Annotated in this window: 203 protein-coding genes and 4 pseudogenes (2 of these 207 only partly in view); 119 read left to right on the top strand and 88 right to left on the bottom strand. The window is 71.6% G+C overall.

What is annotated here, in order from left to right; genetic code table 11:
- The 8 genes in view from ACIGXO_RS01770 to ACIGXO_RS01735 are tightly spaced (at most 22 nt apart) and all read right to left on the bottom strand, a layout consistent with a single transcriptional unit that may run on beyond the window.
- On the bottom strand, positions 1–270 hold the 5' end (the start) of the coding sequence (locus tag ACIGXO_RS01770) for a GvpL/GvpF family gas vesicle protein (RefSeq protein WP_399778967.1). Its footprint begins 618 nt before the window's first position; the window shows 270 of its 888 coding nt (coding positions 1–270); it begins with the start codon at positions 268–270; its stop codon lies off the left edge, out of view.
- A complete protein-coding gene (locus ACIGXO_RS01765; protein ID WP_399778965.1) occupies positions 267–668 on the bottom strand; it encodes a gas vesicle protein in 402 nt (133 codons plus the stop codon). Before ACIGXO_RS01765 ends, ACIGXO_RS01770 begins: the two co-directional genes overlap by 4 nt.
- Before the next feature lie 11 nt (positions 669–679).
- Positions 680–1,624 carry an SRPBCC family protein gene (locus ACIGXO_RS01760; RefSeq protein WP_399778964.1) on the bottom strand — a complete coding sequence of 315 codons (945 nt, stop codon included), beginning with the start codon at positions 1,622–1,624 and terminating at the stop codon, positions 680–682.
- Positions 1,617–2,225: a DNA primase gene (locus ACIGXO_RS01755; RefSeq protein ID WP_399778962.1), complete on the bottom strand. Its 609-nt coding sequence runs from the start codon at positions 2,223–2,225 to the stop codon at positions 1,617–1,619. Before ACIGXO_RS01755 ends, ACIGXO_RS01760 begins: the two co-directional genes overlap by 8 nt.
- Positions 2,226–2,247: 22 nt before the next feature.
- Complete coding sequence (locus ACIGXO_RS01750) at positions 2,248–2,496, bottom strand: gas vesicle protein GvpG (RefSeq protein ID WP_399778960.1); 249 nt, start codon at positions 2,494–2,496, stop codon at positions 2,248–2,250.
- Positions 2,496–3,248, bottom strand: a complete 753-nt coding sequence (locus ACIGXO_RS01745) for a GvpL/GvpF family gas vesicle protein (RefSeq protein ID WP_399778958.1) — start codon at positions 3,246–3,248, stop codon at positions 2,496–2,498. The genes ACIGXO_RS01750 and ACIGXO_RS01745 overlap by 1 nt, the downstream gene beginning before the upstream one ends.
- On the bottom strand, positions 3,248–3,691 hold the full coding sequence (locus ACIGXO_RS01740; protein WP_399778956.1) for a gas vesicle structural protein GvpA: 444 nt from the start codon (positions 3,689–3,691) through the stop codon (positions 3,248–3,250). Before ACIGXO_RS01740 ends, ACIGXO_RS01745 begins: the two co-directional genes overlap by 1 nt.
- Positions 3,692–3,693: 2 nt before the next feature.
- A complete protein-coding gene (locus ACIGXO_RS01735; RefSeq protein ID WP_399778954.1) occupies positions 3,694–4,002 on the bottom strand; it encodes a gas vesicle protein in 309 nt (102 codons plus the stop codon).
- A gap of 292 nt (positions 4,003–4,294) precedes the next feature.
- On the opposite strand from ACIGXO_RS01735, the gene ACIGXO_RS01730 reads away from it, so the two are divergent.
- Entirely contained in the window at positions 4,295–5,224 is a 930-nt protein-coding gene (locus tag ACIGXO_RS01730; RefSeq protein ID WP_399778952.1) for an SDR family oxidoreductase, read from the top strand.
- The gene (locus ACIGXO_RS01725) at positions 5,224–6,381 is read left to right on the top strand and encodes an aromatic acid exporter family protein (RefSeq protein WP_399778950.1); all 1,158 of its coding nucleotides are present in this window, start codon (positions 5,224–5,226) and stop codon (positions 6,379–6,381) included. The genes ACIGXO_RS01730 and ACIGXO_RS01725 overlap by 1 nt, the downstream gene beginning before the upstream one ends.
- Positions 6,382–6,411: 30 nt before the next feature.
- Here the strand turns inward: ACIGXO_RS01725 and ACIGXO_RS01720 are convergent, their stop codons facing one another.
- The 4 genes from ACIGXO_RS01720 to ACIGXO_RS01705 form a co-directional block, all read right to left on the bottom strand.
- Positions 6,412–7,293, bottom strand: a complete 882-nt coding sequence (locus ACIGXO_RS01720) for a Ku protein (protein ID WP_399778948.1) — start codon at positions 7,291–7,293, stop codon at positions 6,412–6,414.
- A 273-nt stretch (positions 7,294–7,566) separates the two neighbouring features.
- Entirely contained in the window at positions 7,567–7,980 is a 414-nt protein-coding gene (locus ACIGXO_RS01715; protein ID WP_399778946.1) for a DUF2795 domain-containing protein, read from the bottom strand.
- A 197-nt stretch (positions 7,981–8,177) separates the two neighbouring features.
- Positions 8,178–9,218: an NAD-dependent epimerase/dehydratase family protein gene (locus tag ACIGXO_RS01710; RefSeq protein ID WP_399778944.1), complete on the bottom strand. Its 1,041-nt coding sequence runs from the start codon at positions 9,216–9,218 to the stop codon at positions 8,178–8,180.
- 81 nt (positions 9,219–9,299) lie between these two features.
- Entirely contained in the window at positions 9,300–10,844 is a 1,545-nt protein-coding gene (locus tag ACIGXO_RS01705) for an FAD-dependent oxidoreductase (protein WP_399778942.1), read from the bottom strand.
- A gap of 175 nt (positions 10,845–11,019) precedes the next feature.
- On the opposite strand from ACIGXO_RS01705, the gene ACIGXO_RS01700 reads away from it, so the two are divergent.
- The 8 genes and pseudogenes from ACIGXO_RS01700 to ACIGXO_RS01665 all read left to right on the top strand — a co-directional run bounded on the left by ACIGXO_RS01700 (position 11,020) and on the right by ACIGXO_RS01665 (position 21,322).
- Complete coding sequence (locus tag ACIGXO_RS01700; RefSeq protein WP_399778940.1) at positions 11,020–11,406, top strand: DUF2267 domain-containing protein; 387 nt, start codon at positions 11,020–11,022, stop codon at positions 11,404–11,406.
- A gap of 266 nt (positions 11,407–11,672) precedes the next feature.
- Positions 11,673–12,233: a hemerythrin domain-containing protein gene (locus tag ACIGXO_RS01695; RefSeq protein WP_399778938.1), complete on the top strand. Its 561-nt coding sequence runs from the start codon at positions 11,673–11,675 to the stop codon at positions 12,231–12,233.
- Between the two features lie 89 nt (positions 12,234–12,322).
- Entirely contained in the window at positions 12,323–12,739 is a 417-nt protein-coding gene (locus ACIGXO_RS01690) for a CBS domain-containing protein (protein WP_399778936.1), read from the top strand.
- 127 nt (positions 12,740–12,866) lie between these two features.
- Positions 12,867–15,989 carry an FAD-binding and (Fe-S)-binding domain-containing protein gene (locus ACIGXO_RS01685; RefSeq protein ID WP_399778935.1) on the top strand — a complete coding sequence of 1,041 codons (3,123 nt, stop codon included), beginning with the start codon at positions 12,867–12,869 and terminating at the stop codon, positions 15,987–15,989.
- A gap of 18 nt (positions 15,990–16,007) precedes the next feature.
- Positions 16,008–17,831 (top strand): thiamine pyrophosphate-requiring protein, encoded by a 1,824-nt coding sequence (locus ACIGXO_RS01680; RefSeq protein ID WP_399779928.1) that lies wholly within the window; start codon positions 16,008–16,010, stop codon positions 17,829–17,831.
- A gap of 79 nt (positions 17,832–17,910) precedes the next feature.
- A pseudogene (locus ACIGXO_RS01675) lies at positions 17,911–18,969 on the top strand (enolase C-terminal domain-like protein); the annotation flags it as partial.
- Between the two features lie 46 nt (positions 18,970–19,015).
- Positions 19,016–20,920, top strand: coding sequence for a glycoside hydrolase family 15 protein (locus tag ACIGXO_RS01670; protein ID WP_399778934.1), 1,905 nt, complete (start codon positions 19,016–19,018; stop codon positions 20,918–20,920).
- A 69-nt stretch (positions 20,921–20,989) separates the two neighbouring features.
- Positions 20,990–21,322 (top strand): plasmid stabilization protein, encoded by a 333-nt coding sequence (locus ACIGXO_RS01665; RefSeq protein WP_399778932.1) that lies wholly within the window; start codon positions 20,990–20,992, stop codon positions 21,320–21,322.
- A 4-nt stretch (positions 21,323–21,326) separates the two neighbouring features.
- On the opposite strand, the gene guaD is transcribed toward ACIGXO_RS01665, so the two are convergent.
- Together guaD and ACIGXO_RS01655 are read right to left on the bottom strand one after the other, a co-directional pair.
- A complete protein-coding gene (guaD, locus tag ACIGXO_RS01660) occupies positions 21,327–22,667 on the bottom strand; it encodes a guanine deaminase (RefSeq protein ID WP_399778930.1) in 1,341 nt (446 codons plus the stop codon).
- 39 nt (positions 22,668–22,706) lie between these two features.
- A complete protein-coding gene (locus ACIGXO_RS01655) occupies positions 22,707–23,201 on the bottom strand; it encodes a DUF5709 domain-containing protein (protein WP_399778929.1) in 495 nt (164 codons plus the stop codon).
- Positions 23,202–23,800: 599 nt separating this feature from the next.
- On the opposite strand from ACIGXO_RS01655, the gene ACIGXO_RS01650 reads away from it, so the two are divergent.
- Positions 23,801–25,207, top strand: a complete 1,407-nt coding sequence (locus ACIGXO_RS01650; protein ID WP_399779925.1) for an MFS transporter — start codon at positions 23,801–23,803, stop codon at positions 25,205–25,207.
- Positions 25,208–25,314: 107 nt separating this feature from the next.
- Here the strand turns inward: ACIGXO_RS01650 and ACIGXO_RS01645 are convergent, their stop codons facing one another.
- From ACIGXO_RS01645 to ACIGXO_RS01635, 3 genes are all read right to left on the bottom strand, one after another.
- The gene (locus tag ACIGXO_RS01645) at positions 25,315–25,965 is read right to left on the bottom strand and encodes an endonuclease (RefSeq protein WP_399778927.1); all 651 of its coding nucleotides are present in this window, start codon (positions 25,963–25,965) and stop codon (positions 25,315–25,317) included.
- Positions 25,966–25,989: 24 nt separating this feature from the next.
- Positions 25,990–26,112, bottom strand: coding sequence for an LPFR motif small protein (locus ACIGXO_RS01640; protein WP_308050908.1), 123 nt, complete (start codon positions 26,110–26,112; stop codon positions 25,990–25,992).
- Between the two features lie 66 nt (positions 26,113–26,178).
- Positions 26,179–27,099, bottom strand: a complete 921-nt coding sequence (locus tag ACIGXO_RS01635; protein ID WP_399778924.1) for a polysaccharide pyruvyl transferase family protein — start codon at positions 27,097–27,099, stop codon at positions 26,179–26,181.
- Between the two features lie 159 nt (positions 27,100–27,258).
- Here ACIGXO_RS01635 and ACIGXO_RS01630 point away from each other — a divergent pair, with 159 nt between their 5' ends.
- The 14 genes from ACIGXO_RS01630 to ACIGXO_RS01565 all read left to right on the top strand — a co-directional run bounded on the left by ACIGXO_RS01630 (position 27,259) and on the right by ACIGXO_RS01565 (position 41,886).
- Positions 27,259–28,305, top strand: coding sequence for an NAD-dependent epimerase/dehydratase family protein (locus ACIGXO_RS01630; protein WP_399778923.1), 1,047 nt, complete (start codon positions 27,259–27,261; stop codon positions 28,303–28,305).
- Positions 28,306–28,317: 12 nt separating this feature from the next.
- The gene (locus ACIGXO_RS01625; RefSeq protein ID WP_399778921.1) at positions 28,318–29,961 is read left to right on the top strand and encodes a carbamoyltransferase; all 1,644 of its coding nucleotides are present in this window, start codon (positions 28,318–28,320) and stop codon (positions 29,959–29,961) included.
- On the top strand, positions 29,958–31,010 hold the full coding sequence (locus tag ACIGXO_RS01620) for a glycosyltransferase family 2 protein (protein WP_399778919.1): 1,053 nt from the start codon (positions 29,958–29,960) through the stop codon (positions 31,008–31,010). Before ACIGXO_RS01625 ends, ACIGXO_RS01620 begins: the two co-directional genes overlap by 4 nt.
- Complete coding sequence (locus ACIGXO_RS01615) at positions 31,007–31,633, top strand: D-glycero-alpha-D-manno-heptose-1,7-bisphosphate 7-phosphatase (RefSeq protein WP_399778917.1); 627 nt, start codon at positions 31,007–31,009, stop codon at positions 31,631–31,633. The genes ACIGXO_RS01620 and ACIGXO_RS01615 overlap by 4 nt, the downstream gene beginning before the upstream one ends.
- Positions 31,630–32,637, top strand: coding sequence for a glycosyltransferase family 9 protein (locus tag ACIGXO_RS01610; protein ID WP_399778916.1), 1,008 nt, complete (start codon positions 31,630–31,632; stop codon positions 32,635–32,637). Before ACIGXO_RS01615 ends, ACIGXO_RS01610 begins: the two co-directional genes overlap by 4 nt.
- Complete coding sequence (locus tag ACIGXO_RS01605; protein ID WP_399778914.1) at positions 32,634–33,596, top strand: glycosyltransferase; 963 nt, start codon at positions 32,634–32,636, stop codon at positions 33,594–33,596. Before ACIGXO_RS01610 ends, ACIGXO_RS01605 begins: the two co-directional genes overlap by 4 nt.
- Entirely contained in the window at positions 33,593–34,822 is a 1,230-nt protein-coding gene (locus tag ACIGXO_RS01600) for a glycosyltransferase (RefSeq protein ID WP_399778912.1), read from the top strand. The genes ACIGXO_RS01605 and ACIGXO_RS01600 overlap by 4 nt, the downstream gene beginning before the upstream one ends.
- Positions 34,819–35,445 (top strand): SIS domain-containing protein, encoded by a 627-nt coding sequence (locus tag ACIGXO_RS01595; RefSeq protein ID WP_399778910.1) that lies wholly within the window; start codon positions 34,819–34,821, stop codon positions 35,443–35,445. The genes ACIGXO_RS01600 and ACIGXO_RS01595 overlap by 4 nt, the downstream gene beginning before the upstream one ends.
- A complete protein-coding gene (gene rfaE2, locus ACIGXO_RS01590) occupies positions 35,442–36,926 on the top strand; it encodes a D-glycero-beta-D-manno-heptose 1-phosphate adenylyltransferase (RefSeq protein WP_399778908.1) in 1,485 nt (494 codons plus the stop codon). The genes ACIGXO_RS01595 and rfaE2 overlap by 4 nt, the downstream gene beginning before the upstream one ends.
- On the top strand, positions 36,926–38,053 hold the full coding sequence (locus tag ACIGXO_RS01585) for a glycosyltransferase family 9 protein (RefSeq protein ID WP_399778906.1): 1,128 nt from the start codon (positions 36,926–36,928) through the stop codon (positions 38,051–38,053). Before rfaE2 ends, ACIGXO_RS01585 begins: the two co-directional genes overlap by 1 nt.
- Positions 38,050–39,006, top strand: coding sequence for a glycosyltransferase family 2 protein (locus ACIGXO_RS01580; protein ID WP_399778904.1), 957 nt, complete (start codon positions 38,050–38,052; stop codon positions 39,004–39,006). The genes ACIGXO_RS01585 and ACIGXO_RS01580 overlap by 4 nt, the downstream gene beginning before the upstream one ends.
- Positions 39,003–39,950 (top strand): glycosyltransferase family 2 protein, encoded by a 948-nt coding sequence (locus tag ACIGXO_RS01575; RefSeq protein WP_399778902.1) that lies wholly within the window; start codon positions 39,003–39,005, stop codon positions 39,948–39,950. The genes ACIGXO_RS01580 and ACIGXO_RS01575 overlap by 4 nt, the downstream gene beginning before the upstream one ends.
- A 157-nt stretch (positions 39,951–40,107) precedes the next feature.
- Positions 40,108–40,656, top strand: coding sequence for a type 1 glutamine amidotransferase domain-containing protein (locus ACIGXO_RS01570; protein WP_399778900.1), 549 nt, complete (start codon positions 40,108–40,110; stop codon positions 40,654–40,656).
- Positions 40,657–40,701: 45 nt separating this feature from the next.
- Positions 40,702–41,886, top strand: coding sequence for a zinc-dependent alcohol dehydrogenase (locus ACIGXO_RS01565; protein ID WP_399778898.1), 1,185 nt, complete (start codon positions 40,702–40,704; stop codon positions 41,884–41,886).
- An 85-nt stretch (positions 41,887–41,971) separates the two neighbouring features.
- Here ACIGXO_RS01565 and ACIGXO_RS01560 read toward each other — a convergent pair whose 3' ends face one another.
- The 3 genes from ACIGXO_RS01560 to ACIGXO_RS01550 form a co-directional block, all read right to left on the bottom strand.
- On the bottom strand, positions 41,972–42,934 hold the full coding sequence (locus ACIGXO_RS01560; protein ID WP_399778896.1) for a pyridoxal-phosphate dependent enzyme: 963 nt from the start codon (positions 42,932–42,934) through the stop codon (positions 41,972–41,974).
- Positions 42,935–43,097: 163 nt separating this feature from the next.
- Entirely contained in the window at positions 43,098–44,666 is a 1,569-nt protein-coding gene (locus ACIGXO_RS01555) for a glycoside hydrolase family 32 protein (protein ID WP_399778895.1), read from the bottom strand.
- 192 nt (positions 44,667–44,858) lie between these two features.
- Positions 44,859–45,872 carry a LacI family DNA-binding transcriptional regulator gene (locus ACIGXO_RS01550; protein WP_399778892.1) on the bottom strand — a complete coding sequence of 338 codons (1,014 nt, stop codon included), beginning with the start codon at positions 45,870–45,872 and terminating at the stop codon, positions 44,859–44,861.
- A gap of 348 nt (positions 45,873–46,220) precedes the next feature.
- Here ACIGXO_RS01550 and ACIGXO_RS01545 point away from each other — a divergent pair, with 348 nt between their 5' ends.
- From ACIGXO_RS01545 to ACIGXO_RS01505, 9 genes are all read left to right on the top strand, one after another.
- Entirely contained in the window at positions 46,221–47,618 is a 1,398-nt protein-coding gene (locus tag ACIGXO_RS01545) for a sugar porter family MFS transporter (RefSeq protein ID WP_399778890.1), read from the top strand.
- A 191-nt stretch (positions 47,619–47,809) separates the two neighbouring features.
- Positions 47,810–49,081 (top strand): aspartate aminotransferase family protein, encoded by a 1,272-nt coding sequence (locus ACIGXO_RS01540; protein WP_399778889.1) that lies wholly within the window; start codon positions 47,810–47,812, stop codon positions 49,079–49,081.
- Positions 49,082–49,210: 129 nt separating this feature from the next.
- Positions 49,211–50,722 carry an NAD-dependent succinate-semialdehyde dehydrogenase gene (locus ACIGXO_RS01535; protein ID WP_399778887.1) on the top strand — a complete coding sequence of 504 codons (1,512 nt, stop codon included), beginning with the start codon at positions 49,211–49,213 and terminating at the stop codon, positions 50,720–50,722.
- 164 nt (positions 50,723–50,886) lie between these two features.
- Positions 50,887–51,150 carry a chaplin gene (locus ACIGXO_RS01530; RefSeq protein ID WP_399778885.1) on the top strand — a complete coding sequence of 88 codons (264 nt, stop codon included), beginning with the start codon at positions 50,887–50,889 and terminating at the stop codon, positions 51,148–51,150.
- 118 nt (positions 51,151–51,268) lie between these two features.
- Complete coding sequence (locus tag ACIGXO_RS01525; RefSeq protein ID WP_399778883.1) at positions 51,269–51,733, top strand: PPC domain-containing DNA-binding protein; 465 nt, start codon at positions 51,269–51,271, stop codon at positions 51,731–51,733.
- A gap of 222 nt (positions 51,734–51,955) precedes the next feature.
- On the top strand, positions 51,956–52,492 hold the full coding sequence (locus ACIGXO_RS01520; RefSeq protein ID WP_399778882.1) for a Dps family protein: 537 nt from the start codon (positions 51,956–51,958) through the stop codon (positions 52,490–52,492).
- A gap of 237 nt (positions 52,493–52,729) precedes the next feature.
- A complete protein-coding gene (locus ACIGXO_RS01515; protein ID WP_399778881.1) occupies positions 52,730–53,272 on the top strand; it encodes a 2Fe-2S iron-sulfur cluster-binding protein in 543 nt (180 codons plus the stop codon).
- Complete coding sequence (locus ACIGXO_RS01510) at positions 53,269–54,270, top strand: FAD binding domain-containing protein (protein WP_399778879.1); 1,002 nt, start codon at positions 53,269–53,271, stop codon at positions 54,268–54,270. The genes ACIGXO_RS01515 and ACIGXO_RS01510 overlap by 4 nt, the downstream gene beginning before the upstream one ends.
- Positions 54,267–56,363 carry a xanthine dehydrogenase family protein molybdopterin-binding subunit gene (locus ACIGXO_RS01505; protein ID WP_399778877.1) on the top strand — a complete coding sequence of 699 codons (2,097 nt, stop codon included), beginning with the start codon at positions 54,267–54,269 and terminating at the stop codon, positions 56,361–56,363. The genes ACIGXO_RS01510 and ACIGXO_RS01505 overlap by 4 nt, the downstream gene beginning before the upstream one ends.
- Before the next feature lie 30 nt (positions 56,364–56,393).
- On the opposite strand, the gene ACIGXO_RS01500 is transcribed toward ACIGXO_RS01505, so the two are convergent.
- On the bottom strand, positions 56,394–57,692 hold the full coding sequence (locus ACIGXO_RS01500; protein ID WP_399778876.1) for an MFS transporter: 1,299 nt from the start codon (positions 57,690–57,692) through the stop codon (positions 56,394–56,396).
- Between the two features lie 325 nt (positions 57,693–58,017).
- Between ACIGXO_RS01500 and ACIGXO_RS01495 the strand changes: the two genes are divergently transcribed.
- Positions 58,018–58,287, top strand: coding sequence for a hypothetical protein (locus ACIGXO_RS01495; protein ID WP_051831192.1), 270 nt, complete (start codon positions 58,018–58,020; stop codon positions 58,285–58,287).
- Positions 58,288–58,412: 125 nt separating this feature from the next.
- Here the strand turns inward: ACIGXO_RS01495 and ACIGXO_RS01490 are convergent, their stop codons facing one another.
- The 5 genes from ACIGXO_RS01490 to ACIGXO_RS01470 all read right to left on the bottom strand — a co-directional run bounded on the left by ACIGXO_RS01490 (position 58,413) and on the right by ACIGXO_RS01470 (position 62,885).
- A complete protein-coding gene (locus ACIGXO_RS01490; RefSeq protein ID WP_399778874.1) occupies positions 58,413–60,473 on the bottom strand; it encodes a LuxR C-terminal-related transcriptional regulator in 2,061 nt (686 codons plus the stop codon).
- A gap of 185 nt (positions 60,474–60,658) precedes the next feature.
- Positions 60,659–61,144, bottom strand: a complete 486-nt coding sequence (locus ACIGXO_RS01485; RefSeq protein WP_399778872.1) for a DUF1269 domain-containing protein — start codon at positions 61,142–61,144, stop codon at positions 60,659–60,661.
- Between the two features lie 39 nt (positions 61,145–61,183).
- Positions 61,184–61,717 (bottom strand): RDD family protein, encoded by a 534-nt coding sequence (locus tag ACIGXO_RS01480; protein ID WP_399778870.1) that lies wholly within the window; start codon positions 61,715–61,717, stop codon positions 61,184–61,186.
- Positions 61,714–62,289, bottom strand: a complete 576-nt coding sequence (locus ACIGXO_RS01475) for a hypothetical protein (RefSeq protein ID WP_399778868.1) — start codon at positions 62,287–62,289, stop codon at positions 61,714–61,716. Before ACIGXO_RS01475 ends, ACIGXO_RS01480 begins: the two co-directional genes overlap by 4 nt.
- A gap of 80 nt (positions 62,290–62,369) precedes the next feature.
- Positions 62,370–62,885 carry a DoxX family protein gene (locus tag ACIGXO_RS01470; RefSeq protein ID WP_399778866.1) on the bottom strand — a complete coding sequence of 172 codons (516 nt, stop codon included), beginning with the start codon at positions 62,883–62,885 and terminating at the stop codon, positions 62,370–62,372.
- Positions 62,886–63,076: 191 nt separating this feature from the next.
- Between ACIGXO_RS01470 and ACIGXO_RS01465 the strand changes: the two genes are divergently transcribed.
- The 3 genes from ACIGXO_RS01465 to ACIGXO_RS01455 all read left to right on the top strand — a co-directional run bounded on the left by ACIGXO_RS01465 (position 63,077) and on the right by ACIGXO_RS01455 (position 66,977).
- Positions 63,077–63,736: a 4'-phosphopantetheinyl transferase gene (locus ACIGXO_RS01465; protein ID WP_399778864.1), complete on the top strand. Its 660-nt coding sequence runs from the start codon at positions 63,077–63,079 to the stop codon at positions 63,734–63,736.
- Between the two features lie 164 nt (positions 63,737–63,900).
- On the top strand, positions 63,901–64,497 hold the full coding sequence (locus ACIGXO_RS01460) for a TetR/AcrR family transcriptional regulator C-terminal ligand-binding domain-containing protein (RefSeq protein WP_399778862.1): 597 nt from the start codon (positions 63,901–63,903) through the stop codon (positions 64,495–64,497).
- Between the two features lie 98 nt (positions 64,498–64,595).
- Positions 64,596–66,977: a DHA2 family efflux MFS transporter permease subunit gene (locus tag ACIGXO_RS01455; protein WP_399778860.1), complete on the top strand. Its 2,382-nt coding sequence runs from the start codon at positions 64,596–64,598 to the stop codon at positions 66,975–66,977.
- A gap of 54 nt (positions 66,978–67,031) precedes the next feature.
- Here the strand turns inward: ACIGXO_RS01455 and ACIGXO_RS01450 are convergent, their stop codons facing one another.
- The 3 genes from ACIGXO_RS01450 to ACIGXO_RS01440 all read right to left on the bottom strand — a co-directional run bounded on the left by ACIGXO_RS01450 (position 67,032) and on the right by ACIGXO_RS01440 (position 69,988).
- Entirely contained in the window at positions 67,032–67,625 is a 594-nt protein-coding gene (locus ACIGXO_RS01450) for a GNAT family N-acetyltransferase (RefSeq protein ID WP_399778858.1), read from the bottom strand.
- Positions 67,626–67,649: 24 nt separating this feature from the next.
- The gene (locus tag ACIGXO_RS01445; protein WP_399778856.1) at positions 67,650–69,011 is read right to left on the bottom strand and encodes an APC family permease; all 1,362 of its coding nucleotides are present in this window, start codon (positions 69,009–69,011) and stop codon (positions 67,650–67,652) included.
- Positions 69,012–69,103: 92 nt separating this feature from the next.
- Positions 69,104–69,988, bottom strand: a complete 885-nt coding sequence (locus ACIGXO_RS01440) for a carbon-nitrogen hydrolase family protein (RefSeq protein ID WP_399778854.1) — start codon at positions 69,986–69,988, stop codon at positions 69,104–69,106.
- Positions 69,989–70,110: 122 nt separating this feature from the next.
- On the opposite strand from ACIGXO_RS01440, the gene ACIGXO_RS01435 reads away from it, so the two are divergent.
- Together ACIGXO_RS01435 and ACIGXO_RS01430 are read left to right on the top strand one after the other, a co-directional pair.
- Entirely contained in the window at positions 70,111–70,854 is a 744-nt protein-coding gene (locus tag ACIGXO_RS01435) for a FadR/GntR family transcriptional regulator (protein ID WP_399778852.1), read from the top strand.
- A 63-nt stretch (positions 70,855–70,917) separates the two neighbouring features.
- Complete coding sequence (locus ACIGXO_RS01430; protein WP_399778850.1) at positions 70,918–72,114, top strand: serine hydrolase domain-containing protein; 1,197 nt, start codon at positions 70,918–70,920, stop codon at positions 72,112–72,114.
- Positions 72,115–72,348: 234 nt separating this feature from the next.
- Here ACIGXO_RS01430 and ACIGXO_RS01425 read toward each other — a convergent pair whose 3' ends face one another.
- A complete protein-coding gene (locus ACIGXO_RS01425; RefSeq protein WP_399778848.1) occupies positions 72,349–74,874 on the bottom strand; it encodes a Pls/PosA family non-ribosomal peptide synthetase in 2,526 nt (841 codons plus the stop codon).
- Between the two features lie 380 nt (positions 74,875–75,254).
- On the opposite strand from ACIGXO_RS01425, the gene ACIGXO_RS01420 reads away from it, so the two are divergent.
- Together ACIGXO_RS01420 and ACIGXO_RS01415 are read left to right on the top strand one after the other, a co-directional pair.
- Positions 75,255–75,920, top strand: a complete 666-nt coding sequence (locus tag ACIGXO_RS01420) for a response regulator (protein WP_399778846.1) — start codon at positions 75,255–75,257, stop codon at positions 75,918–75,920.
- Positions 75,917–77,017, top strand: coding sequence for a sensor histidine kinase (locus ACIGXO_RS01415; RefSeq protein ID WP_399778844.1), 1,101 nt, complete (start codon positions 75,917–75,919; stop codon positions 77,015–77,017). The genes ACIGXO_RS01420 and ACIGXO_RS01415 overlap by 4 nt, the downstream gene beginning before the upstream one ends.
- A 4-nt stretch (positions 77,018–77,021) precedes the next feature.
- On the opposite strand, the gene ACIGXO_RS01410 is transcribed toward ACIGXO_RS01415, so the two are convergent.
- Entirely contained in the window at positions 77,022–77,900 is an 879-nt protein-coding gene (locus ACIGXO_RS01410; protein ID WP_399778842.1) for a LysR family transcriptional regulator, read from the bottom strand.
- Positions 77,901–78,026: 126 nt separating this feature from the next.
- Here ACIGXO_RS01410 and ACIGXO_RS01405 point away from each other — a divergent pair, with 126 nt between their 5' ends.
- From ACIGXO_RS01405 to ACIGXO_RS01395, 3 genes are read left to right on the top strand one after another with little or no spacing between them, the layout of a single operon-like run.
- Positions 78,027–78,404 carry a YybH family protein gene (locus ACIGXO_RS01405; RefSeq protein ID WP_399778840.1) on the top strand — a complete coding sequence of 126 codons (378 nt, stop codon included), beginning with the start codon at positions 78,027–78,029 and terminating at the stop codon, positions 78,402–78,404.
- The gene (locus ACIGXO_RS01400) at positions 78,401–79,585 is read left to right on the top strand and encodes a flavin-dependent oxidoreductase (RefSeq protein ID WP_399778838.1); all 1,185 of its coding nucleotides are present in this window, start codon (positions 78,401–78,403) and stop codon (positions 79,583–79,585) included. Before ACIGXO_RS01405 ends, ACIGXO_RS01400 begins: the two co-directional genes overlap by 4 nt.
- Positions 79,586–79,629: 44 nt before the next feature.
- Entirely contained in the window at positions 79,630–80,412 is a 783-nt protein-coding gene (locus ACIGXO_RS01395) for a nucleotidyltransferase domain-containing protein (protein WP_399778836.1), read from the top strand.
- On the opposite strand, the gene ACIGXO_RS01390 is transcribed toward ACIGXO_RS01395, so the two are convergent.
- A complete protein-coding gene (locus tag ACIGXO_RS01390) occupies positions 80,390–80,860 on the bottom strand; it encodes an NUDIX domain-containing protein (protein ID WP_399778833.1) in 471 nt (156 codons plus the stop codon). The genes ACIGXO_RS01395 and ACIGXO_RS01390 overlap by 23 nt on opposite strands.
- 3 nt (positions 80,861–80,863) lie before the next feature.
- Positions 80,864–82,408 (bottom strand): ATP-dependent DNA ligase, encoded by a 1,545-nt coding sequence (locus ACIGXO_RS01385; protein WP_399778831.1) that lies wholly within the window; start codon positions 82,406–82,408, stop codon positions 80,864–80,866.
- A 253-nt stretch (positions 82,409–82,661) separates the two neighbouring features.
- On the opposite strand from ACIGXO_RS01385, the gene ACIGXO_RS01380 reads away from it, so the two are divergent.
- The 5 genes from ACIGXO_RS01380 (at position 82,662) to ACIGXO_RS01360 (ending at position 86,802) form a co-directional block, all read left to right on the top strand.
- Entirely contained in the window at positions 82,662–82,814 is a 153-nt protein-coding gene (locus ACIGXO_RS01380; RefSeq protein ID WP_181138642.1) for a hypothetical protein, read from the top strand.
- A 90-nt stretch (positions 82,815–82,904) separates the two neighbouring features.
- Entirely contained in the window at positions 82,905–84,182 is a 1,278-nt protein-coding gene (locus tag ACIGXO_RS01375; protein ID WP_399778829.1) for a hypothetical protein, read from the top strand.
- A 16-nt stretch (positions 84,183–84,198) separates the two neighbouring features.
- On the top strand, positions 84,199–84,717 hold the full coding sequence (locus ACIGXO_RS01370) for a hypothetical protein (RefSeq protein WP_399778827.1): 519 nt from the start codon (positions 84,199–84,201) through the stop codon (positions 84,715–84,717).
- Positions 84,714–86,051 (top strand): MFS transporter, encoded by a 1,338-nt coding sequence (locus tag ACIGXO_RS01365; RefSeq protein WP_399778825.1) that lies wholly within the window; start codon positions 84,714–84,716, stop codon positions 86,049–86,051. The genes ACIGXO_RS01370 and ACIGXO_RS01365 overlap by 4 nt, the downstream gene beginning before the upstream one ends.
- 148 nt (positions 86,052–86,199) lie before the next feature.
- A complete protein-coding gene (locus tag ACIGXO_RS01360) occupies positions 86,200–86,802 on the top strand; it encodes a carbonic anhydrase (RefSeq protein ID WP_399779922.1) in 603 nt (200 codons plus the stop codon).
- A gap of 85 nt (positions 86,803–86,887) precedes the next feature.
- On the opposite strand, the gene ACIGXO_RS01355 is transcribed toward ACIGXO_RS01360, so the two are convergent.
- Positions 86,888–87,196 carry a hypothetical protein gene (locus tag ACIGXO_RS01355; RefSeq protein WP_399778823.1) on the bottom strand — a complete coding sequence of 103 codons (309 nt, stop codon included), beginning with the start codon at positions 87,194–87,196 and terminating at the stop codon, positions 86,888–86,890.
- Positions 87,197–87,473: 277 nt separating this feature from the next.
- Positions 87,474–88,202: an ANTAR domain-containing protein gene (locus tag ACIGXO_RS01350; protein ID WP_399778821.1), complete on the bottom strand. Its 729-nt coding sequence runs from the start codon at positions 88,200–88,202 to the stop codon at positions 87,474–87,476.
- Between the two features lie 392 nt (positions 88,203–88,594).
- Here ACIGXO_RS01350 and ACIGXO_RS01345 point away from each other — a divergent pair, with 392 nt between their 5' ends.
- From ACIGXO_RS01345 to ACIGXO_RS01330, 4 genes are all read left to right on the top strand, one after another.
- Complete coding sequence (locus ACIGXO_RS01345) at positions 88,595–88,993, top strand: STAS domain-containing protein (protein WP_399778819.1); 399 nt, start codon at positions 88,595–88,597, stop codon at positions 88,991–88,993.
- Positions 88,994–89,133: 140 nt separating this feature from the next.
- Positions 89,134–89,697: a hypothetical protein gene (locus tag ACIGXO_RS01340; RefSeq protein ID WP_399778817.1), complete on the top strand. Its 564-nt coding sequence runs from the start codon at positions 89,134–89,136 to the stop codon at positions 89,695–89,697.
- A complete protein-coding gene (locus ACIGXO_RS01335) occupies positions 89,694–90,818 on the top strand; it encodes a catalase family peroxidase (RefSeq protein ID WP_399778816.1) in 1,125 nt (374 codons plus the stop codon). Before ACIGXO_RS01340 ends, ACIGXO_RS01335 begins: the two co-directional genes overlap by 4 nt.
- Positions 90,815–91,360: a cytochrome b gene (locus ACIGXO_RS01330; RefSeq protein WP_399778814.1), complete on the top strand. Its 546-nt coding sequence runs from the start codon at positions 90,815–90,817 to the stop codon at positions 91,358–91,360. Before ACIGXO_RS01335 ends, ACIGXO_RS01330 begins: the two co-directional genes overlap by 4 nt.
- Here the strand turns inward: ACIGXO_RS01330 and ACIGXO_RS01325 are convergent.
- Both ACIGXO_RS01325 and ACIGXO_RS01320 read right to left on the bottom strand, forming a co-directional pair.
- Positions 91,347–92,627, bottom strand: coding sequence for a cytochrome P450 (locus ACIGXO_RS01325; RefSeq protein WP_399778812.1), 1,281 nt, complete (start codon positions 92,625–92,627; stop codon positions 91,347–91,349). The two genes, ACIGXO_RS01330 and ACIGXO_RS01325, sit on opposite strands and share 14 nt — an antisense overlap.
- A 50-nt stretch (positions 92,628–92,677) precedes the next feature.
- Positions 92,678–93,997, bottom strand: coding sequence for a glutamine synthetase family protein (locus ACIGXO_RS01320; RefSeq protein ID WP_399779919.1), 1,320 nt, complete (start codon positions 93,995–93,997; stop codon positions 92,678–92,680).
- Between the two features lie 280 nt (positions 93,998–94,277).
- Between ACIGXO_RS01320 and ACIGXO_RS01315 the strand changes: the two genes are divergently transcribed.
- Genes ACIGXO_RS01315 through ACIGXO_RS01285 form a run of 7 tightly spaced genes read left to right on the top strand, consistent with a single transcriptional unit; the run spans position 94,278 to position 100,437 of the window.
- A complete protein-coding gene (locus tag ACIGXO_RS01315) occupies positions 94,278–94,466 on the top strand; it encodes a ferredoxin (protein WP_399778810.1) in 189 nt (62 codons plus the stop codon).
- A gap of 3 nt (positions 94,467–94,469) precedes the next feature.
- A complete protein-coding gene (locus tag ACIGXO_RS01310; RefSeq protein WP_399778808.1) occupies positions 94,470–95,687 on the top strand; it encodes an NAD(P)/FAD-dependent oxidoreductase in 1,218 nt (405 codons plus the stop codon).
- Positions 95,688–95,702: 15 nt separating this feature from the next.
- Positions 95,703–96,509: an acetoacetate decarboxylase family protein gene (locus ACIGXO_RS01305; RefSeq protein WP_399778806.1), complete on the top strand. Its 807-nt coding sequence runs from the start codon at positions 95,703–95,705 to the stop codon at positions 96,507–96,509.
- Between the two features lie 31 nt (positions 96,510–96,540).
- The gene (locus ACIGXO_RS01300; protein WP_399778804.1) at positions 96,541–98,004 is read left to right on the top strand and encodes an aldehyde dehydrogenase; all 1,464 of its coding nucleotides are present in this window, start codon (positions 96,541–96,543) and stop codon (positions 98,002–98,004) included.
- On the top strand, positions 97,997–98,923 hold the full coding sequence (locus ACIGXO_RS01295; RefSeq protein WP_399778802.1) for a 3,4-dihydroxyphenylacetate 2,3-dioxygenase: 927 nt from the start codon (positions 97,997–97,999) through the stop codon (positions 98,921–98,923). The genes ACIGXO_RS01300 and ACIGXO_RS01295 overlap by 8 nt, the downstream gene beginning before the upstream one ends.
- Positions 98,916–99,764, top strand: coding sequence for a fumarylacetoacetate hydrolase family protein (locus tag ACIGXO_RS01290; protein ID WP_399778800.1), 849 nt, complete (start codon positions 98,916–98,918; stop codon positions 99,762–99,764). The genes ACIGXO_RS01295 and ACIGXO_RS01290 overlap by 8 nt, the downstream gene beginning before the upstream one ends.
- Positions 99,765–99,819: 55 nt before the next feature.
- Positions 99,820–100,437 carry a TetR/AcrR family transcriptional regulator gene (locus ACIGXO_RS01285; protein ID WP_399778798.1) on the top strand — a complete coding sequence of 206 codons (618 nt, stop codon included), beginning with the start codon at positions 99,820–99,822 and terminating at the stop codon, positions 100,435–100,437.
- 7 nt (positions 100,438–100,444) lie between these two features.
- Here the strand turns inward: ACIGXO_RS01285 and ACIGXO_RS01280 are convergent, their stop codons facing one another.
- Positions 100,445–101,332: a serine hydrolase gene (locus tag ACIGXO_RS01280; protein ID WP_399778796.1), complete on the bottom strand. Its 888-nt coding sequence runs from the start codon at positions 101,330–101,332 to the stop codon at positions 100,445–100,447.
- 23 nt (positions 101,333–101,355) lie between these two features.
- Positions 101,356–102,222, bottom strand: a complete 867-nt coding sequence (locus ACIGXO_RS01275; protein ID WP_399778794.1) for a LysR family transcriptional regulator — start codon at positions 102,220–102,222, stop codon at positions 101,356–101,358.
- A gap of 105 nt (positions 102,223–102,327) precedes the next feature.
- On the opposite strand from ACIGXO_RS01275, the gene bla reads away from it, so the two are divergent.
- Complete coding sequence (gene bla, locus ACIGXO_RS01270) at positions 102,328–103,242, top strand: class A beta-lactamase (protein ID WP_399778792.1); 915 nt, start codon at positions 102,328–102,330, stop codon at positions 103,240–103,242.
- 74 nt (positions 103,243–103,316) lie between these two features.
- On the opposite strand, the gene ACIGXO_RS01265 is transcribed toward bla, so the two are convergent.
- The gene (locus ACIGXO_RS01265; protein WP_399778790.1) at positions 103,317–105,980 is read right to left on the bottom strand and encodes a PA14 domain-containing protein; all 2,664 of its coding nucleotides are present in this window, start codon (positions 105,978–105,980) and stop codon (positions 103,317–103,319) included.
- A 146-nt stretch (positions 105,981–106,126) separates the two neighbouring features.
- Here ACIGXO_RS01265 and ACIGXO_RS01260 point away from each other — a divergent pair, with 146 nt between their 5' ends.
- From ACIGXO_RS01260 to ACIGXO_RS01240, 5 genes are all read left to right on the top strand, one after another.
- On the top strand, positions 106,127–107,143 hold the full coding sequence (locus tag ACIGXO_RS01260; protein WP_399778788.1) for a LacI family DNA-binding transcriptional regulator: 1,017 nt from the start codon (positions 106,127–106,129) through the stop codon (positions 107,141–107,143).
- 191 nt (positions 107,144–107,334) lie between these two features.
- On the top strand, positions 107,335–108,435 hold the full coding sequence (locus tag ACIGXO_RS01255) for an ABC transporter substrate-binding protein (protein WP_399778786.1): 1,101 nt from the start codon (positions 107,335–107,337) through the stop codon (positions 108,433–108,435).
- A gap of 1 nt (position 108,436) precedes the next feature.
- A complete protein-coding gene (locus ACIGXO_RS01250) occupies positions 108,437–109,960 on the top strand; it encodes a sugar ABC transporter ATP-binding protein (protein WP_399778784.1) in 1,524 nt (507 codons plus the stop codon).
- On the top strand, positions 109,957–110,919 hold the full coding sequence (locus ACIGXO_RS01245) for an ABC transporter permease (protein WP_399778782.1): 963 nt from the start codon (positions 109,957–109,959) through the stop codon (positions 110,917–110,919). Before ACIGXO_RS01250 ends, ACIGXO_RS01245 begins: the two co-directional genes overlap by 4 nt.
- Positions 110,916–111,944 (top strand): ABC transporter permease, encoded by a 1,029-nt coding sequence (locus tag ACIGXO_RS01240; RefSeq protein ID WP_399778780.1) that lies wholly within the window; start codon positions 110,916–110,918, stop codon positions 111,942–111,944. Before ACIGXO_RS01245 ends, ACIGXO_RS01240 begins: the two co-directional genes overlap by 4 nt.
- Positions 111,945–111,961: 17 nt before the next feature.
- Here ACIGXO_RS01240 and ACIGXO_RS01235 read toward each other — a convergent pair whose 3' ends face one another.
- Positions 111,962–112,537 carry a TetR/AcrR family transcriptional regulator gene (locus ACIGXO_RS01235; RefSeq protein WP_399779917.1) on the bottom strand — a complete coding sequence of 192 codons (576 nt, stop codon included), beginning with the start codon at positions 112,535–112,537 and terminating at the stop codon, positions 111,962–111,964.
- Positions 112,538–112,773: 236 nt separating this feature from the next.
- Between ACIGXO_RS01235 and ACIGXO_RS01230 the strand changes: the two genes are divergently transcribed.
- Together ACIGXO_RS01230 and ACIGXO_RS01225 are read left to right on the top strand one after the other, a co-directional pair.
- Positions 112,774–114,060 (top strand): MFS transporter, encoded by a 1,287-nt coding sequence (locus tag ACIGXO_RS01230; RefSeq protein ID WP_399778778.1) that lies wholly within the window; start codon positions 112,774–112,776, stop codon positions 114,058–114,060.
- Positions 114,061–114,107: 47 nt separating this feature from the next.
- Entirely contained in the window at positions 114,108–116,612 is a 2,505-nt protein-coding gene (locus ACIGXO_RS01225) for a glycoside hydrolase family 3 C-terminal domain-containing protein (protein ID WP_399778776.1), read from the top strand.
- Positions 116,613–116,616: 4 nt separating this feature from the next.
- Here the strand turns inward: ACIGXO_RS01225 and ACIGXO_RS01220 are convergent, their stop codons facing one another.
- Positions 116,617–117,057 carry an ATP-binding protein gene (locus tag ACIGXO_RS01220; protein ID WP_399778774.1) on the bottom strand — a complete coding sequence of 147 codons (441 nt, stop codon included), beginning with the start codon at positions 117,055–117,057 and terminating at the stop codon, positions 116,617–116,619.
- Positions 117,058–117,341: 284 nt separating this feature from the next.
- Between ACIGXO_RS01220 and ACIGXO_RS01215 the strand changes: the two genes are divergently transcribed.
- From ACIGXO_RS01215 to ACIGXO_RS01185, 7 genes are all read left to right on the top strand, one after another.
- The gene (locus ACIGXO_RS01215) at positions 117,342–118,271 is read left to right on the top strand and encodes an MEDS domain-containing protein (RefSeq protein ID WP_399778772.1); all 930 of its coding nucleotides are present in this window, start codon (positions 117,342–117,344) and stop codon (positions 118,269–118,271) included.
- Positions 118,268–118,729, top strand: a complete 462-nt coding sequence (locus ACIGXO_RS01210) for an ATP-binding protein (protein WP_399778770.1) — start codon at positions 118,268–118,270, stop codon at positions 118,727–118,729. Before ACIGXO_RS01215 ends, ACIGXO_RS01210 begins: the two co-directional genes overlap by 4 nt.
- A gap of 119 nt (positions 118,730–118,848) precedes the next feature.
- Positions 118,849–120,825, top strand: a complete 1,977-nt coding sequence (locus tag ACIGXO_RS01205) for a CocE/NonD family hydrolase (RefSeq protein ID WP_399778768.1) — start codon at positions 118,849–118,851, stop codon at positions 120,823–120,825.
- A gap of 2 nt (positions 120,826–120,827) precedes the next feature.
- Positions 120,828–121,724, top strand: coding sequence for a glycine betaine ABC transporter substrate-binding protein (locus tag ACIGXO_RS01200; protein ID WP_399778766.1), 897 nt, complete (start codon positions 120,828–120,830; stop codon positions 121,722–121,724).
- A gap of 66 nt (positions 121,725–121,790) precedes the next feature.
- On the top strand, positions 121,791–122,747 hold the full coding sequence (locus tag ACIGXO_RS01195) for an ABC transporter ATP-binding protein (protein WP_399778765.1): 957 nt from the start codon (positions 121,791–121,793) through the stop codon (positions 122,745–122,747).
- Positions 122,744–123,463, top strand: a complete 720-nt coding sequence (locus ACIGXO_RS01190; protein ID WP_399778763.1) for an ABC transporter permease — start codon at positions 122,744–122,746, stop codon at positions 123,461–123,463. Before ACIGXO_RS01195 ends, ACIGXO_RS01190 begins: the two co-directional genes overlap by 4 nt.
- A complete protein-coding gene (locus tag ACIGXO_RS01185; protein ID WP_399778761.1) occupies positions 123,463–124,155 on the top strand; it encodes an ABC transporter permease in 693 nt (230 codons plus the stop codon). Before ACIGXO_RS01190 ends, ACIGXO_RS01185 begins: the two co-directional genes overlap by 1 nt.
- Here ACIGXO_RS01185 and ACIGXO_RS01180 read toward each other — a convergent pair.
- From ACIGXO_RS01180 to ACIGXO_RS01160, 5 genes are all read right to left on the bottom strand, one after another.
- A complete protein-coding gene (locus ACIGXO_RS01180) occupies positions 124,084–124,860 on the bottom strand; it encodes a hypothetical protein (protein WP_399778759.1) in 777 nt (258 codons plus the stop codon). The genes ACIGXO_RS01185 and ACIGXO_RS01180 overlap by 72 nt on opposite strands.
- Before the next feature lie 63 nt (positions 124,861–124,923).
- Positions 124,924–128,325 carry a hypothetical protein gene (locus tag ACIGXO_RS01175; protein WP_399778757.1) on the bottom strand — a complete coding sequence of 1,134 codons (3,402 nt, stop codon included), beginning with the start codon at positions 128,323–128,325 and terminating at the stop codon, positions 124,924–124,926.
- A 112-nt stretch (positions 128,326–128,437) separates the two neighbouring features.
- Positions 128,438–129,529: a CHAT domain-containing protein gene (locus tag ACIGXO_RS01170; protein ID WP_399778755.1), complete on the bottom strand. Its 1,092-nt coding sequence runs from the start codon at positions 129,527–129,529 to the stop codon at positions 128,438–128,440.
- A gap of 20 nt (positions 129,530–129,549) precedes the next feature.
- On the bottom strand, positions 129,550–129,918 hold the full coding sequence (locus ACIGXO_RS01165) for a hypothetical protein (RefSeq protein ID WP_399778753.1): 369 nt from the start codon (positions 129,916–129,918) through the stop codon (positions 129,550–129,552).
- A 171-nt stretch (positions 129,919–130,089) separates the two neighbouring features.
- The gene (locus ACIGXO_RS01160; RefSeq protein WP_399778751.1) at positions 130,090–130,404 is read right to left on the bottom strand and encodes a hypothetical protein; all 315 of its coding nucleotides are present in this window, start codon (positions 130,402–130,404) and stop codon (positions 130,090–130,092) included.
- 591 nt (positions 130,405–130,995) lie between these two features.
- On the opposite strand from ACIGXO_RS01160, the gene ACIGXO_RS01155 reads away from it, so the two are divergent.
- From ACIGXO_RS01155 to ACIGXO_RS01140, 4 genes are all read left to right on the top strand, one after another.
- Entirely contained in the window at positions 130,996–133,593 is a 2,598-nt protein-coding gene (locus ACIGXO_RS01155; protein WP_399778749.1) for a hypothetical protein, read from the top strand.
- 164 nt (positions 133,594–133,757) lie between these two features.
- Positions 133,758–137,057: an Hsp70 family protein gene (locus tag ACIGXO_RS01150; RefSeq protein ID WP_399778747.1), complete on the top strand. Its 3,300-nt coding sequence runs from the start codon at positions 133,758–133,760 to the stop codon at positions 137,055–137,057.
- Positions 137,058–137,063: 6 nt separating this feature from the next.
- A complete protein-coding gene (locus tag ACIGXO_RS01145) occupies positions 137,064–138,146 on the top strand; it encodes a hypothetical protein (RefSeq protein WP_399778745.1) in 1,083 nt (360 codons plus the stop codon).
- A 71-nt stretch (positions 138,147–138,217) separates the two neighbouring features.
- Positions 138,218–139,057 (top strand): phosphotransferase, encoded by an 840-nt coding sequence (locus ACIGXO_RS01140; RefSeq protein WP_399778744.1) that lies wholly within the window; start codon positions 138,218–138,220, stop codon positions 139,055–139,057.
- On the opposite strand, the gene ACIGXO_RS01135 is transcribed toward ACIGXO_RS01140, so the two are convergent.
- Together ACIGXO_RS01135 and ACIGXO_RS01130 are read right to left on the bottom strand one after the other, a co-directional pair.
- Positions 139,052–139,795, bottom strand: a complete 744-nt coding sequence (locus tag ACIGXO_RS01135) for a protein phosphatase 2C domain-containing protein (protein WP_399778743.1) — start codon at positions 139,793–139,795, stop codon at positions 139,052–139,054. The genes ACIGXO_RS01140 and ACIGXO_RS01135 overlap by 6 nt on opposite strands.
- A 55-nt stretch (positions 139,796–139,850) precedes the next feature.
- A complete protein-coding gene (locus tag ACIGXO_RS01130; RefSeq protein ID WP_399778742.1) occupies positions 139,851–140,687 on the bottom strand; it encodes a vWA domain-containing protein in 837 nt (278 codons plus the stop codon).
- Between the two features lie 191 nt (positions 140,688–140,878).
- Here ACIGXO_RS01130 and ACIGXO_RS01125 point away from each other — a divergent pair.
- Positions 140,879–142,822, top strand: a pseudogene (locus ACIGXO_RS01125) (MFS transporter); the annotation flags it as partial.
- A 65-nt stretch (positions 142,823–142,887) separates the two neighbouring features.
- Here the strand turns inward: ACIGXO_RS01125 and ACIGXO_RS01120 are convergent.
- Complete coding sequence (locus tag ACIGXO_RS01120; protein ID WP_399778740.1) at positions 142,888–143,784, bottom strand: family 16 glycosylhydrolase; 897 nt, start codon at positions 143,782–143,784, stop codon at positions 142,888–142,890.
- 303 nt (positions 143,785–144,087) lie between these two features.
- Here ACIGXO_RS01120 and ACIGXO_RS01115 point away from each other — a divergent pair, with 303 nt between their 5' ends.
- Together ACIGXO_RS01115 and ACIGXO_RS01110 are read left to right on the top strand one after the other, a co-directional pair.
- A complete protein-coding gene (locus ACIGXO_RS01115; RefSeq protein ID WP_399778738.1) occupies positions 144,088–144,447 on the top strand; it encodes a hypothetical protein in 360 nt (119 codons plus the stop codon).
- Between the two features lie 82 nt (positions 144,448–144,529).
- A complete protein-coding gene (locus ACIGXO_RS01110; RefSeq protein WP_399778737.1) occupies positions 144,530–145,528 on the top strand; it encodes an alpha/beta fold hydrolase in 999 nt (332 codons plus the stop codon).
- Here the strand turns inward: ACIGXO_RS01110 and ACIGXO_RS01105 are convergent.
- Together ACIGXO_RS01105 and ACIGXO_RS01100 are read right to left on the bottom strand one after the other, a co-directional pair.
- Positions 145,487–147,538 (bottom strand): HEAT repeat domain-containing protein, encoded by a 2,052-nt coding sequence (locus ACIGXO_RS01105; protein ID WP_399778735.1) that lies wholly within the window; start codon positions 147,536–147,538, stop codon positions 145,487–145,489. The genes ACIGXO_RS01110 and ACIGXO_RS01105 overlap by 42 nt on opposite strands.
- On the bottom strand, positions 147,535–148,206 hold the full coding sequence (locus tag ACIGXO_RS01100; protein WP_399778733.1) for a DUF7019 family protein: 672 nt from the start codon (positions 148,204–148,206) through the stop codon (positions 147,535–147,537). The genes ACIGXO_RS01105 and ACIGXO_RS01100 overlap by 4 nt, the downstream gene beginning before the upstream one ends.
- A gap of 218 nt (positions 148,207–148,424) precedes the next feature.
- Between ACIGXO_RS01100 and ACIGXO_RS01095 the strand changes: the two genes are divergently transcribed.
- Entirely contained in the window at positions 148,425–149,075 is a 651-nt protein-coding gene (locus ACIGXO_RS01095; RefSeq protein ID WP_399778731.1) for a LysE family translocator, read from the top strand.
- A 70-nt stretch (positions 149,076–149,145) separates the two neighbouring features.
- On the opposite strand, the gene ACIGXO_RS01090 is transcribed toward ACIGXO_RS01095, so the two are convergent.
- Positions 149,146–150,699, bottom strand: coding sequence for an acetolactate synthase large subunit (locus ACIGXO_RS01090; RefSeq protein ID WP_399778729.1), 1,554 nt, complete (start codon positions 150,697–150,699; stop codon positions 149,146–149,148).
- Between the two features lie 348 nt (positions 150,700–151,047).
- Between ACIGXO_RS01090 and ACIGXO_RS01085 the strand changes: the two genes are divergently transcribed.
- The 4 genes from ACIGXO_RS01085 to ACIGXO_RS01070 all read left to right on the top strand — a co-directional run bounded on the left by ACIGXO_RS01085 (position 151,048) and on the right by ACIGXO_RS01070 (position 155,663).
- Positions 151,048–152,364 (top strand): MFS transporter, encoded by a 1,317-nt coding sequence (locus ACIGXO_RS01085; RefSeq protein WP_399778727.1) that lies wholly within the window; start codon positions 151,048–151,050, stop codon positions 152,362–152,364.
- 14 nt (positions 152,365–152,378) lie between these two features.
- Positions 152,379–153,929, top strand: coding sequence for an acyl-CoA synthetase (locus ACIGXO_RS01080; protein ID WP_399778725.1), 1,551 nt, complete (start codon positions 152,379–152,381; stop codon positions 153,927–153,929).
- Complete coding sequence (locus ACIGXO_RS01075; protein ID WP_399778723.1) at positions 153,926–154,963, top strand: phosphotransferase family protein; 1,038 nt, start codon at positions 153,926–153,928, stop codon at positions 154,961–154,963. The genes ACIGXO_RS01080 and ACIGXO_RS01075 overlap by 4 nt, the downstream gene beginning before the upstream one ends.
- A gap of 94 nt (positions 154,964–155,057) precedes the next feature.
- Entirely contained in the window at positions 155,058–155,663 is a 606-nt protein-coding gene (locus ACIGXO_RS01070; RefSeq protein WP_399778721.1) for a TetR/AcrR family transcriptional regulator, read from the top strand.
- 48 nt (positions 155,664–155,711) lie between these two features.
- On the opposite strand, the gene ACIGXO_RS01065 is transcribed toward ACIGXO_RS01070, so the two are convergent.
- From ACIGXO_RS01065 to ACIGXO_RS01035, 7 genes are all read right to left on the bottom strand, one after another.
- Positions 155,712–156,629: a crotonase/enoyl-CoA hydratase family protein gene (locus ACIGXO_RS01065; RefSeq protein ID WP_399778718.1), complete on the bottom strand. Its 918-nt coding sequence runs from the start codon at positions 156,627–156,629 to the stop codon at positions 155,712–155,714.
- On the bottom strand, positions 156,626–157,417 hold the full coding sequence (locus tag ACIGXO_RS01060) for an enoyl-CoA hydratase/isomerase family protein (RefSeq protein ID WP_399778717.1): 792 nt from the start codon (positions 157,415–157,417) through the stop codon (positions 156,626–156,628). Before ACIGXO_RS01060 ends, ACIGXO_RS01065 begins: the two co-directional genes overlap by 4 nt.
- Complete coding sequence (locus ACIGXO_RS01055) at positions 157,414–158,454, bottom strand: LLM class F420-dependent oxidoreductase (protein WP_399778715.1); 1,041 nt, start codon at positions 158,452–158,454, stop codon at positions 157,414–157,416. Before ACIGXO_RS01055 ends, ACIGXO_RS01060 begins: the two co-directional genes overlap by 4 nt.
- Positions 158,451–160,064: a class I adenylate-forming enzyme family protein gene (locus ACIGXO_RS01050; RefSeq protein ID WP_399778713.1), complete on the bottom strand. Its 1,614-nt coding sequence runs from the start codon at positions 160,062–160,064 to the stop codon at positions 158,451–158,453. The genes ACIGXO_RS01055 and ACIGXO_RS01050 overlap by 4 nt, the downstream gene beginning before the upstream one ends.
- Positions 160,061–161,260, bottom strand: coding sequence for a CaiB/BaiF CoA transferase family protein (locus ACIGXO_RS01045; RefSeq protein WP_399778711.1), 1,200 nt, complete (start codon positions 161,258–161,260; stop codon positions 160,061–160,063). The genes ACIGXO_RS01050 and ACIGXO_RS01045 overlap by 4 nt, the downstream gene beginning before the upstream one ends.
- Positions 161,260–162,024, bottom strand: a complete 765-nt coding sequence (locus tag ACIGXO_RS01040) for a crotonase/enoyl-CoA hydratase family protein (protein WP_399778709.1) — start codon at positions 162,022–162,024, stop codon at positions 161,260–161,262. Before ACIGXO_RS01040 ends, ACIGXO_RS01045 begins: the two co-directional genes overlap by 1 nt.
- A gap of 65 nt (positions 162,025–162,089) precedes the next feature.
- Entirely contained in the window at positions 162,090–162,851 is a 762-nt protein-coding gene (locus ACIGXO_RS01035) for a 3-hydroxyacyl-CoA dehydrogenase (protein WP_399778707.1), read from the bottom strand.
- Between the two features lie 117 nt (positions 162,852–162,968).
- Here ACIGXO_RS01035 and ACIGXO_RS01030 point away from each other — a divergent pair, with 117 nt between their 5' ends.
- The 5 genes from ACIGXO_RS01030 to ACIGXO_RS01010 all read left to right on the top strand — a co-directional run bounded on the left by ACIGXO_RS01030 (position 162,969) and on the right by ACIGXO_RS01010 (position 169,146).
- Complete coding sequence (locus ACIGXO_RS01030) at positions 162,969–164,021, top strand: MBL fold metallo-hydrolase (RefSeq protein ID WP_399778705.1); 1,053 nt, start codon at positions 162,969–162,971, stop codon at positions 164,019–164,021.
- Positions 164,022–164,096: 75 nt separating this feature from the next.
- The gene (locus ACIGXO_RS01025; RefSeq protein ID WP_399778703.1) at positions 164,097–164,948 is read left to right on the top strand and encodes an acyl-CoA thioesterase; all 852 of its coding nucleotides are present in this window, start codon (positions 164,097–164,099) and stop codon (positions 164,946–164,948) included.
- A 46-nt stretch (positions 164,949–164,994) separates the two neighbouring features.
- Positions 164,995–166,593: a long-chain-fatty-acid--CoA ligase gene (locus ACIGXO_RS01020; protein WP_399778702.1), complete on the top strand. Its 1,599-nt coding sequence runs from the start codon at positions 164,995–164,997 to the stop codon at positions 166,591–166,593.
- Between the two features lie 198 nt (positions 166,594–166,791).
- Positions 166,792–167,949: an acyl-CoA dehydrogenase family protein gene (locus ACIGXO_RS01015; protein WP_399778700.1), complete on the top strand. Its 1,158-nt coding sequence runs from the start codon at positions 166,792–166,794 to the stop codon at positions 167,947–167,949.
- Positions 167,950–167,973: 24 nt separating this feature from the next.
- A complete protein-coding gene (locus ACIGXO_RS01010) occupies positions 167,974–169,146 on the top strand; it encodes a thiolase family protein (protein ID WP_399778698.1) in 1,173 nt (390 codons plus the stop codon).
- Between the two features lie 13 nt (positions 169,147–169,159).
- Here the strand turns inward: ACIGXO_RS01010 and ACIGXO_RS01005 are convergent, their stop codons facing one another.
- Positions 169,160–170,122, bottom strand: a complete 963-nt coding sequence (locus ACIGXO_RS01005; RefSeq protein WP_399778696.1) for a TauD/TfdA dioxygenase family protein — start codon at positions 170,120–170,122, stop codon at positions 169,160–169,162.
- A gap of 394 nt (positions 170,123–170,516) precedes the next feature.
- On the opposite strand from ACIGXO_RS01005, the gene ACIGXO_RS01000 reads away from it, so the two are divergent.
- From ACIGXO_RS01000 to ACIGXO_RS00970, 7 genes are all read left to right on the top strand, one after another.
- Positions 170,517–171,779 carry an ROK family protein gene (locus ACIGXO_RS01000; protein ID WP_399778694.1) on the top strand — a complete coding sequence of 421 codons (1,263 nt, stop codon included), beginning with the start codon at positions 170,517–170,519 and terminating at the stop codon, positions 171,777–171,779.
- Between the two features lie 44 nt (positions 171,780–171,823).
- Positions 171,824–171,895 carry a putative leader peptide gene (locus tag ACIGXO_RS00995; protein ID WP_399779914.1) on the top strand — a complete coding sequence of 24 codons (72 nt, stop codon included), beginning with the start codon at positions 171,824–171,826 and terminating at the stop codon, positions 171,893–171,895.
- Between the two features lie 127 nt (positions 171,896–172,022).
- Entirely contained in the window at positions 172,023–173,612 is a 1,590-nt protein-coding gene (locus ACIGXO_RS00990) for an ABC transporter substrate-binding protein (protein ID WP_399778693.1), read from the top strand.
- A 2-nt stretch (positions 173,613–173,614) separates the two neighbouring features.
- The gene (locus ACIGXO_RS00985) at positions 173,615–174,559 is read left to right on the top strand and encodes an ABC transporter permease (protein WP_399778691.1); all 945 of its coding nucleotides are present in this window, start codon (positions 173,615–173,617) and stop codon (positions 174,557–174,559) included.
- 5 nt (positions 174,560–174,564) lie between these two features.
- Entirely contained in the window at positions 174,565–175,449 is an 885-nt protein-coding gene (locus ACIGXO_RS00980) for an ABC transporter permease (RefSeq protein ID WP_399778689.1), read from the top strand.
- Positions 175,446–177,353, top strand: a complete 1,908-nt coding sequence (locus tag ACIGXO_RS00975; protein ID WP_399778687.1) for a dipeptide ABC transporter ATP-binding protein — start codon at positions 175,446–175,448, stop codon at positions 177,351–177,353. Before ACIGXO_RS00980 ends, ACIGXO_RS00975 begins: the two co-directional genes overlap by 4 nt.
- A gap of 12 nt (positions 177,354–177,365) precedes the next feature.
- Positions 177,366–179,684, top strand: coding sequence for an arylsulfatase (locus tag ACIGXO_RS00970; RefSeq protein ID WP_399778685.1), 2,319 nt, complete (start codon positions 177,366–177,368; stop codon positions 179,682–179,684).
- Positions 179,685–179,699: 15 nt separating this feature from the next.
- Here the strand turns inward: ACIGXO_RS00970 and ACIGXO_RS00965 are convergent, their stop codons facing one another.
- The 3 genes from ACIGXO_RS00965 to ACIGXO_RS00955 all read right to left on the bottom strand — a co-directional run bounded on the left by ACIGXO_RS00965 (position 179,700) and on the right by ACIGXO_RS00955 (position 182,639).
- Positions 179,700–180,875: a globin domain-containing protein gene (locus ACIGXO_RS00965; RefSeq protein WP_399778684.1), complete on the bottom strand. Its 1,176-nt coding sequence runs from the start codon at positions 180,873–180,875 to the stop codon at positions 179,700–179,702.
- Positions 180,876–180,947: 72 nt separating this feature from the next.
- On the bottom strand, positions 180,948–181,376 hold the full coding sequence (locus ACIGXO_RS00960; RefSeq protein ID WP_399778682.1) for an RrF2 family transcriptional regulator: 429 nt from the start codon (positions 181,374–181,376) through the stop codon (positions 180,948–180,950).
- Positions 181,377–181,445: 69 nt separating this feature from the next.
- On the bottom strand, positions 181,446–182,639 hold the full coding sequence (locus ACIGXO_RS00955) for a YncE family protein (protein WP_399778680.1): 1,194 nt from the start codon (positions 182,637–182,639) through the stop codon (positions 181,446–181,448).
- Between the two features lie 89 nt (positions 182,640–182,728).
- On the opposite strand from ACIGXO_RS00955, the gene ACIGXO_RS00950 reads away from it, so the two are divergent.
- Entirely contained in the window at positions 182,729–184,207 is a 1,479-nt protein-coding gene (locus tag ACIGXO_RS00950) for an MFS transporter (protein ID WP_399778678.1), read from the top strand.
- Positions 184,208–184,227: 20 nt separating this feature from the next.
- Here the strand turns inward: ACIGXO_RS00950 and ACIGXO_RS00945 are convergent, their stop codons facing one another.
- The 9 genes and pseudogenes from ACIGXO_RS00945 to ACIGXO_RS00905 form a co-directional block, all read right to left on the bottom strand.
- Positions 184,228–185,844: a carboxylesterase/lipase family protein gene (locus ACIGXO_RS00945; protein WP_399778677.1), complete on the bottom strand. Its 1,617-nt coding sequence runs from the start codon at positions 185,842–185,844 to the stop codon at positions 184,228–184,230.
- Between the two features lie 168 nt (positions 185,845–186,012).
- Positions 186,013–187,611, bottom strand: a complete 1,599-nt coding sequence (locus ACIGXO_RS00940; protein WP_399778675.1) for an FAD-dependent oxidoreductase — start codon at positions 187,609–187,611, stop codon at positions 186,013–186,015.
- 72 nt (positions 187,612–187,683) lie between these two features.
- Entirely contained in the window at positions 187,684–188,616 is a 933-nt protein-coding gene (locus tag ACIGXO_RS00935) for a diiron oxygenase (protein ID WP_399778673.1), read from the bottom strand.
- A 221-nt stretch (positions 188,617–188,837) separates the two neighbouring features.
- Positions 188,838–189,098, bottom strand: a pseudogene (locus tag ACIGXO_RS00930) (hypothetical protein); the annotation flags it as partial.
- Positions 189,095–191,170, bottom strand: a complete 2,076-nt coding sequence (locus ACIGXO_RS00925) for an ATP-binding protein (RefSeq protein WP_399778671.1) — start codon at positions 191,168–191,170, stop codon at positions 189,095–189,097. The pseudogene ACIGXO_RS00930 and the gene ACIGXO_RS00925, both read right to left, overlap by 4 nt.
- A 255-nt stretch (positions 191,171–191,425) precedes the next feature.
- Positions 191,426–192,373, bottom strand: a complete 948-nt coding sequence (locus tag ACIGXO_RS00920; protein ID WP_399778669.1) for a PP2C family protein-serine/threonine phosphatase — start codon at positions 192,371–192,373, stop codon at positions 191,426–191,428.
- Positions 192,374–192,559: 186 nt separating this feature from the next.
- Entirely contained in the window at positions 192,560–193,363 is an 804-nt protein-coding gene (locus ACIGXO_RS00915) for an SDR family NAD(P)-dependent oxidoreductase (RefSeq protein ID WP_399778668.1), read from the bottom strand.
- 269 nt (positions 193,364–193,632) lie between these two features.
- Entirely contained in the window at positions 193,633–194,565 is a 933-nt protein-coding gene (locus ACIGXO_RS00910) for a universal stress protein (protein WP_399778666.1), read from the bottom strand.
- 35 nt (positions 194,566–194,600) lie between these two features.
- The gene (locus tag ACIGXO_RS00905; protein ID WP_399778664.1) at positions 194,601–195,413 is read right to left on the bottom strand and encodes an HAD family hydrolase; all 813 of its coding nucleotides are present in this window, start codon (positions 195,411–195,413) and stop codon (positions 194,601–194,603) included.
- A gap of 318 nt (positions 195,414–195,731) precedes the next feature.
- Here ACIGXO_RS00905 and ACIGXO_RS00900 point away from each other — a divergent pair, with 318 nt between their 5' ends.
- Both ACIGXO_RS00900 and ACIGXO_RS00895 read left to right on the top strand, forming a co-directional pair.
- Positions 195,732–196,619 carry a universal stress protein gene (locus tag ACIGXO_RS00900; RefSeq protein ID WP_399778662.1) on the top strand — a complete coding sequence of 296 codons (888 nt, stop codon included), beginning with the start codon at positions 195,732–195,734 and terminating at the stop codon, positions 196,617–196,619.
- A gap of 329 nt (positions 196,620–196,948) precedes the next feature.
- Complete coding sequence (locus ACIGXO_RS00895; RefSeq protein WP_399779912.1) at positions 196,949–198,553, top strand: GAF domain-containing protein; 1,605 nt, start codon at positions 196,949–196,951, stop codon at positions 198,551–198,553.
- Between the two features lie 30 nt (positions 198,554–198,583).
- Here ACIGXO_RS00895 and ACIGXO_RS00890 read toward each other — a convergent pair whose 3' ends face one another.
- The 5 genes from ACIGXO_RS00890 to ACIGXO_RS00870 form a co-directional block, all read right to left on the bottom strand.
- Positions 198,584–198,844, bottom strand: coding sequence for an SHOCT domain-containing protein (locus ACIGXO_RS00890; protein ID WP_399778660.1), 261 nt, complete (start codon positions 198,842–198,844; stop codon positions 198,584–198,586).
- A gap of 289 nt (positions 198,845–199,133) precedes the next feature.
- Positions 199,134–199,568, bottom strand: a complete 435-nt coding sequence (locus ACIGXO_RS00885) for a VOC family protein (protein ID WP_399778657.1) — start codon at positions 199,566–199,568, stop codon at positions 199,134–199,136.
- A gap of 100 nt (positions 199,569–199,668) precedes the next feature.
- A complete protein-coding gene (locus ACIGXO_RS00880; protein ID WP_399778655.1) occupies positions 199,669–200,184 on the bottom strand; it encodes a lytic polysaccharide monooxygenase auxiliary activity family 9 protein in 516 nt (171 codons plus the stop codon).
- A gap of 212 nt (positions 200,185–200,396) precedes the next feature.
- Positions 200,397–201,860, bottom strand: coding sequence for a hypothetical protein (locus ACIGXO_RS00875; RefSeq protein ID WP_399778654.1), 1,464 nt, complete (start codon positions 201,858–201,860; stop codon positions 200,397–200,399).
- Between the two features lie 237 nt (positions 201,861–202,097).
- Complete coding sequence (locus ACIGXO_RS00870; RefSeq protein ID WP_399778652.1) at positions 202,098–203,270, bottom strand: mandelate racemase/muconate lactonizing enzyme family protein; 1,173 nt, start codon at positions 203,268–203,270, stop codon at positions 202,098–202,100.
- 212 nt (positions 203,271–203,482) lie between these two features.
- Here ACIGXO_RS00870 and ACIGXO_RS00865 point away from each other — a divergent pair, with 212 nt between their 5' ends.
- The 7 genes from ACIGXO_RS00865 (at position 203,483) to ACIGXO_RS00835 (ending at position 209,701) form a co-directional block, all read left to right on the top strand.
- Complete coding sequence (locus ACIGXO_RS00865; protein ID WP_399778650.1) at positions 203,483–204,358, top strand: LysR substrate-binding domain-containing protein; 876 nt, start codon at positions 203,483–203,485, stop codon at positions 204,356–204,358.
- Positions 204,359–204,636: 278 nt separating this feature from the next.
- Positions 204,637–205,557 carry a 5-dehydro-4-deoxyglucarate dehydratase gene (gene kdgD, locus ACIGXO_RS00860; protein ID WP_399778648.1) on the top strand — a complete coding sequence of 307 codons (921 nt, stop codon included), beginning with the start codon at positions 204,637–204,639 and terminating at the stop codon, positions 205,555–205,557.
- A 49-nt stretch (positions 205,558–205,606) separates the two neighbouring features.
- On the top strand, positions 205,607–206,953 hold the full coding sequence (gudD, locus tag ACIGXO_RS00855; protein ID WP_399778646.1) for a glucarate dehydratase: 1,347 nt from the start codon (positions 205,607–205,609) through the stop codon (positions 206,951–206,953).
- 136 nt (positions 206,954–207,089) lie between these two features.
- Complete coding sequence (locus tag ACIGXO_RS00850) at positions 207,090–208,430, top strand: gluconate:H+ symporter (RefSeq protein WP_399778645.1); 1,341 nt, start codon at positions 207,090–207,092, stop codon at positions 208,428–208,430.
- A gap of 166 nt (positions 208,431–208,596) precedes the next feature.
- Positions 208,597–209,154 (top strand): FABP family protein, encoded by a 558-nt coding sequence (locus ACIGXO_RS00845; RefSeq protein WP_399778644.1) that lies wholly within the window; start codon positions 208,597–208,599, stop codon positions 209,152–209,154.
- Positions 209,155–209,235: 81 nt separating this feature from the next.
- Positions 209,236–209,391 carry a hypothetical protein gene (locus tag ACIGXO_RS00840; RefSeq protein WP_399778642.1) on the top strand — a complete coding sequence of 52 codons (156 nt, stop codon included), beginning with the start codon at positions 209,236–209,238 and terminating at the stop codon, positions 209,389–209,391.
- 37 nt (positions 209,392–209,428) lie between these two features.
- Complete coding sequence (locus ACIGXO_RS00835) at positions 209,429–209,701, top strand: DUF4190 domain-containing protein (protein ID WP_399779908.1); 273 nt, start codon at positions 209,429–209,431, stop codon at positions 209,699–209,701.
- A gap of 81 nt (positions 209,702–209,782) precedes the next feature.
- On the opposite strand, the gene ACIGXO_RS00830 is transcribed toward ACIGXO_RS00835, so the two are convergent.
- Positions 209,783–210,940 (bottom strand): FAD-dependent monooxygenase, encoded by a 1,158-nt coding sequence (locus ACIGXO_RS00830; protein ID WP_399778641.1) that lies wholly within the window; start codon positions 210,938–210,940, stop codon positions 209,783–209,785.
- 110 nt (positions 210,941–211,050) lie between these two features.
- Between ACIGXO_RS00830 and ACIGXO_RS00825 the strand changes: the two genes are divergently transcribed.
- From ACIGXO_RS00825 to ACIGXO_RS00810, 4 genes and pseudogenes are all read left to right on the top strand, one after another.
- On the top strand, positions 211,051–211,608 hold the full coding sequence (locus tag ACIGXO_RS00825) for a TetR/AcrR family transcriptional regulator (protein ID WP_399778639.1): 558 nt from the start codon (positions 211,051–211,053) through the stop codon (positions 211,606–211,608).
- A gap of 278 nt (positions 211,609–211,886) precedes the next feature.
- Positions 211,887–213,932 (top strand): ATP-binding protein, encoded by a 2,046-nt coding sequence (locus ACIGXO_RS00820; RefSeq protein WP_399778637.1) that lies wholly within the window; start codon positions 211,887–211,889, stop codon positions 213,930–213,932.
- 226 nt (positions 213,933–214,158) lie between these two features.
- The gene (locus tag ACIGXO_RS00815) at positions 214,159–214,923 is read left to right on the top strand and encodes an alpha/beta hydrolase (RefSeq protein WP_399779905.1); all 765 of its coding nucleotides are present in this window, start codon (positions 214,159–214,161) and stop codon (positions 214,921–214,923) included.
- Positions 214,924–214,925: 2 nt separating this feature from the next.
- A pseudogene (locus ACIGXO_RS00810) lies at positions 214,926–215,105 on the top strand (hypothetical protein); the annotation flags it as partial.
- Positions 215,106–215,504: 399 nt separating this feature from the next.
- Here the strand turns inward: ACIGXO_RS00810 and ACIGXO_RS00805 are convergent.
- A complete protein-coding gene (locus ACIGXO_RS00805) occupies positions 215,505–216,026 on the bottom strand; it encodes a hypothetical protein (protein ID WP_399780005.1) in 522 nt (173 codons plus the stop codon).
- A gap of 164 nt (positions 216,027–216,190) precedes the next feature.
- Positions 216,191–216,322, bottom strand: a complete 132-nt coding sequence (locus ACIGXO_RS00800; RefSeq protein ID WP_399778635.1) for an SDR family oxidoreductase — start codon at positions 216,320–216,322, stop codon at positions 216,191–216,193.
- 648 nt (positions 216,323–216,970) lie between these two features.
- Here ACIGXO_RS00800 and ACIGXO_RS00795 point away from each other — a divergent pair.
- Complete coding sequence (locus tag ACIGXO_RS00795) at positions 216,971–217,825, top strand: endonuclease/exonuclease/phosphatase family protein (protein ID WP_399778633.1); 855 nt, start codon at positions 216,971–216,973, stop codon at positions 217,823–217,825.
- A gap of 16 nt (positions 217,826–217,841) precedes the next feature.
- Here ACIGXO_RS00795 and ACIGXO_RS00790 read toward each other — a convergent pair whose 3' ends face one another.
- The 6 genes from ACIGXO_RS00790 to ACIGXO_RS00765 form a co-directional block, all read right to left on the bottom strand.
- On the bottom strand, positions 217,842–218,081 hold the full coding sequence (locus tag ACIGXO_RS00790; RefSeq protein WP_399778631.1) for a DUF2277 domain-containing protein: 240 nt from the start codon (positions 218,079–218,081) through the stop codon (positions 217,842–217,844).
- 156 nt (positions 218,082–218,237) lie between these two features.
- Positions 218,238–218,423, bottom strand: coding sequence for a hypothetical protein (locus ACIGXO_RS00785; RefSeq protein WP_399778629.1), 186 nt, complete (start codon positions 218,421–218,423; stop codon positions 218,238–218,240).
- Between the two features lie 118 nt (positions 218,424–218,541).
- Positions 218,542–219,126, bottom strand: a complete 585-nt coding sequence (locus ACIGXO_RS00780; protein ID WP_399778627.1) for a sugar O-acetyltransferase — start codon at positions 219,124–219,126, stop codon at positions 218,542–218,544.
- Between the two features lie 975 nt (positions 219,127–220,101).
- Entirely contained in the window at positions 220,102–220,974 is an 873-nt protein-coding gene (locus ACIGXO_RS00775) for an undecaprenyl-diphosphate phosphatase (RefSeq protein ID WP_399778625.1), read from the bottom strand.
- Between the two features lie 525 nt (positions 220,975–221,499).
- Complete coding sequence (locus ACIGXO_RS00770) at positions 221,500–222,087, bottom strand: flavoprotein (RefSeq protein ID WP_399779902.1); 588 nt, start codon at positions 222,085–222,087, stop codon at positions 221,500–221,502.
- 80 nt (positions 222,088–222,167) lie between these two features.
- A complete protein-coding gene (locus ACIGXO_RS00765; RefSeq protein ID WP_399778623.1) occupies positions 222,168–223,445 on the bottom strand; it encodes a helix-turn-helix domain-containing protein in 1,278 nt (425 codons plus the stop codon).
- A gap of 173 nt (positions 223,446–223,618) precedes the next feature.
- On the opposite strand from ACIGXO_RS00765, the gene ACIGXO_RS00760 reads away from it, so the two are divergent.
- Positions 223,619–224,089 carry an ATP-binding protein gene (locus ACIGXO_RS00760; protein ID WP_399778621.1) on the top strand — a complete coding sequence of 157 codons (471 nt, stop codon included), beginning with the start codon at positions 223,619–223,621 and terminating at the stop codon, positions 224,087–224,089.
- Between the two features lie 405 nt (positions 224,090–224,494).
- Here ACIGXO_RS00760 and ACIGXO_RS00755 read toward each other — a convergent pair whose 3' ends face one another.
- Positions 224,495–225,205: a TVP38/TMEM64 family protein gene (locus ACIGXO_RS00755; RefSeq protein WP_399778620.1), complete on the bottom strand. Its 711-nt coding sequence runs from the start codon at positions 225,203–225,205 to the stop codon at positions 224,495–224,497.
- Between the two features lie 252 nt (positions 225,206–225,457).
- Between ACIGXO_RS00755 and ACIGXO_RS00750 the strand changes: the two genes are divergently transcribed.
- The 3 genes from ACIGXO_RS00750 to ACIGXO_RS00740 form a co-directional block, all read left to right on the top strand.
- Entirely contained in the window at positions 225,458–225,583 is a 126-nt protein-coding gene (locus tag ACIGXO_RS00750) for a hypothetical protein (RefSeq protein ID WP_399778618.1), read from the top strand.
- A gap of 209 nt (positions 225,584–225,792) precedes the next feature.
- On the top strand, positions 225,793–226,992 hold the full coding sequence (gene tuf / locus ACIGXO_RS00745; protein ID WP_399778616.1) for an elongation factor Tu: 1,200 nt from the start codon (positions 225,793–225,795) through the stop codon (positions 226,990–226,992).
- Between the two features lie 353 nt (positions 226,993–227,345).
- A protein-coding gene (locus ACIGXO_RS00740) for a patatin-like phospholipase family protein (RefSeq protein WP_399778614.1) crosses the window boundary here: on the top strand, positions 227,346–227,738 show its start. It continues 507 nt past the right edge of the window; the window shows 393 of its 900 coding nt (coding positions 1–393); its start codon is at positions 227,346–227,348; its stop codon lies beyond the right edge, outside the window.

Here is a 227,738-nt window from a genome sequence, read left to right as displayed (position 1 = left end):
CAGCACGCCGACCGCCGCCGCGGTCTCGTCCACGACCCGTCGGTGCGCCCGCGCGGTCGCCTCCAGCCACGTCAGGTCCTCCAGCCGGTCGCGCACCCCCGGCTGGTCGAACTCCGCGGCGGGCACGTCGGACACCAGCGCGGCCAGCGGGCCCTCCGCCACGGTGCGTACGGGCGCGTTGCCGATGCCGAGCAGGCCGGCGGGCGGCCGGGCGTCGCGGTGGAGGACGGCGTAGGCGTACGTCAGCCGGCCGTTGTGAGGCGTGCTCACGGTGACTCCTCCTTCCGTTCCTCCAGGGTCCGGTCCTCCGGAGCGCGGTCCTTGAGGGCGGCCTCCCCGCGGCTCTCCAGTGCGGCGAGGCGCTCCTTCAACTCGGCGTTCTCCCGGGCCAGATCACGCTGTTCGCGATTGCGGTCCCGGCGTTCCTGGGACACTTCCCTGCGGCGGGCGCTGGACGACAGTGACGGGTCGTCACGCCACCAGTCGATGCCCATCTCCTCGGCGCGCTCCACCGAGGCTACGATCAGCCGCAGTTTGATGGTCAGCAGTTCGATGTCGAGCAGATTGATCCGGACGTCGCCGACGATCACCACGCCTCTGTCCAGGACGCGTTCGAGGATGTCGGCGAGGTTGGCGCCGCCGCCGGCGCCGGTGGAGGGGTAGGACATGGGGTACGCGCTCACCTCACCCGTTCCGGCTCGGGCTCGTCCTCGTACTCGACGTCGGGCTCGTCCTCGTATTCACCCTCGTCCTCGTACGCCTCTTCCTCGTCGCCCTCGTCCTCTTCCGCTTCGTCCTCCGCGCCGGTGTCCTCGGGCTCGTCCTCGTACGTGCCGGCGACGCCCTCGTCCTCCTCGCGGGCCACCGCGTCCTCGTGGGACTCGACGACCTCGCCGTCGCGGATCTCGCCGCGCCAGCCGTCGGTCGCCTCGCCGCGCAGCATGACGAAGCGGCGGAAGTGCTTCAGGTCGAGCCGGGCCCGCCGCCCCTGGGCGCGCCAGAGATTGCCGGTCCGCTCGAAGAGGCCCTTCGGGTAGTACTCGATGACCAGCAGGACGCGGGTCAGGTCCGGCGTCAGCTCGTGGAAGGTCACCACACCCTTGACGGTCGCCTTCGCGCCCTGCGCCGACCAGGCGATGCGCCGGTCCGGCAGCTGCTCGGTGACGGTCGCCTCCCAACTGCGGCTGGACCAGAGGACCTTGGCGCGCCACGTGGAGGTGGTGTCGCCGGTGCGCTGCACGTCCTGCACGCCTTTGGCGAAGGAGCTGAACTCCTGAAACTGCGTCCACTGGTCATACGCGGTGCGCAGCGGCACCCCGACGTCCGTGTCCTCGACGACGATGACGAACCGCCCGGTCCCGGTGCCCGTCCGCTTGCCGCCGCTGCCACCGATGCTGTTGCGTACCAGCCGGCCGATGCCGCGGCCGACGCTGAGGCCGATCCCGGGGGCGTTGCCCTCGGCCATGTCCTGCAGCCGGGTGGTCGCGGCGCCCAGCTTCCGGCCGCCGGCGATCAGCAGCCGCTGGGCCTGGGCCGCGGCGAACGCGGCGGCCTCCTCCTTGAGCCGGTCGGTGGCCGGGCTGCGGGCGATGCTCTCCTTGAGGAGCTGCTTCGTGTCAGCCATCGGTACGCTCCCGGCTCCGGCCGGACTGCTTCCCCGGCTGCTTGCCGGACTGCTTGGCGGCGGTTTTGGGGCCGGTCCTGGCCGTACCCGTCCTGGCCGTCCCCGTGCGTTCCGTCCCGGTCTTCTTGGCGCGCCGGGCCCGTTGGGCCGCCGGCGTCGCCTTGGTGGTCGCCTTCTTGCGCGGGGCGCGCTCGGGAGCGGGCTCGTCCTCCGATTCCTCCGGCTCCTCCGGCTCGTCGCGCGGGGCGGGCTCCTCGTCCTCGGCCCGCGTCTCCTCCGTACCGCTGCCCAGCCGTTCCTGGACGCTCGCGGTGCGTGCGTGCAGGCTGTCCGCCAGTCCGTCGATGCGGCGGCTGACGAACGCGCTCGCCGCCGCGCGGCCCACCCCGCCCAGGTCGTCCCGCAGCTGGTCGCGCACCTCCGCGAGCTGCGGGTCGGCCTTCAGCCGCTCGTCGACCAGGCCCAGCAGCCGCTGCGGATCGAGCTGCAGCCGCCGTCCCAGGACCACGCCGCCGACGCTGAGGGCGAGCTTCGCCTTCTTCGTGCGGCCCAGTACATATCCGCCTGCGACGGCCAGTGCCAGTGCCGCCCGGTTGTTCATCTCAACCGTCTCCTCGTCCTTCTCACTGTCCTCGGTGCCGCTGTTCCCGCGCTTCCTCCAGCCGGTCCAGCAGCTCGTCCTCGCGCCGGTCGAACTCCGCCTCGTCGATCAGGCCGTCGTCCAACTCCTTTGCCAGCGCCCGCAGTTCGTGCTGGATGACGCCGGGGTCGTAGTACTGCCGCTCCGCCTCGGCGACGACCTGTCGCAGTACCCACGCGGTGCCGCGCACCGGCGCGGCGGGCAGCAGCAGCACTTCCTTGAGCAGGCCCATCAGTCCCGGCCCGCGTGCTCGGTGGCCGGCTGGGCCGGACGCACGAAGCTGTACGGCGGCAGCGGGCCGTTCACCAGCAGGTCCAGCTGCGGCTGTTCCTCGGCGAGCCGGTGCGCCGCCTCGGTGAAGGGCGCGGTGTCCGACCGCGGCAGCAGGAACGAGAGGTTCACCAGCCAGCCCGTCCCCTCCGGGCCGGGCGCCGACTGCTCCGCCAGCGGGGTCAGGGCCTCCTCGACCGTGTGCGCGTCGCGCACCTCGCGGGCCCGTACGGCATTGGCCACCAGCTCGCCCAGGCGCACCCGCTCGGGGTAGTCGCCCCCGCCGGCCGCCTGCAAAGCCTCCGTGAGGCGGCGGACCTCCGGCTCGTCGTCGACGACGAGCCGCAGCACGACCTCCTCGCGGTGCGCGGCCTTGACGTTGTACTCCACCCGGTCGGTCAGCTCGGCCAGCTGCGTCTTGTAGTGCTCGGTGTGTTCGCCGAGCGCCCCGCGCACCGCGTCGTCGTCCGTCGAGAGCGAGCCGAAGCGCAGCGGGAGCACCGCGCCCGCGTTGCCCGTCTCGGTGAGGACGTGCTGGTGGGCCAGCAGGTCGCGGCGCTTGGGGCGCAACCCGTCGGGGCAGTCGCTGACCACGGCGGCCAGCTCACCGGCCCGGATGATCCGCACCGGCCGCGGCGGGTCGCCGACGCCCAGCACCGGCTTCTCGGGGGCGGGGTGGTCGGCGTGCGCGATGCCGTAGACATAGGTGGTCATCAGCTCTCCTCCCTCTTGCGGGAGCTGGTGGTGCGCCGCGGCCGGCGCGGCTCTTCCTCATCGGACCCGCCGGAGGCGTCCTCCCGGCCCTGGCCGATGGCGTCGGCGAAGGTCTGGGCGGCGCCCGAGAGCGCGCCCTTGCTCTTGCCGCGCGCGCCGGACTCGGTGATCTCGCCGACCAGGTCGGGGAGTCCGGGCTCCTTCTTGCGGCCGGACTCCAGGTCCAGCCGGTTGCATGCCTCGGCGAACCGCAGGTAGGTGTCCACGCTCGCCACCACGACCCGTACGTCGATCTTGAGGATCTCGATGCCGACCAGGGAGACGCGCACGAAGGCGTCGATCACCAGTCCGCGGTCCAGCACCAGCTCCAGTACGTCGTACAGTCCGCTGGTGCCGCCTCCTCCCCGGCTGCCTCCTTCTTGTTGCGCGGGAATCACAGTCATCTCTACGGGTTTCCTTTCGCGCGCTCGTAGCGGCCGACGCGCCGGTACCCGGTGAGCACACCCTCCTGATCGAGGGTCAGCTCGTACAGCGCCATCAGGCTCATCGTGTCGGGCACCCTGGAGAGCTCCAGCACTTCCGCTTCCAGGAGCCAGCCGTCCCCGGTCCGCTCGAACCGGGTCACGGTCTCGGGTTGCAGTCCGGTGAGCTCGGCGAGCTGGGTGCGCGCCGCGCGCATCAGCTCGGGCAGCGTCAGGCCCTTCGCGGGGCTCCGGCGGTCGCCTTCATCCGGTGTCTTCGCTTTTTCCGTCATGAAGTCATCTCTGTCGGGCTTCTCCGTCCGGGCGTCTCCGCCGGGAAGTCCATGTCGCACCGAGTACCGCCGAGGGGCGAGGGGAAACCCAAGTGCCCCGGCCGGTTCGCAGCGTCCTTCCCTGACCGGTTCGCACCGTCCGTCCCGGTGCCGGGTCGCCGATCTTCACGGTCGACCCGATGATGGATTGAGGTCCGGCGGGCGGGGGACTCGGTGATCAGCCGGAGGGGACGGCTGTCCACGGAAACCGGTCAATGGTCAGTCAATGGTCAATGCGGAGCAGGAGGCATCAGTGGCCGCGCAACCCCACGACCAGCACGACGACGCGGGGAGCGGCGCCCGGAACGGGCGGCCGCAGAACCCCAGGGAGAAGCACCCGCAGCCCGACTTCCCGGCGCAGGAACAGGAGCACCCCGGCTGGACCGGGCCGATGGACCCGCCACCGGACCACGGCGAGGAGTCCTACCGTGGCAGCGGTCTGCTGACGGACCGCAAGGCGCTGCTGACCGGCGGCGATTCCGGTATCGGCCGCGCGGTGGCGCTGGCCTTCGCGCGCGAGGGCGCCGACGTGCTCTTCACCCATCTGCCCGAGGAGGCCGATGAGGCCCGCGAGACCTCCCGGCTCGTCGAGGAGGCGGGCCGGAAGGCCGTCGCGGTCTCCTGCGACATCCGTGAGGAGTCCGCGTGCCGCCGGCTCGTGGAGCGGGCGGTCGCGGAGTTCGGCCGGATCGACATCCTGGTGAACAACGCGGCATACCAGATGTCGCAGCCGGACGGCATCCGGGCCATCACCACCGAGCAGTTCGACCGGGTGCTGCGCACCAACCTCTACGGCATGTTCTGGCTGTGCAAGATGTCGCTGCCGCACATGCCCAAGGGCGCCTCGATCATCAACACCACGTCCGTACAGGGCTACAAGCCCAGTCCGCATCTGCTGGACTACGCGACGACCAAGGGCGCCATCGTCACCTTCACGCAGGGGCTCGCCCAGATGCTCGCCCCCGACGGCATCCGTGTGAACGCCGTCGCGCCGGGGCCCGTCTGGACGCCGCTGATCCCGGCGACGCTGCCGGACACCGTGGAGTTCGGGAAGCAGGCGCCGCTGGGCCGCCCGGCGCAGCCCGCCGAGATGGCGCCCGCCTATGTGTTCCTCGCCTCCGAGCACGCCGCGTTCATCACGGCCGAGATCGTGAATGCCACCGGCGGCACCCCGCTGCCCTGATGGGCTGGTGGCGCTGGGTCAAGTGGGAGGCCGCCGCCGTCCTGCGCGCCGCGCGCAGCGCGGTGGCCGGCCCGGGGCCCGAGCGGGACGCGGCGGTGCAGTCGCTGAAGGCGGCGGCCGCCGCCGCGCTCGCCTGGGCGGTGACGGGCTGGTGGTGGGGCGCGCCGATGGCGCTGATGGCGCCGTGGACGGCGGTCGTGCTGGTGGAGAGCACCGTCTACCGGTCGGTGCGCTCCGGGCTGCAGCAGCTGGCGGTGATCGCGGCCGGCACGGTCATCGCGGCGGGCGCGGCGATACTGACCGGCAACAAGATGGGCGCGATGGTGCTCGCCCTGCCGCTCACCGTCCTGCTGGGCAACTACGCGCGCTTCGGGCGGCAGGGCATGTACGCGTCCACGACGGCGCTGTTCGTGCTGGCCTACGGCTCGTACTCGCTGTACGACATCGGGCACCGGCTGCTGGAGTCGGTCATCGGCGCGGCCATCGGGATCACGGTGAACGCCCTGGTCTTCCCGCCGGTGCACGCCCGCAGCGTGCGGCACATGCTCTACACGCTGCCGAGAGACAGCGCCGACCTGCTGCACACCATCGCCCAAGGGCTGCGGGAGGCGGGCGACGAGGGGTACAGCCACCAGGACGCCGAGACCTGGCAGGACCGGGCCCGGCGGCTGGCCAACGCCGTCACCGACCTGCACACCGCGCGCGGCTGGGACCAGGAGAGCTACCGCTTCAATCCGGGTTACCGGATGCGCCGCCGCGGCCGCCCCGCGCCGCCGTCCGACTGGGACGAGACCTGGGACGGGATCAGTGAGCACCTCAAGACGCTCACCCGGACGCTGCGCGAGGCGGCCCCCGACCGGAACGACCTGGCCCCGCCGCCGTACGGCGCGCTCGGCCTGGCCGCCGACGTGCTGGACGCGGCGGGGAACGTCTGCGAACACGACCTGCACCTGCTCGACGAGGGAGCGGAGGAGGAGCGCGAGAGCCGGCGGGCCGCGGACCTGGACAGCGCGTGGGAGGCGCACGCCCGGCTCAAGGAATGGCTGTCGGAGCTGGACGGGGAATCCTCCGCCTCGCTCGGCGGCCTGGTCGCGGAGATGCAGCGGCTGCTGTACGCGCTCGGCCCGCAGATCCCACTGCGGTCCAGGGCGGCGTGAGGGGCCTGCCGGCCAGTTCCTGAGGGGGCGTCAGGACGCTTTCTTTTTCGCGGGTGCCTTCTTCTTCGGAGCCTGCTTCTTCTGGGCCTGCTTCTTCTGGCCGCCGGACTGCCGGCCGCCGGACTTCTGTTTGGCGCCCTTCGCCCGGTCCACGCTGGCCTGCAGGGCCTCGCGCAGGTCGACGACGTTGGTCGCCTTCGGCGCCGGCTCGGCCTTCTCCACCGTCTCGCCGGTGCGCTTGGCCTCCACGAGCCGCCGCACCTTCTCCTGGTACGTGTCGTGGTACTCCTCCGGGTCCCACTCGACGGACAGCGCGTCGATCAGCTGCACCGCCGTGTCCAGCTCCTTCTTGTCCGGCTTGGTGCGCCCCGGCAGCGTCGGCAGTTCCTTGTGCGGGTCGCGGACCTCGTCGGCCCAGTGCAGAGTGTGCAGGGCCAGGATGTCGTCCTCGGCCTTGACGGCGACGAGGTATTCGCGGTTGCGCATCACGAACGTGGCGATGCCCGCCTTGTTCGCCTTCGCCAGCGCCTCCCGCAGCAGGCCGTAGACCTTGGCGTACTCCTTGCCCTTGGGGGCGAGGTAGTACGTCTTGTCGAAGTAGATCGGCTCGACCGCGTCGAGGTCGACGAAGCCGGTGATCTCCAGGGACTTGGACCGGCCCGGTGCGATCTCGTCCAGCTCCTCCGGCTCGACGAGCACGTACTCGTCCCCGGCGTCATAGCCCTTGACGATGTCGTCGTACGCGACTTCCTTGCCGGTGCGTTCGTTGACGCGCTTGTTGCGCACCCGGTCGGAGGTGCCGCGCTGGAGCTGGTGGAAGTGGACCGTGTGGCTCTCCGTCGCGGACACCAGCTGTACGGGCAGGGAGACCAGCCCGAACGAGAGCGCACCGGCCCAGACTGCGTGTGCCACGTACCGCCACCTCCTCGCCTCCCATCGCACCCCGTACCGGCGGGGGCCGCATCCCGGTGTGCGCCGGACGGAGCACACCGGGGGAGGCGTTCGGAGCACGGCGGGGGAGCGCGGGGCTTTCGGAGGTTTGGGCTTCCGGGAGCGTGGCACTCGGCTTCCCGGCCGAGCGGCCGGTCATGGGAGAGAAGGAAAGCGCCGGGCCGGAGGGGAGAATCCGGCCCGGCGCATCCATGCCGGGGGAAGGGCGGCCGCGCCGGGCCGCCCCGCGCGTGGTCAGGTACGGCGCTCCTCGACACCGAGGCCGAGCGCCCGGGCGATGTCCTGCACATTCGCGAACTGCTGCCCGCCCGGGAGGTTCTCCGCCCGCGCCAGGACCCGGTCCGGCGCGTGGTTGTCCCGCAGGGAGCTCAGCACGGCGGCCCGGTCGGCGGGGTAGATGCTGGGGTCGAGGTGGCGGGCCAGGTCCGACCGGATCTCCACGTCGTCCCCGGACATTCCCGGGGGCGTGCCGCCTTCGAGGGTGCCTTCGGGTGAGCGGCGCACCGCCGGCTGGTCCTCGCCCGCCGGCTCGGGCTCGTGCTCCTCCTCCACCCGGATGCCACGATTGGCCCGCAGCTCGCCCTCCAGGCGCTTCTTCACCTCGTCGTCCTGCAGCGGGCTGTCCGGCCCGCTCCCCTTCTCGGCCATGTCTTCCTCCAGAGGTCGGTGCTGATGGGCTGTGTGCCGCCGGGCCGTCCGGGCGCGCGTACGGTGGACGCGGTGACCTGCCGCGGCGCCTCCGGAGTGCCCGTCGCCGCGGTACCGGAAACCCGAAATGATCAGCTTCGGCCCAACGGCGCAGCGGTCCCGGACGACGCCAGGACAGTGGCCCGGACGGCGGCGGCTCAGGCGGTCTTCGGTGTGCTCGACAGCGGCGGCGTGTGCGTGCCGCTCGCCTTCCGCAGGCCGCTCAGCAGCGCGCCCACCGCCTCGGCGGCGGTGCTCTCCGGCCGCCAGCCCAGCTCCTCGCGCGCCCGGCCGCAGTCCATCAGCGGCAGCCCCAGCACCGCGTCGAACAGATGCGGCGAGGCGCGTACGAGCCGCAGCCGCCAGCCGGTACCGAGCGCGGCGCGCGCCGCCGCAGCCGGCATCCGTACCGTACGGGCCTTCAGCAGCCGCGCCAGGAACGCCATGTCCACCGGCGGCTCGGCCGCGAGGTTGAAGGCGCCGCGCGCGTCGCCGAGGACGGCCAGCCGGTAGGCGCGCGCCGCGTCCTCGGTGTGCAGCACCTGGAAGCGCAGCCCCGGGACGTCCGGCAGGAACGGCAGCAGCCCGGGGCGGGCCAGCTTGCCGACCGGCGCGGGCGTCGCGGGCCCGCCGAAGATCCGGCGCTGCTCGGACGCCGCCTCCTCCTTGAAGAGGAACGCCGGGCGCATCCGCACCACCCGCATGTCGGGGTGCTCGCGCTCGTAGCCGTCCAGGACCCGTTCCAGGTACGCCTTCTCGCGGCAGTACGCGGCGTCCGGCCAGCCGTGCGTGGGCCAGGACTCGTCCACCTTGTGGTCCTTGGGGCCGGGGGAGTAGGCCCCGACCGAGGAGGCGTGGACGAGCGCCGGCACCCCGGCCCGCGCCGTCGCCTCGAAGACCCGCAGGGAGCCGAGGACGTTGGTGCGCCAGGTCTGCGTCGGATGGTGGGTGGGCTGGAAGGCCCAGGCGAGGTGCACGACGGCCGCCGCGCCCGCGAAGTCCGCCGCGAGGTCGCACTCCTCGTCCGCGATGTCGGCCGCGGTCCAGGTGGTCTTCGGCGGCGCTTCGCGCGGCGTGCGGCGCGCGATGCAGTGGACCACGTCGATCTGCGGATCCTCGCTCAGTACGCGGACCACGCTGGTGCCGACGTTGCCGGTGGCGCCGGTCACCACGACCCGCCGCTCGGGGGCACTGCTCATGAGCTGCTTCCTCTCCTGCCGCGGGCGCGCCGCGCCGGCGGGTGGACGGTGCCCGCTCCGGGTGCCCTCGCGCGCCCGCCGCTACACGTCGGTGTCGAGGTCCAGCTGCTCCAGCGGGTGCAGCGCGGGGCCGTTCAGCACCGTGCCCTCCGTGGAGAAGCGGGACCCGTGGCAGGGGCACTCCCACGCCGTCTCCGCCGCGTTGAAGGCGACCAGGCAGCCCAGGTGGGTGCAGCGCGCCGAGACGGCCTGTACCGTGCCGTCCTCGTCCCGGTACACCGCGCACCGCCGGGCGCCGACCCGTACCACCGCGCCGGTCCCCGGCGGGATGTCGGCGGCGGAGTCGACGTGCGTGGTGCGCAGCCGGTCGCCGATGAAGTGCTGGGCGACCTTCGCCTGGTGGCTGAGGAACGCGGGCGCCTCGCGGACCGGGCCCCACAGCCGCCGCGGGTCGTACAGATTGGTCCACGGCGGCGGATCACCGCTGATCAGCCCGGCGATCAGGCGCCCGGCCAGCGCGCCGCCGCTGAGCCCCCAGCCGCCGAAGCCGGTGGCGACGTAGGTGTGCCGGGCGCCGGGGTGGAACGGCCCGATCAGCGGCACCGTGTCGGTGGAGTCGTTGTCCTGCGCCGCCCACCGGTAGGCGACGTCCGTACCGGGGAAGTGCCGCTCGGTCCACTCGGCCAGCCGCTGGAACCGTGCGATCGCGTCGCCCGTGCCGGGCGGGAACTGCTCCCCGGTGACGACGAGCAGCCGCCGGTCCTCGCCGTACGGTGCCGTGCGCACCGAGCGCTTGCCCTCCTCCTCGGTGATGTACATGCCCTGCACGTCGCGGTCCGCCTCGATCGGGGCCGCCACGACCAGCTCCCGGCGGGGCGAGAGCCGGGTGAAGAGCAGCGCCCGGTCGAACACCGGGTAGTGCGTGGCCACGACCACCTCACGGGAGGTGACCGTCGCACCGGTCTCGGTCGTCACCCGGCACGGCGCGCCCTCGTGCAGCCCGGTGGCGCGGGTGCGCTCGTACACCTCGCCGCCCTGCTCCCGCAGGTCCTCGGCGAGCGCGAGGAGGTACTTGCGGGGGTGGAAGAGCAGCTGGTCCTCGACGCGCACCGCGCCGGCCACGTCGAACGGCAGCCCGGTCTCGGTGACGTAGGCGGCCGGCAGCCCCGCCTCCCGCGCCGCGTCGGCCTCCGCGCGCAGCTGGTCGGTGCCGGCCGGGTCGCGGACGTAGGTGTACGCGGGGAACCGTTCCAGCTCGCAGTCGATGCCCAGCTCCTGCGCGACCTCGGCGACGCGTTCCACGGCGCCCTGCTGGGAGACCGCGTACTGGAGGGCCGCGCCGCCGCCGCGGGTGCGGCGCAGCTTGTCGTAGACCAGCGTGTGCAGCGCGGTGAGCTTGGCGGTGGTGTAGCCCGTGACACCGGCGGCGATCCGGTCCGCTTCGAGGACGACGACGCGGCGCCCCGTCCGGGACAGCTCCCACGCCGTACTGATCCCCGCCATGCCGCCGCCGATCACCGTGACGTCGGCTTCGGTGTCCTCGGTCAGCGGGGCGTACGACGTGGTGTGCGCGCTGGCCATCCAGTACGACTCGTCGATGCCGGGAAGGTCTGAAGTGTGGGACATGCGGGGACGGGTGCCCCTGCCGGCCCTGGCCGAAGCCTGCCGGACCGGTGACGCACCCGTACGGAGGGGCGGCGGCCACCGGGAGGCGGTGCGGTCTCCGGGGCCCGTCCGGTGTTGCGGGTTCCGCCGGGACCGGGACCATGGGAGGGGGCGACCCGGGCGAGGAGGCGGCATCATGGGCGGCGATCTGCTCGCGGCGGTGCGGACCTCGGGACGCTACCGGACCGTCGCGGAGGCCGAGCGGGCGGTCCAGCACGTACTGGCGGCCTTCGCGGGCCAGCTCACCGGCGAGGAACGGCGCGCGTTCCTGAAGTCGGTGCCGCCCGGGATCATCGCCGGCGGGATAAAGGACGAGCGGCGCCGTACCGCGTGCGAGTTCGTGGACAGCGTGGCGGCCCGTATGGAGGGCGCCACGCACGCCACCGCGCGCTGGGACGCCAGCACCGTCCTCACGGCGATCGGCGGCCACCTGGGCGAGGAGCTGCTGCAGCGGGTGCTGGCGCAGCTGCCCCGTGGCTACGCGCTGCTGTTCGGACGCGCCGATCTCACCCCCACCGCCTGATCGTCCTTTTCCGGTTTCCGGGACGTTTGACCGTGCCTTCGCATGGCACTCGTGCGCCGGGCCATGGGCTCCATGGGGATGGGAAAAGCGCCGGGCCGGGACCGTCGTACCGGCCCGGCGCGCTCTCCTGTCCAGAAAGAGAGCCATTCGGCCCAATCCTGCCCGAACGGTCGAGTTGCGGCGTTACGGGACTGAGGTAACGGGAACTCGTCCGATGGCGCCCGGAGGGTCCGGCCGCGCCGTTTCCGCGAAAGGTGGCAGCACCCATGGGTCACGGCGGCGACGTCATCGAAGAACTGACCACCGACCACCGCGAGGTGACCGAGCTCTTCCAGCAGATCGAGAGCAGTATGCCGGGCTCGGACGAGCGCAAGAACCTCGCCGACCACCTGACGATCGAGCTGGTCCGGCACTCGGTGGCCGAGGAGCAGCACCTGTACCCGGCGGTGCGCAAGCACCTGCCCGAGGGCAACGCGCTCGCCGACAAGGAGATCGCCGATCACGGCCGCGTGGAGGAGCTGCTGAAGGAGCTGGAGAAGACCGAGGCCGAGCACCCGGACTTCAACCACCTCGTCGTCAAGCTGCGCACCGAAGTCACCGAGCACGTCAGGGACGAGGAGGGCCGGCTCTTCCCGCAGCTGAAGGACGCCTGCCCGCAGGAGGAGCTGGACGCGCTCGGCGAGAAGATCCGCAGCGCGAAGAAGTCGGCGCCCACCCGGCCGCACCCCAAGTCCCCGACCACGCCGCCCGCGAACAAGCTGCTGGCCCCCGGCGCGGGGCTGGTCGACCGGGCCCGCGACTTCGTCACCGGGCGCGGCAAGAAGTAAGCACGGCCCAGCAGCTACGTCACGCACGTCAGCCGGGTCGGCCACGTCATCCACGCCACCTACGTCAACAAGGAGAGACGAGCAGCTATATGCCTACCGCACGCGACATCATGTCCCCCGGCACGGAATGCATCGGCGCCGAGGACAGCGTCACCGAGGCCGCCCGGCGGATCACCTCGCTCGGCGTCGGGGCACTGCCGATCTGCGGCACGGACAACAAGCTCAAGGGCATGCTGACCGACCGTGACATCGTCGTGAAGGTGCTCGGGGCCGGCAAGGACCCGGAGAAGACCACGGCGGGCGAGCTCGCACAGGGCGAAGCGGTCACCATCGGCGCCGACGACGGCGCCGAGGAGATCTTCGCGACCATGGCGCACCACAAGGTCCGCAGGCTGCCCGTCATCGACGGCCACAGCCTCATCGGCATGGTCGCGCTGGCGGACGTCGCCCGCGCGCTGCCCGACCCGCAGTCCGGGGACCTTCTCGAAGCGCTCTCGACGGACTGAAGCGCCGACCCGCCGGTTCCCGGTACGCCCGTCCGCACGGCCGGGCGTACCGGTGTCACCGGTGGGATCGCGCGCGTACGGGCGCCGGCGCACCGCAGGAGGCGGCGGAGGGACGAGGAAGGTGACCATGGCACCGAACGAGCAAGCGGCGCTCACCGACCGCAAGCGCGCGGCGGAGAGCGGGGTCGCGGACCTGGACGTGGGCGCGCTGGAACGGGCGCTGCGCGAGCGGGTCGACGGCGAGGTGCGCTTCGACGCGGGCAGCCGCGGCGCGTACGCCACGGACGGCTCGAACTACCGGCAGGTGCCCATCGGCGTGGTCGCGCCCCGGAACGTACGGGCGGGCGCCGACGCGGTCGCCGTGTGCGCGGAGTTCGGCGCTCCGGTGCTCTCCCGCGGCGGCGGCACGAGCCTGGGCGGCCAGTGCACCAACACCGCGGTGGTCATCGACTGGACGAAGTACTGCCACCGCCTGGTCTCGGTCGACCCGGAGCGCCACACGTGCGTCGTCGAGCCCGGCATCGTGCTGGACGACCTCAACCAGCAACTGGCGGAGTACCGGCTCAAGTTCGGGCCCAAGCCGTCCACGCACAGCCACTGCGCGCTCGGCGGCATGATCGGCAACAACTCCTGCGGCGCCTCGGCGCAGGCGTACGGCAAGACCGCGGACAACGTACGCCGCATGGAGGTGCTCACCTACGACGGCACCCGCATGTGGGTCGGCGCCACCTCCGACACGGAGTACGAGGAGGCCGTGGCCGGCGGCGGGCGCAAGGGCGAGCTGTACCGAGGGCTGCGCCGCATCGCCGACCGTTACATGGGCGACATCCGGCGGGGTTATCCGCGCATCCCGCGCCGTGTCTCCGGCTACAACCTCGACGCGCTGCTCCCGGAGAACGAGTTCCATCTCGCCCGCGCGCTCATCGGCAGCGAAGGCACCCTGGTCACCGTGTTGCACGCGGAGCTGGACCTGGTGCCGGTACCGCCGTACGACGCCATAGTGGTCCTCGGGTACGACGACATCTGCGCCGCGGCCGACGACGTGCCGCGGCTGCTCGAACACTGCCGGCCCACCCAGCTCGAGGCGATCGACGGGCGGATGGCCCAGCTGATGCGCGAAGAGGGCGCGTTCCTGGACTCCCTCGAACGCTTCCCCGAAGGCGAGAGCTGGCTGCTGCTGCAGTTCAGCGGCGACAGCCGGGAGGACGTCGACGGGCAGGCGTGCGACCTGCTGCGTGCCATCGGCCGCAGCGAGGACGCCCCGGACGTGGCGTTCTCCGACGACCCCGAGCGCGAGCAGAAGATGCTCAAGGCGCGCGAGGCCGGGCTCGGCGTGACCGCGCGCCCGCCGGACGACCGGGAGACCTGGGAGGGCTGGGAGGACTCCGCCGTACCGCCCGCCAGGCTCGGCGACTACCTGCGCGACCTCAAGCGGCTCTTCCGGGAGTTCGACTACGACCACCCGTCCCTCTACGGGCACTTCGGGCAGGGCTGCGTGCACACCCGCATCCCCTTCGACCTGAAGACCGCCGAGGGCGTCGCCGCCTTCCGGGAGTTCGTGCACCGCGCGGCCGACCTCGTCGCCTCCTACGGCGGGTCGCTCTCCGGCGAGCACGGCGACGGGCAGGCCCGCGGCGAGCTGCTGACGAAGATGTTCGGCGAGCGGCTGGTCACCGCGTTCGGCGAGCTCAAGGCGCTGTTCGACCCGGACGACCGGATGAACCCCGGCAAGGTCGTCGCACCGTACCGCGTCGACGAGAACCTCCGGCTCGGCCCGCACTGGCGCCCCGAGAGCCACGACACCCACTTCGGCTATCCCGAGGACGACCACTCCTTCACCCGGGCCGTCATGCGCTGCGTCGGCATCGGCAACTGCCGTACCCACTCCGGCGGCGTGATGTGCCCCTCGTACCGGGCGACCAACGAGGAGGAGCACTCCACACGGGGGCGCGCCCGGCTGCTCTTCGAAATGCTCGGCGGGCACGACGACTCGCCCGTCACCGACGGCTGGCGCTCCACCGAGGTCAAGGACGCCCTGGACCTCTGTCTGGCCTGCAAGGGCTGCAAGTCCGACTGCCCGGTCGGCGTCGACATGGCCACCTACAAGGCCGAGTTCCTCGCCCACCACTACGAAGGCCGGCTGCGGCCCGCCGCGCACTACTCGATGGGCTGGCTGCCGTTGTGGGCCCGGCTCTCCCGGGCCGCCCCGCGGCTGGTCAACGCCGCGCTGACCGCGCCCGGCATCGGACGGCTCGGCAAGCTCGTGGCCGGCGTCGCCGGGGAGCGCGCCGCGCCGGTCTTCGCCGAGGAGTCGTTCGTCCAGTGGTGGCGGGGGCGCTCCACACCGGAGCCCGACCCCGCCGACCCGCGCACCGTCGTCCTGTGGCCGGACACCTTCAGTACGTACTTCCACCCCGCCATCGCCAAGTCGGCCGTGCGCGTACTGGAGGACGCGGGCTTCCGCGTCGCCGTGCCCACCCGGGCCGTGTGCTGCGGCCTGACCTGGATCTCCACCGGGCAGCTGCGCACCGCCAAGCACGTCCTGGAGCGCACCCTGGACGTGCTGCGGCCCTGGCTGGCGGCCGGTACGCCGGTCATCGGCCTGGAACCGTCCTGCGCCGCCGTCTTCCGCGCCGACGCGCCCGAACTGCTGCCGGAGAACGAGGACGTCCAGCGGCTCGCCGGACAGTTCCGCACCTTCGCCGAGCAGCTGCTCAACCACGCGCCGGACGACTGGCGGCCGCCCCGGCTGGCCCGTGACGCCACCGTGCAGACCCACTGCCACCAGCACGCCGTCCTCAAGGACGACGCCGACCGGGAGCTGATGCGCCGGGCCGGCATCGAGGCCGACGTGCTGGACGAGGGGTGCTGCGGGCTGGCCGGCAACTTCGGCTTCGAGCGCGGCCACCACGAGCTGTCGATGAAGGTCGGCGAGCTCGGCGTGCTGCCCGCCGTACGGGACGCCGCGCCCAGCGCCCTGGTCATCGCCGACGGGTTCAGCTGCCGTACCCAGATCGAACAGGGCGGTACGGGACGGCGCGCGCTGCACCTCGCCGAGGCCCTCGCGCTCGGCCTCGACGGGCCGCTGCCGGCCACCGGGCCCGAAGCGCTCGCCCAGCGGCCCGCCGCCCGCACCGGGGACGCCCGGCTGCTCACCGCGGGCGCGCTGGCCGCGCTCGGCGTCGCCGCGGCCGTCGTCGGCCGGTCGGCGGCCCGCCGTTCCGCACCGCACGTCACCCATGCGAAATGAGAGGTAATCCCAGTGTCGATCAAGGTGTCCGACTACGTTCTCCAGCGGCTGCGCGAGTGGGACGTCGACCACGTGTTCAGCTATGCGGGTGACGGCATCAACGGCCTGCTGGCCGCCTGGGGGCGGGCCGACAACAAGCCGGAGTTCATCCAGGCGCGGCACGAGGAGATGTCCGCGTTCGAAGCGGTCGGCTACGCCAAGTTCTCCGGCAAGGTCGGCGTCTGCGCCGCGACCTCCGGGCCCGGCGCCATCCACCTGCTCAACGGCCTCTACGACGCCAAGCTCGACCACGTCCCCGTCGTCGCCATCGTCGGCCAGACCAACCGCAGCGCCATGGGCGGCTCCTACCAGCAGGAGGTCGACCTGGCGAGCCTGTACAAGGACGTCGCCTCCGACTTCTGCGAGACGGTGACCGTCCCCGAGCAGCTGCCCAACGTCATCGACCGGGCCATGCGCACCGCGATCGCCCGGCGCAGCGTCACGGCCGTCATCATCCCGGCCGACGTGCAGGAGCTGGACTACTCGCCGCCGCAGCACGCGTTCAAGATGGTGCCCTCCAGCCTGGGCATGGCCAACTACGCGCCGCTGCCCGCGAAGCCCGCGATCGCCGAGGCCGCGAAGGTCATCAACGAGGGCGAGAAGGTCGCGATCCTGATCGGGCAGGGCGCCCGCGGGGCCCGCGCCGAGGTCGAGGAGCTGGCCGACGTCACCGGCGCCGGCGTCGCCAAGGCGCTGCTCGGCAAGGACGCGCTCCCGGACGACCTGCCCTACGTCACCGGCGCCATCGGGCTGCTCGGCACCCGGCCCTCGTACGAGCTGATGATGGACTGCGACACCCTCGTGGTGATCGGCTCCAGCTTCCCGTACACCCAGTTCATGCCCGAGCTGGACCAGGCGCGCGCCGTCCAGATCGACATCGACCCGCACATGGTCGGCATGCGCTACCCCTTCGAGGTCAACCTCGTCGGCGACGCCAAGGAGACGCTGCGGGCACTGCTGCCGCAGCTGAAGCGGAAGAAGCACGGCGACTGGCGCAAGAAGATCGAGAAGAACACCAAGCGCTGGTGGGAGGTCATGCAGCGGCGCGCCGCCGTGGACGCCGACCCGATCAACCCCGAGTACGTCGTGCACGCGCTGGACCCGCTGCTGCCCAACGACGTGATCCTGGCCGCCGACTCCGGCTCCGCCGCCAACTGGTACGCGCGCCACCTGCGGCTGCGCGGCGCCATGCGGGGCTCGCTGTCCGGCACCCTGGCCACCATGGGCCCCGGCGTGCCGTACGTCATCGGCGCCAAGTTCGCGCACCCCGACCGGCCCGCGCTGGCCATCGTCGGCGACGGCGCGATGCAGATGAACGGCATGGCCGAGCTGATCACCGCGCGCAAGTACTGGCAGGGGTGGTCCGACCCGCGGCTCATCATCGCCGTCCTGAACAACGAGGACCTCAACCAGGTCACCTGGGAGATGCGGGCGATGTCGGGCGCGCCGCAGTTCGAGCCCTCGCAGCACATCCCGGACGTGCCGTACGCGGACTTCGCGCGCTCCATCGGGCTCGGCGGCGTCCGCGTGGAGAAGCCCGGCGACGTGGAGTCGGCATGGCGCCAGGCGCTCTCCGCCGACCGCCCGTTCGTCATCGACTTCCGCGTCGACCCGGCCGTGCCGCCGATCCCGCCGCACGCCAGCTTCGACCAGATCGAGGCCGCGGCCACCGCGATCCTCAAGGGCGACAGCGACCGCGCCGACGTGATCAAGCAGGGCTTCAAGGCCAAGGTGCAGGAGATGCTGCCGGGCCACCGGCACCGCGAGGACCGGCCCGGCACCGAGGACGGCAAGCACGCCTGATGACGGACGAGCACGAGGAGCACGACGGACCCCCGGTGGAGGGGGGGGGGGGGGGGGGGCGGGGCCCCCCCCCCCCCCCCCCCCCCCCGCCCCGGAGGGGGACGGCACGCTCACCTGGGACTCCACGACGCTGGTGCTGGTCACCGTGCGGTCCGGCGGCACCACCGGCTTCGGGTACACCTATGGCGCGCCCGCCACCGCCCAGGTCGTCAGCGGTCTGCTGGCGGACGTGGTGACGGGGCGCTGTGCGCTTGATGTACCGGGCGCCAACGAGGCCATGAGCCGGGCCGTCCGCAACGCGGGGCGGCCCGGCCTCATCGCGGGGGCGATCTCCGCCGTCGACCTCGCGCTGTGGGACCTCAAGGCGCGGCTGCTGGACCTGCCGCTGGTACGGCTGCTCGGTGCGTGCCGGGCGGACGTGCCCGTGTACGGGAGCGGCGGCTTCACCACGTACGACGCGGGGCAGCAGGAGCGCCAGCTGCGGCACTGGGTCGAGGAGCAGGGCATCCCGCGCGTCAAGATCAAGATCGGTGAGTCCTGGGGCGGCGCCCCGTGGCGGGACGCCGAGCGCGTCACCGCGGCCCGCCGCGCCATCGGCGACACCACCGACCTCTACGTCGACGCCAACGGCGGCTACTCCCGCAAGCAGGCCGTCCGCGTCGCCGCCCACCTCGCGAGCCAGGGCGTCACCTGGTTCGAGGAACCGGTCTCCTCCGACGACCTCACCGGGCTCGCGCACCTCCGCGCCGCCGTCACCCCCGACGTCACCGCCGGCGAATACGGCTACACCCTGCCGTACTTCGGGCACATGCTGCGCGCCGACGCGGTGGACTGCCTCCAGGCCGACGCCACCCGCTGCGGCGGCCTCACCGTCTGGCTGCGCGCCGCCGCGCTCGCCGAGGCCAACGGGCTGGAACTCTCCGGGCACTGCGCCCCGCACGTCCACGCGCACGCGGCCGCCGCCGTGCCCAACCTGCGCCACCTGGAGTGGTTCCACGACCACGTGCGCATCGAGAACCTGCTCTTCGACGGCGCCCTCGACCCGTCCGGCGGCAGCATCCGGCCCGGCGCCGACGGCGCGCCCGGACACGGGCTGACGCTCCGCGCCGACCTCGCCGAGCAGTACCGCACCGGCTGACCACACCCCGGTACGGAGCGCCACGCGACACCCCCCACGGAGACCGATGACCGCCATCGAACTGCCCGAGAGCCACGCCTATCCGCCACAGGTGCTGCGCGACTACGCCGTACTGGCCGACGGCGAGCGCGCGGCACTGCTCGGCCCGCGTGGCGAGATCTGCTGGCTGTGCGCCCCGCGCTGGCACGACGAGGCGGTCTTCGCCACCCTCATCGGCGGCGGCGGGGTCTACGCGGTGACACCGCGGGAGCGCTACGTGCCCGGCGGCCACTACGAAGAGGGCACGATGATCTGGCGCAGCCGCTGGATCACCCAGAGCGGCATCGTCGAATGCCGGGAGGCGCTGGCGTTCCCGGGCGACCCCGACCGCGTCGTCCTGCTGCGCCGGGTGGAGGCGTGCGAGGGCCCGGCCCGGCTGCGGGTCGTACTGCACCCGCTGGCCGATTACGGCGCCGAGCCGCTGCGCGACCCGCACCGCGACGAACACGGCGTGTGGACCGCCCGGGCCGGGGGCCTGCACCTGCGCTGGACGGGCGGCGGGCAGGCCCGCCTCACCGACGAACCGGCGGACCCTGGCCCCGACGCGGACCCCGGCACCGGCAACGATCCCGGCACCGGCAAGGACCCCGGCACCGCGCGACACTTCGACCGCAGCCGCGCCACCCGGCTCGTCCTCGACCTGCGCCTCGACCCCGGCCGGCGGCACGACTTCGTCCTGGAGATCGGCCGCACCGCGCCGGACGGCCCGCCACCGGAGCCGGGCGCCGCCTGGTCCGCCACCGAACGGGCCTGGCGGGAAGCGGTCCCCGCGCTGGACCACACCGTCGCCGCCGGGGACGCCCGCCGCTCCTACGCCGTACTGCGCGGCATGACCGGCGCGCGCGGCGGAATGATCGCCGCGGCCACCACCAGCCTGCCCGAACGCGCCGAAGAGGGCCGCAACTACGACTACCGGTACGTCTGGATCCGCGACCAGTGCTACGCGGGCCAGGCCATGGCGGCGGTGGGGCACTACCCGCTGCTCGACGCCGCCGTCCGCTTCATCGGCGCCCGGCTGCACGAGGACGGGCCCGCCCTCACCCCCGCGTACACGATCGACGGCGGCCCCGTGCCCGACCAGCGGGAACTGGATCTGGCCGGCTACCCCGGCGGCTACGACCGGATCGGCAACCGGGTCAGCCGGCAGTTCCAGCTCGACGCCTTCGGCGAGGCGCTGCTGCTGTTCGCCGCCGCTGCCCGGGCCGGCCGGCTCGACGGCGACGGCTGGAAGGCCGCGGAGATCGCGGCCGACGCCGTGGCGCGCCGCTGGCGGGAGCCGGACGCCGGCATCTGGGAACTGGACGCGCGCGCCTGGACGCACAGCCGGCTCATCTGCTCCGGCGGACTGCGCGCGATGGCCGCCGCCGGGCCGCCCGGGCCGCAGACCCGCAAGTGGCGCGCGCTCGCCGACACCCTCCTCGACGTCACCACCGCCACCGCGCTGCACCCCGACGGCCACTGGCAGCGCGCCGCCGACGACCCGGCGCTGGACGCGGCCCTGCTCATACCGTCCCTGCGCGGCGCGCTGCCCGCCGACGACCCGCGCACCCGCGCCACATTGCGGGCCTACAAGGAGCGGCTGACCGACCACCGCTACGCGTACCGCTTCCGGCACGACGAGCGGCCGCTGGAGGAGGCCGAAGGCGCCTTCGTGCTCTGCGGCTTCGCGATGGCGCTGGCGGAACACCAGCAGGGCAGGGAGACCGAGGCGTACCGCTGGTTCGAACGCAACCGCGCCGCGTGCGGCACGTCCGGGCTGTACTCCGAGGAGTACGACATCACACAGCGTCAGTTGCGGGGCAACCTCCCGCAGTCCTTCGTGCACGCGATGATGCTGGAGTGCGCGGTCCGGCTGGCCGGCGCGGACGGCGTGCCCGAACGGCCCACCTCCTCTCGCGGTGACCCGACTTGAGGAGTGGAGTGGAACGTGCCACCGGTCCGCACTCCCGGCGGGCCGGGGCCGACCACGAGGAGACGTGACATGCCGCGAGGTTCCAGCAACAAGCGCGAGCGCCAGTACGAGCACATCAAGGAGGGCGCCCAGAAGCGGGGCACCTCCACCGGGCGGGCGAAGGAGATCGCCGCGCGGACGGTCAACAAGGAGCGGGCCCGCGCCGGCGAGTCGAAGACGGCGAGCAAGTCGTCCACGCGGGACACCAAGTCGGCGTCGCAGCGCGGCGGCCAGCGCTCCGGCAACCGCACCGGCCCGCAGGGCCCGACGAAGGACCAGCTCTACAACGAGGCCAAGAAGAAGAACATCGACGGCCGCTCCTCGATGACCAAGGACGAGCTGGCCAAGGCCCTCGGCCGCTGATCGGTTACCGGTTGTCCGCGCTGCGCCCGGCCGGTGCGGCCTCCCGGTCGTGGGCGCGCCGCCCCGCCACGTACGTGGCGCGCACCGCGCGGTCGTCGCCCATCGCCGCCAGGACGAACAGCAGCTCCTCGATGTCCTCGGCGCGTGCCGCGCGCCGGGCGAGCAGCGGCGTGGCCCGGGGATCGAGCACCACGAAGTCCGCCTCCTGCCCGGGCGCGAGCGAGCCGACGGTGTCCGCGATACCCAGCGCCGCGGCGCCGCCCCGCGTGGCCAGGTAGTACGCCTGCACGGCGTCGATGGGGGCACCGCACAGCGCGGCGGCCTTGTATGCCTCGTACACCGTCGACAGCATCGAGAAGGTGGGGCCCGCGCCGACGTCCGTGCCGAGTCCGACGGTCACCGGGTGCGGGCCGCCCGCGGTCTCGCGCGCCGGGAACAGCCCGCTGCCCAGGGCCAGGTTGGAGCCGGGGCAGTGGGCCAGCGCGGTGCCGGTGGCGGCGCAGCGGGCGCGCTCGGTGGGGGAGAGGTGGACTCCGTGGGCGAGGACCGCGCCCGGCCCGAGCAGCCCGTAGTGGTCGTAGACGTCGAGGTAGCCGGCGCGGCCGGGAAACAGCGAGCGGGCCCACTCGACCTCGTCGGGCGTCTCCGAGACATGGGTGTGCAGGAGCGTGCCGGGGTGCTCCCGCCACAGCGCGGCGGCCGCTTCCAGCTGCTCCGGCGTACTGCTGGGCGCGAAGCGGGGCGTGATCGCGTACTGGGCGCGGCCCTTGCCGTGCCACCGGGCGAGCAGTGCCTTGGACTCCGCGTAACCGCTGCGCGCCGTGTCGAGCAGCGCGTCGGGCGCGTTGCGGTCCATCAGGACCTTGCCGCAGGCGATCCGCAGATTCCGCCGGGCCGCCTCCTCGAACAGCGCGTCGGCGGACTCCGGGTGCACGGAGCCGAAGACCAGCGCGGTGGTGGTGCCGTTGCGCAGCAGCGCGTCACAGAAGACGGCGGCGGCCTCGCGGGCGTACCGGCCGTCCGCGAACCGCTCCTCCTCGGGGAACGCGCGCTGCTCCAGCCATCCCATCAAGTCGGCGCCGAAGGCCGCCATGACATCGGTCTGCACGCAGTGCACGTGGGTGTCGACGAACCCCGGAAGGATGACGTGGTCCGGGTAGTGGACCGGGGTGACGTCCGCGGGGAGCAGATGGCGCAGCGCGGCGTACTCGCCGGACGCCGTGATCCGGCCGTCGGCGCAGATCAGCAGCGCGTCCGGCGTGTACGCGAACGCCTCGTCGCGGCCGGCGCGGAACGGGTCCGCCGGGAAGCGGACGAGCGGACCGCGCACGGCGGTGACGGTCATGGCCCCCCTCTCCACCGCGTGTCCCCCCTTCCCACCGCGTCAGGGCAGCGGTGGGGACTCGTCGTCGTTGACGTTCTCGTCGTCCACGACGTGCACGGCCGCCTCCTCGGCACCCGCGGCGCCGCCGTCGATGCCCACGTCCTGGGCGACGACGTCGTTGGCGTTCCGGCCGTGCTCCGGGAAGCCCTGGTCGCCGCTGACGAGGCGGCCGGCACGGTCCGCCCCGGCCTGCTCGTCGACCGGCTCGCCGTCGCCGCCCGGCAGGTCACCGATGCCGTTGCCCTCCGGTGGTGCCACGTCCGGGACCTCCTCGGACAGCCGCTCGTCCAGGCTCTCGCCCCTGCGCTGCTCGTTCGCCGTGGTGCCGGTCTTGTTCACCCCGAGCGGCTTCTCCGGCGGTGAGTAGCCCTCGTCCAGCTGCTGGTCGGCATCCGGCTCGTCGAGGGCGTCCTCCATGTCGAGGTCGTCGGGCTTGGCCGACACGTCGTAGGCGGGCGGCTGGTACACGTCGTCACCCATCGCCTCGTCGGACATGGCCGCTCTCCTCTCCTGGACTGCCGTTCCGCAGCACGGGTGCCCGTTTCTGTCCCCCTGCACCCAACCCTGCGGAACCGTCACACATCGTGCAAATGCAACGTCGGACCGTCAGCGAGTACCCCTGTGTCACCGGCTCACCGCCCCCTGTGAGAATCCGCACCCACTCGGCGGAACCCTTGGGGCGCAAGGGATCCGCGGCAGGGTGACGGCCATCGCACCCCAAGAACGTTTCCCCGGCCGCACCGGTATGTGAAAGTCGAACCTTGCCGTGCCCGGGGCGTGCGCAGCCGCGCCCTCCTCCGGACCGGCACCGACCGATCTCGGCACTCCAGGCCCGCCGGCGCACACAGCCGTGCCCCCGCGCGCCCGCCGAGCCGCTTTCCGAGCCTGACGGGCTCTTCACGAAGTGTTCTGCCGTGCCTTCTGCCGTGCCTTCTCCCGTCCGCGTCCCCGCGCAGCCGAACGCATCCGAGAGTGCGACCGCCGATTCCGCGGTCACCGCCGACCCCGTGGCCGATCCGGCCGACCCGGTCGATCCGGCCGGTGATCCACGGGGCGACAAGGCCCCCTCCGCCGTACGCCGGTACACCGCGAACCTGAAGTACCTCTTCGGTCGCCGCCGTACGGGCGGCACCGGCGGCGACCACGCGCCGTGGCGCTCGCTGCGCTACCGCAGCATGCGCTGGTGGTCGGTGGCCAACCTGGTCTCCAACGCCGGTACCTGGATGCAGCTGACCGCCCAGAACCTGCTGGTGCTGCAGCTGACCGGGTCCGCCGCCGCCACCGGCCTCTCGCTCTCCGTACAGGCGGGCCCCGGCCTGCTCATGGGGCTGTTCGGCGGCGCGGCCGTCGACCGCTGGCCCCGCAAGCTCACCGCCGGGGTGAGCCAGGCCATGCTGGGCCTGGTCGCGTTCGCCACCGCCTTCCTGGTGGCCACCGACCAGCTCAGCTACGGCGTGCTCATGGCACTGTCCGCCGTCACCGGCATCATCGCCACGGTCGACGGGCCCGCCACCTCGCTGCTCGGCAACGACCTCGTGCGCCGGGAGGACGTGCCCTCGGCCATCGCGGTCGGCTCGCTGGTGCACAGCGTGGGCCGGCTCGGCGGTACGGCGCTGGCCGGTGTGGCCGTCGGCGTCCTCGGCACGGGCGCCGCGTACGCCGCGAACGGCTTCTCCTTCCTCTTCGTCGCCGCGGTGATCCCCTTCCTGCGGCCGGTCAGCCAGGCGCTGCGCGGGGCCGGGGCCGGTGCCGGGGCCGACGAGGCCGCGGCGGAGGCGCCGGTGAGCCTGGAGAAGGCCGCCGGGGCCGAGAAGGCGCCGAAGCCGGTTGCCGAGCCCGCCGACCCGAAGCCCGCCGCCGACCCCGAGCCCGCCATGACGGCCCGCGAGGGCATCGCCTTCTTCATGCGCCGTCCGCGGCTGGTCGCGCTGGCCGTGATCACCGGCCTGAGCGCGATCTTCGGCCGGAACTACCAGCTCACCCTGGCCGTCCTGGTCACCGGGCCGCTCAGCGCGGGCGCCGGCGCGTTCGGCACGGTCTCCTCGGTCCTGGCGGCCGGCGGCATCGTCGGCGCTATCCTCGCCGCGCGGCTGCGCAAGCCCTCGGTCAAGCTCGTCGGCGCGCTGGCCGCCGCCGGCGGACTGCTCCAGGCCGTCGCGGGGCTCTCGCCCTCGCTCATCCTGCTGCTGGTCCTCGTGCTGCCGATGTCGGTGGTGGAGTCGGTCTCCGACACCGCGGGCACGACCGTGCTGCAGACCGACCCGCCGGCGAACATGCGCGGCCGCGTGCTCGGCGTCTGGCGGAGCCTGAGCACGGGCTGGGGCCTGGTGGCCCCGCCGCTGCTCGGCCTCCTCATGGAGTGGGCCGGTGCGCGCGGTGCCCTGGTGGCCGGTGGCCTGATCATCGCGGCCGTGACCGGTCTGGGTGCCGTGCTGCACACCCGCAAGGGCACGATCCGTACCGCGCCGGCCGACGCGGCGGCTTACCGGACGGCTGCCTGAGGGGCGCGTACGTAGCTCCGCACACGCGAAGGGGCCGGGACTCGTGGTGAGTCCCGGCCCCTTCGCGTCGCTACGAGATCTCCCGGTGCGAGGTCTCCTGCGCCTCGTCAGGACGTCTCCTCCTCGACGTCCTCCACCACGGACTTCTCCAGCGCGGCCCGGACCAGCGCCGCGGCCAGCGTGGCGGTCTCGTCGGGGGACACCAGCCGCGCCAGCTCGTCGGGCTTCTTGGGCAGGCCGAGCCGTTCCGCACCCTGCAGGGCCTTGCTGTCGAGGTAGGGGGAGAGGTCCCGCCACACGGCCTGGGCCTCGCGCAGGAAGATGTCCGCGCCGGCCGGGCCGAGCCCCGGAACCTTCTGCAGCAGCTCCTTCAGCCGGGCCACGTCCCCGCCGGCCTCGTCCCGCAGCCGCCGCAGGTCACCGTGGTAATCGTCCAGCAGCAGCTGCGCACCGTCCCCGAGCTGCGTGGACGTGCGCTCGTCGTACCGGCGGTAGCTGCCCCGGCCCAGCGCGTCGACCCGCTGCTGCCAGGTCGCCTCCCGCATCGACCGGGCGTCCCGCATCCCCGCCTCGAAGAGCTCGCGCGCCGCGGCCACCGCCACCGAGGCCCGGATGCGCGCGCTGAGCAGGCAGGAGAGCACGAGCAGCTGATACAGCGGCTGCGGGGTGTCACGGAGCGTGATGCCCGCCTCCGCCGCGTACGTCTGCCCGTGCGTCTCCAGCAGGGCCCGCACGGTCTTCCGCCGGTCACCCGTCATGGGCTCGTACTCCTTCGTGAGGGGCTAGCGATGGGCGCCTCGCGAGGCGCCGCCGAAGAGCCGGGCGAGCGCGCGGAAGGGGAGTGTCACCACGGCGGCGATGGTGCTGCCGATGGCCCGCAGTACGTCGGCGATGGCGCTGAGCACGATTCCTCCTCATATAGGGGAGCTGTTCCTGTCTGTCCCCCGGGTTACCGTAATCGCGGAACGTAATCATGGCCGGTGGGACCCGCGGTCCCGCTCCATGAGCCGCGCCCGCCGCGCCGCCGCGGCCCGGCCCGCGGGGGACAGGCACCACTCCCACCACCGGTCCAGCGCCTTCGGCGTCACCTCGTCCGCCGGGACCACCGCGGGCCAGCGCAGCGCCCGGGCCTGGGCGCTCACCTTCGCGCCGCCCAGTACGGGATCGACGGCCAGTACCGGCGTGCCGGCGCGCAGCGCCAGCACCATGCCGTGCAGCCGGTTGGTGACCACGGCGTCGAGCCGGGCGGCGAGCCCCATGAACTGCTCCGGGGTCGCGCAGTGCCGCCAGTCGTCGATGGCGAGCCGGGTGTCGGCTTCGACCCGGGTGCAGTCCAGTCGAGTGAGCCACTCGATCAGCTGTCCGCCGACGGTGTCGTGCCGCCGCCGCTCCGCGTACTCGCCCTGCCCGTACGTCAGCACCACCCCCGCCAGAGGTGGCACTGCGTGCAGTGGGGCCGCCGCGGCCAGGTCGACGGAGGGTGCGGCGGCCGGCTCGTCCCGGGCGAAGACCCGGTCGAAGCCGGTCACCGCGGGATCGCCGGGGTCGATGACGCTCACGCCGACGGCGAGTCGTCTGCAATTCCTGAACCGGCGGTGCAGTCGCCGCAGTTGCTCTCCGTGTGCCGGACCACAGGTGAAGACGACGTGGTCGTAGGCGGCGGGGTCGGCGGCGTCCAGCGGCATGCGTTCCGGCGCGAAGCCGCGGCTCCAGGCGGTGTCGTGCGCGATGCCGCAGGTCGCGAGGGCCTCGGAAACCCGGCGCTGGGCCAGCGCGTCGCCGACCGTGACCTCGCCGTCGTCGAAGCTGAACCACCCGGTCAGCAGCGTCCGTCCGGGTCCTCCGGGCCGGGCGAGCAGGTCGTCGGTCAGGGCGGTCAGTGGCTCTCGCATGCCGTACTCCTTCACGTTTGCGCGCGCTCGGGACGCGCACTCAGGAGGCGTACCCGGGCTGTCGCCGGTAGAACGGACGCAGATGTGTAAAAGCATTGAAATAGGACACTCAAGGTCCGTGCCACCCAGTGCCATGCCGCACGGAAAGGAGGACGACGCGTGACTGCCCTGCCCTTGCGACCGACGTGGCGGCGTGCCGTCGTGACCGGAGGCGCCGGCTTCCTCGGCTCCCACCTCTGCGAACGCCTGCTGGAGAGCGACGTCGAAGTCGACTGCGTGGACAACCTGTCCTCGGGATCGATGGACAACATCGAGCACCTGCTCGGCCGCCCCGGCTTCCGCTTCCTGGACCGGGACGTCTGCCTGCCGCAGTGCGTGGACGAACTCCGCGGCCCCTACGACCTGGTGCTGCACTTCGCGTGCCCCGCCTCACCGGCCGACTACCTCCGGATGCCCCTGGAGACGCTCGACGTCGGGAGCCTCGGGACGCGGAACGCGCTGGCCATCGCGCACCGCGACAGCGCACGCCTCGTCCTCGCCTCCACCTCCGAGGTGTACGGCGACCCCCTCATGCACCCGCAGCGCGAGGACTACTGGGGGAACGTCAACCCGGTCGGCCCGCGCAGCGTGTACGACGAGTCCAAGCGGTTCTCCGAGGCACTGGTCACGGCACACGTCGGCGCCAAGGGCACCAACGCCGGCATCGTGCGGATGTTCAACACCTACGGTCCGCGGATGCGGGCCCACGACGGCCGCGCCGTCCCCACGTTCATCTGCCAGGCGCTGGCCGGCGAACCGCTGACCGTGGCCGGCAGCGGCGAGCAGACCCGCTCGCTGTGCTACGTCGACGACACGGTCGACGGCGTGCTGCTGGTGGCCGCGAGCCGCGCGGTGCGCCCGGTCAACATCGGCGGCGGCGACGAGACGCCCGTCGCCGAGATCGCGCGCCGCATCGTGGCGCTGACCGGCTCCCGGTCGGAGCTGCGCTACATCGAACGGCCCGAGGACGACCCCGAACGGCGGCGGCCCGACACCTCCCTGGCCCGCGAGATGTTCGGCTGGGAGCCGAAGGTCGCGTGGGAGGAAGGGATCAAGCGCACCATCGGCTACTTCGCGAGCCGCGACCCCCGCGAACGGCTCACCGCGCAGCCGGCGGCGTCCGCTCCCGCCCACGCCGCCCCGCCCGAAGAAGCCCCGCACCCGTGAACGGATCACTCCATGCGCGTCCTTGGTGTCAACGCTCTCTTTCATGACCCCGCAGCAGCCCTCGTCATCGACGGCACGACCGTCGCGGCCGCGGAGGAGGAACGGTTCAGCCGCCGTAAGCACGGCAAGCGGCCGGTCCCCTTCTCCGCCTGGGAACTGCCCGAGCTCTCCGCCCGCTGGTGCCTGGAACAGGCCGGCCTGACCCCCGCGGACCTCGACGCCGTCGCCTACTCCTACGACCCCGAACTCGCCCGCCCCGCCGAGATGATGGGCCTGGACGACCCCTGGGACCACCTCCGCCAGGAGTACGCGAGCCGGGCACCGGAGTTCCTCGCCGAAGCACTGCCGGGCCTGAAGCCCGAGCGCGTCCGCTTCGTGGCCCACCACGTCGCCCACGCGGCCTCCGCCGGGCTCGCCTCCCCGTACGACGACAGCGCCGTCCTGGTGCTCGACGGCCGCGGCGAGTGCGCCTCGCACCTCGCGGGCGCCTACTCCGACGGCGAGCTGAAGGTCCTCGCGGCCCAGGAACTCCCGCACTCCCTCGGCCTGTTCTACGAAGAGCTCACCGACCACCTCGGCTTCCTGCGCAGCAGCGACGAGTACAAGGTGATGGCGCTCGCCTCCTACGGCACGCCCCGCTTCCGCGACCAGCTGCGCGAGTACGTCTACGCCGACGGCACCGGCGGCTACGTCGCCGAACACGTGCCCTGGGAGCGGATGGTGCCGCGCCGGCTCGCAGGGCGCCGCATCACCACCGACCACGCCGACCTCGCCGCCAGCGCCCAGGCGTGCCTGGAGGACATGACGCTCGACCTCGGCCGCTGGCTGCACGAGAAGACGGGCCGGCGCACCCTCTCCCTGGCCGGCGGCGTCGCACTGAACTGCGTCGCCAACTCCCGGCTGTACCGGGACGGTCCGTACGAGGACATCTGGGTCCAGCCCGCCGCCGGTGACGCCGGCACGGCCCTCGGCGCCGCGCTGCACGTCGCCCAGGAACAGGAAGCGGCCCCCGTCTCCCCGATGCCGACCGCCGCGCTCGGCCGCGGCTGGTCCGACGAGGAGCTGCGCGCCGTCCTGGAGGAGGCCGCCGTACCGTACGAGGAGCCCGAGGACATCGCCGAGACGGTCGCCGAGGAGCTGGCGAACAACGGGATCGTCGCCTGGTACCAGGGCCGCAGCGAGTACGGCCCGCGCGCGCTCGGCCACCGCTCCCTGCTCGCCCACCCCGGACACCCGGACAACCTCGAACGGCTCAACGCCGTGAAGGGCCGCGAGGAGTTCCGGCCGGTCGCGCCGATGGTGCTGGAGGAGCGGGCCGCCGAGCTGTTCGAGGGCGGGCCGCTGCCCAGCCCGTACATGCTCTTCGTGCACCACGTCCGCGAGCCGTGGCGCGCGAAGATCCCCGCTGTGGTGCACGTCGACGGCACCGCCCGCGTGCAGACCGTCGAGGAACGCACCGAGCCACTGGTGGCCCGCATGCTGGCGGCCTTCGACCGGCGCACCGGCATCCCCGTCGTGGTCAACACCAGCCTCAACACCGCCGGACGCCCCATGGTCGACAGCCCGCGCGAGGCACTGGAGTGCTTCGGCAGCGCGCCCGTCGACCTGCTGGCCATCGGGCCGTTCGCGGTCCGCCGGGGGAGGGCGTTCGCATGACACCGCCCGACACCCCGGCAAGTACCGCGACCGACACCACCGACCCGGCACACCGCGCCGCCGGAGCGGAGGTCGCCTACGCCGTCGTCATACCGACCCTCGGCAGGCCCTGCCTCACCGACTGCCTGCGCTCCCTCGCCGAGGCCGGCGAGCCGTGGCCCGACCAGGTCGTACTGGTCGACGACCGGCCCGAGCCCGGAGAACCGCTGCCACTGGAGGCCGCGGGCCCGCTCCAGGACCGTATCCGCACGACGGCCACCGGCGGGCGCGGTCCCGCCGCCGCCCGCAACGCGGGCCTGGCCGCCGTCGGAGCCCCCTGGGTCGTCTTCCTCGACGACGACGTACGGGTGACACCCGACTGGAGCCGCCGGCTCACCGCCGACCTCGCCGCGGCCGACGTCCGCACCGGCGGCGTACAGGGCCGCCTCCACGTGCCGCTCGACGCGAGCCGCCGCCCCACCGACTGGGAACGCGGCACCGCGGGCCTGGAAGGCGCCGCCTGGGCGACCGCCGACATGGCCTACCGCAGCGCCGCCCTCCGCGACGTCGGCGGCTTCGACGAACGGTTCCCGCGCGCCTTCCGCGAGGACGCCGACCTGGCCCTGCGCGTCCTGGACGCGGGCTGGACACTGCGCCGCGGCGAACGCGTCACCCACCACCCCGTACGCCCCGCCGACCGCTGGGTCTCCGTACGCGTCCAGCGCGGCAACGCCGACGACGCCCTGATGCGGCGGCTGCACGGCGGCGACTGGTGGCACCGCGCCGAAGCGCCGCGCGGCCGGCTCGCCCGGCACGCCGCGATCACCGCTGCCGGGGTAGCCGCTCTGGCCCTCGCCCGCCGCCCGCGCGCCGCCGCCGTCGCCGCTGCGCTCTGGGCGCTGGGCACCGCCGAGTTCGCCTGGGCCCGCATCGCGCCCGGCCCGCGCACCCGGCACGAGGTCACCACCATGCTCTCCACCAGCGTGGTCATCCCGCCGCTCGCCGTCGCCCACCGCCTGCGCGGCGAGCTGGCACACCGGCGCGCGGCGGCCTGGCGAGGTGCCGCATGAACGATCCGCGCCACGACGACACGCTCCCCCCGGGGGATACGCCCGGCGGGCGCCATGAGCGGCCCGCCGCCGTCCTCTTCGACCGGGACGGCACGCTCATCGAAGACGTGCCCTACAACAGCGACCCGCGGCTGGTCCGCGTGCTGCCCGGCGTGCCCGAAGCGCTCCGGCTGCTACGCGCCGCCGGCATCCCCACCGCCGTCGTCAGCAACCAGTCGGGCGTGGGCCGCGGCCTGCTCACCGAGAACCAGGTACGCCTGGTCAACGCCCGGGTGGACGACGCCCTCGGCGGCTTCGGCACCTGGGTGTACTGCCCGCACCACCCCGAGGCCGGCTGCCACTGCCGCAAGCCCAGGCCCGGCCTGGTCATCGAGGCGGCCCGGCGGCTCGCCGTACCGGCCGAGAAGTGCGTGGTGATCGGGGACATCGGCGCCGACGTGCTGGCCGCGCACGCCGCCGGCGCCCGCGCCGTCCTCGTCCCCAACGCCGTCACCCGCACCGAAGAGGTCACCGCGGCACCGCACACCGCGCCCGACGTGCTCACCGCCGTACGGCAACTGCTCGGCCACGGCCCGGAAACCGCACCCGTCCCCGTCGCGGAGACCTGGGGGTGGGACCGGTGAAATCACTCGTGGTACGCCTCGACAGCTTCGGCGACGTCCTGCTCGCCGGCCCTGCCGTCCGCGCCGTCGCCGCACACTCCTCGCACGTCACCATGTTGTGCGGACCCCGCGGCGAGGACGCGGCGCGGATGCTGCCCGGAGTCGACGAGGTAATCGTCTGGGAGGCACCCTGGGAAGGCTTCAGCCCGCCCAGCGTCGACGACGCGGACGTGCACGGCCTCATCCGCCGGGTGCGCGACGGCGCGTACGACACCGCCCTCATCCTCACCTCCTTCCACCAGAGCCCGCTGCCCGCCGCCCTGTTGCTGCGCATGGCCCACGTCGGCCGGATCGGCGCCGACAGCCGCGACCACCCCGGCCGGCTGCTGGACGTCCGCCACCGGCGGCTGCCGGACCGGCACGAGACCGAGGCAGCCCTCGACACCGCCGCCGCGCTCGGCTTCGTCCCCGAGCCCCGCGACGACGGCCGGCTGCGCGTGCTGCCGCCACCGGACACCGTGGGCCTCACCGGCAACGGCCCGTACGTCGTGGTGCACCCCGGCGCCAGCGCACCGGCCCGCGCCTGGAGCCCGTACCGCTGCGCCGAGGCGGTCGCCGCGCTCGCCGACGCGGGCCACCGCGTCATCGTCACCGGCGGCCCCGACGAGATCGCGCTGACCCGGGAGGTCAGCGGCGAGGTGGCCCGCGACCTCGGCGGGCAGACCGACTCCCGGAGCCTCGCCGGAGTACTGCGCTCCGCCGACGCCGTCGTCAGCGGCAACACCGGGCCCGCCCACCTGGCAGCGGCCGTCGGCACGCCCGTCGTGTCGCTGTTCGCTCCCGTGGTACCCGCCGAGCGGTGGGCGCCGTACGGAGTGCCGACGATCCTCCTCGGCGACCAGCAGGCGCCGTGCGCCGGGACCCGTGCGCGGCACTGCCCCCAGCCGGGACACCCCTGCCTGGACGACGTCACCGCGACCGACGTGGTGCTCGCCGTGCAGAAACTGCTCAAGGAGAGCACATGAACATCCTCATCTGGCATGTGCACGGCTCCTGGATCACCGCATTCGTCCAGGGGGCCCACACCTACCTGGTCCCGGTGACACCGGACCGCGGCCCGGACGGCCTGGGCCGCGCCCGGACCTGGGACTGGCCGGCCACCGTCCAGGAACTCTCCCCGGAGCAGCTGCGCGAGGCCGACATCGACCTGATGGTCCTGCAACGTCCGCACGAGGTGGAGCTGGCGTACGAATGGACCGGGCGGCGCCCGGGACGCGACGTGCCCGCCGTCTACGTCGAGCACAACAGCCCGCACGAGACGCCCGTGGACACCCGCCACCCGCTCGCCGACCGCGACGACATCCCGCTCGTCCACGTCACCCACTTCAACCGGCTGATGTGGGACAACGGCCGCGCCCCGACCACCGTCGTGGAGCACGGCATCATCGACCCGGGCCCGCGCTGGACCGGCGAGGAGCAGCGGGCCGCCGTCGTCGTCAACGAACCGGTGCGGCGCGGCCGTACGACCGGTACCGACCTGCTGCCGCGGTTCGCCGCCGCGGCGCCACTGGACGTCTTCGGCATGCGCACCGACGGGCTGGCCCGCCACCTGGGCCTGCCACCGGACCGGTGCCGCACCCGTGACCTGCCGCAGGACGAGCTGCATACGGCGCTGGCCCAGTGCCGGGTGTACGTGCACCCGATCCGCTGGACCTCGCTCGGGCTCTCGCTCCTGGAAGCGATGTTCCTCGGGATGCCCGTCGTGGCACTGGACACCACCGAGGTACGCGAGGCCGTCCCCGAGGGGGCCGGCGTGGTCTCGAACCGGCTGGAAACGCTGACCGACGCGGTCCGCGCCTTCACCGCCGACCGCGACCTCGCCGAACGGACGGGCCGGGAAGCGAGGGCCGCCGTACAGGCCCGCTACGGGGTGGGGCGCTTCCTGGACGACTGGGACCAACTGATGAAAGAGGTCACGCGATGAAGCACGAAGCATCCGCCCCCCACATCGCCATGGTCTCCGAGCACGCCAGTCCGCTGGCCGCGCTCGGGGGGCCGGACGCGGGCGGTCAGAACGTGTACGTGGCGCAGCTCGCCCGGCACCTCGTCCGGCGCGGGCACGAGGTCACGGTCTACACCCGGCGTGACGATCCCGCACTGGCGCACACGGTCACCACCCGCGACGGCTTCAAGGTCGTGCACGTACCGGCAGGACCCCCCGCCCCCGTGCCGAAGGACGAACTGCCCGCGCACATGCCGGAGTTCGGCCGCTACCTGGCGCGTACCTGGGCAGCCGCGCCGCCCGGTCTCGTGCACGCGCACTTCTGGATGTCGGGCACGGCGGCCCTGGCCGGCGCCCGCGAACTGGGCATCCCCGTCGTGCAGACGTACCACGCGCTCGGCACCGTCAAGCGGCGCTACCAGGGCTCGGACGACACCAGCCCGCCCGAGCGCATCGAGACCGAGGCCCGGATCGGCAGAAGCTGCCGCCGCGTCCTCGCGACCTGCTCCGACGAGGTCGGCGAACTGCTCGCGATGGGCATCCCGCGCAGCCACGTACGCGTCGTGCCGTGCGGTGTGGACACCACGCACTTCGCGCCCGTGCCCGGAGCCCGGCGCCCGGGCGGCCCCAAGCGGCTGCTGGCCGTCGGCCGGCTCGTGCCCCGCAAGGGCTTCGACCGGGCCATCCGCGCCCTGGCCGGCATCCCTGACGCCGAACTGCTCATCGCCGGCGGGCCCGACGAGCCGCTGCTCTTCGACGACCCCGAGGCGAACCGGCTGCGCAAGGTGGCCGAGGAGCACGGCGTGAGCGAGCGGGTACGGCTGCTGGGCCGGGTCTCGCACGAGGAGATGCCCGCCCTGATGTCCAGCGCCGATCTGGTGCTCTCCTTGCCGCGCTACGAGCCCTTCGGCATCGTTCCCATCGAGGCGATGGCCTGCCGCACCCCGGTGGTCGCCACCGCCGTCGGCGGGCACCTCGACACGGTCGTCGACGGCGTCACCGGCGTCCTCGTACCGCCCGTAGAGGAGCACGGCCTGGACCGGATCATCCGGAACCTGCTGGCCGACCCCGACCTGCTCGCCCGCCTCGGCGCGGCGGGCCGCGAACGCGCCCTGGACCGCTACACCTGGGACCGCGTCGCCCAAGGCGTCGCCGCCGTCTACGACGGCCTGCTCTCCGTACCCGCACTCTCGGGGGTGGCCCGATGACCGCACTCGACGACGGCCGGCACTGCGACGAACTGCAGGACGCGCTGGCCCGCTTCCGTGCCTCCGCATCCCGACTCGAATCCTGGGGCAGCCGGCTCGCCGACCGCCTCGGCCACGGCGCCCGGCTGCTGGTCGCCGGCAACGGCGGCAGCGCCGCCCAGGCCCAGCACCTCACCGCCGAACTCGTCGGCCGGTACCGCGAGGACCGCCCGGCCTACTCGGCGCTCGCGCTGCACGCCGACACCTCCTCCACCACCGCCATCGCCAACGACTACGGCGTGCAGGAGGTGTTCGCGCGGCAGACCCGCGCCCACGGCCGCCCCGGCGACATCCTGCTGCTGATGTCCACCAGCGGCGCCAGCGCCAACCTGCTGACCGCCGCCACCGAGGCCCGCCGCATCGGCATGACCGTCTGGGCGCTGACCGGCCCGGCCCCCAACCCGCTGGAGGCGGCCGGGGACGAGGCGCTGTGCGTGGACGCGCCGGTGCCCGCCACCGTCCAGGAACTCCACCTGGTCGCCGTCCACATGATCTGCGAGGCGTTCGACCGGACCATCGCCGGGCAGGACGGCGCCGTACGGCAGGAACCGGCCCTGGACGCCGTACGGGTGGAGGAAGCATGAGCCGTAACGCCCCGCTGCTCGTCGTCGGCGACAGCCTGCTCGACCACGACCTGTCCGGACGTGCTGAACGCCTCGCGCCCGACGCGCCGGTACCCGTGCTGAAGGGGCTGCGCCGCACCGTCCGGCCGGGCGGCGCGGCGCTCGCCGCCTGCCTGGCGGCCGAGGACGGCCGCGAGGTCACCTTCGTCACCGCGCTCGGCGACGACGAGACCAGCCGCACCCTGCGCCGGCTGCTCGCCGACCGGGTCCGGCTGGTCGAACTCCCGCTGTCCGGCACGCTGTCCAGCAAGACCCGGCTGATGGCACGGGACCGCCCCCTGCTCCGGCTGGACGAGGGCGACGGCAGGGCCGGCGGCGCGACGGAGGAGGCCGAGCGGGCGATCGCCGCCGCCGGGGCCGTGCTCGTCGCGGACTACGGCCGCGGCACCGCCGACGCCGTACGCCCGGCGCTCGCCCGCGCCGCCCGGCACGTGCCCCTCGTCTGGGACCCGCATCCCCACGGGCAGCCGCCCGTCCCGGGCGTGAAGCTGGCCACCCCGGCGGCCACCGAGGCGCGCGCCTTCGCCACCGCGCTCGCCGAGGACACCCGTCCCGCCGCTCCTCGCGTCCGCCCCGGCCGCGAGGAGCCGGCTTCCGACGGCGCGCGCGTCCAGCTCGCCCAGGCGGCGGCCGACGCCCGTACGCTGCTGCGGTTCTGGAAGGCCGCCTCGGTGGCGGTGACGATGGGGGAGCGCGGCGCGCTGCTGACGCACGGCGAGGCGCCCATGCTGGTGCCCGCGCCGTGGAGCGCGCAGGGCGACGCCTGCGGCGCCGGGGACTGCTTCGCCGCCTGCGCCGCCGGGCTGCTGGCCGACGAGGCGCTGCCCGAGGACGCCGTGCAGGGCGCGGTCCACGCGGCCACCCAGTTCGTCGAGGACGGCGGCGCACACGGCTTCACCACCCACTTCACCTCCGAGGCCGCACCCCAGGACGGCGGCGAGAGCGCCGCTGAACTCGCGGCCCGGGTGCGCGCGGCGGGCGGCACCGTCGTCGCGGCCGGCGGCTGCTTCGACCTGCTGCACGCCGGGCACGTCGCGCTGCTGCAGGCCGCCCGGCGGGCCGGTGACTGCCTCATCGTGTGCCTGAACTCCGACGCGTCCGTACGCCGCCGCAAGGGCGACGAGCGGCCGATCGTGCCCGAGGCCGACCGGGTGCGGGTACTCCAGGCGCTGGGCTGCGTGGATGCCGTCACGGTCTTCGAGGAGGACACGCCCGAGCAGGTACTCCAGGAACTGCGCCCGCACATCTGGGTGAAGGGCGGCGACTACGCGCTGACCCGGATGCCGGAGACGGAGGTACTGGAGGGCTGGGGCGGCCAGGTCATGCTGCTGCCGTACCTGGACGGACGGTCCAGCACCAAGCTGGCCGAGCGCGCCGCCGGCGGGCTCGCCGAACCGCACGGCGACCCGCTGCCCGGTGCCGCCGCCGACAGGGTGGTGTGATGACCTCCGCCGACGCCTCGACCGGACCCGCCTCGCCCCGCCCCCGCCTCCTGGTGCTGCGCGCGCTGGGCCTGGGTGACCTGCTGGCCGGGGTGCCCGCGCTGCGCGGCGTACGCCGGCACTTCCCCGGCCACGCGATCGTGCTGGCCGCGCCGCCGGGTCTGAGCGACGCGGCGCTGGCCACCGGCGCCGTGGACGCCGTGCTCGCCGCGCAGGCGCCGGCCCGCGGCGTGCCCTCCCTGCGGCACTGGCCGGGCGCGCCCCCCGACGTCGCCATCGACCTGCACGGCAACGGCCCGGCCAGCGCCGACGTGCTCGCCGAGCTGCACCCCGGGCGGCTCATCGCGTACGCCGCGCGGGACTCGCCCGCCGCCGCGCTGGAGGTCTGGGAGCGCGGCGAGCACGAACGCACCCGCTGGTGCAGCGTGCTCGGCGCGTACGGCATCGCCGCCGACCCCGAGGACTACCGCATCCCGGCCCCCGAGGAGCCCTCCCCGGCGCCCGGTGCCGTGGTGATCCACCCCGGGGCGGACGCCGGCTCCCGCCGCTGGCCGGCCCGCCGCTACGGCGCCGTCGCCGCGCGGCTGCGCGCCGCGGGGCGCCGCGTGGTGGTGCTCGGCGGCCCGGGGGAGGAGGACCTGACCCTGACCGTCGCGGAGGCCGCGGGGCTCGGGCCCGGTGAAGTCCTCACCGGCGGCCTGCCGTTCGCCGAGCTGTCCGCGCTGGTCGCGCATGCCGCCGTGCTCGTCAGCGGCGACACCGGCACGGCCCACCTGGCGGTCGCCCACGGCACGCCCTCGGTCACGCTCTTCGGCCCGGTCCCGCCGCGCCTGTGGGGCCCGCCGCCGAGCGAGCGGCACACCGCCCTGTGGCACCCGGGCCCGCCCGGCGACCCGCACGGCACCGAGCCCGACCCGCTGCTGCTGCGGATCGGCGTGGACGAGGTACTGGAGGCGGTGTTCTGGCACGACCGCGAGATCGCCCCGATGCCCCGCGCCACCGAGACCGGCGGCGGGCCGTCCGGCCGCTCCCGGCTGCGGCGCAGGCTGCGGGCCCCCGGTGCGGTCCCGTACCACAGCGCACCCGGCGCGGCCCGGCCCCGGACCACGGGGGAGGCCCGCCCATGACGGCTGACCAGCACGCCGTTACCGGGCTCGCCGGGGACGGCGCGCGGCACACGTCCCGCACCACCGTCGCGATCATCACCCGCAACCGCCGGGACAGCGTCCTGCACACCCTGGACCGGCTGGCCGAACTCCCCGAGCGGCCCCCGGTGATCGTCGTGGACAACGGCTCCGACGACGGCACCGCCGACGCCGTACGCGCCCACCCGGCCGGCGCCGAAGTGCTGTGCCCCGGCCGCAACACGGGCGCGCTCGGCCGGACCCTCGCGGTGCGGCACGCCCGTACCCCCTATGTCGCGTTCAGCGACGACGACTCCTGGTGGGCCCCCGGCGCGCTGACGACCGCGGCGCGGCTGCTGGACGACCACCCGGACCTCGGGCTGGTCGCGGCGCGCACCCTCGTCGGACCGGACAACACCGAGGACCCGCTGAACGCCGTACTCGCGAACTCGCCGCTGCCGCCGTCCGACCGGTTCCCCGGCAGGCCCGTCCTCGGCTTCCTGGCCTGCGCCGTCGTCGTCCGCCGCAGTGCCTACCTGGAGGCCGGCGGCTACCACCCGCTGCTCTTCTTCGGCGCCGAGGAGACGCTGCTCGCGTACGACCTGACGGCGGCGGGCTGGGGCGTGACGTACACCCCCGAACTCACGGCGCACCACCACCCGGACGCCGCCACCGCGCGGCCCGGCCGGTCCCCGCTGCTGCAGCGCAACGAAGCGCTCACCGGCTGGCTGCGCCGCCCGTTGCGCGTCGCCCTGCGCCGCACCGCCACGCTGGCCGGCGCGGCCGCGCGCGGCGAACCGGGCGCCACGGCCGCCCTGCTGGGCCTCCTCGCGCGCATCCCGCCCGCGCTCGCCAAACGCCACCCGCTGCCCGCCGACGTGGAGCACGCCATCGGCCTCCTGGAGCGCCCGGCCCGCACCCCGTCCGCCGTACGACCAGGGACACACCAGCCATGACACAGCCCGAGGGCGCCCCCGCGGTGGTCCCGGCCCGGCAGGAAGCCGGGCCGGACGGCCGTACTACCGTCGTCGTCATCACCCACAACCGCCGTACCGAACTCCTGCGCACGCTCCGCTCGTTGCGCGCGCTGCCGGAGCGGCCGCCGGTCATCGTCACGGACAACGCCTCCACCGACGGCACGGCGGAGGCGGTGGCGCGGGAGTTCCCCGAGGTACGGCTGCTGCGCCCGGGCCGCAACCTCGGTGCCATCGGCCGCAACCTCGCCGTCCACTTCGCCGACACGCCCTACGTGGCGTTCTGCGACGACGACACCTGGTGGGACCCCGGGGCGCTGCGGCACGCGGCGGACGTCCTCGACGACCGGCCGAGGCTGGCCGCCGTCACCGCCCGCATCGTGGTGGAACCCGAGGGGACCGAGGACCCGGTGGTCGCCGAGCTGCGCGACTCCCCGCTGTCCGGGCCCGACTGGCTGCCGGGCCCCGCGCTCGGCTCGTTCCTCGCGGCCGCGACCGTAGTGCGTACCGAGGCGTTCCGTGAGGGCGGCGGCTTCCACCCGGGGCTGTGGCTGGGCGGCGAGGAGGAGCTGTTGGCCACGGACCTCATCGAACGCGGCTGGTGGCTCGCGTACGACGAGCGGCTGACGATCCATCACGCGGCGTCCTCCGCCCGGGACAGCACGGAGCGGCGGGTGCTGGGGCTGCGGAACACGCTGTGGTTCACCTGGCTGCGGCGGCCGCTGCTGCCCGCGGTGCGGCGCACGGCGCACCTGGCACGCACCGTCCCGCACGACCGTGCCTCGCTGCGTGCCTTCGGCCGCGCCCTGGCCGGGCTGCCCTGGGTACTGCGCCAGCGGGCCGCCGTCTCCGCCGGTACGGAGGCGCGGATCGCGGCGCTGGAGGAGGCGCGGCGGGGATCCGGGGCGCGGCGGTACGTGGGGTGAAACAGCCCGGCCCGCCGCGCGGCGCGGCGCGTTCGGCCCAGCAGGACACGCATGGTCCGCCAACAGCGTGGAACCCTGGACAAGGCAACCACAAGGCACTCATATCGCCCCTTGTCTCGAACCGTTATTCCGATCGTTCCGTTAGGACGTGAGCGCAATGCAGGTCGCATTCCTGGTGGCCCCCGAAGGCGTCGAGCAGGTCGAGCTGACGGAGCCGTGGCAGGCCGTGAAGGACGCCGGGCACACCCCGCGGCTGGTCTCCACCAAGTCAGGGCGGATCCAGGCGTTCAACCACCTCGACAAGGCGGACACCTTCGACGTGGACTCCGCCGTCGCCGACGCGAGTACCGAGGACTACGGCGGCCTCGTCCTGCCCGGCGGCGTCGCCAACCCCGACTTCCTGCGCATGGACGAGCAGGCCGTCGCCTTCGTCAAGGGCTTCTTCGACGCGGGCAAGCCCGTCGCCGCCATCTGCCACGCCCCCTGGACGCTGGTGGAGGCGGACGTGGTGCGCGGCCGCACCCTGACCTCCTGGCCCAGCCTGCAGACCGATATCCGCAACGCGGGCGGCACCTGGGTCGACGAGGAGGTCAAGGTCTGCACAGGCGGCCCGAACACACTGATCACCAGCCGCAAGCCGGACGACCTGAGCGCCTTCAACGGCGCGCTGGTCAAGGAATTCACCGCCCAGGACCACCAGTCCTGAGCGTCCCCCACTCCTGACACAGCTCTTTCCGAGCAGGAGGCAGCGATGCGCGCCCTCACCTGGCACGGGAAGCGGGACGTACGGATCGACACCGTCCCCGACCCGAAGATCCAGGATCCGACCGATGTGCTGGTGAAGATCACCTCCACCGGCATCTGCGGCTCGGACCTGCATCTGTACGAAGTACTCGGCCCCTTCCTGGAGCCCGGTGACATCCTCGGCCACGAACCGATGGGCGTGGTCGAGGAGATCGGCTCCGAGGTCACCCGGCTCAAGCCGGGGGACCGGGTCGTGGTGCCCTTCAACGTCTCCTGCGGCACCTGCTGGATGTGCTCCCAGGGCCTGCACTCGCAGTGCGAGACCACCCAGAACCGCGAGCGCGGCAAGGGCGGCTCGCTCTTCGGGTACACCAAGCTGTACGGCCAGGTGCCCGGCGGGCAGGCCGAGTACCTGCGCGTCCCCTTCGCCGACCAGCTGCCGATCAAGGTCCCGCACGGGCCGCCGGACGACCGCTTCGTCTACCTCTCCGACGTGCTGCCCACCGCGTGGCAGGCCGTGGAGTACGCGGACATCCCGGCCGGCGGCACCGTCACGGTCCTCGGCCTCGGCCCGATCGGCGACATGGCCTGCCGGATCGCGCTGCACCGCGGCGCCTCGCGGGTCATCGGCGTGGACCTGGTCCCGGACCGCCTCGCGCGGGCCCGGGACCGGGGCGTGCACACCCTGGACCTCAACGAGTTCGGCAAGCACACCGCCGACGAGATCCGCCGGCTCACCGACGGCCGGGGCACCGACGCCGTCATCGAGGCGGTCGGTATGGAGGCGCACGGCACGCCCGGCGCGAAACTCGCCCAGCAGGCCGTCGGGCTGCTGCCGAGCGCGGTGGCCGAGAAGATCACCGAACGCGCCGGAGTGGATCCGCTCGCCGCCCTGAACACCGCGATCGACGCGGTCCGCCGGGGCGGCACTCTCTCCATCTCCGGCGTCTACGGCGGCAACGTCGACCCGCTGCCGATGCTGACCATGTTCGACAAGCAGCTCCAGATCCGGATGGGGCAGGCGAACGTCCGCCGCTGGGTGGACGAGATCCTGCCGCTCCTCGACGACGCGGACGTCCTGGGCGTCGAGGACTTCGCCACCCACCGGCTCCCGCTGGAGGAGGGCCCGGAGGCGTACGCCACCTTCCAGGCCAAGCGGGACGGCATGGTGAAGACGCTGTTGCAGCCGTGATGCGGTGATGCCGTGACGCGGTGATGCAGTGACGAGGTGACGCCGTGAGGCGACGCGGCGCCGGGGGCGTCCGGCCGGTACGGCCTCAGGCCGGCAGGCCGAACTTCTCGGCCCAGCGCATCACGTCCCCGGTCGCGGCGTTCCCGCCGCACAGCACCAGCCCGAGCCGGGCCTCGTCCCCGACCCGCTCGACCACCTGACGGGCCGCCGGCAGCAGCGCGCCGGCGGCCGGCTCGGCCCAGACCTTCGCGTGCTCCGCGAGGTCCAGGACGCCCCGCACCGCCTCCCGGTCCGGCACCACCAGCACCTCGTGCACCAGGGCCGCGACATGGTCGTACGTGAGCTGCGAGGCGGCCGGGGCGCTCAGCGTGGACACGATCGAGGAGAGCTCGACGGGCACCGGGCCGCCCGCGGCGAGCGCCGCGGACATGGCCTCCGCCCCCTCGGTCTCCACGCCCCAGACGCGTACCCCTGGGCGGCGCGCGCGCAGCGCCGCGGCGACGCCCGAGATCAGCCCGCCGCCCCCGATGCTGACGAGCACGTCCGTCAGCTCGCCCGCGTCCTCCGCGAACTCCAGCCCTACGGTGCCCTGGGCGGCCACCACCACCGGGTCGTCGAAGGGGTGCACCAGCGTCAGGCCGTCCGCCTCCAACTCCGACACCAGCTTGAACGCGCCCTCCATGTCCTCGGTGAGCCGCACCGAAGCACCGGCCGACTCGGCGATCGCGACGGCACGCGCGGGCGCCGACCGCGGCATCACCACGGTCGCCTTCAGGCCCAGCGCCCCGGCCATCACGGCCAGCCCGATCCCGTGGTTGCCGCCGCTCACCGCCACCACGCCCGCGGCCCGGTCCGCCTCGCTCAGCGACAGCAGCTTGGCCGTCGCCCCGCGTGCCTTGAAGGAGCCGGTCCGCTGCAGCAGTTCCAGCTTGGCGGTGACGGGCGCGCCGAGCAGCGCGGTGAGGCCGGGACTGGACACCGTCGGAGTCCGCACGACGTACTCGGCGATCCGGTCGGCCACTGCCTCAATGTCCGCGATGCCGATCACGGCACCCTCCCTCTGCGTCGGCGTCCACTCCGCTGCCACCTGCCCTTATGCGGGCGGGCCGGGCTCCGACCCTACAACTCGCGGGCGGGCGGCCACCGACGTCCGGACACCCGGCGCGTACCAACGAGTACGCGCCGGGTGTCCGGCTCTCCGTGCCGGTGTCTTACCAGGCGGACCGCAGCGGCCACACCGTGAGCCGCTCGACGCGCATCCCGCCCTCCTCGGCGAAGGTGCCCAGGCCCGTGGCGTCCGGGCCGGGGAAGATCTGGTCGGTCAGACACACCGTGCCGTCGTTCGCGTACACCTCCACCGACGAGCGGTCCACGATCAGCCGCAGTCTCAGCACGCCGTCGGTGAGCGCGAGCGGGGCGCGGTGCACGGCGGGGAACTCCGCGGCGAAGCCGACGTCGCCGGACGCTGTGCGGTCCACGTACAGCTCGCCGCCGGAGTCGTAACCGATCCGCGTCCGATGCCCGCCGCCGGTGCGCACCTCCAGACCGCACCGCCGCGCCCCGTCCGGCCGGAGCACGGCCTCGATCTCGTACGTCTGGCCGGCGTCCCGCAGCAGCCGGGCGGCGCCCGCCCGGACCCGGCGGCCGGCGATCCGCAGCGCCGGGGTGCGGCGCAGCGTGGCCAGCTCGGCGACCGGCTGCTGGACGAGCGTGGCACCGCCGTCCGGCGCGGCGCGCAGGCCCAGTTCGCGGGGGAAGCCCATCGCGCTGCGCCACGGGCTGGTGGGGATCTTCTCGCCGTACAGCCAGTTGTTCATCCAGGCGACCATGATGCGGCGGCCGCCCGGCGCGTCGTTGTACGTCACGCCCGCGTAGGCGTCGGCACCGTGGTCCAGCCAGCGCGGCGCGTCGTGCGGGTCGGCGGTGAAGGTGGTGCCGTCGAACTCGCCGGTGAAGTACTGCCCGGCCGAACCGCCCGCCGGACCACCGGGGTTGAGGTTGACGATCAGTACCCACTTGCGGCGTGCCGGGTCGTCGCCCACGGGCAGCTGGAAGAGGTCCGGGCACTCCCACACGCCGCCGGTCGCCGCGCTCGGCCCGAAGTCGCTGCGGTGCGTCCAGGTCTTCAGGTCGGGCGAGGTGTAGATGCTGATGCGGTGCTCGGCGGAGAGCGCGAGGACCATCCCCCAGCGGGCTGTCGGCTCGTGCCAGAACACCTTGGGGTCACGGAAGTTGTCCGAGCCGATGTCCAGCACGGGATTGCCCGCGTACCGCGTCCAGGTCGCGCCGTCGTCGGTGCTGTACGCGAGCGACTGCCGCTGCCCGCCGGTCGCCTTGACCATGCTGGTGTAGATCGCGACGAGCGGGGGATTCGCCGCGGTGCCCAGGCCGCTGGTGTTGTCGCGGTCGAAGACGGCGCTGCCGGAGAACACCATCTCCTCGTCGTCGTGCGGGATGGCGACCGGCTGCTCCTCCCAGTGCAGGAGGTCGGTGCTGGTGGCATGGCCCCAGGACATGTTGCCCCAGGTGGCGCCGGAGGGGTTGTACTGGAAGAAGAGGTGGTACGTGCCGTTGTGGTGGAGGAGCCCGTTGGGGTCGTTCATCCAGTTCTTGGCGGGGGAGAAGTGCACCTGCGGGCGGTACGGCTCGTCGTACGCACGGAGCGCGGCCGCCGTCGCGGGTGCGGTGGACCAGGCGCTCAGCGCACCGGCACCGGCGAGGGCGAGCGCCCCGGCGAGAACGGTGCGGCGGGCGGGGTGGCGGTGCGGGGTGTCGGGCATGCGAGTGCCTCCGGTACGGCAGCGCGGCCAACTGGCCTGCGTGCGGGGCAGGAAAACGGCGGATGAGTCCCGCGCGTCCACGGCTCCCGACGAACCGGACGGCTGGGGTGGTGCGTTACTGCGCGGCCGCCGCCGACATGGCGGCCGCGGCAGACTGTAGAAGGCCGTGCTCGAAAATGTCCAGAGGTGCGGTCAGCGCACCGGCTCCGCGGGGCACCCGCAGGACGTCCGGTGCACCAGCGTCGGCTCCAGCAGCACCGTCCGCTTCGGGGCGTCCGGGTCCGCGAGCCGGTCGATCAGCATCCGTACGGACTTGGTGCCGATCTCCTCGACCGGCTGGGCGATGGCGGTGAGCTGCGGCTGCAGCAGATCCGCCCACTCGAAGTCGTCGAAGACGCTCAGGGCGACGTCCCGCGGCGCCTTCAGGCCCAGCCGGGACAGCGCCCGCAGCACGCCGAGCGTCATGTGGTTGTTGCCCACCACCAGCGCGGTCGGCGCGTCCTTGCTGCGCAGCAGCCGCTCGGTGACCTGCTGGGCCATGTACGCGTGGCTGTGCCCGGGCACCACCAGCTCCTTGGCCGGGTCCAGGCCCTGCCGCTTCATGCCGCGCTGCCAGCCGCGCACCCGCTCCGAGCTGGTACGGACGCCGCGCCGCCCGGCGACCATGCCGATCCGGGTGTGGCCGAGGTCGGCGAGGTGGTCGACCAGGCGGGCCGTGGACTCCACGTTCGCCGTGCCGATCTGGTCGAAGGCGGTGGAGGCGCAGCGGTCGATCAGGACGGTGGGCAGGCCGGTGTCGGTGAGGTACCGCAGCGCCGCGCCCCGGGCCCCGGCCGCCGTGGCCAGCAGCAGTCCGTCGACGCGGCGCTGGTGGAGGTTCTGCACGACCCGCAGTTCCTCGGCGGGGTCGTCGTGGGTGTCGGCTATCAGCAGCGTGTACCCGGCGGCGCGGGCCGTGGCGTCGATCGCCGAGACCATGTCCGCGAAGTGGAAATTGGTGACCGCCGAGACCGCGAGGCCGAGGGTCTTGGTGCTGGAGGTCACCAGCGAGCGGGCGATGCTGTTGGGGATGTAGCCGCTCTCGCGCATGGCGGCATGGACCTGGTCGCGGGTCTCCTCCTTCACGAACCGGGTCCCGTTGATCACGTGGGACACGGTCGAGACCGAGACCCCGGCCCGACGTGCCACGTCGGCCATGGTCGCCATGCGTGCCTCCTCCGGTCTGCCGTCCCCGTGATCGTACGTGAAGCGGGGCACGAGAAAAGCGCTTGCGCAAACGCTTGCGCGAAATCGTTCGAGCGGTCACGATGCCGTACCGGGCGGTCGCATCCCGACCGGACGTCCCGGCACCCAGCGTCGCGTGCCGAGGCATCCGTGACCGCCCCCTCCGGCTGCCGTGCGACGCGGCACCGGCTCCCGCCGCCCGTCCCCGCCGACGGACGCCAGGCGGCGGGAGCACCGCACGCCCCGGCCCGCAGGACGACGGGCCGGGGCACGGCGGAGCGCAACCGGTACCAGCTGACCCCGCGTCAGCCCACCTGAAGGAGAGCTGCCTTGGCCCGCACCGACACCGTCCTCTCGCCCGAACCGGGCGCACCGCCGCGCAAGCGCGGACGTGCCGCGGTCGGCGCCTCCGCCGTCGCCGCGCTCGGCGGCTTCCTCTTCGGCTACGACACCGGGATCATCTCCTCGGCGCTGCTCCACATCACGCCGGAATTCCACCTCAGCTCCGGCATGCAGCAGGTCACCGTGGCGTCCCTGCTGCTCGGCGCGATCGTCGGCGTGCTGGTCAGCGGCGCGGTCACCGACGCCGTGGGCCGCCGCCGCACGCTGCTCACCGCCGCCGGCATCTTCACCGTCGGCGCCCTGGGCTGTGCCGCGGCCCCGGACGACGCCGTACTGATCGCCGCCCGTTTCGTCCTCGGCCTCGCCATCGGCACCGCCTCGCTCGCCGTGCCCGCCTACATCGCCGAGATCGCGCCCAAGGAGAGCCGCGGCAAGCTGGTCTCGCTCAACCAGCTGATGATCACCGTCGGCATCTTCGTCTCCTACCTCGTCGGCTACGCGTTCGACGACGTCACGGACGGCTGGCGCTGGATGCTCGGCATCGGCGCCCTGCCGTCCCTGCTGATGCTCGCCGGCGTCTTCCGGCTCTCGGAGAGCCCGCGCTGGCTGCTCACCCACGGCCGCCCGGACGAGGCCCGCGCGGTGCTCTGCCGCACCCGTACCGCGGAGGAGGCCGAGCGGGAGGTACGCGAGATCGAGGCGCTGGCGGCCCAGGAGTCGAAGATCGGCTACCGCGATCTGCTGCGCCCCGCCATGCGCCCCGCGGTCGTCCTCGGCGTGGTGGTCGCCGCGACCAACCAGCTCGTCGGCGTCAACGCGGTGATCTACTACGCGCCCACCATGCTCCAGCAGGCCGGCTTCGCCAGCTCCGCCGCGATCCTCTCCTCGCTCGGCATCGGCCTGGTCAACATGGTCCTCACCGGCATCGCGCTGCTCCTCGTCGACAAGGTCGGCCGCCGCCCGCTGCTGCTCGGCGGCACCGGCGTCGTCGTCCTCGCCCTCGTCCTGCTCGGCGCGCTCTACCTCTTCGGCGACGGACAGCCCGCGAGCGGCGGCCTGCTGGTCGCCGGGCTCTGCCTGTACATCGGCGCCTTCGCGCCCAGCCTGGGCCTGGCGATCTGGCTCATCAACAGCGAGATCTTCCCCACCGCGGCGCGCGGCAAGGCGTCCTCCTTCGGCAACGTCACGCACTGGGGCTTGGACTTCGCCATCTCGCTCACCGTGCTCACCACCATCCAGGCCCTCACCCCGACCGGCCTGTTCTGGCTCTACGCGGTCTTCGGCCTGCTCGGCGTCGGCTACCTCTACCGCAAGCTCCCCGAGACCAAGGGCCGCAGCCTGGAGGACATCTCGGCCTCCCTGCGCGGCGACCGGTCACCGGTGTGATCATGCCGTGAACGCGGCGACTGCGGGCCCGGCGCCCGCAGTCGCCGCGCGTGGCGAACACGTGGGTCGTTGACCCTCCCCACTCCTCTCCCACAAGGTGAGTAGGAGCCTGTGATTGATCCCGCCAGGGGCCGGGCACAGACTCCACCATCCATCCGCACCGCTTCAACGCCGTGGGAGAGAGCTGTCGTATGAGCCACCTTTCCGAGCATCTGCGCCAGGCCACACCCGTCGTCGCCGAGCGCGGCGAGGGCGTCCACCTCTTCGGTACGGACGGCCGCCGCTATCTGGACTTCACCGCCGGCATCGGCGTCACCAGCACCGGCCACTGCCACCCGCGCGTGGTCGCCGCCGCCCAGGAACAGGTGGCCACCCTGATCCACGGCCAGTACACGACCGTCATGCACCAGCCGCTCCAGAAGCTGGTCGCACGGCTCGGCGACGTACTGCCCCAAGGGCTCGACAGCCTCTTCTTCGCCAACTCCGGGAGCGAGGCCGTGGAGGCCGCGATGCGGCTCGCCCGGCAGGCCACGGGGCGGCCCAACATCGTCGTCTGTCAGGGCGGCTTCCACGGCCGCACGGTCGCCGCTGCCTCCCTCACCACCTCCGGCACCAAGGTCCGCACGGGCTTCGGCCCACTGATGAGCGGCGTGCACGTCGCGCCCTTCCCGAACGCGTACTACTACGGCCGGCACTACGGCTGGGACGAGGAGGCCACCACCCGCTTCGCGCTGCGCGAGTTCGACCACCTCCTGCAGACCGTCACGGACCCCGACGACACCGCCGCGATCATGGTGGAGCCGGTGCTCGGCGAGGGCGGCTACGTCCCCGCCAACAGCGCCTACCTGCAGGGCCTGCGGGAGCGCGCCGACCGGCACGGCATCCTGCTGATCCTGGACGAGGTGCAGACCGGCGTCGGGCGCACCGGCCGCTTCTGGGGCCACGACCACTTCGGCGTCCGGCCCGACATCGTCATCACCGCCAAGGGCCTGGCCAGCGGCTTCCCGCTGTCCGGCATCGCCGCCTCCGACGAGATCATGTCCAAGGCCCGGCCCGGGTCGCAGGGCGGTACGTACGGCGGCAACGCGGTCGCCTGCGCCGCGGCCCTCGCCACCCTCGACGTGGTCGAGGAGGAGGGGCTGGTCGGCAACGCCGCCACGATGGGCGCCCGGCTCCGCTCCGGCCTGGAGGACGTCGCCGCCAAGCATCCCGCCATCGGCGACGTCCGCGGACTCGGCCTGATGCTGGCGAACGAATTCACCACCGAGGACGGGGAACCCGACCCGAAGACCGCGACGCGCGTCCAGCAGGCCGCCGTCGAGGAGGGGCTGCTGCTCCTCACCTGCGGCCCCTGGGGCAACGTCGTCCGGCTGATCCCGCCGCTGATCGTCACCGAGCAGCAGATCGACGAGGGGCTGCGGGCCTGGTCCGCCGCCGTCCAGGCGGGCTGCGCCGACCGCTGAGCCATGCGGTGGGCAGCGCCGACCGCTGCGGCCCGCCCGCCGCCGGACCGGCCGGTCCCTCCCGCGCGGGGGACCGGCCGCCCGTACACCCGCCCGCTCCGCGTACCGACCCGCCGGGAGGCACCGCTCATGACCACGACCACCAGCACCCAGCCGTCGGGCTCCCCGGACGCACCGCGCTCCGGCATCCGCGTCATCGACGCCGTCCCCAAGCAGCTCTTCATCGACGGCGGGTGGCAGGACGCGGCCGGCGGCCGCACGCTGCCCGTGGACGACCCCGCCACCGGCCGCGAGCTGTGCCAGGTCGCCGACGCCGCGGCCGAGGACGGCCGGCGCGCCCTGGACGCCGCGGTCGCCGCGCAGCCGGACTGGGCGGCCACGGCGCCGCGCGCCCGCAGCGAGATCCTGCGCCGCGCCTACGAGCTGATCATCGAGCGCAAGGAGGACCTCGCCCTCCTGATGACCCTGGAGATGGGCAAGCCACTGGCCGAGGCGCGCGGCGAGGTCGGCTACGCGGCGGAGTTCTTCCGCTGGTTCTCCGAGGAGGCCGTGCGCATCGACGGCGGCATGTCGCGGACGCCCGACGGCGCCAACCGCGTCCTGGTCATGCGCCAGCCCGTCGGCCCCTGCATGCTCATCACCCCCTGGAACTTCCCGCTCGCGATGGGCACCCGCAAGATCGGCCCGGCGGTCGCGGCCGGCTGCACGATGGTCCTCAAGCCCGCCCCGCAGACCCCGCTCTCCAGCCTGGCGCTGGCCGCCATCATGACCGAGGCGGGCCTGCCGCCCGGCGTCCTCAACGTCGTCACCACCACGGACGCGGCCGGCGTCGTGGAGCCCCTGCTGCGCAGCGGTGACGTACGCAAGCTGTCCTTCACCGGCTCCACCCAGGTCGGCCGCATCCTCCTGGCCCAGTGCGCCGACACCGTCGTACGGACCTCCATGGAGCTGGGCGGGAACGCGCCGTTCCTCGTCTTCGCCGACGCCGACCTGGACAAGGCCGTGGACGGCGCGATGGTCGCCAAGATGCGGAACATGGGCGAGGCGTGCACCGCCGCCAACCGTTTCTTCGTGCACCGCTCGGTCGCCGACGAGTTCGCCACCCGGCTCGCCGAGCGGATGGGCGCCCTCACCGTCGGCCCCGGTACGCAGGACGGCACCGACGTCGGCCCGCTGATCGACGCGGCGGGCCGGAACAAGGCCGCCGACCTGGTCCAGGACGCCGTACAACGCGGCGCCAAGGCCCTGATCGGCGGCGAGGCACCGGACGGCGCGGGCTACTTCTACCCGCCCACCGTCCTCACCGACGTGCACCCCGGCTCCGCGCTGATGTCCACCGAGATCTTCGGCCCGGTCGCCGCGATCCTCACCTTCGACGACGAGGACGAGGCGGTCGCCGCCGCCAACGACACGGAATGGGGCCTGGTCGGGTACCTCTTCACGGAGAACCTGGACCGCGCGCTGCGGGTCGGCGAACGCCTGGAGACCGGCATGGTCGGCGTCAACACCGGACTGGTGTCCAACCCGGCCGCGCCGTTCGGCGGCATCAAGCAGTCCGGGCTGGGCCGCGAGGGCGGCCGGGCCGGCATCGAGGAGTTCCTGGAGATCAAGTACCTGGCCATTCCGGCAGGCCGGGGCTGACCGGCCGGGCCGGCCGGCGGACACTGGTGCTTCGTACGGTTTGATGTGCTCCGTACGGTCTTAAGTACTACTGCAATCAGGCGGTCCCGGTTTCGGCCAGGTGGCGAATGGGTCGCGGCCGGTGATTCTCCCTGAGAACAAGCCACCTCCTCATGGGAGAAAACATGTCCATCCGTACCGCCCTCGTGGCGACCGCCCTGGCCGCCGCGACGGTCCTCGGCGGCGCCGCCACCGCCGTCGCCGACGCCGAAGCGGAAGGCTCGGCGCACGGCAGCCCGGGTCTCATCTCGGGCAACGTCATCCAGGTGCCCGTGCACGTTCCGGTCAACGTGTGCGGCAACAGCATCAACATCATCGGGCTGCTGAACCCCGCACACGGCACCTGCGTGAACGGCCACCACGGCCACCACCACTGGAAGAACCGCTGACCGGTCGCCGTACCGCACATCGCACCCGCCGCCGGACCCCCGGGTTCGGCGGCGGGCGCCGTGGGGCAGGCGCACGGCACACGTGCCGCGCACCATCGACGAGCGGAGGCGAAGCGCGATGAAGACCAGGCTGCTGTACGAGGAGGCCGGGCTGCGCACGTTCGCACTGGTCATGGACAAGGGCGACGAGGCGGCCGGCCGGATCACCGCCTTCGCGCGCGAGCAGGGCATCAGCGGCGCGGGACTGACCGCGATCGGCGCCTGCCGCCAGGCCACCCTCGGCTACTTCGACCCCAAGATCATGGACTACCGCAGCACCCACTTCGACGGCCAGCTGGAGGTGCTGTCCCTGCTCGGGGACATCGCCACGCACAACGGGGAGCCCGCGCTGCACGCGCACCTCGTCCTCGGCCGCAAGGACTCCTCCGTCATCGGCGGCCACCTCCAGAAGTGCGTCGTCTTCCCGACGATGGAGGTCATCGTGACGGAGACCCCGGCCCACCTGCGCAAGCGGATCGATCCCGAGACCGGCCTGGCCCTCATCGCGCCGGACGCGTCCGACGGCCCGCCCGCCGGGTCCTGACCGCACTGCCTGCGGTACAACGGGAGGAAGCCGAGGAAGCCCGTATACCGGCGGGAAACGGGCGTTTGCCGCGTGCCGGGCGGTGGTACCCCTGTGGCGCACGCCCGGCGGCTCGCCGGGCCCGGACGCCCGGCACCCCGGCCGGGCCGGCAGAAGCCCGTCGAAGGAGACAGTGCCGTGGCCTCGAAAGCCGACTCGCAGCTCAGCTATACGGTTCCGGGCATGAGTGCCTCCGAGGGTTCGGAGGTCATCCAGCTGCTGCGGATGCGGCTGCACGCGCTCAACGACCTCGCCCTCACGCTCAAGCACGTCCACTGGAACGTGGTCGGCCCGCACTTCATCGCCGTGCACGAAATGCTCGACCCGCAGGTCGACGCCGTACGCGACATGATCGACACCACCGCCGAGCGCATCTCGACGCTGGGCGGCGAGCCCGCCGGTACGCCCGGCGTCATGGTCGCCGAACGCACCTGGGAGGACTACGCGATCGGCCGGGCCGAGTCGATCGAGCACCTGGGCGCGCTGGACGTCGTGTACACGGGCATCATCGAGGACCACCGCGCGGCGGTGCGCGCCACGGACGAGCCCGACCCGATCACCCAGGACATGCTCATCGAGCAGCTGCGCAGCCTGGAGCTGTTCCAGTGGTTCATCCGGGCGCACCTGGAGAACTCCGGCGGCAAGCTGAGCACGGCGCGGCAGACCAGCGAGACGGACGCGGCGCGGGCGGCGGGGAAGCAGGCCCGCCAGCAGCCGTGAACCGTTTATGACCCACCGTGCCCGGCAGGCCGTCGACCTGCCGGGCACGGTGTTGTGCAGGTCCGTAACGCGGACAGCCGCCGCCTTCCGGGCCGCCCGGGGCGCCGCGGCGGCCCGCACCGGGGTGGCCCGAGGGGCGGCCATTGGCCCGGACGAAGCGGTCCGCATTGGCCCGGACGAGGTGCGGAGCGCCCTGGTCCGTTTTCACTGCTCGCCTTCAGGGGCACCCCTGACTCCATGAGAAGCACGGAGGGTACGGGCGACGCGGACACCACCACCGCGCTGACCCTGCACATCAACGGCGAACGCCGGGCGCAAGTCGTCGACAACCGCACCACGCTGCTCGACCTGCTCCGCGAGGAAGCACGGCTGACCGGCGCCAAGAAGGGCTGCGACCACGGCCAGTGCGGGGCCTGCACGGTCCTGCTGGACGGCCGGCGCGTCAACTCCTGCCTGGTGTTCGCGGTGGCCGCCGACGGTGCGGAGGTCACGACCGTCGAGGGCCTGGCAAAAGGGGACACGCTGCATCCGCTCCAGGAGGCGTTCATCGCGCACGACGGTTTCCAGTGCGGCTTCTGCACGCCCGGCCAGATCTGCTCCGGCGTCGGGGCGATCGCCGAGGCGCAGGCCGGCTGGCCCAGCGCGGTGACGCCCGACGGCGCGCCGGACGGCCCGGTGGAGCTGACCGGCGGCGAGGTACGGGAGCGGATGAGCGGCAACATCTGCCGCTGCGGCGCCTACGTGAACATCATCGACGCGGTGCGGGAGGCGGCCCGGTGAAACCCTTCCGCTACGAGACGGCCACCGACCCCGCGACCGCCGTCGACCTGCTCTCCCGCGCACCGCGCGCGGCCTTCCTCGGCGGCGGCACCAACCTCGTGGACCTGATGAAGCTCGGGGTCGAGGTCCCCGAGATGCTGGTCGACGTCAGCCGGCTGCCGTTCGACGACATCACCGAGACGGACGACGGGGGACTGCGGGTGGGCGCCACCGTGCGCAACAGCACGCTCGCCGTGCACCCGGCCGCCCGCGAACGCTACCCGGCGCTCTCCCAGGCCCTGCTCGCCGGCGCCTCGCCCCAGCTGCGCAACCTCGCCACGATCGGCGGCAACCTGCTGCAGCGCACCCGCTGCACGTACTTCCAGGACATCGGCAAGCCGTGCAACAAGCGGCGGCCCGGCTCCGGCTGCCCCGCACGCAGCGGCATCCACCGCGACCTCGCGGTCCTCGGCGCCTCCCAGCACTGCGTGGCCACCCACCCCTCGGACATGGCGGTGGCCCTGACGGCCCTCGACGCGCAGGTGCACTGCGTCTCCGCCGACGGCGAGCGGACCCTGCCGGTGGCCGAGCTGCACCGGCTGCCGGGCGACACCCCCGACCAGGACACCGTCCTGCGGCACGGGGAGCTGATCACCGCCGTGGAGCTGCCGCCGCCGGTGCCCGGCGCCCGCTCGGCGTACCGCAAGGCCCGCGAACGCGCCTCGTACGCCTTCGCGCTCGCCTCGGCCGCCGCCGACCTGAAGGTGAGCGACGGCAACGTCGAGCACGTACGGCTCGCGTTCGGCGCGCTGGCCGCCAAGCCGTGGCGCGCCCGTGCCGCCGAGGCGGCGCTGCGCGGCCGGCCCGCCACCGAGGAGTCCTTCGGCCGGGCCGTGGACGAGGAACTGGCGGCCGCCGAGCCGCTGCGCGACAACGGTTACAAGATCCCCCTGGCCCGCCGGCTGGCCGTCGCCCTGCTGACGGACCTCGCGGGCACGCACGCGGAGGGTATGCGATGACGACCTTGCCCCGGACCCTGGGCGCGGACACCGCACGGCTGGAGAGCCGCGAGAAGGTGACCGGCACCGCGCGGTACGCCGCCGACCACGCACGCCCCGACGGCCTGTACGCCTGGGCGGTACCCGCCACGATCGCCCGCGGCGAGATCACGGCCGTCGACACCGGCACCGCGCTCGCCGACCCCGCCGTCGTCACCGTGCTCACCCACGAGAACGCGCCCCGGCTCGCCGAGGGCGACGACCCCACCCTCGCCGTCCTGCAGTCCCGGCACGTCGCGCACCGCGGCCAGATCGTCGCGCTCGCGGTCGCCACCTCCCTGGAAGCGGCCCGCGCCGCCGCGACCGCGGTACGCCTGGACTACAGCTCCGAGCCGCACGACGTCCTCCTCACCACCGACCACCCGGGCATCTATGCGCCCGAGACCGCCAACGGCGGCCACCCCGCCGACCGCGTGCGCGGCGACTTCGAGGCGGCCTACGCCGACGCCCCCGTACAGCACGACGCCGTCTACGAAACCCCGCCGCTGCACAACCACCCCATGGAGCCGCACGCCGCCACGGCCTGGTGGGAGGGCGAGCGGAAGCTCTGCCTGCACGACTCCAGCCAGGGCTCCTCGACCGTCCAGCAGATGCTGGCCCAGCTCTTCGCGCTCGGCCCGGACCAGGTGCTCGTCACCAGCGAGCACGTCGGCGGCGGCTTCGGCTCCAAGGGCACGCCGCGCCCGCACGTGGTACTCGCCGCCATGGCCGCCCGCGTCACGGGCCGCCCGGTCACCCTCGCCTTCGCCCGCCAGCAGATGCCCGCCGTCACCGGCCACCGCGCCCCGACGATCCAGCACCTGCGCATCGGAGCCGACCGCGACGGCCGCATCCAGGCCCTCGCGCACGAGATCACCACCCAGTCCTCCACGGTCCAGGAGTTCGTCGAGCAGGCCGCGGCGCCCAGCCGCACGATGTACGTCTCGCCGGCCAGCCGCACCACCCACCGGGTCGCCCGGCTCGACGTGCCCACTCCCTCCTGGATGCGCGCGCCCGGCGAGTGCCCCGGCATGTACGCGCTCGAAGCGGCCATGGACGAACTCGCCCTCGCCTGCGGCCTGGACCCCATCGAACTGCGGGTACGCAACGAGCCCGACCGCGAGCCGGACTCAGGCCGCCCGTACAGCAGCCGCCACCTCGTGGAATGCCTGCGCGAGGGCGCCCGCCGCTTCGGGTGGCAGGACCGCGACCCGCGCCCCGCGGCGCGCCGCGACGGCCGGCTGCTGCTCGGCACCGGCGTGGCCGCCTCGACGTACCCGGTCATGGTCGCCCCCTGCCACGCCGAGGCGCACGCCCGCGCCGACGGGCTGATCGACGTCCGGGTGAACGCCACCGACATCGGCACCGGCGCCCGGACCGTCCTCGCCCAGATCGCCGCCGACGCGCTGCGGCTGCCCATGGACCGGGTCCGCATCCGCGTGGGCTGCAGCGAACTGCCCGAGGCCCCGGTGGCCGGCGGCTCCTCCGGCACCTCCTCGTGGGGCTCGGCGGTGCACAAGGCGTGCGACGGACTGCGGCGCGCGCTGGAGGAGCACAGCGAGGTACCGGCGACGGGCCTGACGGTCGCCGCCGACACCACCGAGGAGAGCAAGGGCGGCAAGGAGTACGCACGCCACGCGTACGGCGCCCAGTTCGCCGAGGTACAGGTGGACACCGCGACGGGCGAGACCCGGGTACGGCGGCTGCTCGGCGTCTTCGCCGCGGGCCGCATCCTGAACCCGCGCACCGCCCGCTCGCAGTTCCTCGGCGGCATGACGATGGGCCTCGGCATGGCGCTGACGGAACACAGCACCATGGACCGCGAGTTCGGCGACTACGCCGAACGCGACCTGGCCATGTACCACGTCCCGGTCTGCGCCGACGTGCCGGACATCGACGTGCACTGGATCGAGGAGGAGGACCCGCACCTGAACCCGATGGGCTCCAAGGGCATCGGCGAAATCGGCATCGTGGGCACGGCGGCGGCTGTGACCAACGCGGTTCACCACGCGACCGGCGTGCGTATCCGCTCGCTCCCGGTCACGCCGGACGCGCTGCTGCCGCACCTTCCCTGACGATGCGTCAGGCAAGTGTCGTCCAGTCCGCTACGCGGCCCGCTCGGCCTCCACCTGCTCCAGCGACTTGCCCGCCGTGTTCGGCATGAACAGGCCGATGACGCCGCAGAGGAGGAGCGCGGCGGTGAGGAAGGCGGCGACCGGCGCGATGCCGGTGCTCGCCAGCGCGGGCACGAAGAACGACCAGACGCCGAGGACGACGCGGGACGTACCGAAGGTGATGCCCTGCGCCGTGCCGCGCAGCATCGTCGGGAAGACCTCCTGGCTGATGGTCTTGTAGACGGCCTCGCCCGCCATGGCCTGCCCGACGCCGAAGAGCACCACGTTGAAGACGATGACGGGGAGGGTGAAGGGCAGGAAGAGGAAGACACCGTACGCACAGACCTGCATCACCGAGCCGACGACCCACATCACCTTGCGGTAGCGGTGCCCGCGGTCCGCGTAGCGCATGTACACCGCGACCGTACCGACGATCACCAGCGCGAAGCTGGCGCAGGACAGGGCGACGCTGGTGGCCTGGGTGCCCGCGCCCAGGCTCTGGACCATGTACGGGGTGAAGATGCCGTTCGTGCCGGCCGCGAGGTTCCAGAAGAGGTAGATGCCGCCGGTGAACAGCAGTGCCCGCAGATGCGCGCCGCGCAGCAGCTCGCGCACCTTGGGCCGGGCCGCCGCGCCGCCCTGCGCCGCGGTCCGCCAGACCGCCGACTCGACCATGCCGCGGCGCAGCGCGTACGTCACCAGTGACACCACGAACAGGTGCAGGAAGACGATGCGGATGCCGAGCAGGCCGAGGTCCGACAGGGCCCAGGCCACCAGCAGCACCACCACCGGGCCGAGACTCCAGGTCACCTGGGTCAGCCCGAGCAGCTTGCCGCGCGCCTTGGCCGGGGAGAACTCGCCGACCAGCGCGAGCGAGGTCGGCACGTCCGCGCCGACGGCCAGGCCGACGACGAAGGTACCGGTGAACAGCATCAGCGGGTTCACCGCGAAGGCGATGAGCAGGATGGCCGCCGCGTAGACGAGCAGGTCGTACTGGTAGATCCGCTTGCGGCCGAGTTTGTCGCCCAGCCGCCCGCCGATGAACGCGCCGATCGCCGCGCCGATGGCGTTGGGGCCGATGGCCGTCAGCGCGCCGAGGCCGCTCGAGGAGAGCCCGAAGCGGTCCTGGAAGAGGGCGAGCCCGGAGCTGAGCGCGACGATCGACCCGGCGTCCAGGTAGGACGCCATGCCGGCCAGCCCGGTCCACTTCCACTGCTGCCGCGAGACGGCGCCGTCCCCGGCCGCCCCGTCGGCGGCGGACTGCGTGCTGGTGCCCTGCACGGATGTCACCTGGACTCCTTCGCCCCTCGCATGTTTGAAACGACTCAAACCATGGAGGGGAGATCCTCTGGAGTCAATAGGTGAAGCGGGTTTTCGCTTTGAAACCTTTCAGTACCTGGTTCAGGTCGCCCGCCGGGCTCGACCCCCTCGTCGGAGGCGGCGCGAACTGCTCGCTCCGGAGGGCGCATTGTGCCGCTGACCTGCGAAAAAGAGCCCTCAAGAGGGGTGTTGGAGCTGGCCGGAATCGACTAAAATAGAAGCAGTGTTCGAGGGAGCTCACGGGGGGTCCGGGGCTCTCGACCACGACAGGAGGGACCCTGTGACGGCTGCCGCAATGTCTTCGACGCGCCCGCTGTTCGACCTGCCGTACGCCCCGCTCGCGAAGAAGCCGCTGCCGGCAGGCCGGCCGCGCGAGTGGTACATCGCTCACAACCGCCGGCTCAAGGCCATGCGTCTGGCCATCGCCCTGCTCGACTCCGGTGTCCACACACCGGACCGCGCGCCGAACCGACTCATCCGTGACACCGCCGCGCTTGTCGGCATCCACCGCCCGTCCGACACCACCTGCCACATGGTCCGCACGCTGATGCGCTACACCCGCTGAACACAACGGTGAACACAACGCCGAACACCACGCTGAACATCCGCTGACGCGACCGCGGATACGGAGGGGCGGGCCGGTCTTCCGGCCCGCCCCGTCGTCGTATTGAACCGGTTGGGCACCGGCTCTTACGTCAGGTGGGGGAGCAGCCCCAGTTCGCGGGCGCGGCGGACGGCGGCGGTCCGGCGGCTCACGGACAACTTGCGGTAGACGCTCTTCAGGTGCGTCTTGACGGTGTTGACCGACAGCTGGAGTTCGGCGGCGATCTCGTCCGTGGCCATCGTGCGCGCCAGCTGGGCCAGTACGTCGAGCTCACGCCTGCTGAGCGCCACGGCCGGCTGCCGGGCGGTGCCGTTGCCGTCGGCCGGGGACGCTCCATTGCCGGCGGGAGGCGCCCCGTTGCGGGACGGGCCGGTCCAGGCGCGGACCATCTGGAGCGCGGCGTGCGAGGGGTCACCGGGGGAGGCGGCGGGCAACGGGGGCCGCTGCGCGGTCGCGGCGAGTTCGGCGGCGGCCCGGGACCGCCCGCGGAGCGCCTCCAGGAGGGCGAGTTCGACGAGGCAGTCGCGGCGCAACGCCGCGTTTCCCGCGGTACCGGCCGCCCTGAGCCCCGTCGTCAGGGCGCTCTCCGCCGCCGTCAGCCGGCCGCGCCGCAGCTCGGCACCGCCGCGGACCAGCTGGATCAGGGCGCGCAGCTCGGGATGGTCCACCTGGGACTCGCGGGGGAGGAGCGCGAAGAGGCGCTGTGCCTCGGCCGCCACGGCCGGCGCCGCCACGGGGTCCCGCATGCGCTCCAGTTGCGTACGGATCACCGCGTGCGTGAGGCGGAGCCGGGTCCCAAGAGCGTGGTCGGCGGGCGTCGTCGTAGCGGCGAGCAGGTGCTCCGCCTGCGTCAGGGCCGTGGCGCAGGCCGGCACGTCTCCGTGCGACAGCGCACTCGCCGCGGTGACGAGCACGGTCTCCGGACTGCCGTCGATGGCCGTCCCGGCGCCGGCTGTGGCTGAGGCTGCGGCTGCCGTTGCGGTGTGGGGGAGCCGGGTGGCCGTCAGGCCCAGTACCTGGCCGATCGCCAGGTGGTGGACGATCAGCCGGTGTGCGTACGGGCGGTCGTCCGCGGCGAGCGCGTGGCGTACCGCCTCGGAGAGCGAGCCGTTGTCGCTCAGCCAGGCCGCCGCCCGGTGGTGCAGTGCGGCGGCCTGTCCCGGGTGTTCGTCGAGCAGCCGGCGGCCCAGTGCCTCACCGGTCATGCGGTGGTACCGGTACCAGCCCTGCCCGCACGCCTCGAGGGACGCCTGCTCGCCGGCCACCGCGGCGAAGTGCCGCCCCGGCCGGTCGCCCGCCACCGCGGTGGCCAGGGCCGCGTTCACCCGGTCCAGGATGCTCGTCGTCAGGAGCAGGCGGCGCACTTCGGGCGGCTGTCCGTCCAGCAACTCCTCGACGAGGTAGCCGACGACCGCGTCGTCCGTGCCGCTGAACCGCATCGCGTACCGCTCCGGATCGGGCTGCCGCGCCAGTTCCAGGGCGGCGAGCCGCAGCCCCGCCGCCCAGCCCTCGGTGCGTTCGCGCAGCGATGCGACGGCGCGGCGGGGGAGTGCGATGCCGTGCAGCGCGAGCAGCTCCGCCGTCTCCCGGTCGTCAAAGGACAGCGCGTCGGTACGGAGTTCGGTGAGGTCGCCGGCGAGGCGATGCCGGTGGAGGTGCAGCGGCGGGTCCCCGCGCGCCGCCACCACCAGCCGCAGCGTCCGGCCGGCGTGCGCGAGCAGGTACGACACCCCGGCGGCGCACGGCGCGTCGGCCCCGGTCGGCAAACCGTCCAGCACCAGCACCACCGGCCCGCCCCCGGCCACCAGCGCCTCGGCGAGCCGGGCGGCCACCGGGAGCCCGTTGCCCACGACACCGGGCCGCTCCCCGTCCGGTACTGCGTCCCCGTCCGGTACCCCAACGCCCGCCGCCCCCAACGCCCGTGTCACCCGCGCCCAGAAGAGGCCCGGCGGCTCGGGGGCGTTGTCACACGTCACCCGCGCCACCGGGCCCGGTGCGGTGCCCGTGTGCGCCCACTGCGTCAGCAAGGCCGACTTGCCGGCTCCCGGCGGGCTGATGACCACGGTCAGCGGGCCGAGTACGCCGGCGGAGAGCCGTGCCACCAATCGGGGCCGGGGGACGAGCCGTGCGCCCGGGGACTCGCCCATCGCCGGCCCCTCGCGTCGCAGGGCCGCTCACGGAGCGGACGGTTCGAGTCGCTCGCGGAGCGGATGTGTCCGACGAGTCTGCCGTCCCTCCGTGCGCGCGGCAGCCCGTACGCACGGATCTCACTCCGCGGCCGTACTGCCTTCCTCAACCGGCCGGGTGCCGCCCCGTCTCTTTGCTGCGTCGGTCAGGTCCCCTGGAGTGCGGAGATCAGTTCCTCCTCGCGGTCCTTGGTGAGCGAGGTACGGATGACGGTGGGGTTGAACGGGCGCAGCGCCTCCCGTACCCGGTCCGGCGTGGACCGCCGGACGAGGGCGAACACCGCGGCGCGCCCGGGTTCCAGCGTGCCGGCCACTTCCTTGATGAACGAGTCGTTCACGCCGACGTCGGTGAGCTTGCCGATGGCCGCGCCCGAGGCGGCGCCGACGGCCGCGCCGAAGACCGGCATCAGGAACAGCATGCCGAACAGCGTCCCCCACAGGGCGCCGCCGGCCGCCCCCGTGGCGGTGGGGTGGTACGTCTGCTTCACATGGATCTTGCCGTCCTGCGTCCGCCACGCCAGCGCGGCGTCCTCCAGGTCGAGCAGCTCCTGGCGGGAGAGTTCCTGGCCGAGCCGCATGACGGCCTCGGCCTTCTCCTTGTCCGGGAAACCGAGTACGACGAGATCGGTCATCGCAGCCTCCTACGGAGCAGCCTTCTACGGAGCAGCCCCCTACGGATCTGACTCCGGCGTCCCATTGAGCCGCCTCGCGCGCCCGGCCGCGTCACCCGGAACGGGTGAAGTGCGCCCGTCCCAGTCGTGGACGACGACGCTGGCCACGACGAGGTCCTGGAGTGATCGGCTGTGCCGGCTGACCGGTATCCAGAGCAGGCCCCACGGGAACGCCACGCACAGCGCCGCCCGCAACAGGGCGCGGCCGGGCCCGAGCGGCCGTCCCGACCGCGCGGCCACCCGCAGCCCCATCAGCCGGGCCCCGGCCGTACGGCCGCCCATCAGCCAGCTTCCCGCGAGGTAGCCGACCGCGAGGGCGGCCGCGCACGCGGTACTGATGCGGGGCGGCAGGTGCGGGAGCGCGAACGGCGGCCCGGTGACCATGAACCGCACGGCCGCGGCGGCCAGCAGCGCGGCGAGCCCGATGCCGAGTACGGCGAACGCGTCGATGAGCGCGGCGACCGTACGGGACACCAGTCCCGCCGCCCGCCCCTGCATCCGGACCGGGTCGTACCGCCGCCCGCCCGCGGTCACGGCGGCGCGGGGTCCTTCGGCGCGGGTGGGTCGGGGCCGGGCGGGCCGAGCCCCGGAAGCTGCGGTGGGATGCTGTCACCGCGCCGGCGCAGCAGCCGGTCGGCGGCCCGGTTCACCAAGCGGTCGGCGTGCATGGCCTGGACGCGGAACGTGCTGACGGTCTCCTCGGCCATCCCGCCGCCGGTCTCCCGCACGACCTGGCCGAGGTCGATCTCCCGGAGCACCTGCTCGGTGATCGCGACCAGGTCGATCCGGTCCACTATCGCGTCGATGTCGACCCGGTCGGCGATCCTGCGCACATCGACCCGGTCTGCCGCCGCGTCGAGATCCAGCCGGGCCGCCACCGCGTCGACATCGACCCGGTCCACCACCGCGTCCAGGTCCAGCTGTTCCAGTACGGGGACCACCACCGTACGGACCAGCACCCGGACCGCCGTACGGAGCGTCGTACGGGCCGTTGCGCGGGCCAGCTCCCGCACCGCATTGGTTGCGTGACCCACGCCCGCCGGTACGGCCCGGAGCGCGGCGGCCCGGCCCCAGGGGACGGCGCAGCCGCCGGGGTGTTCCTTCACAGCGGCATCGCAGCACGCCCGCCGGGGCCCGGCCTCCTCCGCCACGGGTGACCTGCCGCGGGCCGCACCCGGTCAGGCGGTCAGCCGACCGGCAGCCGCTTGCTGATCTTGTGCGTCTTGCAGGCCGTGCGGGCGCGCAGCGCCGCCTCGCGGCGGGCCTGGTGTGCCGCGTGCCGGCCCTGCCAGGCGAGGGACGGTTTGCCGTGGGTGTCCGCCGAGGCGATGAGCAGCCCGCCGAGCATGGAGAGGTTCTTGAGGAACTGGATGCGCTCCTGGGTGCGCGTCCCTTCGTCCTCGGCCTCCCAGAACCGGTGCCCGGCGAGGGTCGTGGGCACCAGCGTGGCCGCGATGGCCAGCGCGGACACCCGGGGGAAGCGGCCGATCGCCAGCAGGGAGCCGGCCACCAGCTGCACACCGCCGCTGATCCGGACGAGGTGCTCGGTCTGTTCCGGCAGGCCGGGAATGCGCTGGGCGATCGGCTGGGCGATCGGCTCGGCGGCCGGAACCAGGGGCTCGGGATTGCGCAGGGTCTGGAGGCCCTGGATGACGTAGGTCGAGGCCAGCATGGGCCGGGCGAGAAGTCGCAGTACAAGCATGGCGCACGAGTGCCCCTTCGGGCCCGGTCTCATCCCTCGCTCCGGTCCGCGCCCCTCGGATGGGGCAACTGCCTGCCCGCCCGGTTGCGCACCGCCCCGGCCGCCCTTCACTCTGCGCCCCGCACCGTCTTTACTTCAGTGGTGACCTACGAGTTCCGCGCCCTTCCCGCCACCACCTCCGGGACCCCCGCATGATCGACAAGCTGCTGCCCGCGCCCGTGATCACCGCCGAGGCGTTCCACGACGTCCCGGTGTCGGACATGTTCCCCGAGGAACTGGCCCTGGTGGCCGACGCGGTACCCAAGCGGCAGCAGGAGTTCGGGACGGTGCGCGGCTGCGCCCGCGACGCGCTCGCCCGGCTGGGCTTCGCCCCCGCGCCCCTGCTGCCGGGGCCCGATCGCGCACCGCGCTGGCCGGCCGGCGTCGTCGGGGCGCTCACCCACTGCACCGGCTACCGCGCCGCGGCGGTCGCCCGCGCCACGGAGGTGCTGACCGTGGGCCTGGACGCGGAGCCGCACGAGCCGGTGGCCGATGACGGCGTACTGGAGCTGGTCACCCTTCCCGAGGAGCGGGCCCAACTGGCCCGGCTGGCCGAGCTGATGCCCGAGGTCTGCTGGGACCGGCTGATCTTCAGCGCGAAGGAGAGCGTCTACAAGGCGTGGTATCCGCTCGCCCGCCGCTGGCTCGGTTTCGAAGAGGCGCACCTCACCCTCGACCCGACGGACGCCACCTTCACCGCCCGCTTCCTCGTCCCCGGGCCGGTGGTCCGGGGCCGGGAGCTCACCGGGTTCAGCGGCCGGTGGCTGATCGGCTCGGGGCTGGTGACGACGGCCGTGGTGCTGCCCGCCTGAGACCGCGCGGATGCGGGGCGGCGGGTGGGGGCGCAGCCTGGTAAGGGATCCCACCTGCTGTTACGGAGGCGACTATCGGAACGTTTGCGTTTCGATCGGAGCGGGGCGTACGCTCGAAGAGGCTAAGAGTACGAAACCGTTTCGATCCGTTGTTCGGGGTGGACATGCCCGTCACCACGCCGCCGTCCGCAGCACGCCGGACGCGGCTCTCGCCGGAGCGCGAGAGTGAGCTGTACACCGCGGTCCTGGACCTGGTGCGCGAGGTCGGCTACGAGAACCTCACCCTGGATGCCGTCGCCACCCGCTGCCGGTGCAGCAAGGCCACGCTGTACCGCCGCTGGCACGGGAAGCCCCGGCTGGTCTCCGCCGCGCTGCGGGCTCTGCGGCCGTTCTCGCTGGAGGACCTGGACACCGGTTCGCTCCGCGGTGACGTGCACGAGCTCGCCCGGCGGATCGGGGACGCCAAGAAGGACATCGACCTGATGCGCGGGATCACGCACGCCGTGCACAGGGATCCGGAGCTGGCCGAGGCCATGCACACGGCCCTGATCCAACCCGAACTGGAGGTGATGCAGGCGATGCTGGACCGGGCGGTCGCCCGCGGCGAGGTCGATGCCGACTGCCCGGCGATCCCCTTCTTCCCGCACGCACTGTCCGGCGCCGTCTTCGCGCGCCCGATGATCGAGCAGCGCCCCGCGGACGCCGCGTACCTCACGCGCTATCTGGACGCCGTGGTGCTTCCCGCCCTGCTGCGGACCTGACGCCGGCCCGGGCGCGACGCCGGGCGGCACGCACGAGAACCACCCCCGGGGACCCCGGAAGAGGAGCACCGGACCCCGGAAGATCCGAAGGACTCCGTATGACCTCCACCCGTGTCGATGCAGGCGCCGACGCCGGGCAGCCGGCCGAGGCGCCGTCCGGCGGCCGGGCGACGGGGCACACGCCCCACCGCTGGTGGGTGCTGGCCGTCATCGGCCTCGCCCAGCTGATGGTGGTGCTGGACGCCACCATCGTGAACATCGCCCTCCCGTCCGCCCAGCGCGACCTGGGCTTCAACAACGACGGCCGGCAGTGGGTCGTCACCGCCTACTCCCTCGCCTTCGGCTCCCTGCTGCTGCTCGGCGGACGCCTCGCCGACCTCTTCGGACGCAAGACGACGCTGATCATCGGTCTGGTCGGCTTCGCCGGGTCCTCGGCGCTGGCCGGCGCCGCGAACGGCTTCTCGATGCTGGTCATCGGCCGGGCGCTGCAAGGACTCTTCGGCGCGCTGCTGGCGCCGTCCGCGCTGTCCCTGCTGACGACGACGTTCACCGACGCCAAGGAACGCGCCAAGGCATTCGGCATCTTCGGTGCGATCGCCGGTTCCGGCGGCGCCATCGGGCTGCTGCTCGGCGGCGTACTGACCGAGCACCTGGACTGGCGCTGGACCCTGTACGTCAACCTCGCCATCGCCGTCGTGGCGGTCATCGGCGCGCTGATCTTCGTCCGCCGCCCCGCGCCCACCGCGCGGCCCCGGCTCGACCTCTTCGGCACGCTGCTCGTGGCGGCGGGGCTCTTCGGCATCGTCTTCGGCTTCTCCAGTGCCGAGACGCACGCCTGGAGCCACTGGATGTGCTGGGCGTTCCTCGCGGGCGGCGGCGTGCTGCTCCTCGCGTTCGTGCTCTGGGAGACGCGCGCCGGCCATCCGCTGCTGCCGCTGCGGGTACTGGGTGACCGCAACCGCGCCGCGTCCTTCATATCCGTGTTCATCTCCGGCGCCGGCATGTTCGGGGTCTTCCTCTTCCTGACCTACTACCTGCAGCAGACCCTCGCGTACACGCCGGTCAAGACCGGTCTCGCGTTCCTGCCCATGGTCGGCATGCTGATGGTGATGGCGCAGCTGTCGATGAACTTCCTCGTGCCGAAGATCGGGCCCAAGCCGATCGTGCCGCTGGGCATGCTGTTCGCCGGGGCCGGCATGATCTGGCTGACGCGGCTGGACCTGGACAGCACGTACGCCGCGCACGTCCTGCCGCCGCTGCTGGTGATGGGCTTCGGCCTCGGCATGGTCATGCCGCCCGCGATGAGCCTGGCCACGCTGGGCGTCGCACCCAGCGACCAGGGCGTCGCCTCGGCGACGGTCAACACGATGCAGCAGGTCGGCGGTTCGATCGGCACCGCACTGTTCAACACGATGGCCGCCAGCGCCGTCACCAACTACCTCGCGGACCGCAAGCCGACAAAGCTGAACCAGGCCGAGGCCGCGCTGCACAGCTACGACGTCGCGTACTGGTGGGCCGCCGCCTTCTTCGCCGCAGGACTGGTCATCACGCTGCTGCTGTACCGCAGGGGCAAGGCCGTCGCCGATCACGGCCCGGCCGTACCGGTGGAGCCGGAGCACCACGGCCATGGCCACGGCCGGCACGGCGCCGCGCACGACGAGTCGGTACCGGAGGACGGCACGGCGACGACCGGGCTTCCGGTGACCGCGGCGGCCGCGGTGCCGGCCGGCCCCTCCGTGCACGGCCGGGTGCTGGACGCGGCGGGCGCGCCCGTGCCGGAGGCCGCCGTCACGCTGATCGACTCCCAGGGCAGCCAGCTCGGCCGCGCCACGGCGGCAGCGGACGGCCAGTACGCGATGGCCACCCCGGCCGCCGGCAGCTATGTACTCGTCGGCGCGGCCGCCGGGCACCAGCCGCGGGTGGCGACCCTGGCTGTCGGCGCGGAGCCGGTCGCGTTCGACCTGATGCTCGCCGGGACCGGCGGCCTCGAAGGCACGGTGCGGGCCGGCTCGTCGCCGGTGCCGAATGCGCTGGTCGTGGCCACCGACGAGCGCGGTGACGTGATCGAGGCGGCCTCCTCCGGCGAGGACGGCGGCTACCGCCTGGCCTCGCTCGTGCCGGGCACCTACACCCTGACGGCGAGCGCGACGGGCTTCCAGCCGTACGCCGGCCTCGTCGAGGTCTCCGGTGGCGTGCCGACCCGCCAGGACGCGGTACTGCAGTCCGCCGCGACCCTCAGCGGCACGGTGCACAACGGCGCGGGCGCGCCGCTCGGCGAGGCCCGCGTCTCGTTGCTGGACCCCGCGGGCAATGTGGTGGCGGTCCGCACGACGGGTCCGGACGGCGCGTACGCGTTCACCGACCTGTCCGGCGGCGAGTACACGGTCGTGGCCAGCGGCTACCCGCCGGTCGCCACTCCGCTGACCGTCGGCGCCGCGGGCCACGACGGCTTCGACATCACGCTCACGTACGGGGACTGACACCCCGGACTCCAAGGAGGGCGGCATCCGTGCGTACGGATGCCGCCCTCCTCGTCATTGCGCCGGGCGCCACATCGGCCAGAGCGCCGGGCCGTCGGCGTGCGGGCGGAGTTCCGCGCTGACGGTGAAGCCGAAGTGCTCGTAGAACGGGATGTTGTCCGGCTTGGAGGACTCCAGGTGGACGGGGAGGCCCGCCGCGTCGGCGCGGGCGAGGCCCGAGCGGAGCAGGGCGGCGCCGTGGCCCCGGCCGCGGACCTCCGGGTCGGCGCCGATCACCGCGAGGTACCAGTGCGGTTCCTCGGGCGTGTGCGCGGCGACCTGTTCCACGACCTCACGCAGCAACAGGGCACGTTCGCCGAGGATGTCCATCAGCTCGTGCACCGTGCCGGCGTCCGGTACGGCCTTGTCGCGGGCCTCCGGCGGGACCCAGAACGCCGCGGCGGAGCCGGTGAGTTCGCACCTGCCGTGCGGTCCGTACTGCCGGCGGAAGAGCGTCGCGAAGTAACGCCCCAGCCGCTCACCGCGCGTGGCGGCGTCGGGCAGCAGCCAGGACATCAACGGGTCGTCGTCGAAGGCCCTGGCCAGTGACCGGCTGATCGACTCCGCGTCGCCGGGCGTGGCGGCTCTCGGGGTGCATATGTTCGGCATGCCGCACATTCTGCCCGGAAATGATCAGTTGGGTGTACCGGCTTTCGCGGGTTCCTCCGTGAAGTCCATCTCCGGCGGTGGGACGCGGAACAGGCGGGTGAGGTAGGCGAGATAGCAGATGCCGAGGGCGAGCCAAATGAGGCCGAGGGTGAGGGCCTTGCCGTCGAGGCGGCTGAGGAGCCAGAGGTCGACCGCGGCGCCGACGGCGGGGAAGGCCACGTAGGTGACCGCATTGAGCCGGTTCCCGGCTCGGCGTTCGCGCAGGTACGTCGCGATGACGCTGACGTTGACGAGCGTAAAGGCCGTGAAGGCACCGAAGTTGATGAAGGACGTGGACGTCGTCACGCTCAGCCGCAGGGCGATCAGGCCGATCAGGCCGGTGAGGGCGATGTTGAGGGCGGGGGTGCGGAGCCGGGGATGGAGGTAGCCGAAGAGGCGGCGGGGGAGGACGCCGTCACGGCCCATCGCGTACAGCAGCCGGGAGGCGCTGGCCTGGGCGGCGATGCCGGAGGCGAACTGGGCGACGACCAGCCCTGCGAGGAAGAACGAGGCGAACAGGTCGCCCGCGATGGTCTTCGCGATCTCGAAGGCCGCCGAGTCGGGCTCGTCGAACGCCGCGCCGGGGTGGACGAGCTGGGTCGTGTAGGCGAGGGCGACGAAGATGCCGCCGCCGATGAGGGCGGTGAGGAGGATGGCGCGCGGGATGGTGCGCTTCGGGTCGACGGCCTCCTCGGTGAGCGTGGTGACGGCGTCGAACCCGAGGAAGGAGTACGCGGCGACGGCAGCGCCCGCGGAGATGCCGGTCACGGTGGTCGCGTCGTTGACGAACGGCGTGGTGCTGAACAGCGCCCCGGTACCGCCCTGGTGGAAGACGTGCAGCAGGGAGAGGACGGCGAAGAAGCCGATCACCAGCACCTGGAAGGCCATGAGCAGGTCGTTGGCGCGCTCGGCGGTGCGGATGCCGCAGATGTTCAAGGTGGTGGTGAGGGCGATGAAGGCGAGGATCCACACCCAGGACGGGACGGCGGGGAACTCGGCCTTGAGGTAGGCGGCGCCGATCAGCCAGATGACCATGGGCAGGAAGAAATAGTCCAGCAGGGTCGCCCAGCCGACGAGGAACCCGGCCCGCGAGTCGATGGCACGCCGTACGTAGGTGTACGCGGAGCCGGCGACGGGGTGGCGGGCCGCCATCTTGCCGTAACTGTGCGCGGTGAAGATCATCGCGACCATGGCGAGCAGATACGCGGTGGGCACGGCGCCGTGCGTCTCACCGGCGACGACGCCGAAGGTGCCGAGCACGATCAGCGGGGCCATATAGGCGAGGCCGAAGGCGACGACGCCTCTCAGGGTCAGGGTCCGGCGGAGCGCGGGGGCTGGCTCGGTCACGGCGGGGCTCCAGAAGTGGTGGTGCGGAGGGGAGGGGGCTCTCAGGGGACTTAACGGCACGGGGGGCAGGGGCGGGTGTTAAGGGCATGGGATCAGGGGCGGGCCCGGTGCGGGCCGGGGTGCCAGGTGCGCGGGTCGATCCGGCCGTCGTACAGCGGCAGCTCGATGGCGGCGTCCCGCTCCCCGAAGTGGTCCCACATCCGGCTGAGGCCCGCCGTCCCGTGCGTGCGGACCCGCTCGACGTCGTCGAGGTCCAGCACGTCGGTGAGGACGGTGGGAGCGGAGTCCGCCGCTTCGGTACGGACCCGGCCCTCGGGGTCGACGATCAGGCTGCGGCCGGTGCCGTCGGGCCCTGCCGTGTTCACGCTGAGCACGTACACCTGGTTCACGATGGCGTTGGCGCGCGCGAGCACCAGCTCCTGCGCCCGGTCGGCGGTGGTCGTCATGACGGGGTTCACGATCACCTCGGCGCCCATCCAGGCCAGCTGCCGCGCGACCTCCGGGAACCAGGCGTCGTAACAGATCGCGAAGCCGACCCGGCCGGCGTCCCCGAGGTCCGCGACGACGAAGCGGTCCCCGGCCGCGTACGGCTCGTACGGCCGCCAGGGGAAGACCTTGCGGTACGAGGCGGCGAGCCGGCCTTCGGGGGAGAAGGCCAGGGCGGTGTTGAACAGCTCGCCGCCGGGCCCCCGTTCGCACACGGTGCCGGGCAGCAGCCAGATGCCGAGGTCACCGGCGAGCTCGGCGAGGGCCTTGGTCCGCGGGCCGTCCAGCGGCTCGGCGGCGTCCTGCAGCCGGGCCTCGCTCTCCTCCCGGTTGCCCGTCACGCCGCAGAGGTGCAGCTCCGGATAGGCGACCAGCCGCGTCCGCGGGAACTTGTCCAGCAGCGCATGGACGTCTTCGGCGAAGCCGGACAGGGGTGCTTCGGCGGGGCGGGCCGGTGCCTGGGCGAGTGCGACGGGCAGCGGGCGGGACATGGACGTCACCTGTCTTCGAGCGGAACGGGAGGGCGGTCAGCGGATGCCCGAGAAAAATAGAGCACATTGATCAGTTAAACAAGAGTGTTCAAGATGAGCAGTTTTTTGGCTACGGTGATCCCGTGGCCGACTCTCCTTCCCGTACCGCGCACGCCCTGACCGCGCCGCCGCTGACGGGCATCCGCCGGCTGTCGGCGCTGGACGCGGTGCGGGCCCGTATCGCACTCGCCGTCGACCTCGGGCTTCTGAAGCCCGGCGAGCGGCTGCCGGCCAGCGACCGGATCGCCGCGGCGCTGGACACCTCCGAGATCACCGTCCGCCGCGCCCTCGTGTCCCTGTGCAAGGACGGCGTGCTGGAGCGCCGGCGGGGGCGTACCGGCGGCACCCTCGTGGCGGAGCATCCGCCCCGTGGCGCGGTCGGCGCCGTGGAGTCCTACCGGGCCGCGGCGCCCGACGTGCACGCCCTGATCGACCACCGCCTCGTCCTCGAATGCGGCATCGCCCACCTCGCCGCCGCACGGGGCCTGGGCGAGGCGGCCGACCGCGAGCTGGGGAGCCTGGTCGAGGAGATGGACGGGGCGGAGAGCTGGGCGGAATTCCACCGCTCGGACGAACGGTTCCACCTCGCCGTCGCGGCCGCCACCGGCCTGCCGTCGGTCGTCGAGCCCTACGGGCTGGCGCTGAAGGAGCTGTACCACTACTACCTGCCGTACCCGCTGGACCACCTCCGCGAGTCCAACGGCGAACACCGCCTGCTCGTCGAGGCGCTGCGCCGGGGTGATTCAGCCGCCGCCGCGGAGGTCGCCGAGCGGCATGTGTGCACCCTGCATGACACGATGTTCATGCACTTGTTGAACGATTCCTGACGGGCTACGTTGCCGAAGGCAACCATTCACCCTGTCAGGGGCGTCTGCGAGAGACGAGGGAACGTGACAGCAGCCGTACAGGGCATCTGTGCCCCCGGGTTCGAGAACGTCCGCGAGGAGTTCGCCCGCAGCTTCGCCGAGCGCGGCGAGGTCGGCGCCGCGCTCGCGGTGACTGTCGACGGAGAGTTCGTCGTGGATCTGTGGGGCGGCCACGCCGACGCCGACCGCAGCCGCCCGTGGGAGCGGGACAGCCTGGTCAACGTCTACTCCACCAGCAAGGGCATGACCGCGCTCTGCGCCCATCTGCTCGTGGACCGCGGGGAGCTGGACCTCGACGCGCCCGTCTCCCGTTACTGGCCGGAGTTCGCCCAGGAGGGCAAGGGCGACATCCCGGTGCGCTGGCTGCTCTCCCACCGCGCGGGCCTGATCGCGCCGCGCGAGCCCCTGACCCCGGCGGACGTCTACGAATGGGAGAAGACCTGCGCGGTACTGGCCGCCACCGCACCGTGGTGGCAGCCGGGCACCGCCCAGGGCTACCACGCCGTCAGCTTCGGATTCCTGGTCGGCGAGGTCGTCCGCCGTATCACCGGCACCTCGCTCGGCACCTTCCTGCGCACCGAGATCACCGAACCGCTCGGCGCCGACCTGTACATCGGCACCCCCGAGTCCGAGCACGCCCGCTGTGCGCAGATGATCGGGCCCGAAGGGGGCGGCACACTGCGGGCGTTGTTCCCCGGGATGCCCGAGGGGCCGATCCGGTCGCTGGACGCACACCCGCTGGCGGGCCTGGCCGTGGCCATGGGCCACCTGCCCCTCGGGAACGTGAACAGCGCACCGTGCCGCAGCGCCGAGATCCCCGCGGCCAACGGCAACGCCACCGCGCGCGGCCTGGCCGCGGTCTACGGCGCCCTCGCCAACGGCGAGCTGGTCGGCGCCGGCACGTTGGCGGCGATGCGCGCGCGGCAGAGCCGTGACGACGAGTTCGACCTGGTGCTCAGCGCCGCGGCCCCGGAGCAGTTGCCGTTCGCCTGGGCGGCCGGGTACATGCTCAACGGCTTCGGCTACCTCGGCCCCAACCCCCGCACGTTCGGGCACGGCGGCGCGGGCGGCTCGCTGGCCTTCGCCGACCCGGAGAACCGGCTGTCCTACGCGTACACGATGAACAAGTTCGGCGGCAGCACGACCGGCGACGACACCCGCAGCCTCAAGCTGGTCGAAGCGGTGTACGCGGCCCCGGGGCTCGGCAGGTCCGGGGAGTGACACGCGGCCCGCGCTGCCGCCGGTGGCCGGAAGCCCGGCCATCGGCGGCAGCGCGGGGTGGGAAGCACGCCCTCCGGGTTACTCTGCCGGAAGGAGCGGAGCCTGGCGGCAGCACCCGCCTGGTCTGGCGCGTCCCGCTGCCCAACGGCACCCGGCCGCACGGCAGCGGGTGACGAGCCGGGGGTGGAGTGGTGCCGGGCGGCAACCGCCCGGTACCACACCCCGGTGGGGCTCTCACATCTCGTGGGCCGGGTTCCCGCCCCAGCGTGCGTGCGCGGGCACCTCCTCGCCCTTCATGAGGAACGAGTCGGGCGCCAGCGTCACACCGTCGCCCAGCGTCGTGCCGTAATGGACCAGGGTGCCGGTCCCCAGCGTGCAGCCGTTCCCGAGGGTGCTGTAGTCGGACTTGAAGGTGCCGTCCTCCTGGGAGTGGCACTGGATGACGGTGCCCACGTTGAGCGTGCAGTCGTCGCCGATCGTGACGAGCGTCCGCTCCGGCATCCGCGCACCGTCGTCGAAGAGCCGCCGGCCCACGCGGACGCCCAGCAGCCGCCAGAACAGGCCCTTGAACGGCGTGCCGTTGAGCAGCTTGAGTTCGATCGCCTGGTGCTTCCAGAAGCGTTCGTGCTGCCAGAAGTGCGGGTGGTAGATCGAGCAGAGGCGCGGCACCTGCCGCCGGAACCGGGTACTGGCGCGCTCCAGGAGCCCGGTGTACAGAACGCTGAACACCAGGGTCAGCAGGGTGGCCAGCGCGATCGCCACCGCGCCCCACGTGGCGTACAGCGCGACCATGGCCCAGCCGACCGCGAGGACGCCGAAGGTGTGGATCCAGCGGGCGAGCAGGAAGGAGCCGAGGGTGACGAGGTTGTGCCGGTTCTTTGCCCGCAGCCGGCGGCGGAAGGCGTCGCCGTCCCGGAGGTGGTCGAAGGACGTGTCGCGCTCGACGGTGCGCGGGATCTCGAAGCTGGGCGAGCCCAGCAGCCCGACGCCCTCCCGGACGGGTCCGTCGATCGGGACCATCACCTTCGTGGCGAGCAGGCAGTTGTTCCCCGTCCGCCCCCGCGCCGGATAGGTGACCTGGTTGCCGAGGAAGTTGTGCGGACCGATCGTCACCCGGGTCAGGCGGAAGGACGTGCTGGAGTACTCCGCGTTCAGCAGCGACAGGCCGTCGGCGACCATGGTGCCGGTGCCGATGGAGCTCAGGCACGGGCTCTCGTGCTTGACCTCCGTGCCGAAGTTCGACCCGGTCTGCTCGACCTCGGACAGGTCGTACGAGAGGCCGCGCAGGTAGTGGACGATGTACGAGCTGTCCCCGAAGAGGCGCAGGAAGAACCGGTTGTTGCTCAGCCGCGCGATCGCCCGGTGGACGGAGTAGTGGAACCCGTACAGCGGATAGACCCGGTCCGGCTTCACCAGGAGGTGGAGCAGGCGGGGGACCGTGCACACGAGGAACAGGCCGAGGACCAGCGAGCCGAAGAAGAGCACGAACGACGCGATCAGCGCGTCGCGGTAGAACGCCCAACTGGTCACGGACGGCGGCCGGTCGGACAGGAAAGCGGTGAGCTGCGGAGCCTCGGCGAGCAGCAGGTCCACGCCGCCGATCGTCAGCGGGACGTACACGAACAGCATGGTCAGCAGCTGCGTGACGCTGTAGGACACCTTGCGCCGCAGAGGGAGGGCGGTGACGCCGACCGTGCGGAAGTCCGTGTCGGTGGGCTGCGCGGGCGAGCCGTGCCACCGTTCGCCTGCCGGGACCGCCTGCCCTTCGTGCAGCGACGAGGCATGGCCGAGCTGGGCTCCGTCGCCGAGCGAGGTGTTGATGTCGAGCACCGTGGCCTCGCTGATGTACACGTCCCTGCCGAGCGTGACGGGGCCGGTCCGGATCCACCCGGCCTCGGCCCGGTAGCAGGTGGCGTACGCGTCCTTGCGGATGACCGTGCCGTCGCCGACCGTGAGCAGATCGGCGCAGACGGGCAGGTGCTTGGAGAGCACCGTGACGTCGCGCCCGATCTTCGCGCCCAGCGCCTTCAGGTAGAGCACGTAGAGCGGTGAACCGGCGAACAGCACCAGCGGGTTCATCTGGACCAGCGTCCTGACGAGCCAGAACCGGAGGTATCCCGGGCTCCAGATGCGGATCCGCTGCGCCTTCCACCGGCCGACGAGCAGCCACTTGGCCAGGATCGGCAGGACGCATATGGCGGCGAAGACCGCGCTGCCGAACGCGACCGCGCGCAGGTACTTGTCGGGCAGGTCTGCTCCGCCGGCGATCCAGTCGTAGCCGCGGGCGATGACGAGCGCGGTGAGGCAGGTGTAGCCGAGGAAGATCAGGAGCTGCAGCGCCCCGCACAGGACGTACTGCGGCGTGCCGGACCGCGCGGGCACCACGGCCTCGGACGGCGGCGCCGGTGCGGGCGCCGGTGACTCGGCGGGTCCGGGCGCGGGTGCGGGCCCGGCGAGCGCCGACGCCAGGCTGCGGATCGTCGGGTACCGGTAGATGTCCTTCATCGACACCGACGGCAGGTCCTCGCGCTTCCTGACCCGGGCGCAGAACTGCGCCATCAGCAGCGAGTCGGCGCTGAGGTCGTCGAAGAAGTGGCTGTCGAGCGGTACGTGTTCGACGCGTATGACGCCGGCCAGCACCTCGGCCAGTTGGCTTTCGGCGTGGTTCCCGGCGCCGGCCGCGGGTGCGGCGTACGCGCGTGGGACGGTTGCGGGTGCGTCCAGGTCGGCTGTCGAGACCTGGACATTCTTTCCCACCACTTGAACTCCTTGAGAGTGACGATCGAGCCGGCGGGCGAGAGGCTGAAGGGCGCCTGCCGCCCGCCGGCGCGGTGGGGGGGCTGGTCCGATGCCGGGGGAAGTGGACTCGGGCGAAGTGGTCCGAAGGGGGCGGCCGCTGGGTGGTGCGGCCGCCCATTGAACGGTCCACAGTCTTCGGAGCGGACGGCGCCGAACCGATCCCCCAGATTTCCGGAGCCGCCCCGCCGGACGGCCGGTGCCGCCCCGCCGACCGGCTGATCGCATCCCGCCGACCGGCCGGAGCACCCCCGCCGCATGGCGGGAACCGGTCCCGGGCACCCGGAATGAGGCGGTCGGCGTGGTACACATCGGGCGAATGGCGCTGGGTGAGCGGAGCACGCGTGATCCGGGTACTGGTGGTGGACGATGAGGCCCTGATCCGTACGGGCTTCCAGCACATCCTGGGTGCGGCGGACGACATCGAGGTCGTGGCGGCGGTCCCCGGCGGCCAGGCGGTGCGCACCGTACGGGAGTTGGGGCCGGACGTCGTGCTGCTCGACATCCGCATGCCCGACGTGGACGGGCTCACCGTCCTGGCCGAGCTGCGCCGGCTGCGGCGGCCACCCGTGGTGGCCATGCTCACCACGTTCGACACCGATGAATACGTGGCGACGGCGCTGCGCTCCGGAGCCGACGGCTTCCTGCTCAAGGACACCGACCCCGAACAACTCCCGCACCTCATCCGGACGCTGGCCGCAGGCGGCGTCGTGCTGTCCGCCACGGTCACCCGGACCGTCGTCAACGGCTATCTGGACAGCGGCCCCGACGCGCCCGCCGTGCGCAGCGTCGCCCGGCTGACCGAACGCGAGCGCGCCGTGCTCCTCCTCATCGCCGAAGGGCTGTCCAATGTCGACATCGGTACCCAGATGCATCTGAGCACCGGCACGGTCAAGGACCACGTGAGCGCCATCCTCACCAAGCTGGGGGTGAGCAGCCGCGTCCAGGCGGCGCTGCTCGCCGAGCGCGCGGGCCTGTTACGGCCGTTGCGCGGCGGGGAGGGCGGATGAAGAACAGACGGCCGCCGCGCTGGCTCATCGACGTCGCCCTCATCGTCGCCGTCCTGCTCGACGCCTGGGCCCACTACGAACCGGACGAACCGTGGGGCACGGCCTGCTCACTGCTCGGCGCCTTCTCGCTGGCGCTCCGCCGCCATTTGCCACTCACCACCTTCGTCCTCACCCTCCCGGCGCTCGTCATCGCCGACGCCAAGTACGCGTCGCTGGCCGCCCTGTACACCTTCGCCTCGATCACCCACCGCCGCGTGGTCCTGGCCGTCTGCGCCCTGATCGTCGTGGCCGGCCACGTCGTGCCCTGGCCGTACCCGGAGTACGACGACTACCAGGACACCTCGACCCTGATCCACGTCGGGTACAAGCTCGCGATGGCGGCCGCACCGGTCTTCCTCGGCCAGCTCGTCCAGGCCCGCCGGGACCTGTCCCTGCGGCTCGCGGAGATCTCCGAGGCCCGCGACCACGAGCGGCTGCTGCTCGCCCAGACCGTACTGGCCAAGGAACGCGCCCAGCTGGCCCGCGAGATGCACGACGTGGTCTCCCACCAGGTCAGCCTGATCGCGGTACGGGCCGGGGCGCTCCAGGTCGGCACCCGTGACCCCGCCGTGAAGGAGGCGGCCGCCACGATCCGGCGGCTCAGCGTGCAGACCCTGGACGAACTGCGGCACATGGTCAGCGTGTTACGTGCCTCCGGCAGCCGGCCGACCGAGCTGACCCCCCAGCCCTCCCTCGCCGACCTGCAGCGCCTGGTCGAGTGCAGCGGCATCGAGGCCGAGCTGAAGACCGACCTGCCCGACGGCCTCCCGCCGCCGGTCCAGCGCGCCGTCTACCGCACCGTGCAGGAGGCCCTGACCAACGTACGCAAGCACGCCCCGGGCGCCACCGCGACGGTCCGCGTCCACCACGAGAGCGGCGTCCTGCACGCCACCGTCACCAACACCGCGCCCACCCGCCCGGCCCTGCCGCTGCCCAGCGCCTCCCACGGCCTGGTGGGCCTCCGCCAGCGCGCCGAACTCCTCGGCGGCACGGTCACCGCGGGCCCCACGGCCGACGGCGGCTTCCGGCTGCATCTGACGCTGCCGGTCGGGCTCTAGGGCGTCAGCGCAGCATCGCGCGGGCGCGGTCGACCAGGGCCCGGGCGGCGGGGCCGCTGGGCCCGGCTGCCCGCCAGGCGAGGACCAGGCGGCCGCGCAGGGCGGGCGGGTCGATGCGGACCGTGCGCAGCTGCCCGGAGCGCGCCTCGGCGAAGGCGCCCGGCAGGATCGCGGCCCCCAGGCCCCGCGCGGCGAGCTGGGCGAGCACCTCCGGACTGCTGGCCTCGAAGGCGATCTGCGGGGTGAACCCCGCCGCCGCGCACGCCTCGTCGAGCCGGGTGCGCAGCCCCGTCCCGGGCGGCAGGCTGATCAGCGGCCGGCCGCGCAGGGTGTCGAGTGAGATGACCGAGTGCACGGCCAGTTCGTGGCCCGGAGCGACCGCGGCCACGATCGGCTGATCGTCCACCACCTGGATCTCGATGCCGGCCGGCGTCTCACTGCCCACGCTGACGATGGCCGCGTCCAGCCGCCCGGTGCGCAGGCCGTCGATGAGCTGGTCGGAGTTGGCCTCGGAGAGGGTGATCTCGACCGCCGGGTGGGCCTCGTGGAACTCCGCCAGCAGGTCGGGCAGGGCGACGTGGTGCGAGGTCACCGTCCCCACGGCGACGTGCCCGCGGAGCAGCCCGGTCAGCTCGTCGACGGCATAACGGACACCGTCGACCGCGGCGAGCGCCGCCCGCGCGTACGGAAGGACGGCCTCGCCCACCTCGGTCAGGCGCACCGAGCGGCCCGTGCGGTCCAGCAGCTCCTGGCCGAGCTCCCGCTCCAGCCGGCGGACCTGCGCGCTGACCCCGGGCTGGGCCACGTGCAGCCGCTCCGCCGCGCGGGTGAAGTTCCGCTCCTCGGCGACGGCGACGAAGTACTGCAACTGGTGAAGCTCCATGGGCGGCAAGTCTAGCCGTGCCAGAAGCAATGCTTCTCATTTATAGAAGAACCATCTCTTGGACTTCTCGTTCGGGCCATTCCAGAGTGGATGCAGAACGCCGAACGAACCAGAGAAGGGACCGCCATGACCGAGAACCGCGAGCGCGCCGCCACCCCCGAGGACCTGGCCCGGCTCTTCGTGGCGCGGGCCAACGCCCGCGACGCCGAGGGGCTGGCGGAGCTGTACGCACCCGACGCCGTGCTCGCCTACCCGCCGGGGTCCGTCACGGTCGGCCGCGACGCGATCCGCGCCGTGTGCGAGCGGCTGGTGGCACACGCGCCCCTGCCGTTCGTGGAAGAAGAGCCGCTGCCGACGGTCCGGTACGGCGACCTGGCCCTGACCTCCACCCGGCCCGCCGACGGCACGGGCGGCCGGGTGCAGGTCGCGCGCCGGCAGCCGGACGGGAGCTGGCTGCGCATCATGGACCGCCCCGAGAGCACCGACGCGGGGACCGGGCGATGACCGTACTGATCGCCGGCGCGGGCATCGGCGGGCTGACCGCCGCGCTGAGCCTGCACGCCGCGGGCATCGACGCGGTCGTCGTGGAGAGCGCCCGCCGGATCAGGCCGCTCGGCGTCGGGATCAACCTGCTGCCGCACGCCGTACGCGAACTGACCGAGCTCGGCCTCGCCGAAGAGCTCGCCGCCATCGGCGTGGCCACCACCGAGAACGTCTACTACGACCGGTCCGGCCGGCGGCTCTTCACCGAGCCGCGCGGCCGGGCGCAGGGCTACCACTGGCCGCAGTACTCCCTCCACCGCGGCGAACTGCAGCTCATGCTCCTCGCGGCGGTGCGCGCCCGGCTGGGCGCCGGCGCGGTCCGTACCGGAACCCGGCTGGTGGACTTCGAGGAGCGGCCGGGCGCCGTGCGGGCCCGGCTGCTCGACCGGGCGACCGGAGAGACCGAGGCGTACGACGCCGCGGCGCTCGTGGGCGCCGACGGCCTGCACTCGGTCGTCCGGGCCCGGCTGCATCCGGCGGGCGGCCCGCTGCAGTGGTCGGGCATCCGCATGTGGCGGGGCGTCACCGAGGCCGGACCCTTCCTCACCGGTGCCTCGGCGGTGCTCGTGACGGGCGGGGACGCGGAGCTGATCGCGTACCCGATCGGCCGCGGCCGCATCAACTGGGTCTGCCAGGTCAGGGTGGCCGAGCCGCAGCCGCTCGCCGAGGAGGCGGCCTGGAACCGCGCGGGCCGGCTCGCCGACGTCCTGCCGCACTACGCGGACTGGACGCTGGGCGTGCTCGACGTGCCCGCGCTGCTGGCGGGCGGCGAACCGCTCCTGCAGTACCCCATGGCCGACCGCGACCCGCTGCCCGCCTGGGGGAGCGGCCGGGTCACCCTGCTCGGCGACGCCGCCCACCCGATGTACCCCGTCGGCGCCAACGGCGCGTCCCAGGCGGTCGTCGACGCCCGCGTCCTCGCCCACGCACTTGCGCGGGCCCCCGAGGTACCGGACGGGCTGGCCCGCTACGAGGACGCGCGCCGCGCCGTGACCACGGCCGTCGTCCGGGCCAACCGGGAGATGCACCGGGCCGGCGGCCGGACCCCGCAGGAACTGGCCCGCATCACCGACACCTACCGGCAGGCCACGGGCAGCGACGTGCACGAGCTCAACTCCCGGGCGTCGCTGACGCTTCGGTGAAATGGCTTCGGTGCGGGGGAGGGGCGGGCGCTAGGGTCGGCCGCATGGGAGACGCCGTGATGACCGATCAGGAGTTCCTGGACCACGTCGCCGACCGGCTCGCGGGGCTGCCCGCCGTGCGCGCCGTCACCCTCGGCGGCTCACGTGCCCAGGGCACCCACACCGCGGACAGCGACTGGGACTTCGCCCTGTACTACCGCGGCGCCTTCGACCCGGCGGAGCTGCGCGCCGTCGGCTGGGACGGCGAGGTCTCCGGGCTCGGGGAGTGGGGCGGCGGCGTCTTCAACGGCGGTGCCTGGCTGGTCGTCGACGGCCGGCGCGTCGACGTCCACTACCGCGACCTCGACGTCGTCGAGCACGAACTCGCCGAGGCCGGGCAGGGCCGCTTCCACTGGGAGCCGCTGATGTTCCACCTCGCGGGCATCCCCAGCTACCTGGTGGTCGCGGAGCTGGCCGTCAACCAGGTCCTGCGCGGCCGACTGCCGCGCCCCGCCTACCCGGAACCGCTGCGCGCCGCGGCCCCGCCGGTATGGCGCGGGCGCGCCGAGCTCACGCTCCGGTACGCCAAGGGCGCGTACGTGCCGCGCGGCCGGGCCACCGAGGTCGCGGGCGCGCTCGCCACCGCCGCGATGCAGACCGCCCACGCGGTCCTCGCCGCGCGCGGCGAGTGGACCACCAACGAGAAGCGGCTCCTGGAACAGGCGGGGCTGCGCGGCATCGACACGGTCGTCGCGGGGCTGCGCCCGGAGGCCGAGCACCTGGCACGGGCCGTCGCCGAGGCGGAGGCGCTGTTCGAGGAGCGGCTCAGCCGGGCCCGGCGTACGTGAGGAGCCGGTCCACGAAGGCGCGTTGGGCGGCGATCAGGCGTTCCCCGGCCGACTCCGGGCCGCACCATGCCACCCGGTCGATCTCGGGGAAGGCACGCAGGACGCCGGAGCCCCTGGGCCACTCCATCTCGAACGTACCCGGCACGATCTCCGCCGGGTCGAGGTCGCCCTCGACGGCCCAGACGGTGACCGTCTTGCCGCCCGACTGACGGACATCGCCCAAGGGAACGTACGGCCCCTCCGGAGGCGGCAGGCCCAGCTCCTCCTCGAACTCCCGCCGGGCGGCCGCCAGCGGTTCCTCCGGCGGTACGTACTCGCCCTTGGGCACCGTCCACGCCCCGGCCTCGCGGCGGGCCCACAGCGGCCCGCCCATGTGCGCCAGCAGCAGCTCGACGCCGCCGCTCGTGCGGCGGTACAGCAGCAGCCCGGCGCTCCGTTTCCCCGTCATGCGTCACGAGTCCGCCGTGTCGTGGGCCGCCAGGATGTCCGTCACCGTGTCGGCCTCCTCCGGCGTCTTGTCCTCCCGGTACCGCACCACCCGGGCGAACCGCAGCGTGACGCCCGCAGGGTAGCGCGTGGAGGTCTGGAGACCGTCGTAGGCGATCTCCACGACGAGCTCCGGGCGTACGGTCACGACGTGACCGCGCTCCTCCACGGTGAGTTCCCGCAGCCGCTCGGTCTGCCAGGCGAGGGTGGCGTCGGTCAGTCCCTTGAAGGTCTTGCCGAGCATGACGAACGAGCCGTCGGGCCCGCGGGCGCCGAGGTGGAGGTTGGACAGTTTGCCGGCGCGGCGGCCGTGCCCCCACTCCGCCGCCAGCACGACGAGGTCGAGGGTGTGCACCGGCTTCACCTTGAGCCAGGAGGCGCCGCGCCGCCCCGCGCTGTACGGCGCGTCCAGCGCCTTGACCACGACGCCTTCGTGTCCGCGGCGCAGCGTCGCAGCCCAGAACTCCGCCACCGCGTCCTGCGCCGCGGGATCGGCCGGGTCCTGGACGACCACCCGGCGGACCCGCATCGGCTCGGGCACGATCCGGGCCAGCTCCGCGTGGCGGTCGGCGAAGGGCAGATCCATCAGGTCCCGGTCGTCCACCGCCAGGATGTCGAAGAAGACCGGTGAGAGCGGCAGCGCGGCGTGCGCGGCGGCCACGTCGGTCCGGGAGCCGAACCGCCCGGCGGTGCGCTGGAACGGCAGCGGGCGGCCGTCGGCGTCCAGCGCGATGACCTCGCCGTCGAGCACGAAGCGGGTGGCCGGCAGGGCGCGCGCGGCCTCGACGACCTCGGGGAGCCGGTCGGTGACCTCGTCGAGGGTGCGGGTGTGGATGTGCACGTCGTCGCCGTCGCGGTGCACCTGTACCCGGATGCCGTCGAGCTTCTCCTCCACGGCGCAGGCGCCCAGCTTGCCGACCGCCTCGGCCGGTGTCTTCGCGCTGTGCGCGAGCATCGGGCCGACGGGCCGGCCCACGGTGAGCCGGAATCCGGCCAGCGCGGGCGGGCCCTCGGCCAGCAGGGCCCTGGCCACGTCCTGCAGCCCGCCGAGCATCACGGCCCGGCGCACGTCCGCAGGGGGCGCGTCCGTCGCCGCCGCCAGCCCCTCGACGGCGAGTGCGTCCAGCGCGCCCTGGCGCACCTCGCCGGTCAGCAGGCCGGTGAGGAAGCGCTGTTCCGGCTCGGTGGCGGTGGCCAGCAGCTGCTGTACCAGGCGCCGGCGTTCGGCCTGTGCGCCCGTCCCGGTGATCCGGGACAGCGCGGTGAGTCCCGCGTCGACGCCGCGTACGGTCAGTACGGCCTGCTCGGCCGGGGGAGGCGGGTCGCGCAGGGCGTTCCAGCCGATGCCGATCCGCCCCTGGGGCAGCCGTCCGGCCAGATAGGGGATGACCACCGGTACGTCCTCGGGTGCGGCCTCGCGGAACAGCCCGGCCAGCAGCGCGACCTTCCGGGAGCGCGCGGAGGTCGCGGCGACTTCTTGGGACACGCGGGCGAGGTCGGCCAGCAGCATACGGCCATCGTGCCTCGCACGGCGCGGTCACGCCTCCGGGCGGGGCCCGGCCGGCACGCCCCGAAGGAGCGCGGCCGTCACGACTCGAACCGGCCAAAGTTGGCGCGCCCGGCATCCTTCTTGACCTTTGGCCATTGCCATTCGTTGACATCCACTTGGTCAACCTTTTACCTTCGTTCCGTGCAGTAAAGGCGCACGTCAGCGCCGCAACTGCGGCACGGCCGACTCGATACCCCACCTCTCGGAGGCCCGCATGGAACAGCTCATCAAGAAGATGGCCCAGGACGACGTCTGGCAGGGCTGGGTAGCCGCCAACTCGGCGCAGAAGGCGGACAAGGACGGCTGCATCAGCGCGTCGCCCAAGTCCGGCTGCATCAGCGCGACGAAGACCGGCTGCATCTCCTGACCCGTCGCCGCCCGGTGTTCCCGGGCCGGCCGGCGGCGGCCGTCTCCGCCGTCGGCCGGCCCCGGCCCACGAGCCCTGTTGAGGTTTCCCTTGAAGGTTTCCCCGGACCGTCAGCTGAAGGTTTCTCCGGACGGTCAGCCGACGGCCGAGGTCATCGCACGCGTCAAGGACATTCCGATCTACCGTGCCGCGGTGGCGCGCGGCCATTTCCCGGTACTGGAGAAGACCGAGATCGCGCGCGGCTTCCCGGACAACTGGATGACGCCCGCGCTCGCGACGGCGCTCGAATCGGGCGAGGCGGAATTCGTGCTCTCCACGGGCACCAACCACGCCCGGATGCAGATCATCCGCCCGCCGTACTTCCTTCTCCGCTCCTATTACCGGCTGTGGAGCGAGCACCCGGACATCCGGGAGACCTGGGAAGCGGGCTGCCGGCGCGTCTCCCTGACGACGGTGCTCGCGACGGAACACGTCGCCCGGGTGAATGCCAGGAAGCGCGGCGAGGAGCCGCCGCCCGTACCGCGCATGGAGGACCGCCGGCTCGATGCCCGCACCTGTTATCTGAACCTCCGCCTCGATCCCGCACTCTGGGAGCGCGCCGAGGTCGAGCGGATGCTCGCCGAAATCGAAGCGGCCCGGCAGACGCATCCGCGCGGCTGGTACCACCTGGACTGTTCCGGCTACCACTTGGCGCACCTGCTGCGGAAAATCCATATCTGGGGACTGTGGGACGCGTTCTCCCCGCCGGCGAGCATCATCCACGCCTATGAATACACGCCGGTCAATGTGCGCCGGTATCTCCAGCAGCACTTCGCGTGCCCGATCATCGACCTGTTCGGCAGCACGGAGCTGGGCTACCTCTTCTACAGCGACCGCCGCGGCCGCTACCACCCCTTCCTCGACGACATGAGCGTCGAACTCGCGCCGGTGGCCGAGGGCAGCGGGCTCTTCCACCTCATCGTCACCAGCCTGCGCAATCCGCACATGCCGCTGGTCCGCTACCGCTCCGGCGACTGCGCCCGCACGTCGGACGGCACGCCGGACCCGGCGAAAATCACGCAATTCTGCGGCCGGGAAAAGGAATTGCTGGATTCCCCCGCGGGCCCGGTGTCGCAAGGCGATCTGGACGCGCTCGTCGGCGCCGTCTCGCCCCGCGTCTTCGTGCACCAGCTCCGGGTCCTCAGCCCCGCCGAGGCCGTGCTCGCGTACACCACCTTCGACGGCAAGCCCCTCGAATCCGACCGGGTGGCCGCCTTGGGCCGCGGCGTACGCGAACTGACCGGCCGCCGCTGCGTACTCGACCACCGGGACCACATCCCCATCGGAAGGTCGGGGAAGTACGCCTGGCTCGCCCCGGACGGAAAATGAGAGGGACAGAGGGACCATGACCACGACGACATTCGTGACCGAGGACGACCTCACGGCACTGCTCGGGCCCACGCTGTACGCGGAACTGGTCGATCACTTCGCGGCCGGCACCGACGCGCCCCGCGCGTACACCGAACGCCAGGCGCTGGAATGCCTGCGGTACCTCTACCTGATCTCCAAGTACCCCGAGGAACTCAGCGGGCTCTTCCTCCCCGTCGAGCAGGAAATCGACGAATTCTGGCACTACCTCATCCTGCAGACGCGCGAATACCGGACGCTGTGCGAAGAACGCCTCCCGGGGAAGTTCTTCATCGAACACCGCAGCATCGCGTACGAGGAGTACCAGCAGGAGCCGGGGCGCGAGCAGGCGATCGAAGAGGCGCTGCGCTGGATTCCGCTGTACTGCCGGGAATTCGGCCCCTTCGACGAGGGCGCGCTGCCGCACTGGACCATCGTCCGGTTCCTGCACGAGCGGCTGGACATGCCCTTGCGGGAGATCTCCGCACTGGAACCGGCACGGGGCGGGACCGCATGACGGAACGGACCGGGACCGCCCCCGCGCACGGGCCACCGCTGCTCGCCGCGCCGCCCGTGGCCACCGCGCAGCGGCGCGTACTGACCGTGCTGGTGCTCTCCCAGATCCTCAGCGGCGCGGGCCTGGCCGCCGGCATCACCGTCGGCGCGCTGCTCGCGGAGGAGATGCTCGGCTCCACGGGGTCGGCCGGGCTGCCCAGCGCCCTGTTCACCGGCGGGTCCGCCGTCGGCGCCGTCGCCGTCGGCCGGCTGTGCCAGCGCTGGGGCCGGCGCCCCGGCCTCGCGCTGGGCTACGGCGTGGGCGCGCTCGGCAGCCTCGGTGTCGTCGTGGCAGCCGCCACCGCCGACGTCGTACTGCTCTTCGTCTCGCTCACGGTCTACGGCGCGGGCACGGCCACGAATCTGATGGCCCGTTACGCGGGGGCCGACCTGGCGGCGCCCGAGCGGCGCGGCCGGGCGGTGAGCACCGTACTGATGGCCACCACGCTCGGCGCGGTGGCCGGGCCGCTGCTGGTGACCGCCACGGGCGAGATCGCGCACGGCTGGGGCATCCCGCGGCTGGCGGGCCCGTTCGCCCTGGCCACCGTCGCCTTCGCGGCGGCCGCCGGCCTCCTCGGCACGCTGCTGCGTCCGGACCCGCTGCGGCTGGCACGCACGTTGGCCGAGGCGGCCGATGCGGCCGTCAAAACCGGTGCGGACCCGGCGCAGTCCGCTGACGCAGCCCCGGAGCGGAGTACGGCCGCGTGCCCCGACCGGCCCCGCCTCCTCGCCGGTACCACCGTCATGGTGCTCGGCCAGCTCGCGATGATCGCGATCATGACCATGACGCCGGTCCACATGCGGGCGCACGGTCACAGCACCGGGGCCGCCGGACTGGTCATCGCCCTGCACGTCGCGGCGATGTTCCTGCCCTCGCCGCTGACGGGGCTCCTCGTCGACCGGGCCGGGCGGGTGCCGGTCGCGGCCGCGTCCGGCGTGACGCTGTGCGCGGCGGGCGCCGTGGCGGCCCTGGCACCGGCCCACTCCGTACCGGCGCTCGCCGCCGCGCTCGTCCTGCTCGGCCTCGGCTGGAACCTCGGCCTGATCAGCGGCACGGCCCTGGTCACCGACGCCCTCCCGGCGGCCACCCGCGCCCGTACGCAGGGCCTGCTGGACGTGGCCCTCGCCCTCGCCGGAGCCACCGGCGGCCTGTCCTCCGGAGTGGTCGTCATGGCGGTCGGCTTCCCGCTGTTGGCCCTGGCCGGAGGCGCGCTGGCGCTGGCGGCCGTGCCCGTCCTGGCGCTGACCGTACGGCGGCCCCGGCCGCGCCCCGGCGCGCCCGAGGGGAGCCCCTGACATGACCGGCACACACAGCACGCGCGCGCGGGCGCCACCGGCCACTCCGTCCTACCGGACCACCCAGCAGCCCCGCACGGCAACGACCCTCGCGATCCGATTCCGCCATGCACACAGTGGCACCCTCACCAACAGGAGACACCTCCTCGTGGAGACCTTCATCCAGCAGGCCCGGGGCCTCAACGCCCGCATCGCCGACCGTCCTGAGGAACGGGAGAGCTTCGGCCGGTTCGCCGCCGGCCAGTCGCCGCTCGCCCTGTTCATCACCTGCTCCGACTCCAGGGTCGTACCGTCTCTCATCACCGGCGCACGGCCCGGCGAACTCTTCGAACTGCGGACGGCCGGCAACGCCGTCCCCGCCTACCAGGAAGGAATGCCGGCCTGTGCGGAGGCCGCGACCATCGAGTACGCGATGCGCGTCCTGAAGGTCGCCGACATCGTGGTCTGCGGCCACTCGCACTGCGGCGCCGTCGGTGCCCGGGCCCGCGCCGAGGACCTGAACGACGCGCCCGCCGTACGGGACTGGCTCGCCGAGCAGTTCTCCGCCGAGCTGCCCCTGGACGACACCCCGGCGGTGGCCGGCGCCGTCCAGCGCCATGTGCGCGAACAGCTCGACCGGCTGCGCGCCTACCCCTGCGTCCGTGAGCGCATGGACGCCGGTGAAGTAACGCTGCACGGCTGGTTCTACGAGGTGCACACCGGCCTCGTCATGGCGCACGACCAGGAGACCGACGTCTTCCTTCCGCTCTGAACGGCTCACCCGGGCCGCTGACGGCGCACCCGGGGCCCCGCCCGGCCTTCCGGCCGGGCGGGGCCCGCAGGGGACGGGAGGGGTGTCAGGCGTTGGTGTGGTCGGTGGGCTCCCGGCTGCCGCTCTTGGCCAGGCCCCGGCTGAGCAGGTAGCCGATGCTGAGCAGCGTGACATACAGCCATGCCCGGTCGGCCGGGAAGCGGTCCACGAGGCCGCCGGGGCCGCTGCCCACCACGGCGGAGGCGATGAGGACGGCCGCCACGGCGGCCACGTAGACGAAGAACTCGGTGGTCTTGAACGACGGTTTGGTCTCGGTGTGCGCGGGTCGCACGGCGGTACGGCTGGTCCTCGGCATACCGGATTCCGAGTACCCGGGGGACGAAGCGGCGGTCATGGTGCGCCTGCTTTCTGACGAGGGTCACCCGGCGGTCGCCGGGTGCGGCGCACGCGTACCCGGGCCGGGGACGCGAGAACGCCGCCCGGCGGCCACCTGCCGGCACACGGAAGCTGTCGGCCAGTAGCCCGCCCGCCTGGAGACGCCCCCTGTGAAGGAACAGACCGGCGTGGCCCGCCGCCGGGACCAGAGAGACGCATGCTCACCCGTCTGCCCCCGCCCCACCACCCGACTTTGGCCGGAACGGACCGCCCGTCCCGCCGGGGCGGGGCGCCTCTCACGCGGAATCGCTGGGCTCGTTGTTCGCGGTGAGACGCAGGTCGCCGCGGAGTACCGCGGCCGCGACTTCGGTGATGCAGCGGTTGGTCGCGAACGCCTCCGCGCGCAGCCGGGAGAGCGCCGCCGGGAGGGGGATGCCGAGCTGGACGGCGACCATGCCGGTGGCCTGGTGGACCTTCGCGCGAGGGAGAGGCACCAGCCCGGCCGTCCCCGGTGAGGCGCCCGCCGCGTCTTCGGTGGACGGTGGGGGCAGCCGCATGCGCAGGAGGAAGTCGGTCAGCGCGTCGCAGAGCGTCAGCGCGTGCTCGATGCTCTCCCCGCTCATCATTCCCGGCCGCTGGCGGTGGCCGGTCAGGGCGCCCACCTTCAGTGAGCCCAGCCGTAGCGGAAAGGCGAAGACCGCCCGGACGCCCAGCTGCGCGACGGCCGGCAGGAAGCCCGTCCAGCGCGCCGCCGGCGCCGAGGACACATCGGCCACCAGGCAGATCGCGCCCGCCCGCGCGGCTTCCAGGGTGGGCCCCTCGCCCAGGGTGAACTGCAAGTCCTCCAGCTGTGCGCTGACCTCCTCGCTGAACCAGATCAGCTCCGGTTCCCCGACGAGCAAGGAGGCGGCCAGCCCGTCCAGGCCCAGCGCGGCCGCCGCCTCCCCGGTCCACTGCGCGGCGAAATCCGCCTCGCGGCCCTGTGCCAGAACGGCGACCAAGTCCTTGACGGTGCTCTCCACCATGTCGCAGCGCCCCCTCTGAGCCGTGCCGCTCCTGAGCCGGCATCTCCCACCCGGTCCGGCCGGTCGATGCATCGGCCACGCGACGTCGTCAGCGTCCACCCCGCGTCGGTCCGGGCACAAGCGCCGGGAGGGTGTGGTCTTGACGGCCCGGGCCGCCCTGGGCTCCCCGGCGCCGAGGGGGCGCACGCCCGAGGTTCACCCGTCCGGGTGGAGCGCGATCGTATTGTCACCCGGCCGCGGCCGCGCGATTTCCGGCATGTATCAGCTCATGTGGGACACTCGTCTTGTATCACATGCCTGTAGTTCACAACGTGGGGCCGACGAGCGGCCACCACCAGGGAATGTCCGTGGAACGTCCGTGGATGTCCGTGCGTCAGGTGATCGGAGGAGCGATGTCCACGGGCACCGGCCGGCTGGCCGTCACCGTTCTCACGAAGTGCGACGCCTGCGCCGTGCTGCGTGTGCGCGGCGAGCTCGACCATGCGTCGGAGGAGGCGTTCCTCTCCTCCACCGGCGTCATCCTCGCCGACGGGTACCGCTACCTCGTCCTGGACGTGGCCGCGCTCACCTTCTGTGACTCCCGTGGCCTGAACTGCCTGCTCGCCCTCCACTGGCTGCTGCGCCGCCGGGAGGGCGCACTGCTGCTCGCGTGCGCCGGCCGCCGCCTCTCCGAGCTGCTCCGCCACACCGGCAGCGACAAGCTCTTCCCGCAGCACACCACCGTCAGCCAGGCCCTCGCCTCCCTCCCCGCCGAGCACCGCCCCACCTGGCCGCCGCTGCCCGCGGCGTAGCCCCTCCGGCCGCCACGGCCACTGTGACGTGGCTCACCCGCCCGGCGGAAAACACCCGCCGCCCGTGCCCCGTATCCCCCGTCGTCGCGCGCACCAGCACGACACGACAGGACACGGCACGACACGGACGGAGTACGTCGATGGGCGAGACGATGGGGCGGACGACGGCTGAGCAGGGGAGCCGGCGGACCGGCGGGCGCCGGGGAGCCGCGCGGGCCGGGCTCGGCCTGGCGGCGGGCGTCGGCGCCGCACTGCTGCTGGCGGCATGCGGGGGCGGCGGGGAAGCGGGGAGCGACGCCGCGGAGAAGGGCTCCTCGGCCAAGCCCTCGGCGACCGCCTCGCCCGAGGGCGGAAAGCAGGACGCCCGGCTGGCCACCCGGACCACCGAGCTGGGCAAGGTACTGACCGATGGCCGCGGCCACACGCTGTACACCTTCGACAAGGACACCGCGAAGACCTCGGCCTGCACCGGGAAGTGCGCCACGCTCTGGCCGCCGGTGACCGGGACCCCGCAGGGCGGTGCCGGCCTCCCCAAGGGCCTCGGCACGCTGGAGCGCCCGGACGGCGCCACCCAGGCCACGTACGACGGGCACGCGCTGTACCGCTTCGCCAAGGACACCGCGCCGGGCAAGACCGCCGGCGACGGGGTCAAGGGAGTGTGGCACGCCGTGGTGATCGAGCCGTCCGCTGACGATGCGTCATGAGTGAGGACACCTCACCACCGCAGGCGGCACCGCACCGCCCAGCACTCACCCGGCGGAGCGCGCTGCTCGGACTCGCCGCGGTCGGCGGCGTCGGCGCCGCGAGCGTCGGTGGTTTCGCCTACGCCGGCGGATGGCTGCCGCGGGGGGAGCGGCTGACCCCCGCCCGCTTCGCCGACCGCTTCGAGCAGGTCTACGGAAAGCACACCGGCTTCCGGCGCAACCACGCGAAGGGCGTGAGCGCCGCCGGGTACTTCACCGCCAACGGGGCGGGCGCGGAGGTGTCCAGGGCCACCGTGTTCGCGCCCGGCCGCACCCCTGTGACCGGCCGCTTCTCGCTCTCGGGCGGGTTGCCGGACGCCCCCGACGCCGCGCCCACCGTGCGGGGGCTGGGGCTGCTCTTCCACCTGCCGGACGGCGAGCAGTGGCGTACCGCGATGATCAACCTGCCGGTGTTCCCCGACAGCACGCCGCAGGGCTTCTATGCGCGGATGCTCGCGGCCAAACCGCTGCCGGAAACGGGCAAGCCGGACCCCGAGAAGATGGCCGCCTTTCTCGCCCGGCACCCCGAGACCGCCAAGGCGATGGCCATCGTCAAGCGGCACCCGCCCACCTCCGGCTTCGACGACAGCACCTACAACGCGCTGAACGCCTTCCGCTGCACCAACGACGCAGGCGACACCGTCCCCGTACGCTGGTCGCTGAAGCCGCTCCAGCCGGTCCGGCGGGGCGACGCGCCCCCGCCGCCCGGCCGCGACCACCTCTTCGACGCGCTGATCGCCAAGGTCGCGCAGGAGCCGTTGCGTTGGCGCCTGCTGCTGACGGTGGGCAGGTCCGGGGACCCCACCCACGACGCCACCAGACCGTGGCCCGATGACCGCCGCACGATCGACGCCGGGACGCTGACGATCGACTCCGTACACACAGAGGCGGTCGGCAACGCCCGGGACGTCAACTTCGATCCGCTGATCCTGCCGGACGGGATAGCGGCGTCGGACGACCCGCTGCTCAGCGCCCGTTCGGCGGTCTACTCCCGGTCGTTCACCCGCAGGGCGGGCGAGCCGAAGACACCGAGCCCGGTCGACGTCGCGAAGGCGCGGCGGACACAGGAGGAGCGGCGATGAGCGGAACGGAGAAGTTCGGCGTCCTCGCCCGCCTGCTGCACTGGAGCATGGCGGTCATGGTCGTCGCCATGCTCTTCATCGGCGCCGCCATGGTGGCCTCCCCGACCGCCTACGACGCGCTGCAGGACGTCCACCGGCCGCTGGGGATGCTGATCCTCGTCTTCACGGTGGTGCGGTTCGTGAACCGGCTCCGGCACCGGCCGCCGGCCCTCCCGCCGGCCATGGGCCGGTGGGAACGCGCGGCGGCGAAGGGCTCGGAGTACCTGCTCTACGCCCTGATGTTCGCGCTGCCGCTGATCGGCTGGGGCATGCTGTCGGCGGCCGGGTACCCCATCGTGCTGTACGGGCCGCTGCGCCTGCCGGGCCTCCTGCCGGCCGACCCGGCCCTGTACGCGCTGCTGCGGCAGGCGCACACGGTGCTGGCGTACCTGCTCTTCGCGGCCTTCCTGACGCACGCGTGCGCGGTGCTGTTCCACACCCTCGTCCTGCGCGACCGGCTCCTCGGCCGCATGACCTGGGGGCGGCGCGTCAGGCGAGGGTGACCTCGACGGGGAGCTTCTTGATGCCGTTGACGAAGTTGGAGCGGACACGGGGGACTTCGCCGGTGACGCGGATGTCGGCGATCCGCGGGATCAGCTCCTCGAACATGATGCGCATCTCGGTGCGGGCGAGGAGGTTGCCCAGGCACAGGTGCGGGCTGCCCTTGCCGAAGGTGACGTGGTCGTTGTTCTCGCGGGTCACGTCGAAGTCGTAGGGGTTGGTGAAGACCCGCTCGTCGCGGTTGCCGGAGGCGTACCACATGACGACCTTGTCGCCCTCCTTGATGCGCTTGCCGCCGAGCTCGACGTCGCGGGTGGCGGTGCGGCGGAAGTGGTACACGGGCGAGGCCCAGCGCAGGAACTCCTCGACCGCCGTGGGGATGAGCGAGGGGTTCTCGCGCAGCCTGTCGAGCTGGTCGGGGTTGTTGATCAGCGCGAGCATGGCGTGCGTGATGGAGTGCCGGGTGGTCTCGTTGCCGGCGACGACGAGCAGCAGGAAGTAGTTGTCGAAGTCCTGGGCGGAGAGCGGGACGCCGTCCCGCGGGGTCTGGTTGACCAGCCGGGAGATCAGGTCGGTGCCGTCGCCGCCGCGCCGCTGCCGGGCCAGCTCACGCCCGTACTCGAAGACCTCCAGGGAGGCGGGGGAGCGGAACGGCAGGTCGCGGTACCGCTCGCTCTCCTCGCTCTCCAGCAGTACGTCGGCGTAATCGGGGTCGGTGTGGCCGATGATGCGGTTGCCCCAGTCGATGAGCTGCTGGTTGTCCTCCGGCGGCACGTCCAGCAGCCGGGCGAGGACGTTGATGGGGAAGTCGGCGGAGACCTCCTTGACGAAGTCGAAACTCCCCTTGGCGAGCGCGGCGTCCAGCGTCTTCGCGGTCAGCCCGCGCAGGAAGTCCGCGTACTGGTTGATGGTGCTCGCGCCGAACTGGCGCTGTAGCAGGCTGCGCATCGCGCGGTGCCGGACGCCGTCCAGCTCCAGCATGGAGGCGCGCTTCTTGATCTGGTCCTCGTTGACCTCTTCGAGGTTGACGAACCTGGTGGAGGTGAAGGTCTCCGCGTCCCGGTCGACGCGGGCGATGTCGGAGTGCCGGGTGACCGACCAGAAGCCGGAGTTGGGCGCCTCCTCCGGCTGCCAGTGGACCGGGTCCTGGTGGCGCAGGGTGTGGAACATCCGCCACGGGGTGACGCCGTCGGTGAAGTTGTCCAGGTCGGCGAGGTTCACCTCGTCCAGGGGCAGCGGCTCGTGGACGTCGGGCAGGGTGCTGGTCATCGGTGGCTCCTTGCGGATGCGGGGGCGACGGGTACGGGCGGGCGCGTGGGTCAGAGGTGGTACGCGTACTCGGTGAACTCCCAGTCCGTGACGTGCTGCTGGAAGCGGGCGGCCTCGTTGCGCTTGTAAGCGAGGAAGGCCGAGGTGAAACCCTTGCCGAGGACCGAGGTGAGCGCGGTGTCGGCCTCGAAGGCGTCCAGCGCCGCGGGCAGTGTCATCGGCAGGGTCGCGGCCCGGGTGGTGTCGTAGCCGTAGCCCTCCAGGGGTGCGGGCGGCTCCTGGCCGGCCCGCACGCCGAGCAGTGCGGCCGCGAGGGCGCCGGCCAGCAGGAGGTACGGGTTGGCGCTGGCGTCGGCGAGGCGCAGTTCGAAGCGGGCGCCGGCGCCGCGCTCGGGCGGGATGCGGACCATGGCGCTGCGGTTGTCCAGGCCCCAGTCGATCAGCCAGGGGGCGAGGGTGTCGGGCCCGAACCGCTTGTAGGAGTTGACCGTGGGGTTGAGCAGTGCGGTCAGCGCGGGGGCGTGGGCGAGGACGCCGGCGATGGCGTGCCGGGCCGTGGCGGAGAGTCCGTGCGGCGCGGCGGGGTCGTCGAAGGTGTTGCGGCCCTCGCCGTCCCGGCAGGAGACGTGGACGTGGAAGCCCGAACCGCCCTCGTCGTTGAAGGGCTTGGCCATGAAGGTGGCCAATCGGCCTTCTGTACGGGCGAGTTCCTTGACGGCGGCCTTGAAGCGGAAGGCCCGGTCGGCGGCGTCGAGCGCGGGGGAGTGGGTCAGGTTGATCTCGAACTGGCCCGGGCTGAACTCGTGGTTGCCCATGCTGACGCCGATGCCGAGGTCGCGCAACTGCCGCAGGGTACGCAGCAGATGGCCGTCCGGGTCGCCGCGGCGGCCCGCGGTGTAGACGTTGCCGGGGGCCTCGGCGTACCGCTTCCAGCCCGAGGGCGAGCCGGGGTCCGGCTCGCACAGGAAGTACTCCAGCTCGGGCCCGACCACCGGGGCCAGCCCCTCCTCGGCGCACTGGGCGAGCACGTGGCGGAGCAGGTCGCGGGGGGATTCGGGGGCGGGTGAACCGGTGGCGGGGTCGAGCACGTCGCCGAGACACCAGGCGACGCCCGGCTCCCAGGGCAGCGGGACCAGCGTGTTCAGGTCCGGGCGGACGGCGATGTCGGGCAGGCCGGCGTCCAGGCCGCCCGCGACCTCGACGACGTCGCCCTGCGGGCTGGTGTGGTAGACGGCCCGGCAGAAGGCGAGTCCGTGGTCACAGGCCGAGGGCAGGTGGTCCAGCAGGACGTCGCGGGCGCGGTCGGTGCCGATGAGGTCGGGATAGGCGACGCGGATGACGTCGATGCCGTCGGCGGCCAGTCGGTCCATGTGCCGGCGGATCGCGGGGAAATCGATCGCGGGGGAATCGGGAGCGCTCACCAGTGTCTCCTCGGAGGGGCGGGAACGGTGGCGGGGAAGGGAGTGGGGCCGCGCTGGGGAGCAGCCGGGGCCTCATTTGAAGCCAAACGGTAGGGAGCGGCAGAGGGGACCGCAAGGGTCGGGCGGCAAAAATTTATCCATACGGATAGGTGTTGACCGCGGGCCGGGGCCTCTCTACCTTGTTTGAGGTCAAACGAGTTCGTCGTTCCGCATCCTCAGGAGGCCGGCCATGAAGGTCGTCGTCGACATGAACAAGTGCCAGGACCACGGGCAGTGCGTCTTCGCGGCGCCCGATGTCTTCCGGCTCGACGAGGGCGGACGCCTCGCGTACGTCAGCGACCCGGACGACGCGCTGCGCGAGGACGTCGAGGAAGCCGCCGACGTCTGCCCGCTGCAGGCCATCCGGATCGAGGACTGACCGGTGGCCGCCCGCATCGTGGTGGCCGGCGCTTCTATGGCCGGCCTGCGCGCCGCCGAGCAGCTGCGCGCCGCCGGCTGGACCGGCCCGGTCACCCTGATCGGCGACGAGCCGCACATGCCGTACAACCGCCCGCCGCTCTCCAAGGAAGTCCTCGCGGGCAAGGCCCCGTTCGACTCCCTCGCCTTCCGGCCCCGCGCGAGCGTCGCCGACGTGGAATGGCGTCTCGGTACCCGGGTGCGGTCCGCCCGGCTCGCCGAGCGGACCGTGGAGCTGGCCGACGGCGAGCGACTGGCCTTCGACGGCCTGGTGATCGCCACCGGTATGCGGCCCCGGCGGCTGCGCTGCCCGGGCCCCGCAGCCGGCCGCCACACCGTCCGTACCCTCGCCGACGCCCAGGGCCTGCGCGCCGCGCTGACCCGGCCCGGCGCCCGGATCGTCGTGGTCGGCGCCGGCTTCATCGGCTGCGAGGTCGCCGCCACCGCCGTCGGCCTCGGCGCCGCCGAGGTCACCGTCGTCGACCCCGAACCACTGCCCATGCTGCGCCCCCTCGGCGAGCTGCCCGCCCGGCTGCTGCTCACGCGGCATCAGGAGCGCGGAGTGCGCTTCGCGCTCGGTACCGGCGTCACCGCCTTCGAGGGCGAGGACCACGTCACCGGTGTCGTACTCGGCGACGGCAGGGTGCTCCCCGCCGACGTCGTCGTCGAGGCGGTCGGCTCGGTGGCCAACACCGAATGGCTGGCCGGCAACGGCCTGGACCTGACCGACGGCGTCCTCACCGACGCACTGCTGCGGGCGGGCGGCCTGCCGTACGCGGTCGCCGTCGGCGACGTCGCCCGCTTCCCCAACGCCCGCTATGACAACGTCCCGCGCCGCGTCGAACACTGGTCGATCCCCGGCGACACCGCCAAGCGCGCCGCCAGGACCCTCGCGGCCCACCTCGCCTGCGCCGAGCCCGACCCCGCCCCCTTCGCGCCGTTTCCCACCTTCTGGAGCGACCAGCACGACTTCCGGCTGCAGTCCTTCGGCGCCCCGTCCCTCGGCCTGGACGACATCCGCGTCCTGGCCGGCGACCCGGACGGCGATGTGGTGGTGGGCTACCACGCCGACGGCCGGCTGGTCGGCGTCCTGGCCCTCGGCGGCCCGGCCGCCGCCTCCGCCGCCGCCCGTTACCGCGCCGAACTGCTCCAGCAGCCGGCCCCCAGCACCCAGCACGCCTGAAGGAGTCCGACCACCATGGCCAGCGTCCGCGGTTACTTCCACCCCAAGACGGCGACCGGTTCCGCCTCGCTCATCCCCTCGCCCCCCTGGCACTACTCCGGCGACCTGCTCACCGTCGAGTACCGCACCGACCCCGCGCGCGTCCGCGAGCTGCTGCCCGAACCGCTCGGCCTCGCCGACGAGGACCCCGGCGCCGTCGCCCTCATCTGGGCCGACTGGCAGTCCTGCGCCGCCTCGGGGGAAGAGCTGCTCGACCCCGTACGCGCCCAGTACAGGGAAGCCTTCGCGGTCGTCCGCTGCTCGTACCAGGGCCGTACCTACTCCCGCTGCGTATACATCTGGGTCGACAAGGACTTCGCGATCGCCCGCGGGCTGCACCAGGGCTACCCGAAGAAGCTCGGCTCGATCCACCAGACCCGCCCGCACCCCTACGGTCCCGCGCCGCGCATCGAAGCGGGCGCCCGCTTCGGCGCCACGCTCGCGGCCGCCGACCGGCGCCTCGCGCAGGCCGTCGTGACACTCCGCGAGGAGTCGGAGAGCAATGGCTTCGTCAACGGCCACCCGATGGCCCACCACCGCTGGCTGCCGTCCATCGAGCCCGGCAAGGGCCTCGCCCTGGACGAGCTGATCGAGTCCGGCGCCGCGTCCTTCGAGGCGGGCCCCGCCTGGCGCGGCGACGCCGAACTGGAGCTGTTCGAGGGGCCCACCGAGGAGCTGGCCCGGCTGGAGATCCGCGAGCCGATCGCCGCGTACTACCGCCAGGTCGGCGTCGTCTGGAACGGCGGCACCCTCCTGGAGTCCGGCACCTCCGCCGCCGAGTAACGCACTACAACCACCTTTCGGGAGACCGGACATGACCGCCCACCTCACCACCGTCGCCGGCGTCGCCGTCGACACCCGGCACTGGATCGGCGGCGCCCGCGTCGCCTCCGCCGCCACCTTCACCGATGTCTCGCCCGTCGACGGCGCGGCACTGGGCGAGATCGCCCGCGGCACCGCGACGGAGGCCGAAGCGGCCGTCGCCGCGGCGAAGGCGGCGTTCCCCGGCTGGGCCGCCACCCCGCGCGCCGAACGCGCCCGCCTCCTGCACGCCATCGCCGACGGCGTCGAGAAGCGCATCGAAGAGCTGGCGATCGTCGAGACCACCGACAACGGCGCGCTGCTGCGCTCGCACCGCCGCGGTGTGATGCCCCGCGTCGCGCACAACTTGCGCTTCTTCGCCGACTGGCTGCTGAAGCTGGACCACGAGGACTTCGAGACCCGAGGCCACACCAACCACGTCTCCTGGGATCCGGCGGGCCCCTGCGTGCTGATCACGCCGTGGAACGCACCGCTGATGCTCGCCAGCTGGAAGATCGCCCCGGCCCTCGCCGCCGGCAACACGGTGGTCCTCAAGCCCGCCGAGTGGACCCCGCTCACCGCCTCGCTCCTCGCCGACATCGCGCACGAGGCCGGATTGCCCGCGGGCGTGTTCAACGTCGTACAGGGCTACGGCGCCGAGGCGGGCAGCGCCCTGGTCGCCCACCCCGACGTACGCCGCATCAGCTTCACCGGCTCGGTACCGACCGCGAAAACCATTGCCGCGGCGGCCGCGGCCCACCTCGTCCCCACCAGCTTCGAACTGGGCGGCAAGTCCCCGCTGCTGGTCTTCGCCGACGCCGACCTGGACCTCGCCGTCGACCTGGCGGTGGAGCAGTACGACAACGCCGGGCAGGTCTGCCTGGCCGCGACCCGCCTCCTCGTCGAGTCCTCGGTGGCCGAGGAGTTCACCCGCCGGTTCGTCGAGAAGACAGCGCAGCTGCGGCAGGGCGATCCGCGCAACGAGACCACCGACATCGGCCCCAACATCCACCCCCGCCAGCTGGAGAAGATCGACGGCTTCGTACGGCGGGCGATCGCCGCCGGGGCGCGCGCGGTCATCGGCGGACACCGCAAGGACGGCCAGTACTACGCGCCGACCCTCCTCACCGACGTCGCCCAGGACTCCGAGATCGTCCAGGAGGAGGTCTTCGGCCCGGTCCTCACCCTGCAGACCTTCGAGACCGAGGAGGAAGCCGTCCGGCTCGCCAACGACACCCGCTTCGGCCTCGCCGCGACCGTCGCCACCGGCGACCAGGAACGCGCCGAGCGCGTCACCGAACAGCTCGTCGCCGGCACCGTCTGGGTCAACTGCTTCTTCGTCCGCGACCTCCAGGCGCCCTTCGGCGGCTCCCGCGAGTCCGGCGTCGGCCGCGAGGGCGGCACCTGGAGCTTCGACTTCTACTGCGACCTCAAGAACACCGTCACGTCGCCGAAGGGCCGGCACGACCATGGGTGAGATCGTCGGCGCCGGGCTGCTCGCGCACGTCCCCACCATCGTGCTGCCGGAGGAGACGCGGCGGGAGCTCAACGAGGGCAAGGAGATCACCCTCGTCACCGGCCTGCGGCAGCTCCGTAAGGACGTCTTCGAGACCGCCGACTACGACACCGTCGTCGTCCTGGACTCGCACTGGGCCACGACGGTGGAGTTCGTAGTCACCGCGCAGGATCGCCGCGCCGGTCTGTTCACCTCCGAAGAACTGCCGCGCGGCATGTGCCGGATGCCGTACGACTTCCCGGGCGACCCCGAACTGGCCGCGAACATCGCCCGGTTCGCCGACAAGCACGGCACCTGGATCACCCCGATCGACGACGACTACCTGCCCATCTACTACGCCACGATCAACCTCTGGAAGCACCTCGGCGAGGGCCTGCCCGACAAGAAGTGGATCTCCATCGGCGTCTGCCAGACCGGCGACATGGAGGACCACCTGCGGCTGGGCCGCGCCCTGGCCGACGGCATCGCCGCCACCGAGGGCCGCAAGGTCCTGGTGATCGCCTCCGGTGCCCTCTCGCACACCTTCTGGCCGCTGCGGCAGCTCCGCGACCACGAGGCCAGCGACCCCGTCCACATCTTCAGCCCCGAGGCGCGCGCCGCCGACGAGCAGCGCATCGCCTGGTTCAAGGACGGCCGCCACGGCGAGGTGCTGCGCACCATGCCGGACTTCTGGAAGTACAAGCCCGAGGCGAAGTTCTTCCACTACCTGATGCTGGCCGGCGCGCTGGGCGAGGCGGCCTGCACCGCCCGCGGGCGCCAGTACGGGGAGTACGAGAACTCCGTCGGCACCGGCCAGGTCCATCTGTGGTTCGACCGTCCCGCGGACGGCTGGACCGCGCCCCGCCCCGCCCACATCCTTACGGAGACCACCCATGCCTGAGTACCGCCGCATCCTCCTCGACGGCGCCGTCGCCGAGACCGTCCGCGAGGGCGAGGAGCTGGTGGCAGGCGACGGCCGCCGCGTCAAGGCCGACGACGCCCGGCACCTGCCGCCCGTCGTCCCCTCCAAGATCGTCGCGGTCCACCTCAACCACCGCAGCCGGGTCGAGGAGTTCCAGATCAAGCTGCCCCCGACGCCCACGTACTTCCACAAGCCCACCTCCTCCCTCAACTCCCACCAGGGCGCGATCGTCCGCCCCGAGGGCTGCAAGTGGCTCAACTACGAGGGCGAGGTCGCCATCGTCATCGGCAGGACCGCGCGCAACATCGCACCGGCCGACGCGGCGGAGTACATCGCGGGCTACACCGTCGCCAACGACTACGGCCTGCACGACTTCCGCGACACCGACGCCGGCTCCATGCTCCGCGTCAAGGGCTCCGACACCCTCTGCCCGCTCGGCCCCGGGCTGGTCACCGACTGGGACTTCCGCGGCAAGTACCTCCGCACCTATGTCAACGGCGAGCTCGTCCAGGACGGCTCGACCGACGAGATGCAGTGGGACATGCACTACCTCGTCGCCGACATCGCCCGCACCATCACCCTGTACCCCGGCGACGTCCTGCTCTCCGGTACGCCCGCCAACTCCCGGCCCGTACAGCCCGGCGACGTCGTCGAGGTCGAGGCCGAGGGCCTGGGCCGGCTCACCAACCACATCGTGACCGGCCCGGCCGCCATCCGCGGCGACGTCGGCGCCCAGCCCACCGAGTCCGAGGAGGTCCGCTCCACCGCGCTCGGCGGCGACTGGGAATTCCGCGGCATCCGCCCGCCGAAGCGGGGCTGATGGCCGGTTCGCCGGGCCGCCCGGCCCCGCGTGACCTGTGGATAGGCTGGCCGCCATGACGGAAGCAGCCAAGCAGGCACGCGGCCGCCGCGGCCACCGGGAGGTGGGGTACGGCGAGGGCCGGGAGGCCCTGCTCAACGCGGCGGTACGGGTCGTGGCGCGGGGCGGCCTGCGCAAGCTGACCTACCGGGCGGTCGCCGAGGAAGCCGGCGTCACCCACGGCCTCGTCGTGCACCACTTCGGGTCCCGCGACGCGCTGATCGAGGAGGCGCTGGGGTACGTCGTGCGGCAGAGCCTGAGCAGCAGCCTGCTGGAGCCGGGCACCGGCAGGCCCGAGGACTTCGCGGCCGGCGTCTCCGCCATGGTCGAGACCGGGCCCGATCCCCAGGTGTTCCAGTACGAGCTGCTGCTCGAAGCGCGCCGCCGCCCGGACCTGCTGCCCCAGGTGCGCGGCCTGTACGACGCGTACTTCGACGCCACCGCGCGCGAACTCTCCCGCATGCTCCCGCACGATCCGAGCCCCGCCCTCGCCCGCCTCATCTTCGCGGCCCTGGACGGCCTCGTCCTGCACCAACTGACCCTCGGCGACGCGGCGGACACGGCGGCAGCACTCGACGAACTGCGTGCGTTGCTGGGACGACTGGCGACCGGGGAAGAGGAGAAGCGGGCCTGAGCCCCGCTCACGTGCCCGCGTTCCCCCGGAGTTCCTCCACGGCGGTGCGGGCCGCCGTGCCGATCACCGCGTCGGCGCGTGGCAATACGGCGTCGGCGCGGGCCGCCTGGGTGAAGACCACGGCGGTGTACGCACTGCCGTCGGGCAGTTCGACCACGCCCGCCTCGTGCCGCATCGAGCCGAACGTGCCGGTCTTGCCCGACACGGTCACGTCGTCGTACGGGAACCCGGACGCCAGCCGGTGCCGCCACGGCTGCCGGCCCATGACCTCGCGCATGAACGCGCAGCGCTCGGGGGACGCGGCGCGCCCGGTCCAGATCGCGCGCAGCAGCCGCGCCATGTCGGCGGGCGTGGTGGCGGCCTTCGACAAGGGGTTGTAGACCACCTCGGGCACGGTGTCGTCGTTGTCGGCCAGCCGCGCCATCGCGGCCGGCAGCGAGTCCGTACCGGTCTCCGTGAGCAGCCGGTCCCAGGTCCCCGCGACACCGCCGTGGATACGGGTGTCCGGCATGCCGAGGTCGCGGCAGACCTCGTCGACCACCGAGGTGCCGATCGTGCGGAGCACCGCGTCGGCCGCCGTGTTGTCGGAGACGCTCATCATCATGACGACCAGGTCGCGCAGCGACATCGTGACGGCGTCCCGCAGGATCGAGATGCCGGTGGGACCCGCGACCCGGTCCGGCGGCTCCAGTGTCAGCCGCTCGCGCGGGTCGAGCTCGCCGGCGTCCGCCAGCCGGCAGAAGGCCACCATCAGCGGCACCTTGTAGACCGAGCCCATGGGCACCGCCTCGTCGGGGTCGATGGTCACCTGCGCCGAGGGCCGGTCCAGCTCCGCCACATGCAGCCAGCCGCGCACGCCCGCGTCGGCGAACATCTCGCGGATCGTGCGCTCCACGCCGCTTCCCCGCCTCGTCCCGCTCATGTCGCCGCCTGCCGTTCGAGGGTGTCCACCAGCAGCTGGGCGGTGTCCGCCGTCTCCGCCGCGTCCGGCCGCCGCGGGTCCCACACCACCCGCAGCCGCAGCGGCAGCGCCGGATCGGTCGCCGGTCTGCGCTCCACGCCGTCCGCGGTCAGCGTCGCGTCGGCGGTGACCAGTACCGCCTGGCCCGCCGCGACGAGCGCGAGCCCGGCGCGCTCGTCGGACACCACGACGGTCTCCACCCGCCGCCCGCGGCTGGCCAGCGTGTCGACGAACAGATCGTGGGCGGCGGGCGCCTCCTCGCGGGGCCGCACGGCGACGGGCAGTCCACGGGCCGGGGCCCGGCCGTGCGTGTCGGTGGGGGAGAGCACCCAGGTCGGGAAGAGCACCACTCGCCCGGCGGCCAGGCCGTGCAGCACCGCCGGGTGCCGGATCACGGCGAGGTCGAGCCGGCCCGCCGCGATGTCGGAGAGCAGCGTGGCGGTCGGTGCCGTCAGTACCCCTATGCGGTTCTGTTCGCCCGCGCGTACCGGTGCCGCCGCCACGGCCGCCGCGAGCCCCGCCGGTACCTCCGGCGCCAGGCCGAGCCGGAGCCGACGGCCGTCGGCGTGCTCCCGGGCGCCGAGCTCCCGCAGCTCCCCGAGCGCGGCGAGCGCCCTGCGCGCGTGCGGCAGCAGCAGCGACCCCTCGTCGGTCAGCACGACGCCCCGGGTGCGGTCGAACAGCCGCACCCCGAGCAGCGCCTCCAGCCGGCGCAGCCCCTGCGACAGGGGCGGCTGGGTGATCCCCACCCGCTGCGCGGCGGCCCCGAAGTGCTCCTCCTCCGCCAGCGCCACGAAGATTTCCAAGTGCCGTTCCGTCAGCATTCCACTCGTTCCACTCCCGTGGCGTGCGGCGATATCTTCTGCGAATCGATCGTGAGTCGAGAGCATATTCGACATGGGAGGGAGCGGCGCGTTTCACTCACGGGCATGAGACGAGTGACTCCGTCCCGCCGCACGGTTCTGGCCCTCGGCGCGGGCACCGCGCTGTCCGTCGCGCTCCCCGCGTGCGGCACGGCCACCGCCGACGTACCGCACGGCAAGGGGATCTCCGGGCAGCTGAAGCGACTCGAGCGGGAACACGACGCGCGGCTGGGGGTGTTCGCCCGCGACCTGGCCACCGGCCGCACCGTGCGGTACCGCGCGGACGAGCGCTTCCCGATGTGCTCGGTGTTCAAGGGTCTCGCCGCCGCTGCCGTGCTGCGCGACCTCGACCACGACGGCGAGTTCCTGGCCGAGCGCATCCACTACACGAAGAAGTACGTCACGGACGCCGGCTACGCGCCGATCAGCAGCGAACCGGAGAACGTCGCCCACGGCATGACCGTCGCCGAACTGTGCGCCGCCGCCGTCAGCCACAGTGACAACGGCGCGGCCAACCTCCTCCTGCGCGAGCTGGGCGGCCCCACCGCCATCACCCGCTTCTGCCGTTCCCTCGGAGACGGGGTGACCCGCCTCGACCGGTGGGAACCCCAGCTCAACTCGGCGGAACCCTGGCGCACGACCGATACCACGACTCCGCGCGCCATCGGCACGACCTACGGCCGCCTCGTCGTCGGCCGCGCCCTCGCCGCCGAGGACCGGAAGCGGCTGAAGGGCTGGCTGATCGCGAACACGACCAACACCAAGCGCTTCCGCGCCGGCCTGCCCGAGGGCTGGATCACGGCGGACAAGACCGGCGGCGGAAGCGAGTACGGCGTCGCCAACGACGTGGGCGTCGCCTGGCCACCCGGCCGCTCCCCGGTCCTGCTCTCCGTGCTGTCCACCACGCACGCGCCCGAAGGCCCCTCCGACGACGCACTGGTCGCGAAGGCCGCGGAACTGGTGGCGGCGACGCTGGTCTGAGCCGCAGCCGGAACGACACGGGACGGCCCCGTCCTGCCGGTACCGGCAGGGCGGGGCTCAGGCATCCCCGCTGATCAGCGGCAGCCCGCGGGGGTCGCCTGTGAGGCGTCGTGGATCAGCGCCTCATGCGCGGCCTTGAGCCGCTGCACATCCGGCTTGACCACCTTGCGGTCGTACGTCACCAGGCCGTTCAGCTCGCCCTCGACGTCCGAGATCTGCGTGTAGACGGCGCCGTTGCCACCCCGGCAGGCCAGCTGCCGTACCTCGTCGAGCTTGGTGAGGTAGTCGTCCGTGTAAGTCGCCGGGTCCACGTCGACGTACGACTGCTGCACCGACCACGCGTGACCGGGCACGCCGAGTCCGAGGCCGCCGTACTCGCCGCTGACCAGGGCCCGTTCGCCGTCGGGGTGCGGGGGCAGGGCCGGGCTCGGGTAGCCGTGCTCGTCCATGATGTCGCCGGTGCCGCCGTCCCGTCCGAGGTTGAGGCCCGACTGGCCGTTGATGAGCCGCGTCGGGTCCCAGGACTTGGCCTGGTCGGCGATCCGGCCCTCGTCGTACTGGCCCCAGCCCTCGTTGAAGGTGACCCACATGATCACCGACGGGTGGCTGTCATGCTGGTCGATCATCGTCTTCATCTCCCGCTCGTACTCGGCGCGGGACGCGGCGGACGGATTGACGCCCGCCGTCATGGCCGGCATGTCCTGCCAGACGAGCAGGCCCAGCTTGTCCGCCCAGTAGAACCAGCGGTCGGGCTCGACCTTGATGTGCTTGCGCACGGAGTTGTAGCCCAGCTGCTTGTGCAGCTTCAGGTCGTACGCCAGCGCCTCGTCCGTCGGCGCCGTGTGCAGTCCGTCCGGCCAGAAACCCTGGTCGAGCGTGGCCATCATGAAGACCGGCTTGCCGTTGAGCACGGTGCGCGGCGTGCCGTCGATCTTCTCCACGGCGATGGAGCGCATCCCGAAGTAGCTGCCGACGCGGTCGCTGCCGACGCGCACCTTCAGCCCGTACAGGAACGGGTCGTCGGGGGACCACAGGTGCGGGTCCTTGATGCGCAGCGTCAGCGGCTCGCCCGTCCGGCCGCTCACCGTCGCCACCGGGCGCTTGCCGTCGTACGCGGTCGCGGTGACCGGAACGCCGTCCCGCACGCCCCGCGCCTCGACCGCGACCGTGCCGTCCGCGACCTTCGGGGTGATCTTCAGGGAGTCGGCGTGGTCGGCGGCGACCGGCTCCATCCACACCGTCTGCCAGATGCCGGAGGAGGGGGTGTACCAGATGCCGCTCGGGTCCAGGCGCTGCTTGCCGACCGGCGGGTTCTCACCGTTCTTCGCGTCGGTCGGGTCGTAGACGCCGACGATCAGCTCCTGGGTCTTTCCGGGCTTCAGTGCGTCGGTGATGTCGGCGCTGAACTTGTCGTAACCGCCCTTGTGCGCGGCCACCTTGGTGCCGTTGACGTACACCTCGGCCTGCCAGTCGACGGCCCCGAAGTTCAGCTGGAGCCGCTTGCCGCTGCCCACCTGCCAGCCGGGCGGCACCGTGAACGTACGGCGGTACCACATCCGGTCCTCGTGCCGCTCGATGCCCGAGAGCTGCGACTCGACCGGGTAGGGCACCAGGATCTTCTCGCCCAGCTTCTTGCCGACGGGCGGCCGCTCGCCGGCCTTGGCGGCGGCGAACTGCCAGGAGCCGTTGAGGTTGCGCCAGGCGTCGCGCGTCAGCTGCGGGCGCGGGTACTCGGGATGCGCGTTCTTCTCGCTCACCTCGTCGGCCCACTTGGTGCGCAGCTCGTACGTGGACCTGTTCGCACCGCTGGACCAGAACCGGCCGATCCGCTCGCCGTCCGCGCGGGCCAGACCCGCCTCGCCGTCGTAGCGGACCTCGACGTCACCGCGCGCGGTACCGCTCTTGTTGCCGACGACCGGCTCCTTGAGCCCGACGAGCAGCGCCTTGGGGTCGGCCGGGTCCGCCTTCGCCGCGCCCAGCGGCCAGGTGCTGCCGCCGATGACCGCGTCGAGGTGGTCCGTCAGGCCGGCCGGCGGCGCGCCGAGCGCCTGCGGGAAGTCCAGCTTGAGGGTGCGGCCGTCGCCGAGGACGGTGGCGGCGGTCGCACCGTCGTAGTCGAAGCCGTCGGGCAGCCGGAACGCCGACTGCGGGACGGCGGCCTTGCTGCCGCCGGGCGGCGTCCAGCGCAGGTGCAGATTGGACCCGCCGTAGTGCTCGAAGTACTCGACCTTGATGTCGTACGCCTTGCCCGCGGTCAGCTCGACCGGCCGGGACGTCTGCTCCCTGTCCCAGTCGTCCACCCAGTGGTCGATGGCGATCTTGCCGTCGATCCACAGGCGGAAGCCGTTGTCGGCGGAGACGGAGAACGTGGTCGGACCGGTCTTCGCGGGGACGATCTTCCCGGTCCAGCGGACGCTGACGTCGTCCTGCTGCCCGGTCGCGTACCCGAGCCGGGGCTCGAGGTTGTCGAAGTCGAGGTCGGGGTCGACTCCGGTGGCCTTCAGCTGATGGAAGTCGAAGGCCCCGGGCGCGGATTGGGTGTAGTACTCGCCCTTGAGGCCGTGGACGGCGTCGGACCGTGGCTCGTCTGCCGCGGTGGCGGACGGTGCGGCGGCGAGTCCGGCGGCGCCCAGCGTCGCCGCGAGCAGCAGCGTGAGTCTGTCTCTGAAGCGGTTGGTGAACCGTGTGGTGCGCACAAATCCTCCTAGTCGAGGAAGGGTGGCGGCTCGTTGCAGCATTCTGTACAACGTTGGAAGGAGCGGCAGTTGGCATGACAGCACGGCTCCCCGATCCTGTCCAGGTGCGGCACAGAAGCCGGGCGGGGAGCGTTGCGCACGCCGGACGGGGGAGTGTTGCGCGCACCGTCGATACCGAGGAGATCCCTTTGCGAGTGAGCCTGAAAGACGTCGCGGAACGCGCCGGTGTCTCGATCAAGACCGTCTCGAACGTGGTGAACAACTACCAGCACGTCACCCCGGGAATGCGGGCCCGGGTCCAGGCCGCCATCGACGAGCTGGGCTACCGGCCGAACATGACGGCACGTCACCTGCGCAAAGGCCGCACGGGCATCCTCGCGCTCGCCGTGCCCGAGCTCGGCAACCCGTACTTCGCGGAGCTCGCGGGCGCCGTCATCGACGTCGCCGCCGAGCACGACCTGACCGTGCTGCTCGACCACACCGGCGGCGAGCGCGAGCGGGAGATGCTGGTCAGCCAGGGTTTCCGGGCCGGCGTCATCGACGGCCTGATCCTCAGCCCGCTGGAGCTGGAAGTCGAGGACCTGCGCGGCCGCGAGGACGACGTCCCGCTGGTGCTGCTCGGCGAGCGTGAGTACGACCTGCCGTACGACCACATCGCGATCGACAACGTCGCGGCCGCCCGGACGGCCGTCCGCCACCTGCTAGGCCGCGGCCGCAACCGCATCGCCTACCTGGGAGCGCGTACCGACTCGGCGAACCGCCCCGCGCACCTGCGGCTCGCGGGCTGGCGGGAGGAGCTGACGGCGGCGGGCGTGCCCGCGCCGGACAGCCTGATCGGCCCGACCGGGGGCTGGGACCGGGGGGACGGGGCCGAGGCGATGGCGCGGATGCTGGACGCCGGCGTGCGGCCCGACGCGGTGTTCGCGTACAACGACCTGGTGGCCATCGGCGCGATGCGGGTGCTGCACGAGCGGGGGCTGCGGGTGCCGTGGGACGTGGCGGTGGTCGGCTTCGACGACATCGCCGAGGGGCGGTTCGGCGCCGTCAGCCTGACCACGGTCTCGCCGGACAAGCGGTCCATCGCCCGGCTGGCCGTCGAGTCGCTGCTGCGCACGCTGGAGAACCGCGCGGAGGCGCCCGCGGGGCGGGAGCTGGTCGCGGAATTCCGGCTGGTGGAGCGGGAGTCCACGCTGGGGCGCCGGTGAGCGAAGTCGCCACCGTGGAGGGGCGGTTGCGCACGTCGCGCGAACCGAGCCGACGCCCGGTATTTCGTACGCGGAGGGTTGTCAGCGTTCTTGCAACGATGTAAAACCCTCACCTGAGCCACCAGTTGCCCGCACGTTCCGAAGTCCCCGCGAGCGTTCCGCGCGCCGGGGCCGTGCCATTTGGGGACACCATGAAGCCGATCTCCTCCCGTCGCCGCACCTCCGCGAGAGCCCTGCTCGCCACCGGCCTCATCACGGGCCTCGCGCTCGTCTCCGGCTGCGCCAAGTCCGAGGACGACGCCGCGGCGGACAAGAAGCCCGCCGCGCAGGGCGGCTCCGGCGGGGCCGCCGCCGCGTCGGGCACCGGCGCCGGCGGCAGGACCTGCACCCTCGACACCTTCGGCGGCAAGAAGCTCGACCTGAAGAACGCCACCGTCGGCTTCTCCCAGTCCGAGAAGGAGGCGAACCCCTTCCGGATCGCCGAGACCGCCTCCCTCAAGGCCGAGGCGGAAAAGCGCGGCATCAAACTGCTCACGGCCAACGGCCAGTCGCAGTTCTCCAAGCAGATCAGCGACGTGCAGGACCTCATCGCCAAGGGCGCGGACCTGCTGGTCATCGCGCCGCTCAACTCCGACGGCTGGGAGCCCGTACTGAGCTCGGCGCGCGCCCGGCACATCCCCATCGTGACCGTCGACCGCAAGATCAACGGCACGGCCTGCAAGGACTACGTCAGCTTCATCGGCTCGGACTTCGTCGAGCAGGGCAGGCGCGCCGCCGACCGGATGATCGAGGCGACCGGCGGCAAGGGTGAGATCGCCATCCTGCTCGGCGCCGCGGGCAACAACGTCACCACCGAACGCACCAAGGGCTTCGAGCAGCGCGTCAAGGAGAAGGCCCCGGGCCTGAAGGTGGTCTTCCAGCAGACCGGCGAGTTCTCCCGCGAGAAGGGCCAGTCGGTCACCGAGCAGCTCATCCAGTCCAAGCCCGGTATCGACGGGATCTACGCCGAGAACGACGAGATGGGCCTCGGCGCGGTCAACGCGCTCAAGGGCGCCGGCAAGCAGCCCGGCGACGTCAAGATCGTCACCGTCGACGGCACGCGCAGCGCCGTCCAGGGCATCGTGGACGGCTGGATCGACGGCGTCATCGAGTCCAACCCGCGCTTCGGCCCGCTCGCCTTCCAGACCCTGGACGCCTTCACCAGGGGCGAGAAGGTACCGCAGGACATCGTCATCAAGGACAGCGCGTACACGAAGGACAACGCCAAGGCCGACCTCACGAAGGCGTACTGAGGTGCTGTCGGTCACCGGCATCAGCAAGACCTTCCCCGGCGTATTGGCGCTCGACAGCGTCGACTTCACCGCTCGCGCCGGGGAGGTGCACGCCCTCATCGGCGAGAACGGCGCGGGCAAGTCCACCCTCATCAAGGTCCTGACCGGCGTGTACCGGCCGGACCCGGGGGCGGGCACGATGACGTACAACGGCGCCGAGGCATCCTTCGCCACCCCGCTCGAAGCGCAGCACGCGGGCATCTCCACCATCTACCAGGAGGTCAACCTCGTCCCCCTGATGAGCGTGGCCCGCAATCTCTTCCTCGGCCGCGAGCCGCGCCACCGCCTCGGCCTGATCGACTTCCGCCGGATGCACCGCGCGGCGGACGAGGCCCTGCGCGAGCTGGGCGTACGCGTCGACGTCCGCCGCCCGCTGCGCGAACTCGGCGTCGGCGCCCAGCAGATGGTGGCCCTGGCCCGCGCGGTCTCGGTGGACGCGCGCGTCGTCATCATGGACGAGCCGACCTCCTCCCTCGAACCGCGCGAGGTGCGGACGCTGTTCGGTGTGATCCGCATGCTGCGCGAGCGCGGCATCGCCGTCGTCTACGTCAGCCACCGCCTGGAGGAGCTGTACGAGATCTGTGACGCGGTAACCGTGCTGCGCGATGGCAGGACCGTTCACACGGGCCCGATGGCCGGCCTGGACCGGCTCCGGCTGGTCTCCCTGATGCTGGGCCGCGAGACCGGCGAGGTACGCGAGGAGGGCCGCACCGAATTCACCGGCGCCCACCATGCCATGGACACCGAACCAGTGCTCTCTGCGCGTAACCTGACGGTACGTCATCACATCCGGAATGTCGGTGTTGACGTACGTCCCGGTGAGGTCGTCGGCCTCGGCGGGCTGCTCGGCTCCGGCCGCAGCGAGACCGCGAAGGCGATCGCCGGCGCGCTGCCCCTGGACTCCGGGACCGTCGTGGTGGCGGGCGCCCCCGTCCGCACCGGCTCCTCACCCGCCGCGATCCGCGCCGGCATCAGCCTGCTGCCCGAGGACCGCAAGGCCGAGGGCATCGTGCCGGGCCTGTCGGTGCGGGAGAACATCGCGCTCGCGGCCCTGCCCCGGCTGTCCCGGTTCGGCCTGGTCGACGAGGCCCGGATCGACCGCATCGTCGACACCTTCGTCCAGCGGCTGCGCATCAAGGCGGCGGGGCCGCACCAGAAGGTCGGCGAACTCTCCGGCGGCAACCAGCAGAAGGTACTGCTCGCCCGCTGGCTCGCCATGCACCCGAAGGTACTGCTCCTCGACGAGCCGACCCGCGGCATCGACGTCGGTGCCAAGGCCGAAGTGCAACGGCTGATCGACGAGCTCGCCGCCGACGGCCTCGGCGTCCTGCTGATCTCCTCCGACACGGAGGAGCTGATCGAGGGCTCCGACCGGATCGTCGTCCTCAAGGACGGCGCCGTCGTCGAGGAGCTGACCGGCGAAGCGGTCACCGCCGACCGTCTGCTGCGGGCCATCGCGGCCGCGCCCGTGGGAGGCCCCGCATGACCCAACTGACCCTGGGCCGGGCCACCGCCGACCGCGACCGGCTCCGCCGCCGCCTCCAGGACTACGGCGTCTACCTGGGCGTCGCCGTACTCCTCCTGGTCAACGTGGCCTTCACCCCGCACTTCCTCTCCGCCGAGAACTTCCGCACCCAGGCCGTGCAGGTCGCGCCGGTACTGATCGTGGCGCTCGGCATGGCGCTGGCCATCGGCACCGAGGGCGTCGACCTGTCGGTCGGCTCGGTGATGGCCCTGGCCACCTCGCTCGTCTCGCTCTACCTCGGATACGGGCCGTGGACCGCGCTGCTCGTCGCGGTGGCCGGCGGCCTCGTCGTCGGCCTCGCGAACGGCTCGCTCATCGCCTTCGTCGGGGTGCAGCCGATCGTCGCCACGCTCGCCCTGATGGTGGCCGGGCGCGGCCTCGCGCTCGTCCTGCTGCCCCAGCTCAAGCAGGTGCACGATCCCGGTATGGCGGCCCTCGGCTCCGGTGCCGTACTCGGCATCCCCTACCTGGTGCTGATCGCCGCGGCCCTCGCGCTGCTCACCGCCTTCGTGGTGCGCCGCACGACCTTCGGCCGGCAGCTGCTCGCGATCGGCGACAGCCGCCCGGCCGCGCGCCTGGCGGGCCTGCCGGTACGCCGCGTACTGATCCTCGTCTACGCCGCCTCCGGGGCGCTGGCCGCGGTCGCCGGCGTGCTGGCCACGGCCCGGCTCACCGCGAGCGACCCCACCTCGCTCGGCACCCTGATGGAGCTGTCCGCGATCACCGCCGTGGTCGTCGGCGGCACCCCGCTCAGCGGCGGCCGCGTGCGCATCGGCGGCACCGTCGCCGGCGCCGTCCTGATCCAGCTGCTGACCGCCACACTCATCAAGCACGACCTGCCGCCGTCGTGGACCCAGATCGCCCAGGCCGTGGTGATCGTCCTCGCGGTCTACGCGGCCAGGGAACGGGGGAAGCGATGACCACCGCCGATGTCCGCGATCCGGTGCCGCGGGCGGCCGGGCCCGAGGAGGCGGCGGTCGATGCGCCGCGGCCCGCCGAGCGGCTGAGCGCGCTCGCCCAGCAGCACGGCGCGCTGGTGACCCTGGTACTGGCGGTGATCGCCGCGGCCCTCACCTTCGAACCCTTCCTGACGGCCGACAACCTCCAGAACATGGCCCTGTCCTCCGCGTTCCTCGCGGTCGTGGCGCTCGGCATGACGTTCGTGATCGTCACCGGCGGCATCGACCTGTCGGTGGGTTCGCTGTTCGCGCTCGGCGGCGTGCTCGCGGCGTGGGGCTCGCAGTACGGGACGGCGGTGGCGCTGCTGCTCCCGCTCGCCGTCTGCGGCCTCATCGGCCTGCTCAACGGCGTGTTGATCGCCCGCTCCCGGCTCGCCCCGTTCATCGTGACGCTCGCCGCGATGCTGGGCGCGCGCGGCCTGCTGCTCGCCGTCACGGACGAGGGATCGCAGACGTACCTCGTCGACAAGGGCACGTTCTTCGCGACGCTCGGGCAGGGCAGGCTGCTCGGGGTGGGCGTGCCGGTGTGGATCGCGCTGGTGCTGTTCGCGGCCGGCGCGCTGGTGCTCCGCCGCACCCGTTTCGGCCAGTACGTCTACGCGGTCGGCGGCAATGAGGACGCGGCGGCGCTGATGGGTGCGCCGGTCGCCCGGACGAAGATCACGGTGTACACGCTGTCCGGGCTGTGCGCCGGGCTCGCCGGGGCGCTGAACGCGGCCTGGCTGGTCTCCGGTGTCACGATCCTCGGCTCCGGCATGGAGCTGGAGGCGATCTCCGCGGTCGTCATCGGCGGCACGCTGCTGACCGGCGGCTCCGGCTTCCTCAGCGGCTCGCTGGTCGGCGTCCTCCTGCTGAAGGTCATCCAGAACGTCATCAACCAGATCGGCTCCCTGGACTCCGCCTACCAGCAGGTGGTCAGCGGTGCGTTCCTCGCGGTGGTCGTGATCGCCCAGACGTGGCTGGGGCGGCGGGGACGACGCACCTAACGCCCCCTGAACGGGGCTCAGTCCGCGGGCTCCGTCCGGCCCAGGAGCTGGAGCAGCGTGCGGAAGGCGGCCGACATGTCCACGGCCCCCGGGTCCAGCAGCCACTGGAACTGCATCCCGTCCATCACGGCGATCAGCAGCGGCGCCGCCTCCTCCGGCGTCCGGCCGCCGGGGAGCCGGTCGCCGAACTCCGCGCGCAGCGAGGCGGCCGCCGACTCGCGCACGGTCGCGTAGCGGTGGGCGAAGAACTCGCGCGCCGGGTGGTCCTCCCCGGTGACGCTCTCGCCGAGCAGCGCGGAGAAGGTCTGCACGATGCCCGGGCGCATGGCGTTGTACTCGACGAGCGAGGCGTACAGGTCCAGCGGCCAGGGCTCGCCGTGCCGCGGGGAGCCGCCGCCGGTGTCCCACGCGTCCCGTGCCTCCAGCACGGCGACGAGCAGCGCCTCCTTGGTCGGGAAGTGGTGCAGCAGACCCTGCTGGGTGATGCCGACCCGCTCGGCGACCGCGCTCAGTGAGGCGCCCCGGTAACCGCGCTCGGCGATCACCTCCAGCGCCGCCCGGAGGATCTCCGCGCGGCGGTCCGCACCGCGCACGGCCCGTCCCCGCCGCGCTTCCCGTTCGTCCGCCACGGACCGATCATTCGCTGCCACGGGCCGAGCCTAAACGACGAAACGGTCCGAACCCTTGAAGGTAACGAAGAGATTACGAAGCCTACCGCTTTACAGGTGACTGGGCCACGATGCTGCGAACCGCAGGGAGCCCGCCACGGGATGGCGTGATTCCTCCCTGCCTTCGAGCCGCTTTTTCACCTCAATGAGGAGGTACGGCAGTGGATCAGGCAGCTGTCCCCGCTCCGTCTTCGGCCACCACGTCCGACGGGCCCGCGAGCACCGACCCGGACGCGGAAAGAGCCCCGCGGGGCTTCGTACTCCGCCTGGGCCTCGCGAACTTCGGCCTCTACAGCGCCCTGCTGACGCCCGTCATCGTCACCATGGCGCTGCGCGTCGCGGACGTCGCACCGCACAACAAGGAATCGGTACTGGGCCTCGTGCTCGGTATCGGCGCGGTCCTCGCAGTGATCGCCAACCCGCTCTTCGGCAGGCTCTCGGACCGCACCCGCTCGCGCTTCGGGCGGCGCCGCCCCTGGCTCGTCGGCGGCCTCCTCGGCGGCCTGCTGGGTCTGGCGGTGATCGCCTTCATCCCCGCCGTCCCCGCCCTCGTCATCGGCTGGGCCGTCGTCCAGACCTCCTTCAACGCCGTGTACGCGGCCCTCATGGCGACCATCCCCGACCAGGTGCCCGAAGCCGCCCGGGGCAGCGCCTCCGGCGCCGTCGGCACCGGCCTCACCGCCGCCGTGCTGGCCGGCTCGGGCATCGCCGCGCTCAGCTCCGACGCCCGCGTGATGTTCCTGCTGCCGGCCGTCCTGACCGTGGTACTGGTCGGCTGGTTCGTGTGGAAGCTGGACGACCGCGCGCCGGCTGATGCACCAGAGCCGTTCTCCGCCAAGGAGTTCCTCGGCAGCTTCGTCTTCGACCCGCGCCGCAGCCCGGACTTCGGCTGGGCCTGGCTCACCAAGTTCATTGTCATGTTCGGGTCAGTCGCGCCGATGACCTACCTGGCCTACTACCTGCCCTTCCGGATGGGCGTGAGCGCCGCCGCCACGGCGAGCACCGTCGCCGTCCTGGTCGCCGCCGGCTACGCCGTCCAGTCCGTCACCGCCGCGGCCGGCGGCCGCGTCTCCGACCGCTTCGGCCGCCGCAAGCCCTTCGTCATTTCTTCCGGCCTCGTCGTTGCCGCGGGCCTGGCGCTGCTCGCCTTCGCCCCGGACCTCACCTGGATCATCGTCGCCCAGTGCGTCATGAGCGTCGGCGGCGGGCTCTTCTACGCCGTCGACATGGCGCTGATCACCCACGTCCTGCCCGACCCCGACAACGCCGCCAAGGACCTCGGCGTCGTCAACATCGCCAACGCGCTGCCGCAGTCCCTGATGCCGATGATCGCGCCCTTCCTCCTGGCGATCGGCGGGGGAGGGAACTACCCCCTGCTGTTCGGCGTGGCCGCGGCCGCCGCGCTCGTCGGCTCGGTGCTCGTCACCCGCATCAAGGGCGCACGATGAGCCGGCCCGCACCCGCCACGCCCTCCCCGCGCACCAAGGAGACACGCATGACGCCCTCGTACCCCACATACGACGCGACCATCGAGGACGCGCTCGGCAAGCTGGACCTCGACGCCAAGACCCGGCTGCTGGCGGGCCGCAGCATGTGGGCGCTGCCCGCGCTCCCGGAGATCGGCCTGCGGTCCCTGGTCATGTCCGACGGCCCCATCGGCGTGCGCGGCGTGCGCTGGACCGCGGACGACCCCTCCGTCGCCCTGCCCAGCCCCACCGCGCTCGCCGCGACCTGGGATCCCCAACTGGCCCGCCGCGCCGGGCACCTGCTCGCCCAGGAGGCCCGCCGCAAGGGCGTACACGTCCTCCTCGCCCCGACCGTCAACCTGCACCGCTCCCCGCTCGGCGGCCGCCACTTCGAGTGCTACTCGGAGGACCCGCACCTCACCGGCGCGATCGGCACCGGATACGTCACCGGAGTACAGGAGGGCGGCGTCGGCACCACCGTCAAGCACTTCGTCGCCAACGACGCCGAGACCGAGCGCTTCACCGTCAACAACACCGTCGCCCCGCGACCGCTGCGCGAGCTCTACCTCGCACCGTTCGAGACGATCGTCAAGAACGCCCACCCCTGGGGCATCATGGCCGCCTACAACTCCGTCAACGGCGCCACCATGACCGAGCACCGCTACCTCCAGAACGAAGTGCTGCGCGGCGAATGGGGCTTCGACGGCTTCATCGTCTCCGACTGGATGGCCGCCCGCTCCACCAAGGGCGCGATCGAAGGCGGCCTCGACGTCGCCATGCCCGGCCCGAAGACCGTGTACGGCCCGGCGCTGGCCGCCGCCGTCCGAGCGGGCGAGGTCGACGAAGCCCTCGTCGACGACGCGGTACGCAACGTCCTGCGGCTCGCCGCCCGCGTCGGGGCCCTCGACGGCGTGCCGCCCGCCGTCGCCCCCGCCGACCTCCCGGCCACCGTCGACGGCGCAGCGCTGGCCCGCGAGATCGCCCGCCGCGCCTTCGTCCTCGTACGCAACGAGAACGGCATCCTGCCCCTCGGGCCCGCGCGGGCCGGCACCGTCGCCCTCATCGGCGCCGCGGCCCGCGACGCCCGCGTCCTCGGCGGCGGCTCGGCCCAGGTCTTCCCCGACCACATCGTCTCCCCGCTGGACGGCCTGCGCGCCGCGCTGCCCGAAGGGGACCTCACCTACTGCGTCGGCGCCGACCCTAGTGATGAACTCGCCGCCGCAGGTGGGGAGTTCACGCTGCGCGCCGTCTGCCGGGACCGGGGCGGGCGGGTGCTGGGGGAGACCCCGTTGCCCAGCGGCGCGGTCCAGTGGCACGGCGACGACCTGCCCGCCGGCGTCACCCACGAGGAGCTGCACACCGTCGAGATCACCGGCACCTTCACCCCGCGCGAGAGCGGCGCGCACCGCTTCGGCACCAAGGGCATCGGCGGCTTCCGGCTCACCGTCGGGGACCGGGCGCTTTACGACGGCGTCGAGGCTCCCGACCACGAGGACCCGTTCGAGGCGTTCTTCGGCGCGCCCGTGGAGCGCGGCCAGGTGGAGCTCACCGCGGGCGAGCCGGTCGAGGTCGCCCTCCGCCACACCGTCCCCGACCTGCCGGACGCGCCGGTCCGGGCCGTCGGCTTCGCCCTCGTCCACCGCGAGCCCCGGCGCGACGCCGAGGAGCTCATCGAGGAGGCCGTGGCCGCCGCGCGAGCGGCCGATACGGCGGTCGTCGTGGTCGCCACCACCGAGCGGGTGGAGAGCGAGGGCTTCGACCGCACGGACCTCGGGCTGCCGGGCCGCCAGGACGAGCTGGTCCGGCGGGTCGCCGCGGTCAACCCCCGCACCGTCGTGGTCGTCAACTCCGGCTCCCCCGTGGAGCTGCCGTGGCGGAACGAGGTGGCCGCGGTACTGCTCAGCTGGTTCCCCGGCCAGGAGGCCGGCGCGGCCCTCGCGGACGTCCTCCTCGGCGCCGAGGAGCCGGGCGGGCGGCTGCCCACCACCTGGCCCGCCCGGCTGGCCGAGGCGCCCGTCACCCGCGTCACACCGGAGAACGGTGAACTCCCTTACTCGGAGGGCATGTTCATCGGCTACCGCGCCTGGCAGCGGGCCGGCACCGAGCCCGCGTACTGCTTTGGGCACGGCCTCGGCTACACCGACTGGGAGTACGAGACGGTCACATACACGCCCGCACTGGACGGCAACGCCGAGGACGAGGACGCACTGGGCACACTCACCGTGCGCGTGCGCAACGCCGGTGAGCGTCCCGGCCGCGAGGTGGTCCAGGTCTACCTCGCCACCCCGGAAGCCGACACCGACGCGGACACCGCCGACCGTCCGGCCCGCCGCCTCGCGGGCTTCGCCGCCGTCGCGGCGGCTCCCGGCGGCACGGCCGAGGTGCGCGTCACCGTCCCCCGCCGCGCCGCCGAGATCTGGGACGAGCAGGCGTACGACCGGCGGCTGGTCCCCGGCACGTACACCGCCGAGATCGGCCGCTCGCTGAACGATGTACGGCTGCGGACCCGGGTACCGGCCGGGGCCGGCGGCTAGCCGGTCACCGCGCGGCCGTTTCCCGCGCGGCACGCGGCACGGGCAGTTCGAACCAGACTGCCTTGCCGCGGCCCGCGGGGACGCTGCCCCAGCACAGGGCCAGCGCGTCCACGAGGCGCAGGCCACGTCCGCCCTCCGCGTCGGTGTCCGCGCTCACCAGTACGGGGAGGGCCCGGTGGCTGTCCAGGACTTCGCAGCGCAGCAGTCCCGGACGCAGGAACAGCCGCAGCCTCGCCGGACCGGGAGCGTGCTGCTGCACGTTCGTGGCCAGCTCGTTCATCAGGAGTACGGCGCTGTCGGCCGCTTCGGTGAGCCCGCTCGCGGCCAGCCAGCCGCGGACGGCCCGCCGGGTCTGGGCCAGCTCTTCGGCATCGGCGGCGATCGTGGCACTGAGATAGGCGGTGGGCGGACCGAGTTCGGCGGGCGTGCAGACGTGCATGTGCATCGTTGTCCTTCCGGTCGGCCCTACTGTGCACCGACCGGCCCCACGTACGCACGGGTATGCATCGTCGTGCGCATACGTGTCGCGGGATGTGTCCCCGCTGTAGGTGTTCGGCAATCGACTCCGATCACAAGCAGTGCAGCAGCTGTCAAGGCCATAGCCAAAAGAGGGAATTCAGCGGGCTTCGGAGAGTGCCGCAGGCGCTTTCTCTCTAATGTCCGGAGCGAGCAGGGCAAGGAATGTACCGGCCGGCGCGCGCCACGCCGACGACAGGGGGAGGCTGCCCGATGATCGAACACCACGGCACGACCGGCCGGATCATTCCCGTGGAGCGGCTGCAGCCGGGCGACCACTCGTGCATGGACGTCACCGACAGAGCGAACCGCTGGCAGGTGCTGGCCGCCTTCACCCGGACCGGACTGGCCCGCGGGGAGAAGGTGATGCTCCTGCTCGACCCGAGCGACCTGAACGACGACGACGCCGTGGCGTGCCTGGACGGTGGCACCGGACATACGGAAGCGGCGGTGCGGAGCGGGCAGTTGGTGCTCGACCGCAACACGCCCGTCTACCTCCCGGACGGCCGCTTCTCCAAGGAGCGCCAGGTCCGCACCTTCGCCGCCGAGGCCGAACGGGCCCGGGAGGCCGGCTATCCCCGGCTGCGCGGCGCCGGCGACATGGGCTGGGCACCGCGCGCCGGAGTCGCCGACGACGAGGTGATCGACTACGAGGCGTCCGTGGCGGGGCTGTTCGCCGACGGGTACGTCACCGGGCTCTGCTGGTACGACCGGCAGCGGTGCGGCGACGATCTGGTGGCCGCGACGCGCAGGGTCCATCCGCTCCAGGTCATGGACTGTCTGGGGGCGCTGGAGGTGACCCGGGCCCCGGGCGGCGCGCGGATCGCCGGCTCGGCGGAGCTGGGCACGCGCGTGGAGTTCACCAGGGCTCTGCACCAGGCCCTGGGCCCGCGGCCGGGCCGTGGCCCTTTCCGGTACGAGCTGGACCTGACCGACCTGGCGTACCTGGAGGCGTACTGCGCCTGGCAGCTGCTGGATCTTGTCGCCGGGCTGCCGCGGGAGGACACGGCCGTCGTCCGGTGCGGCCCGATGCCGGAGACGGCCCTGCGCGGCCTCGGCTCCGCCGACGTACCGCAGCTGGAGCTGCGCGTGACGGGCGCCGGGGACACGGCGGAGACGGCGGAGGGGGAGGACGTGGCATGACCGGGGACCGGCTGCTGGAACTGGACTTCACAGGCCCCGACCTGCCCCTGGCGCGGGTCACGCTCGCCGCGACGCTGCACCGCGCCGGAGTGCCCGGTCCGGTGCGGGACGCCCTCGCGCAGGCGGTGCTGGAGGCCATGGCCAACGCGGTTCTGCACGGTGGGGGCGCGGGGCGGCTGACCGTGGACTCGGCGGACGGCGAGGTGCGGTGCGAGGTCGTCGACTCGGGCCCCGGCCCCTCCGCGGTGGTACCCGCGCCGGAATTCCGTCCCCCGGACCCGCGCGCGCCGGGCACCCGGCAGGAGCCGGCGACCGGGCGCGGCCACGGCCTGCTCATCGCCGAGGCGCTCACCGACCGCATCGAAGTGCATCCCGGCCCCGGGGACCGCGGCACCACCGTCGTGCTGGCCGCCTCGCTGCGCACGGCCGTCCCCGAGCCGGGAGCCGCGCAACCGTAGATCGTCCGGAGGGTTCCTCCCGAGGCGGCGGGCCGCTAGAGTCGCGCCACCCCTACTGCACGGAGATTCAGTAGAGGGGTGTCGCAACCGTGCCGCAACCCGCATCCCCAGGAGCCCCCTTGGCGACCACACCGGTTCGCGTCCGCAGGCATCAGTGGATCCCGCTCGCCGACGGCACCCGGCTCGCCGCGCGCGTATGGCTGCCCGAGAGCGCCACCGCCGAGCCCGTGCCCGCCGTGCTGGAGTACATCCCGTACCGCAAGAACGACGCGACCGCGGCGCGTGACAACAGCCTGCACGCCCGCTTCGCACAGGCCGGTTACGCCGCCGTACGCGTCGACCTGCGCGGCAGCGGCGACTCCGACGGGCTGCTGCTCGACGAGTACGCGCAGCAGGAGCTCACGGACGGCGTCGAGGTCATCGACTGGCTGGCCCGGCAGCCCTGGTGCGACGGCAGCGTCGGCATGATCGGCAAGTCCTGGGGCGGCTTCAACGGACTGCAGATCGCGGCGCTCCGCCCGCCCGCGCTCAAGGCCGTCGTCACGGTCTGCTCGACGGACGACCGGTACGCCGACGACGTGCACTACACGGGCGGTTCGCTGCTCGCCTCCGAGATGCTGCCCTGGGCGTCGACGATGCTCGCCTACAACGCACGCCCCGCCGACCCGGCCGTGGTGGGGGAGGGCTGGCGCGAGCAGTGGCGGCAGCGGCTGGAGAAGACACCCGCGTACGTCGAGGAGTGGCTCACCCACCAGACCCGCGACGCGTACTGGCGGCACGGCTCCGTGTGCGAGGACTACACCGCGATCCAGACGCCGGTGCTGGCGGTGGGCGGCTGGTACGACCCGTACTGCGGGGCCGTACTGCGGCTCCTCGAAGGGCTCGACGCGCCGGTGCGCGGGCTGATCGGCCCCTGGGCGCACACCTACCCGCATCAGGCGGAGCCCGGCCCCGCCATCGACTTCCACACCGAAGTGGTGCGCTGGTTCGACCAGTGGCTGCGCGGCCGGGACACCGGCGTCGGGGACGATCCGGCGCTCCGCGTGTGGATGCCCGACTGGGCGGCGCCCGGCACCGACCGCGAGCGGCGGACCGGCCGCTGGGTCGCCGAGGACGAGTGGCCCTCGGCCCGTATCGAGGAGCGGGCACTGCCGCTCACCGAAGGGCTGCCCGCACGGCTGGACAGTACCCGTGTCATTGGCCTCACCGGCGGCAGCTGGCTCCAATTCGGTGACGCAGCAGGGCAGTTCGGCCCGCAGGGCGCCGACGACGGGCTCTCGCACACCTTCACCACCGCACCGCTGGACGTACGCACCGAGATCCTCGGCGTGCCCACCGTCGCCCTGCGGGTGACCGCCGACCGGCCCGCCGCCCAGCTCGCCGTGCGCCTCACCGACGTGGCCCCCGACGGAAGTTCCCGGCTGATCACCCGCGGCCTGCTCAACCTCACCCACCGGGAGGGACACGAGACGCCACTCCCGCTGGAACCCGGGCGGGCGTACGACGTCACCGTGCCACTGCCGGCCACCGCGCACGCCTTCGCGCCCGGGCACCGCATCCGGGTCGCCGTCTCCGCCGCGTACTGGCCGCTGGCCTGGCCGTCACCCGAGCCCGTCACCGTCACCCTGGAAGCGGACGGCCGGGCCGAACTGCGGCTCCCCGTACGCCCGGAGCGCGCCGAGGACGCCAAGCTGCGCCCGTACGTGCCACCGCTGCCCGACCTCCCGGCGCCGCTGCGCCAGACGCCCGGTACCTCCTCGCGACGCATCGAACACGATCCGGTGTCCGGCACCACCGTCGTCACACTGACCATCGACGACGGGGAGTTCCACGACCTCGCCGACGGCGGATGGCGGCGCACCGGCTCCCTCGACCGCTTCACGCTCACCGAGGGCGACCCGCACTCCGCGCTCGTCGAGTGCGAGCGCACCGAGGAGGTGGGCCGCGGCGACTGGCGCACCCGGGTCGTCACCTGCAGCCGGATGACCGCGGACGCCACGTCCTTCGCCGTCAGCAACACCGTCACCGCTTACGAAGGGGAAGAGCGCGTGTACCACCGCACCAAGGACTGTGTGATACCGCGCCGGGGGGTGTGAGCATGCGCAGACGCACGCTCCTCACCGGCTCGCTCGCCGCCGTGGCCGCCGCCGGCGTCGCAACGGCCACCCGTTCGGTGGCCGGCACCGGGCCCGTCATCACGGTCGGCTCCAAGCAGTTCACCGAGTCCTGGGTGATGGGGGAGCTGTACGCGCAGGTGCTCACCGCGCGCGGCTTCCAGGTCGTGCTCAAATCCAACATCGGCAGCGCCGACATCATCGACCGGGCGATCCGCGCCCGCCAGATCGACCTGTATCCCGAGTACACGGGCGTCATCCTGCAGACCTTCGCACAGCCGGAGCACATGCCGACGACCGCCGCCGGCACCTTCCGCGCGGCCAGGGAGTACGAGGAGGGCCGCGGCCTCACCCTCCTGCGCGCCACACCGTTCCAGAACCGCAACGCCGTCGCCGTGCGGACGGCGGACGCCCGCAAACACGGCCTGAAGACCGTCGGCGACCTGAAACGCCTGGGGAAGATCTCCTACGCCGAGTACCCGGACAACATCACCGGCCCGCTCGGCTACGACGCGATCGTCAAGGCGTACGGACTGCGCGAGATGAAAGTGCGGCCGCTCAACATCGGCCTCCAGTACCCGGCGCTGAAGAACGGCGACGTGGACGCCGCCGACGTCTTCACCACCGACCCGCAGCTGCGCCGCTACGACTTCACCATCCTCGACGACGACCAGCACATCTTCGGTTTCCAGAACGTCGCGCCGGTCGTCCGCCGCCCGCTCGTCGAGGAGCACGGCAGCCGGCTGACCGACCCGCTGGACGAGGTCGACGCGCTGCTCACCGAGGAAGCGATGCAGGCGCTCAACGAAGCGGCCGCGATCCTGCGCCTGAGCCCGGCGAAGGTCGCCGACCGTTTCCTGCGCGCCAACGGCCTCAAGTGACAGCTGCGCCAATGGCCTCAAGTGACAGCTGCGACAACGGCCTCACGTAGCAAAGGGGATTCCTGGATGAACAGCGCCGCCGACATCGTCTTCGACGAGGCGACCAAGACCTACCCCGGCTCCGGCCGGCCCGCGCTCGACGCGCTCTCCCTGACCGTCCCGGCGGGCGAGATCTGCGTCCTGCTCGGCTCCTCCGGCTGCGGCAAGACCACAGCCCTGACCCTCGTCAACCGGCTCACCGAGCTGACCGGCGGCGACATCCGCATCGACGGCACGAGCATCCGCGAGCAGGACGTCATCGCACTGCGCCGCGGCATCGGCTACGTCATCCAGCAGGCGGGTCTCTTCCCGCACCTCACCATCGCCCAGAACGTGGCGACCGTCCCGCAGGTACTCGGCTGGGACAGGCCGCGCATCGAGGAGCGGGTACGCGAGCTGCTGGAGCTGGTAGGGCTGCCGCACGGCGAGTACGGCGACCGCTATCCGGCACAGCTCTCCGGCGGCCAGCAGCAGCGGGTCGGCATCGCGCGGGCACTGGCGGCGGACCCGCCGATCATGCTGATGGACGAGCCGTTCGGCGCGCTGGACCCGGTCACCCGCGAGCACATGCAGGACGAGTTCCTGCGGCTGCACGCACAGGTACGCAAGACCACGCTGTTCGTCAGCCACGACATCGACGAGGCGGTACGCATGGGCGACCGCATCGCCGTCCTCGCCGAGGGCGGCAGGCTGCTCCAGTACGACACCCCCGAGCGCATCCTGCACGCGCCCGCCGACGACTACGTGGCCCGCTTCGTCGGCGCCGACCGCGGCCTGAAGGCGCTCACCCTGCGCCGGCTGTCCGACCTGACACTGGAGCCGTACGGAGGCACTGCGGACGATACGGCCCTACGCGCCGACGACTCCCTTCGCACGGCACTCTCCGCCCTGCTCGCGGCGGGCACCGACCGGCTGCCGGTCACCGACGCGGCCGGACGCCCGCTCGGCACGGTCACCGTCGATCTCATCCGGGAGGCGGCATGACACCGATGGCCACAGGCCCGGTGATCCCGGACTTCGGCACGGTCAGCCCCTGCGTCCGCGACAACGGACTCTTCTGCGCGGACTGGTTCGCCGCGAACTGGTCGAGCGTCTTCTGGCCGGCGCTCGCCCAGCACGTCCGGCTCACCGTCATCGCGGTCGGCATCGGCTTCGCCCTGGCCTTCGCGCTGGCGCTGCTCGCGCACTTCCGGCGGTGGCTGGTGCGCCCGCTCGGCGGCCTGGCCTCGTTCCTGTACACGATCCCGCCGCTCGCCCTCTTCACCCTCCTCGTCCCGGTCACCGGCCTCTCCGTGCTGACCGCCGAGATCGCACTGGTCGCGTACACCCTGATGGTGCTGTTCAAGTCGACGCTGGCCGGACTCGCCGAGGTACCGGAGCACGTCCGCAGGGCGGGCCTCGGCATGGGACTCACCCGGCGCGAGATCCTCGTACGCATCGAACTCCCGCTGGCCCTGCCCGCCATCGTCAGCGGCCTTCGGGTCGCGACGGTCACGACCATCAGCGTGGTCGAGATCGCCGCGTTCATCATCGACCAGGGGCTGGGCTCGCCGATCATCCAGGGCCTGCAGTCACCGTTCAACACCCAGTTCATCGGTGCGGGACTGCTCGCCGTCGCGCTGGCCCTCGCCGCCGACGGGCTGATCGTACTGGCCGGCCGGCTGCTCACCCCCTGGGCGACGACGCGGAGGACCGTCTGATGCACACCTTCCTCGACTGCTTCGCCTTCATGGCGAGCCACTTCGGCCTGCTCCTGGACCGCACGGTCGACCATCTGCTGCTGTCCGCGGCCGCCGTCGCCGTGGCCCTCCTCCTCGCGCTGCCGCTGGGCGTGTGGCTCGGCCATCGCGGGCGCGGCTCGTTCCTCACCGTCAGCGTCTCCAACATCGGCCGCGCGCTGCCCTCCCTCGCCCTCATCGCGATCTTCCTGGGCCTCCTCGGCATCGGCTTCGTCAACGTCATGACGGCCCTCGTCGTCATGGCCGTGCCGCCCGCCCTCACGCACGCCTACCTGTCCGTCGAACAGATCGACCGCGACGTCGTACGTGCAGCCCGCGGCATGGGCCTCACCGAACGCCAGATCCTCACCCGCATCGAACTGCCGCTCGCCCTCCCCGTCCTCTTCACCGGCATCCGCATCGCCGCCGTGTACGTGATCTCCAGCGCGACGCTCGCCGCGGTCGCGGGCGGTGGCGGCCTCGGCGACATCATCCTCAACCAGGTCTCGTACGGCCTCTCCGGCGTCATCGCCGCGGCCCTCTGGGTAGCGGCCCTCGCCCTCGCGGCCGACGCGCTGTTCGGTTTGCTGGGCACGCGGATGTCAATCACGCGCACGGCATTGAGGCGGCAAGGCGGTCAGGCTCGCTCCCAGGACGATTCCTGTGTTCCCTGATGCCGGAATCCTCTGCTGACGGTCCAATGGCCCGACGCCGGTCAGGATTCCTACTACACGTCCCGTGCGAGCGAGGATCACCGCCGAGCCGGCTGACCCCGGGGGCGGCGTCGGCCCGAGCATAGTGATCAATTCAGGTGCCTGCGACTCCTGAACGGTGCAGTCCACCGCGGCCTGCATGGCGGAAATCGCGCCTCCCACCAGCCAGCCCACCACCCTGGCCCGGTCGCCCGGCTCCGGAACGCTCTCCTGAGGCTTGGCCACCCAGGGCCAGTCGGCCGACGAATGGAAGACCGCGATGGTCTGCGAATCGTTGCAACAGCGTAAGGACAGTACGACCGACTCGTCCGAGGGCAGCCCGACCCGGTACCGGGTGCCGTGCTGCGCCAGGTAGGCGGGAGCGACCCAGACGCCCGCACCGATCTGCAGGATATTTGCGACTCTGCGGAACGCTCCGTCTTCCCCGCTGGTGTGCAACGGACGGACCGCGCGCGCCGCAGTACGTGCACGGGCAGGGGCGATGATGTCGGAGAGCAGGACTCTGGCACCCGACAGCATGGCGATCAGCGCCGCGGCCGGCGAGACCCAGAAGCTCAGCCCCACAAGGGGCGCAAGACCGGCGAAGACGCCGGCTGTGACCAGGACGATGGGGGCGGCCTCACCTTTCATGTCGGCCGCCAGCTGTCTCGCCACGCTCAGTCGCATGTCTCCGCTTTCTTCGGACGTGGCTTGTATCTGTCGGTGAGGGTGCGAGCATGCACCATTCGGTCAATTCTTCTTGAACCGGCGCCCGGAGATATCGGTGATCAAACGCCGGGCGATTTCGGACAGGCCGTGTGCCAGGTTCGGTCCTTTCCTGCCCGTCACGGGCTCGATGACAGCGACCTCGGCGAGAACCTCGTCGAGACTCGGTGGGGCGTGGTCCTCGGGGATGTCCGGACGAGGCGGTGGGCCGGGCAGCGTGACGTCCGTTTGCCGGCTGCGGACGACAGCCGTGAATTCGGACAACAGAGCAGCCGCTGGGTCGTCTAGTCCGGTCCCGATGCGTTCCATGCCGACCGGAATCCGACCGGCGGCGTCCGCCGGTATCGTCCCTTGGTGGACGAGCTCCCCCCAGATGTAGACGGCATAGTCGCGTGGTGGCAGATCGGCAGCCTCCTTGAGGCGCACACCGGGAAGGAGCAGCTGCTCCCTCGCCTCCAGTTCCGCACGCAGACGCCCGATTTCGGAAATGAAGTCGGCTCCTCTGGCCGGGTCGACCAAGGGGACCAAGTGCTCGCCGATCAGTACTTGCAGGGCTTCGCTGCGCCGCTCTATGTGTTCCGCATCGGTACCACGCCGTTCTGCAACCGAGGTTCGCCCTTCGGATCGAGCGATGTCGGCCAGGTCACGCAGTACTTGGGTCTCGATGTCGGGAGAAGATGCCTTGCGGCCCCATGAGAGAGCCAAAAGAAGAGCACGTTCAGACACCGCGGTCGAATGTGTTATCTGCCGGACCGACTGCGCGGCTTCCCGAAGGCTGAGAGCTGCACTGTTCCAGTCCTCGACACCGGCATACAGCACCACGGCCTTCAACCAGTGCTCCGCGGCCTCCTGGGAGTCGTCCAGAGCAGTGCGAACAGCGGCCAATTGCGTGTGGGCGTGGGCTTGTTGGGAAACCAGCCCCGACTCCTCGTAGAGCGTCAGTGCCCGGCCCAATGGCTCACTGGCGGCGCTGGGGCTGCCGGCCAGCAGCAGGCTGCCGAGACGCGTCAGCGTGGCAGCTTCGCCCGCGCGGTCCTCGGCTGCGCGCTGCAGTACCGCAAGGCGGCGCAACGCCGGTTCCAGGTCCTCTGCGGCGACGGCCACCCCGTCCGCGAGCCTGGTATAGGCGCCCCAGGCCGCCACCTCGTAATCAGGGAGATCAGCCGCACGTGCGAGCTCGGCGGCCTCCAGGGCGCGGCCCAGTGCCTTGGCGGCGTCATCGGGGTCCTCGCTTTCGCGGAGGTCTGCGTTCACTGAGTTGAGCAGAGCCATCACTTGGGCTGATGGTGACTCCAGCTGCCGCCACAGTTCTCTGGCGGACAGCATGGCCTCGTCCGCGCGTGTCGACTCTCCGCGACGTCGATGGACGCTGCTGAGACCGTCCAGAGCGCGGGCCTGGTCGATGACGACCTCCGTGTCCCTCGAAATCTCCAGCGCTTTTCGAAAAAAATCTTCAGCGTTGGACAGATCGTCGCGGCCCAGCATCAAGCACCCTCGCTCCAGGGTGATGTTCCGGCGCAATTGCAGGGATTTGGCGACCGCATTCCGTTGTTCTGCTCTCTTGAGCCATTCTTCGGCCTGGTCGAGCCGTCCCCAGTGCCCGCAGGTCTGGGCGAGGGCAAGAAGCGCATCGGCCTGGTGACTCACCAGACCGTTTCTCTCGTACCAGCCGAGTGCCGTCTGCTCGTCCGCGAGGGCTCGCTCGAAGTCGCTCTCCTGGTTGTAGATCAGTCGCGCCCGCCCGATGAGGGTGAGTGCCATACGGACGCCACCGTCGGGGATGGTCCGGGCCAACTCCAGTGCTTCCTCGAAAATGCGGGCGGCTTCGGTCTGGTCGGTACCACCCTGACAGCTGAGCACGACGGCCCGCCCCCACAAGCCGTGCAAGCGCAGCGGCGCATAATCGGAATGCTGAATGATTTGCCAGGCTTCTTCCACCTGTTGGGCATACTCGGACGACCACATGTCTTCGCGGTTGAAGAGGGCCTGCTCGATGAGTATCTGAGCTCGGTCCTCGGGTGTGTCCGGCGGGCAGGTGCGCAGGGCCTCGGCATAGTGGTTTCGTGCGCTCTTCACGAGGCCCAATTCCATTTCAGACAGGGCGAGCGCGCGATGGAGCCGATAGTCCGGGTAACGGGCCAGCTCGTGCCGGCAGAGCTGGGCCATCGCGTCGTTGCGGAAGTTCCAGTGCTCGATGTAGGCCAGGGCCATGGTGGCCTCGACTGCCAGCTCGCGGACATCTCCGGCCACCGCGAGTCGGTGCAGTTCACGTAGCAGCTCCCGATCCAGCCTGCGCGCGTCGGGCTCCCGCCTGAAGTCACCCAGACTGGTGGCCAGAGCCCGCGCGCAGTGCGCCGAAGCCTGAGAGTCCTCATTGCGCAGCAACTGGTGGAAGAGGAGGGCGCGTGGCACCCGGAAACCGATCTGTCCGCCGGGCCGGACGTCGGTTTCCATAAGGGTCAATTGAGCCAGACGCGCCACGTGGTCAGCGATGGTGGCAGCGGCGTCACCGAGGTCGAGCTCGTCTCCGCGCGAGATATCCATCAGTTCGCTCAGCACGTCGATGGTGACGAAGGAGCGGAACGGCAGAGCGGCGCGCAGCAGGGCCAGCTCGGCGTCCGTACGAGAGGTCAGCAGAGTCTCGGCGGCGATCCTTTCTTCCAGGAAGACCGTCCGCTGCTGGTCCTCCAGCCGGGCGCGCAGCGTATGGACATTGACGGCCACCCCCTCGTCGGCCCATGAGAAGAGCCGGTCCAGGACCCAAGGATTGCCCCCGGCCACATCCCGGATGTCCGCCACCAATGCCTCCGGTATCCGAACTCGCCCGGCCAGGTCGGCCACCATCCGGTCAACGTCCTTCGGCGGCAGCGGCAACAGCTGGAGGACCGCGAAATCACGCATACAGTCGAGGTCCGGAATGTATCGTGTGGTGATGAGAATCTGATGGACGACATCGGACTGGGCCACCGCGTCGACCAGATCACGTAGCACACTGGCAGCGACCGGACGAAGTTTCGGCGCACCGTTCTCGAAGGCGATGGCGTGATCGGAGGTGAAGGCCGTCCCTGCCGCACCCACGGGGCGGTAGTTCCACTCGAACTCGTCGATCACAAAGAGCAGGTTGGGCTTACCCACTTCGTACGGCTCTTTGGCCACGGATTTGAGAAACCTTGCCATCCGCGACTTGAACGGGAGAGTAGCCGGACACGCCTCCAGTACCGTCTCCAACTCAATGTCTGTGCTGATGGCGTCGAACAGGGACGTCTCATCGAGATAGTCATGGAGGACCACCGGACGGTAGTCGTCGGCCAGCTGGTCCACCACCCGGCCCGCCAGCCACGTTTTGCCGATCCCGCCCATACCGTGCACCACCGTTCCCACCTTCCTGGAGCCACTGGCCCGGCCGCGATCCAGGCTGTCCAGCAAGGTCTGCATTTCCGTTCGGCGGTCGAAGACGAGTTGCGGTTCCGGGATCGGCAGGTCATTGCGCCTCGGCCGGAACCCCAGTCGCCTTCTTACAGCCACGTCGCGAAATGCCTCATGGCTCGGTAGCACAAGGGGGCCAGGCAGTCCGCTGCCCCGCACGAACATGCGAAGCAAGTGCCAGTGTGCCGCCCCGTGTTCCAGCAGTTGGCGGTACGTGAGCGCCAGACAGGCCACGGGTGAGAGCCCTTGGGCCAAGGACTGGTAGAACTTCGCCGTCGCCTCCACGGCGAACGCGTCCGGAACCTGCCGGCCCCAGCCGATCACGATCGGCGGGCCCGGGTCCCTCAGCGAGCGCTTGGGCGAGCGAGGGCACGACTCCCACCTCGGAGGCTTCGCCGGTACGGCAGCCGGAGAGGAAGATCAGCGTGGGACTGGTGAATTCCCAGGTGTCCCGGAGATCTTCCGAGCTCACCTCGACCGCCTTGCCGTCCGCGCCCATGGTGAGAAAACGGGGACCGCCTGTGCCGTGCCGGGCATGCCCGCTGATGTGTACGACGTCGAAATGGTCCGGGGCATAGTCGTGGAGGAGGTTGCTCAGACGGTCGAGGTTGCCGCTGACCTCGGTCCTGAACTGCCCTGCGTGTCGGCTCGTGGCGGCCCTGATCGCTCCTTCCTCCGCTTCGTAGGCCAGCCGGGCAGGCACGTCTTCGGGTGCGCAGGCCATGAAGAGGATGCGCAGGGCTCGCTGCTTCGGCCCGGTGGGCCAGGCGGCACCACCGACGAGCCGCACCGGGACCAAAGGAGGGGCTCCCGCGACGAGGAACCCCCGCCCGTTGTGCAGCAACTCCCACGGGAGGTGGTCCATCCAGACGTCCGCGGGAGCTTCGTTCCTGATCGCCAGCGTGATCAGGTCACGCAGGCCCTTGGACCGCTCTCGGTAGGCGGAGAGGCAGCGGTCATGGTCGATGAAGTCGTACAGGTTCCGCCCGAGCTTCTCCAGCAGTCGATTGCGTTGCTCTGGGTCGTCCGGTGGTATGGCGTAGTAATCGGTTTCGGCACGGTTCAACAAGCCCTTGACCTCGTCCGTGGATACCTCGGCGAGCGTCGGGGAGGCACCGTCGTCGTACTCATAGCGCAACCTGACCTGGCCGGCGCGCACCTGCCGGAGCGTCACTGTGACGCAGCCCTGACGCGTGTCTTTCACCGTTGTCGCCACCTCGGGTGTCAGGACGGCGCTTCGGGGTTCCCCTGCCGGGAGGATTCCTGCAGCAGATCAGCCAACTGTCCTACGGTTACCTGGTCGAGCAGAACGCGGCGATCACCATGGACGAGCACGACTTTCTCGATCGGTGTATCGGGTGCGTCCTTGTGCCGGCGATACCACTTCAGGACGAGGTCCGCCACGGTTGCGCTGCCGCTGAGGATTCCGGCCACCGTCGCGATCACCGTGAGCGTCACCGGCTCCCTCACCGGCCCGGCCTCTTCCGGATGGCTCAGTTCCACCGACAGGCCGTTGATGTCCGTCAGTTCCTCGGCGGCCCGCCCGGCGGCTTCGCCTTCGATCAGTAATTGGAGAGCCATCGCCGCCCCCATGGTCCATGCCTCAGAGGCCCCGCCGCACAGTAGGGCCATCCCGGATAACGTTAGCGTTCTGACTGTGGGAAGTCGATGCGCCACCTAGTCCGGAATGCTATGCATAATTGCGCAGAAATGTTTCTGTCGCCTCATGAGGTGCCTCATGAGGCACCGTTCTCGGCAGCATCATCAAGGGTATTCGTGGCGCTGGTAGTTCGGGGCGTCGTCCAATGCTGATCCGTAGAGGGAGCTTCCGTCGATGTCCTTGAGATAGCATTGCACGGATTCGTCGGCATACCATTCTTCCTCGTCAGGCGCGAGGTGGCTCGCCCGCAGAGTCTCCGGTCCCGAATATGCATCCAAGAAAGCGATAAATTCTTCGCTGCACTTATCGTCGGCGTCCGATTTGGCAGCTTTCCTGCCGGGGTATTGAGAGCCGCCAAGTGGCGGCAGGGTGGCGAAGAGTTCGTACTGGTGGGCCGTGTCGCAGTCCACTCGTTCCACGTAAGTGTCGTGCCAGATGACGCAGTCGCCGACGGATAGCTCGGTATGGGACACGACGGTGGCGAGGCTCTCCTCTTCAGGCGGCGTTGTGTCCGCTTCCGTTGTTTCCGGTTCCGTTGTCTCCGGCTCAGTTGTGTCCGGGACATAAGGAGAATATGAAGGCCCCGGCCCGTTTCCCTCGAATAAATCGAGTTTGACAGCCGTGATGCCTCCTCCGCCGAGGAGAAGAACGGTGACCAGCGCGACCAGTGCACGCCTGAGCCGGTGTCGCCGAGGGCGAGGAGTCGGTTCAGCTGAGTGGCTGGAGACCGCAGAGGGAGGTGAACCGGATGAGGGCTGAGGGGAAAAGGGCTCCTGTGGGGGAGAAGTCGGAGAATACGGGAGCTGATGCTCTCCAGGGCGGGGCGTGTACGGATCTCCGTGGTGTTCATGACTGTTCGAACTCATGCGGCGAGCATCCCAAGGAAGAGGTGGGATGAGTACCGTCGGCGTCGGAATGCGGGAATGCGGCACGGGCGGTTGTCCCGCATGCGGATCTTGCGAGACATTGGTCTATCGATGCCTGCCGGCGGACATGGGGGAGGCGACGGCATGGCGGAATTGGGGACAGCCGCATATGTGCAATGGGCGGAAAATCTGATCGAGGTGTTGAACGGCGCCCCGGCGGACGTCGATTGCCGTGAACTGACGGCGGAGCGCGCAGCGGCGCTGCAGGCTGCCCGCCAACTCGTGACAGAGGTGTCCGACCCGCTGACAGTGGGTGTGGTGGGTGAGTACAGCGCCGGGAAGACCTTGCTCATCGAGGCGCTCCTGGGCATGCCCGGCCTCCTTGCCGTCAGCGATGTGGCGACGACCGGAAATGTCACCGCCATCCACATCGCCCAGGCACCTGATGACGCATCCCGCCCCACGACAGTGGGCCGCGCTGTCACATACTGCACCCCCGCTGAGACGGCAGAACTCATGTCACACCTTCACCAAGAGCTCGTCAGGGTGGTGGGTCCGGAAAAGCTGAGTGATCAGGCTGTCTCCGAGCTGGCAGCGGCCCGTCCGTCGCGAGAAGGCTGGGCGGCGCTGACGACGTGGTGCAGCGAGCACGCCGGGAGCGTGCTGGGACCGGTCGCCGGCTCTCTCATGAAGGAGATCCAATCGCTGGACGCCGCGTATCAGAGCGGCGCGCAGCTGCTCGGTCGGCGATACCGCGTCTCGGACGAACAGGCGAAGCGCGCGATGACTCTGCCGGACGTGCAGCTTGCCCAGGCCGGGCGAGCGGGCGAAGCCCGCGCTGACGTGGGTGAGGGTGACTGGGTCCCCGACAAGGTGCTGGCCGATACGTCGCAGCTCATCCGGCGGGTGGAGCTTACGGTCCGCGTTCCGCCTCGGATCTGGGATTTGGGGGAAGAGGGTGGGCTCACGCTCGTGGACTCCGCCGGCCTCAATAGCCAAGAGTCCAGGCAGCGGGACCGGTTCCTGAGTATCCGTGAACTCCGCGACATTCACACCATCCTTGTTCTCATCAATGCCCAGCACGGGCCTGTGGGGAGCGAACAAGATTTCTTCGACATGCTCCGTGAGCCCACTGCGGACGGACGGCCGCAGCGTCCGGAGGAGATACTGCGGGAGTGTCTCCTCGTCGCGAGCGGTCGTTTCGACGAAATGCCTGTGGCCCCAGCAGCCTTGCATGCTGCTCTGGACAGCTCTGCTGCCCTGACGGAGCGCAAGCTGATGGGTCTCGCGGACATGGCGGTGCTGAACAAGCTGGTGAAGGCCGCTTATCGGCTACCGTTGGGCACTCAGGAAAAACAACTCGTGCTGGCCTCCGCAGTGGTGGGGCTGGACGTCATGGCCAGGGCGGGTATTCTCCGCCTGGACCAGGATTTCCGCGCTCGGCTGCGATTCGATCAGGCTCTGAACAGAGCAGCCCCCGTCGTCACCCTGTGGAAACAAGTGGCCGAACGTCTGGACGAAGACGATCACGGGACGCCGCTGGGTCGGGCGTTGGAGGAATTCGCCAAGGACGGCGGACTGGACTACCTGAGGGGCAGGCTCACCCGGCACGCCAGGATCCATGGCGGCCCCCTCAAACTGGACGCAGTGCGCCGACGTGCCGAGGCCGTGGACAGGCACCGGCTGTCTTTGATCACCATCGCCCGGGACTGTTCTCCCGAGATGGACGAGCTGCCTGTCCATGATGAGATACATGAGGCCCTCGGCCGCACTCGCCGATTGTTGGCGGACCTTCGGGAAAGCCTCGTGCTGCGCAGCGAATCCGCGCCGCGCGAGGCCGCGCGGAGGCGTATCGAGGCCGAGGCGGCCGGCCTGGTCGCTCGGTGGCCGCAGTGGAAACGCCTCTTCGGTGCGGTGGACCGGGACAAGCAGCTCATCACGGCACGGGAATCCGCAATAACCTCCGGCCTCGGCAGCATCGGTGAGCGCGCTGCGCGCAAAGCGCGTCAACTCGGCCTTACGGTGACCGATCAGGCAAGTCCCAAGACAGGCGGAACGGCTCTCCCTGGCGAGCCCGAAGAAATGCTTGAACAGTTTCGCGATTGTTATCGTGAACTCCTCCGGGTACTCAGGGGGCAGGTACTCGCCGAGTATGAACAACGGCTGGACCCTTACGCGGATTCGATGGATGAGCTCTACGAGCAGTGGGAAAGCCTGGCCGTGCGGCAACAGGGCGAGGCGAAGCCGGAATTCAATCAGCGGCTGGCGGAGCTCCTGGTCATCGTGGATGTCGATGAGTGGATCGAGCAATTTCGGCAGATCCCCGCGGTCGAGCCGAAGGCGGCCGACGCGGACGCGGCCTACCCCCTCCGCCTGGATCGAGCGCTGACCTGGCATCCGGAGATGCCGGACGGCCGGGACCCGTTGGAGCGGCACATTGTGCACGCGGTGCGTGTACGCCGAGAACTGGTATCCGCCCTGCTCTACCTGGTCTCGGGACATCTGGCCGCGGAGGAGAGGCGGATCGCCTCCACTGCGGACAAGTACATCGACGCGGCCGAGGACCTGATCAATGCCCCCGATACGCTCGAACTGCTTCGCTCGGGAACGGGCGGGACCGATGAGGCACCGCAGACAGCAATCCTGGAATTCGCCGCAAAGCTGGAGATGCTGTCCCCGCCGACGTCCGGTGCCCGCATGTCCCATCGACTGCGCCGCCGTACACAACGGCAGTCGTCCTGAGATGAGGAGCGAGGGTCATGGGCCTCCACGCGCGGTTCGTCTCATCAGACCCGTCTTGCGTGCCGGACGACGGGGGGAAGGGCTTCACTCTCACCGGCCCCCGGTCCGGCCTGCATCTTCCCGTACTGCAGCTTTCGCCGACCCCCGGGACCGGGGTTCTCGTCATGCGGACGGAGGTGGCCGCGCCACCTGCCCTCCCGGCGGAACTGCTGACCCCGCTGCGCGCGCAGTGGGCTGGAGCCGACGGCCGGGTGGTGACCGAGCCCACGACGGTGGACAGCGGTCAACCTATGGCGCTACCTGGTGAGCTCGGTGCGACCGAGCTGCCGTTGACGGTGCGTGTGCACTACCACGATCTGAGTGCGCTCACCGGGCGTCCGGTCCGCACTATCCGCAAAACGCTGGAAGTCACCATGACGTTGCACCTCGATTCACCACAGGACAGCGACGACGAGCAGCGCGGGGAAGCACGTCCGGCGACGGAGCCCGAAGGCAGGCGACAGGGCCTTGGCGGCACCGGGCCGGGAGGGAACTCTGCGGCAGCCGCCCCGACCGAGGCCGTGCCGGCGGGGCGAGTACCGCAGGGCGCCGCCCGGCACAAGGGTTTCGCGGCGGTGGACTTCGGAACGACCAACTCGACCCTGACCATCCACGACATGTGGCAGCTGGAACTCCGCCCGATGTCCCGGCACCAGGAGGCATGCCTGCGACGGGAGCTCGCCGGCGTGCTGGCCTCCCCACCACCAACTGGTGCGGAAGCCAAGCGCTGGCGGCAGCTGTTGCATGATGTGGCTCGTCAGCTGATGCCTGGAACGGCTGACGACAAGACTGCGGATCCGGGCGGTGCTCTGGCCGATGCGCTACGCGGAGGATACGGCGGGGACGCTTGGCTGCACCGGCTCTACACTGCCCTGGAGTTACGGCTGGCCGCTTACGGTGAACCGTTGCTGCAACAGGTGTCGCCGCTCCTCCACGCGTGCTACGACCGGGCCTTCGCCGAGTTGCCGTTGGATGTTCTCCGCCTTTTCCCGGCGGAGCTCGACCAAGTCGGCGGAGCCGAGATCGCCAGCCGGATCGAAGTGCTGAGCACCGAGCCCGAGCTGCGGGCCCGCATGGGAGAAGAACGCATCTCCGTCACGGGAACGGCAAACGGCACCCCACGTGCGTACCGGGGCCTCAAGCAACATCTCGGGCGTGACGAGCCGATGGCCGACCTGCCCGCCCGTGCGGACGGCAGCCCGACCACGGCCGACGACCTCATACGAGAGGGGCTCCGGTATCTGTTGGACCAGGGCGACGAATACATTGCCGCCAACCCCAAGAAGCTCCACCAAGGCAAGATTGATCATGTCGTGATGACCTATCCCACCATCGCGCCACCCGGAGTGCGGCGCCGCCTTCGCGATCTGGTCGGAGCGGGCGCGGACGGCCGGACCGGGCTGGGCGTGACTCTGGTGGACACCCAGTTCGATGAGGCGGTGGCCGCAGCGCTCTTCTTCATCATGCGGGATTTCGGCGGCGACTTCGCCGCCGGGGTCGAGTCGTTCCGGTCCAGGTGCCGCGTTCTGGCCGGGGGCGCAGCCTGGCAGCAGAACGCCCTGACCCTCGACATCGGCGGTGGCACCACCGATCTGGGGTTGATCAGCCTGCTCCTGAAGGACCGCACGCCGACTCCGGCACCGCGCGTGGATCCACGCTTCACCGGGCGGCTGTATGTCCTCACTCCCAAGCTGCTGGGATCCACCGGGCACCTCCAGCTCGGCGGTGATCTGATGACCTTGAAGCTTTTCCGCTGGTACAAGTCCGCGCTCGCGGATCATCTCCTCCAGAGCAAGGCGGACCGCTACGAGCGGGTGGTGGGCAGCCTGAAGAAGCCCTTCGCAGTGGACGGGCGCTACGTGCCCGGATCTCTACTGCATCAGGGGTTTGAATCCGACGATTATCCAAGCGACCTCGTGGACATGGTGCTTCCCACGCGGTGGGACGCCCTGCCCGCCGCGGAGCGGGGCAAGGCCGAGCAGACCTTCTGGATGCTGTGGCGGTTGGCCGAGGAAGCCAAGTACGAACTGGGAAGGGGGATTGAGGAGTACCTGGCGCCCCCCGACGAAGTGGCGGCGATCCTCGCCCGCACCGGTGCGGCCGACGAGCTCGGCAGCGACTGGTCGCCGCTGATGGACGCATCGGTGTTTGAAGAACTTCTCCGCCCCGTCGTCGATGAGATCATGGACCTCACCGTCGCGCTGGCCAAGGGGCTGGACGGCCGACAGCTGGACCGGATCTTCCTGACGGGCAAGAGCAGCCGCATGCCGCTCATCCGCCAGGCTCTGGTGGAACGGCTGAATGCCGAGGACGACGTGGTGTGGAACGCGGCCGGCATCGCGGTGGAAGAGCAGCAGTACGCCAAGCTGGCGACGTCCATCGGAGCCTGCTGGGGACATCACGTGAGGCGCTTCGCCCACACGGAGGGAACGGCCCGCAAGGTGCTGGAACGCGGGAGGTACGTACTCCGCATCGAGGTCGACAATCTCCGCTACTACCTGCCCTGCGACTTCGGTGCCACCTTCCAGCTGGCGGCGGGCCCCACCCCCACGGATTCCATGCTGACCTCCGGGACACGTCTGAGTCCCACCGGTCCGAGGGGCAACTGGGCGGTGCGCAGCGAGTGGGAGAGGCTTCCGCAGAGTTTGGTGGTGCACCGCGGTACGGGTACCGGATGGATCCAATGGGGCGCGTTCGACGCCGATGCCTGGGTCAAGCAGCACGAGCCGGGCTTCGAGCTGGACATGGAGCAGTGGGCGAATGAGGTGTCCTTCCAGGTCGAGGTGGATGCCGACCTCTTCCTGCAGGTTCACCTGTGCCGCGGCGAACCGCAATACGTGGTCGGAGGCGAGCAGTTCTGCCGGGTCGAGCTGCCCGACTCCACAGTTGGCGGCTGGGAGCCGATGCAGATCGTCGTGGACACACGGGTCGCGGGGGACCGGCCGGACACCGGCACCGTCGTCTTCGACCTGAAAGAGGACCCGCGGTGCGCGGAAGGTCGTCCAGAGGCCGGCCGGCCGGACCCGACAGCGGGAATCCGCTTCGATCAACTGTTCAGGACGGGCGAGGAGGAAGAGGCCGCGACGTTCTGGGGCGCCACGAGTGGCAGGCTGGGCGTCCCCTCTCTGGACGGTTGGCCGTTCTACCTGCGTTTCCCCAGAATCCCGGACCGTCGGGACGAACTCATCGACGTCGTTCCCGTGCCCGCACCGGTGCGCGGACAGCCGTGGCAGGACAAGGCGGAATACGTCGCCACTCTCGACGAGCGCGGGCACCTGGCAGTGCATCAGGCCCCCGTGCCGTACTGGGAAGCCCGGTCGATGGCGGACATGTGGCACAAGGCAGGATCAGTCCTTCGCGTGGAAATGGACGATGTACGCGCTCCGCGCTTCGCCGAGCGTGATCCCTTCAACGGGGCTCACTGACCTGCCGTGGACGCGCTGAGGAGGCTGTGTGCCGAGCGCGGGTCGTTGCTCGCTGTGACGGCACGCGCGCAGCTCACCGGTGTCCGCGCGGCACTGCATGAGCTGCTCGACACGCAAGGTGACGACCCGGGGGCCGCGTCCTGCCGCGAGGCACTGCATGAACTGGACGAACTGCTCGCACACCGGCGGGAGGAGCCCGGCGTCGCCCTCGCCGCGGAAACGCCCAAGAGCCGCGCCGGTGACGAGCTCGCGACGCTCGCCGGAGAGCTGGCGACAAGTGGGGAGGCGGCCGACTATCTCGGACCGCTGGCCGTGCCGGCCGCCGCCGACGTCGCGCGACTGTGGCGTTGGTTCCATCTGACCTTGTTGAGGCTGCCGAGGCCGTACGCCGACCGGTGGCGGGAGCGGGCCCGTGTCATGGGAGCGCGAGCCGGGTGTGCCGGGCGGGAGCGGTGGACCGAATGGCCCGCGCTGGAGGAGGAACATCTGCTGGTGCCACCGCTGCCAGAGCACGACGTCCCGGGACTGCGCATCGTCGGTGAGGGCCGGACGTCCGCTGTGCCGGCTCCCGCCGACAAGTACGCGGTACTGGCCCAGTGGGTCACGGGCCTGGCCGCCATGGACGAACAGCTGCACCACGGTCTGGAGAGCCTCACGCACCGAGGTCTATTGCCCTTGCAAGAGGCCGAGCACCGAAACGCCTATGTGCGCGAACTCAACGGTCGCATCGACCGGCTGGCCCGGCAGGCCGGCGATTCGCCTGCGGCACTGCGGGCGGCACTGGCCGTCGATGAGGCCGTGTGCTCGGTCGTCCACCTGCCTCCTGCCGCGCCGGGCAGCTGGTGGGCAGAGCTCGCGCAGGCATCGCAGCGCATCGTCCTGGACCTGCGGCGCCGGGCACGGGAGCGTGGCGCCGATGTTGCCGTCGAGGTATTGGCCCCTTCGTACAAGGAGGCCCGGCAGCGTACCGGTGGCAACGACATCCCACTGGACGCGGGTGGCCGGACAGGACAGGTGCTCGCCGTGCTGCGGCTGTGGGCCTCGGTGGAAGGCAGAGAGCTGCGTGGACGGGTGGTGTATCGGGGATGAGTCCGGAGGTGCCCGAACGGGGGCCATGGCCAGCGAAGGTCGATTATGCCCAGGTCGTACAGGATCCAAGCATGGCCTTCGCCGATCCCAGGCTCCGCGCGGGTGAGGTCGAGCAGGACCGGCTCGGAATGCCGCGCACCGCATCGGGACGGAACGCGGTGGTTTTCCGGCTGACCGGACCGGGTGGCCCCTGGGCCGTGCGCTGCATGACGCGGGCGCCGGCGGAAGGCGCGCGTCGGTACAACGCCCTCGTTCGGCATGTACGAAGCAGCCCCTGTCCCGTACTGACGGCGGCCGAGTGGGTCGACCCCGGCATTCTGGTCAGAGGCGCATGGTGGCCGGTGGTCCTGATGCCCTGGATCCCTGGTGGCACGTTGGACACTGCGGTTGCCGACCGTCTCGACGAGCCACGCGCGCTGCGTCACATGGCGGCGAACTGGCGTGTCGTCCTCGCGCAGCTCCGTCGCTCGGGGGTGGGACACGGCGATCTGCAGCACGGCAACGTACTTGTCGATGAGGACCTGCGGCTCCGGCTGGTCGACCTGGACAGTGTGTGGGTCCCGGGCACCGGGCAGTGGCCCCGATCGGAAGCGGGCCATCCCGACTACCAGCATCCGCACCAGAGGCGATCGGCCGAGGCATTCCAGCTGGATGCGTTCCCCGCCTCGGTCATCTTCCTGTCCATGCTTGCGGTGGCCGCGGACCCTGCGCTCTGGGAGCTGCACACGCAAGAGAACCTGATCTTCCGCGCTCCGGACTTCCGGCAGCCCGGTCGCACGAATCTGTGGAAACGGCTGGCGGTATCCCCGGACAGCCGCGTAGCCGCTCTTGCCCGGCACCTCGCCAATGATTGCGCGCAGGCCACTGATCCGGGCCGCGGCCCCGAGGAACTGCTCGCGGTGTCGTCATGAGCCAGGGGCGCCAGGCGCGGGGGCGGGGACGGCCCGGCAGCGCAGGAAGGTGATGTCGTCCGCTTCCACCTCCTGCCTATCCCGGAGAGTACGTACGGTGTCTTCGAATCGTGTGCGTTCCACTCGGCTGAGAAATCGCCACACGCCACCGTCTTGCGCTGCGCGGCGCAGCGTCCACCGCGCCAGCGCGTCGGTCATCACCAGGAGGCTGTCACCCACCCCGCAAGCACCACGAGTGGTACGGGGCCGGTGGAACGCTTTCGCGAGCGCCGTTGCGGCCGTGGGTATCAAGGCGGGGGTGGAGTTGAACTGCCCCGGCTCGTCCAGCGGGAATGCCTCGACGACGCTATCGTTCCGCAACGCGAACAGACAGGTGTCGCCGATGGCCACCGCCCGCCACCACACGCTGTTCGTGCCGGCCGGGGACGGGTCCACGAGTATGCCGAGCAGGGTGGCCGCGCTTCCTCTGGCCACTGCGTCTACCAGGTAGGGCGGAGCATCCGAGGGAAGGTCCACACCGGCGGCCCAATCGTCGGCGGCCGCAGTGGCCCAGGTACGCAGCCGGACGGGATCGAATCCGCGGGGAGGCGCGGTGACGAAGCGGTGTACCAGGCACTGCGCCCAGGCCCCGGACCCCAACGCTCGCGAGGCGCCGTCGGCGACCGCGACGCGTCCCAATCCGAGGTCGTGGGCCGCCGCGTCCTCGCTGGGTTCCCCCGGAGTCTTCGGCAATCCCATGACTTCTGCCCTGAGCGTGACCCGGGGAGTGGCCCTGGCCCCGATACCGTTCACTTCAGCAGATCCCGGGGCCCGCTGTGCCGATCTGCACGAAGTCAATCAATTCCGGTATGTCGGCGTTGTAAACGAAGCCCCGCGCACCCGAGACGATCCGGTCCGTGTACCCGGACTGTGTGATCAGGCTGACAGGCAGCTCGCTCGACATCTCGAACAGCACTTGAGTGTTTGCTTCGGCATCTGTGAGCGCGTCCGCAGGAAAGTACACCGGTTCGCCGCCCTCGGCGGACAAATGGAGATTGAACAGCAGCACGTTGCCGTCCGAGGTGCTCAGCTTTCGCAGGCGCGCAGCAACAGGCCGGGGATCGCCGTCCGTGGCCATGCCATCAGTGATGTGCAGCACTATGGGAGGGAAGGAGTCCCGGTGCTGGGAGACCCAGCCTTTGAGGATCTGGCGTGCCCGTTGGAGCGCGGTGCACATGGGAGTCGAGCCGTCCCACAAGGGATCCAGCCAGACCATCGAACGGCGATTGACCATTCGATACGTGCCGGTCTCATCGGCTGCCAGCTTTTCGCGTGTCACGACGCGCGCATGCCGGGGCAGATCCGAGCTGGGGATCAGTCCGTCGCCCTGCCCACGACCCAGAAGGGGAACGGCTTGGCGAGCGCCGCCGTAACCGACCACACCGATGTCGAAGTAGTGCCGGGGCTCTTCCCGCACGTCCATGGTGCACTCGATGAGTATGGCGTAGAGCGCGTCGTTGACGGTCTCGCTCAGTGCTTGCGCTTTCGGGACATCGGTGTCGCCGATGCTTTCGCGCATGGACCATGACTGGTCGACGAGGAAGAGGAAGCATCCCGGCCTGCGCCGGTCGATTCGCTGTTGGTACGCCATCGCTGGACCACCCCCCGGCGTGCGTCCTGCCGTGAGACCACTCTAGAAGGAGTGCCGTCTCGCCAGAAGAAGTGGCGACGTCTCGCCGCTCAGTTGAATGCAGCAACCAAGTGAATTATGGTTGCGCTACCCAACTAGTGCTGGGCAGCTAGTGCTGGAGAGCTAGTGCTGGGGGCAGCAAGAGGAAGGCCATGACGACAACAGCAGCATCCGCAGAGGCGCGGTCCGGCAGTTCCCGGCTCGGGGGACAGGGGCACGGGGGACAGGGCGCGCACGCCGCCGCCATGTCGCACCGGCAGATCATGGAGGCGCTGTCCGGGCTCATGCTCGGGATGTTCGTCGCGGTGCTGTCCTCCACCATCGTCTCCTCGGCACTGCCGACCATCCTCGCCGACGTCGGCGGCGGGCAGAGCGCGTACACCTGGGTCGTCACGGCGGCGCTGCTCTCGGTCACGGCGACCACCCCGCTGTGGGGCAAGATGTCGGACCTGGTGAGCAAGAAGCTCCTGGTCCAGTTCGCGCTGCTGCTCTACATCGTTGCCTCGGTCGTCGCCGGGTTCTCGCAGAACGCCGGGATGCTGATCGCCTGCCGCGTGGTGCAGGGCATCGGCGCGGGCGGGCTGTCCGCGCTGTCCCAGGTGATCATGGCGGCCATGGTGTCGCCGCGCGAGCGCGGCCGGTACAGCGGCTACCTCGGCGCGACGTACGCCGTCGGCACCGTGTCCGGCCCGCTGATCGGCGGCGTCATCACCGACACCGACTGGCTCGGCTGGCGCTGGTGCTTCTACGCGGTCGTACCCTTCGCCGTGCTCGCGATGATCGTGCTCCAGAAGACCATTCATCTGCCGGTGGTCAAGCGCCAGGTGAAGGCCGACTGGCTGGGCGCCTTCTTCGTCACCGCCGCGGTCTCCCTGCTGATGGTGTGGGTCACGCTGGCCGGCGACGCGTACGACTGGCTGTCCTGGCAGACGTATGTGATGGTGCCCGGCGCCGTCGTGCTGGGCCTGGTCTTCCTCTTCGTCGAGACCCGGGCGAGCGAACCGATCATCCCGCTGCGGCTGTTCCGCAACGCGACCATCACACTCACCTCCCTCGCCAGCGTCTTCGTCGGCGTCGCGATGTTCGCGGGCACCGTCTTCCTCAGCCAGTACTTCCAGCTCTCCCGCGGTCAGACCCCGACCATGTCGGGCGTCTCGACCATCCCGATGGTGGCGGGGCTGCTCGTCGCCTCGATGGGCTCGGGCCGGATCATCACCCGCACCGGGCGCTGGAAGATATTCCTCGTCGGCGGCGGACTCTTCCTGACCGGCGGCGCGGCCACGCTGGGCCTGATGCGGTACGACACCCCGTACTGGCAGGTCGTCGTCTACATGACCGTACTCGGCATCGGCATCGGCCTGATGCAGCAGAACCTGGTACTCGCGGTACAGAACCAGGTCGCCCCGAAGGACCTGGGCGCGGCCAGCTCGCTCGTCACGTTCTTCCGTACCCTCGGCGGCGCCATCGGCGTCTCCGCGCTGGGCGCCGCGCTCTCCACGCGGATCAGCCGGTACATGAAGGACGGCTTCGCCTCGCTCGGCATCCCGATGCCGCACACGCACGGCGGGGGCAACATCCCCGACCTGGACGAGCTCCCTCCCACGATCCGCGGGATCGTCGAAAGCAGCTACGGACACGGCATCGCCGATGTCTTCCTCTACGCCGCCCCCTTCGCCTGCATGGCATTCCTGCTGGCCCTGTGCATCAGGGAGGTGCCACTGAAGACGGCGAACTCTCTGCAGGAGGCGGCGGACACCACAGGTGTTCAGGTTCAGGAGAAGGCAACCACAGGTGGTGAGGTTCAGGAGCAGGCACAGGAGCAACAGCAACAGCAACAGCAACAGCGACAGGCCCAGCCAAGCACGGGAACCGACACCAGCGGAAGCCACATCCATGGCTTTGTACGGGATGCCGAAGGGGCCCCGGTTCGTGCCGCGACCGTCACCCTCATCTCCCCGCGGGGGCGGCAGTCGGGCCGCGTGCCGGTGGGGCCGGACGGCGGATACGACTTGCCGGTACCCGCCGCCGGCAGCTACGTACTGATCGCCACCGCCGACGGGCACCGGCCACAGGCGTCCACCGTGCTCGTCGGCGACGGCTACACCTTCATCGACCAGCACCCCGGCGAGCGCGGAGAACTCGGCCACGACGTGGTGCTCGGCTAGCCGGCCGTGTCCGAGGTCGTGACGCGGACGTGGTCGACGACGAGCTGTTGCGGGAAGGACGTCGAGCCGTCGGGGTCGCCGGGCCAGTAGCCGCCGACGGCGAGGTTGAGGATGAGGAAGAAGGGCTTGTTGAACACCCAGGTCTTGCCGCCGAGATCGGCGGGCGTGCGGCGCTGGTAGACGGTGCCGTCCACGGACCAGGTGATGGAGTCGGGCGCCCAGTCGATGGCGAAGGTGTGGAACGCGTCGGCGAATGCCTGCCCGTTCGGGAGTGAGTACGCCGCGCCGATGCCGCCGCTGCCCGAGTAACCGGGGCCGTGCAGCGTGCCGTGCACCGTACTTGGCTCGAAGCCGACGTTCTCCATGATGTCGATCTCACCGCTGTTCGGCCAGCCGACCTGGCCGATGTCGTCACCGAGCATCCAGAACGCCGGCCACATGCCCTGCCCGCGCGGCACCTTCATCCGCGCCTCGACGTGGCCGTACTTCGCGGTGAAGCGGCCCGCGGTGTTCAGCCGCGCCGAGGTGTACTCACAACGCCCGTACCAGCACTGGTAGTTGCCGGGATTCTCCTTGCGCGCGGTGATGACCAGCTGACCCTGGCCGTTCAGGGCGGCGTTGGCATTCCCCGCCGTGTAGTACTGCCGCTCATGGTTGTTGACGTTGTCACCGGTCTCGGTCTGCCACTTGCCACCGTCGACCGCTGCCCCGGCGGGCCCGTCGAAGGTGTCCTCGAACGTTACGGCGCGTATCGCCGCGCTGGGCGCGTCCGTCGGCGGCGCCGCGACGGCCGAGCCGGGGGCCCAGCTCAGCGCCGCGGTGACCACCGCAGTAGCCAGTGCGACGCCGCGCAGGCGCCGTCGCCGCTCTCCTGACGACACGTTGAAGGGCATACGAAGGGACATAATGACCCGCCTCAATTGGTCCGGACCTGTCTGCCTCCGCGAGTGAAGCGCCGCTGACGTGCCCCTGTCAATAAGCGCGTGAGAGCGCTCTCGGAGATGTCGGCCACGGCTGGCGGGAGTCCCGTCGAGTCGTGTCGGCGATGAATCGGCCGTCTCCTCAGTAAAGTGGCGCCAATCTGAGCCGGCGGAGGCGGAAGTATGGCGACGTGTACCGGGCGGTTTCTTGCTCTGCTTACGGGTGTGTTGTTGCTGGTCGGGTGTGGAGAGTCGGTCGCGTCCGGGAGTGATGCGGTGAGTCTTGGCGTCAGTGGTGGTATTGCGGGTGTTCAGCGCGGTATCGAGGTGGGGCCCGGTGCGTCGGTGGTTCTCGTTGACCGCGAGGGCAGGCATGCGGGGCGGGATCTGTCGGGGGCCGAGCGGGAGAAGCTCGGCTCGCTGCTGGAGGCGGTCGACTTCGCCGGCCTTCCCGCCCGCAGCATCGACGCAGGTTCAGGCGACCGCTTCGAGTACCGGTTGGAGCACGACGGTCATACCGTGATCACCGATCGCAGCACCAGCCTGGGGGCGGCCGATGACCTCATCGATCATCTGGAGGACTGCATGGACGCGCGTCGGCCGCGCGCCGTGCGGGGAACCCCGGCGAATTCCTGACCCGGGACGGATGTTGTACTCACGGGTAGCCGGGCGCGACCCGGACCGTACTGTCTGTCCAGACGCAACGTCAGGAGTAGCCGTGGCTGCCGAGCACGCCGGGATCAAGCACAGCTCCGTTGAGGTCAACGGAGTCACACTGCACGTCGCCGAGCAGGGCGAAGGCCCGCTCGTCGTCCTGCTGCACGGGTTTCCGGAGAGCTGGTACTCCTGGCGGCACCAGTTCGCGCCGCTGGCCGCCGCCGGGTACCGGGTGGTGGCGCCCGACCAGCGCGGTTACGCCCGCAGTGAGCAGCCCGCCGAGACCGACGCGTACAGCCTGCTGCACCTCACCGGCGATGTGATCGGCCTGATCCACGCGCTCGGCGAGGAGCAGGCCGTGGTCGTCGGCCACGACTGGGGCGCGCCGGTCGCCTGGACGACGGCCATGCTCCGCCCGGACGTCGTACGGGCCGTCGCCGGCCTCAGCGTCCCGCCCGTACTGCCCGGCGGCATGGCCCCGCCGTCGGTCACCCGGCAGCAGTACGGTGACCGCTACTACCAGGTGTACTTCCAGGAACCGGGCGCCGCCGACGCCGAGTTGGCGCGGGATCTCGCCTCGACCTTCCGCCGCATGCTCTTCAACGGTTCGGGCGACAACCCGGCCAACGCACGGCCGCGTCCCTGGATCGTGCCCGAAGGCGCCCCGCTGCTCGGCGCCGGACCGGACCCGGAGCTGCCCGGCTGGCTCACCCCCGAGGACATCGACGCCTTCGCCGACGACTACGCCCGGCACGGGGACCGGGCCTTCACCGGCCCCCTCAACTGGTACCGCAACATCGAGCGCAACAACGAACTCCTGGCCGTCTTCCGCGGCCGCGGCATCGACGTCCCGGCGCTGTACGTCGTCGGCGACCGCGACATGGTCACCTCGCTGCACGGCATCGACCGGGTCATCGGCTCGCTCGACACGATCGCGCCGAAGCTGCACCGCAGCGTGACACTCCCCGGCTGCGGCCACTGGACCCAGCAGGAACGCCCCGAAGAGGTCAACGTGGCACTACTGGACTTCCTCGCCCACCTGCCGAAGGCGGGCAGCTGACGCCGGTGTCGCGGGGCCCGGACGCCGGTTCGCCGCGATGACGGCGAGCGCCGCGCGGGCCGCATCGCGGTAATCGGCGTGGGCGCCCGGGAGTTGGTCCTCGAAGTGCGCGATGACGCGTTCGACGGCCTCCTCCGTCGCGATCCGCGCCAGTCCGCGCAGCGCGATGCCCTTCCCGTAGTACTGAACGGTGTCCAGGTACCGGATCAGCGGCGCCACGCACTCCGGGTCCCGTCGCTCGCTCAGCGCCTCGGCCGCGAGGCACCGGATGTCCTCCGGGAAGGGCCGGTCGGCCAGACGGGCGAGGGCGGCGATGGCCTCGGAGCCGGGGCATTCGGCGAGCGCGGTGGCCAGCGCCCGTTGGACGGGCAGCGGCCACTCGCTCGCGCGTCCCACGAGCGTCGACAGTGTGGTGATGGCGGGGGGACCGATCCGGCCCAGGGACTGGATCGCGGCCCGTGCGATGTCCGTACCGCCCGTACTCACTTCCGTTGTGGCCATGGTGCCGAGTCGGGCGACCGCCTCGTCCGCAGGGAAGTGGCCGAGTGCCTCGGCTGCGCGCAGGCGCACCGCCTCGGAGGGGGAGTGGGTGGCCGCCAGCAGGACCGGCAGTGAGTCCGGTGCGGCGATCAGTCCCAGCGCCCGTACGGTACGGGCCTGGAGGCTGCGTGGCTCCGCGTCGTCCAGGGCCAGTGCTCCCAACGGACCGGCCGCGGGCCCGTACCGCAGGGTTCCCAACGCATCCACCGCCGCGGCCCGCAGCGATGCCCGGCCCGCCGGATCGAGGGCGGCCACGAGCTGCGGGGCGGCGTCCGTGCATGTCATGAGCCCGAGGGCAACGGCCGCACCTCTGCGCTCGGCAGTACCGCCGTCGCCCTCGGCCCCGGCGAGCAGCGCCAGCAGTCGTTGCGTCGGTGGCTCCGGAAGCCGGGCGATCGCCTCGGCCACGGCGTCGGCGATCCGGTCGTCCGCCAGCCCGCTCACCAGGACATTGACCGCCGCCTCGCCGCCCAGTGCCCCGAGGGCCGCGGCCGCGGCCCGGCGTACCGTACGTGGCGCGGTCCCGGCGAGCAGCCGCGTCAACTCCCGGGCGAGACCGGCCTCGCGGAAGACGGTGGGATTGTCGCGTACTACGCCGCAGGCCGCGATGCAGGCGGTCTCGGACGAGTAGGACTGCCGTACCGACCTGCCGTGCCTGCCGTGCGGGTAGCGGAGTATGGCGGCCAGGGTCTGCCGGCCGTCCTCGGTGCGGGCCAGCAATCCGGCAGCCAGTGAGGCCGTTTCCCGGTCGTCGTCGTGCAGGAGGGTCCGCAGCTTGTGCGAGACGTTCCGGAAGCGCAGTGGGGTTGCCCACGGCGCTCCGGGCAGCTCCGTGAGGGCCCGGAGCGCCGCTCTGCGGAGTCGTGGCGAGGGTGTAGTGGAGTCGGCGAGATACAGCAGAGCCGGCGCCGTGCGGGCATCGCGGAAGGACCCGAGTGCCTGTACCGCCTCGACGGCGTATCCGGGCAGTACGTTCCAGAGCACGGCCAGCAGCGGTACGACCGCGTCCGGGTCCTTGACCTCACTCATCAAACGGACGTGTGTCGATTCCGGTTCCCGCGCCAACCGCTCCAGAAGCAGCTCCGTGCCTTCTGGAGCCCCGAGGTCCACCAGCGCCTGGAGCACGGCGACTTCGAGGCGGTAGGTCAGATAGCCGAGTTTCTGCCGCCCGTCGTCCAGGAGTCGGCACAGCAGCGGTACCGAGCGTTGTTCCCCCAGCCGTCCGAGTCCTCGCACTGCCTCCAGCAGGGGGGCGAGGCGGTGGTCGTCGTACGCCTCGACGCGGAGGCGTGCGTGGTGCCGCTCCACGCAGCGCAGCAGTACATCGCGGGCGTACTGGCCGCCGAGGTCGGCGAGCAGTGCGGTGGCCTGCGCCGCCGAGAGGTCGTCTCCGTGCTGCGCGACCCGGGCCAGGCCCTCGGCATCACCTGCCAGCCGCAGCCGGGCGACCCCCGTCGTCCGCCCCTTCACGGCGCCTGGATCTCGTCGCACATCGCCACATACAGCGGAGTGCCGATGACCACTTCCCGGGTCCGGCCCTCCTCGCCGGTGACCGTGCCCCGCATCAGCTGCCGGGCCAGGAATTCGCACCATATGGCAGGCCCGGTCGCCTGTTGGGCGAACGCCAGGGAGTCGCGCAGAGTTCCCCGGTCGTCCAGGGAACGGGTGTCCAGGGACGGGGTTTCCATGGAGCGCGGGCCGGGCCGGGAGTTCTCCAGCAGCCTGTGGAGCGACGGCAGCCACGAATGGCCCACCCGGCCCAGCTCGGGCGACGGTTGCTCACCGCCCATCACGTGATGCGCGGACCCGATCAGTACTACCACCGGGTCGCTGTCCGTGCCCGTCATGAGCACCGGGCCCCCGGCGCCGTCGGCTCCCGAGACCCGCAGCCCCGACTCGCCACGGAACCAGAAGGCCGGCTCCGTCATCCAGCCGACGTCGTACTCGCGTTCCAGATACGCCTCGACGATCTCCAGCCGGTCGTAGCGCGAGAGCTCCGTCTGCGGCCGCTGTACCGAGAAGCTGACGACCTTGAGGTCGACCTTGGCCTCCGTCACGAGCCGGGGGAGGAGCTTCCGCGGAATCTGCTCGAAGAGCATGTCCAGCTTCGCGTCGGACAAGTAGAGGTAGTAGCGCACCCGGTGTCCCGCCTCTCGCCTGTCGGCCCGCCCGTCCCTCAAAGTAACGCGAGTTTCGTCCTCCGGTGATGCCGATGCCGAGAGTGTCCGGGATTCCGTGGACGCCAAGGAAGCGATGGCCGCGCTGCTGAGGGCGAGGGCGGCCGTGAGCCAGGCGCTGCATATGACCGTGGGCTGATAGGTTGCGTCCAGGCGAACGTGTGTACGGAGGTAGTGCTGTGGTCGGGCTGGGAGCTATAGCGGGGATCGCGCTGGTGGAGCTCGGCATGGTGCTGTCGCCGGGGCCGAACATGATCTACCTGGTCTCCCGCTCGATCGCTCAGGGCCGCCGGGCGGGGCTGGTCTCGCTGGCCGGGGTCGCCCTCGGCTTCCTGGTCTACCTCATCGCGGTGTCCGCCGGTATCGCCACCGTCTTCGCGCTGGTGCCGGAGATCTATCTGGCGATGAAGCTGGCCGGCGCGGCCTACCTGCTCTGGCTGGCCTGGAAGGCCGTCCGGCCGGGCGGCCGATCCGCCTTCGCGCCCCAGGAGTTGGCGCAGGACGGGACCCGAAAGCTCTTCCTGATGGGCTTCCTCACCTGTGTGCTCAATCCCAAGGTGGCCATCCTCTACATCTCGCTGCTCCCGCAGTTCGTCGACCCGGAGCGCGGCAACGTCGGCCTGCAGGGAATGGTGTTGGGGCTGACCCAGATCGCGGTGGGGGTCGCGGGCAACGCGTTCTTCATCGTGATGGCCGGCTCCGTCGCCGGGTTCTTCGCCCGGCACCCGCTCTGGCAGCGTCTGCACCGCTATGTGATGGGCACCGCGCTGGCGGGCTTCGCGGTCAGGATGGCCACCGAACGAACGGGCGCGGCGGTTGCCCTGCGTTGACGGCTGACGGCTGGCGGCTGACGGCTGGTCGCCAAGAACGACGGCTGCGGACCGCCTGTACCTCCGGGACTTACAGCGCCGCCGGGACCATCGCCTCGATCAGATGCGGCCCCGGTTCCGCGAAGGCGCGCCGGAGTTGGCCGGCGAGCTCTTCGCAGGTGGTCGCCCGGGAGGCCGGGACGCCCATGCCTTCGGCAATCCGGACGAAGTCCAGCGCGGGGGAGGAGAGGTCGAGGAGTGTTTTCGCGGCCGGGCCGGACAGGTCGGCGCCCACCCGTTGCATTTCGAGGCGGAGTACCGCATAGGCGTTGTTGTTGAGGATCACCGTCGTGACGTCGAGGTTCTCGCGGGCCTGCGTCCACAGCGCCGAAATGGTGTACATCGCGCTGCCGTCGGCCTCCACGTTGAGCACCGGGCGGTCCGGTGCCGCGATGGCCGCTCCGGTGGCCACCGGTATGCCCTGGCCGATCGCGCCGCCGGTCAGGGTCAGTACGTCGTGCCGGGGCGCGCCGGCCGTGGCCTGCGGCAGGGACGCTCCCGAGGTGTTCGCCTCATCGGCGACGATCGCGCCGTCGGGGAGCAGCGCACCGACGACATCGGCCCAGTTCTTCCTGGTGAGAGGGCCGCTCGGCAGTGCCGGCCGGGCGGCCTCCGCCACGGTCGGCGCGGTGTCGGCGGCCACCTGCCCGGCCAGCGCCTCCAGCGCGGCGACCACGTCCTCGCCCGGCCCGGCGAGGGTGTGCACACGAGCTCCCTCGGGCACCAGGTCGCTCGGCCGGTCCGGGTAGGCGAAGAACGACACGGGAGAGCCGGTCCCGGCGACGATCAGATGCGCGACGCCGTCCAGTTGCTTCGCGGCCTGCTCGGCGAAGTAACCGAGCCGCTCGATCGCGGGCAGGCCCGCGCCCCGCTCCAGCCGCGCGGGGAAGGTCTCCACGAAGGCCCGCGCGCCGGTGGCGTTCGCGATCCGGCTCGTGGCGCGGAGCCCGGCCGCCCGGCAGGCCCGGCCGCCGATCAGCAGCGCGACGGGTTCGCCGCTGCGCAGCACGTCGGCGACGGCCGACACGGCCCGGGCGTCGGGAGCCGGAGGGGTACGTACGGGCAGTGGTGCGGCCACCTCGCCGCCCTCGCCCCACGAGGCGTCGGCGGGCAGGATGAGCGTCGCGACCTGCCCCGGCGGTTCCATCGACGCGGCCACCGTCGCCGCCGCGTCGGCTCCGACGTCGGTGACCCGTTCGCACCGCCGCACCCAGCCGCTCACCGACCCGGCCACCGGCTCGATGTCGGACTCCAGCGGCGCGTCGTACTTCTTGTGGTACGTCGCGTGATCGCCCACCACGTTCACGATCGGGGTGTGGGCGCGGCGGCCGTTGTGGAGATTGGCCAGCCCGTTGCCGAGGCCGGGGCCCAGGTGCAGCAGGGTGGCCGCCGGCTTGCCGGCGATCCGCGCGTAGCCGTCGGCGGCTCCGGTGACGACACCCTCGAACAGGCCGAGCACTCCGCGCATCTCGGGTACGGCGTCGAGCGCGGCGACGAAGTGCATTTCCGAGGTGCCGGGGTTGCCGAAACACACGTCCACGCCGGCCCGGACGAGAGTGCGGATCAGCGACTGGGCGCCGTTCATGGTCGGCCTCTCTCTCGTGTCTCTCGTGTCCAGGCGGCTCGGCCTCGGATACTAAGCGGTCGTTAATTTTCTGTCGAGGGGTCTCACTCGTCGGCCTTTCCGTGCCGATCGCCAAAGCCGCGCCGCGATGAGTCGTCAGCCAGCTCGCCCCACTCATCCGCTCGACGACCACTCACCCCGCTTCGACACCCGCCCCCCCCGCTTCGACCCATCGTGTCCGGAGCGTGGACAGGCCCTGGGCCGCCGATTACCTTAGCGAGCGTTCGTCTGGTTTCTCTTCAGACCGTCCCCCACCGGTGCCGCGGACTGCCCGCCGACGAGGCGTACCCCTCCCCGAAGGAGACACCCGTGCCGACAACCGAAGTGCCCGGTACCCGCGCAGCGCCGGCCCCGTCCGCCGGTGAGTCCCGGGCCAAAGCCTGGGGTTTCACCGGCCTGCTGATGCTGCTGTACATCGTGAACTGGGCCGACAAGGCCGTGTTCGGCCTGGTGGCCCAGCCGCTCGCCGAAGAACTGCACCTCACCTCCTCGCAGATCGGCCTGATCGGCAGCTCGTTCTTCCTGACCTTCACCGTCGGCAACCTGGTCGCGGGCCTGCTCAACCGGTGGATGACCCTGAAGTGGTCGCTCGCGCTCCTCGCGGTCGGCTGGTCGTTCGCCATGCTCCCGTTGGTCGTCTCCGCGACCTTCACCGTCCTGCTGCTGAGCCGGATGCTGCTCGGCTTCCTGGAGGGGCCGTCGGGCCCGATCATCCACACGGCGCTCTACTCCTGGCACCCGCGCGAGAAGCGCGGCCTGCCCTCGGCGTGCATCACGGCGTGCGCCTCGATCGCCAAGATCGCGGTCGCCCCCGGACTGGCGGTCGTGGTCGCCGCCTACGGATGGCGGACCGCCTTCGTGGTCCTCGCGGCCGCGGGTCTGGTCTGGCTGGTGATCTGGCTCCCGACCTGGACTCCCGGCCCGTACGGTGCGGACAAGGCCGCCGGGGCCGGCGGGGCGACCGGGACCGCCGACGAGCCCGCCGTCCCGTGGGCCAAGGTGCTCCTGTCGCCCACGTTCCTCGCGTCCGCACTCGCGACGATGTCGATGTATGCCCTGGTGACCGTGGTGCTGACCTGGCTGCCGTCGTACTTCGAAATGGGCCTCGGCTACAGCCGCGTGCAGGCCGGCACCATGTTCGGCTTCCCGAGCATTGCGTCGATCGTGGTCATGTTCGGGCTCTCCTGGATCGGCGACCGGCTGATCGCGCGCGGCGCCACCTCGCGCGTCCTGCGGGGCGTCGTCCCCTCGGTCGCACTGCTGGTGTGCGGTGCCACGATGGCGCTGCTGCCGAGCATCGGCACGCCGGCCGCGGCGGTGGCCGTCGTCTCACTCGGCTACGCCTTCGGCGCCAGCATCTTCCCGCTGTTCAACGCCGGCCTGGCGGAGATCGTGCCGCCTCGCCAACTCGCCAGTACCCTCGGCATCTTCATGGCCCTGATGTCCCTCGGCGGCGTCTACGGCCCGTACCTCACCGGCTGGATAGTCGACCAGGCCGCCAACCCCGCCGACGGCTACGGACGGGCCTTCCAGATCTTCGGCGGCATGGTGCTCGTGGGCGGACTCGCGGCACTCCTCGGCGTCAACCCCGAACGCGACGCGGCCCGACTGCGCAGGCGCTCTTAGAAGGAAGGGACCCCATGTACCCAGGTGCCCATGCCGCACGGGACCCGCACCGCGCCGCCGTCGTCATGGCCGCGTCCGGTGACCGGCTGACCTACGCGGAGCTGGACGAACGCTCCCTCCGCCTGGCCCATGTGCTGCGCACGGCGGGCCTGCGCCGGGGCGATGTGGTCGCCCTGCTCACCGACAACTCGCTCCACGCGTACGAGGTGTACTGGGCGGCGGTCCGCTCCGGCCTGTACATCACCCTCGTCAACAATCACCTCAGCGCTTCCGAAGTCGCCTACATCGTGAACGACTCCGCGGCCTCCGCACTCGTGGTGTCGCACGCGCTGGCCGACCTGGCGGAAGAGCTGCGGGACGAGACGTCCGCCGTCCGGGTCCGGCTGGCCTACGGCGGCCCGGTCGAGGGGTACGAGGACTACGGGACCGCGCTGGCCGCCGCGTCGCCCCGGCCGCCCGCCGACCAGCCCAGGGGCGCCGATCTGCTCTACTCCTCGGGCACCACCGGCCGGCCCAAGGGCATCCGCCCCGAACTCCCGGACCGCCAGGTGGGGGAGCCCGGTGACACGCTCGTCGAGGTCCTGCGGACGGTGTACGGGTTCGACCGGGACGCGGTGTATCTGTCCCCGGCGCCGGTGTACCACGCGGCCCCGCTCCGGTACGGCGCCTCGGTGCACGCGCTCGGCGGCACCGTCGTGATGATGGAGCGCTTCGACGCCGAGGGCGCGCTCCGGGCGATCGAGCGTTACGGCGTGACGCACAGCCAGTGGGTACCGACCATGTTCCTGCGGATGCTGCGGCTGCCGGAGAAGGCCCGTACCGCGTACGACCTGTCGAGCCACCGGGTGGCGGTGCATGCCGCCGCGCCGTGCCCGCCGGACGTCAAGCGCGCGATGATCGACTGGTGGGGGCCGATCCTGTACGAGTACTACGCCTCGACCGAGGGCGTCGGCATGACGCTCATCAGGTCCGAGGAGTGGCTGGCCAAACCGGGCTCGGTGGGCCGGGCCCTGCTGGGGGAGGTGCGCGTCTGCGACGACGAGGGCCGGGTGCTGCCCGCGGGCCGCACCGGAACCATCTACTTCGCGCGCGAGGAGCGGCAGTTCGAGTATCTCGGTGACCCGGAGAAGACCAGGGAAGCGCACCACCCGGAGCATCCGAACTGGGCCACCACGGGCGACATCGGCCACGTCGACGAGGACGGCTACCTGTTCCTCACCGACCGCAAGGCATTCATGATCATCTCGGGTGGGGTGAACATCTACCCGCAGGAGGTCGAGGCCACGCTCGCGCTCCATCCCGACATCGCCGACGTCGCGGTGATCGGCGTGCCGGACGAGGAGATGGGGGAGGCGGTCAAGGCGGTCGTCCGGCCGTCGCCGGACGCCCGTCCGGGGCCGGAGCTGGAGCGCAGGCTGATCGACCACGTACGGTCCCGCATCGCGCACTACAAGGCGCCGCGCAGTGTCGACTTCGTCGACGAACTGCCGCGCACGCCGACCGGCAAGCTGGTCAAGGGCAAGCTCAAGGAGCGGTACGCGAGGGCTGCCGGAGGTGAGGCGTGAACGCGACCGAACCGGCGGGTATTGACCCGGTCGCGGTGAGCCGGTGGCTGACCGCTCACTTACCAGCGGCGACCCCGCCCTTCACCTTCTCGCCCGTCTCCGGCGGCCGCTCCAACCTCACCTACCGCGTCACCGACGGCGCGGGCACCGTACGCGCCCTGCGGCGCCCGCCCACGGGCGGGGTGCTCGGCACCGCCCACGACATGAGCCGGGAGTGGCGGTTCCTCACCGCACTCGCCCCGGCCGACATACCCGTGCCGGAACCCCTCGCGTACTGCGACGACCCGGCGGTCACCGGAGCCGAGTTCTACGTCATGGCCTTCGTCGACGGAACGGTGCCGGCCGACCGGGATGCCGTACGGACCTGGTCACCACAGGTCCGCCGGCGGGCGGGCGAACAGGTCGTCGAGGTGTTGGCAGCACTGCACCGGGGCGACCCGGACGACGTCGGACTCGGCGGTACCGCGCGGCGCGACGGCTATGTCGAGCGGCAGCTGCGCCGGTGGCAACGGCAGGTCCACCAGTCCGGCGCGCCCGACCTGGCCCTCCTCGACGAGGTGCACGACGCGCTCCTCGCGCACGTACCCGCGCAGCGCGGTGGCATCGTGCACGGCGACTACCGGCCGGGCAATCTGTCCTTCGCCGCGGACGGCACCGTGCTCGCCGTCTTCGACTGGGAGCTGGCCACCCTGGGCGACCCGCTCGCCGACCTGGGCTGGCTCGTCTCGACCTGGGAGGAGCCGGGGGACAAGGTCCCGCCGACCACTCCGGGCCCCAGCGCGGCACCGGGGTTCCCCACCCGGGCCGAGCTACTCGACCGCTATGCGCGCCTCTCCGGCCGCGATGTCTCCGGCATCGCGTACTACGTCGCCTTCGCCCGCTGGCGCTCGGCGTGCATCAGCGCCGGGGTGCGCGCACGGTATCTGGCGGGGGTGATGGCCGACGACGGTTACGCGGCCGAGATCCGGGCGCAGCAGGGGGGCCGGCAGGGCGAGATCGCCTTCGAGGCGGTGCGGGAACTCGGGCTGCTCTGACGCAACGTCAGCGGCGGCCCCGCGGCGGGCGGGCCTCGGCCGTGGCCGGGACGCGTACACTGACCGACGTTCGTTAAGGCGTGAGGAGGGCACCGTGCGAGGTGCAGGCCAGCAGGCCATTCTGGAGGCCGCCCGGCACGAGTTCGCGGAGCGCGGGTATGCCGCCGCGTCGATCCGGGACATCGCCCGGCGGGCCGGTGTGAGCCTGTCGGCGATGTACCACTACTACACCGGCAAGCAGGAGCTGCTGCACGCGCTGGTGAACGACAGCGGCCGGACGTACTTCGAATCCTGCCGCAAGGAGCTGGAAGCGGCCGGCGACGACCCGGGGGAGCGGCTGGCCGCCCTGGTGCGGGCCACCGTGCGGTACCGCGCGGAGTACCGGCTGGAGAGCAGCCTGACGCTCACCGAGTGGCGCAGCATGTCCGAGGCGCAGCTGGAGGAATTCCAGCGCCGCCAGTTCGACGGCTCCCGGATGTTCCAGCAGATCGTCGAGGACGGGGTGGACCAGGGCGTCTTCCGCACCCCGCACCCCGAGGACGCGCGGCGCGGGGTGATCGCGATGTGCAACGCGATCGCGCAGTGGTACCGCGAGGGCGGCGAACTGAGCGTGGAAGAACTGGCCGAGCGCTATGTGGAGCTGGCGCTCGTGCTGGTGGAGTACCGCCCGGCGGGACGGCGCCCACGCCACCCCGCCTGACGTGCTCTCAGGAGCCGGAACTCACTCTCCGAACCCAGGAGTCGGAACTCACGACATCTCTTCCGGGCGGACCGGCCACGGCGGTACGACATCGAGGTGGTCGGCGATGCGTGCGGGGAACTTCGGCGGGCGCTTCTCCAGGAACGAGGTGACGCCCTCGGCCGCGTCCGGGCCCTGCCCGAGCCGGTTCATCGCCCGCGAGTCCAGCCGGTGCGCCTCCCACGGCGACGCCGCGCCGAGCATCGACCACAGCAGCTGCCGGGACAGCGCGACCGACACGGCCGAGGTGTTCTCCGCGATCTCGGAGGCGATGCCGTACGCGGTCGGGAGCAGGTCGGCAGCCGGTACGACCCGCGAGACGAGCCGGCCGGCCAGCGCCTCGGAGGCGTCGAAGACCCGCCCGGTCGCCACCCACTCCATCGCCTGCGAGATCCCGACGATCCGGGGCAGGAACCAGCTGGACGCGGCCTCCGGCACGATCCCGCGGCGGGCGAAGACGAAGCCGAACCGGGCCGTGTCCGAGGCGATCCGGATGTCCGCCGGGAGCGTCATCGTGGCGCCGACGCCGACCGCCGGCCCGTTGAAGGCCACGATCACCGGCTTGAGCGAGGCCGCGATTCGCAGGGACACGCAGCCCCCGCCATCGCGCGGCGCGCCGTCGACAGTGCCGAAGTCGGCGCGCTCGGCGGCCCGTTGGGGATCGCGGTGGTCGAAGGTCGCGGCCCCGCCCTGCAGATCGGCGCCGGCACAGAAGCCCCGCCCCGCGCCGGTGAGCACCACGGCCCGTACGGTGTCATCGGCGTCGGTGGCGTCCAGCGCGGCGATCAGCTCGGCGGCCATCGTGGTGGTGAACGCGTTGAGCCGGTCCGGGCGGTTCAGGGTGATCGTGGCGATGCCGTCGGCGACCGCGTAGGCGATCTGCTCGTAGCCGGTTTCGGTGTCGTCGGTCCGGGTGTTGTCGGTCATGTGACGGCCCATTCTCCCGTGAATTCCGGTTCCCGCTTCTCGTTGAAGGCCGCGATGGCCGCCGGCGCGTCGGCGGTCGCGAAGTTGACCGTCTGCGCGCGTGCCTCGCTCGCCAGTGCGTCCCGCAGCGTCCGGTCCGCCCCCTCGTTGAGCAGCGCCTTGTTCTGCGCCAGCGCCACCGGCGGCCCGGCGGCCAGCCGCTCGCCGAGGCCGGCGACGAACTTGTCCAGCTCGTCCGGCTCGACCAGCCAGGTCACCAGCCCCAGCCGGTGCGCCTCGTCCGCCTCGATCATCTCGGCCAGCAGCGCCAGCCGCTTGGCCTGCTGCAGCCCCACCAGCTTGGGCAGCAGCCAGGAGCCGCCGAAGTCCAGCGACAGACCGCGGCGCGCGAAGATCTGCGAGAACCGGGACCGCGCGGTGGCGACGACGAAGTCGCAGCCCAGGGCGAGGTTCCAGCCCGCGCCGACCGCCACGCCGTCGACCTTGGCCACGGTCGGTACGGGCAGCTCGTGCAACCGCAGTGCGATCTCGTTGATCCGGTGCATCCGGGACAGCGGATGCGCTTCGGCGCGCCGGCCGGTGAGATCGGCCCCGGCGCAGAACGCCCCGCCGGCCCCGGCCAGTACGACCGCCCGTACCTCCGGATCGTTGCCCGCCGCGGTCAGCGCCTCGCCCAGCGCGTTCCACAGCTCGTCATTGATGGCGTTCTTGCGGCGCGGACGGTTCAGGGTCAGCGTCAGGACGCCACCGGCGCGGTCGGTCAGCAGTACGGGCTCGTCGTGGGTCATCGCGTCATGTCCTTCAGCCGTTCCAGGTCGGCCAGGCGACGCGCCGGATCGGGCGCTACCGGGTTGACCTTGAGGGTGGTGACTCCGGCGGCCCGATAGGCGGCGAGGCGTTCGGCGATGTAGGAGGCGGGGCCGATCAGCGAGATGTCCCGCAGCAGATCGGCGGGGACCGCGGCCGCGGCCTCCTCCTTGCGGCCGGCCAGATAGAGGTCCTGGATCTTGGTCGCCTCGGCCTCGTAGCCGTAACGGCGCGCGAGGTTGTTGTAGAAGTTGCGGCCGCGCGCGCCCATGCCGCCGATGTAGAGCGCGAGTTGCGGCCGGGCCAGGTCGACCAGCTCATCGACATCCTCGCCGATGGCCAGCGGCGCCTGCGCCACGATGTCCAGCGGTCCGAGCGCCGGGTCGCGCCGGGCCGAGCCCTCGGCCAGCGACGGTCCCCAGACCTCGCCCGCCTTCTCCGGGTGGAAGAAGATGGGCAGCCAGCCCTCGGCGATCTCGGCGGTCAGCGCCACGTTCTTCGGTCCGATCGCGGCGAGCACGACCGGTATCCGGTCACGCACCGGATGGTTGATGAGCTTGAGCGGCTTGCCCAGCCCCGTGCCCTGCTCGGCGGGGAGCGGGATCTGATAGTGCTTGCCTTCGTGGACGACCTTCTCGCGGCGCCACACCTGCCGGCAGATGTCGATGATCTCCCGGGTGCGGGCCAGCGGAGCGTCGTACGGCACTCCGTGGAACCCCTCGATCACCTGCGGACCGCTCGCGCCGATCCCCAGGGTGAACCGGCCGTCGGAGACATAGTCCAGGCCGGCCGCGGTCATCGCGGTCAGGGACGGCGTACGGGTGTAGATCTGGAGGATGCCGGAGGCGATCTCCAGGCGTTCGGTGCGCGCGGCGATGTAGCCGAGCTGGCTGATCGCGTCGTAGGAGTACGCCTCCGGGACGAAGACGATGTCCAGCCCGGCCTTCTCGTAGTCGCCGAGCACCTCGACGGTCTCCTTGAAGCCGCCGCTGTAGCTCAGCATCATGCCGATTCTCATGCCTGCCTCCGGGTGTCCTGGGCCGCCGGCCCTGCCGCCGCCGCGTGCCGGGCGCGCAGCTCGTTCTTGAGGATCTTGCCTGCCGCGGAAACGGGGAGGGCCTGGATCAGGTGCAGTTCGCGCACCCGTTGATACGGGGCGACCCGCTCGGCCACATACGCCATCAGCTCCTCGGCGGTGGCCGCGGCGCCGTCGCGCAGCACCACATAGGCGGCGGGGATCTCGCCCGCTTCCTGATGCGGTACGCCGATCACCGAAGCGGCGGCGACCGCGGGATGACCGGCGAGGATGTCCTCGAGATGCACGGGGTACACGTTGTAACCCTTGTAGATCAGCATGTCCTTCGCGCGGCCCGAAAGGAAGAGGTGCCCCCGGGCGTCCAGGTGGCCGGTATCGCCGGTGCGCAGCCAGCCGTCGCGGAACTGATCGGCCGTCAGGTCTGCCCGGCCGTGGTAGCCATCGGTGATCTGGGGTCCGCGGGCCCATACTTCGCCGGTCTCGCCGGCCGGCAGCTCGCGCTCCAGGTCGGTCAGATCGCGGATCGATATGTCGGTGTCCGGGAGCGGGAGACCGACGGAGCCCGGCGGGATGCCCGCGTCGCTGTCCAGCGGGTGCAGTACCAGCGCCACCGTTGCCTCGGTGAGGCCGTACCCCTCGGTGATCCGGGCGTTGGGGAAGAGGTCGCCCAGGCGCCGCCAGGTCTCCGGATCGATGGGCGCGGCACCGGAGTTGACGACGGAGACGGGCTCCATCCGCCGCCCGGCGGCCGCCGGCGAGGCCAGCAGCGCCCGGTACATCGTGGGGGAGCCGTTGAGCAGGGTGACCTGGTACTCGTCCACATCGGCGAGGAAGCGCTCGGGGTCGAAGCGGGAGGACAGCACTGTGGTCGTGCCGACCAGAGTGTTGGCGACCATGCTCGCCAGCCCCAGTGCGTGGAAGAGCGGTGCCACCGCGAGCGTGACCCCCGTGCCGGGCGGCCGGTGCCAGGGCGTGGCCCGTTCCTTGTCCTGCTCGGCGCCGAGTATCCCCTCGACGAGCACCGTACGGGAGGCCGCGCGGACCCAGCTGACCTGCGTGACATTGGCGATCAGGTTGCGGTGCAGCACCCGCACCGCCTTGGACCGGCCCGTCGTTCCGCCCGTGTACGAGAGGTGTGCCAGGTCGTCCGGGCGGCGCGGGACGCGCTCGGCGGTGCCGTACTCCAGCAGGGCCTCGGCGGCCACCACGGTCTGTCCCGACGGTGCCTGAGCGAGCTCCTCGGGGTCGGGGACGATGACCGCGCGGGCTCCGGAGTCCTCGATCTGAGTGGCGAGTGCCGCGGCGGGCTGCGCGGGGTTGGCGGGGCTGACCACCGCACCGGCGTACAGCGTGCCCCAGTAGGCGACCGGGAACCACAGGGTGTTGGGGAGCAGCAGCAGTACGGTGTCGCCGGGCTCGATGCCGTACTCGCGCAGTCCCCGGGCGAAACGCAACGCGTGGTCGTGGAGTCCGGCGAAGGTGAGGGTCCGCTCGCCGTCGCGCACCGCGACGCGCTGCGGATAGTGGTGCGCGGCTCCGGCGAGGACGGCACCGGCATCGACGGACGGGTACTCCAGGGCGGTACGGGTCATGCGATGACTCCTCGCGCGGTCAGTCTGTCGAGCTGAGCAACGGTGAGGCCCGCGCCGGCCAGCACGCCCCGGGTGTCCTCGCCCGCCTTGGGCGCGGAACCGGGGGCGGTGGCCGGTGTGGCGGAGAACCGGGGCGCCGGGGCGGGGCGCAGCGGGCCGTCTCCGTCCAGGAACGTGCCGCGGGCCGCGTTGTGCGGATGCGCCGCGGCCTCGGTCAGGGAGAGCACGGGCGTGACGCACGCCTGCGTACCGGCGAAGTGCTCGGCCCACTCGTCCCGGGTGCGGGTCGCGAAGACCGCTGCGAACCGCTGCCGTACGACAGGCCAGCTCTCCTGCGCGCCCTGGGTGCCGCACTCGGGGTCGTCCGCCAGGCCCAGCCCCCGCACCAGATCGGCGTAGAACTGCGGCTCGATCGCGCCGACCGCGACATGGTTGCCGTCCGCGCAGCGGTAGGTGGTGTAGAAGGGCGCGCAGCCGCTGAAGAGGTCGACGCCGCGTTCGTCCTGCCACATTCCGTGGGCGAGGAACCCATGGGTCATGGCGAGCAGCAGGGCGCTGCCGTCGGTCATCGCCGCGTCCACCACCTGGCCGCTGCCGGTGGCGCGGGCGTGCAGCAACGCGCTGACCACGCCGAGCGCCAGCAGCATCCCGCCACCGCCGAAGTCGCCGATCAGGTTGAGCGGGGGTACGGGGTCGCCGCCGGCCGGGCCGATCGCGTGCAGCACACCGGTGAGCCCGATGTAGTTGATGTCGTGGCCGGGGGCCCGGGCGAGCGGGCCGTCCTGGCCCCAGCCGGTCATCCGCCCGTACACCAGGCGCGGGTTACGGGCCAGACATACGTCGGGGCCGAGTCCGAGCCGCTCGGTGACGCCCGGGCGGAACCCCTCGATGAGGGCGTCGGCGGAGTCCGTCAGGCGCAGTACGACCGCGGCGCCCTCGGGGTCCTTGAGGTCGACGGCCACCGACCGCCGGCCGCGCAGCAGGACCGTGTCGGCGGCGCTGAGGCGCGCGCCGGGCCGCTCGATCCGGATCACCTCGGCACCGAGGCCGGTGAGCACCATCCCGGCGAACGGGCCCGGGCCGATGCCGCCGAGTTCGATGATCCGTACCCCGGCGAGCGGCCCGCCGGGCGGCTGCTGCGCCTCTTGCCGGTGGTGCGGGTCCGGTGCGTCCTGTACTTCTCGTGCGCCGGCCATCAGCGGCCGGTCCAGCGCGGGGCGCGCTTCTCGGCGAAGGCGCGCGGGCCCTCCTTCGCGTCCTCGGAGACGAACACCGGCTCCACCAGGGCCTTCTGGCGCTCCTTGGCCTCGGCGGCCGGCCAGACGGTGGAGCCCACGACGACCTCCTTGCTGACCCGGACCGCGAGCGGGCCGTTGGCCGCGATGGCGGCGGCGAGGTCGCGGGCGCCGGCCAGCGCGCCGCCGGGCTCGGCGAGCCGGTTGACCAGTCCGTAGCCGTGGGCCCGGTGGGCGTCGAGGAAGGCGCCGGTCAGGGCCAGTTCCATGGCGATCTGGTACGGCAGGCGCTGCGGCAGCCGCAGCAGTCCGCCGGCCGCCGCGACCAGACCGCGCTTGACCTCGGGAAGGCCGAACTGCGCGTTGTCGGCGGCCACGATCAGGTCGCAGGCGAGGGCGAGTTCGCAGCCGCCGGCCAGCGCGTACCCCTCGACCGCCGCGATCAGGGGCTTGCGGGGCGGTGCGTCGGTGAGGCCGGCGAAGCCGCGCCCCTCGATGCTGGGACGCTCGCCCTTGAGGAACGCCTTGAGGTCCATCCCGGAGCAGAAGGTGCCGCCGGCGCCGGTGAGGATGCCGACGGCCAGGTCGTCGCGGGCGTCCAGCTCGTCGAGCGCGGCGGCGACACCCTCGGCGACGCTCAGGCTGACGGCGTTGCGGGCTTCGGGGCGGTTGATCGTGATGACGGCGATGCCGTCGGAGAATTCGGTGTGGACCGCATCGGTCATCGGTGGCTCCGTACGGGATCGGTCGGCGAGCGCTGTCACTTCGGGGCCGAGGGCGACACGGGGGCCTACTTGGGCGCCATCCGGATGGCGCCGTCGAGGCGGATCACCTCGCCGTTGAGCATCGGGTTGTCGACGATGTGCGCGACCAGCGAGGCGTACTCGTCCGGGGTGCCGAGGCGCGACGGGTGCGGTACCTGCTTGCCCAGCGAATCGCGCAGCTCCTGCGGGGCGCGGCCGAGCAGCGGGGTGTCGAACAGGCCGGGCGCGATCGTCGTCACGCGGACCTGACGGTTCGCCAGGTCGCGGGCGATGGGCAGGGTCATGCCGACGACACCGCCCTTGGAGGCGGAGTACGCGGCCTGGCCGATCTGGCCGTCGAACGCGGCCACCGACGCGGTGTTGACGATGACGCCCCGGTCGCCGTCCAGGGGTTCGTTGCCGACCATCTCCGCCGCGGCCAGCCGGATCACGTTGAAGGTGCCGATCAGATTGACCGTGATCACCTTGGTGAACCGCTCCAGCGGGAACGGGCCTTCCTTGCCCACCGTACGGGCCGATCCGCCGATACCGGCGCAGTTGACGGTCACCCGCAGCGGCGCGGGCGCAGTCGCGGCCTCGACCGCACGCGTCACGTCCGCCTCGTCGGTGACGTCACCGGCGACGAACACCGCGCGCTCGCCCAGCTCCTTGGCCACCGCCTCGCCGTCGGAGGTCGGCAGGTCGAGCAGTACGACATGGGCGCCCGAGGCCAGCAGTTTCTTTGCGGTGGCCAGGCCGAGACCGGAGGCCCCACCGGTGACAAGAGCGGAAACACCATCGGTGCGCATGAGAGAACCCCATTTCCTTCCCTGCGGCGGACTGCCTCTGCTAACTTAACGATCGTTCGGCAATTGCCGCCCACAGGCAACCACAGCCCTATGGCGGTGTCAACGGAAAGGACAGCCGTGGCACTTGAGATCAGCGGCACCGTGCAGTGGCAGGCGTGGCAGGACCGTGTCCTGCCGCCGGTCGAGCGGGTACGCGAGGGGCTGTGGTCCATCCCCGTACCCATCCCCGACAACCCGCTGCGCTACGTCCTGGTGTACGCGCTCGAAGCCGGCGACGGCGTCGTGCTCATCGACGCCGGATGGGACGCCGAGGTCTCCTGGCAGGCCCTCAACGACGGTCTGGCCGCGATCGGGACCACCGTCGAGAACGTCAAGGCCGTCCTCGTCACGCACAGCCACCCCGACCACCTCGGCCTGGCCGGCCGGGTGCGCGAGGCATCGGGAGCGTACGTCGCCCTGCACGCCCTGGACGCCACCCTCCTCGGCGCGGACACCGCGACCCAGGAGAAGTGGCACGGCAGCGTCCTGGACTACCTGACCACGCACGGGGTGCCCGGCACCGAGGCCGCCGCCACGGTGGACGGCATGAACAGCGACCTGCTGTTCCGGGCCGCCACGCCGGACGTGCTGCTGCAGGACGGGGAGCGGATCAAGCTGCCGGGGCTCGACCTGCGGGTGGTGTGGACCCCGGGGCACAGTCCCGGTCACTCCTGCTTCTACGAGCCCGAGCGGCGGCTGCTGTTCTCCGGCGACCATGTGCTGCCCCGGATCACCCCGGCGGTCGGCGTGTACGCCCAGACCCCCGGCGACCCGCTGGCCGACTTCCTGCTCTCGCTGGAGCGGCTGGAGCGGTTCGAGGTCGAGGAGGTGCTCCCGGCGCACGAGTACCGCTTCCGCCGGCTGGACGAGCGGCTGGTCCAGATGGCGCGGCACCACACCGAGCGGCTGGCGGAAACGCTCGCCGCGGTGCGGGCGGCGTCCGGCGGCACCGCGTGGGAGCTGGCGGCCCGGCTGAAGTGGTCGCGCCCCTGGAGCGCCTTCGGCATGCAGCAGCGGCGGTTCGCCCTGGGGGAGACGCTGGCCCATCTGAAGCTGCTGGAGGCGAGGGGTGAGGTCGCCCAGGCTGCTGAGGGCGGGGAAGGCCCGGCTCGTTGGTATCCGACTCGTTGACATTGCCGCGGTCCGATGGGAAGAGTGCACCTTGTCGAACGTGTCGAACGACCGTTTAGTTGAGAGGCGCTGAGCGTGAGCGTGATCAGGACGAAGTCCACCCAGCCGCTGCCGCCGCCCGCCCCCGCGGGCGTCTCGCTCCCGGAACTGCTCGATCTGGAGACCGTGGACCGCGACCTGTACCGCGGAAACGTCGTCTTCGACGAGCCGTTCGCGCTCTTCGGCGGGCAGGTCGCCGCGCAGGCGCTGGTGGCGGCGGGGCGCACCGTCGGCCCGTACCGGGCACCCCACTCGATGCACGGCTACTTCCTGCGCGCCGGTGACTCCGGCCGCCCGACCGTGTTCCGCGTCGAACGGGACCGGGACGGCCGCTCGTACTCCGCGCGCCGCGTGGTCGCGCTGCAGGACGGCGAGGTCATCTTCAGCATGTCCGCCTCGTTCCACGTCGCCGAGGAGGGCCGGGACCTCCAGGCGTCGCCGGTACCGGACGCGCCCCCGCCGGACACCCTGCCGACCGGGACGATGCCGCGGCTGGCCTCCTTCGAGGCCCGCCAGCCGCAACAGCCTTACCCCGAGGCGTCCTGGCCGACCCGCTTCTGGGCGCGCTGCACCGCGGACCTCGGGGACGACCCGCTGCTGCACACCGCGGCGCTGACCTACCTCTCCGACGTCCTCAGTGGCCTCGCGCCGCTGCGGGACGAGAGCTGGACCCCGATGAGCAGCCTGGACCACGCGGTGTGGTTCCACCGCCCGGTACGGCTCGACGACTGGGTGCTGCTCGACCTCGTACCGCATACGACGGGTGGCGGGCGGGGCTGGTACACCGGCACGGTCAGCAGCACCGACGGCGTCCTGCGGGCGAGCCTCACTCAGGAGCAGCTGTACCGGCAGCGCCGCACCCCACAGGAGAAGCGCACCTCGGAGTGACCTTCAACCGCACCTCGCCGGGGACGGCGGGGAAGAGGGAGGCCGTATGCAGGCACACGACAACGACGCCGTGGCCGCCGCCCGACGGATGTCGTACGGGGCACAACTCGCCCGCTGCGCACGGAAGTTCCCCGACCGCGTCGCCGTCCAGCACGGAACCCGCGCGCTCACCTTCACCGAGCTGGACGAGCGGGTCAGCCGACTGGCGAACGCGCTGAGCGCCCGCGGGGTCGAGCGCGGCAGCCGGGTCGCGGTCGTCATGCACAACCGGACCGAGGTCGCCGAGAGCTATCTGGCCGCCGTCCGGCTGGGGGCGATCGCGGTACCGGTGAACTTCCGGCTGGTCGCCGCCGAGATCGCGTACATCCTCGCCGACAGCGGCGCCACCGTGCTGGTGTCCGACGAGCGGCTGGCCGCCACCTGCGCGGAAGCAGCGCGCGATGTCGAAGGACTGAGCACCGTGCTCGTCACCGGGGACCCGGCCGCGTACGGTCCGGACGCCGAGCCGTACGAGGCCGTACTCGCCGCCGCCTCGCCGCAGGACCCCGGTATCGACGTACCGGAGAACGACCCGGCGTTCCTCATGTACACCTCCGGCACCACCGGCCGTCCCAAGGGCGCCGTGCTCACCCATCTCAACCTGGTCATGGCCGCCTTCACGGTGCTCTCCGCGACCGGCGGCATCCCGCGCGAGCCCGATGTCGCGCTGCTCGGGGTGCCGATGTTCCACATCGCCGGGCTGGGCGTCACCCTGCGCGGGCTGCTCGACGGCGGCCGGCTGGTCATCGACGCGGCGTCGGCGTTCGACCCGGCGGCCTTCGTCGACGTACTGGAGAAGGAGCGGATCACCAGCTGTTTCCTCGTGCCGAGCCAGTGGCAGGCGGTCTGCGCGGTGCCCGGCATCAAGGACCGCGAGCTGGCGCTGCGCACGCTGGTATGGGGCGCGTCCGTCGCGCCGCCGTCCGTACTGGAGTCGCTGCGGGAGTGCTTCCCGGACGCCCCCGCCTACAGCGCGTTCGGGCAGACCGAGATGAGCCCGACCACCACGATGCTGCGGGCCGAGGACGCGGTGCGGAAGATGGGGTCGGTCGGTACCGCGCTGCCGGGCATCGAGGTGCGGATCGTCGACGAGGAGATGCGGGACGTCCCGGCCGGGGAGGTCGGCGAGATCGTCTACCGCGGGCCGACGACGATGCTCGGATACTGGAACAAGCCCGCGGAGACCGCGGCGGCGTTCGCGGGCGGCTGGTTCCACTCCGGCGACCTGTGCCGGATGGACGAAGAGGGCTTCATCTACGTCGTCGACCGCAAGAAGGACATGATCATCTCCGGTGGGGAGAACATCTACTGCGCCGAGGTCGAGGCCGCCATCGACGCGCACCCCGGCGTCGCCGAGGTCGCGGTGATCGGCGTCGACCACCCCAAGTGGGTGCAGACACCGCGCGCGGTGGTCGTCCCCGCCGACCCGGCCAACCCGCCGGCCGAGAAGGAGCTCATCGACCACTGCCGCGCCAGACTCGCCTCGTACAAGAAGCCGACCTCGGTGGTCTTCGTGACCGCGATGCCGCGCAACGCGAGCGGCAAGATACAGAAATTCCGGCTGCGGGAGCGGTACGGGACGGCCGCGGGCGATATCCATGACTGAGGGTGCGTCACGTGCCCCGTAAGGGGCGCGGGGAACTGCGCGACCAGCCACGACGGTGCCGCGGCCGGTCGCCGGGGGAGCGAACGCCGTGGGCGGATCTATGGACAGGTGTGCAGTGCAGGTATAACTTAACGATCGTTCGAGAGATCAGGAAGCAGTCAAGGATCGTGCGAGAGACCGTGGGATAAAGGGGTTGCTGTGCGCCTTCCGGTGTTCAACGAGGATCACGAGGCTTACCGCCAGACGCTGCGGGACTTCATCGCGAAGGAGGTCGCCCCGGTCCACCACGAGTGGGAGGAGCAGGGCCACCCGCCGCGCGACTTCTACCGCAAGCTCGGCGAGCTGGGCGTACTGGGCATCCAGGTCGCGGAGGAGTACGGCGGCGCCGGCGAGAGCAGCTTCAAGTTCGCCGCGGTCACCATGGAGGAGACGGCTCGCGCCGGTGTCTCCTTCGGCAACTACTCGGTCCACTCCAACCTGATCCTGCCGTACCTGATGAAGTACGCCACCGAGGAGCAGAAGCAGCGCTGGCTGCCCGGCTTCGCGAGCGGCGACATCATGACGGCGATCGCCATGACCGAGCCCGGCACCGGCTCGGACCTGGCGAACATCCAGACCAAGGCGCAGCTCTCCGCGGACGGCAGGCACTACGTCCTCAACGGCGCCAAGACCTTCATCACCGGCGGTGCGCTGGCCGACCTTATCCTGGTCGTTGCGCGCACCACCCCGTACGACCCCGAGGACCGCCGCGCGGGCCTGTCCATCCTGTGCGTGGAGACCGCCTCCGAGGGCTTCGCGGTCGGCCGCAAGCTGCAGAAGATCGGGCTGAAGGCGTCCGACACCGCCGAACTGTCCTTCACCGACGTCAAGGTGCCGGTGGAGAATCTGCTCGGCGAGGAGGGCAAGGGCTTCTCCTACCTCTCCCACAACCTCCCGCAGGAGCGCCTCTCCATCGCGCTGGGCGCCGCCGCCTCCGCGGCCGCCGCGTTGCGTTTCGCGACCGGGTACGTCAAGGACCGCACGGTCTTCGGCAAGCCCGTCGCGCACTTCCAGAACACCAAGTTCGTCCTGGCGGAGTGCGCGACCGAGGTCGAGGCGGCGCAGCTGTTCGCCGACCGGGCCCTGCAGCTGCACGACGCCGGCGAGCTGACCGTCGCCGACGCGGCCAAGGCGAAGCTGTACTGCACCGAGGCGGCGGGCCGCGTCATCGACAAGTGCCTCCAGCTGCACGGTGGTTACGGCTACATCACCGAGTACCCGATCGCGCGCCTCTACGCCGACACCCGCGTCTCGCGCATCTACGGCGGCACCAACGAGGTCATGAAGACCATCATCGCCAAGTCGCTCGGCCTGTGACGACATCCCCGAAAGGACCCCCTCATGCGTGACGCAGTCATCGTCGACGCCGTACGCACGCCCGTCGGCAAGGGCAAGCCGGGCGGCGCGCTGTCCGGTATCCACCCCACCGACCTGTCGGCGCACGTCCTCAAGGCGCTGGCCGAGCGCAACGGCCTCGACCCGGCCACCGTCGACGATGTGATCTGGGGCTGCGTCTCCCAGGTCGGCGAGCAGGCCGGCTGCATCGGACGGTACTCGGTCCTCGCCGCCGGCTGGCCCGAGCACGTCCCGGGCCTGACCATCGACCGCCAGTGCGGCTCCTCCCAGCAGGCCGTGCACCAGGCCGCGGCGGGCGTCATCGCCGGTCAGTACGACATCGCCATCGCGGGCGGCGTCGAGTCGATGTCCCAGGTGCCGATGGGGGCCAGCCGCTCCGGCGGCCGGTTCGGCGAGGCGTACGGCCCGCTGGTCGCCGAGCGGTACGACCACTACCGCTTCAACCAGGGCGTCGGTGCCGAGATGATCGCCGAGGAGTTCGGGCTGGGCCGCGAGGAGCTGGACCAGCACGCGCTGGACTCGCACGCCAAGGCCGCCCGCGCGATCGACGAGGGCCGCTTCAAGGGCCAGATCGCACCCGTCACGGTCACCGACGCGGACGGCAACGAGCGCGTCTTCGACACCGACGAGGGGGTGCGCCGCGGCGGCACCCTGGAGAAGCTGGGTGGCCTCGCGACCCCGTTCAAGGAGAACGGTGTCATCTCCGCGGGCAACGCCTCGCAGATATCCGACGGCGCGGCGGCACTGCTGGTGACGACCCGGGAGGTCGCCGAACGCAACGGCTGGACGCCGCTCGCCCGCTTCCACACCGGCACGGTCACCGGCGCCGACCCGATCACCATGCTCAAGGGCCCGATCCCGGCCACCCGCAAGGTACTGGAGCGGGCCGGCCTCACCCTGGCCGACATCGGGGCCTTCGAGATCAACGAGGCGTTCGCCTCCGTGTCGTTGGGCTGGCAGCGGCAGACCGGCGCGGACTACGACCGGCTGAACCCCAACGGCGGCGCCATCGCCCTCGGCCACCCGCTCGGCGGCTCCGGCGCCCGCCTGATGACCACCCTGGTCCACCACATGAAGGACAACGGCATCCGCTACGGCCTGCAGTCCATGTGCGAGGGCGGCGGCATGGCCAACGCGACCGTCCTCGAACTGCTCTGAACCGACCCTGGGGTTACGACTCGGCCGCGGTCGTGGAGGCCCCGGAGGCCGGGCCGAAGGCGGGCGCCGGCACGGTTTCCGGGGACAGCAGTACGGAGGGCTTGCCGTCCACGCCCACCGGGACGTCTCCGTCGATCGTCACCCGGCGCAGCTTGCGCACATGGTCGTCGGAGTCGTCCACGCCGTAGTGCTGGGTGGCGCGGTTGTCCCAGATCGCCACGTCGCCGACCTGCCACTGCCAGCGCACGGTGTTCTCCGGCCGCTCGATGTGCGACTGGAAGAGGTTCACCAGGGCGCGCGAGTCCGCTCCGGTGAGGCCGGCGATGCGCTGCGCGAAGTTGCCGAGCAGCAGGACGCGTTCGCCGGTCTCCGGGTGCACCCGTACCACCGGGTGCTCGGTGCTGAACTTCGTGGCGGTGAAGACCTCCCGGTAGTGGACCAGCTGCTCGGGCGCGGCGTTGGGGCGCAGCGCCGCGTAGTCGTAGTCGTTGGTGTGCACGGCCCGGAGACCGTCGGCGAGGGCGCGCAGCGGTGCGGGGAGGTTGCTGTACGCCGTCGCGGTGTTGGCCCACAGGGTGTTGCCGCCGTAGGGCGGGATGACGACGGCGCGGAGGATGGAGAAGGCCGGGTAGGCGGGGACGAAGGTGACATCGGTGTGCCACTGGTTGGCCCGGCCGCCGTAGTCGGAGTCGATCGGCAGGGCGTAGCGCCCGTCGGCCGAGGGGACGGTGGGGTGGGCCACCGGGGTGCCGAGGAGCGTGGCGAACTCCTCGTGGCTCCGCTCGTCCAAGTGGTCCTGGCCGCGGAAGAAGACGACCTTGCGCTCCAGCAGGGCGGCGCGGATCGCGGCCACCGTCTCGGGCGCGAGGTCGCCGCCGAGGCGTACTCCGGAGATGACGGCGCCGAGGCGGCCGCCCACCTTCTCGACGGTGAGCGTTCCGGAGGCGGGGGCGGGCGCTGTCGTGGTGGAGGTCATGACGGGGTGTCCCTTCGGGAAGCGGAGGTGGGGGACGTCCGGTCTCGATTCGTCGTGGAATTCGACTCGGAGCGGAAGTAATGACCGGGAGCGTCGCAGCGTCCGTGAAAGTGCGTCAAGCGGTCGCGGGCTCCCCTCACAGCGCTCTCTGATGGTTCAATCGGCCTCTGCGCCGGGGCCGTCGCGTCATCGGCGTACGACTGGGAAAATGGCCCTGACCAGCGACGATGACCGCAGCGCTGGGGCAGGACCGGAAGCGGGGAGCCGCTCGGTCGCCCACTGCCGCCCCGTCGTCGCCCCGGCGAACGGATTTCACACTCCGGCAATGTGACAACCAACTGCCGCAACGTGCACACCACATATGAAGACCAGGGAAGACCAGGAAGGCCGACCGATGACACCTGCCACCCCCGGTCCGCGCATGGCGGGCGACGGACGCCGCGAGGCCAACGCCGCCGCCGTGCTGAGAACGGTGCTCGATCACGGTCCCGTGGCGCGCAGTGGTATCGCCAAGCTGTCCGGGCTGAGCCCCGCGGCCGTCTCCCGGCAGTGCACCGACCTCACGCGGCTCGGCCTGGTGCGTGAGGTGCCGGGCCGCGCCGAAAGCGGTGGCGTGGGCCGCCCCCAGGTCCCCGTCGACCTGCACACCGCCGACGGCGGACCGGTCGCGGCGGGAGTCCACATCGGCGTGCCCGCCTCGACGTTCGGCGTCGTGGACCTGCGCGGCACGGTGCTGGCCAAGCAGGTGTTCCCGCACGAGGGGATCGCCGCCGAGCACCTCCAGGAACAAGTGCTGGACGCGCTGCGGGAGTTCGTCCTGGCTGCTGTGCCCGGGCGGCCGCTGCTCGGGGTGGGCGCGGCGATGGGCGGTTGGATCGAGCCGCGCGAGGGCACCGTGGTACGGCACGACCTGCTGGGCTGGCGGGGCCGCCCGCTCGGCAGCGCCCTCGCCGCGCGGCTGGGCCTGCCCGCCGCGGTCGACAATCACGCCCGTGCCATCGCCCAGTCGGAGATCCTGTTCGGCAGGCCGGCGGCCCGCCGCAGTCTGGTGCATCTCTTCGTCGGCAATGTGGTCGACGCGGCGGTCGGCATCGCGGGTGTGGTGCACCGCGGGCCGCGTGCGGGCGCCGGTGACGTGGCCCATCTGCCAGTGCCCGACTCCACGGTGGCCTGCGAGTGCGGGCGTGTCGGCTGTCTCGGGGCGACGGCTTCCGACACCGCGACGGCGCGTACGGCGGTGCGCCGCGGCATCATTCCCGAGCCCGATGCCGCGCTGCTGGTGGAGGCCGCGGCGGCCGGGGACGCGCGGGCCGACCGGCTGCTGCGCGAGCGGGCCAGGGCGGTGGGGCGTGCCACCGCGCTGCTGCTCGATGTGCTCAACCCCGACCTGGTGGTGATCACCGAGATCTCGAGTGCCCGGAACCCGGCGTACTTGGCGGAGATCCGGGGCGCGGCGGTCGACCTGTCGCACGTGTGCGACGACCCGGAACGGATTGTGAGTCCACATGCCGGACGCGAAGCAATTCCGGTCGCGGCCGGCACCGTTGTGCTGAATCCCCTGTTCAGGCGGCCTCTGCGGACCCTCGGGGTGCGGGCGACACATGAGGTACACATGGGTGCAACAACTGACGGTGCGTCGGCCATGGACGCCGGTTGACCGCTCGTAGGACTCGCTGTCATATTGCTCGCGTGAATCCGGACATGCGCCTCATCGCCCGCAGGCACGTCGACCTCTGTCGACAGGCCAGCGCGGTCTGTGCCGTCCGCGGCTGATTCACCCTTTCTTCTTCGCACCACGCCTTGAGGCCGCCCCGCCTGCTTGCACGCGGGCGCCAGGCCGTTGCGTGTCCCTCAGCCGCCGTGTGTGAGTTCCGGCGGCAATGAATTCCAGGCAGGCCCCATGACCGAGCCATCCCCTTTTCCGTACTCCCATCCCTCCCGGCGCGCCACCCTGCGTGCCACCGGCGCCGGCGCCCTGCTGCTCGGACTGGGGCTGACCGGCTGCCGTTCGGCGGTGTCCGCTTCGAGCTACCGGGCCGACGACAACAACGGCCCCCGCCGGGGCGGCACCCTCAGCGTGGCCATCAACAGCGACTTCACCCCGAGCCTGCTGTTCTCCCAGAGTTCCCAACCACTCCAGAACCGGCTGCTGTTCAACACCCTCACCCGGTACGACGACGCACTGCGGCCGCATCCCGAACTCGCCACGTCGTGGACGTACGCGAAGGACGGCCGCAGCATCACCCTGAAGCTCAGGGACGATGTGACGTACCACGACGGCCGCCGGTTCACCGCCGACGACGTCGTCTTCGCGGTCCGCAACCTCCAGGACCCGCAGCGCGCGGCCCAGTTGAGAGCGACGGCGGCAGCCATCACCGATTTCGAGAAGCGCGGTGACCACGAGCTGGTGCTGAAGCTGGCCCATCCGGTGACCAACCTCTTCGACCTCTTCGAGTTCATGATCATCCCGGATCGGTACACCGTCGAGCAGGCCGTCACCGGCAAGACGCTCAACGGCACCGGGCCCTTCCGGCTGAAGAAGTGGAGCCCCGGCTCCACCCTGAGCCTGACCCGCAACGACAGGTACTTCAAGCCCGGGCGTCCCTACCTCGACGCGGTGGAACTGCGCGTCATACCGCAGGCCGAGGCCCTGATCTCGTCCCTCCGCTCCGGCCAGTCCCACCTGTCCTACCAGGTGCCCGGCAAGAGCATCCGCACGGTCAGGGACAACCCCGACCTGGTGGTCACCACGTACGACACCGGCGCCGGCGCCAGCTATCTCGGCGTCAACACCACCATCGCACCCTTCGACGACAAGACCGTCCGCCAGGCGCTGGCCTGGTCGGTGGACCGCGACCGGATCCTGAAACAGTCCCTCGGCGGCTACGGCCTGGCCTCCGCGGCACCCTGGCCCAAGTCGTCCCCGGCCTACACCGAGGCCAACCGCACCCACTACACCTACGATCCCGCGAAGGCGCGCCGGCTGCTGAAGTCGACGGGCCACAGCAGGCTCACCGCGCCCCTGCTCCACCTCAACTCGCCCGAATCCACCGCCATCGCCGAGGCCGTCCAGTACGACCTCCAGCAGGCGGGCGTCCGCGTCACACTGCAGCCCACCGACCCGGCCACCGCGCAGAAGAAGCTCATCTCGCAGGACATGCCGGCCCTGTGGACCATGGACCACGGCTTCGCGCAGGTGCGGCCCGCCACCCTCGCCGTCAGCGCGTACCCCTTCAACGAGGCCAAGAACACCTCGAAGTACCGCTCGGAGCACTACACGAAGGTGGTACGGGAGGCATGGACGGCCTTTGGAGCCGGCACCGCGCGGCAGCACGCCCTGGCACAGCACGTCTCCGACGTCCTGCTCGACGAGGCGTTCATCATCGACCTCGTCGTCCAGGGGAGTGTGCAGGTCGCCAGCAGCAAACTGCACGGCGTCACGCTCAACAAATTCATGTACCTCAACCTCGACGACGCCTACCTGGTGTGATCATGCGCAGCTACCTCCTCAAGCGGCTGCCGTCCGCTCTCCTCGTCCTCGTGCTCGCCTCCTTCCTGATCTTCGGCATCCTGCGGCTGGTCCCCGGCGACCCCGCGAGCGCCCTCGCCGGGCCGGACGCCGACACCGCCACCGTGGCCGCCATCCGCGAGCGGCTGGGGCTGAACGAGCCCCTGCTCGCCCAATACGGCTCCTGGATCGGCGGCCTGGTCAGCGGCGACCTCGGCCCCTCGTACGTGATCGGCGGCGACACCGCCGACCTCATCACCGGCGGGCTGGGCGCCACCGTCGAACTGACCCTGGGCGCCCTGCTGTGCACCGTCCTCCTCGGTACCGCCTTCGGTGTACTCGGCGCGACGTCACGCAGCCGTTGGATCCGTACCGCCGTCCGCACCGTCACCACCGGTGCGCTGGCCGTGCCGCCGTTCGTCACCGGAGTCCTGCTCGTCCTCGTCTTCTCGGTGCTCGTCCGCGTCCTGCCTTCCGGCGGGCGGGTGCCACTGCTCGAAGCGCCCGACCTCTCCGTGCAGTACCTGCTGCTGCCGTCGCTGTGCCTCGCCCTGCCCAGCGCCGCCGTCCTCGGCCGTTACCTCAAGGACGGCATCGAGCGGACCCTCGGCGAGGAATACGTCCGCACCGCCACCGCGGCCGGCGTCCCGCCGCGCAGGCTCCTGTGGCGGCACGCCCTGCCCAACGCACTGCCGCCGGTCGTCACCGTCCTCGGCATGCAGATCGGCCAACTCCTGGGCGGCGCCGTCCTGGTGGAGGCCATCTTCGCCTGGCCGGGGCTCGGCCAGCTCGCCGAACAGGGCCTCGTCCGCCGCGACTACCCGGTCGTCCAGGACCTGCTCCTCCTCCTGGTCACCGTCTTCGTCCTCGTCCAGCTGCTCACCGACCTCGTCTACGCCTGGCTCGATCCCCGGATCAGGTGGGAGTGACCGCCATGACCACCACCACACCGACCGCCGATGCCACCCCGAGCACCGCACCTGCCACCCGCAGGACACCGGCCCGCCGCCACCCGTACCTGGCGGCGCTGCGCACCCCGCGCGGCCTCACCGGCCTCGCCCTCGTCGCACTGATCGTCCTCGGCGGACTCCTCGCACCCCTGCTGAGCGGCCACGACCCCACCGCGCAGAGCGGCCTGGGCCTCGCCACGCCCGGCACCGCAGGGCATCCGCTCGGCACCGACGACCTCGGCCGCGACCTGCTCAGCCGGGTGCTGTACGGCATCCGCACCGACCTCGGTGTCATCGCGGTGGCCGTACCGCTCGGCGCCCTGCTCGGCTGCCTCTTCGCACTGCTGGCGGCCGCCCACCCGGTCGCCGACACAGCAGTAAACCGCGTCTTCGACCTGATCCTCGCCTTCCCCGGGCTGATCCTGGCGCTCGCCGTCACGGCCGTGCTCGGCCCCGGACGGCTGCCCGTCATCCTGGTGATCGCCCTCGCCGAGATCCCCGTCTTCGGCCGGCAGCTGCGCGGCGGCATCCTCGTCCAGCGGGAACGCGAGTACGTCGTCGCCGCGCGCGTCGGCGGCACCTCCGGCTCCTGGTCACTCGTCCGCCACATCCTGCCCAACGCCGCCGACCCGCTCGTGGTGCAGCTCGCCCTCTCGCTCACCGTCGCGGTGTTCCTGGAAGGCGCGATGAGCTTCCTCGGCGTCGGTGTCCGGCCCCCGGAACCCACCCTCGGCAGCGTGCTGAACCAGTCCATGCCCTACCTCGCCGACGCTCCGCAGTTCGCCGCGGGGCCGCTGCTCGCGGTGACCGCGCTCGTCCTCGGTCTCTCGCTGGTGGCCGATGCCCTGAACCGGGAGATACGCCGATGACCACCACCCATACCAGCGCTCCGGCCAGTGAGAGGGCCGAGCGGAAAGACGCCGAACTGCTCGAAGTACGCGATCTGTCCGTCGAGTTCGCCGGGCCCGACGGCCGCCCCGTACGAGCCGTGCGCGACGTCTCGTTCACACTGCGGCGCGGCGAGACCCTGGCCATCGTCGGTGAGTCCGGCTCCGGCAAGTCCACGACCGCGTTCGCGGTGGCCCGGATGCTGCCCGGTACCGGACGGGTCACCGGCGGCTCCGTCCTCCTCGACGGCGAGGACCTGGTGGCGGCCGAGGAACGCCGGCTCCGTACCGTACGCGGCGCCCGCATCGGGATGATCTTCCAGGACCCGATGACCTCCCTGAACCCGGTGCTCACCGCGGGCAGACACCTCGACGAGGTACTCCGCGCCCATGGCTACGGCGACCGCGCAGCGCGCCGCGCCCGCGCCGCCGAACTCCTCGGCCTGGTCGGCATCCCCGACCCCGAGCGGCGCCTCGACGACCACCCGCACCGGTTCTCCGGCGGCCAGCGCCAGCGCATCCTCATTGCCATGGCCCTCGCCGGCGAACCGGACGTACTGATCGCCGACGAACCCACCACGGCCCTCGACGCCACCGTCCAGGACCAGATCCTGAACCTGCTCACCGAGCTCAACCAACGCACCGGCACCGCACTCGTCCTCATCTCCCACAACATGGGCGTGGTGGCCCGCACCTGCGCACGCGTCCTGGTGATGTACGGCGGCTCCGTCGTCGAGGACGGCCCCACCGACCGGGTGCTCACCCGGCCGCGCCACCCCTACACCGCCGGGCTGCTCGCCGCCGTACCGCGGCTCTCCGCGCCCTCGGGCACCCGGCTGACCGGCATCCCCGGCAGCCCGCCCGACCCCGCAATGCCCGCGGAGGGCTGCGCCTTCGCGGAGCGGTGCGCCTTCGCCGAGGACGGCTGCCGCACCGCCCGGCCCCGGCTCGTCACCCTTGACGACGGGGTGCGCGCCGCCTGCCCGCCGGCTGCCGCGCGTACGGAACCGCTGCCCGGCCCCGCGACCCCTGAACGCATCGACCGGCCGGCGCCCGGCGGCACCGTGCTGGCCGCCGAGAACCTCCGCAAGGTGTACCGAGGCCGTGGCCTCACCGGGCGCACGAAGGGCTTCACCGCACTGGACGGGGTGTCGCTCACCCTCGCGGCGGGGGAGACCCTCGGCATCGTCGGCGAGTCCGGCTCGGGGAAGTCGACCCTGGCCAGGGTCCTCGCCCACGCACACCCCTCGGACGGCGGCACGCTGCGGCTGCACGGCCAGGACATCACCCGGCCGTCGCGCACGGAGCTGCGGGAGGTGCGGCGCGCCGTCCAGATGGTGTTCCAGGACCCGTACGCCTCCCTCAACCCGCGCATGACGGTGGGTCAGATCGTGGCCGAGCCGCTGATCTCCCTCGGTCTCGGCGACCGCCGGGCGCGGGAAGCGCGGGTCGCCGAGCTGCTCCGGCAGGTCGGTCTCGACCCGTCAGCGGCCGCCCGGCACCCGCGCGCCTTCTCCGGCGGCCAGCGGCAGCGCATCGGCATCGCCCGCGCCCTGGCCCCCGAACCCACCGTGCTGATCTGCGACGAACCCGTCTCCGCGCTCGATGTGTCCGTACAGGCGCAAATCGTCAACCTCCTCGGCGACCTGCAGCGCGACCTCGGGCTCGCGCTGGTCTTCATCGCCCACGACCTCGCGGTGGTCCGGCAGGTCAGCCACCGCATCGCCGTGATGCACAACGGGCGGATCGTGGAGACCGGCAGCGCCGACGAGGTCTGCGAGAACCCGCGCGACCCCTACACCCGGGCGCTGCTCGCGGCGGCCCCGGAGCCCATACCCGTCGCACCGCGCGAAGAGCTCGCCCGCCTGCACCCCGCCGCTTCCTAGGAGACCCGCACCGTGACCACCCGCCGTGACCCCTACGACGGCTTCCCCGGCCGCGTCGCCCGCACCTTCGCCGCGTCCGAGCCCGCCTGGCCCGCACGTCGTACCGCTCCCGCGGGAGCCCCCAACATCGTCGTCGTCCTCGTGGACGACATGGGCTACAGCGACATCGGCCCCTTCGGCTCGGAGATCCCCACGCCCACTCTGGACCACCTCGCGGGCCAGGGCGTACGGCTCTCCAACTACCACACCATGCCGCTCTGCTCCCCGGCCCGCGCCGCCCTCCTCACCGGCCTCAACCCGCACCGCGTCGGCTACGCCCACGTGGCCAACTCCGACCCCGGCTTCCCCGGTTACGGCATGACCATCGCGGAGGACGTCCCCACCCTCGCGGAACTCCTGCACGACCAGGGCTACGCCACCTACGCCGTCGGCAAGTGGCACCTCGTACGCGACTCGGCCTCCAACACCGCCGACGACCGCGCCAACTGGCCGCTGCAGAAGGGATTCGACCGCTATTACGGTGTCCTGGAGGGCCTGACCAGCCTCTTCCACCCGCACCAGCTCGTCCGTGACAACAGCCCCCTCGACATCGACGAGCTGCCCGAGGGCTACTACTACACCGACGACATCACCGACCAGGCCCTCGCCATGATCAAGGGCCTGCGCGCCCACGACCCGGACAAGCCCTTCTTCCTCTACCTCGCCCACAACGCCGTGCACGGCCCCCTCCAGGCCAAGGAGGAGGACATCGCCCGCCACCGCGGTCGCTACGACGCGGGCTGGGACGCACTGCGCGACCAGCGCTTCGCCGCCCAGATCGCCGCCGGCCTCTTCCCGCCCGGCACCGCCCTGCCCGACCGCAACAGCGAGGCCGGACTCGACGTACCCGCCTGGGACTCCCTCACGGCGGACCAACAGCGCCGCTACGCCCGTTACATGGAGGTGTACGCGGCGATGGTCGACAACATCGACCAGAATCTCGGCCGCCTCACCGCCACCCTCGAAGCCCTCGGCGAACTCGACAACACCGTCATCGTCTTCACCTCCGACAACGGCGGCACCGGCGAGGGCGGCGCGGAGGGCACCCGCTCCTACTTCAGCCGCTTCGTGCACCACCCGCGGCTGCCCGGCGACTGGGAACCCGACGTCGACCGCGACCCGGACCTCATCGGCGGCCCGCGCAGCCTCGTGCACTACCCGCGCGGCTGGGGGATGGCCTCCAACACACCCTTCCGCCTGTACAAGGGACACACCTACGCGGGCGGGGTGCGCGTGCCGTTCGTGCTGTCCTGGCCGCGCGGCGTCCGCGACGGCCGCCTCGCACAAGGGCTGCGCACCCAGTACCAGTACGTCACCGACATCGCCCCCACGCTCCTCGAACTCGCCGGGACCCCGCGCCCGGACGAGCGCCGCGGGGTGCCCTTGCAGGAGGTGGACGGAGCGAGCTTCGCCCCGGTCCTCGCCGACCCGGCCGCCGGCTCCACCCACCGCGAGCAGTACTGCGAGATGACCGGGAACCGCAGCTACTACCGCGACGGCCACAAACTCGTCACCCTGCACCGCCCCGGCACCCCGTACGACGACGCCGAGTGGGCCTTGTACGACTTGCGCACCGATCCCACCGAGATCCACGACCTGGCCGACCAACGCCCGGACATGGTGAAGGAGTTGGCGGCCGCGTGGGAGCAGGCCGCCTGGCGCAACGGTGTCTTCCCGCTCCCCGACGGCAGCGGCGCGCTCGCCCACCGGCACCCCGCCGACGAGCGCTACACCCGCGAGCTGCGGCTGCTGCCCGGCACCCCCGAGCTGGAGCGCTACCGCTCCTCCCGGCTGATCGCCTTCCGCTCCTTCGAGATCGCCGTCCGCCTGGCGTCGTACGCCCACGGTGACCAGGGCGTTCTCGTCTCGCACGGTGACCAGGGCGGCGGCTACAGCCTCTACGTCGAGGACGGCCGGCTGCACTTCGCGTACAACGAGTACGGCCGGCTGCACGAGACGGACGCCGGGCCGCTACCGCCCGGCACCCGCGACATCCTGCTCACCGCCAGCGCGGAGCAGGGCCTGCGCTGGCACTTCACCCTCACCGTGGACGGCACGGAGCGGCCGGCGTTGGGCAGCGTGCACCAGCTCATCGGCATGGCGCCCTTCCAGGGCATCAGCGTCGGCATCGACCGCAAATCGCCGGTCTCCTGGCCGCTGTACGAGCGCCATCGCGCCTTCCGGTACGACGGCAGGCTGCACTCGGTGACCTACCGCCCCGGCGCGCCGGGACCCGACGCACCGGAGGCAGTGGCGAACACCCTGCGAGAGGCGGCGGCCGCTTTCGAGTGACGACTCAGGGGTGGCTCAGGCGGTCGCCAGCCACATGTCGGGGCCGAACACCTCGTAGTGGATCGCCGAGGCGGGCACGCCGCGCTCCAGGAGCTGGGTGCGCACGGCCCGCATGAAGGGCAGCGGACCGCACAGGTAAGCCTGCACCCCGTCCGGCAGGGCCACGTCACCGAGATCCACCAGCCCGGACCGGTCGCCCTGCTCGGCGTCCTCGGTGTTCTCGTACCAGAAGTGCACCGCGCTGTCCGGCAGCTTGCCGGACAGCGCGCGCTGCTCGGTGCGCAGGGCGTGGTCGGCGGGGGAGCGGTCGCCGTGCACGACGGTCACGGGAGCGTGGTACTCGCTCTCCGCGAGGTGGTCGAGCATGGCCAGCATCGGGGTGACGCCGATCCCGGCGGACGCGAGGAGCAGCGGCGTCCGGGTGTCCGGCAGCACGAGGTCGCCGTAGGGCGCGGACACATCGAGCCGGTCGCCCTCGCGCACGTGGTCGTGGAGGTGGGCCGAGACCTCGCCGTCGCGCTTGACGGTGATGGTGCGGGTCTCCTTGCCGGGGGCGCCGGAAAGGCTGTACTGACGGATCTGGCGGGCGCCGTCCTCGAGCGGGACGCGCACCGAGACGTACTGGCCGGCGCGAGCGGTCGGCAGCGGGCCGCCGTCGGCCGGGCGGAGGCGGAAGGTGACGACGTCAGCGGTCTCCTGGGTGCGCTCCGCGACGACCCAGGGCCGCCAGGTGTCGCCCATCAGCACGCCGTGCTGCGCGTACAGCCGGGTCTCGATGGCGATGAGGGCGTTCGCGAGGAGCCAGTAGACCTCGTCCCACGCGGCGGCGACCTCTTCGGTGACCGCGTCACCGAGCACCTCGACGATGGCGGCGAAGAGGTGGGTGTGCACGACCTCGTACTGGCCGGGGGTGACGCCGAGGGAGGCGTGCTTGTGCGCGATGCGCTCCAGCATGGCGTCCGGGCGCTGTTCGGGGTGTTCCACGAGGGCGGTGGCGAAGGCGGCGATGGCGCCCGCGAGGGCCTGCCGCTGGGTCCCGGCCGCCTGGTTGCCGCGGTTGAACAGGTCCCGCAGCAGCTCGGGGTGGGCGGTGAAGAGCCGGTCGTAGAACCGCTCGGTGATGTCTCCGATGGCCGCGCCGACGGCGGGCAGGGTGGCGCGGATGGTGGCAGCCGAAGCGGGCGCGAGCATGACGGGGCTCCGAATCTGAATCTTAGATGCGTATTTAAAAGCGAGAGAGGGTGCCGCTGGCGGTGTGGTGGTTCAGGGACTCGACAGCGTGAGGAGTACCGGACCGGTCGGTGAGGCCGTGAGGTCCTCCACGGTCAGTGGGTCCAGCGTGGCGTAGAACGCCTCCTGGGCCTCGCGCAGTGCTCTGCGCAGCCGGCAGGCCCCGGCGAGGGGGCAGGGTGGATCACCCTCGCAGTCGACCACATCGCCGACCCCCTCCAGTTCTCTGACCAGCCGGCCGACCGACGCCGTCCGCCCCGCGGCGGTGAGCGCGAGCCCGCCGCCCCGTCCCCGGCGGCCTTCGACGACACCGAGGTGCTGCATCCGCGCGGCCACCTTGGCCAGATGTGAATGCGGCACCCGCATCGCCTGCGCGACGTCACGGGCGGTCGACGCGGTATCGCGTACGGCCAGGAACATCAACGTCCGCAGCGCGAGATCGGTGGACTTCGTCAGGCGCATGCCGGAAGCCTAGCCAAATGCGAATATTGGATGCAAATTATGAGAGGGATGGCCGATGATGGCCGGTGATCACCGGAAAATGCCCGTGTGTCCGAGCGAGTAGCGGCCCGGCTGCGGATAGACGGCGAGGCCGTGCGGCCCGCGGCCCACCGGAATCTTGGCCAGCGTGCGCCCGTTCCTGGTGTCGATGGCGTACACCTCGGCGTCATAGCGTCCCGAGAGCCACAGCACCTTGCCATCGGCCGACAGCCCGCCCATGTCCGGACTGCCGCCACCGCGGATGTGCCACTTCCCGACGAGCCGGCCACTGCGGAAGTCCAGCAGGGAGATCGAGCCCTCCTCCCGGTTCGAGATGTACATCGTCCGGGAGTCCCGGCTCACGTACAGGCCGTGGGTGCCCTCACCCGTATGCAGCAGCCTGGGCTCGGTGAACCGGTCCCCGTCGAGCACCCACACGCCGTCGGACATCATGTCCGCCACATACCAGGTCCTGCCGTCCGGGGAGATCTTCACGTCCTGCGGCATCGCGCCCTTCCGGGGCAGGCGCTGCTTGGCGGTGACCGCCATCCGCGCCGTGTCGACCTTGAGGAGTTCACCGGAGAACTCGCAGGAGACGATGAAGTACCGGCCGTCGGGTGAGAAATCCGCGTGATTGACCCCGGCGCAGTCCACGGAGAGGGCCTTGCGGACCCTCAGCGTCCGCGGGTCCCGGAAGACCACCTGACGGTCCTTGGAGGCCATGACCACCGCGTACTTGCCGTTCGGCGTGAAGTAGAGGTTGTACGGGTCGTGCGTGTCGACCGTGCGGCCCTTCTTCCCGGTGGCGGGGTCCAGGGCGGTCAGGCTGTTGCCGAGGTCGTTGTTGACCCACAGGGTCTTCAGGTCCCACGAGGGCACCACGTGCTGCGGCTGCCGCCCCACGCGGATCGTCCGGGTCACCTTGTACGTCTTCGGGTCGATCACGCTGACGGTGTCCGACTCGGTGTTGGGTACGTACACCCGCGACGGGAAGTCCCTGACCACCGGGGACAGCTTGTTCGGCCGGTCCGCTGCGTACAGGTCGCGCGGGTTCAGGACCGGCGGCATCCCGGGGAGCGCGCGTTCCGCCGCGGTGCGGGATGCCGGGGGAGATGCGGTGCGGTCGTCGCGGCCCTCGTGCGCGGCCGGCCCGCCACAGCCCGCGGCCGGCAGCACGCCGGCCAGGGCCGCGGCGGCCGCGAGACGCCGCCGGCCCGTCGGCCGCCTCTGGGAGAACGATGGCATACGGGTATTCATGCACGGTTGTGCGACGCGTTCAGCGTTGTCCCGGCTGTTCGGGTGGTTCCGTGCGGTAGAGGGTGCATGCTCACCTTATGAGCAACCTCGCTGCACCCGGCACTGTACGGATGTCCACAGCCCAGGGCCGCTGGGTCCTGCTCACGGCAGTACTGGGCTCGGGCATGGCGATGCTCGACAGTACGGTCGTCAATGTCGCCCTGCCCCGTATCGGCACCGACCTGCACACTCCGCTGTCCGTCCTGCAGTGGACCGTCAACGCCTACCTGCTCACCCTGGCAGCCCTGCTCCTGCTCGGCGGCTCCCTCGGCGACCGCTACGGCCGGCGCCGGATCTTCCTCATCGGCATGGTGTGGTTCGCCGGCGCCTCCCTGCTGTGCGGCCTGGCTCCCAACGCCCCGGTACTCCTCGCGGCGCGGGCCCTCCAAGGCGTCGGCGGCGCCCTGCTCACCCCCGGCTCGCTCGCCCTCATCCAGGCCGTCTTCCATCCCGACGATCGGTCCCGCGCGGTCGGCGCGTGGTCCGGCCTGGGCGGCGTGGCCACCGCGGTCGGCCCCTTCCTCGGCGGCTGGCTGGTGGACGGCCCCGGCTGGCGCTGGGTGTTCTTCCTGAACGTGCCGCTGGCGGTGGCCTGCGTACCGATCGCCGCGCGCCACGTGCCCGAGACCCGCGACCCCGCCACGCACGGCAGCTTCGACGTGCTGGGCGCCGCCCTGGGCGCGCTGGCGCTCGGCGCGGTGACCTACGCCCTGATCGCCGCGCCCGGCCGGGGCGCGGCACCCGACGTGCTGCTCACCGCGCTCGCCGGCGTGCTGCTCGCGGTGGCCTTCCTCCGGGTCGAGCGGCACCACCCCGACCCCATGCTGCCGCCCTGGCTCTTCACACTGCGGCAGTTCACCGCGGTCAACGCGGTGACCCTCTGCGTCTACGCGGCCTTCAGCGGCTTCTTCTTCCTCACCGTGCTGTACCTGCAAGTGGCCGCGGGCTACTCGGCACTCGCCGCCGGCACCGCGCTGCTCCCCACCACCGTGCTGATGCTGCTGCTCTCGGCCCGCTCCGGCGAACTGGCCCGGCACATCGGCCCGCGCATCCCCCTGGTCCTCGGCCCACTCCTGTGCGCTGCGGGGATGCTGCTGATGACCCGGGCCGGCACCCACGCCTCCTACTTCGCCGAGGTGCTGCCCGCCGTGACCGTACTGGGCTGCGGCATGGCCCTCCTGGTCGCGCCGCTCACCGCCACCGTCCTGGCCTCCGTCGACGTCACCCGTGCCGGGCTGGCCAGCGGCGTCAACAACACCGCGGCACGCGCCGCCGGCCTGCTGGCCGTGGCGGCCCTGCCCCTGCTGGCCGGCATGGGCCCGGAAACGTACCTCTCGGCCCCCGCGTTCGCCGCCGCCTACCGGCGCTCCCTCCTCCTCTGCGCGGCACTCTTGATCGCCGGCGCGGCCCTCGCCTGGTTCACGGTGCGCTCCCGCACCCCGGAACGCACCCCGTGCGCGTACCACTGCGGTGTGTCAGCGCCGCCCCTCGACCCGGGCGCCTCCAAACGCAAGTAGCGCTGCACACCGCTGAGTCCTCAGCTCGCGTCCCAGAGGTCACACAGGTGGTCGGTGTGGAGGGTGGAGGTCACCGCGTTGCCGCCCGCCGACGCGGTGCGCAGCGAGAGGGCGCGTCCCGGCTCGGTGCGCTGGTCGGGAAGGTCGGGCTGGCCGGTGACATGCGGGGTGCCGGTGCGGATGAAGGACGTCCAGTAGGCGGTCATCTGCCGTGCCAGTACGCGCTGTTCGGCGTTGAGCGGAGCATCGTGGCCGAAGTGCCGGAAGAGGTACTGCACTTCGTTGACATGGGTCGCGCCGAAGGGAAAGTCGGTGCCGAGGTTGCGCAGCGACTCGAAGGGCGGCGAGGTCCGGTCGGCGAACTCGTACGCGTACACCGGGGTGCGCGCGCCGAGGCGGGCGTCCAGGCGCAGCGCCGGGCAGGCCATCAGCTGGTCGCCGACGGTGGCGGCGTAGGCGAGCGTGGGCGTCGGGTAGTCGGCGAGCGGATAGCGGGCGAGGGCCTTCTCACCGGTTTCCGCGCCGTACGACGTGCGCAGGGCCTGCGGGTACTGCTCGGCGGTGAGCGGTGTGCCCTGGGCGTCGTAACTGCCGAAGGCGAAGAGGGTGCCTTCGTCGCTGTTCGCGCCGTTGATCACCGGTACTTTCGCGTAGCGGCCGCTCGCGAAGGCGCTGGCGGGCTGTTCGGGAAGGAAGGAACCGCCCGCCACCGGCCCCCAGTCGTGGCCCGCCTGAGCAGCGAGAATGTCCTTCGCGGGCGTGCGGCGGAGGCAGGCGAGGGCCGTCGCGGGGTCCTTGCAGCCGACGGAAGCGGCGAAGGACGTGCCGTCGGCGTCGGCGGCACGGCGCGTCCGCGCACCGCAGTCGCCGTAGGCGCCGCTCTGGATGATCGCGCGGTGGAACAGGCCGCGTGCGGTGGGCGAGGCGAGATGGGTGCAGACGGAGCGGCCGCCGGCCGACTCGCCCGCGATGGTCACCTGGTCCGGATCGCCGCCGAACCGCGCGATGTTGGCCCGCACCCAGCGCAGGGCCGCCTGCTGGTCCTGCATGCCGAAGTTGCCGGAGGTGCGGTCCCCGGCCTCCTCGTCCAGCCCCGGTGTGGCGAGGAAACCCATCGCGCCGAGGCGGTAGTTGAGGGTGACGGCGACGATGGACCCCTTGGCGGCGAATTCGTCGGGCACGACATCGGCCCCCGCACCGCCGGTGAGCCCGCCACCGTGCAGCCACACCATGACCGGGAGCTTCCGGCCGGGACGGGCGGCGGTGGGGCTGTACACATTGAGGTTGAGGCAGTCCTCCGTATGGGTCGGCTTCTCATAGCCGGGGTCCCAGCCGGCGGACTGAACACAACGGTGGCCGAAGGCGGTGGCGTCCCGTACACCGGCCCAGGGAGCCACGGGCTGCGGGGCCCGCCAGCGCAGCGCACCGACGGGCGGCGCGGCGTACGGAATACCGAGGAACTGACGCCCGGCCGCGGTGGCCTCGCCGCGTACCCAGCCCTGCTGGGTACGCACGGTGGTGTCCGGTGGCGGTGTTGTGGTGGCGTTTGTGGTGGCATTTGCCTGTGGCGCGGTGAGCGCCAGCAGCGCGCCCGCCAGCAGGGCGGTACACGCGCGGCGCAAACGAGTGGTGAGCATGGGCGGCCCTTTCAGCGCATGCGTCAACGCGGCTTCAACTACCGAACGCACTAGGCGTATTGACGCACCGAAAGTTATGGCCGTGGCCCAAGTCGGTCAATAAGTTGAACAAGAAAACTTTGGGGCCGAATGACCGGCCATGACCGGCCATGATCGTCCCATGCCGCCTCAGCGGCGGCGTCGGCGCCGCGCGAGGCGGTGGAATGCCTTCTGTCCGCCGGTCGGCGTGGGCAGTGCGCCCGCCACCGCGTCGGCCAGCAGTGTGCCGACCGTCTCGGCCGCGCACGTACGGTTCGCGCCGATGCCGCCCGAGGGCCCGCGCTTGATCCAGCCCACGACGTACGTCCCCGGCCTGTCGGTCACCCGGCCGCGCTCGTGCGGCACGGTCCCGGTGGCCTCGTCGAACGGCAGCCCCGCCAGGGGCACGCCGCGGTAGCCGATCGCCCGCAGTGCCAGGCCGGCCGGGATCTCCAGCTCACCGGCGCCGCCGGCAACGCGCACCGCGCGGATGCCTTCGTCCCCGCACACTTCCACGGGAGTGGAGTGGAAGCGGAACACGATGCGGCGCCGCCCTCCAGTCGCCCCCGCGGGCGCGGACCAGTCGACGGCCTCCCGTGCCACGTCCTGCAGTACCCGCGCCTTCTCCACCGGCCCGGCGGCGTCGATCGCCGTACCGATCCGTGGGTCGTGGTCGTCCACGAGCAGGTCCACCTCGGGGAGGTGCTTCAGGGCGAGCAGCTCGGACCTGGTGTACGCCGCGTGTTCCGGACCGCGGCGGCCCAGCAGTAGCACCTCGCGCACCTTGCTGCGGCGCAACTCCTCCAGCGCATGGCCGGCGATCTCCGTCCCGGCCAGTGTTTCGGGGTCGGAGACCAGGATCCGGGCGACATCGAGGGCGACATTGCCGTTGCCGACCACGACCACCCGCTCGGCCGAGAGGTCGACGGCGTCCGGTGCGACCTCCGGGTGCGCGTTGTACCAGGCCACGAAGGTGGTCGCGGAGACGCTGCCGGTCCGGTCCTCGCCGGGTATGCCGAGCCGCCGGTCCGTGGCGGCGCCCACGGCGTAGATCACCGCGTCATGGTGTGCGGCGAGTTCCTCCGCCGTGACGTTCCCGCCCACCTCGAGGCCGAGGTGCATGCGCACGCGCGGATGAGTGTAGAAACGGGCGAAGGCGTCGCCCATCTTCTTGGTCGCCGGGTGATCAGGCGCCACTCCGTACCGCACGAGCCCGCCGGCGACCGGCAGCCGGTCGACGAGCGTCACCTCGCTCCGGGTGTGCAGCAGCAGGTCCTCGGCGGCGTACATGCCGGCCGGCCCGGTGCCGACTATCGCCACTCGGAGCGGCTGGAAGTCCGCGGGCAGGATGCGTTCGAAGGTCGGCTTGCCCCAGGCGTGGAAGTTGGGGCCGTGGCCGGCTGCATCCGATGCGGCCGGCGTCTCCGCCTGTGCCTCCGTGTGCGTCTCCGCCCGCGACGTCACCTCCGACTGTTCTGACTGCTCCGCCTGCCCCGACTGCTCGAAGTAGGCCGCGTTGATGTCGGCGTACTCCCGCTGTCCGCCGGTCAGGCTCTCGACCGGGAAGATGGCGTCCACCGGGCAGGCGTCGGCGCAGGCGCCGCAGTCGATGCACGCCTTCGGGTCGACGTACAGCATCTCCGTACTGCCGAAGGCCCGCTCATCGGGCGTGGGATGAATGCAGTTGACCGGGCAAACGGCCACACAGGTGGCGTCGGTGCAACAGGTCTGGGTGATCGCGAAGGCCATGTCGTCCGCTCGGCTGAAGTCGTCAGATCGGGTCGTCAGATGGGGGCGTCAGGTCAATGGTCGGTTCGGTCGTCAGATCAGGTTGGCGCGCTTGTAGAAGTACAGCGCCGGCTTGGTGAGCAGCCCCACCGAGGTCAGGAACTCCATCAGGCCCGCACAGCTCGAGCGCATCATCGACTTGTGGTGCTCGTTGGCCTTCGCCTCGCGGAGGGCGCGTTCCTCGTCCAGGCCGGCGTTCGCGTAGACCTTCCGGTTCACCATGCTGCTGACGATGACGTAGGACGCCACGGCGATCAGGAGGGAGTGGATCTGGCGGCGCACCCGTCCGGCGCGCGCGAGGCGCTTGCGCGTCTCGTCGCGGGCGAACTTCATGTGCCGTGATTCCTCGACGACATGGATGTTGTTGATGGTGCGGACGAACGGTACGACGCGCTCGTCGCGCATCCAGTCCCGCTGCATGACGTCGAGGACCTCCTCGGCGACCAGGATCGCCGCGTACGCCGCCTCGCCGAACGCAACGGTCTTGAAGACCCGGCCGAGTTCGACCGCGGCCCGGTGCGGGCGGTAGGCCGGGGCCCGCAGCTTCTTCGCACCGCGCGCGAACATGATCGAGTGGCGGCACTCGTCGGCGATCTCGGTGAGCGCCCACTGGAAGGTGTCGTCCGTCGGGTCCTTCGCGTAGATGTCCCGCAGCACCATCTGCTGCAGGATCATCTCGAACCAGATGCCGGTACTGGCCACCGAGGCGGCCTCCTGCCGCGTCAGCGCCTTGCGCTGCGCGTCGGTCAGCTCATTCCAGTACGCCGTCCCGTACAGGGTGCTCCACTCCGGGCTGGCGCCGTGGAAGCCCTCGTCGAGCGGGGTCTCCCAGTCGACCTCGGTGAGCGGGTCGTACGAGAGCTGCGCGGACGAATCGAGCAGCCGCCGCGCGATGCCGTCCTCGGTGGTCTCGGGCGTCTCGGGGGTGCGGTTCCGGGTCTCCGGCCGCGGGGTGCTGATGGCCATGCGGGGCTCCTCGAGTCGAGTCCGGGAAGTACCTCGTCCATGCTGCTATTACCGGCGGTAACGGCGCCAGCTTGTTGACGGACTTTATAGCAAGAGCCACGACGTGCCTACCCCTCGGTAATGATGGGGTAGGCACCGACCACGAAACCGCTGGTCACGGGCGCCATGATCGGTCCGGGTCGGCAGTCAGCGGTCGACGGTCGACGGTCGGCGGGCTACGCCGAGCAGTCGCCGTTCGACTCCCGCAGCCCCTTGCCGGCTCCCGCGGCCCGGCTCACGATCTCCGGCACGCAGGCGGCCTTGCCGAGGCTGTACGGGTAGGGGATGCCGCCCGAGATGTTGGACCGCGGATTCGGGCCGGCGGGGTGGTACTCCTCGCCGGGACCGGACCAGGTGACATAGCCGTTGGGTACGTCGCTCTCCATGCCGATGGCGTCCCCGCCGTTGGACGTGGGCGACCCCGATTTCTTGGCACCTCTTACGGGAAGCGCATCTCCGGCTCGGAGCTGCGGAGCAGCTGGTCCACCTCGACCAGGGCCGAAGCGACCGCCTCGTCCAGGGGGAGCCGGATGCCGTGCTCAATGGCCGCTTCGTACTCATCGTCGCCGAGGGCCTTGCGGGCGAGGGCGACGGCCGCTTCGTGCGGGGCGTTGAAGTAGGCGGACCCAAAGAGGGGCAGCCCGACCTTCCGCCAGATACGGCGGGCCGCGCCGTGCAGCAGGGCGGCCGGGAAGCTGTGCCCGCCGGCGGCGCGGAAGAGGGAGATGAGTTCGATGGGAAGGACCACGCCGACCAGGTCGCGGAACTCGTAATTGATGATCAGGCACTCCTGCGCCAGCAACGCGGCCTCGTCATGGCGTCCCGCGGTCCAGGCCGCGTAGGAGAGGACATAGAGGGCGTACGCCTTGGCCCAGCGCTCGCCGTGCGACTCGCAGATGGAGCGGGCCTCCGCGCAGAGGCCGACGGCGGTCTCCAGGTCACCCTGGAAGGCGAGGGCCATACCCAGTTCGACCTGAGCCATCATCACGTTGCTGTTGAGCTCCCCGAGTTCGGCGTAGCGGCTGAGTGAGGACTCGAAGAACCGCTGCGCCGTACGGTGTTCATCCCGCATCAGTGCGGCACAGCCGAACCGGTGGGTGGCGTACGCGTACGCGACGTCGTCGCCGGTCCGCAACGCCTGCGACCGGCACTCGGTGAGTATGGCCATGGCCGCCTCCGAGTCGCCTTGGAGGATGGCGACATAACCGCCCACCCAGAGCACCTTGAGCCGCTCGCGGGTGGGATCGGACCCGAGGGCGCGGGCCCGGTCGAGCCAGTAGCGGCCGTCGCCGAGCAGGCCGCAGCCGACCCAGTAGAACCAGAGTGTCCCGGCGAGCCGCAGTCCGGCCTGCTCCTGGCCCGGAGTGGACAGCGCGAAGTCGAGGGCGGCGAAGAGCTGAGCGTGCTCGCGCCGGGTGGCGTGGAAGACGGCGGCCTGACCCGGTCCGAACCAGTCCCGCTCACCCTGCTCGGCGAACGCCTGACACCAGCCGAGGTGGCGGGCGCGCTGGGGCAGCTCCTCGCCGAGGAGCCGCAGCCACTCGGCGCCGTACGCACGTACAGTGTCGAGCTGCCGGAACCGCTCGCCGTCCGGTCCTTTCTCCCGGACCAGGAGCGATTTCTCGACGAGCCCGGTGAGCAGATCGCCGATCTCCGCCTTCTCCAGGATGTTGTCACTGCACACGTGCTCAACGGCCGCGCGGGAGAAGTCGCCGATGAATACGGAGAGGCGGGCCCACAACAGCCGTTCGTGCGGCCGGCACAGCTCATGGCTCCAGCCGATCGCCGTGCGCAGCGTGTCGTGGCGGAAGGCGCTGTGCGGCGGCCCGCCCGGATCGCCGGCGGTCGCGGTTTTCTCGGGGGCGGCCTTCTCGGCGGTGGCCTGCTCAGCAGTGGCCTTCTCGGTGATGGTCTTCTCGTCGACGAGGAGCTGGAAGCGGTCGTCCAGGCGGTCGAGGAGGTCCCCGAGGGTTTCGGTCCGCAGCCGCCCGGCTGCCAGTTCGATAGCGAGCGGAATGCCGTCGAGCCGTGTGCAGATCCTTTTCACGGTCGCCCTGTTGGGGCCGGCCAGTGTGAAGCCGGGACGAGCGGTGAGGGCGCGCTGCGCGAACAGGGCGACCGCGTCTTCCGCGACGGGCAGCGGTTCGAGGAGGAAGACATGTTCGCCGGGGACGCCGAGGGGCTGCCGGCTGGTGACGAGAACGTGCAGCCGGGGGGCGGCGCGCAGCAGCAGATCCGCGAGGCCCGCACAGGCGTCCAGGAGGTGTTCGCAGGTGTCGAGGATGAGCAGCAGATGTCTGCCGCTGAGGTGATCGGCCAGCACCTCCTCCATGGACCGGGCCGTATGGTCGGTGGGGCACAGCACCCTGGCGACCGCGTGCAACAGCAGCTCACTGTCCTGGAGACCGGAGAGCTCGACGAACCAGGCTCCATCGCCGAAGTCGTCCGCGCTCTCGGCGGCGGCGCGCAGCGCGGTACGGGTCTTCCCGACACCGCCGATTCCGGTCAGTGTCACCAACCGGGAACGCTGCCACGCCTTTCGCAGGGCGGCGAGTTCACGGCTTCGGCCGATGAAGCCAGGCTTTTCCGCAGGCAGACCGCCAGTCACAGCCGCCTCACCTCAGTGATTATGGACGCCTTCGCCGGGAATGGACGAAGCCTTCTCCAGGAATGGGCCTGGAAGGGGACAGGGATGGGTCAAGGATGGGCCATGGATGGGAACGGCCACCGACATGGCCCTTATTGGCCTCTACCGTATCGGTGTTGGCCCCTACCGTATCGGCCTCGTGGCACTCCTTTGAGGCGATTGGCAACATTCCGCCCGCACTTGGCGCGCACGTGCACGAATCTCTCCGAAGTCGATGAGCAAAAGCGCGGCATCGTCGTCCAGTTTGCCCATCGAGTACTGAATGAGGTCGGCGGTGAGGGCGTCGAGAAACGTGTCGGGATCCTCGTCGTGCAGCACCGCCACGCGCTCCGCGAGGGGGTAGAAGTCCCTCTTGGCGTCGCGTGCTTCGGTGACGCCGTCCGTGTAGAGCAGCAGCTGGTCGTTGTCGGTCAGCGGTACGGTGTTCACCCGGCACCAGTCCTCCTGGAGGCCGAAGAGGCCGAGCGGCGGCGACGGCGGCAGAACGTCCACGAAGGTGGCCCGGCCGGCGCGGATCAGCAGCGGTGGCGGGTGTCCGCAGCAGACCAGCTCGGCGCTTTCGCTCCCGTCGGCGACCTCGATCAACAGGGCGGTGGCAAAGTCCACGCCGCCGCCCCGGCCGGCGAGTACCGTGTCCATGCGCTGCGCCAGCGCGGACAACCGCTTTTCGCGCTGGGCCAGGTTACGGAAGGCGCCGAGGGTATCCATGGCGGTCCCCACCGCCGACAGGCCCTTGCCCATGGCGTCACCAATGAAAAGCCGCACGCCGAAAGGCGTATGGGCGGCGCCGTAGACATCCCCGCCGACCAGTGTCCCGGACTGTGCGGCCTCGTAGCGGACCGCGGTACGCAGTCCGCCGAGCCGGACCGGCAGCGGTCGCAGCATTTCCCGCTGGACCGTGTCCGCCACCGCCGCCGGTTCCCTGAAGCCCCGTCCCTGGCGACGGAGCACCGCCGCGGAAACGGCGGCGGACGCCGCTATCAGTGCCATGCAGATACCGGCCATCACGGCATCGGAAGACTTCCATGCGAGCGTGGCGAGAATGGCTGCGGCGGCGCCCGCGCCTGCCACTGCGGGAAAGTACCAGGAGTAGTCCCGGGGAGACCTCATCGCCATTCCAGCTCGATCAGCCGATGTATTGCCCGGATCCTGAAGAACGATCCGGGTCCTCGACCGAACGCCATTCCGCGCCGGCCGCTCATACGCCGCTTTATCGTTCACATGTTCCACATGCTTGACATGCTTCACATGTTCCTTCTACGTACCCATGCCACCGTCGACCGGGAGCCCCGCGCCGGTGACGAAGCGGGCCGCGTCGGAGGCGAGGAAAACCACCGCATCGGCCATGTCGGCGACCTCGCCGAGCCGACCGAGCGGGGTGAGCCCGATGACATCGCCGACGGCCGCCTCCGCGCTGGGCCACAGCCCCAGATCCTCCATGTCCTGGGCGAGTTGGATACCCATCGCGGTGGGCACCAGGCCCGGATAGACGCAGTTGACCCGCACACCGTAGCCGAGCTTGCCGGACTCCAGCGCGGCCACGCGGGTCAGCCGGTCGACTCCGGCCTTGGTCGCCGCATAGCCCGCGATGCCGGGGAAGGGGACCGTCGCGGCCACCGACGAGACATTGACGACCGCACCGCCACCCCCGGCCGGGCCCCCGGGGCGCATGGCCCGGAAGGCGTGCTTGATGCCGAGCCCGACCCCGAGGACATTCACCTCCAGCATCTCGCTGACCGCCTGCCGATCGAAGTCGGCGATCAGCCCCGAGGCCAGTACTCCCGCGTTGTTGACGACGATGTCCAGGCCACCCAGCTCGGTGACGGTCCGCCCGACGGCCGACTCCCAGCTCGCGTCCTCGGCCACATCGAGCGGGACGAACTCCACTCTGGCGCCGGACTCCCGCAGCGACTCGGCGGTCTCCCGGCCTGCCTCCTTCTGCACATCGCCGATCATGACGGCCGCGCCGGCCCGGGCGAGCGCCTCGGCCATACCGGCTCCCAGCCCCTGCGCACCGCCTGTCACCAGCGCCGTTCGCCCGGTCAAGTCGTATGGCGTCATGGAGCCTCCTTCTGCGGGCCGACTCCGCGACGACAAGGGCCGCTCGGCCCAACGACGGGATGCATCGGCCTCGAATGGCTTGCCTCGAAATGGCTTGATGCAGCGCATCGTAGGGAGCCCAGCGGCCGGCTCCACGGGATTTCCGGATAATGCGTGCACGAGCGGCGGCAGGTTGCTATAGCAAGTGGCCGCAGCCAACGGGTGCAGGCCCCACCTGCCTGCGGGGAGGGCGAGGGTGCTCAACGGCCCGGCACCTTCGGCTGGTTGGTTCAGTCAGTAGGTACAAGGACCACCGGGCAGTGGGCGTGGTGGAGGGCCGCGTGGGTGACCGGGCCCAGTTGGAGGCCGAAGGGGCGGGGGCGGCGGTGTGCGGCCAGGATCATGACGTCGGCCTCCCGGCTGGTGTCGACGATCGCTTGTGCCGGACCCTGGCAGACGGCCAGTGCGGACGTCCGGACCTCGGGGTACTCCTGTGCCAGCGCGGAGAGGGCATAGTGCGGGACCGCTTCGGCGGCTTTGCGCAACCTTGTGACATCTCCCCAGCTCAGTTGCGCGGGCCGGATGCGTTCACCGTGTGGCGCCGGGAACTGCCAGGCGTGCAGGACCTGCAGTTCGGCTGTGCGGCGGGCTGCTTCGTCGAAGGCGAAGCGCAGGGCCTTCGTCTCCCGATCCGGGTTCGACGCCAGAGCGAGGACGACGGCGCCGTGTACGCGTTCCAGGTTCCCGCGCACCACCATCAGCGGGCTGGTGCAGTGGGCCGCGACGCGCAGGCTGACCGAGCCGAGCAGCAGTCCGGTGAATCCGCCGTGTCCGCGGGTGCCGAGGACGGTGAGTGAGGCGGTGCGGCCGCAGCGGAGCAGTGCCTCGGCGGCGGACTCCGTGGTCAGTGACGGGATCATGAGGGTGTCGGGCGCTCGGGAGCGGGCCCGTTCCACGGCGCTGTCCATCATCCGCCGCGCGCTGCTGTAGAGCAGCTTGCCCTCGTCGTCCTGGACTCCGTCATCGGGCAGCGAGTGCTTGGGCCAAGGCCAGCCGGCCAGTATCTCCAGGGCCGCGCCACGCCGCCGGGCCTCGTCGGCCGCGCGGTCCAAAGCCCGTTCGGCATGCGCCGACCCGTCGAACCCGACGACCACCCGGCCGTGCGGCGTTTGTGGCACTTGCGGCGGCTGGGACGGCTGGGATGAATGGGACGGCTGGGGCATACGTACCTCCTCGGACCGTTTCGCCCGGACGGGGATCATGCGCGCGGGACGAGTTCCGCCAGGCTCCGGACCACATGGGCCGCTCCGTGCTCGTACAGCTCGACGGCGTTCTCCGTGTGCCCCTCCCGGTCCACTCCGAGAGTGCACGCGAAGCCGCCCCGGCGGGCCGCGATGATCCAGGCGGGGGCCGCGACCACGACAGCGCTGTGCGCCGGCACCGTCCGCAGCTGCCGGGCGCCTTCGATCAGCAGGGCCGGGTCCGGGCCGGCCGGTACCTGGAGGCGGGCGCGGTCGCAGCCGTCGACGATGGCGTCGAACCGGCTGGTCAGGGCGGCAGCCATCAGGAGACGGCGGCCGTGCCGGGACGCCGAGACCGCGGCGACCGGGATGGCATGGGCGTGCATCGCCGCTACGAGACGGAGGCTGTCCGGCCATACGGGCACGCCGTGTCTGCCCACCAGTTCGTCGAAGAACCGGTCCTCGTCAGCCGCCAGCGCCCGCAGCACGTTCGGGGAGTCGGGACGGCCGGGGTCGTGGATGCCACGGTCGGCGAGGAAGGCCCGGAGACCGTCGAGCCGTGCCCGCCCCTGGAAGAAGCGGCGGAAGTCGACCTCGGGATCGAACGGCCGGACGGACAGGCGGTGTACGTGTCCGCTGTCCCGCAGGAAGCGGTCGAGGGTGCGCTTCCAGGCGCCGGCGTGCAGGCGTGCGGTATCGGTCACCAGCCCGTCAATGCCGAGGAGCAGCGCCCGGCACTGGAGCAGCCGGGAGCGCTCGAGGGCGGGGGAGACGCTCGCGGGTTCCCAGGTGCCGGCGTACGTGCTGAGCTCCCGTTGGTACGTGCTCATGGATCACACCTCCTGAGGGGGTCCGTCGGACCTGAGGGTGTCCGTCGGATGCAGTGGGCCCCGCGTGCGGCGGGCCCGGGTTTCGCCTCATCGGCTGAAGCCCGTGAGGCCATCGTCCGGCCGGGCCGGGCTCCGGCCGGAGGGGCCGACCGGGGCGGCTGCGGGGCTGAACGGCCCTGAGCCGGAGCCGGACCGGCCCCTGCCCGGAGCGAACGGCAGGTGTGACGCTGTCCGCGGATTCCGGGGCGGGGTTGTCGAAGCCGCGGTGACGGTGGTGACGACGGTGACGGCGGTGACGAGAGGGAGGAGAAGGGCAGGATGATGGAACGTCCGCTCGTGGTGGGGGTCGATGGTTCGGACGCCGCCTTGGGTGCGGTGGACTGGGCAGCCGACGCAGCTGTGCGGTACGGCATTCGCCTGCGCATCGTGTACGCCTCGCGCTGGGAGAGGTACGAGGTACACCTCCTTGAGGGGCGGACCGAGCCCTCCTCCGAACGCGTCAGGGAGGAGACCATCGTCGGCGTCGCAGCCGAACGAGCCTCTCGACGCGTGCCAGGACTGGAGGTCACCACCCAGCTCGCTCCGGACGACCCGGTAGAGGCACTGCTGACCGAGGGACTACGGGCGAAGGCGGTGGTGGTCGGGCATCGTGGCCGAGGGCGGCTGACATCGTTGCTGCTCGGTTCGGTGGGACTGGGCGTGGCGGCCCGTGCGCACTGCCCCGTGATCGTGGTGCGCGGCCGTACGGAAAACATCCGCGGTGGTGAATGCAAGGTGGTCCTGGGGGTCGGCGAGCGCGCGGCGGACACGGCGGCGGTGACGTTCGCCCTCGAAGAGGCATCCCTCCGCGACTGCACCGTCGAAGCCGTCCACGCCTGGCGCTGTCCCGGTACCGCAGTACCCGAACAGTGCGGTGCGCACGGCGAATACCACGGTGAATACCGTGCCGAACACGAGCGGCGTACGCAGGAGTTGCTGGACGAGGTGATGAACAAACCGGTCGCCGCGTTCCCGCAGGTGACCGTGGAGCGCCGGGCGGTCGAGGGGGCTCCGGGCGCGGCGCTGGTGGCGGCGTCGCACACCGCCGACCTGGTGGTGGTGGGCGCGCATCGACGGCATGGCCATGCAGGGCTGCAGCTCGGACTGGTCACTCACACGGTGCTGCACCACGCGCGGTGTCCGGTCGCAGTCGTCCCGGAAACCTGAGCAGCCACGACTCCCGCAGGAAGCGCTGAACCGGCAGCCGAACCGGTAGGTACGGAGAGAGGAGGAACTGCTGCCTCCGGGTTAGTCTGCCGGAAGCGGATCGCACACGGGGGAGCGGGGAGGCTCGCCCTATGCCGGAATCGGCGGACCAACAGCAGCCGGTCGACGAAAAGCAGCCGGTCGACAAACGGCAGCCGATCGACGCAAAGCAGCCGGTCGACAAGCAACAGCCCGGGACGCAGTCGCTGTCGCAGTCGCCACTGCGTCCGGACGCACTGCTGGAGGAGTTGCAGTCCCGGCTCGCGGCCGCCCGCACCACCCAAGACCGTATGCACGGCCTTCTGGACGCGGTCCTGAACATCGGCGGTGACCTGGATCTCGAACAGGTACTGCAGCACATCGTCGAGGCCGCGGTGGTGCTCGCCGACGCCGAGTACGGCGCTCTTGGAGTGATCGGAGAAGGCCGGCGGCTGTCCCGTTTCCTTCCTGTCGGCATCGCGGACGAACTCGCCCGGAAAATAGGCCCGTTGCCCTCCGGGCACGGTCTGCTCGGCGAGCTGATCCGCCACCCCAAGCCCTTGCGGCTGACGGATCTCACCACTCATCCCAGCAGCTACGGTTTCCCTGAGCACCACCCGCCGATGCGGAGCTTCCTCGGCGTACCGATACGCGTCCGTGATGAGGTCTTCGGCAACCTCTACCTCACGGAGAAGCGCGGCGGCGCACGGTTCGACGCCGAGGACCAGGCCATGCTCTCGATGCTGGCGGTCGCCGCGGGCGTCGCGATCGACAACGCGCGGCTCTACCACGAGAGCCGTCGGCGGGAGCAGTGGCTCGAAGCGCTGGGCGAGATCACCAGGACGCTGCTGTCCGGGGCCGAGACCGGCGATGTACTGGACCTGATCGCCCGGCGCAGTGGCGAACTGGCGGACGCGGACTCGGTGGCGGTCTTCCTTCCGGACGCGGGCACCGGTGAGTTGACCGCGGTGGTGGCTCAAGGGGTGGGAGTGGAATGGCTCACCGGATCGGTGGTGCCGCGTGATGGATCGCTCGCGGGCCTTGCCGCCTGCACCGGTGAACCGGTGGTCACCAGCGACCTCGCCACGGACCCACGGGCGTACGCAACGTGCTCCCACACGGCGGCCACCGGCCCCGCCGTCGCCGTTCCGCTGCGGAGCGACGCACAGACCCGCGGTTCCCTCTGGCTCATTCGCACGGAGGACCGGCAGCCGTTCTCGGACAGCGACGTACGACTGATCTCCGGGTTCGCCGAGCAAGCCGCCCTCGCTCTCGAACTGGACCGTGGCCGACGGGAGTCGGAGCAGGTGAACGCCCTGCGCGAACGCGACCGGATCGCCCAGGGCCTCCACGACCTCGCCATCCAGCGGCTGTTCGCGACAGGGATGACGCTGCAGAGCGTCGGCCGGCTGATCGAGCGGCCGGAGGCCGCGCTGCGGGTGGGACGTGCGGTCGACGACCTCGATGAGACGATCAAAATCATCCGTTCCACCATCTTCGGCCTGCGCACCGCCGCGGATCCTCGGGAGGGTGCCGGCTTGCGGCGGCGGATCCTCGATGTCGTCGGGACGGCGGGTGAAGCGCTGGGGTTCTCGCCCTCGCTTCGCATGGAGGGGCAGGTCGACACGGATGTGCCGGCGGCGACGGCCGAACACCTTCTCGCCGTACTCACCGAGGCACTGAGCAACGCGGCCCGGCACGCCCACGCCCGACGGGTGGACGTGGCGCTCACCGTGGCGGACGAGGCCGTTCTCAGTGTCACGGACGACGGGGTGGGCCTTGGGTCCGGCACACCGGGAGGAGGCGGCCTCACCAACATCCGCTCCCGCGCCGACCTGCTCGGCGGCAGCCTGCGCTTGGAGACGCCGGCCCAGGGGGGAACCCGTCTGATCTGGCGTGTCCCGTTGTCACAGTAGATCCTCTGGGTACCGTCACACGCCGTCGGCTCAGCCGCCCCGCAGGGCCGTGAGGCGGCGCCGGTACTCCTCCTCGTCGATCTCCCCACGCGCATAACGCCCCGCCAGGACCTGCTCCGGTGTCTGATGGACCGGCGTTGTGCCCGCGTCACGGTGGCCGCGGACCAGGTAACGGACAAGCAGCGCCACGCCCCCGAGCAGCAGAATCCAGAAGAGAAGCTGGGCAACTGCCATCACGACGAATCCCCAGCCGGTCATCCCGGTGCCGTAGCCGTACATCACGTCACTCACCTCCCGGAGAGTCGACTCCAAGCGTGCGCTGGCGTGGGATGGGCAGCCATGGGCCGGTCAGCCCCGGCCACTGCCGGCCGGCCCTGCCGGACCGCCCCTCATTGGCCACGTGGGGCACTCGTGAGGAGGGGAGACGGTGCGTCGGCAGGTGCCACCGCTTGATACGAAGACCGTGACGGCTCTCGTCCGCGATCTGGCCCCCTCCCTCACCTCCCATGCGCTGGAGTGGCCCGACCTGCGCTGACCGGCCCGCCGGTTCCCATCAACTCGAGCAGGATCGCCGCGAGGATCAGTCGAGGCAGAATTCGTTGCCCTCGATGTCCTGCATCACGATGCACGACTCATTGACGCCATCGGCGGGCAGCAGTCGCACGCGTGACGCGCCGAGTGGGAGCAGTCGTGCGCACTCGGCCTCGAGGGCGGCGAGACGTTCTTCGCCCACGAGGCCGGTGCCGACCCGTACGCAGAGATGCACCCGGTTCTTGACAACCTTCTCTTCGGGAACGCGCTGAAAGAACAGTCGCGGGCCCACGCCTGAGGGGTCTATGCAGGCGAACGCTGAATCCTGCCGCTCAGGTGGCAGAGAGCGATTGAAGTCGTCCCACGTAGCGAACCCCTTCGGTGGCGGCGGTACGACGTATCCCAGCACCTCGCACCAGAAACGAGCGACGCGCTCCGGTTCCGCGCAGTCGAAGGTGACTTGGAACTGCTTGATCGATGACATCGGCGTACCGTAGCAGGGCTTTGTCGGTCATTTCCCGGTAGGAGTAGGCGACTTGACCGAGGGCGCATCTCGCTTGCGAAGCGCTGCATACGGGCGGCCTTCAGCGGATGTTCACGTCGATGCACGCGTAGAAGGCGTTCGAGGTGTCGGCGATGTTCCATACCGCGAGTACCTTGTGCCGGCCGGTGGCGCTGCCGAGGTTGACCTGGTGGGAGACCGTCGCCGGCGGCTGCTGGTTGTGGCCGTCGATGGTGGCGACCTTGGTGCCGTCGACGAAGTACTCGTAGTTCGAGGTGCGGTGCCGGGCGGTGAACTTCCAGGTGAAGGTCGTGGTGCGGCTGACGTCGGCGGCCTTCCAGCCCTTGTTGTCGTCGTCCAGCTCGGCGAATCTCGCGTTGCCGCCGCTGCAGCTCCGCAGCCCCTTGGGGCCTTCGACGCTCTGCGGTTCCCATGTGATGGCGCCGCACGACACGGTGCCGTTGGCGCACTGCTCCTGACGGCTGGCCGGCGCGTTGACCCAGCCGTGCGCCGACGCCGAGCCGGTCGGCAGTGTCAGGGCCAGTACGGGTGCCATTGCCGCACCGAGGGCGGCGGCCAACTTCCGCTTGCTGTCCATGCGTTCTCCTTCGTGGGGGTGGTGCATGGGAGGGGGGCTTGCGTGAAGTTCTCCGGCGGAGGGTGGGTGAGTTGGGCGAGTTGAGCGCGTGAGGAGTATGAGGAAGGTGACGAGTGTGAGGAGTGTGAGAGCCGGATTAGTCTAGACCATAGCGCTTGGTGGGGGTCCGTCAAGAGCTCTCGCTCCCCGCCCGGGGGGTCGTGCGGGCGGCCTCAGTAGTCCAGGCCCGTCTCCCACTTGAGGCGCCGGAGCGCGCGGTCGGTGAGGAGATGCCGGCTCCGGTCGAGCAGCCGTGCCACTTCTGGGTCGCCGCGCCGTGTGTCCGCGGCCGGGTGCCAGCGGCGGATGGACTGTTCGGCTCGGGTACGGAGCTTCGCGTCCTGGTCCGCCAGGAGTTCGACTGCCGCGCGCAGTGCTGGAGTTCCGCCGTGCGCGTCGAGCAGGCGGAAGGCGGCACCCCGGATGTGGCGCGGCTGCTGGGGGCCGATGCGGTCCAGCAGCCGGTCGGCGGGCAGTTCCGTCGCCGACGGCAGCAGCGCGACGGCCACCTCGCGGACGACAGCGGGCGCCGGGTCGTCGAGCAGCGGTCGCAGCGCTGCGGTGTCCGCGCGGTCCAGGGCCCGCAGTCCGGCCACAGCCTGTGCCCGCACCGCGCCCGCCGGGTGCGTGAGCAGTGACCGCAGCAGTCCGGCATCGGCACGGTCCCCGCACTCGGCCAGCCCGATGACCGTGCCGGGCGGCAGTGTGATGTCGTCCGGCCCCGTGCACCGCTCCCGGTACCAGGCCGTCGGATCACCGCCGTACTGCCGTACGACGTACCGGGCGCAGGCGCGGACCACGGCGGACCGGTCGTTGAGGAAGGGCTCCGCCTCCCGCGGGCGCCCCGCGCGCCGCAGGGCGGTCACGCCGGTCGAGCGGGTACGCGGGTTGCGCGCGGCCAGCAGTGGCGCGAGCACGTCGTCGTACGTTTCCCGGTCCGCGTCCCCCAACGCGGTGAGTGCGGTGAGTGCGGCGGTGGCGCACAGGTCCTGAACGACGTTGTCCTCGTCCTGGGCGGCAGTGCGTGCCAGCTCGACGGGGCCGAGGCGGCCCTCCTCGATGGCCAGCCAGTACGCGAACCGCCGTACGCCGCGGTCCGGTGCGCTGAAGAGCGCGGCGAGCCGCTCCTGAGGAGCCCAACGCAGGACCTCGGAGAGCAGTTGAACACCGAAGATGCCTCGGCCCCGGCGGCCGACGCGCAGGATCAGCGGCGCGAGGGCCACCGCGGTCTCCACATCCAACGTGTCACGCAGCAGTTGCCGGGCGTACTGACGCAGTGGCGCCACCCAGTCGGCGCAGCGGATCGCCAGCAGCGGAAGCAGTCCGGGGTACTGTGCTGCCCGTCGCACCGCCGCCTCGCGGAGCCACCCGTTGCGGTGGCAGAGAGCGAGCGCGAGCCCGGACTCGCCGAGCTGCGTCCCGAGCTCGCCGAGTTGTGTGAGGTCTTCGGGCAGCGGGGCGGCCCACTCCTCCCACTCGGGCACCGGCCCCGACCGGTACCAGCGCACCTCCCGCACGCCCGCGTCCAGTGCGAGCCATTCGCCGGGGTCGGAGACGTTCAGCACGTCCCGCAGTGGCTCTCCCTTGGCGAGCCGCAACGCAGCCATCGCGCCCCGCCGCACGTCGTCCTTGGACATTTCCGCTCCCCGTTTGTCGGACCGTATCGGCTGATCGTATAAAGCGGGCTTGAGCAGGGACGCGAGTAATTCCGGCCGGTCAGCCGTGTGGGGGCGTCAGGCCGTAGCAGTCGGCAAGTTGCCGATCAGCTCGGTGAGTTCGGCGAGTTCGTTCTTCGTCAGGTCGGTCAGTGGGGGCCGTACGGGGCCGACGGTGTGGCCGGTGGCGGTCATGCCGGAGGGAACGACGCAGACGGCTCAGACCCGCCTGCCCGCCTCATGCGTCGCCCGCGTCCACGCGCGGGCCTGCTCGCTGAGGGTGATGCCCAGGCCGGGGCGCGCGGGGACGTGCATCCGGCCGTCGCTGATCGTGAGGCGCTCGTTGAACAGCGGCTCCAGCCAGTCGAAGTGCTCCACCCACGGCTCGATGGGATAGGCGGCGGCGAGGTGCAGGTGGATCTCCATGGCGAAGTGCGGTGCCAGCTGGAGGTGGTGGTGCTCGGCGAGCGCGGCGAGCTTGAGGAACTGGGTGATGCCGCCGATGCGCGGGGCGTCGGGCTGGATGATGTCGGCGGCGTTGTGGCGGATGAGCTCGTAGTGTTCGGCGACACTGGCCAGCATCTCGCCGGTGGCGACCGGGGTGTCCAGTGAGGCCGCGAGCGCGGCGTGCCCCTGCGTGTCGTACGCGTCCAGCGGCTCTTCGATCCAGCTGAGGCCGAAGTCCTCCATGGCGCGGCCCATGCGCTGGGCGGTGGGGCGGTCCCACTGCTGGTTGGCGTCGACCATCAGCGGCACGTCGTCCCCGATGTGCTCGCGTACGGCGGCGAGCCGGCGCAGGTCCTGCTTGCCGTCCGGATGGCCGACCTTGATCTTGATGCCGCCGATTCCGCTGGCCAGCGACGCGGTGGCGTTGTCGAGGACCTGCTCGGTGGGGGTGTGCAGGAAACCGCCGGAGGTGTTGTAACAACGTACCGAGTCGCGGTGCGCGCCCAGCAGCTTGGCCAGCGGCAGTCCGGCCCGCTTGGCCTTCAGGTCCCACAGCGCGACGTCGAAGGCGGCGATGGCCTGCGTGGCGACACCGCTGCGGCCCACCGAGGCCCCGGCCCACACGAGCTTCGTCCACAGCTTGCCGGTGTCGCTCGGGTCCTCGCCGATCAGCTCGTCGGCGATCTCCTTGGCGTGCGCGTACTGGGCGGGGCCGCCGGCGCGCTTGGAGTAGCTGAAGCCGATGCCGTTGTGCCCCTGCTCCGTCTCGATCTCCACGAACAGGAAGGCCACTTCGGTCATCGGCTTCTGCCGTCCGGTCAGTACCTTCGCGTCGCTGATGGGCGTGGCCAGCGGCAGGGTGACCGAGGAGAGTTTGATCCAGGCGATGGTGTCGAGCGTCGCCTCGCCGGGACGGCCGGCTGCGGAGGTGGCTGTGTGCGTCATGGTCACCACTTCGTGTCCCTGGGGTCGTGGGTGGATGCGGATACCGGTCCGCCGCGGTGGCCGCCGTCGGGCCCCAGAGGTGCGGGCAGCGCCCTACCGGCCGGACGCCGGTGGAGAAGGGGCGGCTCGCCGTGGTTTTCCCTGACGCTAAGGTCGGCGATTGATCCACGTCCAACTCTGCTTTTGGATGATTCAATACCTGGAGGGTATCGGTGTTCACACTCGTGCAGCTGGTGAGCTTCGTCGCGGTGGCAGAGGAGCTGCACTTCACCAGGGCCGCCGAACGCCTCCGCATGACCCAGCCTCCGCTGAGCCGCCAGATACAGCTGCTGGAACACGAACTGGGCGTGCAACTGCTGGACCGCACCAACCGCACCGTACGGCTCACCCCCGCCGGCCGGGCCTTCCTCAACGAAGCCCGCAACATCCTGCGCCAGGCGGAAGCGGCCACCCTCTCCGCCAAGCAGGTCTCCGCCGGGCAGGCCGGGGCCATCGCCATCGGCTTCACCGCGGCCAGCGCCTACTCCGCGCTCGGCACACTGCTCGACGTCGCGCGCTCCACCATGCCCGGCACGGAGGTAGTGCTGCGGGAGAAGGTGACCCGCGACCAGCTCGAAGCGATCACCGAGGGCTCGCTCGACCTCGGCATGATCCGCCCTTCCAGTACGAGTCCCGACCTGGCGACCCGCCTCGCCATGCGCGAAGGGCTGCTGGCCGCCGTGCCTCGCAACCATCCGCTCGGTGCGGAGGACGGCCCGCTGCGCATCAGCGAGTCCGACGGGCAGGACGTCCTCATGTACTCCCCGGTGGAGGCCCGCTACTTCCACGAACTGCTGGTCAGCATCTTCCGGGCCGCCCGGGTCACGCCACGGTTCACCCAGTACCTCAGCCAGATCCACAGCCTCCTGGCGATGGTCAACGCGGGCTGGGGCATCGCCTTCGTGCCCGAGGCGGCCGCCCAGATGCGTTTTCCGGGAATCACCTTCCGGCCTCTCGAACTGCCCGACCCCGCCCCCGTCGAGCTGCACCTGGTATGGCGCAAGGCCAACGACAACCCGGCCCTGCACGCACTGCTCCGCCACCTGTGAGCGAAGCGCCCGGTGCCTCGGCGCCCGACGTGTGAAACACCGTCCGAGCAGGCGCTCCGAATGATGCACCCCGGGTATCACAGCATGCCGAAATGGTGTTGGACCCGCATCGCAACAGGCTCTTAACGTTCCGGCCAGCAATCGAAGCGGCTTCCGTCCGGGGCACGGGCCATCGCCCCCCGCCCGCCCGGAAGTTCCGGAAGTCGTGGGCAGGCCACGCCCAGCACCGGGAAGCCGCGTGAGCCGCACGTCTCCGCGCAACCCAGGAGTCTCCCGCCATGACCGATCACACCCCTGCCGAACTGGGCCGCCGCCTTGGTTCCGGCCTGCTGTCCTTCCCGGTGACACACTTCCGGCCCGAGGACCACTCGTTCGATGAGGACGCGTACCGGGCGAACATCGCCCGGCTCGGAAAGTACGACGTCGCGGGGCTCTTCGCAGCCGGTGGTACCGGGGAGTTCTTCTCGCTCACCCCGGCAGAGGTGGAGCGGGTCGTCACCGCCGCCGTCGACAGCGCGCCCGAGGGGACGCCGATCGTCGCCCCCGCCGGATACGGCACCGCGACCGCCATCGAGTACGCCAAGGCCGCCGAGCGCGCCGGCGCCGACGGCCTGCTCCTCTTCCCGCCGTACCTCACCGAGGCATCGCAGGAGGGCCTCGCCGCCCACGTCGAGGCGGTCTGCCGGGCCACCGGCCTCGGTGTCATCGTGTACAGCCGATCCAACGCCGTCTACGCCCCGGACACCGTCGCCCGCCTCGCCGAGCGCTGCCCGAACCTGATCGGATTCAAGGACGGCGTCGGGGACATCGACCCCCTCACCCGGCTCCACGCCTGCCTGGGCGACCGCCTCACCTACATCGGCGGCCTCCCCACGGCCGAGACCTACGCGCTGCCGCTCCTCGAAGTGGGAGTGACGACCTACTCCTCGGCCCTCTTCAACTTCGTCCCGGAGTTCGCGCTCGACTTCTACGCCGCCGTCCGCGAGCACCGCCGCGCCGACGTGCAGCGCATGCTCCGCGACTTCGTCCTCCCCTACACGCGGATCCGCGACCGCAAGCCGGGCTACGCGGTGAGCATCGTCAAGGCCGGCATGACGGTCACCGGCCACTCGGCAGGGCCGGTCCGGCCGCCGCTGACCGACCTGGAGCCGGCGGAGCTGGAGCAGCTCACCGCCCTCGTCCGGGGTATCGGCGCCTGAGCCGCCGCCGCGCACACCCGCCGCATCCCGCTCCGAAAGGCACCGCATCATGAACACCACCCCACCCCCGGCCGGCACCCCCGTCGTCACCGCGATGCGCGTCATCCCGGTCGCCGGCCAGGACAGCATGCTGCTGAACCTCAGCGGCGCGCACGCCCCCTATTTCACCCGCAACCTGGTGCTGCTCACCGACTCCGAGGGCCGCACCGGCGTCGGCGAAGTGCCCGGGGGAGAGGGCATCCGCACCACCCTGGAGGAAGCCCGCGACCTGGTTGTCGGCCGGTCCGTCGGCGACCCGCACGCCGTACTGCGGTCGATACGCGAACGCTTCGGCGACCGTGACGCGGGCGGCCGCGGCGCCCAGACCTTCGACCTGCGCGTCACCGTGCACGCGGTGACCGCCGTCGAGTCGGCGCTGCTCGACCTGCTCGGCAAGCACCTCGGTGTGCCGGCCGCCGCACTGCTCGGCGAAGGGGTACAACGCACCAGCGTCCCCGTCCTCGGCTACCTCTTCTACGTCGGCGACCGGACCCGCACCGACCTGCCCTACCGCCACGACCCCGACGCCAAGGACGACTGGCTGCGGCTCCGCGATGAGGAGGCGCTCACCCCCGAAGCCGTCGTCCGGCTCGCCGAGGCGGCCCAGCAGCGGTACGGATTCCAGGACTTCAAGCTCAAGGGCGGCGTACTGGACGGGCCCGCCGAGGCCGCCGCCGTCACCGCCCTGGCCGAGCGCTTCCCCGAGGCACGCATCACCCTCGACCCCAACGGCGCCTGGCCGCTGCGGGACGCCATCGAGATCGGACGCGGGCTGCGCGACGTCCTGGCGTACGCCGAGGACCCCTGCGGCGGTGAGGGCGGCTACTCCGGACGCGAGACGATGGCGGAGTTCCGCCGCGCCACCGGTCTGCCCACCGCGACCAACATGATCGCGACGGACTGGCGGCAGCTCGGGCATGCGGTCAAGGCCGACGCCGTCGACATCCCGCTCGCCGACCCGCACTTCTGGACCATGAACGGCTCGGTGCGCGTGGCCCAGCTCTGCGACGCCTGGGGACTGACCTGGGGTTCGCACTCCAACAACCACTTCGATGTGTCGCTGGCGATGTTCACCCACGTCGCCGCCGCCGCGCCCGGGCACATCACGGCGATCGACACGCACTGGATCTGGCAGGACGGCCAGCACCTGACCCGCGAGCCGCTCGCCATCCGCGACGGTGCCATCGCGCTGCCCGACCGCCCCGGCCTCGGCATCGACCTCGACATGGAACGCGTCGAGGCGGCCGAAGAGCTCTACGTCAGCCTCGGTCTCGGCGGCCGCGACGACGCCGCCGGCATGCAGTACCTCATGCCCGGCTGGAAGTTCGATCCGAAGCGGCCGGCGCTCGTCCGCTGACACCGTCAGCGGCCGGCGCTCGTTGGCTGACACCCCCACACGCACCGCCCCCCTCCACTCACCACCCGGGATACCGGGCCGTCACGGCACCGGCTCTGGCGGCCGCATCCCGGCATCACTTCAAGGGAGAAGTGATATGCCCCTGCTCGTCGTGGCGCTCAGTGTGGTGGCGCTGCTCTTCCTGATGACCCGGCTCAAGCTCAACGGGTTCATTGCCCTGCTGCTGGTCGCGGTGGCCGTGGCAGCCGTCCGGGGAATAGACCTGGAGAAGATCCCCGACGTACTCAGTGAAGGCGTTGGCGGCCAGATAGGCGACACCATGCTCGTCATCGGGCTTGGCGCGATGGTCGGCCGGGTGATGGGCGACTCCGGCGCGGCTCAGCGGATCGCGACGACGATGGCCGACCGGTTCGGCGACCGTTGGGTCCAGGTCGCCATGGTGGTCACGGCCATGCTCATCGGCGTCACCATGTTCTACGAAGTAGCCTTCGTGATCATCGTGCCGGTGGCGTTCACCCTGGTCCGGGTGACCGGCAAGAACTTGTTGTGGATCGGCCTGCCGATGTCGATCGCGCTGTCCACCATGCACAGCTTCCTGCCGCCGCATCCCGGCCCGACCGCCGTCGCGGCCATGTTCGACGCCTCCATCGGCAAGACGCTCTTCTTCGGCCTGTTCATCGCGGTCCCGGCCGGCGCGCTCATCGCGCTGGTGTGGCCCCGGCTGGCCTTCGTCCGCCGGATGAACCCGTCCATCCCCACCGGACTCGTCAGCGACCGCCGGTTCACCGACGAGGAGATGCCCGGCATGGGCTGGTCCCTGTCGGTCGCGCTCTTCCCGGTCGTACTCATCGCCGGTGCCTCGGTGGCCGAGATGGTGATCGGCGAACACCACGCAGGGATGCCACTGGTCGCCTTCCTCGGTTCCGCCCCGGTCGCCCTGCTGCTCACGCTGATCCTGGCGGCCTGGGCGTTCGGGCCCCGCATCGGCCGCTCGCTGGGGGACGTGGCGGCCTCCTGCGCTGACGCGGCCAAGGCCATGGCGATGATCCTGCTGGTCATCGGCGCCGGCGGCGCGTTCAAGAACGTCCTGGTCGAAGGCGGTATCGCCGATTACATCAAGGAGCTCACGCACGGCTGGAGCATCTCGCCGATCCTGCTGGCCTGGCTGATCGCCGCCATTCTGCGCATCGCGCTGGGCTCGGCGACGGTCGCGGTGACCACCGCGGCGGGCATCGCGGCCCCGCTCGTCGCCGGCAGCGGCACCTCCCCGGAACTGATGGTCCTGGCGGTGTCCTGCGGCTCCATCGCCTTCTCCCACGTCAACGACCCGGGCTTCTGGATGTTCAAGGAGTACTTCAACCTGTCGGTCCTGGACGCCATCAAGGCACGTACGACCTATACAACGGTCCTCGCGGTCCTCGGCCTCGGCGGCGTCTTCGCCATGGACGCGGTGCTCGGCGCGCTCGGCGTGCAGTAACGGCACCATCCCGTCCCGGCCCTGAAGGCGCGCGCGACCGTGCGGGCGCTCACGCGGGGCCGGGACGCACGGGGCTTCTGATGGATCTCCGCGGCGTCGCGGCTCCCCGGCTCGCCGACCCTCTAGGCTGCCACCCGGCACCGGCCCCGACCCAGGAGCACTCCTCATGTCCCACCCCACCCGGCAACTCCCGTACCCCGACGCCCTCGACCCGGACGGCACCCCCGCGCCGCACCCGTTGCTCGCCCCGGTGGCCGGGCTGCTGGGGACCTGGACCGGACGGGGGAGCGGTGAGTACCCGACGCTCGCCGAGGACTTCACGTACGCGCAGGAGGTCACCTTCAGCCACGACGGCCGGCCCTTCCTCGCCTACGAGGCCCGGGCCTGGCTGCTGGACGCCGACGGCGCACCGCTGCGGCCGGCGGCCCGGGAGAGCGGCTGGTGGCGGCTGCGGCCCGAGGGACAGGTGGAGGCGCTGATCACCCAGCCCACCGGGATCGCGGAGATGCTGGAGGGCCGGGCGGACGGCCGGACGGTCGACCTCACCACCCACCAGGTGGCGCTCGCGCCCACCGCCAAGGAGGTCGACGCCACCCGCCGCCGCTACACCCTGACCGACGCGGACACCCTCGACTTCGTCCACGACCTCGCGGCGGTCGGCCAACCGCTGCAGCACCACCTCTCGGCGCGGCTGCGACGCGCGGGCACAAGCGCGGGGTGGTGAAACCGGGACGGGTGGGTACCCGCGCGGCGAAAGAGCGCGAACGGTGCTCATGACATCGAAGTCCAGGATGAGAGGCATCACATGCTTCTTCCCTTTCTCGGTCTCCTGCTGACGGAAGGTCTGATGGGCGCTTCGGCGCACGCGCCGCCCTCCGCCGCGTTGCCGGCCGCCGTCGTCATCGGCGGCTGCCTGCTCGTGGTCGCCGTACGCGAGCGCGCCCGCCACCGGCACCAATGACCCGAAGGAGTCGAATGATGGAGGTCACCGCGTCATGATGGAGGTCACCGCTTCCGCCCGCAGGCGGACCGGACTGCGCGACGCCGACGGCATGGCCGTCGCCTCGTTCGTCATGGGCCTCATCGGATTGCTGGTCATGAACCTGATCCTGGGGCCCGCCGCCATCGTCCTGGCGAGCCTCGCGCTGTACCGTTCCACCGGCCGCCGCGGCCCCGCGCTGGCGGGGCTCGGACTGGGACTCTGCGACCTGGTCGTGTACGGCGTCCTCGTCGCCGCCGACGACTCGGTGGCGTGGACGTTCAGCGGCTGAGAAGGCCGGAGCGGAGAAGGGTTTGCCCTCTCTGGGGTACACGCGTGCCAACGCCGACCCATCGTCGACCCTACGCCGACGTCAGTCCAGCTGTGGTGGAACCCAGGTGTGATGACGGAGGATCATGCGCGTCGCGGCGCGGGAGGGCGTCAGTCGCATCGCCGTGTTCCGCAGGGCGACGGCCAGTGGGTGGGAGAGCTGCTGACCCATCCGTCCGGCCTGCCGGGCTGCCCGCGCGACCGCCTGACTGCGGGGCCGGCGCTCGGCGTCGTAGCGGGCGAGCGCGGCTTCCACGGTGGGCCCGGTGGCGAGCGCGGCGGCCAGTGTTACCGCGTCCTCCAGCGCCTGGCAGGCACCCTGCCCGAGGTTCGGGGTCATCGCGTGTGCCGCGTCGCCGAGCAGCGCGATGCGGCCGACCGTGTACGAGGGGAGCGGCGTGCGGAGTTCGTTGACGTCGTGGTGCAGTACGGCGGCGGGCCGGGTCGCATTCAGCAGGGCGGGGATCGCGCCGTGCCAGGTGTGGAACCGTCGGCGCAGTTCGGCCAGTGGGTCGGCGAACCGCGTGCCGGCGGGGAGGTTGAGGACGGCGTGCCACTCGGCCCGCCCGTCATGGAAGGCGATGTGCCCGAACTCGGCCCCGCGTCCCCAGGTCAGCTCGAAGTCGGTGCGCAGGTCGACCGCCTGCTCGGTGATGGCACGCAGCACCGTCGAGCCGCTGTAGACCGGGCCGGGATGGTCCGGGAAGAGGTGGCCGCGCACTGTACTGCCGATGCCATCGGCCGCCACCACCACATCGGCGTCCAGGACCGTGCCGCCGCAGTCGACTCGTACCGTCCCGGGGCCGGTCTGCTCGACCGAGACCGCCTCGGAGCCGATCAGCAACGCTTCGGAGGGCAGGGCGTCGCGAAGTAGTCGGTGCAAGGTGGAGCGCGGGATGCCCATGATCGGCGTACCCACCGCCTTCTCCAGCGCCGCGCCGTCCATCCGGGTCAGCCAACTGCCCCGTGGCGTGCGGGTGCCGCCGCTGTACTGGCCTCGCGAGGCATCCCGTACCGCCTTGCCGAGGCCGAGTTCGTCCAGTGCCCGCAGGCCGTTGGCGGCCAGCGAGATGCCCGCCCCCGCGTCCCCGAGCACGGGCGCGCGCTCGACCACCGTCACGTCCCACCCGATGCGGCGCAGGCCAACGGCGGTGGCCAGCCCGCCGATGCCCCCTCCGACCACCACTGCCGTGTTGCCCATTCCGAAGCCCCCGTTCTTCTACACCTGTAGAAAGCCGATCGTAGCGGAGCTCTGCGGGTGTGCTCCACAGATGCCTCTGCAGACGTGCTCTACAGGTGTAGAAAGGAGTCATGGCTTCGGATCGGCGCACCCTCCTCGCGGACGCAGCACTCGACGTACTCGCCGACGAAGGGATACGTGGCCTGACCCACCGCGCGGTCGACCGCAAAGCGGCCCTGCCGCCCGGCACCACCTCGGCCTACTTCCGCACCCGGGCCGCGCTGCTCACCGGACTCGTCGCACGCCTGGTCCAACTCGACCAGGCCGAACTGCACACAACGGCCGAACGGCTCTCCCCCCTGCGCACCGTCGAGGAACTGGTGGACGGCATCGCACTGCTCACCCGGCAGCGGCTCACCGGCGAGGGCCGCCGCCGCTCGCTCGCCCGCTACGCCTGCGCCGTCGAGAGCGTGCGCGACCCGGAGCTGCGCGAGATCCTCGTACCCCGCGAGAACGCCGGCCGCGAGGCCGTCCGGCTGTTCCTCGCCGCGCACGGTGTGAAAGACGTCGAGACGCGCACTCACACCCTGCTGGCCTGCGTCGACGGCCTGGTCTTGGACCGGTTGGTCAGCGGCGGCGAAGTACCGCGCGAGGCCCTCGAAGGTCTGGTCACCGCCGCCCTGCGCTAGGCATCTGGCCCACCCGAGCACGCGGGGCGGGCCCTGGCCGGCGCACGGCCTTACCCAAGCGGAGGTGAGGCCAGGGAGGGGCAGGCTCTCACCATTGGCCAGGCGCTGTCATGCATTCCACCGAAACAGCGTGAATGTCACCTGTGGCTACTAGTACTGGTACTGGTGCTGGTACCACCTGATCGAAGGCAAAAGGATCCGGTCAGCTCCGCGGAGGCAGACGGGGAGGAAGGCCAATGGGCGCGGGAGCACGAAGCGCAGGGAATCTGCCCGTACAAATGAGGAAGCTGATCGGTCGCGGCGATGAGCTGGACCGGGTCCAGGAGGCGTGCCGACAGGCACAGTTGGTGACCTTGACCGGGGTCGGCGGGGTCGGCAAGACCCGCTTGGCCCTCCAGGTGGCGACCGCTCTCCAGTCGGAGTTCGCGGACGGGGCATGGCTGGTGGAGCTCTCGCCGCTGCAGGACGGCAGACTGCTGCCGCACACCATCGCCCAGTCCCTCCCGTTGACGACCGACCAGACCAATCGCTCCATGATCGATGTGTTGGCGGAGTACCTGGCCGACCGGGAGCTGCTGCTGGTCTGGGACACCTGCGAACACCTCACCGACGCCTGCTCCCTGACCGCCCAGGCGCTGCTGCTCGCCGCCCCCGGACTGTGCATTTTGACCACCAGTCGCCGGCCGCTGGGCGTGCCCGGCGAGCAAGTGCTCGCCCTCGAACCGCTGCCGGTGGGGGACGACTGTGCTGCGGTGGCGGCGGACGCGGTGACCCTGCTGGCCGACCGTGCCGCCGAAGCGGTGCCCGGCTTCACCGTCACCGACGCCAACCGCGACCAAGTGCTGCGGCTGTCCCGGCACTTGGAGGGGCTCCCGCTGGCCATCGAGCTGGCCGCCGCCCGCCTGCGGGACATGCCGCTGGCCGTACTGAACACACGGTTGGAAGACCGGTTCGCGGTCCTGGGCACCACCGAGGAGGCGGTCCACGGCGCGGAGCCGCCCTGGCACCAGGCGCTGCACACCGCGATCGGCTGGAGCCACCAGCTGTGCAGCCCGGCCGAGCGGCTGGCCTGGGCGCGGCTGTCGGTCTTCGCCGGCACCTTCGACGCGGAGGCGGTCCGGCAGGTGTGCGCCGACGCCCACCTCCCCGATGAGCACGTCCCTGCTGTGCTGGCGGAGCTGGTGGACACGTCGGTTCTGATCTGGCTGCCCACCGGGGACGGCGAACGTTATCGGATGCTGGACACCATCCGTGAGTACGGCGCCTTCTGGCTTCGCGGTCTGGGCGAGGAGGACGAGGTGCGGCTCCGGCACCGGGACTACTACCGCCGATTGGCCCGCCGGGCCGACGCCGCATGGATAGGACGCGACCAGTTCTCCTGGTACGACCGGATGAACGCCGAACACGACAACCTCCGAGCCGCGCTGGAGTTCAGCCTGGACCGGCCGGAGGGGCGTCCCGCACTGGAGCTGGCCGGCGCGCTGTGGTTCTTCTGGTTCTGCTGCGGATTCTTCACCGAAGGACAGCACTATCTGAACCGGGCACTGGCCGCCGATCCCACCCCGAGCCAGGCACGTCGCAAGGCATTGTGGGCGCGCGGCCTGGCCCTGCTGCCCCAGGGTGACAACGAGGCGGCGGCTGCCTGTGCGGCGATCGCCGAGTACCTCGACGACGCCGACGCGGCAGAGCAGGCACAGGCCCTCAGTATGTGCGCGGCGTTGATGCGCGGCGACACGGCGCGGGTGGCAGCTCTGGCCGAGGACCTGCTCGCCGAGTACCAGGACAGCGGCGAGCTCAACCTTGCCACGCTGCTGGCCCAGCTCGACCTCGCCTACGCACACACCGTCATGGGCAACAGTGAGAAGGCCATCGCCGTACTGGAGCAGTTGAGTGCCGACTGCCATCGGCACGGTGAGCGATGGATGCGTGCGCACGCGGATCTTATGCGCGCCCAGGCCGAGTTGGCCTGCGGCCGGCCCGGGGCCGCGCGGGTGAGCGCGCAGGCGGCATTGGCCGTCAAGCAGCGACTCAACGACAGCCGAGGGGTTGCGCTGGCTGTGGTCGTGCTCGCCCAGGCCGCCGCGAACGTGGGCCAGGAGGAGTACGCGGCCTACCTGCTCGGCCTGGCCCAGCAGATCCGGGACGTCCTCGGCAAACCCCAATGCAACCCACTCTGGACCGCCACCCGCCGAACCTGCGAACAGCAGGCCCGCGATGCCCTCGGCAACCAGGCATACACAGCGGCCTTTCGCGCCGGCTACGAGTCCAGCCCCGACACGGCCCTCACCTACGCCCTCGACCCGGGCCCGATCCTGCTCCCTTAGGAGCCGTTTGGACTGGTCATCACCTGGCTGGGAAAGGCATTGGACGGGACGATGCGCGGGCTTGTAGTTTTCCAGTCGACCGTGACACCGCCCGAGGAGGTGAGACCCATGAACGCTGTTTCGACGTGGGTGCTCCCCCTTCTCGTCACGGCCGGCGATTGATGTAGGTGTCGCCGGGAGCGCCTCGACAACAAGGCACTCCCGAAAGGCAACACCTATGCACTCTTTGCAATCTCTGCAATTCACCGCCGAGTCGTCGTCGAACGGCGTGCGCGAACGTGACTTCACCGTGGGCGGCGTCCCCGGAGTTCTCTGGTCGCCGGCCTCCGGCGCCGATCGCGCGCCCCTGGTCCTGATGGGCCACGGCGGCGGCCGCCACAAGAAGCATCCGGCGATGGCGGGCCGCGCCCAGCTTCTCGTGACCGGCTGTGGCTTCCATGTCGCCGTCATCGACGCGCCCGGTCACGGCGACCGGCCGCGCACCGCGCAGGACGAGCGGGACATCGACGAGCTGCGCAGGGCGCAGGCGGCGGGCGAGCCGGAGGGCCCGATCGTCGTCCGATACAACGCCCGCCTGGCGGAGCTCGCCGTGCCCGAGTGGCAGACGACCCTGGACGCCCTTCAGGAACTTCCGGAGATCGGCGCCGATGGGCCGGTGGGCTACGTCGGTATCGCCATGGGCACCGCGATCGGGGTGCCGCTGGTGGCGGCCGAGCCCAGGATCACGGCTGCGGTATTCGGCATGATGTGGCCCGACGCCCTGCTCGAGAAGGCGAAGCAGATCACCGTCCCGGTCGAGTTCGCCCTGCAGTGGGACGACGAGCGCATCCCACGCGCGGCCGGCCTCGCGCTGTTCGACGCCTTCGCCTCGAAGGAGAAGACGTTGCACGCCAACGCGGGCACGCACGTGGAATTCCCCATGTACGAGGTCGACAGCTCGGTCCGGTTCCTCGCCCGGCATCTCGGCCGGGCGGTCACCTCACCGGCCTGAAGGTGAGCGGCAGCGGCGTCCGGCCTGCCCGTCGGACGCCGCCACTGCGGCCCGGGCCGAGGCCGCGTATCCAGGTGTATGACCTAGACGTCGTCGGCCGGCCCTCTGACCTGCCCCTCTTGGCGCTGAGCCTGTCGAGCCGGGTCGGTGTCGGCACCATCGCGGGCATCGCCACGGCCGTGGCCTCCGGCGGCCCCGGCGCCGTCCTGTGGATGGTGATCACCGCCCTCTTCGGCCCGCGCCGGCGCGATAGGCCAGATCCTCCACAGCATGGGCCCCACCTCCGCACCCCTGTGAGTCCTGCTCGGCCTCGTCAAGGCCGGCCTCGGCGACTTCCACAAGACCGCCCTGCACGGGGGCGTCCCCGTCTCCCTCGCCTACATCGCCTTCGCCCTCCTCGCGGGGGCTATCACCGTTGCGTAGCTACTTGGCTTGGATGCCGTGTGGGGACGTCTTGCGGAACGGGGCGAAGCCGTACAGAAGCCGGCCCGAGTTCGGTGGTCCGGAGCGACCGGACTCCACACGAGGTGACACGGACGAGTCAGCCGCTCGTGGGTTCCGTACGAGGTGTCCCCGGTCTCCTACAGGGCCACGGTCAGACTGATCGGGCCCCCGACAGAGGTCAGCCCTTCCGGACTCAGACACGCGGTCAGATCGGAGTTGAGAAGAACCTTCGTCTGAACGACCGTCGCTCCGGTGAACAGTCCGGATTCCACCGTGCCCGTCAGCACCATGACCCTGACTCCATTGGGCCTGAGACCGATCGTGACTGTGCCCCTGACGGTGCTGGTCTGCCCGTTGTTCCAGCGATACGTCGAGGTGTTGGACAAGCTGCCCGCCAGGCAGTTCGCCCTCCCCTGGCCAACGGCCGAGAAAGACGCGCCAGAGATGCCGCTGCCGCTGAGGTCCACACAACCGGATACGTTGCCGCTCGTCCGGAAGGCGACATCGCGAGGCTCGTACGTAAGGCCCGGGGTGTAGGTGCCGACCTGGCTGCCCACGGGGCAGCTGATGTCGACCACCGCCGCGGCGGATGCGGGCCGCGCACCGGCCACGGAGACCGGACCGAGTACACCTGAAAGAACTCCCAGGACCACCAGCATGCCGCGCAGGCGACGTAACATCACGTAACTCCCGTTCCGGTAAGGGCATTTGTGCGTTTCAGGAAGTAGCTGTCCTCCTGTTGCCTGCCCTGAAACGTCTGGTCTCCAAGCGCCCCACCGAGTGAACCCATTCCGGCCACAGACGCGCAGTTACCCGGCAAGGGTCAGGGCAGGCTCAACTTCGCTATGCGGCCTCCATCGACCGTGTACGCCTGCCCGGTGATGAAAGCGGCCTCGTCGGCGGCGAGGAAGGCCACGAGCGCCGCGACTTCCTCCGGCTTTCCCGTGCGGGCCACCGGGTGGATACAGCCGATGTCGCGCCGGAGCCTTCATGCCCGTGATCCACCGCCACGGCACGGGTCAGCCCATGAAGGCCGGCCTTTGACGCGCAGGAAGGGGGCTGTCGGATTCACGGCGAGACTGTGCTGCCAGTCTTCCGGAGTCATCGCCTCGACCGCGGCTTCCTGCATCACGCCCGCGTTGTGCCGTACAGACCGCTGCGCCTTCGTCCCGCCGCCGCTGAGCGATGGCCTTCCCGATGCCGGACCGCCCGCTCGTGACCAGCGCTACCTTGTTCTCGAACCGCCTCATGAAAAAGCGAGGAACAGCACGACATCGCCGATGTCGTCGGGCTCCGCGATCCGGCCGAGGGCTCGACGAGTGCTGGGCCGTGGCGTCATGGCGAATTCCGGAGGGCGCCGGGCCGTGGCCACTTCCGCATAACGAGGAGAGCTGAGACTCTCCGGGGCTCTGCGAGGGAAGGGTGGGAGAGCAGGAGGGGCGAAGGGCGGCAGGGCTCGGGTCGGTCGGCTGGAGGGGATGTGTCCGCAACCGTGACCGCAAATGCATCGGCACGTGCAGGAGGGGCTGTCGGCGAGGCCGGCAGTGGCTGGGTGGGGCGGCGGCTTGCTCTGCGGGCGGCGGGGGTGGTTGCCGCGGCGGCAATGCCGGCCGTGGGGGTCGGTGGGGCCACGCAGGCCGCGGCCGCGGAACGGCGGGCGGCTTCGGAAGGCGGCGCCGGGCGGCGGCTGCGGGTGATGTCGTTCAATCTGCGGTACGCCTCGGCGCAGCGGCCGAATTCCTGGGATCAGCGGCGCCCGGTCATGCGGGAGCTGTTGCGGCGGGAGGCGCCGCACCTGCTGGGGACGCAGGAGGGGCTGTACGGGCAGCTGCAGGAGATCGCGCAGGACCTGGGAGCGCGGTACTCGTGGCTGGGGACCGGGCGCGCGGGCGGCAGCCGGGACGAGTTCGCGGCGATCTTTTATGACACGCGGCGACTGCGGCCCGTCGAGTACGACCACTTCTGGCTGTCCGATACGCCGTACGTGATCGGCTCGGCGACCTGGGGAAATACCGTCATCCGCATGGTGACGTGGGTGCGCTTCCGCGACCTGCTGACCGGTACGGACTTCTACGCCCTCAATACCCACCTTGATCACGCCCACCAGGGCTCGCGCGAACGCTCCGCCGGGCTCATCACCGACCGGCTGCGCGCCCTCGAGGCGGGGCTGCCCCGGATCGTGACCGGCGATTTCAATGTCGCCGCGCACGGCAATCCGGTGTACGAGACGATGCTGCGCGCCGGCTCGCTCGTGGACTCCTGGGATACGGCGGAGGAGCGGAGCGCCCAGTACGCCACGTTCCACGGCTACCGGCCGCTCGTCCCGAACGGCGACCGCGTGGACTGGGTGCTCACCTCTCCGTCCGTGCGGACACTGCGCGCGGAGATCAACACCTTCGCCAAGGACGGACAGTATCCGAGCGATCACTTGCCGGTACAGGCGGATCTGGAGTGGTGAATGGCGAGTGAGGGGGTCAGGTCGTCGGGTGTGAGGGCGTGGCTGGGCTGCTGCCGCGTACGTGGAGGTTCGCGAGGAGGTCACGGGTCGCGGCGGTGACGGCGTCCACGGCCTCGTCGAAGACCTCGCGGTTGTGCGCGGCGGGCGCGCGGAATCCGGAGACCTTGCGTACGTACTGCAAGGCCGCCGCGCGGATGTCCTCCTCTGTCACGTCAGGGGTGGTCGGTGGGCGGAGCGTCTTGATACTGCGGCACATGGGGCCAGTCTCCCTCGTTGGCGGGCGGGGCGCGCGACGTGCGGTTTCGTCGTCCCGCGTCGTCGTCCTGCGTCCCTCTTCTTGTGCCTGTCCTACCGCCCTCCTGCCCTCCTGCCCCCTGCGCCCGTCGTGCTGTCCGTCGCCGGCTCGTCCGTCTCAGGCCGCCGTGACGATGTCGTCCCGCATCGCCGAGGTCCATGCCGCGAGAAGGCGTGCGTACTCCTCGCGGTCCTCGGCCGTCCAGGCACAACCGCGCCGAGCCCGGACGAACCGCCGTATGGAGTCGTTCACTTCGGCGGCAGAGGGGCGGACTTGGCCCGGAAGGAGATGAGTTGCGGACATGGGACACATATTAGGGGGAGGCACTGACAATCGACCGTGAGTTATGTCGGGGTAGACCGCCGGACCGCCGGACCGCCGGACCGCCGGACTGCCGCGGGGCTGTCCGGCCGCCGGGCCGTCAGTTCGTCGTCTCGTCCAGTTTGCGCAGTACGCGGGCGGGGTTGCCGACGGCGAGGACGCCCGGCGGCAGGTCCTTGGTGACCACTGCACCGGCGCCCACCACGGTGTTCTCACCGATGGTCACGCCCGGACAGACGATCACGCCGCCGCCGAGCCAGACGTTGTCGCCGATCGTCACGGGCAGGGCCTTCTCCCAGCCGGCCCGGCGCCGCTCGCTGTCGAGCTCGTGGGTCGGGGTCAGCAGCTGCACGTTGGGGCCGATCTGGACGTGGGCGCCGATGGTGATGGGCCCGGCATCGAGGAAGACCGCCCCGAAGTTCACGAACGTGCCGGAGCCGATGCTGATGAGGTAGCCGAAGTCGCAGTGGAACGGCGGGCGGATCCGTACGTCCGTACCCACCGAACCGAGCAGCTGCGCCAGGACCGCGTCGCGCCGGGCCGGGTCGTACATGCCGGGCGTGTGTCCGGCGGCCGCGTTGAAGGCCGCGCAGAGTTCGATGCGGCGTTCGGTGTCCGCGAGGAGCTCGGGGTCATCGGCGATGTACCAGTCACCGGCCAGCATGCGGTCCTTGTGCTCGCCCACGGGGCTCCTTGGGGTACTTGGAGTATTTGGGGTACTTGGGGTGGTCGGTCGAGTCGGTCGAGTCAGTCGTGTCAGTCGACAAGGATTTGACAGGTACGTTTCCGGAGCGGGGACAGGGGCGTCAAGGAGCCGCGGGCCGTGGCAAGTTCACTCCTGCGGGGGAATTTCCGGCGGCCCGGAGCTTGGAATTGCGGGGCGAACGCGACGAACCGAGCGGCCGGAAACGGTTCGCCGGCCGGCGGCGCGCCCGCGATTGTCAGTGGCCCCCGCTACCGTGAGCAACGTTCCTATCCGAGCTGCTGGCGCTACTCGGACCGGCCCCACTCCCTGACAGCGCGGGGAGTGGGGCCACCGGGAACGACCGATCGCGGGGTCACGCGGGCCCGCGCTCGCACGACGAGGTAAGCCGCGGCAGCGCAGAGTTGGAGGGCAGCGATGATCAGCAGGAGGACCGGAGCCGGCAGCGCGGTCACCGCGCCGGTCAGCGCCGCGCCGCAGGCAGTCGCGGAGATCGTCAGCCCTGTCGGCAGGCTGCTGACGGCCGGGCCGGTTACCGAGGCCGTTGTCCACCGCGGCGTCCAGTGCATACGCACGTGCACGGCCGGTGCCGTCCGGGGCCAGTACGGCCACGGGGCTGGACAGGCCCACCGGAGACGATCAGGCCGCAGCCCCCGCCCAGCAGGGCGATCGCGAGCGTCAGAGCGGTGGGCGCCCGGCCGACCGTGAGCGCTAGCCCGCCGATCGCCAGGGCGAAGCCGGTCAGCGCGCTGAAGCAGAAGAGGTGCGGCCGCCTCGTCCGGGCCGCGACGGCCCTGGTCAGCGGAGGGGGGCAGCGGAGGGGGCGACCCCCTCGAGGCGCTCCCGGGCTGCCCGGTGCCGCTCCCGGCAGCTGATCGCCGCCGACGACGACGCCCCGCCTCGGGCGGAGCCGGGCGGGGCGTAGTGGGGGATGGGCGGGGCCGACGGGGGCTGGGGTCAGCCGGCCGATTCTCCTGCGTGGGGGCTCAGGACGCCCGCGCTGATCAGGGCGAAGAGGGCGATGCCCAGGAGGACGCGGTAGATGACGAACGGCATGAAGCTCTTGGTGGTGATGAACTTCATGAACCACGCGATGACCGCGTAGCCGACGACGAAGGCGATGATCGTGGCGAAGATGGTGGGGGGCCAGGACACATGGCCCTTGCCGGCGTCCTTCAGCTCGTAGACGCCGGAGGCCAGTACGGCGGGGATGGCCAGCAGGAAGGAGTACCGTGCGGCGGCTTCCCGGGTGTACCCCATGAGCAGACCGCCGCTGATCGTCGCGCCCGAGCGCGAGACGCCCGGGATCAGGGCCATCGCCTGGCAGACGCCGAAGAGCAGGCCGTCCTTGACGCCGAGGTCGGTGAGCGTCTTGCGCTGCTTGGCGGCCCGGTGGCGGCCGCCGGTCTCATCGCGCGCCGCCAGGCGGTCGGCGATGCCGAGGACGATGCCCAGCACGATGAGCGTGGTGGCGATCAGGCGGAGGTCGCGGAAGGGGCCCTCGATCGCGTCCTTGAGGGTGATGCCGAGGACGCCGATCGGGATGGAGCCGATGATGACCAGCCAGCCCATCTGCGCGTCGTGGTCCTGGCGCATCGCCTTGTTCCCCAGCGAGCGGGCCCAGGCCGAGATGATCCGGACGATGTCCTTGCGGAAGTAGATCAGTACGGCCGTCTCGGTACCGATCTGGGTGATCGCGGTGAACGCGGCGCCGGGGTCGTGCCAGCCGGCGAAGGCCGCGGTCAGGCGCAGATGCGCGCTGGAAGAGATCGGAAGGAATTCGGTCAGGCCCTGGACGAGTCCAAGGATGAATGATTCAAACCAAGACATGGGGAGTACGCCATCCGGAAGGTGATGTTGCCGTTACCAGCAGACGTGCAGGCGAAGGTGCAGGCAATTGTGCGGGTCGGCAGGGATTCGGGGTGGCGGCCGTCATGCGTGCGGCCGCTGTGCGTGCCGGTTCGGGGGAGTGGATCGGGCTCAGCGTCGTGTCGTCGTCCTCGGGCGGTGCTGATGACGCATCAGGCGACCCTGAGACGTAACGCGCAGGGCGTGAGGCGTACGACACGGACGCTGAGCGCGTACGCGTGCAGACGCACGTGCGGATCACTGATGGCACAGCTGGTGAACGGGGTGGCTCGTGGGCGGGCTGCGGCGCGATCTTGCGCCGGTCGTAGGGCAGCGTAGCGTCCCCAAGTGACCGGCAGGCGATCGGCCCGGGTCTGGCCCGGTTTTGCCCCCGCCCCACGCCCCGGTACTGGTGAGGGGCGGGCCCCCGGCCCAACCCCACGCTCAGCTCCCGGCCAGCCCGAGCCCCAGCCCCAGCCCGAGCCCCAGCCGCGCCCCGCCGAGTGCCTAGGCCCGCTTCAGTACCGGTGCCAGCAGGTCGAGTGCCTGTTCCCAGCGGAAGCGGATGCGGCCGCCGCCCGTCCGGGGCGGGTGCGGCGCGTAGTCGCCGAGCAGGACGCCCATGCGGCGCAGCCGGGCCAGGCTCTGTGCGTACGCGGGGTGCGCGGCCTGCGCGGCGTTCAGGTAGGGCAGCGCGGCGACGGGGATGCCGAAGCCGTGCGCCTCGCACAGGATGCCGAGCGCAAGGGTGTCGGCGATGCCCTGGGCCCACTTGTTGATCGTGTTGAACGTCGCCGGGGCGACCGCGATCGCGTCAGCGGGCGGCAGGGGGCGCGGCTCGCCCGGCGCGCGCCAGGCCGACTGCACGGGGTAGCCGGTCTGGGCCTCGATCGCGGTGGCGTCGATGCACTCCAGGCCGCGCGGGGTGGCGATGACGCCGACGTGCCAGGTGCGTCGCTGCGCGGAAGTGATCAGCTTGTCGACGTCGTCGGCGATGCCGGCCGCGCAGAGTACGACATACAGGAACGGCTCCCGGCGCCGGCTGCCGACCGTTCCCAGGTCTCCGTCAAGGTCTCCGTCCGGGGCCACGTCCATGTCCCCATCGGGCACGTTCGGATCGCCGCCCCCACCAGGCGCGTCCGAGTCCGAGACCCCGTCCGGTGCGGCGGTCGGACTCACGCCGGGACTCCCAGGCGGCGGCTGAAGAGGTGGAGTTCCGGGAGGGCGCGGTGGCGGTCGCGGGCGGCCATGTCGGCGACCATCTCGCGTACCGCGGGCCGGCGGATGTCCTGGGACGCGCAGCGCTCCGCGATGCGCAGTGCCTGGAACGCGTCGGCGAGCTTGCCCTGTTGGCTGTACGCCCGTGCCACGTCCACCCACAGGCCGGCGCGGCGCTCCGGTACGGGGATGTGTCGGCGCATGAGGGGGCGCGCGGCCTCCAGCGCCTGCCCCGCGTCACCGAGCGAGACGGACGCGCTGACCGTATGCAGCTCCACGTTGGTGGGGCTGAAGTTGGCCCAGGCGTCCGGCCGGTCGTGCGAGACGTACCGCGCGACCTCCCGTGCCTCGTCGAGCATTTCGCGCGTCGCGGCCCGGTCTCCGCTGCTGCTGGCCGCGGTGACCCCGCGCAGCAGCATCAGCCCGAACGCGGCCAGATAGCGCGGCGAACGGCGGTCGTAGGAGCCCGAGAGCTGGTCGGCGGTGTGCCGGACGATCGCCACGGCCTGCGCGGCGTGCTTCTCGCGCACCAGGACGTGCGCATGTACGCGGACGCTGGACGCGAGTACCTCCGGGTCCTCCGAGCGCTCCGCCTCCGCCATCGCGCGGCCGACCGCGAGCCAGGCGTTCCCGTGGTCGCTCTGCTTCAGAAGCAGGCCGGCCGCGGTCTGGTACGCGGTGGCAAGCAGGCCGGAAAGCTGCGAAAGCTCGGCCGAATTGCTGCCGGCGGCGGCCCGGAGATCGGCGATGACGCCGGGGAGCGTGCCCTCCAGTTCCTTGTAGCTGCAGTGGTAGAACAGCCGGCGCACGGCGGCCACCCGCTCGCGCAGTTCGGCGAATTTCAGTGCCGGCCGGGCGGCTGCCTTGCCCGGTCCGGGAAGAAGCGAACGGACCAGGTCGTCATGGGCGACGGGGGCCGGTACGTCCGGTGTCGCGAGCGCGGCGATGCTCGCGGCGAGGAAGGTGCGGCGGTACATGTCCTCTGCCTCAGGGTCGGCGGTGCTTACTTCCGGGGAGGCAGCAAGGCCGAGACTGTCCAACGGGATACCAAGCACCTGTGCGACTTCACGCAACAGGCGGGTGTCTTCGGTACCCCGGCCGCCTTCAAGGCGGCTCACCTTCGACTGGTGATAGCCAAGGGCCTTGGCGACATCCGCTTGCGAGAGCTTCTTCAGCACTCGCGCCCGGCGGATCACTTCGCCCAGCCTCTTCGCTTCACTTTGTGCGTCGACCATGTGTGCCACGGCCCCTTTGCCGTCGCCGATCCTGACTGCTCTACCGAGCGTAATGAAACCATAATCGAGAGTGATGCAACTCCTGCATGAGTTATGCAGCCGCCGCGTCCGATCTGGCCATCGCGGCCGTTTCGCTGCTTGCCTGAGTTGCCCACTCAGTCAGGAGGCCACTCATGCAAGCGCACGGGCTCAGCTTCTCCGTGCCTGGTACGCCCGCCGCCGCGGCAGCAGCGCGGCGCCGGGTAGTGAGCGACTTACGGGGCTGGAGCGTGCAATTCGACGCCCAGTCACTCGATAACGTCGAACTGGTAACCAGCGAATTGATCACCAACGCGGTCCAGCACGCGGGCGGCGGTGCCGTCGCTGTCAGTGTGCGACTGAACGGTGCGGCCCTGCTGATCGAGGTTTCCGACTCCAGTACCGAGCTTCCGAGCGCGTGCCTCGCGGACATGGACGACGAGGGCGGGCGAGGGTTGTTCCTCGTCGCGGCGTTGTCCGTCGACCACGGCGCCGAGCGCACGCCGACGGGCAAGCGGTGCTGGGCGGAGATCGCGGTCAGTTGGGCGCCGCGCACGACGGCTCCGGCGGGAGGCGGTTCCGCGGCGCATCTCGCCGGCGCGCGCGTGCCGCTGCGCTGCGTCTGAGGGCGCGTCGGAGACGCCGCGCGGACGATAAAGGGAATGGCTCGTACCGGGCGGGCACTTGACCGGAATTGATTGAGGTTGAGTTCTACTGCTCAGTACCGGTCAGGGGAATGGCCGTCGTTGACAGTGGATGTCGACGGCGAAGTCGACGATGAAGTCGGCGGTGAATGGGAATGAATGCGCGACTGGTGCTGCCTGGCCCCCGCAGCACGCGGTCGCCGTTCTCGTCTCGGTGCCCGTTCTTGTCCCGGTGTCCGATCTTGTCTCGGTACCCGATCTCGTCTTTGTGTCCGATAAGGGAAACTCTCGTATGCGCGTGCGGATGCACATGCAACGGCAAATGCGTATGCGAATGCAGTAAAACAGTACGCTCAGGAATCCGGCACGTTCACCAATACAGCTCGCTCAGGATTCCGAACCGGCGCGCAGCGCACCGCGTTTCCACCACGCGACGGCGACCGCAGCGAGGCCCGTGACGGCGATGAAGCCCATCGAGATCAGGAATGCGGGTGACGTGGGCGTGGACGCGCGGGCACCGGCCACGACGTACGCGGCGGTGTTCGGGATGCTGCCGAGCGCGGTCGCGAGGAGGAACGCGGGCCACCGCATACGGGATACCGCGGCACAGTAGTTGGTGGCCGCGAAGGGCAGGCCGGGGAAGAGCCGGATGGCCAGCATCGAGCGGAAGCCGTGCCGGCTCAACTGCCGGTCCGCCGCGGAGAGCCAGCGGGTACGGAGCAGCGGTCGCAGGGCGTCCTGGCCCAGCAGTCGGCCGAGCCCGAAGGCGAGCGCGGAGCCGAGCACCGTTCCCAGCAGCGCGGCAGGCGTCCCGACCTGGGCGCCGAAGAGGGCGCCCGCCGCGGCGTTCAGCACGGGCCGTGGGACGAACGCGGTCGTGCACAGCCCGTACGCGACCGTGAAGAGCACCACGGCCACGCCACCGGAGAGGTGCGGCGGCCACCCGTTGGCGAGCAGCCGCTGCGGTTCCCATACGAGCATGGCGGTCGCGGCGCACGCGAGCAGCGCGACCAGCAGTGCCAGCCGCGACCAGGGGGACAGGAGGAGCCGCGTACAGCGCACGGCGAGGCCGTCGGGCGGGGCAGCGGAATCGAGCATCAGGGGAGCGTAACCGACTCGGCGTCGGAGCGGTGTAATAGCGGTGCAATAGAGGTGTAACAGCGGTCTACGGGCGTTCTACGGGCGTTCTACAGGCGGTCTACTGACGGGCTACGGACGGTCTACGGGGAGGGAGCCGGCCGGCTGCCCGCTGCTCGCCGCTCGCTGCTCGCCGCAGGAACGGTACCCGCCGTCCGCCGCGGGCCCGATAAATCGGTCGACGCGGCGCCGTCCGCCCGCGATCCTTTCCCCATGACCCGGTTCGCCTTCCTCGCGCTCACGTCCGCCGTCGCGGACGCGCCGAAGGCTGCCGTCACCGCCCTGGCGAGGACTGTCGTCCTGCCGGCCACCGCCGCATTCGACGGCGTCCGAAGCTGACCCTCCCCGGATCGTCCGGCGGGCCCCGCAGGGGGAGGGTCGGGCCGGTCGAGGGGTCCGTACGGCGCTGAGCCGCCGTCATCATCACAGCGCTGCAGCGGAAGGTGAGTACCGCCTCGGTACCGCACGCCCCCAGCGCTTCCGTACCGCGCCCGGCCGGGGCCGACGCACGCCGTCGGCCGCGGCCCGCGCGAAGGAGACAGACACCCATGTCCCAGAGCCCCAAGACGGCCTACGTGCGCACCAAGCCGCATCTCAACATCGGCACGATCGGGCACGTCGACCACGGCAAGACGACCCTGACCGCCGCCCTCACCAAGGTCCTCAGCGACCGCGGCAGCGGCACGTACGTCCCGTTCGACCGCATCGACCGGGCCCCGGAGGAGAGCGCCCGCGGCATCACCATCAACATCTCGCACGTCGAGTACGAGACGAGCACGCGGCACTACGCCCATGTGGACATGCCGGGCCACGCCGACTTCATCAAGAACATGGTCACCGGAGCGGCGCAGCTCGACGGCGCGATCCTGGTCGTCTCCGCGCTCGACGGCGTCATGCCGCAGACCTCCGAGCACGTGCTGCTCGCCAAGCAGGTCGGCGTGCGGCACCTGGTCGTCGCCCTGAACAAGGCCGACGCCGGGGACCCGGAGCTCACCGACCTCGTAGAGCTGGAGGTGCGCGAGCTGCTGCACGCGCACGGGTACGACGGTGAGCACGTACCGGTCGTCCGCGTCTCCGGGCTGCGTGCCCTGGAGGGCGACCCGCGCTGGACGGCGGCCATCGAGGCGCTGCTGGACGCCGTCGACACGTACGTCCCGGTGCCCGAGCGCTACGTGGACGCGCCGTTCCTCCTCCCGGTGGAGAACGTCCTGACGATCACGGGGCGGGGCACGGTCGTCACCGGGGCGGTCGAGCGCGGCAGCGTACGCATGGGCGACCGCGTGCAGCTCGTCGGCGAGACGGGGGACGGCGCCACGGCCGTGGTCACCGGCCTGGAGACCTTCGGCAAGCCGATGGAGTACGCGGAGGCGGGCGACAACGTGGCGCTGCTGCTGCGCGGCGTGGCCCGGGACGCGGTCCGCCGCGGGCAGGTGATCGCCGCGCCGGGCAGCGTCACGCCGCGCCGCGCGTTCACCGCCGAGGTGTACGTGCTGTCCGCCGACGAGGGCGGCCGGCGCACCCCGCTGTCGACCGGGTACCGGCCGCAGTTCTACATCCGCACGGCCGACGTGGTCGGTGAGCTGGACCTCGGCGAGCGCGGCACCGCCCGCCCCGGTGAGACCGTCCACGTGACGGTACGACTGGGCCGCGGCACGCCGCTGGAGCCGGGCCTCGGCTTCGCCATCCGCGAGGGCGGGCGCACGGTGGGCGCCGGCACGGTCCGCGACGTGATCACGGACGGGGGCTGAGGGGCCTGGTCGAAGGCGCCAGGTCAGAGGGATCGGGGCTGAGGGATCGGGTCTGAGGCACCAGGTCTGAAGGACCGGGGTCTGAAGGGCCAGGTCCGCGGGACCGGTTCCGAGGGCCGTTCGGGCGAGTTCCGGAAGCCCGTACCGTGCGGTCACACGTGCACCTGCACACCCGCGTTCACGTGCAATTTCTTGTGCGAGGGCGCGGGTGTCCGGGTGTGCGGGCCGGGTCCGGATGGGGCCTGTCGGTGGCGCGTTCCCGATGGAAGACTGCACGTCCGGCGGACCCTTGGAGCATGGGGAACGCCGGACCGAGGAATGTCGGACCATCGACGAATGGGAGAGCGGCACGCATGGCGGGTACGGCGTTGGTGCTGGGCGGTGGCGGGCTGACGGGCATCGGCTGGGAGATCGGGATGCTCGCCGGACTGGCCGAGGCGGGGGTGAACCTCTGCACGGCCGACGTCGTCATCGGCACATCGGCGGGCTCCCTGGTCGGCGCACAACTCACCTCCGGACAGCTGACGCTGGAGGAGCTGTACGAGCGGCAGCTGGCCGGGCCTTCGGGCGGCCCGTCGGTCGGTGCATCCGCAGGCGGCGTCGGCATCGCGCAGGGGGGCGGCGCGCCGGCGCGGATGGGCGCCGTGTCGATGGCCCGGTTCGCGGCCATAGCGCTGCGGTCGCGGGACGCGGTGACCTTCGGCGCACGGATGGGGCGGCTGGCGCTGGCCGCCCGTACCGGTCCC

The sequence above is a fragment of the Streptomyces sp. NPDC053542 genome (genome assembly GCF_044544685.1).
In the GTDB taxonomy this organism is placed as follows: Bacteria; Actinomycetota; Actinomycetes; order Streptomycetales; family Streptomycetaceae; genus Streptomyces.
The sequence above is the reverse complement of the archived record's forward strand: the minus strand, read 5'-3'. Positions and strand labels throughout refer to the sequence as shown.

Coding starts and splice junctions, on each gene's coding strand:
- ACIGXO_RS01390 (WP_399778833.1), bottom strand. CDS start 80,860: ATGACGGGGAAACGGAGCGCCGGGCTGCTGCTGTACCGCCGCACGAGC.
- ACIGXO_RS01725 (WP_399778950.1), top strand. CDS start 5,224: ATGGGCTGGTGGCGCTGGGTCAAGTGGGAGGCCGCCGCCGTCCTGCGC.
- ACIGXO_RS01745 (WP_399778958.1), bottom strand. CDS start 3,248: ATGACCACCTATGTCTACGGCATCGCGCACGCCGACCACCCCGCCCCC.
- ACIGXO_RS01570 (WP_399778900.1), top strand. CDS start 40,108: ATGCAGGTCGCATTCCTGGTGGCCCCCGAAGGCGTCGAGCAGGTCGAG.
- ACIGXO_RS01385 (WP_399778831.1), bottom strand. CDS start 82,408: ATGCTGCTGGCCGACCTCGCCCGCGTGTCCCAAGAAGTCGCCGCGACC.
- ACIGXO_RS00830 (WP_399778641.1), bottom strand. CDS start 210,940: ATGGGCAACACGGCAGTGGTGGTCGGAGGGGGCATCGGCGGGCTGGCC.
- ACIGXO_RS00760 (WP_399778621.1), top strand. CDS start 223,619: ATGCAAGCGCACGGGCTCAGCTTCTCCGTGCCTGGTACGCCCGCCGCC.
- ACIGXO_RS00755 (WP_399778620.1), bottom strand. CDS start 225,205: ATGCTCGATTCCGCTGCCCCGCCCGACGGCCTCGCCGTGCGCTGTACG.
- ACIGXO_RS01305 (WP_399778806.1), top strand. CDS start 95,703: ATGGCCAGCGTCCGCGGTTACTTCCACCCCAAGACGGCGACCGGTTCC.
- ACIGXO_RS00980 (WP_399778689.1), top strand. CDS start 174,565: ATGACCACCACCACACCGACCGCCGATGCCACCCCGAGCACCGCACCT.
- ACIGXO_RS01520 (WP_399778882.1), top strand. CDS start 51,956: ATGAGTGCCTCCGAGGGTTCGGAGGTCATCCAGCTGCTGCGGATGCGG.
- ACIGXO_RS01760 (WP_399778964.1), bottom strand. CDS start 1,624: ATGGCTGACACGAAGCAGCTCCTCAAGGAGAGCATCGCCCGCAGCCCG.
- ACIGXO_RS01325 (WP_399778812.1), bottom strand. CDS start 92,627: ATGACCAGCACCCTGCCCGACGTCCACGAGCCGCTGCCCCTGGACGAG.
- ACIGXO_RS01135 (WP_399778743.1), bottom strand. CDS start 139,795: ATGGGATTGCCGAAGACTCCGGGGGAACCCAGCGAGGACGCGGCGGCC.
- ACIGXO_RS01040 (WP_399778709.1), bottom strand. CDS start 162,024: ATGACCGATGCGGTCCACACCGAATTCTCCGACGGCATCGCCGTCATC.
- ACIGXO_RS01515 (WP_399778881.1), top strand. CDS start 52,730: ATGAGAAGCACGGAGGGTACGGGCGACGCGGACACCACCACCGCGCTG.
- ACIGXO_RS00875 (WP_399778654.1), bottom strand. CDS start 201,860: ATGTCCAAGGACGACGTGCGGCGGGGCGCGATGGCTGCGTTGCGGCTC.
- guaD (WP_399778930.1), bottom strand. CDS start 22,667: ATGACCGTCACCGCCGTGCGCGGTCCGCTCGTCCGCTTCCCGGCGGAC.
- ACIGXO_RS01190 (WP_399778763.1), top strand. CDS start 122,744: ATGACACCGATGGCCACAGGCCCGGTGATCCCGGACTTCGGCACGGTC.
- ACIGXO_RS01395 (WP_399778836.1), top strand. CDS start 79,630: ATGGGAGACGCCGTGATGACCGATCAGGAGTTCCTGGACCACGTCGCC.
- ACIGXO_RS00905 (WP_399778664.1), bottom strand. CDS start 195,413: ATGAGCACGTACCAACGGGAGCTCAGCACGTACGCCGGCACCTGGGAA.
- ACIGXO_RS01130 (WP_399778742.1), bottom strand. CDS start 140,687: ATGGCGTACCAACAGCGAATCGACCGGCGCAGGCCGGGATGCTTCCTC.
- ACIGXO_RS01045 (WP_399778711.1), bottom strand. CDS start 161,260: ATGGCCGGCGCACGAGAAGTACAGGACGCACCGGACCCGCACCACCGG.
- ACIGXO_RS01750 (WP_399778960.1), bottom strand. CDS start 2,496: ATGGGCCTGCTCAAGGAAGTGCTGCTGCTGCCCGCCGCGCCGGTGCGC.
- ACIGXO_RS01255 (WP_399778786.1), top strand. CDS start 107,335: ATGAAGCCGATCTCCTCCCGTCGCCGCACCTCCGCGAGAGCCCTGCTC.
- ACIGXO_RS01285 (WP_399778798.1), top strand. CDS start 99,820: ATGACGGAAGCAGCCAAGCAGGCACGCGGCCGCCGCGGCCACCGGGAG.
- ACIGXO_RS00770 (WP_399779902.1), bottom strand. CDS start 222,087: ATGGACGTGGCCCCGGACGGAGACCTTGACGGAGACCTGGGAACGGTC.
- ACIGXO_RS00885 (WP_399778657.1), bottom strand. CDS start 199,568: ATGTCATCGATCAAGCAGTTCCAAGTCACCTTCGACTGCGCGGAACCG.
- ACIGXO_RS01055 (WP_399778715.1), bottom strand. CDS start 158,454: ATGAGAATCGGCATGATGCTGAGCTACAGCGGCGGCTTCAAGGAGACC.
- bla (WP_399778792.1), top strand. CDS start 102,328: ATGAGACGAGTGACTCCGTCCCGCCGCACGGTTCTGGCCCTCGGCGCG.
- ACIGXO_RS01240 (WP_399778780.1), top strand. CDS start 110,916: ATGACCACCGCCGATGTCCGCGATCCGGTGCCGCGGGCGGCCGGGCCC.
- ACIGXO_RS01530 (WP_399778885.1), top strand. CDS start 50,887: ATGTCCATCCGTACCGCCCTCGTGGCGACCGCCCTGGCCGCCGCGACG.
- ACIGXO_RS01605 (WP_399778914.1), top strand. CDS start 32,634: ATGAACATCCTCATCTGGCATGTGCACGGCTCCTGGATCACCGCATTC.
- ACIGXO_RS01625 (WP_399778921.1), top strand. CDS start 28,318: ATGCGCGTCCTTGGTGTCAACGCTCTCTTTCATGACCCCGCAGCAGCC.
- ACIGXO_RS01595 (WP_399778910.1), top strand. CDS start 34,819: ATGACCGCACTCGACGACGGCCGGCACTGCGACGAACTGCAGGACGCG.
- ACIGXO_RS00840 (WP_399778642.1), top strand. CDS start 209,236: ATGCTTCTTCCCTTTCTCGGTCTCCTGCTGACGGAAGGTCTGATGGGC.
- ACIGXO_RS00870 (WP_399778652.1), bottom strand. CDS start 203,270: ATGACGCACACAGCCACCTCCGCAGCCGGCCGTCCCGGCGAGGCGACG.
- ACIGXO_RS00825 (WP_399778639.1), top strand. CDS start 211,051: ATGGCTTCGGATCGGCGCACCCTCCTCGCGGACGCAGCACTCGACGTA.
- ACIGXO_RS01220 (WP_399778774.1), bottom strand. CDS start 117,057: ATGCACATGCACGTCTGCACGCCCGCCGAACTCGGTCCGCCCACCGCC.
- ACIGXO_RS01670 (WP_399778934.1), top strand. CDS start 19,016: ATGACCGCCATCGAACTGCCCGAGAGCCACGCCTATCCGCCACAGGTG.
- ACIGXO_RS01550 (WP_399778892.1), bottom strand. CDS start 45,872: ATGGCGACCATGGCCGACGTGGCACGTCGGGCCGGGGTCTCGGTCTCG.
- ACIGXO_RS01440 (WP_399778854.1), bottom strand. CDS start 69,988: ATGTCCCGCCCGCTGCCCGTCGCACTCGCCCAGGCACCGGCCCGCCCC.
- ACIGXO_RS00785 (WP_399778629.1), bottom strand. CDS start 218,423: ATGTCCGCAACTCATCTCCTTCCGGGCCAAGTCCGCCCCTCTGCCGCC.
- ACIGXO_RS01300 (WP_399778804.1), top strand. CDS start 96,541: ATGACCGCCCACCTCACCACCGTCGCCGGCGTCGCCGTCGACACCCGG.
- ACIGXO_RS01315 (WP_399778810.1), top strand. CDS start 94,278: ATGAAGGTCGTCGTCGACATGAACAAGTGCCAGGACCACGGGCAGTGC.
- ACIGXO_RS01620 (WP_399778919.1), top strand. CDS start 29,958: ATGACACCGCCCGACACCCCGGCAAGTACCGCGACCGACACCACCGAC.
- ACIGXO_RS00845 (WP_399778644.1), top strand. CDS start 208,597: ATGTCCCACCCCACCCGGCAACTCCCGTACCCCGACGCCCTCGACCCG.
- ACIGXO_RS01350 (WP_399778821.1), bottom strand. CDS start 88,202: ATGGTGGAGAGCACCGTCAAGGACTTGGTCGCCGTTCTGGCACAGGGC.
- ACIGXO_RS00850 (WP_399778645.1), top strand. CDS start 207,090: ATGCCCCTGCTCGTCGTGGCGCTCAGTGTGGTGGCGCTGCTCTTCCTG.
- ACIGXO_RS00940 (WP_399778675.1), bottom strand. CDS start 187,611: ATGGCCTTCGCGATCACCCAGACCTGTTGCACCGACGCCACCTGTGTG.
- ACIGXO_RS01490 (WP_399778874.1), bottom strand. CDS start 60,473: ATGGGCGAGTCCCCGGGCGCACGGCTCGTCCCCCGGCCCCGATTGGTG.
- ACIGXO_RS01460 (WP_399778862.1), top strand. CDS start 63,901: ATGCCCGTCACCACGCCGCCGTCCGCAGCACGCCGGACGCGGCTCTCG.
- ACIGXO_RS01765 (WP_399778965.1), bottom strand. CDS start 668: ATGTCCTACCCCTCCACCGGCGCCGGCGGCGGCGCCAACCTCGCCGAC.
- ACIGXO_RS01090 (WP_399778729.1), bottom strand. CDS start 150,699: ATGAACGGCGCCCAGTCGCTGATCCGCACTCTCGTCCGGGCCGGCGTG.
- ACIGXO_RS01245 (WP_399778782.1), top strand. CDS start 109,957: ATGACCCAACTGACCCTGGGCCGGGCCACCGCCGACCGCGACCGGCTC.
- ACIGXO_RS00750 (WP_399778618.1), top strand. CDS start 225,458: ATGACCCGGTTCGCCTTCCTCGCGCTCACGTCCGCCGTCGCGGACGCG.
- rfaE2 (WP_399778908.1), top strand. CDS start 35,442: ATGAGCCGTAACGCCCCGCTGCTCGTCGTCGGCGACAGCCTGCTCGAC.
- gudD (WP_399778646.1), top strand. CDS start 205,607: ATGAACACCACCCCACCCCCGGCCGGCACCCCCGTCGTCACCGCGATG.
- ACIGXO_RS01295 (WP_399778802.1), top strand. CDS start 97,997: ATGGGTGAGATCGTCGGCGCCGGGCTGCTCGCGCACGTCCCCACCATC.
- ACIGXO_RS01010 (WP_399778698.1), top strand. CDS start 167,974: ATGCGTGACGCAGTCATCGTCGACGCCGTACGCACGCCCGTCGGCAAG.
- ACIGXO_RS01345 (WP_399778819.1), top strand. CDS start 88,595: ATGTCCACGGGCACCGGCCGGCTGGCCGTCACCGTTCTCACGAAGTGC.
- ACIGXO_RS01180 (WP_399778759.1), bottom strand. CDS start 124,860: ATGCGACTGAGCGTGGCGAGACAGCTGGCGGCCGACATGAAAGGTGAG.
- ACIGXO_RS01380 (WP_181138642.1), top strand. CDS start 82,662: ATGGAACAGCTCATCAAGAAGATGGCCCAGGACGACGTCTGGCAGGGC.
- ACIGXO_RS01600 (WP_399778912.1), top strand. CDS start 33,593: ATGAAGCACGAAGCATCCGCCCCCCACATCGCCATGGTCTCCGAGCAC.
- ACIGXO_RS01705 (WP_399778942.1), bottom strand. CDS start 10,844: ATGTCCCACACTTCAGACCTTCCCGGCATCGACGAGTCGTACTGGATG.
- ACIGXO_RS01150 (WP_399778747.1), top strand. CDS start 133,758: ATGCGGACGGAGGTGGCCGCGCCACCTGCCCTCCCGGCGGAACTGCTG.
- kdgD (WP_399778648.1), top strand. CDS start 204,637: ATGACCGATCACACCCCTGCCGAACTGGGCCGCCGCCTTGGTTCCGGC.
- ACIGXO_RS01265 (WP_399778790.1), bottom strand. CDS start 105,980: ATGCTGCAACGAGCCGCCACCCTTCCTCGACTAGGAGGATTTGTGCGC.
- ACIGXO_RS01320 (WP_399779919.1), bottom strand. CDS start 93,997: ATGGACCGACTGGCCGCCGACGGCATCGACGTCATCCGCGTCGCCTAT.
- ACIGXO_RS01755 (WP_399778962.1), bottom strand. CDS start 2,225: ATGAACAACCGGGCGGCACTGGCACTGGCCGTCGCAGGCGGATATGTA.
- ACIGXO_RS01715 (WP_399778946.1), bottom strand. CDS start 7,980: ATGGCCGAGAAGGGGAGCGGGCCGGACAGCCCGCTGCAGGACGACGAG.
- ACIGXO_RS00985 (WP_399778691.1), top strand. CDS start 173,615: ATGCGCAGCTACCTCCTCAAGCGGCTGCCGTCCGCTCTCCTCGTCCTC.
- ACIGXO_RS01410 (WP_399778842.1), bottom strand. CDS start 77,900: ATGGAGCTTCACCAGTTGCAGTACTTCGTCGCCGTCGCCGAGGAGCGG.
- ACIGXO_RS01580 (WP_399778904.1), top strand. CDS start 38,050: ATGACGGCTGACCAGCACGCCGTTACCGGGCTCGCCGGGGACGGCGCG.
- ACIGXO_RS00935 (WP_399778673.1), bottom strand. CDS start 188,616: ATGGCCATCAGCACCCCGCGGCCGGAGACCCGGAACCGCACCCCCGAG.
- ACIGXO_RS01155 (WP_399778749.1), top strand. CDS start 130,996: ATGGCGGAATTGGGGACAGCCGCATATGTGCAATGGGCGGAAAATCTG.
- ACIGXO_RS01495 (WP_051831192.1), top strand. CDS start 58,018: ATGTCTTCGACGCGCCCGCTGTTCGACCTGCCGTACGCCCCGCTCGCG.
- ACIGXO_RS01450 (WP_399778858.1), bottom strand. CDS start 67,625: ATGCCGAACATATGCACCCCGAGAGCCGCCACGCCCGGCGACGCGGAG.
- ACIGXO_RS01540 (WP_399778889.1), top strand. CDS start 47,810: ATGAGCCACCTTTCCGAGCATCTGCGCCAGGCCACACCCGTCGTCGCC.
- ACIGXO_RS00775 (WP_399778625.1), bottom strand. CDS start 220,974: ATGTCTTGGTTTGAATCATTCATCCTTGGACTCGTCCAGGGCCTGACC.
- ACIGXO_RS01645 (WP_399778927.1), bottom strand. CDS start 25,965: ATGACGGGTGACCGGCGGAAGACCGTGCGGGCCCTGCTGGAGACGCAC.
- ACIGXO_RS00910 (WP_399778666.1), bottom strand. CDS start 194,565: ATGCCCCAGCCGTCCCATTCATCCCAGCCGTCCCAGCCGCCGCAAGTG.
- ACIGXO_RS00835 (WP_399779908.1), top strand. CDS start 209,429: ATGGAGGTCACCGCTTCCGCCCGCAGGCGGACCGGACTGCGCGACGCC.
- ACIGXO_RS00765 (WP_399778623.1), bottom strand. CDS start 223,445: ATGGTCGACGCACAAAGTGAAGCGAAGAGGCTGGGCGAAGTGATCCGC.
- ACIGXO_RS00990 (WP_399778693.1), top strand. CDS start 172,023: ATGACCGAGCCATCCCCTTTTCCGTACTCCCATCCCTCCCGGCGCGCC.
- ACIGXO_RS01185 (WP_399778761.1), top strand. CDS start 123,463: ATGCACACCTTCCTCGACTGCTTCGCCTTCATGGCGAGCCACTTCGGC.
- ACIGXO_RS00895 (WP_399779912.1), top strand. CDS start 196,949: ATGCACGGCCTTCTGGACGCGGTCCTGAACATCGGCGGTGACCTGGAT.
- ACIGXO_RS00805 (WP_399780005.1), bottom strand. CDS start 216,026: ATGCTGGTGGTCCTGGGAGTTCTTTCAGGTGTACTCGGTCCGGTCTCC.
- ACIGXO_RS01585 (WP_399778906.1), top strand. CDS start 36,926: ATGACCTCCGCCGACGCCTCGACCGGACCCGCCTCGCCCCGCCCCCGC.
- ACIGXO_RS01195 (WP_399778765.1), top strand. CDS start 121,791: ATGAACAGCGCCGCCGACATCGTCTTCGACGAGGCGACCAAGACCTAC.
- ACIGXO_RS00820 (WP_399778637.1), top strand. CDS start 211,887: ATGAGGAAGCTGATCGGTCGCGGCGATGAGCTGGACCGGGTCCAGGAG.
- ACIGXO_RS01330 (WP_399778814.1), top strand. CDS start 90,815: ATGAGCGGAACGGAGAAGTTCGGCGTCCTCGCCCGCCTGCTGCACTGG.
- ACIGXO_RS01400 (WP_399778838.1), top strand. CDS start 78,401: ATGACCGTACTGATCGCCGGCGCGGGCATCGGCGGGCTGACCGCCGCG.
- ACIGXO_RS00950 (WP_399778678.1), top strand. CDS start 182,729: ATGAGCAACCTCGCTGCACCCGGCACTGTACGGATGTCCACAGCCCAG.
- ACIGXO_RS01020 (WP_399778702.1), top strand. CDS start 164,995: ATGCAGGCACACGACAACGACGCCGTGGCCGCCGCCCGACGGATGTCG.
- ACIGXO_RS01000 (WP_399778694.1), top strand. CDS start 170,517: ATGACACCTGCCACCCCCGGTCCGCGCATGGCGGGCGACGGACGCCGC.
- ACIGXO_RS01710 (WP_399778944.1), bottom strand. CDS start 9,218: ATGAGCAGTGCCCCCGAGCGGCGGGTCGTGGTGACCGGCGCCACCGGC.
- ACIGXO_RS01635 (WP_399778924.1), bottom strand. CDS start 27,099: ATGCGAGAGCCACTGACCGCCCTGACCGACGACCTGCTCGCCCGGCCC.
- ACIGXO_RS00900 (WP_399778662.1), top strand. CDS start 195,732: ATGATGGAACGTCCGCTCGTGGTGGGGGTCGATGGTTCGGACGCCGCC.
- tuf (WP_399778616.1), top strand. CDS start 225,793: ATGTCCCAGAGCCCCAAGACGGCCTACGTGCGCACCAAGCCGCATCTC.
- ACIGXO_RS01050 (WP_399778713.1), bottom strand. CDS start 160,064: ATGACCCGTACCGCCCTGGAGTACCCGTCCGTCGATGCCGGTGCCGTC.
- ACIGXO_RS00880 (WP_399778655.1), bottom strand. CDS start 200,184: ATGGACAGCAAGCGGAAGTTGGCCGCCGCCCTCGGTGCGGCAATGGCA.
- ACIGXO_RS01485 (WP_399778872.1), bottom strand. CDS start 61,144: ATGACCGATCTCGTCGTACTCGGTTTCCCGGACAAGGAGAAGGCCGAG.
- ACIGXO_RS00945 (WP_399778677.1), bottom strand. CDS start 185,844: ATGCTCACCACTCGTTTGCGCCGCGCGTGTACCGCCCTGCTGGCGGGC.
- ACIGXO_RS01470 (WP_399778866.1), bottom strand. CDS start 62,885: ATGCTTGTACTGCGACTTCTCGCCCGGCCCATGCTGGCCTCGACCTAC.
- ACIGXO_RS01035 (WP_399778707.1), bottom strand. CDS start 162,851: ATGCGCACCGATGGTGTTTCCGCTCTTGTCACCGGTGGGGCCTCCGGT.
- ACIGXO_RS01465 (WP_399778864.1), top strand. CDS start 63,077: ATGATCGACAAGCTGCTGCCCGCGCCCGTGATCACCGCCGAGGCGTTC.
- ACIGXO_RS01740 (WP_399778956.1), bottom strand. CDS start 3,691: ATGACTGTGATTCCCGCGCAACAAGAAGGAGGCAGCCGGGGAGGAGGC.
- ACIGXO_RS01005 (WP_399778696.1), bottom strand. CDS start 170,122: ATGACCTCCACCACGACAGCGCCCGCCCCCGCCTCCGGAACGCTCACC.
- ACIGXO_RS01655 (WP_399778929.1), bottom strand. CDS start 23,201: ATGTCCGACGAGGCGATGGGTGACGACGTGTACCAGCCGCCCGCCTAC.
- ACIGXO_RS01355 (WP_399778823.1), bottom strand. CDS start 87,196: ATGACCGCCGCTTCGTCCCCCGGGTACTCGGAATCCGGTATGCCGAGG.
- ACIGXO_RS01535 (WP_399778887.1), top strand. CDS start 49,211: ATGACCACGACCACCAGCACCCAGCCGTCGGGCTCCCCGGACGCACCG.
- ACIGXO_RS00975 (WP_399778687.1), top strand. CDS start 175,446: ATGACCACCACCCATACCAGCGCTCCGGCCAGTGAGAGGGCCGAGCGG.
- ACIGXO_RS01225 (WP_399778776.1), top strand. CDS start 114,108: ATGACGCCCTCGTACCCCACATACGACGCGACCATCGAGGACGCGCTC.
- ACIGXO_RS00790 (WP_399778631.1), bottom strand. CDS start 218,081: ATGTGCCGCAGTATCAAGACGCTCCGCCCACCGACCACCCCTGACGTG.
- ACIGXO_RS00965 (WP_399778684.1), bottom strand. CDS start 180,875: ATGCTCGCGCCCGCTTCGGCTGCCACCATCCGCGCCACCCTGCCCGCC.
- ACIGXO_RS01275 (WP_399778794.1), bottom strand. CDS start 102,222: ATGCTGACGGAACGGCACTTGGAAATCTTCGTGGCGCTGGCGGAGGAG.
- ACIGXO_RS00955 (WP_399778680.1), bottom strand. CDS start 182,639: ATGCCATCGTTCTCCCAGAGGCGGCCGACGGGCCGGCGGCGTCTCGCG.
- ACIGXO_RS01080 (WP_399778725.1), top strand. CDS start 152,379: ATGTACCCAGGTGCCCATGCCGCACGGGACCCGCACCGCGCCGCCGTC.
- ACIGXO_RS01575 (WP_399778902.1), top strand. CDS start 39,003: ATGACACAGCCCGAGGGCGCCCCCGCGGTGGTCCCGGCCCGGCAGGAA.
- ACIGXO_RS01690 (WP_399778936.1), top strand. CDS start 12,323: ATGCCTACCGCACGCGACATCATGTCCCCCGGCACGGAATGCATCGGC.
- ACIGXO_RS01685 (WP_399778935.1), top strand. CDS start 12,867: ATGGCACCGAACGAGCAAGCGGCGCTCACCGACCGCAAGCGCGCGGCG.
- ACIGXO_RS01665 (WP_399778932.1), top strand. CDS start 20,990: ATGCCGCGAGGTTCCAGCAACAAGCGCGAGCGCCAGTACGAGCACATC.
- ACIGXO_RS01370 (WP_399778827.1), top strand. CDS start 84,199: ATGACCACGACGACATTCGTGACCGAGGACGACCTCACGGCACTGCTC.
- ACIGXO_RS01405 (WP_399778840.1), top strand. CDS start 78,027: ATGACCGAGAACCGCGAGCGCGCCGCCACCCCCGAGGACCTGGCCCGG.
- ACIGXO_RS01615 (WP_399778917.1), top strand. CDS start 31,007: ATGAACGATCCGCGCCACGACGACACGCTCCCCCCGGGGGATACGCCC.
- ACIGXO_RS01215 (WP_399778772.1), top strand. CDS start 117,342: ATGATCGAACACCACGGCACGACCGGCCGGATCATTCCCGTGGAGCGG.
- ACIGXO_RS01120 (WP_399778740.1), bottom strand. CDS start 143,784: ATGCCCTTCAACGTGTCGTCAGGAGAGCGGCGACGGCGCCTGCGCGGC.
- ACIGXO_RS01415 (WP_399778844.1), top strand. CDS start 75,917: ATGAAGAACAGACGGCCGCCGCGCTGGCTCATCGACGTCGCCCTCATC.
- ACIGXO_RS01735 (WP_399778954.1), bottom strand. CDS start 4,002: ATGACGGAAAAAGCGAAGACACCGGATGAAGGCGACCGCCGGAGCCCC.
- ACIGXO_RS00960 (WP_399778682.1), bottom strand. CDS start 181,376: ATGCGCCTGACGAAGTCCACCGATCTCGCGCTGCGGACGTTGATGTTC.
- ACIGXO_RS01455 (WP_399778860.1), top strand. CDS start 64,596: ATGACCTCCACCCGTGTCGATGCAGGCGCCGACGCCGGGCAGCCGGCC.
- ACIGXO_RS01060 (WP_399778717.1), bottom strand. CDS start 157,417: ATGACCCACGACGAGCCCGTACTGCTGACCGACCGCGCCGGTGGCGTC.
- ACIGXO_RS01565 (WP_399778898.1), top strand. CDS start 40,702: ATGCGCGCCCTCACCTGGCACGGGAAGCGGGACGTACGGATCGACACC.
- ACIGXO_RS01200 (WP_399778766.1), top strand. CDS start 120,828: ATGCGCAGACGCACGCTCCTCACCGGCTCGCTCGCCGCCGTGGCCGCC.
- ACIGXO_RS00795 (WP_399778633.1), top strand. CDS start 216,971: ATGCCGGCCGTGGGGGTCGGTGGGGCCACGCAGGCCGCGGCCGCGGAA.
- ACIGXO_RS01505 (WP_399778877.1), top strand. CDS start 54,267: ATGACGACCTTGCCCCGGACCCTGGGCGCGGACACCGCACGGCTGGAG.
- ACIGXO_RS01210 (WP_399778770.1), top strand. CDS start 118,268: ATGACCGGGGACCGGCTGCTGGAACTGGACTTCACAGGCCCCGACCTG.
- ACIGXO_RS01365 (WP_399778825.1), top strand. CDS start 84,714: ATGACGGAACGGACCGGGACCGCCCCCGCGCACGGGCCACCGCTGCTC.
- ACIGXO_RS01525 (WP_399778883.1), top strand. CDS start 51,269: ATGAAGACCAGGCTGCTGTACGAGGAGGCCGGGCTGCGCACGTTCGCA.
- ACIGXO_RS01340 (WP_399778817.1), top strand. CDS start 89,134: ATGGGCGAGACGATGGGGCGGACGACGGCTGAGCAGGGGAGCCGGCGG.
- ACIGXO_RS01335 (WP_399778816.1), top strand. CDS start 89,694: ATGAGTGAGGACACCTCACCACCGCAGGCGGCACCGCACCGCCCAGCA.
- ACIGXO_RS00915 (WP_399778668.1), bottom strand. CDS start 193,363: ATGACGCCATACGACTTGACCGGGCGAACGGCGCTGGTGACAGGCGGT.
- ACIGXO_RS01140 (WP_399778744.1), top strand. CDS start 138,218: ATGGCCTTCGCCGATCCCAGGCTCCGCGCGGGTGAGGTCGAGCAGGAC.
- ACIGXO_RS01065 (WP_399778718.1), bottom strand. CDS start 156,629: ATGACCGACAACACCCGGACCGACGACACCGAAACCGGCTACGAGCAG.
- ACIGXO_RS01290 (WP_399778800.1), top strand. CDS start 98,916: ATGCCTGAGTACCGCCGCATCCTCCTCGACGGCGCCGTCGCCGAGACC.
- ACIGXO_RS01695 (WP_399778938.1), top strand. CDS start 11,673: ATGGGTCACGGCGGCGACGTCATCGAAGAACTGACCACCGACCACCGC.
- ACIGXO_RS01700 (WP_399778940.1), top strand. CDS start 11,020: ATGGGCGGCGATCTGCTCGCGGCGGTGCGGACCTCGGGACGCTACCGG.
- ACIGXO_RS01555 (WP_399778895.1), bottom strand. CDS start 44,666: ATGCCCGACACCCCGCACCGCCACCCCGCCCGCCGCACCGTTCTCGCC.
- ACIGXO_RS01165 (WP_399778753.1), bottom strand. CDS start 129,918: ATGGGGGCGGCGATGGCTCTCCAATTACTGATCGAAGGCGAAGCCGCC.